The following is a 230,686-nucleotide window of genomic DNA, read 5'->3' as shown; positions in this document are numbered from 1 at the left end:
CGACCCACCGGTACAACTCGTCGAGCCGCTCCGCCGGCTCTCCCCAGTCGCCGTGCGGGAAGGGCCGACCGAGCAGGTCACCCTGGGCTCTCGCACCCTCCGGCCGAGGGAGCCCCTCGGGCTGCATCTCCGGCTGACTCACCGTGCAACTCCCTCTGCGGCGGCGTTTCTCCTGGCGCGCGGCTGATGCGCGACCACCATTCCTACCGCCGAACGGCTGGCCACGAAGACGCGATCACGGGTTTTCAGCCCGTAAGAGCTGCCCCATCGGGTATAGGACCGCCCACTCCTCACCCAAAAGAGTGGCCCGCGCACCGGATCCGGGGCCGGTCGGCCCGGTAAGCGCGGAGCGGCCCGGCGCACAGCGGCCCCCAGCGCGGGAGCCTCAGTGCGGCAACCTCAGCGCGGCAGCCCCGGCGCAGCGGCCCCCGCGCGCGCACGGTGGCGGCCCCCACCGCGCAGCGGCCCGCGCCCGAGGCAATAGGCTGCATACCGTGAAGGTCCTCGTCATCGGCGGCGGCGCCCGCGAACATGCCCTGTGCCGCGCTCTCTCCCTCGACCCCGACGTCACCGCGCTGCACTGCGCCCCCGGCAACGCCGGCATCGCCGAGGTGGCCGAGCTGCACGCGGTCGACGCGCTCGACGGCGCCGCCGTCGCCGACCTCGCCGCCTCCCTGGGGGCGGGCCTCGTGGTCGTGGGGCCGGAGGCCCCCCTCGTGGCGGGGGTGGCCGACGCCGTGCGCGAACGGGGGATCCCGGCCTTCGGGCCGTCCGCCGAGGCGGCGCAACTGGAGGGCTCCAAGGCGTTCGCCAAGGACGTGATGGCGGCGGCCGGCGTGCCCACCGCCCGCGCCTACGTGTGCACCACGCCCGCCGAGATCGATGAGGCGCTGGACGCGTTCGGCGCGCCGTACGTCGTCAAGGACGACGGCCTGGCCGCGGGCAAGGGCGTCGTGGTGACCGAGGACGTCGAGGCCGCCCGCGCGCACGCGCTGGCCTGCGGCCGGGTGGTGATCGAGGAGTTCCTGGACGGTCCGGAGGTCTCCCTCTTCGCGATCACCGACGGCGAGACCGTGGTCCCGCTCCAGCCCGCCCAGGACTTCAAGCGCGCCCACGACGGCGACCAGGGCCCGAACACCGGCGGCATGGGTGCGTACTCCCCGCTGCCCTGGGCCGACCCCGAGCTGGTGGACGAGGTCGTGGCCACGATCTGCCAGCCCACCGTCGACGAGCTGCACCGCCGCGGCACGCCCTTCTCCGGGCTGCTGTACGCGGGCCTGGCGATCACCTCGCGCGGGGTGCGGGTGATCGAGTTCAACGCCCGCTTCGGCGACCCGGAGACCCAGGTGGTCCTGGCCCGGCTGAAGACCCCGCTGGCCGCGGTGCTGCTCGCCGCCGCCACCGGCCGCCTGGAGGCCGAGCCGCCGCTGCGCTGGAGCGACGGCGCCGCCGTGACCGTGGTCGTCGCCTCGCACAACTATCCGGACACCCCCCGCACCGGCGACCCGATCACCGGGCTGGACGAGGTGGCCGAGCAGGACGGCCCCAAGGCGTACGTCCTGCACGCGGGCACCAAGCGGGACGGCGCGTCCGGTGCGGTGGTGAGCGCGGGCGGCAGGGTGCTCTCCATCACCGCGACCGGCTCCGACCTGGCGAAGGCACGCGAGCGTGCGTACCGCGCGGTGGGCCGGATCGGGCTGGAGGGCTCGCACCACCGCTCGGACATCGCCGCGAAGGCGGCGGCCGAAGCGGCCTCGTAAGAACACGCTGTAAGAAGTGTCTCAGGCGGGCCCGGGAACGGCCCCGAAGCCCGCTTGCCCCTGTTCACACGGGGCCGGGCGTCACCATCGCGAAGTTCCCGGTTTTACCCAAGGCCATTCCATCGGGTGAGCGCTTCCGCATCCTGCTGACGCACGCCCGGCCCCCAACTAGTGTGCCGCTCAGGCGAGGTGCGGCAACTGGCCCACCGGCATTGCGGAGTGGGCGGCCAGTGCGACAGTGGGTGGGGAGACAACAACGCCGCCGTCGTCCGCTGTTCAAAACATCGGCCGGACAGTAGGGGGTGATGAGAACCGTGGCAGGTACCGAAGCAGGTGCCCTGGCGGCGCGCGCTCGCGCCCTCGCGGTACTGCGTATCCGGAGCACGGCGCTCGCGGTCGCACTCCTCCCGGCCGCGGCCGCCGTCGTGCTGCTGGCCGGAAGCGCCACCGGCAGCGTCGGCGGTTCCCAGGACCAGGGCTGGACGGCCCTGCGCTGGGTGGTGACCGGGGGCGCTCTGCTGGTCCTGCTGCTGGCGGCGGCCGTGGCCGCCGTGGTCGTCCGGGCCAGGCCCGCGCTCACCCCGACGGTGCCCATCGCCGAGGAGACGGCGCCCGATCTCTACCGGCTGGTGCGCGATCTGGCCGAGCGCCTGGAGGTGCCCGCGCCCTCGGCCATAGCGCTCACCCCCGACTGCGACAGTTGGCTGGAGGACCGGACGCATCCGGCGCACGCCCAGCGCCGGGAGCATGGGGACCGCGGCGCCCTGGCGGTCGAGGAGCCCCGCTCCGCACGGGGCGCCCCCGATCCGGCGAGCGGCGCGGACCGGATCGCGGACCGCCCCGAGCGGCGGGTCCCGCGGCCGCCGGTGCTGGTGATCGGCTCGCCGTTCCTGTGGTGGATGCGGGTCGCCGAGCTGCGCGCGCTGCTCGCCCCGGTGGTGGCGGGCACCGGCCCGGCCGTCCATCCCGACATAGCCTCCGCCCGCCGCTTCGTGCGCGGGCTGGACGCCGCCGTGGCCGTCGCGGCCCAGGGCGGCGAGCCGTCGTCCGGCCCCGCGCCCGCCCTGGTGGCGCTGGTGCGCCGCCCCGCCTTCGCCTTCGTCGGCTGGGTCGCCCGGCTGCTGCTGCGCGGCTGCCGGGACCATGCGGCCGAGATGGAGCGCGCGGTCGCCGCGGCCGCCTCCGAGCGGGCCCAGTCGGTCGACTACGGGCTGCGGATCGTCGCCCAGGAGCAGGTGGGCCTGGCCTACGCGGGCTGGGACCGGCTGCTGACCCGGGTCGCGCTGCCCGCCTGGCGGATGGGCCGCTGGCCCTCCCGGCTGGACGCGGGCGTGGTCTCGGCGCTCACCGAGCTCTCCCGCCGCGACCGGCTCGCCGAGGGGTTCACCTCCCGGCTGAGCGAGCGCCCGGCCTGCGACCTCCTGGAGGAGCCCGGGGTGATGGACGAGGCCACCTCGCTGCTGGCCGCCCGCCTCTTCCACGGCGGCCCGCCGGAGCCGGGCCCCGACTGGTCCCCGGTCGACTGGAGCGCGTATCCGGAAGAGGTCGTGGACCGCAAGTGGCGGCAGGAGGCCGCCCGGCTCAACCGGCTGCTGGACGAGCGGGAGGACACCCACGACCTCGTCGGCGCCGCTCGCGCACCGACCCCCGTGAGGGCCCCCGAGCCGCCCACCCTGGCCCGGGTCATGGAGCGGCTCAGCGCCACCGCGGCCGGCTCCGCCGACCTCGCCGACGACTCCGACGGTGGCGCCCCCGGGCTCGCCGCCCGGCTCAGCGTCGAGGTGGCCCGCGAGGAGGCCGCCACCACCCGGGCGTACGGCCAGGGCCCCGCGGCCGGGGCGGAGGGGGCCGCGGGCGGGTCCGGCGGCGACCCGTGGATCGATGACTTCGCCCCGGCGTTCCCGCTACAGCCGCCGCGCACCGGCCGCGAGCTGCTCGCCGACCATGTGACCGCCATGGTCTGCTGCGCCGCCGTGGACACCGCGGGCGCGGCCCCCGGCCTCGACTGGCTCGACGGGCCCGCGCTGCTCGTCGACGGGCGGCGGCGGGCCGATCTGGCCCATCCGGTGCTCAGCCTGGTGGAGGACGGGGACGACGGGCCGCTGCGCGCCTGGCTCGGCGAGGTGGGAGTTCGTCCGGAAAAGCCTGTCCGGCTGGTGTAGGCGCGCATATTGCGCCGGATCCGCTCCTATGTCCAGCCTTGTCGCGCGTTCGGCGGCTGTTCCGGCAAATTAGCGACTATCGGTGACGGAGTGGGTGCGTAATGTGATGTGCTTGGACCGGTCGCTGTCCGCCCGGCCCACGAGTTCCGGCCCACCGGCCCGGACCGCCAGACCGGCCCCGCAGCCCGGCCCACAAGGCCGGATCCGCTGCGGTGCGGTGTGCGAGGACAGCGGGGCGAGGCGCCGCCGGGCACGCAGGGGAGGGGAACAATTGTGGGGACGGACCAGATCCGGCGCTGGGAGTCAGGAGCGCTCGCGCACGCGGTGACGGATCCTTTCGGCCAGGGCCCGCTGCCCTGGCTGCGCGACAGTGAGAACTACTTCGACGACACCGGGCGGGTGGTCCCGTGGTACGTCGACCATGTCCGGCAGTCCGGGGCCCATCCCGGGGCCATCGACCGGGCGGCGGGGCGGGTCCGTGCGAAGGATCCCGGCAGGATCCCCGGCCCGCGCACCGCCGACGATGTCCACCGGCAGATCAAGGGCTTCCCCTCCGCCTCCGCGGCCTCCCCCGGCGAGGCCATCGACTTCCGGATCACGGTGGACCCGCCCCAGCAGTTCAGCGTGGACATCTACCGCATCGGCTACTACGACGGCGTCGGCGCGCTGAAGATCACCACCAGCCCCCGGCTGTCCGGGATCGTCCAGCCGCCCCCGCTCACCGCCGACCGCACCGTCTCCTGCCACCACTGGTGGCTGTCCTGGCGGCTTCAGATTCCCTCGTACTGGAAGCCGGGCGCCTATGTCGCGGTGCTGACCACCGTGGACGGCTACCGCAGCCATATCCCGTTCACCGTCCGCGACCCCCGCCCCGCCGATCTCCTCCTCGTCCTCCCCGACCTCACCTGGCAGGCGTACAACCTCTACCCGGAAGACGGCCGGACCGGCGCCAGCCTCTACCACGCCTGGGACGAGCGGGGAAAACTGCTGGGCGAGTCGGAGGCAGCGATCACCGTCTCCTTCGACCGGCCGTACGCGGGCGCGGGGCTGCCCCTCCATGTGGGCCACGCCTACGACTTCATCCGCTGGGCCGAGCGCTACGGCTACGACCTGGCCTACGCCGAGATGAGCGATCTGCACGCGGGCCGGGTCGACCCCACCCGCCACCGGGGGCTGGTCTTCCCCGGCCACGACGAGTACTGGTCGGCGCCCATGCGCCGCACCGTGGAATCGGCCCGTGACAGCGGCACCTCGCTGGTCTTCCTCTCCGCCAACACCATGTACTGGCAGGTCGAGCTCACCGCCTCGCCCTCCGGCCCGGACCGGCTGCTGACCTGCCGCAAGCGCCGCGGCCCCGGCCGCTCGGCGCTGTGGCGCGAGACCACGCCCGAACAGCAGTTGATCGGCATCCAGTACGCGGGCCGGGTGCCCGAGCCCAGCCCGCTGATCGTCCGCAACGCCGGCCACTGGCTGTGGGAGGCCACCGGCGCGGAGGAGGGCGATGAACTGCCCGGCCTGGTCGCGGGCGAGGCCGACCGCTACTTCCCGCGCACCGTCCTGCCCGAGCACCTCCGCCGCATCCTGCTGGCCCACTCGCCGTACGAGGACACGGAGGGGGTCGTCCGCCACCAGGAGACATCGCTCTACCGCGCCCCGAGCGGCGCGCTGGTGTTCGCGTCGGGGACGTTCGCGTGGTCGCCCGCGTTGGATCGTCCGGGGCATACGGATGAGCGGATTCAGCGTGCGACGGCGAATCTGCTGGATCGGATCTGCAAGCGGGGCTGAGCCGGTGTCCGGCGGGCCACGTGGCGGAGCTATCGAGACTTTCCCCTCCTCGCCCCTTCCCGAACCATGGGCTCCGCCCCTGTACCCCGGGTCGACGAGTCGGCCGTCGCCGCCGTGGACACCTGTACCGGCGCGCTGATCGCGGTCGGCACACCGGCGCGGCGGATGACCGGGCGGACACCCGCACGCATCCGGGCCGCCCGGCCGGGGGTCTGGGGCGGAGCCCCAGTTGAGGGAAGGGGCGGGGAGGGGGAAGCGTCGATATGCGGCTCCGCCACGTGGCCCGCCGCAGGCGCCACGATCCGTCGGACACCCCCTGAGCCACCCCTGAGCCACCGGGGCCAGGGTGATGGCGGCCACGCGCCCGTTGGGGCCGCTGCCCGCGATCGCCGCGTCGGCCATTCCACACCTCCCATCCGGACCTGCCCGGCCCTCCCGTCGCACGAGTTCCTCCCGCGAGGTGTTCGCACCGGCTGGAAGCGGAACCCGAACCGCCGGGCCCCGCGGCCCGCGCCCCGCCGCCGGTCACGGCCGCTTCGTGCGGCAGAATCAACGGGGCTTGGACAAAAACACCAGGAGGAAGCGTGTCCGGATTCGTCGAGAAGCCCGAACCGGTCGAGGTTCCGGGCCTTCAGCACCTGCACACCGGCAAGGTGCGCGACCTCTACCGGAACGAGCGCGGTGAGCTCGTCATGGTCGCGAGCGACCGGATCTCCGCCTACGACTGGGTCCTGCCGACCGAGATCCCCGAGAAGGGCAAGATCCTCACCCAGCTCTCCCTCTGGTGGTTCGATCTGCTCGCCGACCTCGTGCCCAACCACGTCCTGTCCAGCGAGCTGCCCCCCGGCGCCCCCGCCGACTGGGAGGGCCGCACGCTGGTGTGCCGGTCGCTGCGGATGGTCCCGGTCGAATGCGTGGCGCGCGGCCATCTGACCGGCTCCGGTCTGGCCGAGTACCGCGAGACCCGCACCGTGTGCGGGATCGCCCTCCCCGAGGGGCTGACCGACGGCTCCGAGCTGCCCTCCCCGATCTTCACCCCGGCCACCAAGGCCGAGGTCGGCGAGCACGACGAGAACGTGGCGTACGAGGAGGTGGCCCACCGCATCGGTGCCGAGCCCGCCGCGCAACTGCGCCAGGCCACCCTCGCCATCTTCAACCGGGCCCGGGAGATCGCCCGAGCGCGCGGGATCATCCTCGCCGACACCAAGTTCGAGTTCGGCTACGCGGAGGCGACCCTGGGCGCGGAGGGCGCCGAGCCGGTGCTCGCCGACGAGGTGCTGACCCCGGACTCGTCCCGCTTCTGGCCCGCCGACCAGTGGCAGCCGGGCCGCGCGCAGCCGTCCTTCGACAAGCAGTACGTCCGCGACTGGCTGACCTCCCCGGCCTCCGGCTGGGACCGGACCGCCGAGCAGCCGCCGCCCCCGCTCCCCGCGGAGGTCGTCGAGCGGACGCGGGCGAAGTACGCGGAGGCGTACGAGCTGCTGACCGGCACCCCTTGGAAGTAGGTCCGGAGAACGATCAAGGGTCCCGGCCGATCGGCCGGGACCCTTGATGCGTGGAGCGGACGACGAGGCTCGAACTCGCGACCTCAACCTTGGCAAGGTTGCGCTCTACCAACTGAGCTACGTCCGCCTGCGCCGGACTTTTCCGGTTCGACGCGCCTCTACTATAACCAAACCCTCGACCGGTGAACTACCACCCGGGTGTCGAGGCCGCTCGGGGCGGCGGCGCGAAGCCCGCAGGAACTGCTCGGGGCGGCGGCGCGAAGCGCTCAGGAGCCGCTTGGAGCACTTGGGGAACCCTCGGGAGCGCTCTGGAGCCGCTCAGAGCCAGCCGTGCTCCTGGGCGATCCGCGCCGCCGCGTGCCGGTTCTCCGCCCCCAGTTTCGCCGCCGCGGCCGACAGATAGTTCCGGACCGTCCCCTGGGAGAGCGCGGCGTGCTGGGCGATCTCCGCGATGGAGGCGCCGTCGGCCGCCAGCTCCAGCAGCTCCGCCTCCCGCGCGGTCAGCGGGGAGTCCCCGGCGCTGATCGCGTCGGCGGCCAGACCGGGGTCGACATAGCGGGACCCGCCGTGCACCGTGCGGATGATCTCTGCGAGCCGCTGCGCGGAGGTGGTCTTCGGCAGGAACGCGCGCACCCCCGACTCCAGCGCCCGCTTGAGGTGACCCGGCCGGCCGTGGCTGGTCACGATCATCGTCCGGCAGCCGGGCAGCTCCGACCGGAGCGCCGAGGCCACCGAGACCCCGTCCACCTCCGGCATCTGGAGGTCCAGCACCGCCACATCGGGCCGGTGCGCCCGCGCCATCGCCAGCGCCTCGGGCCCGGACGCCGCCTCCGCGACCACCAGCAGATCGTCCTCGAGCGCGAGCAGGGTGGCCAGGGCGCCCCGGATCAGATGCTCGTCGTCGGCCAGCAGCACCCGGATCGCCGCGGTGTCGTTCACACGCCCCTCCCAGCGGAACCTCGTCCAGCACGGCCCTCGCACGGGGGCCGCCGCCAGCGGGACCACATCATCCGGCACGCCGTACACCGACCCGGCACGCCGTCACTTCCCCCCAGCGGCACCGCCGTTCGCTCCCGCCCGGCTCCTGCCCCGGCCCCGGCCAGGGATTCCGGGCCGGAAAACGTCTGAGGCGCCGGTCGATTCGACCGGCGCCTCAGATCTGGAGCGGACGACGAGATTCGAACTCGCGACCCTCACCTTGGCAAGGTGATGCTCTACCAACTGAGCCACGTCCGCATGCCTCCGACCAGCTTTCACCGATCGGCGCGTGCATCACTCTACCTGATCCTCTTCACAAGAGGGCGATAGACGATGAGAGCGGGTGACAGGGATCGCACACTGCGCCTCCCCCTTGGAAAGGGGGCGCTCTACTACTGAGCTACACCCGCATGGTGTCTTCCTCGGGGTTTCGGCCTTTCGGCCTCGCCCCTCGGCGTGCTCCAGACTTTAGCGGATCACCCGGGGTGGTGTGCAACTCGGCTGAACGGGTCACTCAGGCCGACTCGTTGAAGGCTTCGTAGACCTTCTTGGGGATCCGGCCGCGCGGCGGCACCTCCATGCCGTGCGACCTGGCCCAGGCGCGCACCGCGGCCGGGTCCGGGGCGACATCGGTACGGCGGTACGTCTTGCCGGAGCGGGCCCGCTTGCGGCCGGCCTCCACGTACGGCGCCAGCGCGTCGCGCAGTTTCGACGCATTGGCAGAGTTGAGGTCGATCTCGTACAACTTGCCGTCGAGTCCGAACGTGACCGTCTCTTCCGCTTGGCCGCCCTCGAGGTCGTCGGAGAGCGTGACTACTACGCGCTGCGCCACGGATATCGGTCCTTTCGGGCTGCATCGATGCGTTGACGTGCAAAGATGTGAGCTGTCCAGTTGTGTCCAACAATGCTTTTTCATTTGTACAGCGACTGGCATTGCATTGTGAACCCCGGTAATTCCATCCGCGTGTCACGCCGTGATCGGGACCATACGTTTTCCCCCGACCTTTCCCCGTCAGTTGTCACCGACGATGCTTAAACGTGACCGAACCCTTGCATATCTACTCGCGTAGAATTTTCGCCGGGGTAGGCTTGGGCCACCGCCTTACGCACCAGCACCACACCACCGGGAGTGCCAGTGGCACGCGTCGTAGTCGACGTCATGCTCAAGCCGGAGATCCTCGACCCCCAGGGCCAGGCGGTGCAGCGAGCACTGCCCCGCCTCGGTTTCGAGGGGATCGCCGATGTCCGTCAGGGCAAGCGCTTTGAACTCGAGGTGGAGGGCCCGGTCGACGATGCCGCCCTCGCCCGTATCCATGAGATCGCCGAGACCTTCCTGGCGAACACCGTGATCGAGGACTTTTCCGTGAAGGTCGAGGTCGGCGAGGGTGCCGACGCCACCGCCGTGAAGGCCGAGTCGTGACCGCACGCATCGGAGTCATCACTTTCCCCGGCACGCTCGACGACCGTGACACCCAGCGCGCGGTGCGCACCGCCGGCCTGGAAGCCGTACCGCTGTGGCACCGCGACAAGGACCTCAAGCAGGTCGACGCGGTGATCCTGCCGGGCGGCTTCTCCTATGGCGACTATCTGCGCGCCGGAGCGATCTCCCGGTTCTCTCCGGTAATGGAGTCGGTGATCGATCAGGCGAAGGCCGGTATGCCGGTGCTTGGCATCTGCAATGGCTTCCAGGTTCTCACCGAGACCCATCTCCTCCCCGGTGCGATGCTGCGGAACAACCATCTGCACTTCATCTGCCGCGATCAGAAGTTGCGAGTGGAAAACGCGGAGACCGCCTGGACGCGCTCATACGAGCAGGGCCAGGAGATCAACATCCCGCTGAAGAACATCGATGGACGCTATGTCGCCGATGAGCGTGTCCTCGATGAACTCGAGGCCGAGGGACGCGTCGTCTTCCGCTATGAGGAGCTGAACCCCAACGGCTCGCTTCGCGACATCGCCGGTATCTCCAATGCGGCGGGCAATGTCGTCGGCCTCATGCCCCACCCCGAGCACGCCGTCGAACCGCTGATCGGCACCGGTCGCACCGACGGTCTCGGATTCTTCACCTCGATCCTCAAGAGGCTGGTCAGCGCATGACCCTGGACACCACCAAGCACGCGGCGCAGACCCCGGACGACGGGCAGCCCTGGGCCGAGCTCGGTCTCAAGCAGGACGAGTACCAGCGCATCCGCGCCATCCTGGGCCGCCGCCCCACCGGCGCCGAGCTCGCGATGTACTCCGTCATGTGGTCCGAGCACTGCTCGTACAAGTCGAGCAAGGTCCATCTGCGGCAGTTCGGCGAGAAGGCCCCCGAGAGCGACGCGCTGCTCGTCGGCATCGGCGAGAACGCGGGTGTGGTCGACGTCGGCCAGGGCTACGCGGTCACCTTCAAGGTCGAGTCGCACAACCACCCCTCGTACATCGAGCCCTACCAGGGCGCGGCCACCGGCGTCGGCGGCATCGTCCGCGACATCCTCGCCATGGGTGCCCGCCCGGTGGCCGTGATGGACCCGCTGCGCTTCGGCGCCGCCGACCACCCCGACACCAAGCGGGTGCTGCCCGGTGTGGTCGCGGGCATCGGCGGCTACGGCAACTGCCTGGGCCTGCCCAATATCGGCGGCGAGGTCGTCTTCGACCCCTGCTACCAGGGAAACCCGCTGGTCAACGCGCTCTGCGTGGGCGTGATGAAGCATGAGGACATCCACCTCGCCAAGGCGTCCGGCGCCGGCAACAAGGTGATCCTCTACGGCGCCCGCACCGGCGGCGACGGCATCGGCGGCGTCTCCGTGCTGGCCTCGGAGACCTTCGACGACACAAAACCCACCAAGCGTCCCGCCGTCCAGGTCGGCGACCCCTTCCAGGAGAAGCTGCTCATCGAGTGCACCCTGGAGGTCTTCAAGGAGGACCTGGTCGAGGGCATTCAGGACCTCGGCGGCGCGGGCCTGTCCTGCGCCACCAGCGAGCTCGCCAGCGCCGGCTCCGGCGGTATGCGGGTCGAGCTGGACACCGTGCCGCTGCGCGACTCCTCGCTCTCCCCCGAGGAGATCCTGATGAGCGAGTCGCAGGAGCGCATGTGCGCGATCGTGAAGCCCGAGAAGGTCGACCGCTTCCTGGAGATCTGCGAGAAGTGGGACGTCATCGCCACCGTCATCGGTGAGGTCACCGACGGCGAGCGGCTGGAGATCTACTGGCACGGCGAGCAGATCGTCGACGTCCCGCCGCGCACCGTCGCCCACGAGGGCCCGGTCTACGAGCGCCCCTACGCCCGCCCCGAGTGGCAGGACGCGCTCCAGGCCGACGACGCGGGCAGGCTGCCGCGCCCGGCCACCGCCGAGGAGCTGCGCGAGCAGGTCCTCAAGGTGGTCGCCTCGCCGAACCAGGCGTCCAAGTCCTGGATCACCGATCAGTACGACCGTTTCGTCCAGGGCAATACGGTCCTCGCCCAGCCCGAGGACTCCGGCATGGTCCGCGTGGACGAGGAGACCGGCCTCGGCGTGGCCGTCGCCACGGACGGCAACGGCCGCTACGCCAAGCTGGACCCGTACGCGGGGGCGCAGCTCGCGCTCGCCGAGTCGTACCGCAATGTGGCCGCGTCCGGCGCCACGCCGCTGGCCATCTCCAACTGCCTCAACTTCGGCTCGCCGGAGGACCCCGCGGTCATGTGGCAGTTCGCGGAGGCCACCCGCGGCCTCGCCGACGGCTGTCTGACCCTGGGCACCCCGGTCACCGGCGGCAATGTGTCGCTGTACAACCAGACCGGCGAGGTGGCCATCCACCCGACGCCGGTGGTCGCCGTCCTCGGCGTGATCGACGATGTGGCCCGCCGCACCCCGATCGCCTTCGCGGAGGAGGGCCAGTTGCTCTATCTGCTGGGCGACACCGCGGCGGAGCTGGGCGGCTCGGCCTGGTCCCAGGTGGTCCACGACCATCTGGGCGGACTGCCGCCCAAGGTGGACCTGGAGCGGGAGCGGCTGCTCGCCGAGATCCTGATCTCGGCCTCGCGCGACGGCATGGTGGACGCGGCCCACGACCTGTCCGACGGCGGTCTGATCCAGGCGCTCACCGAATCGTGTCTGCGCGGCGGCAAGGGCGCCCGGATCGTCGTCCCCGACGGTCTTGACCCGTTCGTCCTGCTGTTCTCCGAGTCCGCGGGCCGGGCGATCGTCGCCGTACCGCGCAGCGAGGAGGTCCGCTTCAAGGACATGTGCGGGGCGCGCGGGCTTCCGGCGGCCCGTATCGGTGTGATCGACGGCGACGCGATCGACGTCCAGGGGCAGTTCTCCATCCCGCTGGCCGAGCTGAGGGAGCCGTACGAGGCGACGATCCCGGGCCTGCTGGCCTGAGGACCCGCGCCCTTGCCGGCCTGAGGACCCGCGTCCTTGCGACGTACGGCCCGCTCCCTGCCGTCAGGGAGCGGGCCGTACGGTCGCTTCGGGCCTTGCGGGGCTCACTTGCCCCAGAACGCGTTGGCGGCGTCGATGTCCTCGACACACTGGTCGATGTCACTGATCTTCCCGCCGACGATGGTGAAGAACAGCCCGGTCTTCATGTCCAGCGTGCGGTTGCCGCGCTCGGCGCGGACGTGGTGGCCGGAGATCACATGCCCGCGTCCGTCGGGCAGCACCGACTCCAGATCGACCCGCAGCGTGCCACCGGTCTCCTCGAACTCGGTGCGGTACAGATCCATGCAGGCGTCCCGGCCCTTGTGGTGTCCGGAGAGCATGTTGTCCCCGGGCACATGCTGCATGACGTCCGCCGTCAGCAGCGTGGAGAGGGTGTCCAGGTCGCCTTCCTGGAACGCGGTGCATGCGCGGCGCACCACGGCGGCATCCGGATGCTCACCCATGTCATTCACACCTTTCATCCTGATTGATACCGCTCTAACCCCTTCCATCCATCCTCCGCCTGCCCCGCCGGGCTGTCGATAGGCTCGGCGCCATGCCGCCCCGTACTCGCGCCCGTACGTACGACCCCGCCAAGACCCGTACCGCCGTGATCGCGCAGCTTCGGCTGGTGCGGAAGGCGGCCGAGGAGCTGGACGAGACGGGTCTGGACGCCCCCACCCGGCTCGGCGGCTGGACGGTCCGGGAGCTGGTCGCGCATCTGGCGATGGCCGTGACTTCCGTCGTCCGGCTCCTGGAGCGGCCCGCGCCGCCCGCGCGCGAGGTCACCGTCACCGGCTGGGCGGCGGCGCTCGCCGCGCACTCCGGGCCCATCGCCGAGGAGACCAGGGCGCTCGCGGCGGGCGAGGAGCTGGGCGAGCTGCTGGAGCGCGCCGAGGCGCGGTTCGCGGAGACGATCTCCGTCGCGCCCGGTGACCGGCTGCTGGCCACTCGCGTCGGCGCGATGCGGCTGGAGGACTACCTGGTCACCCGGTGTGTGGAGCTGGTGGTCCACGCCGACGATCTGACGGCGGCCACCGGAGTGCCCGTACGGCACGACCGCCAGGCGCTGGCCACCGCGGTCCGGGTGCTCGCCGACGCCCTCGCGGCGAAGGCGCCCGGCGGCTCGGTCGAGCTGCGGATCCCGCCGTTCGCCGTGGTCCAGTGCGTCGAGGGCCCCCGGCACACCCGCGGCACCCCGCCGAACGTCGTCGAGACCGATCCGCTGACCTGGATCCGCCTCGCCACGGGCCGCCTGACCTGGGCCGATGCCCTGGATTCGGCACCGCTGACCGCGAGCGGCGACCGCGCCGACCTCTCCGCCCACCTCCCCGTTCTCGGCTGAGCGCACACCCTGTGATCGTTTTCGGGGCGCGAGATGTGATCCTCGCCTCGGCCACGGATTTTCGCCCCTGCCCATCGCAGGCAGGGCACGGGTTCCGGGGGCCCGGAGCGGTGCGGGGAATGTGACTTACGCCCCCCTGACGGGTCCCTCGTTCGGAGGCACCGCCGAACTGGCCTAGACTCGATGACGTGCCACGTGGTGACGGACGACTCAGCCACGACCTGCTCCCCGGTGAGAAGGGCCCCCAGGACGCTTGCGGCGTCTTCGGAGTCTGGGCACCGGGTGAAGAGGTCGCCAAACTCACCTATTTCGGGCTGTACGCACTGCAGCACCGCGGACAGGAGTCCGCGGGCATCGCGGTGAGCAACGGCTCCCAGATCCTCGTCTTCAAGGACATGGGCCTGGTCTCCCAGGTCTTCGACGAGACCTCTCTCGGCTCTCTGCGGGGCCATATCGCGGTCGGTCATGCCCGCTACTCCACCACCGGAGCCTCGGTGTGGGAGAACGCGCAGCCGACCTTCCGGGCCACCGCCCATGGCTCGATCGCGCTCGGCCACAACGGGAACCTGGTCAACACCGCCGAGCTGGCGGAGCTGGTCGCGGCCCTGCCCCGGGACGGCGGCCGGGCCACCCAGGTCGCGGCGACCAATGACACCGACCTGGTCACCGCGCTGCTCGCGGGCCAGGTGGACGACGACGGCAAGCCGCTGACCGTCGAGCAGGCGGCCCCCATCGTGCTGCCCAAGGTCAAGGGCGCTTTCAGCCTCGTCTTCATGGACGAGCACACGCTGTACGCGGCGCGCGACCCCCAGGGCATCCGCCCGCTGGTCCTCGGCCGCCTCGAGCGCGGCTGGGTGGTGGCGTCCGAGACCGCCGCCCTGGACATCGTGGGCGCGTCCTTCATCCGTGAGATCGAGCCCGGCGAGATGGTCGCCATCGACGAGAACGGGCTGCGCTCGACCACCTTCGCCGAGGCCCGCCCCAAGGGCTGCGTCTTCGAGTACGTGTACCTCGCCCGCCCCGACACCGATATCGCGGGCCGGAATGTGTACCTCTCCCGGGTCGAGATGGGCCGCCGGCTGGCCAAGGAGGCCCCCGCCGACGCCGACCTGGTCATAGCGACGCCCGAGTCCGGCACCCCCGCCGCCGTCGGCTACGCCGAGGCCAGCGGGATTCCCTACGGCTCCGGACTGGTCAAGAACAGCTATGTGGGCCGGACCTTCATCCAGCCTTCGCAGACCATCCGCCAGCTCGGCATCCGGCTCAAGCTCAACCCCCTCAAGGAGGTCATCCGGGGCAAGCGCCTGGTGGTCGTCGACGACTCGATCGTCCGCGGGAACACCCAGCGCGCCCTGGTGCGGATGCTCCGCGAGGCCGGTGCCGCCGAGGTCCACATCCGGATCTCGTCGCCGCCGATCAAGTGGCCGTGCTTCTTCGGCATAGATTTCGCCACCCGCGCCGAGCTGATCGCCAACGGCCTCTCGGTCGAGGAGATCGGCAAGTCGCTGGGCGCCGACTCGCTGGCGTACATCTCCACCGACGGCATGATCGAGGCGACCACGATCGCCAAGCCGAATCTGTGCCGCGCCTGCTTCGACGGTGAGTACCCGATGGAGCTGCCGGATCCGGGGCTGCTGGGCAAGCACCTCCTGGAGTCCGAAACACAGGCCCCGAACAGCGCCGACGCCGACGGTGTGACGACGCTGACCGCTGGTGTCGGCGGCGCCGACGCCCTGCGCCGTCCCTGAGCGCACGCCTGTCATCCCCGATACGAAAGATCTCAACGTCATGCCTGAGTCCGGGTCCACCTACGCCGCCGCGGGCGTCGACATCGAGGCGGGTGACCGCGCCGTCGAGCTGATGAAGGAGTGGGTCAAGAAGGCGAGCCGGCCCGAGGTCGTGGGCGGCCTCGGCGGTTTCGCCGGGCTCTTCGACGCCTCCGCGCTGGCCCGCTACCAGCGTCCGCTGCTCGCCTCCGCCACCGACGGGGTCGGCACCAAGGTGGACATCGCCCGGCGGATGGGCGTGTACGACACCATCGGCCGCGACCTGGTCGGCATGGTCGTGGACGACCTGGTGGTCTGCGGCGCCGAGCCGCTCTTCATGACCGACTACATCTGCGTCGGCAAGGTCTACCCCGAGCGCGTCGCCGCCATCGTCAAGGGCATCGCCGAGGGCTGCACCCTCGCCGGCTGCGCCCTGGTGGGCGGCGAGACCGCCGAGCACCCGGGACTGCTGGGCGCCGATGACTTCGATGTCGCCGGGGCCGGTACGGGCGTGGTCGAGGCCGATCGGGTGCTGGGCGCCGATCGCATCCGAACGGGTGATGCGGTGATCGCCATGGCTTCGTCCGGACTTCACTCGAACGGGTACTCACTCGTCCGCCATGTGCTCTTCGACCGGGCCGGCTGGGCGCTGGACCGCGAGGTGCCGGAGCTCGGCCGGACGCTGGGGGAGGAGCTGCTGGAGCCCACCCGGATCTACTCGCTGGACTGCCTGGCCCTCACCCGCACCACCGAGGTGCACGCCTTCTCGCACATCACCGGCGGCGGGCTCGCCAATAACCTGGCGCGGGTCATCCCCGAGGGGCTGCGCGCGGTCGTGGACCGCTCGACCTGGACCCCCGGCGCGATCTTCGAGCTGGTCGGTCAGGCCGGCTCGGTCGAGCGTCTCGAGCTGGAGAAGACCCTCAACATGGGCGTCGGCATGATGGCGGTGGTCCCGGCCGACTCCGTCGATGTGGCGCTCACCACGCTCGCCGACCGCGGTGTCGAGGCATGGGTCAGCGGTGAGATCACCGAGCGCACGGCCGGGGACGCGGAAGCGGTGACGCTGACCGGTGACCACGCGAGCTGATGACCATGCGGGCCGAGTGGACCGCGCGGTGTGCGCGGACAGCACAGAAGCCGGTCCGAGGCGGGTGCCCCGGACCGGTGGAGATGTGCGGCGAGAAGCCGAGCGCCTGGAACGGGTGGTTCAGGCGCGGCGACGCTGCGGGGACGCATCGGACTGGTCGTCGTCCTCGTCCTCATCGTCGTTGTACAGATCCGCGTACTGTGCGTACGGGTCGTCGTCCAGCTCATCGTCCTCGAACTGCTCGCCATTCGGCGGCTGGCTCGGTGTCGATGCGCCCAGCTCCTCGGCCAGGCGTGAGAGATCCGTCCCACCGCTGTTGTACTTCAGCTGGCGGGCGACCTTCGTCTGCTTGGCCTTGGCCCGGCCGCGCCCCATGGCTCGACCCCCTCAACGACGGGGCTCGACGGCCCCAGAGTCTTGACACGCGTTCACGTTCATAAATCAGAGCGGACTCTCATAAGAGAGACCGGCCCGTAGGGCTTCAACGGTACCTGCTTCTGTGGCCATACGGTACGTCGCCCACACGACGTGCCACGAGGCAGAACCCGCGAGGAGCCCGTTCCTCGCTGGTCAACTGCGATTTTAACCTGTCTTGCGGGCCGACCCGCCGACAGGCCGTGAGGGATCTCTCGCCGATGGCTCCCAGGGGGCTCCCACGTCGCCCGTCCGGCGGCCTCCGGCAAGATCCCGCACGGCCTGCCCCCGGCCGCGCCCAGACGCTCTCAGGCGCCTGTGGGCCATGGCTCAGGCGTCGTGGCCCTCCGCCATCCGGTGCTCGGCCAGCCGGTCGGCGGCCGCGGCGGGCGGGATTCCGTCGGTCTGTGCCCGATCGAAAATGGCCAAAGTCGTGTCGAAGATCTTTGCCGCCTTCGCCTTGGCCCGGTCGAAATCGAACCCGTGCAGCTCATCCGCCACCTGGATGACACCACCGGCGTTCACCACATAGTCCGGCGCGTAGAGGATCCCGCGGCCGGCCAGGTCCTTCTCGACCCCCGGGTGGGCGAGCTGGTTGTTGGCCGCGCCGCACACCACCTTCGCGGTCAGGACGGGCACCGTGGCGTCGTCCAGGGCGCCACCGAGCGCACACGGGGCGTAGACGTCCAGGTCGTCGCGGATCAGCGCGTCGGTGTCCCGGACCGCCCGTACGCGGGGGTGGCGGGCCAGTACGCGGTCCACCGACTCCCCGCGCACATCCGTGACCACGACCTCGGCGCCGTCCTCCAGCAGATGGTCGACCAGGTGGTGGCCCACCTTGCCGACCCCCGCGATGCCGACTCGGCGGCCGCGCAGCGTGGGCGCGCCCCAGGACGCCTGGGCGCTCGCCCGCATCCCCTGGAAGACACCGAAGGCGGTCAGCACCGAGGAGTCGCCCGCGCCGCCGTTCTCGGGGGAGCGGCCGGTGGTCCAGGGGCACTCGCGGGCGACGACGTCCATGTCGGACACATAGGTGCCCACATCACAGGCGGTGACGTAGCGGCCGCCCAGGGAGGCCACGAAACGGCCGTAGGCGAGCAGCAGCTTCTCGGTCTTGATCTCCTCGGGATCGCCGAGGATCACGGCCTTGCCGCCACCGTGGTCGAGCCCGGCGAGCGCGTTCTTGTAGGACATGCCGCGGGCGAGGTTGAGGGCGTCGAGGAGCGCCGCTTCTTCGGGGTTCTCCTCGGAGGCGTAGGCGTGGAAGCGGGTGCCGCCGAGGGCCGGGCCCAGGGCGGTGGAGTGGAGGGCGATGACGGCCTTGAGGCCGCTCTCGCGGTCCTGGCAGAGCAGGACCTGCTCATGCCCGCCGAGATCGGACCGGAACAGCGTCGCAAGCGGTGAGAGAGGGTTCGGCACGCGACTCTCCGTCGGACCGTCGGCGCTGACGGTGTGACGTACGTCGGTCACGGTGGTGACTCCCATAGGTCGGGGTAGACGCCCTCCTGGCTGGTGGGGAGGGCCGTGGGCAAGAGGGTAAGCCCTGGGGCCCAGGGGATCGGCCATGTCCCCGACGAGTCCGGATAGCGGGCATGGGACGATGCCGTCAGGTGGGGGTGAGGGAGCCCCTGGCGGTGGTCTCAGCCTTGAGGGAGCGCGTGTGACCTTGGCGTCTTCGGTGATTGTCCCGTACGCGGCGTATCTCCGGGTCTATGAGCCACTGGCAGCGTTTCCGGAGCCGGAGCGATCGCACTGGGCGCGGTACGCCAAGCGCGAGGACCTGCCCGGTGCGCAGGACGAGCTGCGCCGCTCGCTCGCGGACCTGCTGCCGGTGCCCCCGGTGGCGGTTCCGGTGCACGAGAGCGCGGACGCCTTCGTGGCGGTCGTGGACGGCGTCACATGCGTCTGTCCCTGGCGTACGCGGCTGAGGGGCTGGCTGGCCCTGGAGGAGCTGCCGGAGCGCCTTCCCGGGCCCCTCCTGGACGCGGCCCTGCCCCCGGTGGTGCGCCGGCAGGCGGTGGCGGACTTCGAGCGGTGGCTGGAGCGCAACCCGGACGCCCGGCCGTGGATCCGCTCGGCGACCTGGCATGTGCCGGTGCGCTGGTTCGTGCTCTTCGGGGACGAGGAGCGCGAATTCACCAAGGGTGACGACGGTCTCATCCTCCGTTACCGCACCCCGATGGTCCAGGCGAGGCGCCGGGTGGCGCGTGGCCTTAAGGTGCTCAAGGAGTCCCTCGGCGAGGGGCCGCTGATCGACGGGCTGGTGGACGTCGGCCGGTGGCTCGAGGAGTTCCACCCCCGGTCCTTGGTCGAGCTGGACTACGGCGGCCTGGTGCACACGCTGCCGGCCGGGCAGCTCGAGGAGGACCACTCGGCCGCGGATGTGGCGGAGGGCCTCGCGGCGCTGCGCGACGGGGACGGGGAGCGGGCGGGCAGCGCGTACGAGCGGCTGACCGACCGCTGGAGCGTGATCCGCGGGCGGCAGAACGCGAGCTGAGCCCGGCCGGAAACGGCGCCGGGCGGCCGGTTGACGGTCGGCCGGAACAGACGGGGACGTAGGTCCCGATCCGGGCCATTGCCTCAATCGTGACCTAAAGCACTGACTTCGGGCCTTGCGGTAATCGCCCACCCTCGTGTCAAAATAGGACAAGGAGTCCGGGAGGGACTCCTTCCGTCCAACTATGGGCGGATTCATCGGTATTGCACTCCTTGATGGATCTGGTTACCCCTGATCCTGTTGTGACTGATCGTCACGGCCGTGTGACTGTCCGCTATGGCATGGTCCATCGGCTTCCGTTGAGGTTGGACACCTGAGAGGGCAATTCCATCGGTTTGGCCGACGGGGCTGGACAGATGGTGTAGTTGTAGTGCCGAGGACAAGCCGTTCGTCCTATAACCGACTCGGCCCGCGTCCGCCATTTCGGGCAACGCGGGTCAAGGTGCAGAATTTAGAGGAAAGAACCGTGATGGTTCGGTTCTCCCGAGGAGGCCGCTCATGACCGCTCGCACCCCTGATGCCGAGCCGCTGCTGACCCCGGCTGAGGTTGCCACGATGTTCCGCGTGGACCCGAAGACGGTCACTCGCTGGGCGAAGGCGGGCAAACTCACGTCCATCCGCACGCTCGGAGGGCATCGGCGCTACCGCGAAGCGGAGGTCCGTGCACTTCTTGCGGGCATCCCGCAGCAGCGCAGCGAAGCCTGAACAACCGCATAACCGGGCATTTCCGGGCCCCCCAGCCCGGTTTTCGCCTGTATAGCTCCACACGACGGGTGCCTGCCCCAACAGGCCCGCCACCGCTCGACATGGGTGCGTCGTAGATCGCGCTGGACTCCGCCGGGTCCGGCGCGATCTTTTTATGCCCGGGAACGGCCTTCCGGGGGGTGCCTCCGCAGGGGTCGCAAGTGGCCCTGGAGGGGCGATCGTTCGGCTTGCCCGGGGTGTCCCGCGGTGTCTCCGGGAGGCCCTCGGGTGGTCCTCGGGGGGCTCCCGGGCGAGCGTTCGGGCGGGCACGGACAGACGGTGCAATTGCACATATTAAATTGACCCATCGTGAGCGGGGTGTAAGTTCCCTCACTCCGGAAACTCATTCGGTGACTCCCGTCACACTGTCCAGCCGTTGCCCTGTGTCCACTGGTTGCGCTAAAGGACAACTGCGGTAAGGGCTTACCGAGTTGACGGTGGAGCGGCGGCCGTCGCCTCCTGGCCGGCCCCGTCGCCGACCTTGTCTCCGGCCCTGTCTCCGGCTCCGTTGGCGGCCCCGTCGGCAGCTCCGTCACCCGCCTCCTCGGCCGCCGAGGGCTCCATCGCCAGCCGCAGCAGACGATGGCAGATCGGGCAGTGCCGGGTGAAGTGGCGGTTGCCCGCCGCAGCCGCCAGATGGGCGCGCAGCAGCGCCCTGGTCTCATGTCTCGCGGACGTCGTCATGCGCCGCACCTCCCGCGCGCCCCCGCGCCTTCTAGCTTGGGTACCTCTGGGTGTGGTGTGCCGTCAAGACGCCAAAGGCCCGGATCCATATACGGATCCGGGCCTTCCGGTTAAGCGGTCCTGACGGGATTTGAACCCGCGGCCTCCACCTTGACAGGGTGGCGAGCACTCCAAACTGCTCCACAGGACCAACAGTGACGCCTGCGACTTCGTCGCCCCGCGCCGCGCTGGTGTGCGCTGCGTTGCAGACTCTACAGCAGGTCAGGGGGTGCGGTCGAACTCGCGCCCGGCGGGGCTCCGGCGGGCCGCCGGAGCCCCTGGGACACCCTTACGGCGCCGCCGCGTCGATGGCCTTCACGATGCGCTTGTCGGACACCGGATAGGCCGTACCGAGGGCGTGTGCGAAGTAGCTGACCCGCAACTCCTCGATCATCCAGCGGATCTCCAGCGCCTCCTGGGGCACCGGGCGCCCCGGCGGGAACTGCTCCAGCAGCCAGGCGTACTCGTCCCGCATCTCCCGCACCTTCGCCATCCGGGCGCGGTCCCGGTCGGCGTTGCCCGGAAGCTGCTGAAGCCGCCGGTCCACGGCCACCAGATAGCGCATGAGGTCCGGAAGCCGCCGTACGCCGTGCGCGGTCACGAAACCCGGTGCGATGAGCTCCGAGAGCTGCTCCCTGATGTCCGTGAGGGACGGCAGCAGCACCGGGCTCCTGGTGTCCTTGAGCCGCCGCTCGCACGACTGCCAGGCCGCCAGGACCTCCTGGACCTTGCGCACGGTGTCCAGCGTGGCGTCCGTGATGTCGCTGCGCACCGCGTCGAAGAGCTTGCGGAACGACTCCTCGTCCCAGGCCGGGCCGCCACGGGACGCGATCAGCCGGTCGGCCGCCGCGGCCACGCAGTCCTCGAAGAGCGCCTGCACCCCGCCGTGCGGGCTGCTGGAGAGCGCCAGCTTGGCCTGGTTGGAGAGCTTGCCCTGGACGAACTTGACGGGGCTGGACGGCAACTGGAGCAGGATCAGCCGGCGCGTCCCCCGCCACATCGCCTCCCGCTGCTCGGCCTCGGTGTCGAAGAGCCGTACGGCCACCGAGGCGCCCTCGTCGACGAGCGCCGGATACGCCTTGACCGGCTGGCCGCCGCGGCGCGTCTCGAAGGTGCGCGGCAGCGTCCCGACCGTCCACCGGGTCAGTCCGCCGCGCTGCTCGATCCCCACGCCCTCCTTGGAGGACTCGAACGCCTTGGAGATCGCGGCCCGGGTCTTCGGCCGCAGCCGCTGCCGCAGCACCTCCACGTCCTTGTCCTCGGCCAGCTTGCGGCGCCGCTCGTCCACCACCCGGAAGGTGACCTTGAGGTGGTCGGGGACCTTCGCCAGGTCCCAGTCCTCCGGCTCGATCCGTACGCCCACCATCCGCTGGAGCTCACGGCCGAGCGCCGCGGTCAGCGGCTCCTGGAGGGGGACAGCGCTTTCCAGGAAGCGCTTGGCGTAGTTCGGCGCCGGGACGTAGTGACGGCGCACCGGTTTGGGCAGCGAGCGGATCAGCTCGGTGACCAGATCCTCCCGCAGCCCCGGAATCTGCCAGTCGAAACCGTCCGCGGTGACCTGGTTGAGCACCTGAAGCGGGATGTGGACGGTGACCCCGTCCGCGTCCGCCCCCGGCTCGAATTGGTAGGTGACCTTGAACTTGAGCTTCCCCTGGCGCCAGGAGTCCGGATAGGCGTCCTTGGTGATGTCCTGCGCCCGCTCGTTGATGAGCATCGACTTCTCGAAGTTGAGAAGCTCCGGCGCAGTCCCTCCTTCGCGTTGCTTGTGCTTCCACCAGGAGTCGAAGTGCGCGCCGGAGACCACATGCTCGGGGATCCGCTGGTCGTAGAAGTCGAAGAGCGTCTCGTCGTCCACGAGGATGTCGCGGCGCCGGGCCCGGTGCTCCAGCTCCTCGACCTCGCCGAGCAGCTTGCGGTTGTCGTGGAAGAACTGGTGGTGGGTGCGCCAGTCGCCCTCCACCAGGGCGTTGCGGATGAACAGATCGCGGCTGGTCTCCGGGTCGATCCGGCCGTAGTTGACCTTCCGCTGGGCGACGATCGGCACCCCGTAGAGCGTGACCCGCTCATACGCCATCACCGCGGCCTGCTTCTGCTCCCAGTGCGGTTCGCTGTAGGTGCGTTTGACCAGGTGCTGGGCGAGCGGCTCGATCCACTCCGGCTCGATCTTCGCGTTGACCCGGGCCCACAGCCGGGACGTCTCCACCAGCTCGGCCGACATCACCCAGCGCGGCGGCTTCTTGAACAGCGCCGAGCCGGGGAAGACCGCGAACTTGGCGCTGCGCGCGCCCAGATACTCGTTCTTCTCGGTGTCCTTCAGGCCCACATGGGACAGCAGCCCCGCCAGCAGCGAGGTGTGCACATGGTCGGGCGCCGCGTCCTGCTCGGACATATGGATGTCCATGGTCTTGGCGACCGTGCGGAGCTGGCTGTAGATGTCCTGCCATTCGCGTATGCGCAGATAGTTGAGGAACTCATTGCGGCACATCCGGCGGAACGCGGAGGAGGACAGCTCCTTCTGCCGCTCCCGGATGTACTTCCACAGATTGAGGAACGCCAGGAAGTCGCTGGACTCGTCCTTGAACCGGGCGTGCTGCTGATCCGCCTGCTGCTGCTTGTCCGAGGGGCGCTCGCGCGGGTCCTGGATGGACAGCGCCGCCGCGATCACCATGACCTCGCGGACACAGCCGTTGCGGTCCGCCTCCAGCACCATCCGGGCCAGCCGCGGGTCCACCGGAAGCTGGGCCAGCTTCCGGCCGACCTGGGTGAGCCGCTTGCGCGGGTCCTTCTGCTTGCTGTCCAGGGCGTGCAGCTCCTCCAGGAGCTGGACGCCGTCCTTGACGTTGCGGCGGTCCGGCGGGTCGATGAAGGGGAACTTCTCGATATCGCCGAGGCCGGCGGCGGTCATCTGGAGGATGACGGAGGCCAGATTGGTCCGGAGGATCTCGGCGTCGGTGAACTCCGGGCGGGTGAGGAAGTCGTCCTCGGAGTACAGCCGGATACAGATGCCGTCGCTGGTCCGGCCGCAGCGGCCCTTGCGCTGATTGGCGCTGGCCTGGGAGATCGGCTCGATGGGCAGCCGCTGGACCTTGGTGCGATGGCTGTAGCGGGAGATCCGGGCGGCGCCCGGATCGATCACATAGCGGATACCGGGGACGGTCAGCGAGGTCTCGGCGACGTTGGTCGCCAGCACGATCCGGCGGCCGGTGTGTCTCTGGAAGACCCGGTGCTGCTCGGCGTGCGACAGCCGGGCGTACAGCGGAAGGACCTCGGTGACCGGGAGCTTCTTCTTGTTCAGCGCGTCGGCGGTGTCGCGGATCTCCCGCTCACCGGAGAGGAAGACCAGGATGTCGCCGGGCCCCTCGGCCTGGAGCTCGTCGACCGCGTCGCAGATCGCGGTGATCTGGTCGCGGTCGCTGTCCTCGCCGCCCTCCTCGAGCAGCGGGCGGTAGCGCACCTCGACCGGATACGTACGCCCGCTGACCTCGACGATCGGCGCGTCGCCGAAATGGCGGGAAAAGCGCTCCGGGTCGATGGTGGCGGAGGTGATCACGACCTTGAGATCGGGGCGGCGGGGCAGCAACTGGGCCAGATAGCCCAGCAGGAAGTCGATGTTGAGGCTGCGCTCATGGGCCTCGTCGATGATGATCGTGTCGTACTGGCGCAGCTCGCGGTCGGTCTGGATCTCGGCGAGCAGAATGCCGTCGGTCATCAGCTTGACGTGGGTGTCCTGCCCCACCTGATCGGTGAAGCGGACCTTCCAGCCCACGGACTCGCCCAGCGGCGACCGCAGCTCCTCGGCGATGCGCTCGGCCACGGTGCGGGCGGCGATACGGCGCGGCTGCGTATGGCCGATAAGTCCCTTGACGCCGCGCCCCAGCTCCAGACAGATCTTCGGAATCTGGGTGGTCTTCCCGGAGCCGGTCTCACCTGCGACGATCACCACCTGGTGATCGCGGACGGCCTCGAGGATCGCGTCCTTCTTCTGGCTGACCGGCAGCTCTTGCGGATAGGTGATGGCCGGCACGGCGGCGCGGCGATCCGCGACCCGCAGCTCGGCACGCGTGATCTCCTCGGTGATCTCACCGAGCACGGCCGCTCGGGCCTCGGGTTTACGGATCCGGCGCGCGCCGTCGAGCCGGCGTCCCAGCCGCTGCTGGTCGCGCAGCATCAGCTCGGGCAGCCGCTCCAGCAGGGCGGGCAGGGCGGGGGCAGGCGTGGTGGACATACGGATCCCAGGATCTCACCTCGGCAAAACGACTGGCGAACCATTTCCGCCGGGTGTTGTCCGGGCCACGTCGTGCGGTATGCCGGGATTGTCCGTTCTAGCGTGGCCGCATGGCGGACGACGAAAGCGGCGCAGGCGCGGGCGGGGGCGACGCGAGCGGGGGCGGGGGAGGGGGCGACGCGAGTAAAGGCAAGGGCGACGCGAGTGAGGGCAGGAGCGACGCGAGTGAGGGCAAAGGCGCGACCGGCGCGGACGCGGGCAGGGGCGGGGCGGACCGGCTCTCCCCCTGGGCCCGGTTCAAGCGCACCGCCTTCTTCCCCGCGACCGTCATCGTGCTGCTCATCTCCGCGGGCGCGGGGCTCTTCGCGGGCTCGTACACCTTCGCCTTCGCCAATCCCACCCCCCGGAACATCCCCACCGCCGTCGTGATCACCGATGACGACTCCGCCGTGCGGAACCGGTTCCTCGCCGGGATGGAGAAGGCCCTGAACGCGTCCCTCAAGCTGCACCCCTACCCCAGCTATGCGAAGGCCCGCTGGGCCCTGGAGGAGCAGCGGGTCTTCGCGATCCTGCGGGCGCGCGGCCATGGCGTCGAGCTGGATGTCGCGGGCGCGGCGGGGGCGACCGTGGCCCAAGTGCTCAGCCAGGCCGCCGGCAAGGTGGGCCGGGCCTCCGGGGTGCCCGTCACGGTGAGGGATCTGAAACCGCTACAGCCCGGCGATCCGCGTGGACTCGCGGTCTTCTACATCTCCCTGGCCGCCACGATCATCGGCTTCCTCGGCGCCATCCAGCTCAGTGTCAATGCCGCCGAGCTCAACCCGGCCGAGCGGATCACCTTCAACCTCGCGTACGCCCTGCTCGGCGCCTTCTCGATCGCGGCGATCGTCGACTGGGGGCTGAACTCGCTCCGGCTCCCCTTCGCGGAGTCGTGGGCGATCCTGGCGTTGACGATGTTCACCTCGGGGCTGGTGTTCTCCATGTTCAACGTCCTCTTCGGGCGCTGGGCGCTCCTCCCCACCTGGGGTTTGATGGTGATCCTCGGCAATCCGTCCTCCGGCGGCGCCGTCTCCTGGCCGCTGCTCCCCTCCCTTCTGGGCACCGTAGGCCGCTGGCTCCCACCGGGTGCCTCGGTCAATGCCCAGCACACCGCGATCTACTTCCCCCATCACCAGCACTCTTTCCCCTTCCTGGTACTGGGGGGCTGGTGTGTGGTGTCCGCCGTGGTCTTCTGGACCTGGCGGCACCGCCACCCGGGCGGGCGGCCGCCGAAGGCGACGCCGACGCGGTGCTGAGGGTTGGGCGGTGCGGTGCGGTGCGGTGCGGTGCGGTGCGATGGGGATGCGGTCCGGCGCGGTGCGGGCACATGAAAAAGTCCCTCCCCCGGAGACCGGGGGAGGGACCTTCTAAGGAGCGCCGAGCAGGCCTTGCACCTACATCCCTCGTTTGGAGACGAGTATCTTTCCTTAGACGACCGACGCATCAACTCCCGCCCCCTTGGGGCGGCGTTGCGAGATCAACTATAGCCCATCCGGGCGATCACAGCCGCCACAGCGGGGCGTCGTACCGCTCCGGCTGAGTCCCGATCAGCAGGGCCCGCAGATCCGCGCGTTGGACACCGCTCAGGCCGAGGGCCTCGGTGAGGTGGCGGAAGGTGGTGTGGCTCACCCCGCGGGCGCGGGCCTCCTCCGCGAAGCGGGCGACCCCGGCGAGTACGGCCCTGGGCCGGAACGGGCCCTCGGGCGCCGCCCCGGACCGCGCGGCCTTCTCCCGCTCGTAGTCGATCTCCGAGTATCCGCAGATGTCCCGGCAGTGCCGCTCGGCCTCGGCGAGGGCGGTCGTGTCGGCGATGGCCCCGGCGAGCCGGTTCCGGCGGAACGCGGCGTCGAGATCCGCCTGATGGACCATGGGCCCGTCGTCCGTCAGCGGAATGGTGAGCCCCGCGTCCCGTACCTCGCACAGCCCGCGCACGCCGCGCGCCGTGGCCGTGAGCATGCCGGTGGCCTCCGACGGATGCCACTCCATGACGGGGCCGATGGGTGCGACGTCCTCGGCGGTCAGCGTATGGATCACCGGCCCCAGCCGTTCGCGCAGCACCTCGACCGGGATCTCCCCGTCCAGCCCCGGCCCGGCGACCAGCAGCCGGATCTCGGCGGCCACCTGCGCACACGCGGCAAGCGACAGCGCGTCCCCGAGCGGGCTGCGCAGCGTCGGCTCATCGCCTCGCGCGAGGATGTCGCCGCCCACGTCCAGCAGGTCGATGGAGGCCGGGGCCAGGTGCTCGATCAGCTCTTCCAACTGCCGGACCATGCCCTCCACCCCGTGGTGGGGGTCGAGCAGCGCGAAGGTGTGCGGCAGCTCGGTGGCCAGCCGGGGCAGGGTGGACCCGGCCGGCGCCACCGGCCTCGCGTCCTTGGGCACGGCGTACACGCTCGGCGTGAGCGCCCGCAGCCCGGTGAAGTGGGCCGCTGTCCGGGGCCCGGGTACGGGGTCGACGAGCAGCCGGTCCCAGGCGTACGTCAGGACCACCGCCCGGTCGTCGGCCGTCCCGTGCCCGTACAGAGCCTGGTCGATCACCGCGGCGGCAACGGCGTCCCCGCCACCTCCCCCCGCCACGATCAACCGCGTCATCGGCCCAGCCTACGGCCGGAACGGACGATACCGTCGTACTTCGGGCGCATCCGAAGTGCGACGGTATCGCCCAGCCGTCGCCCCGCCCGTCCGCAATGGCGGCGGGCGGGGCGGGGCGCGACCGGTTATGCGGTTATGGAGGCCGGTTATGAAGGAATCGGCGATGAATCGGACGGCTTGGGCTTCTCCTCCGCCTCGGCCTCCTGCGGGGCCTTGCGGTCCCCGATGACATTCGGGTTGGTCTCGGGAGCGGCCGCCACGGCGAAGACGGTGACCAGGCCCATGACGATGAGGAACAGTGCGATCGGCCAGGACGCGCCCGACCAGGCGAGCAGCGCGGTGGCGACGATGGGGGAGAACCCGCCGACGATCATCGACGCCAGCTCATGCCCCAGGGCGAGCCCGCTGTAGGCCACCCGGCTGGCGAAGAGTTCGGTGAAGAACGCCGGCTGGGTGCCGATCATCGCCCCGTGGCCGATCACGACCGCCACGAAGATCGCCACGAAGATCAGTACCGGATTGCGCGAGTCGAACAACGCGAAGAACGGATACGCCCAGACGATCACCGCGATCGCGCCCCCGATATACACCGGTCGGCGTCCGACGCGGTCGGAGAGCGCCCCGAACATCGGCATCGCGAACGACTCGAACAGCATCCCCACCACGAGCGCGGCCAGCACCACGCCCTTGCCCACCCCGATCTCGGACGCGTAGGAGAGGCTGAAGGTGAGGAAGAGATAGCTCGCACCGGTTTCGGCCACCCGCGCGCCGAAGGCGATCAGGATGGACTTGGGGTGGGTGCGGATGACGTCGAGAAGCGGCGGGGCGGACTTCTTCGGCTCCGACTCCTTCTCCTGGAACGCGGGTGTCTCCATGATCCGGAGCCGGATCAGCAGTCCGACGGCGGTGAGCAGGATGCCGACCACGAACGGAATGCGCCATCCCCAGGCGAGGAAGGACTCCTTGGTGGTCACCTCCTGGGCCAGCGCGTAGGCGGCGGCGGAGAGGACGAACCCGAGCCCCACGCCGGTCTGGCTCCAGGCCGAGTAGAAGCCGCGGCGGTGGCTCGGTGCGTGTTCGCTGACGATCAGCACCCCGCCGCCCCATTCGCCGCCGACCGCGATGCCCTGCACGATCCGCAGCGTCACCAGCAGCACCGGCGCCCAGACCCCGACGGTGGCGTAGGTGGGCAGCAGGCCGATCAGACAGGTCGCGACGCCCATGATCACCAGGGTGGTCACCAGCATCGACTTTCGGCCGATCCGGTCCCCGAAGTGCCCGAAGATGATGCCGCCCAACGGCCGGGCGAGGAACCCCACCGCGTTGGTGCCGAAGGCGGCGATCGTCCCCACCAGCGGATTGAAGGTCGGGAAGAAGAGGGTGTTGAAGACGAGCGCGGCGGCCGTGCCGTAGAGGAAGAAGTCGTACCACTCCAATGCGCTACCGAACAAACTTGCGATCGCTGCCTTGCGTACTTCGCTCGGGGTGCCCTTCACGTCTGCCATGTCGGCTCTCCAATGGCCGCTTCGGATGGGATCAAGACCTGCGGCTCGGTTGTGTTCGGGGATTGTTCGCCGCTGGTTCTCATGGCGGGAATGGCGACGTTCCGCTCACCGGGACACTGCGCGAACCGGCGGTCTTCGGCCGCTCGGGGAAGCTGCACCCGTACGCCTCTTACGCGTCCCACGTTCGTGGGATTTGCATACTTTCATGCCTTACTCTCCGCTTCGCCTGGTCACGCTTTCACGGTGTCGGTCCCGTCCAGGGGCCCGTGACGAAGGAGAAGACACACATGCGTGGAAGGCTCGTCATCGCTGCCGCCGCACTGACCATGGCTCTGACGCCAGGCGCCGCGTGGGCCGCACAGGACGGCGGCGACCAGACGACCGGTTCCCACCGCCCCGAGGCGTCAGTTTCCCCTGAGGTCCCCCGGCCCGGCGAGGGGGTGCCCGGATACGAGCTGGTCACCCTGCCCAATCAGAACGTCCCGAACTTCCAGCGGCGCACGGTGTACTGCCCCGAGGGCAAGAAGGCCATCGGCGGCGGCGCCGAGGCCCGGGGCAACGACGCCATCCTCGTCGGCAGCTTCCCCACCGACGACGGCACCGGCTGGATCGGCCTGGGCCGCCAGACCACCACCGACAACGTGGGCATCAGCGTCTTCGTCATCTGCGCCTACGTCTGATCGACACAGGACGCAGCGGGGCCACAGCGACGCACCGGCCACCCCAGCGAAGAAGCCCCCTCCGGACGAACCGGGAGGGGGCTATGCCCTGGTGAGAGCGGTTGTGGTCGGGGCCGGGGCCGGGGCCGGGGTCGGGGTCGGGGTCGAACAGAGAACCGATCGGCCTACTCGGCTGTGCCGCTGGTCGCCCACCGTGCGAGCGTGAGATGAGGAGGGCAGCGCGAGGTCGGGCGGCCATGCGCCTGGGCGGTCGGCCCCTCAAAAAGCACCTGCTCCTGCGGGACGTCGATCGATGCCCCCGGTACGCCCCGCACGTACCACCGTGCAGGAGGAGAGCCATGAACCGGCGTGTCGTCTACACCCGTGGCGGGTCGCCCGCCGACGTCCTGACCGCCATCGAGGAGCCCGAGCCGGCGGCACCCGGGCGTGGCCAGGTCCTCATCCGCACCACGGCCTTCCCGGTACACCCTGGTGATCTCCAGGCCATCGAGGCATACCCGGGGGAGGCCGCGGACCCGGTGACGCCGGGCATCGAGGCCACCGGGGTGGTGGAGGCGATCGGCTCGGGCGCGCGGCTGGCGCCGGGTGTCGAGGTGGGGGCCGCGTGACGGTATTCCCCCAGCAAGGGGCGTGGTCCCAGTGGTTGGTGGCGGATGCCGAGGCGGTAGTCGCCGTTCCGGAGACGTTGCCGGACGCGGTCGCCGCACAGATGCTGACGAACCCGCTCACCGTGGTGATGCTGCGCCGTGTGGCGCAGGAGCACCTGGCCTTCGGCTACGACGGTGTTCTGGTGCAGACCGCCGCGGGTTCGTCGGTCGGGCGGCTGATGACGGGTGTATCGCAGTTCCACAACTTCGGGCTCATCAACGTCGTCCGCAGTGAGCGCGGTGCGGCCGAGCTGCGCAAGCGGTTCCCGGACGTGCGGGTCGTGGCGACGGAACAGCCGGGCTGGGCAGATGACGTCCGCAAGGCCGCCGGTGGCCGGCCGGTGAGCGTGGCCCTGGACCCGATCGGGGGAGAGATGTCGAGGAGCCTTGTGGAACTGCTGGCGCCGGGCGGGAAGCTGGTCAGCTACGGAATGATCGCCGAGGAGCCCATCTCGGTGCATGCGTCGACGCTGGTCGGCAAGTCCCTGACGCTGTGCGGGAAGAACATCATCAGCGGGTGGCAGGCTGAGTCATCCCCTGAGCGGCGGTCGTCCGACATCGCCACGGCCAAGCAGATCGCCCTGGCCCTCACGGAGCAGTTCGACGTGGCCGCCACATACGGCCTCGACGACCTGGCCAGTGCCGTGGAGCACGCGGTACGCCCCGGCAAGGTCGGCACCGTCCTGATCCGCCCCTGACCGCGCAGACCATGCACGCCACAACGAAGAAGCCCCCTCCGGACGAACCGGGAGGGGGCTTTGCCCTGGTGAGGGCTGCGGTGGCTGGGGCCGGGGTCGAACCGGCGACCTTCCGCTTTTCAGGCCGAGTAAGGCCGCTGTCGGTGCCCGTTTCGCCTGGCTAGGCGGTCCGCTGACGTCCGTTGCTGGCGTCGGCGTACGCGGCCGTTGGCGTCAGAACTGGCGTCAAGCGACCTCTTCGTCCCGAACGACCGGCGGGGCGGTCAGTGAGGTCTGCTGGGCTGGTCGGGCGGTCGCCCGGGCCTGGTGGCGATCGGCAGCGTTCGCGGTGGTTGCTGTACTTCGCTGCTGTACCGCGTACATCCACCGAGAAGCCGGCGTGCTGAAGGCATGACAGCACAGGGGGCATGGTCGAGCGCCTACGACCGCTCGTTGACCTTCATCGGGAGCGACGGCCACCAGCAGTGCGCTTTCGCCCGGAGACCTGGCGTCCATGGTTGGAGCCTCGTCAAGCGACACACGTGCTGAATCTTGGCATTGAGGACCCCAGCGGATTACACGGAGACCGCATCGGAGACCGCATGATCAGCCGTGAAGACCTGGCTGCTCTGAGGAAGCTGGCTGGCGACAGCCCCGAGGGGCTACGGGACCTCTTAGCTGCCATGATCTGGGGCTCGGGAACCACGAACGGACGCGGTCCTCGTTACACCGCTGCCGCTCTGTCCGACCCACGCCTTCCTCATGTCCTGGAGACGACACGTCGGTCTGTTCGAACCGGAGATCTGAGCGGCGCATACCGTCAGTTCAAGCTCGCTGGTGTGAGACGGTCCTTCCTCACCAAGTGGCTCGCCGCAGTGGACGATCGGGAGGTTACGTGCGACCGGTCGTTGATCCTGGATGACCGGGTCTTGCAGTCGCTCAACGCGTTGGGCTGGTACAGCGGGGAAGCGGCTGGTAGCAACTGCTGGGCCACTCGATATGTCGCCTATGCGGATGCGATGCACAGATGGGCTGATCCCCTTGTTGTGACAGCGGCCTGGCTCGAATGGCTTCTGTTCGACCTGAACGGTGGAGTGGACGTGCCTTGAGCTTGGGAATCACTGGGTCTGGCGGGCATCGAACCTGCTCTGGACTCTGCTGGTATGGGCTACCTGCCGTGGCACGCCAGGTTCCCAGGCTCTAATTGGCACAAATCATTAAACATACTTCTTGTTCTATTGTGAAAATTGCAAGATGATCTCTTCCCGCATCCGCATATCCATCGCCCCTCCCGATTCGCGAGGCGGGGGAAGATAACGGCGATTTGCGGGGATGTCTCTACAGAGGCGATCCACGGCGGTAAGGCCGGAATATCCACAGAGTTCCGTGATGATCTTCTCGACCGAGACGTTGGCACCTTTCAGGCGGGCATCAGCTATAACGAAGGTAGCCAACCCTCCCGAGCGAAGAACTCTAGAAATCTCAGAAATAAGACTCATCATATCGGCAATGTATCGATTGAGGAGTCTTAGCTCGCGTTCAGCGAGATCGCCACTGAGGGCTAGCTGGCGAATTCTTTCGCCTTCCTCATCTGCTGCGGATCCGCGCTGGCTGCCGATGTTGCTCGAACGAAGACTTCGCAGATATCCAATGGTGTATCCCATCCAGACGAGACTCATCCGGTGCCCTCGCAAGTAGTCGATGGCCACGAGATAGGGAGGACTCGTCATGACCGCATCCACCTTTCGGTCACCTAGCGGAATCGCCCTGCCGTCTGCCCGAAAGGGGACAAAGGTTCCTGGCGTTGCCGCTCGCTGACCGGGTGTTTTTTTCGACTGGATTCCCGACCTCCGAATTACTGTCCGCAAGGAGATTGGGAACTGTGTTAGAACGTCAAAACTTGCTTCGTCGCGTACTCGGTGGGGTCTCGAGTGTGATACATCGCGAGCCTTTGAGGCACCCTTATCCTTGGTAATAATTAGCCGCGAGAAGGCGCACCATAAGGGTGCCTGAAGCTCAGAAGGTGCGACAAAAATGCCGGCTGCCAGTCCAGCCAATTTGTCGCGCGTCTCGGAATCGAACCAGAAATCAATGAATTTTTTAGTCTCGGCGTCATGATATGCCAAGATTCCTTGTCCATTTTTTGCGCTTGATACGATCCTTTCGCACTCGTCGAGAAGAGCTACCTCGTCGAAGCTGCCAGCGGCAGTCTGGGAAATTAGAACGGCTAGAGGGTCGCTGTCGCAGCCAATTGCTAAATGTCCTCGAGCCGCCGCCGCGAGGGGAAAACTTCCTGAGCCCATCATCGGATCCAGCACTACCGAAGACTGTGGAAGCCCATCAAGAAAACGTTCACTCAACTCGGGTGCCATTCGAGCTGGAAAAGGGTGAACCGAAGCGCGAGCCATTCTAGATGCCTTCCTGAATTACTTGACGCAATGAGCTGGGGACCGTCATTCGGTAGGATTCGGAAACCCCAGTCGGGTAACTAGCAAGAGATGCCCCCCACTCTTGATACAAAGTCTCGGGTGTCGAGTTAAGGGCAACGAATGTTCCGTCGTAGTAGATGCTATTTGGGGCTAGTGCCGCTAATCCTCGAATAACAGCAGCGAGCTCATCCTCGTGTGGCTCATATTCGTAATTTGAGCGCTCGAATAGGCCGGTGATGAGGTCCTTTATCGTGATCGGATTCCTCCTGAGTGCATACTGCACAAGAAGATTCACGATCTGATCAATCGGGGGCGCCTGAGGGGGTTCTGCTTTCTCAAGTCGCTCGACGAACGCTCTGCTTTCCTCGGGGCTGCGGCACTCGAAAAGCTCTCTAAGAGTTAGGGGTGAGACGCCGCGAATGGGGAATAGCTCAACCAGCCGCGACAGATCCTCAACTGTCAGTGGCGTGATTCCATCATTTCGACATATGGCCTCAATCAGGCTTTCATCCATGCCGTCACCCTGGAAGCCTGGAGCGACCAACAGAGTGTACTTCGGTTCAACTCTCAGTCCGTGCTTCTCTTTAGCTCGTTCGCGGTGTACACGCAGAATCGACGTCCGTGCGGTGCCCGCCTGGATGCGGGGAGTCTTCGTGGCCTGTGTTGGAAAGAGTTCGTCCTGAACCACTACTGCCGTCGAATCCAAGATTCTTCTTGCTTCTCGTCCGCTTGACTTGGCGTCATATGTGAGAGCGTAGCTTTCGTTCTCGGCTCCATCCCGACGACCCAAATGTGCTGTAGCAATTCCATCGACGGATCCGTTGCCACCCACCCTCTGGACGGAGAACCCTAGAATGGTGAGGGCATCCGCGACAGCATCTTCTAGTTCCTTTTCCTGATTGCTCGCATCCAGAAGTTGTCTGGCCACAACAAAGGCCGAACGGGGATGCCTCTTCACAAGGTCTCGTAGAAATGCGTCACGTTTGGCCATGACCCGTGAAACCACGTCTGAGGCGATGTTTTCGTCGAACATGTATGCTTGTGTAAGAAGCTCGGTTAGCGCCAATAGCTTCAGTGGTTCGCTCAGGCCCTTCTCGCTGATGTAATTACTGATGAAGGGGTGTTCCTCGTTTAGGACCGCAGCCTTACGCTCAGGATCGTAGCGGACCAATCGTGAGTCTTCACCGTACGGCTCGATGAGGACCTGTTCGAGAACGTCTTCCTCGCTGGCCAGGACGTCGTTTGTCTGGGAGACCTCGCGACGGCTCATGCCCATCGTTTCGCGCGCGGATTCGTCACCGCCTACGACTTTGTCCAAGGCTCGCCTAAGTGGACCCTGGGTCAGGACAGGTGCAGGATCCGAAATGCGACCCTGCTTCGTGAGGTAGGGCATTGGGTCCTGAGCGTCCATCTGTAGAAGCACGCTACGAGCTCGATTGAAGACTGCAAGCATGTATTTGCGTAGCTCTCGCAGCTCCGGAGAGTCCTGAAGGCTTTCACGGGGGCTAGCCACGAGCCTGTCCAGGTCGTCCGCGTTAATCTCCATATGAAACCTAGTCAGTGTCCCATGATGGAGTTCGGGGCCTACATTGAAGCTTGACTCATCGAGGTTGATAAGACGGCCTCGTACGCGCACGAAGAATCCATGGCTTCTCGCCAGGCCGGTACTCTTTCCCTTCTGCAAGGATTCTACAAAGAGACGAGCCGAGCCCCAAACGTTCCCTGCCAGAGGTAGGCGGAAGGCGGGCAGAGTGCCCTCGGCGGTATCGATTGTGTGCTGGGTTCCCGTCACTTGACTCTTGCCGTCGCGAAGCTCATCTTCCGATTTTCCGACGGTGAAAGTCCAGTGCGTTTTCCCTGCAGCCTTCGACGGAATAATCGGCCCGTCGTTGAGCCAAAGCTGGAAACCAGGATTAAGCGGCAAGGCGGTTGAAAGGATCCAGCGGAGCCTTCCATGCTGGATGTGCCGAGCTGTATCTTTTAGGTCTGTCATAATTGCCGCTGTCCAACTACGCGGTGTACTTTCATCCGAGAAGAGCTTTTCCAGTACGAGAGAACTTGACCCCATGTACATATTATTAAGGGCGGTTCGCAGAGATTGCTCAGCCTCCGCCTGAGTCAGCTCTGCAACGAGGAGTTGGAGAGACTGAGGGTCGTCCATCTCCCCTTGTACTTGGCGGTAATCCATAGTCACCGCGAGATACTTACCGCTTCGGCAAGCAATATATGTAAGCTCCTCGGCAAGCACATAAGTGGCGAGTTTGCCGATACCGAACTTCCCAATCGGGGGGCGTCCGCGCACGAACCCTTGCTCACGCTTACGCGATTTTCCAATCTCCCAGAGTTGCTGCAAGCCACCCAAGTCCATTGAGTCGCCGTTATCTACGACCATTAGGGTAGAGTCTGCCGGCTCCAGGTCTGATGGCATGTATACCCAAACCTGACTCGCGCCTGCATCGTAAGAGTTGGAGACGAGTTCCTCGAATGCCTTGTTAGGGGAACTGTATAGACCTTCGGAGAAGCGCTGAATGATTCCCAGGGATATCCGAACAGCCACTGATCCGCTGCGATCGTTGGAAGCCTCAACGAAATCGGCTACGCCAATTTCGATCTGCTCGCCCGATGCCGGCTGCTCCAGGTCATTGTTCGGATCCATCATTGCCCCCTAATTCGCACGCTCATTCGCAGCCGCCCCCGCTGCGTCGCAGCCAGATCAGTGACGATCAGTCAAGTCGAGCCGGCTGACGAGCCTATGTCATGCCGCTTACCTCTGAACAGGCCCAGTCCACTCGTTAGTGTGAATTAATTTCAGACAGCTATTCGATCTTGGCTGGAGTTGATCTCGATGAGCTGAGTAAAGGGCTCGTCGATCGGGGTCAGCGGTTGCCACCACTCTCAAGGGGCTCGTGGGAGCTCGGAGCGCAAAGCCGGTGAGCCAGGTCTCTGAGCCCGACGGCATCGGACGCGGCAGGGATTTCGGTGGCTGATCTTTACTCCTTGACCCGAGGTTCATCCATGTGGTCACGCTGGCGGGCCTTTCGGTTTCCGACCTCAACTCACCACTTACCCCAGCTCCCATCCCGTCTGCCGTCGACCCACACACCGTGGAGCGGGCGTGGTTCCTGGCGTCCAGGTGGAGCGCCACTGTACGAACGACCTGGACGCCAGGGGCCGCGCCCGCTCGGCTCTGCCTGGGTCGACGGCAGACGGGATGGGAGCTCCCCGCGCACGCCACCAATAACTCGCACCTGCGTATGGCGCCCCGTCCATCCCGGAGTCTGAGCGCCCCCGCCGGAGGCATCAATCTCCAAGGTCAAGCGGCTGATTGCTGTGTGCGCGGCGCGGCCAGGGGCCGGGCCGCGCGCGCCGCGCTTGCGCGGCGTCTTGAACCCGTAGAGAAGGTTGTAACTCAGTAGCCGTTGGCCTGACGCTTTCATGATCTGCGCCACACCTGCATCACGATCTTGGCGTTCCCGTGCACGTCGTCCAGCAGATCGCCGGGCACAGCGATTATGGCTTGACGATGCAGGTCCACGCCCACGCCTCGCTCGATGAGCAGCGGAAGGCGCTCGGCCGCCTGGCGGACCGGTTGGCGTAGATCCGGCGCCGTTGGCGTCAGCCGTAGGCGTCACGGGCAACGAAGAAGCCCCCTCTGGACGAACCGGGAGGGGGCTATGCCCTGGTGAGGGCTGCGGTGGCTGGGGCCGGGGTCGAGCCGGTGCCCTTCCGCTTTTCAGGTGGTGCCGGAGCCCGGTCGCGAGGTGCCTGGGGGCTCGGTTGACCGTGGTCTGCCGAAGGGGCGAGTCTCCGGTGACTAGTGCGCCATCTCCACCAACCAACCGGGTGATACCGCAACGGAGCCTGCGGCCGTCTCCAACTCCCGGTACGCGGTGACCGGGAGCCGGGCGGCATCGGCGCTGCCGGGACTCATCAGGAGACGATGGACAAGGAATGGAGCGGCGATCAGCTCATGCACGGGTGTCCTCCTCCGGAGTGAGGAGAGCCAGGCGGGCCCAGACGGTTTTGCCGATGGGGTTGCGGGCGCGGTGCCCCATCTCCTTGGCAAGTGCGGAGACGAGTTGGAGCCCTCGGCCGTGCTCGTCCTCGTCGCTGGTCTCCATGAGGCGAGGCAATCGACGGCTGAGGGCGTCGGAGACCTCGACCAGGCACGTGGCGCCTTCGCCGCTGAGGCGGACTTCGAAGCGGTGACCGCGCCGGTGGCCGTGCCGCACGGCATTGGTCGCCAACTCGCTGCACACCAGGACCGTACGGTCGATGTCTTCTCGTCCGTAGCCCCAGCTCAGCAGGGTTTTGTCGACCAGGCTCCGGACGAGACGGACGCACCTGGGCGTGGAGGTGAACTGCATCGCCCATCGCTGGGCGGTGATCTGCTGCTGGTTGTCGTTGGTCATCGGGAGCATCGCGTCCCCTCGTCGTGGGTGGTTCCAGGGGGCCAGCTCATCGCAGCGGTCGTCACCGAAACAGGTCATGTTGATTACCCAACGTGGGTAAAATCATGGTCGCTTGACCGCCCGGACAGCCCGCTTCCGTGGGACGAGGGAGCGGGGCGAGAGTGCCCGCACCGCAGCCTCAGGGGGCGTTGCCACCAGCCTTGTTGGCCAGCCCTGAGTGGCAGGACGCATGCCAGAAGCGCGACTTCACCCGCATTTTCCAGATGGTCAAGCTCAAAGCAGGGATCTATCCCTCGCGTATCGCCGCCCTTTGCGGCATGACGCCCAGCAGAGTCGGCGAGATCATGGCTGGACGTCGTGGTCTGGCCCATATCGACGTAATCGAGAGAGTCGCCGATGGGCTGCGCATCCCCGGCGCGATGCTGGGTCTGGCGCACCGGCCCTGGGAGGTTCCCGCGTCGGCTCCGGAGAACGAGCGGAGCCCGGCCCCTGAGTCACGGCTTGCGCACGGGGCAGCGGCTGCCGACCCTGTCGCCGGGGAGAGCCTGGATCACCTACTTCCCCTGGCCGACTCGCAGGTCACTCGCTCCACGCTCGCCGCGCTGCGCTCCTCCGTAGAGGACTACTGGCGTCGGGACGACCAGCACGGTGGCGCGCCCCTGCGGCCTGCGGTCGTCGGCAACCTCACCTACGTCACACAGGTGATGCGGCATGCCGGGGAGGCTCTGGGCCGGGACCTTCGATCCCTCGCCGCAGAGTTGGCCCGCCTCGCGGGCTGGGCCTATTTCGATGCCTGTCAGTACAGCACAGCACGTGTCTACTTCAGCCAAGCCCTGGGCCTCTCGCTGGGGCAGGAAGATCGCCTCTTCATGGCCAATGTGCTCTCCTGCATGAGCTTGCAAGCCACCTATGACGGCAATCCAGCAGAGGCCATCGCTCTCGCCTGTAAGGCACAGGACGTCGCCCGAGGGATCGGCGACCAGCCTCTGGTGATGTCCATGCTGCACCTGCGCGAAGCGTTCGCCCATGCCTCTCTTCGCGACGCCTCCGCCTGCCATCAGGCCATCGACCGTTCTCGCGACTTCTTCGAACGTGCACGCGGCCGGACGGACGAGGCACCCTCCTGGGTGCGCTATTTCGACGAGACCAAGCTCATCATCGACAGCGGAATCGCCCTGGCCCGTCTTGGTGAGGCACCACGAGCCGAACCTCTCATCGCCGAGGGACTGCGCCGTGAAGCGTCCGCACAGCAGCGCGGACGGGCCCTCCACGCCTTCTGGCTCGCCAGCACCCAGCTCGAGCAGAGCAAGCTCGGCGACGCGTGCCACAGCGCTGGACTGGCACTCGATCTGAGTGCCGTGATCGACTCACCTCGGGTCGCCGGGCATATCCACGAATTCCATCGCCGTCTGGCTCCATATGCCCGCGAGGCGCCGGTGATCAGGTTCGAGCAGCGGATGCGAGAGTCACTTGGCTAGCCGGCGCTCTTGGTCCCTTCGTCCAGCAGCAGATACAGCAGGCCGACCAGGCTGCCGCTGCTGACGATCTCGCGGCGGTCGATCATCCCCCTTATCTCCGAGAGGGGGATCCACTCGATCCGGTCCGATTCGTTCCGCTCTGTCGGCGGCCCGATGTAGGTGGCTCCGTCGGCTCGGAAGACATGGTGCTCGGAGTCGGTGATCCCGTTCGCGGGCTGTGCGTACACCAGGGGCTTCATTCCCTCGGCCCGCCAGCCGGTCTCTTCCTCGACCTCGCGGGCAGCGGCCTGCTCTGGAGTCTCGCCCGGCTCGATGAGTCCCATGGGCAGTTCCCAGCCCCAGGCGTCGGTGATGAACCGGTGGCGCCACATCATCAGGACGCGCTTGTGGCCATCGACCAGGGCGGCGACGGCGAGGTGCCGCATGCGTACGACATGGTGTTCCCAGCGGCGGCCGTCGGGCTGCTGTACGTCGACGAGCCACAGGTTGACCCAAGGGTTGCTGTAGATCTGCCGTTCGCCATGGACGGTCCACCGCATGAGGCCACTCCCCTTCGTCGACGCGATGCCCAGCATTTCACTCCCTGGGCCCGCGCTCTTACGGTGTGTACCAGAGCTGTAAGACATCGCCGCTGCGCCGACGAAGAAGCCCCCTCCGGACGGACCGGGAGGGGGCTTTGTCCTGGTGAGGGCTCCGGTGACTGGGGTCGGGGCCGAACCGGCGACCTTCCGCTTCTCAGGCCGAGTAACTACTGCCAGGGATAGCGGTCCGCTGACGTCCGCTGCTGGCGTCGGCGTACGCGGCCGTTGGCGTCACGGCTGGCGTCAGCGTGCTGCTTTCGACCCCTGGCGCGAGAAGGAGCCGCAGGCTGTGCTGATCAGCACCAAGACAATCAAAACGATCACGAGGTGCGTCGTTGCACTGATCATTGCCTCACCACCGCCAACCACGCAGAGCAGGACAGCGCCTACGCCCGTTGTCTGCGCCTTCCTTCCGTTGAGACTCTCCGTGACAAGATCGGCTGGTGTGAGAGCCGCCGGGAACGTGTCCCGAGCCGTACGCTGTTGTGTACTCATCCTGTCTCCCAAGGCTGGATGGTCTACGGCGGCTCCCTGGTTGCGTCAGGGGGCCGCCCTTGCGTTGTCACCAGGATGGAAGGGGCGGGTTGTTGGGAATGTCAGCATCGGGCTGACATGCGTCTGGCAGCCTGCTGCTATGACGCCCGCAGAGCAGCGCATCTACGACCTGTTGACGGCTCTGAGCGAAGCAGCTCTTGGGCTCGCCTCCTCGGCGGTCTTCCTGGCTCGCCCATCCGACGGCGCGGAATACGGCCTCAAATATATGAATGATGTTCTCAATATGACGCGCCACGTAGAGGCGCTGGCCGTGGCAGTCCTGCGGCACAGTGGTGTGTCCTGGGACGCTTTGGCTAGCTACCGGGGAATCTCGCGTCAGTCTCTGCATCGCCGCCTGGCCCAACGCGTAGATGCGGTCACGGACCTGAGCCAGAAGTACCCGGACATGCACGTTGATCGCGCTTACCAAGAGATAGCAATCTTGAAGCGTGTGATCGAACGACTTGACCAAAACCTGGAAGCAGAACTTGAAAAGGCCGCCCCTGAGTGGCGGCGACGAGTTCATAAGCCGGGCTGGTGGTGGCAGGTGGAAGCAGAGTAGGCCCACGGTCGGCGGAGCGGGTTTGGGCGGTGCCCAGGCTGGAGCGGGGCAGGGACAGAAGCGCAGGCCCGGCCGGGGGCAAGGGGCCGTGCGCGGGGAGCGGAGCGAGCCGCCTGCGAGGGGCAGAAAGATGACCGGGCTGGTCTTCCCGTCCCGGATCGGGACGCCGTACGAGCCGGACAACCTGCGCCGGAGCTGGGACCCGGTGCGGAAGCGGCTCGGCTTGGATCTGCGCTTTCATGATCTCCACCACACCTGCATCACGCTGTTGCTGGATCTTGGCGTCCCCGTACATGTCGTCCAGCGGATCGCCGGGCACAGCGATCACTGCGTGACCATGCAGGTCTACGCCCATGCCTCGCTCGATGAGCAGCGGAAGGCGCTCGGCCGCCTGGAGGACCGGCTGGCGTAGATCCGGTGATCCGGAGCCGTTGGCGTCAGCCGTAGGTGTCACAGGCAACGAAGAAGCCCCCTGCCGGACGGACCGGGAGGGGGCTTTGCCCTGGTAAGGGCTGCGGTGGCTGGGGCCGGGGTCGAACCGGCGACCTTCCGCTTTTCAGGCGGACGCTCGTACCAACTGAGCTACCCAGCCGCAGCGGTCCTGACGGGATTTGAACCCGCGGCCTCCACCTTGACAGGGTGGCGAGCACTCCAAACTGCTCCACAGGACCTTGCGTGTACGAGCACGAGTCTCGCACATGTGGGGTGCGGTCCCAACGGAATTTCCCGCCGTGGATTCGCACTCCTCGCGATTTCGAACCGGGGCCTTGATTTTTCTCCGCCGCGTCGTTGTCGCTGGATCAGCGTATCAGACCTCTGACCGTGTTCTGACCGCTCACCGAGGGGTCGGAACACGGCCGGCGTCGGCCTGCGTCATGGGCGGCCGCCGCGCTCCAGGGGGATTCGCTCACCCGCCTCGACCGCGATCGGCAGCCGGTTCTCGGTGGGCGGCAGGGGGCAGGTCGCGAGGTCGGTATAGGCGCAGGGGAGGTTGGTGGCGCGGTTGAAGTCGAGGGTGACCCGGCCGGCGTCGTCGGGGGCCTCGATCTGGAGGGAGCGGTTCGCGGCGTAGGTGGTCACGCCCGAGGTCGCGTCGGTGAGGAGGACCATCAGGCTGCCGGGCCGCTTGCCGTTGAAGGCGGTGAGCCGGAACGTCTCGCCGTCCTCCAGCTCGAACTCGACCTGGCCGGGCGAGTCGTAGACGTGCTCCAGCCCCTCCGCCACGGCGCCCACGGTGATCGCGCGCGGCTCGTCGAAGGGGAGGTAGCGGCCGCGGCGGACCCAGCGGGGGTCGGGGGCGTAGGCGGGGGTGTGGGTGAAGGCGGTGCGGAGGGGGTTGCCGGGGTGGCGGGGGCGGACGATGTCGTGGCCGCCGCGCTTGGCGATCTCGATCACCGCGTCTCCGTACCCCGCGTACAGGCTGTCCCGCTCGGTGATCGCCCCGAAGACGTACCGCCCGTGCACCGCCGTGCCGTCGATCGTCAGCTCCTCGCCGTCGGCCAGCTCGACCACTACGCCCTCCGGGCCGCTGGACCAGGCTCCGGGGGCGTCCTCGAAGCGGGTCGGCTCCGGGCTCAGCCAGTGCAGGCTGGTGATCGCGAGAAAGCCGTGGGGGTCGGCGAGTGCCTGCTCATGGGCGCGGTGCCACCGCTCCCACTCCTCGGCGAAGCTCATCCGGTCGACGTCCTGGATGGTCATCTGCGCTCCCTCGCGTGCGTGGGGTCTGCGGCGGGTCCGTCGCGTACAACCCCGTGGGGGAGGAAGTCATTCCGGGAGTTCTGGGCGTTCTGGGAGTTCCGGGGGTGCCGGGGCTCCCGCGGGGTTTCGGAGCGCGTGTGCGCATAAAAAAGTCACCGGCAGGTACGTTTCGACCTGCGGTGACTATAAAGAAGGTGGTGCCCCCAACGGGATTCGAACCCGTGCTACCGCCTTGAAAGGGCGGCGTCCTGGGCCACTAGACGATGAGGGCCGATGGCCCACCTGGGCGCCTTGCGGCGCTTTCGGGGACGCGAGAAGCATATGGGATGCCGGTGAGGTTCGCCAAAACGGTTTACGGAGTGGTGGGGCTCGGCGTCGCGCCCGGCCGGTTCTCGGCGGGCAGATGACGGCTGACCTCGGCCTTCGCCAGGCCCAGGCCGCCCAGATCGATCTCGTCCCACGCCTGGAGCCGTCGCGTGTCCCGGTCCAGATAGAGGACGGACGCCTGCACCGTGTCCGGTGTGCCGTCGTCCACCGCCCGCAGCCCGCTGCCGCCCGTCGACCCCTCGGTCATCAGCCGGGTGCCGCCGGGGAGCACCTCCGTACGGCGGTGATGGACATGGCCGGTGAGGGCGAGCGGCACCGTGCCGTCGGTCTCCCGGGCGGCGATCGGGTTGTGGGCGAGGGCGATGTCGACCGGGGCGCCGGTGGCCTTACGGTCCCGGATCGCCTCGGCCAGCCGCCGCCCGGCGCTGTGCTCGGCCGCGTCACCGGCGGCCGCGCTGGACCGGTCGGGGGTGAACTGCGGATCGCCGATACCCGCGATCCGCAGCCCGGCGACGTTGATCACCTCGCCGTGGTCCACCACATGCGCCCCCTTGCGCCGGGCGAGATAGCGCTGGGTCGAGGCCGAGTCGTGGTTGCCGCGCACCCAGACATAGGGGGCGCCGAGGTCGGAGACGGGGTCGAGGAAGCCGTTCTCCGCGGCGGTGCCGTGGTCCATCGTGTCGCCCGTGTCGATGATCACGCTGACCTTGTACTGCCGCACCAGCGATTCCACGATGTGCCAGGCGGCCGGATTGAGATGGACGTCCGAGATGTGCAGCACCCGCATGGTGGTCGGATCGGGCTGATACGCGGGGAGCGTCGAGGTCGCCTCGTAGAGCTGGGTGACATTGGTCACCAGCCGGGCCAACTCCCGCTGATACACGTCGAAGTCGCTCACGATGCTGCGCGCGTTGCCGACCACCGAAGGGGCGCTGGAGAGCAGCCCGGAGTAGCGCGGCTCCAGGACGGAATTGGGGTTCCAGGTCGCGTATACGGCGCCGCCGGAGGCGGTCAGCAGTGTGAGCGCGAGCCCCCCGGCGGCCAGCGCCCGGCGCGGACGGCCGTAGACCGCCAGGCCCAGCGCGGTGGCGCCGAAGACGACGGCGACACAGGAGCGGAACGCGAGGCCGAGGGTGCCGCGGGTGACATCGGTCGCGACCTCGTCCTGAAGTCCGGAGAGCCGCTCGGGGTGGTCGACGAGGGCCTGGGAGCGTATGGGGTCGAGCCGGTCCACATCCACGTCCAGGCGGAGCGGGGCGTGGTGGCTGTTCAGCTCGAGCGAGCCGAGGGGGGCCACGTTGATCTTGGTGCCGCCGGTGAGGGACGGCCGCAGCGCCATCCGGGTGTCCATGGGGCCCACGGAGATATGGACGCTGCCGACCACCAGCAGGCCGATCCAGGCGCCGAGGACGGTCACGGCGGCCAGCCCGGCGGCGCGGACGAGGGGGCGGGGGCGCGCGGTGGGGTCGAACGCCGAGGGGTCGAACGCCGTGGCTTTGGGGGAGGCGGCGGGGGAGCGGGGACGCGAGGGGGGGCGGAAGCGGCGAATGGGGGAGACGGCCGCGGTACGTGCGCGCTGGGCGGTGGCACGGAGCAGCCGGAGCGGTTCGCGGGCCATTGCTCCCGTATGCCCGGCCGTACGGGGGCGTATGCCTGGGCGGGGCGGGGGCGGGCCCTGTGCGGGCGGTGCGGTGTGGCTGATGCCCTGGTGTCCGTGCGGTGGGGGCGCGCCAGGTGCCTGTCCCGCGTCCGGTCCTGCGTCCGGTCCTGCGTCCGGTCCTGCGTCCGGCGCGGATGCCTTGGCGCGGACCGCTCCTTTTCCGGGCCCGGCTGCCTGACAATGGCCTCGTGCTGGAGATGACGCGCGAGGAGTTCGAGGAACTGGTCGCCGAGGCCCTGGACCGGATTCCGCCGGAGCTGACACGCCTCATGGACAACGTCGCCGTGTTCGTGGAGGACGAGCCGTCGGCGGAGGATCCCGAGCTGCTCGGGCTCTACGAGGGGACGCCGCTCACCGACCGGGGTGAGTGGTACGCGGGCGTCCTGCCGGACCGGATCACGGTCTACCGGGGTCCGACGCTGCGGATGAGCGAGACGCGGGAGGACGTCGTCCAGGAGACCGAGGTGACCGTGGTCCATGAGATCGCGCACCACTTCGGGATCGACGACGAGCGGCTGCACGCGCTCGGCTACGGCTGATCCCGGCCTGGGCATCCCGGGCTCGGGCTGATCACGGACTTGGACTGATCCCGGGCTCGGGCTGATCACGGACTTCGGCTGATCACGGGCGGCAGCCGACCCCGGCTTCCGCCGCCCCCGGCCCGTAGCCGATTTCGGCCTCCGGCCGCCCCCGCCTACGACCGACGCCGGACGCGCGGTCTACGCGATGGGCCCGGGTCCGCGCCGTATGCGTGTCCTGATGCGTGTCCTGTGCGGGGCGGGGCCAGTTGGGCAGGGCGTCACATCCCTGCCGTCTGGAGGTGTCCCGCGCATGCCTGGATTCCCCGTGCCCGGATCCCCCGCTCCTCGCACCGCCCGTTCCCCCCGGACGTCCCGCTCCCCCCGGACGTCCCGGCCCTTCTGCCGCGCGCCCCGTCCCGCCGCGCGCGGGGCGGCGCTCGCGGCGCTCGTGGCCGTCACGATGGCGCTGGGCGGCTGCATGAGCATCGCCGACGACCCCGAGCGGTCGGACAAACACCGCGGCTCCCACCAGAAGGGCGACGCGGCGGACACGGGCGGCGCCGTGGTGCGGTCGGACGGCAGGGGGCGTGCGTACGAGGACTCCGACCGGGACAAGAGGGACGGGAAGGGGAAGAAGGGCGAGAAGCGGAAGGACGGCGAGGACCGGTCGGCCTCGGCCTCCGCGACCGACCCCGAGGCCGAGCCCTCGGCCCCGCCCGGTAAGCACGGGGCCCCGCACCATGGCCCGGCCCCCACCGCCCCGCCGCAGCCGGGCGGTGCCACCCCGTCCGACGCGCCCCCCGCGCCCCGGCCGACGAGCCCGCCGCCGAGCGCGCCGGATCCGAAGCCGACCGACGCCGAGCCCCCGACCGCGCCCGCCTCCCCGTCTGCCCAGTCGGCGGGCTGAGCCGCACCGGACGCCGCGGGCGGGCCCCACGACGCACCGGACGCCGCGGGCCGACCCCACGACGACCCAGCCGATCCCGCGACAGCCCAGCCGACCCCACGACAACCCAGCCGACCCAGACCCAACCCCAACACCAGACGGCCCGGACCCAGAAGATCCCCACGCCCGGCACCGCCGTCCACCACCGGCGGAGCCAATTTGCTCTTGAGGGGTGAAGGTGCGTATGGTGGTAGATCGTTTGATCCCATTTGCCCGGCGCCTCGTAAAAGTGCGCCGTGAGGCGCGTTCCTTGCCATCCCGTGGCTGACCGCATAGAGGCGGTCGTTTGCGACAACACGGAGTTTGGGCGCGTGCCGAGACTCCGGAAGGTTTCGCATTTCGCATGTCCGTTTCCACTGATCACGCCGTCATGCCCGCTGTCGACGAGCCGAGCGACCTGACCGCTCCGGCCGAGCCCTTCGAACGGGACGAGCGCGACGAGCAGGCCGAGCAAGCCGACCAGACGGCGTCAGCGGCGTCCCCCGAGCAAACCGCCACGGAAGCCCCCGAGACCCCTAAGGCGCCCGACATCACTTTCGCCGACCTCGGCCTCCCCGAACAGATCGTCCGCAAGCTGGCGCAGAACGGCGTGACCACGCCCTTCCCGATCCAGGCGGCGACCATCCCCGACGCCATGGCCGGGAAGGACATCCTCGGCCGCGGCCGTACCGGCTCCGGCAAGACCCTCTCGTTCGGTCTTCCGCTGCTGACCACGCTGGCCGGCGGACACACCGAGAAGAAGCGCCCCCGGGGTCTCATCCTGACGCCGACCCGCGAGCTGGCGATGCAGGTGAGCGACGCGCTCCAGCCTTACGGCGACGTCCTCGGCCTCAAGCTCAAGGTCGTCTGCGGCGGCACCTCGATGGGCAATCAGATCTACGCGCTGGAGCGCGGTGTCGACATCCTCGTCGCCACCCCGGGCCGGCTGCGCGACATCATCGACCGCGGCGCCGCGACCCTCGACAAGGTCCAGGTCGCCGTCCTCGACGAGGCCGACCAGATGGCCGACATGGGCTTCCTGCCCGAGGTCACCGAGATCCTCGACCTGGTGCCGCAGGGCGGCCAGCGGCTGCTGTTCTCCGCGACGCTGGAGAACGAGATCGACAGCCTGGTCAAGCGCTACCTGGTCGACCCGGTCACCCACGAGGTCGACTCGGCCCAGGGCGCGGTCACCACGATGACCCACCATGTGCTCGTCGTGAAGCCGAAGGACAAGGCGCCGGTCACCGCCGCCATCGCGGCGCGCAAGGGCCGCACCATCATCTTCGTACGGACCCAGCTCGGCGCCGACCGCGTCGCCGAGCAGCTCTGCGACGCGGGCGTACGCGCCGACGCGCTGCACGGCGGCATGACCCAGGGCGCCCGTACCCGCACGCTGGCCGACTTCAAGGACGGGTACGTCAACGTCCTGGTGGCGACCGACGTCGCCGCGCGCGGTATCCACGTCGACGGCATCGACCTGGTGCTGAACGTGGACCCGGCCGGCGACCACAAGGACTATCTGCACCGCTCCGGCCGTACGGCCCGGGCGGGCCAGAGCGGCACCGTCGTCTCGCTGGCCCTGCCGCACCAGCGCCGCCAGATCTTCCGGCTGATGGAGGACGCGGGCGTCGACGCCTCCCGTCACATCGTCGGCGGCGGCGGTGCGTTCGACGAGGACGTGGCCCAGATCACGGGCGCGCGTTCGCTCACCGAGGTGCAGGCGGAGGCGGCCTCGAACGCCGCCAAGCAGGCCGAGCGCGAGGCGCAGGACCTCAGCCGGGAGCTGGAGCGGGTGCAGCGGCGCGCGGTCGAGCTCCGCGAGGAGGCCGACCGGCTGGCCGCGCGGGCGGCGCGCGAGCGCGGCGAGACCGTGGCACCGGCGGAGCCCGCGGCCGAGGCCGGGGCGGAGACGGTGGCCGAGGCCGCTGTGACGCTTCCGGCGCAGCGTACGGCGGAGCCCGCGACCGTGCCCGCGGTGAAGGCCGCGGACGCCGCCGAGGGTGCGAGTGACGCCGAGGCGCCGCGCCGCTCCTCGTACGACCGCCGGGACAACGACCGGGGCGGCCGTTCCTTCGACCGCCGGGACAACGACCGCGACCGCGGCTTCAACCGGGACCGCCGTGACGACCGTCGCGACGACCGCGGTGGCTTCAACCGTGACCGTCGGGACAACGACCGTGGCGGTCGCTCCTTCGACCGTCGGGACAGCAACGACCGCGACCGTGGCGGCTTCAACCGCGACCGCCGCGACGACCGCCGTGACGACCGTGGCGGTTTCAACCGTGACCGTCGGGACAACGACCGTGGTGGCCGTTCCTTCGACCGTCGGGACAGCAACGACCGCGACCGTGGCGGCTTCAACCGCGACCGCCGCGACGACCGTGGCAACTTCGGACGCCGTGACGACCGTGGCGGCCGTCCGTACGAGCGCCGTGACGACCGTGGCGGCTTCAGTCGCGACCGCCGGGAGAACGACCGTGGTGGCCGTTCCTTCGAGCGCCGCGACCACAACCACCGTGGCGGGGACCGTCCGTTCAACCGCGACCGTCGCGACGACCGCCCGGCCCGCCGTGACGACCACCGGGGCGGCGCCACCGGCGGCCGTTCGTACGAGCGCTCCGGCGGCTCGTCCTTCGACCGGCGCGCCGACAAGCCGCGCTGGAAGCGCAACGGCTGATCGGCCGTGAAGAGGGCCGTGCAACACCGCGCTGTTGCACGGCCTTTCGCTCCCGGAGGGTATTGGCTCGGGTGTTGGCCACTGGCCGAGCTATGCTGCGGGGGTGCGGGTCATTAGCTCAATTGGCAGAGCAGTGGACTTTTAATCCATTGGTTCAGGGTTCGAGCCCCTGATGACCCACCTCGGAAACCGCAGGCGCCATCGGTGACCTGCGGTTTCGTCGTTTCTGGGGGGCCTGTCGCGGGGTCTTCCGCGGTCTGGGAGCGGGGTGTTCACGCCCTCGTCGCACAGAAGATCGAGTCTCACTCGACCGGCGCTTGAGCAGATGCCGAACGGTACTCGACCGCAGAGTCTGAACCTGCTGCGTCTGACCCGCTGCTCGGAAACGCTAAAGGAGACTCCTCGTGCGACTCGCGACAACGATCCGCGGATTGATCCCCGTCATGGCGCTGGCGGTATCGGCATGGGCGGTCTCCGCTCCGGCGTCCGCCGAAGGGAAGGGAGCCGGAGGAGGGTCGGGCGAGAAGGCGGTTCCGGTGCCCTGCGGGGACGTGGCAGCGCTGATCACCGCGGTGAGCGAGGCCAACAGCTCGCCATCGGGAGGGGCTGTCGTCCTGGCCACGGGGTGTGTGTACACGCTGGGTACCGCGGCGTACACCGGCCCCAACGGCGCCGACGGACTGCCGCTCATCACCCGTGACGTGACCATCAGCGGGACCCAGGCGACCATCAGACGCAGTGCGTCCGCGGGCGACTTCCGGCTCGCGGAGATCGCGCCCGGCGGAAGCCTTACGGTCACCGGCGGCGTGACCTTCTCGGGCGGCCGGGCGACCTCGGGGGCGGGCACCGACGGCGGCGGCATCTTCGACGCGGGTTCGCTGAGGCTCATCAACGCCACGGTCACGGGCAACACCGCGAGCAATATCGGCGGTGGTGTCGAGGTCGCCTCGGGCGGTTCGGCGCTGCTTTCGGCCACGGATGTGACGCACAATTCCGCGGGGGACGGCGGCGGTATCCACATCAATACGTCGGCCACCCTCAGCGTTTCGGGCGGCAACATTTCCGACAACACCGCGTCCAGCTCGGGCGGCGGCGTCAGTAACTTCGGAACGACGCTGCTGGGCGCCGTCACGGTCGCGCGGAACAGGACCACCAACTTCGAGGGCGGTGGCATCGCCACCGCGGTCGGCGATCTGACGATCAACGGCAGCCGGGTGGCCGAGAACACCGCCGGCAGTTTCGGCGGCGGTATCGCCAATATGGGCAGCGCACTGCGTGTGCAGGCCACCACCGTGTCCGGGAACACCGCCACGCTGAACGGCGGTGGGCTGTTCCAGCACGCGAGCACGACACAAATGATCGGCGACACGGTCACCGGTAATACGGCCAATGGCGGTCAGGGCGGCGGCATCTTCACCGACGGCGGCACGGTCTCGCTCGCCGCGACCACGGTCATCGGGAACAACCCGAACCAGTGCGTACCGGCTCTCACGGGATGCTGAAATCACACCGCTGAACGCCGTCACTGAATTCGGCTGAACGCCGCGGCGCCCCCGGAAGTCGCTTCTTCCGGGGGCGCCGCGCGCTCGATCGCGAGATCGGCCGTCAGTGCTTGCAGTCCTTCTTCTTCGCCTTCACCTTGGCCTTGGCCTTGTGGTGCTTCTTGGCCTTGTGCGGGTCGGCCTTGGCCTTGTGCACCTTCTTGGCCTTGTGCTGCTCCTTGGCCTTGTGCTTCTTCGGCGCCTCCTTGTGCACGACCACGACCGGGGCCGGCTCGTTGACGGCGATGTTCGCGCAGTCGGAGCCGATGTTGGTGTCGCCGGTCGGGGCGGTCACGGTGGTGACGATGGTGGGGCCGGTGGCCGTGTCGCACTCGTTCGACTGGATCACCGAACCAACGTTGTTGGCGAAGTTGACGCAGTCCGAGCCGAGGTTGAGGTCGCCGGTCGGGGCCGCGACACCGGTGTTGGTGGTGGCACCGGTCTTGGTGTCACAGTGGTTTCGCTGAGCACTGGGGGACTGCGGGAAGAGCCCATGAGCACTCGCGCTACCGGCGCCGCCGACCACCATTGTGCCCGCGGCCGCCGCGGCCATGAGAGCTGCCTTCTTGCCGATCTGCATTGTTCTGGTGCCTCCATATCGGGTCTTCTCCGCGAATATCCGCAGACACCTCTTGAACGAGATTTCCGCAATCCGGGATCCGGGACCATGCGAAGCATCACCCATCCGCCACAGTAAAGATATGTTCAGCAAAGGTATATTCAGCCGGTGCGGAAGTCGGTGGACTTCTCTTCGCAAAAAATGAACGCGGCCCCGGGGGAATTTCCCCAAGGCCGCGTTCATCTTGAGCGGCTTTTTCCGGAAGCTCGGTGGTGAACTCCGGTGAGCTCGGTGTTTCAGGAGCGCTGACGGTTTCCCTGGCCACCGCTCTTGCCGCCGCTCTCCGTGCCGTTCGCGCTGGTGCCCTGACTTCCGTTCTGCGGGTCGGAGCCGGAGACATTGGCACAGTTGGTCTCGGTGGTGACATCGGAGCCGGGGCCGATGGTGATCGGGCCCAGCACGGAGGTGGTGCGACAGTCATTGGTCTGCTTCGTCACACCACCCGACTTGCTGACGTTGACGCAGTTGGTCCCGTTCTTGATTTCGGATCCGGGAGCCAGTGCGACGGTGATCGGGCCGACGACGGAGTGGGTACGGCAGCGGTTCTTCTGCTCCGACACACCCGACTCGGCGGTGTTGACGCAGTCGGTCTGATTGCTGAGCTCGGTCGAGCCGGCGGCCACGGTGATGGTGCCGACGACGGAACTGGTGGTGCAGCGATTACTCTGCGTCCCGCCGTTGGCGCCCGTCGCGCGGCTGGGACCGGAATCGGCGGCGTCGGCTCCGCCCGCACCGCCGATGAGCAGCGCACCCACGGCGGCCACAAGAAGCGCCGACCTTTTGCGCATGTGCATGAAGAGCCTCCAATCGGGCTTTCGGCGCGATGTGCTCGGCACCGTCACCGAAAAACCTTTTTCATGGCAGCGGCCCTGGAAGAGAAGCTTCCAGGGCCGCGATTCCCAACGGGGGGGATGCCTCATGGTGTTACCGCTGGCGGGAACACCATGAAAGGGTCAGCGACTCAGTGACGCTTGGCGTTGTCGTCGTCGACGGCGATGTTCGCGCACTTGGAGCCGATGCTGGTGTCCCCGGTCGGGGCGGCGGCGCCGGTGACCAGCGTGACACCGGTGGCCGTGTCGCAGTCGTTGGACTGGATGACCGAACCGCGGGAGTTGGTGAAGTTGACGCAGTCCGAGCCGAGGTTGAGGTCGCCGGTGGGGGCGACACCGCCGGTGTTGGTGGTCGCACCGGTGGACGTGTCGCAGTGGTTGAGCTGCACGATGAAGTCGTCGTTGTTGTTGGCCAGGGCACCGCCGGCACCACCGATGACCAGAGCGCCGGCGGCCGCGGTCAGGAGAATCGCCTTCTTGCCGATGTTCACTTAATTCCTCCGTCTGGGTTGCTCCGCGAATTCCACGGACGCATGACACAACGAAGCTCATCAGTTAAGGCTTCGGGCCGCCAGTCAGCTTCACCCGTCCGGCATAGTGCTGCTCTTCCGGGGCGTGTTCTCCAAGAATCCCGCTAAGGGGGACCAATACAAGGACCATTTGGCTCAGCTCGGCCCCTCTCGCCCCGGCGGACACCTGAATCCCTTTAATTGAATGAGAGGAAGCGACTACGAGACGCTCCGCGGCAGGGGGCCTGGAGACGCTGGGGCCCGGCGCCCACGGTGGCCGACCGACGCACCCTGCCCCGCTCGTGTACTTGTTCGACCGGTCGGACGAGTGATACATCCAAGCCCTACGACGCAGGAGTGGGTGAGGCACAGTCACACCGACAGCTTCGCGGAACCGCAGCGCGGCGCGTGTTCGCGCCGCTACGCTAAGTGCGCGAGGTGGTCGCCCGGGGGGCGCGGCGAAACAACGCCGGGAGGCGGGAGGAGAGACATGGGGCACTCACGAGCGGACGGGACCCCGGCCGAGCTGATGGACGGGCTGCTGGCCCGTGCGCAGAACGGCTTCGAGATCGGCGAGGCGGTGCTGGCCCGGGCGCGGAGCGCCCTGATGCACCAGTCCGAGCTGCGGTCCTGCCGACAGTGCAATGAGCGGTGCGGCCAGCTTGGCTACAGCACCTACCGGCATGTCTTCCTGCTCCCCGACGGCAGCAGCCTGCTGCTGTGGGAACTGGAGCACAACACCGGCGAGGACGGTCGCCCGCTGTACGAGCTCTACGCGGACGAGGACGCCCTGACGCTGGCCGAGCGCCGCGTCCATGACCGCCTCGGCGGCGCCCGCTGGGAGGAGCTCGACGGGTTACCGCTGTGGCTGCCGGACCAACTGCTGCACACGGCCGAGCCCCTGGAGAGCTCCCGTGCGTATGTGGCCGACAATTCGGCCGACCATGCCCGTCGTGTCCTGCGCCGCGCGGAGAACGCCGACCGCCCGGGCGAGGAGACCGAGCGGCTGCTGACGACCGCGTTCGCCCATGACATCGCCCTCGCGCCCAAGCCCCGGCGCCGTTCCGGCGGCCCCGACGCGACCTGGTGCCGCTTCTATGAGCACGCCTTCCTGCTCGCGGGAGGGGACGAGGTCGTGCTGTGGGAGCTGGAGCACAATCTCACCCGGGACGGACGGCTGGTGTGCGAGGTGTACCTCGACGAGGTCTCGGCGGAGCTGGCGGCGGACCGCCACGCCCGCGCGCTCGGCGTCGACCTCTGACGCATCGGTGCCGCTGACGCGTCGGTGCCGCTGACGCGTCCGTCACCTCTGAAGCGTCCGTAAATCTCTGGCGCATCCGTAACCTCTGGCGGCTCCGCGACCTCTGATGGGCCCGTAGCCGCCGACGCTCTCGTGGCCGCTGACGCCCTCGTGGCCTCTGATGGGCCCGCAGCGCGCCCGCCGGGTAGCCTCTGGCGTTCGTCGGCTCTGACGCGCCCACAGCCCCTGACGCGCCGCCACGCGCCCGTCGCGTGCCCGCAGTGCCCCCTCGTCTGCCCGCGGTGCCCCCGTCGCGTGCCCGTCGCGTGCCCGCCTCGCACGCGCCGGAGCCGGGCCCGCTCACGGGCGTCCGTCCGGCACCCGCTTGGCCGACACCGATTCGCCTGGCAGCCCGTCAGCCGGAAGCCTGGTGACGAAGGTGACGACGGCGGCGGCGACGGCGGCGAGGACGGCGAGGACGGCGACGGCGACGCCGTGACGACGGCGGGACGCGGACCAGGGAAGCGAGAGAAGCCGGTGCGGGTGCGAGGGAGCAGGGCTCGTACGGGCGCCCGTACGGAGTGGCGTACGGCCTGGCCCCGGCTGAGCCGCCCGCACACCCACCGCCGCCACACCCGCCTGCATACGCTCATGGCCACCGGCGCCGCGGCCGGTGGCGCCTCCGCCGACGGGTTCACCGGGCCCACCGCGGGGCCCGGCTCGGCCGAGGACGCCGGCCAGGGGCCGCCGGGCCGCCGGGTGGCCCGCTGGCTTCCCGCCATCCTCATCCTCGCCGGCGTCAGCTTCGACCTGGCCACCCCGTCCGGCTACACCGCCTCGCCCTTCTTCGCCGCCGCCCCCCTGGTCGCCGCGGCGCTCCTACCGCTGCGCCAGACCGTCGTCATGGCCTGCGTCGCCGTCCTCGCGACCTGTCTGCTGGCGGAGTTGCACGGGGTGAAGGACCCGACCCAGGCGGCCACCGAGATCGGCACGGTCGCCACCGTGACCGTGCTGGCGGTGGCGATCAACCGTGTCGTACGCCGCAGCTACCACCGGCTCGCCTCGGCGCGCGGAGTGGCGGAGGCGGCCCAGCGCGCCGTCCTGCCCGCGCCGCCCGCCCGTCTGGCCGGACTGGAGATCGCCGCGCGCTATGTACCGGCGGAGAAGTACGCGGCGATCGGCGGTGACCTGTACGCGGTTCAGGACACTCCGCACGGCGTACGGCTGACCGTCGGGGACGTACGCGGCAAGGGGTTGGGGGCCGTGGAGGTCGTGGCGATCCTCCTCGGCTGCTTCCGGGAGGCGGCGGAGCAGGAGACGACCCTGGAGGCGCTCGTGGGCCGCCTGGAGCGGGCGCTTCAGCGCGAGGGCGCCCGGCGGGCCGACCTGGAGGTGTTCGAGGGGTTCACGACGGCGGTGGTGGCCGAAATTCCGCGCGGCGACTCCACTCTGCGGCTGATCAATCGCGGCCATCCGGCGCCGCTGCTGATGGAGGAGGACGGCGCGGTGCGCGCCCTGGAGCCGGAGGCGTCGGCGCTGCCGGTGGGGATGGGGGAGTTGGCGGGGTGGCCGGACCGGGTGATGGAGCTGGGGTTCGCGGAGGGGGAGACGCTGCTGCTGTTCACGGACGGGGTGACGGAGGCCCGGGACCGCGACGGCGAGTTCTACGACCCGGAGCAGCGGCTGCGCGGCCGTCGCTTCGCCGATCCGCAGGAGCTGCTGGACGCGTTGGTGGCCGATGTCGAGCGCCATACGGACGGCGGGACATCGGACGACATGGCGCTGCTCGCGGTCCGCCGGACCGCGGCCCGTGGGAACGGACGGGGGAACGGGCAGGGCGACGGTGATGCGAACCGCACGGGCCATACGGGGGAGGCCGACCCCCCACACCGTCCGTAGCCGACCGGGTCCATACGGTGCGTAGTCGACCGAGCCCCCTCCGCATAACAATTGCTGCACGATCGGTCCGCATGCGTTTTTACGAACCCTTGGCCAGTGCGTTGACTCGCCCTTATTTGTCCCTTCTTGAGCGCTAAGTTCATGCCAAAGGTGCGCGGATTCCTCAGAACAGCTTGGAATCACATCGCGCTCTCTATTAACGTTCGATAACGCAGCGCGGTCGTCACAACCGTCGCAAGGGCGGCACCGTGCGCCGTCGCCGAATCCCGTACGCACACTGGCAGTACCGCACCACCAGCAGCACCAAGGGAACCGGGGAACCAACACCTTGGGGTGAATCGGGTCGAACGTGACCCGTAGGAGACCTTCCTGCTCCGAACCCGTCAGCTAACCCGGTAGGCGAGAAGGAAGGAAAGGAGTGCGCCTCCGTGGCGTCCAATAGGTCTGCCCTGGACGAGGCCCCGTATCGCACACGGGGAGGCGGTTTGGGGACCGCCACCGCCTACGGCCCCGGCTTCGATGCCGGCGGCGGGATGAGCTCCGGGGACGGCCACTTCGCCCCCGACGATCGGTACCTGGACGCGGATGGGGACGCGTTCGAGGGCCCGGGTGCCGGATTCGAGACCGAGCCCTGGGAGGAGTGGAACCCCACCGAGGAGTCCATCGCTCCCGTACGCGGCCGGCACCGCGTGGCCAAGCAGCGCGGCGGGACCATGGCGCGCAGCGGCGCCGTCCTCGGGGTCGGTGTGATCGCGGCGGTCGGTGCGGGCGGTATGGCCAGCGCCAAGGACCGTCCCAAGCCGCCCATTTCGATGCCGGATCTCGGCCATGTCGCCGATGAGGTCAAGGCCAGCCTGCCCGCCGCCAAGGACCTGCCCGGTATCGGCTCCTGGGCGTCGGACGACAGCAGTGACCCGCAGACGGCCGCCGCCCCCCTCTCCGAGGCCGGGCTGACCAGCGCGGACGAGCAGCGCGGCACCACCGACGCGGGCGAGGCGCTGCGCGCCCGCATCCTCCAGCAGGCCGAGAACCAGCAGAACGCGGCGGACGAGGACAACCGCACCGCCGCGGCGAAGGCCGCCGCGAAGAAGGCGTCCGACCAGGCCGCGGAGGTGGCCGCCCAGCGGAAGGCCAAGGCCGAGGCGGAGAAGAAGGCCGCCGAGCAGCGGGCGAAGGAGGCGGCCGAGAAGAAGGCCGCGGCCGAGCGCCAGGCCAGGCTCGCCGCCGCGTACACCCTCCCCGTCGGCTCGTACACCCTGACCGCGAGTTTCGGCCAAGCGGGCGACATCTGGTCGGCCGACCACACCGGCCAGGACTTCGCCGCCCCGACCGGCACCCCGGCCAAGGCGGTGCACGGCGGCACCATCACCCAGGCGGGCTGGGCCGGTTCGTACGGCTACCGCATCGTGCTGACCCTCAGCGACGGCACCGAGATCTGGTACTGCCACCTGTCGTCGATGGTCGTCACCTCGGGCAAGGTGACGGCGGGCGACGTCATCGGCCGCGTCGGCGCCACCGGCAATGTGACCGGCCCGCACCTCCACCTCGAGGTCCGGCCGGGCGGCGGCTCGCCGATCGACCCGATGCCCTGGCTGCGCCAGCACGGGATGAATCCCTGATACGCCGGCGGCTCTGGCGCTCTCTCCCCCCTTGACGCCAGGGCCGCCGGTTTACGCCCTGACGGGCCGCCCCGCAGGAACACCCCCAAGGACCCCCAAGGACCCCCAAGGACCCCCAAGGACCCCCAAGGACCCCCCCAGGGACCCCCAAGGGAACACCCCGCCCGAGGCCACCCCCAGGAACAACCCCGCCCGGCCACTCGTTGTAAAACCGTATGGCTGACAACACACAGAAGATCGGTGATCTGTCCGTCTTCCCGTTCTCCCTGGGCGGGAACGTCTTCGGCTGGACCGCCGACGAGGCCGAGTCCTTCAGGGTGCTCGACGCTTTCGTCGCGGCGGGCGGCAATTTCATCGACACCGCCGATGTGTACTCCGCGTGGGTGCCGGGCAACGAGGGCGGCGAGTCCGAGACCATCCTCGGCAACTGGTTCGCCTCCCGGCGCAACCGATCCGACATCGTCCTCGCCACCAAGGTGGGCGCCGGCTCCCCGGAGCCGCGCGGTCTGACCTCGTCCGCCATCAAATCGGGCGTCGAGGAGTCCCTCCAGCGGCTGCGCACCGACTACATCGACCTCTACTACACCCACTACGACGATCCGTCGGTGCCGGTGGAGGAGATCATCAGCACCCTGGACGAGCTGGTCAGAGAGGGCAAGGTCCGCGAGATCGCCGCGTCCAACGTCAGCGCGGAGCGCCTGGAGGCCCTGCTGACCTTCTCCACCCAGGAGAGCCTGGCCCGCTATGTCGCCCTCCAGCCGCACTACAACCTGGTCTCCCGCGACACCTTCGAGGGCGAGCTGGCCGACGTCGCCGCCCGCCACCACCTGGCGACCATCCCGTACTACTCCCTGGCGTCCGGCTTCCTGACCGGCAAGTACCGCCCGGGCACGACGGTCGACAGCCCCCGCTCCTCGGGCGCGGCCCAGCACCTGGAGACCGAGCGCGGCCAGAAGGTCCTCGCCGCCCTGGACGACGTCGCCGCCAACCACGCCACCGAGCCCACCACGGTCGCCCTGGCCTGGCTCCTCGCCCAGCCCACGGTCGCGGCCCCCTTGGCCAGCGCCAGCTCCACCGACCAACTCCCGCCCCTGCTGGCATCGGTCGACCTCAAACTGACGAAGCCGGAACTGGACCTGCTGACCTCGGCATCGGACTGAGCGCCGGCCGCCCAGCCAAACCCCCAACGAGGGCGGGCCCCTCAAGACCAGACGAGCCCGCCCTCGTAAGCCCACGACCCCTACCGCCGATCAGCAAGCACCCAGGACGCGAGAGCAACGCCACCCGAGACGGCAAAGACGGACGGCCAGGCCCCGATCTTCTTCGCGAGCGGATGCGACCCGGCGAAGGCGGCCACATACGCCCCACTGAGCGCGGCCGCCGTCCCGTTCCCCGCCTTCTCCCGCCACCCCCGAGCGGCCACGACCCCGGCGGCGGCCAACGCGACCCCACCCAAGGGCCGCCTCTTGGTCCACCGAGCCACCGAATACCCCCCAACCAACCCACCCGCCGCCACAACCCCCGTCGGCACTCCAGCCATCCCACTACCTCCCACTCCAAGGATCTCCTCGCTCCGACCCTACGCAGCAGGCGCTCCGAACGGACTCGCAAGCACCAAACGGACGCGGGTGACCCGAGTTGACCCAGTCCCGGCTCACCCCAGTCGACCGCATCCGCACTGCCACAACAACTCCCACGCCACGCGCGACTCAAGTGGGATTCCGCCACGCGGCCTCAGTACTTCTGTCGGCCACCTGGATAACGGACCGGCTGACGGCACTCCGGCGCTTTTTCGGGTGCAGGCTCGTCGCCAAGCGCGTAGCACAAGGCGGCGTGCAACTGCTCCGCTTCCACCACCGTCAGCACCAGAGATGCCAAAGACGCGCGACCGGGCCGGAGCACGTGAAGCGGCAGCTCAAGCAGGCCGCCCTTCGTACGAAGCAGACCGCGCCCCGGGGCCGGACCGACCTGCCAGCCTCCTGGCACCTCACTCATTGCGCCCCCTCATCCGTGCGAGCCGCCCGTCACTCTCGGCCTCGTCGGGCGTTGGGATACGCCCGCCGCGACTCTCCGAGATCCGGAGAGCGTCTTGCAGCGCTTCGATCAGACGGTTCGAGAGGTAGCGGAGCTCTCGGGCGTCCGCTTTCCGGTCGCTGAGCATCAGGCGGGCGTGGCCGATGAGTTCAGTGCCCATCTGGAGCTGGACCGCTTCCATTTCGTCAGCCAGCTTCGACAGGTAGCCCGTGCTGTCCGCATCGGAGACCAGATAACACCGCTGCCCTGCGGGACCGGACCACGGCAGCAGACGGGGACGTACGCTCACAGCGCCACCGCCACCACAGAAACACGGGCCGTGAGAACCGTCGGTGTATCCGCATCCACACATGCCATGGCGGGCCGGGCCCCAACGGCGCGATGACGGGCCGGTGCGGGCACTACCAGTCGCAGCAGCCATTCCACGGGTCCGGCGATATTCTCCTGCACGTTGACGCTCCTTCACAGCATTGACCACGCTCCCGGGCCGCCTGCAACGGTCGCGGGAGTCTTTTCGCGATCATCGCGCTGTGATCAGGACGTAGGAACCTCCCTTAAACCCCACTTCGGGACGTCCCGCGTCGGGTAAAACGTCCCTAGTGCCGTCCCGACATGTGGGGAGAGACTCAGGTGCCGAACGAGAGGCTACGTGCCGTCATGGCGTCCGGAGGCTGGACATACGCCACCCTCGCGGAAAAGGTCGAGGTAGACCCCAAATCCGTTGAAAGATGGGTCAACCTCAACCGTACGCCGCGACGCAGCACGGCCATCCTGGCAGCAGAAACGTTAGGAGAAGACGTGCACGCCCTATGGCCAGCGCTCCGCCAAGCACGCCCCGCCCGCGCGGTCAGCCCCGAGCTTGTGGCGCTCTACGACCAACGTGCGGACATCCCCGTGTCCACGTTCGTGGAGATGCTGACCCAGGCCCGCGAACGGATTGACGTGCTCGTATATGCCGCCGTCTTCCTGCACGAGGCGTACCCCCGCCTCAACGATCTACTGCGGGAACGTGCCGCCCTAGGCTGCGCCGTACGTGTTGCGGTCGGAGACGCTGACAGCCCCAACATCCAGCAGCGGGGCCAAGAAGAGAAGTTCGGCCACGGCATCGAATCCCGCTGTCGGCTCGCTCTCCTGCACTACCGCCCCCTCATCGACACCCCGGGCGTCGAGGTGCGGACGCACGGAACAACCCTCTACAACTCGCTCTATCGTGCGGATGATCAAGTCATGGTCAACGCCCACGTCTGGGGCGTGAACGCGTACGGAGCTCCCGTCTGGCACCTGCGCCGACACGGCGATGGCGGCATGTTCGACACCTACGCTCAGAGCTTCGACGCCGTATGGACGACGGCGACGCCGGTACAGGGAGTGTGACCCGTGGCGCGGACCGAGTACTACGACGATCCGGACGCCCCCGAGCCGAACAGCTTGGTTGTCGCCGCGTCCGCTGTCGTCACCGACGAGAGCGGACGCATCCTGCTCCAGCGCCGCCGAGACAATGGTCTTTGGGCGCTGCCCGGCGGTGGCATGGAGATGACCGACTCCCTACCGGGCACGGCTGTCCGTGAGGTCAAGGAAGAGACCGGACTCGACGTGGAGATCACGGGACTTGTCGGCACGTACACCGACCCGCGTCACGTCATCGCCTACACGGACGGCGAGGTCCGCCGACAGTTCAACGTCTGCTTCACCGCCCGCATCGCGGGCGGCCAACTGGCGATCTCTGATGAGTCCACGGAACTGCGGTTCGTCCCGCCGGACGAACTTGCCGAACTCCCCATGCACCACACACAACAGCTCCGACTTCGTCACTTCCTGGCCCACCGCGACCAGCCGTATCTCGGCTGACCCACGAGCGCTACCCCGCTGCGATGGCCGAGTAGGTCCAGACGTCGGCGGGTAGCTCATGCTGGAGTCGCCAGACGATGCCCATGGGCTTGCTGCCCTCGTGGGATTCATATTCGGCAGGGCCGAGCAGCATCCAGGGCTGGGGCCCTGCGATGTCCGTCTTCTTGTAGCGCCGGACGAAGAGCAGCACATGGGATCCTCGTTCCCTGTGCTGCTGGTAGCGCTGTCCCGTGGGGGAGGAATCAGATGTTTGGTTCTGCGATTCCCAGTGGAAGCGGTCTGGACTCATCGCGAAATCCTTGTACCGGGTCTGCGGTGAGAAGTCCTTATCGTCCTTCTCGAGCGTAATGAGGAGCGCGTCCGTCTGGATCCCTTCGCACCACTTCACACCCTCGCGGAAATTCCCCGGCACGAAGCCGCCTACCTCTGCCTGCCCAAGGGCAGGGAGAATTTCCTCCCTGCTGTACGAAGCATGGATGGCCAGCGGTAGGCCACCGTGCTCACCCAAGAGTGGGATGGGGTAGTGGTCGGTGTGCTCCAGGTTGTACGCCAGCACCTGGCTCAGTTCGCTTCGGAAGGCGCTCTGCTGGCGCAATGACTCAAAGCCATCGGCATAGTTGCTGAACCCACCGCCCAGTGGCCACAAGGAGAAGAAGAGCATCCGCGCGTACGCCTGCCCTGAGGGGTCGAGCGAGTCGTACCCGGGGGCGTCATCGGCGAGCATCCGACCGTAGGCAGTTACGCGCTGTGGGTCACCGACATGGAGAAATGCTGAGACGCGTTTGAGAAGTGCGGCCTCCCCTTCGGGGGGCTCGCCGGTGAGGAGTTTGGCTCGCCTCAGCAGGCCCGTCCATGAGTTGTTGGCCCGATAGAGCTCCTTGAGCTCGCGGCGACTCTCGCGAAGGTAGGCGTCGAGTCGCGGCTCGGCGTAAGCAGCAACCTCTTGTGCCAACTGCCGTACGTTGACATTGATCTGGCTTTTGATGTTGTCCAGGATCCGTTCCTTGGACTTGCGGTCCAGGATGATCTGGCAACCAGAAGGGAGCTGAGGAAAGTCTCGCTCCATGTGCTCAGTCAGCCGGTGACGGGTGAAGTTCGTCAGCGCACGGAACTGCTCTTCGAAGCGGAACTCCTTACGGTGCTGGCCGATGAAGTCGAGCACGGTGAGGACGGGCTTGTCTGGCGTACGCCGCAGTCCCCGGCCAAGCTGCTGGAGGAAGACTGTGGCGCTGGACGTGGGGCGGAGCAAGAGGAGGGTGTCCACATCCGGCACGTCAAGCCCCTCGTTGAAGAGGTCGACTGAGAAGAGGATCTGTACGTTGCCTTCACGGAGGTCCCTCAGGGCCTGGGCGCGCTCAGCGGCAGGAGTGGAACCGTCGAGGGCCTTGGCATTGAATCCCGCCTGACGGAAGAAGTCAGCCATGAAGTGGGCGTGTGCCACAGTGACGCAGAACCCCAATGCTCGCATGATCCCTGGGTCGCTGACCTTCTCCTGGACGGCCTTGACGATGAGCCGAGCACGAGCGTGGTTGCCGGTGTAGACCTGGCCGAGCTCACTTGCGACATATGAGCCTTGCTTCCAGGTGAGCCCTTCCAGATCGGTGTTGTCCGCGATACCGAAGTAGTGAAACGGACTGAGGAGATCGTTCTCCAGCGCTTCCCACAGCCGCATCTCGGCTGCGATATGTCCGTCGAAGAACTCATCTTGGACGTTCCTCCCGTCCATCCGCTCAGGTGTGGCGGTCAGCCCAAGAAGCTCGCTCGGATCAAAATGGTCGATGATGCGCCGATAGGTGGGGGAAACGCCATGGTGGAATTCATCGATGACCACGACATCGAAGTGGTCGGGAGCGAACTCTTCAAGGGACCGGGCGTTGAGGGACTGAACACTGGCGAAGACATGCGTCCAGTCCTTTGGTGCCTCTCCTCCGACGAGCAGCTCACCAAAGTTCGCGTCGTCGAGCACCTCTTGGTAGGTGCGGAGCGATTGCTTGAGGATCTCTTGGCGATGAGCCACGAAGAGGATGCTGAGGGGACGCCCTTGATGAGCGCGCTTCAGCGCCTTGTAGTCGAGAGCCGCCATGACTGTCTTGCCGGTCCCGGTCGCTGCGACGAGCAAGTTCCTGTGCCGGTTGTGGATGTCACGCTCGATGCGGAGTCGCTCGAGCATGTCTTGCTGATGGGGATATGGGCGTACTTCAAGGCCGGACAGGCTGATGGCGTGGGTATCGGTCTTCTGCTTACCGCTGGCCAGAATGAGGGCCTCGTCTAACCGAGTGGCATCGTGCTGGGGATCGTAGGTCTCAAAGGCGGGCTCAGCCCAGTACGAGTCGAAGGTGGCCTCAAACTTCCGCAACACCGGTGGCGTCGCTACGGATGACAGGCGGACGTTCCACTCCAAGCCATCGAGAAGCGCCGCCTTGGAGAGGTTGGAACTCCCCACGTAGGCGGTGTCGTAGCCGCTGTTACGCCGAAACAGCCATGCCTTCGCATGGAGGCGCGTGGACCGCGACTCGTAGTTGACCTTGACCTGGGCGCTGAACTCCGTCACGAGGCGGTCCAACGCACGTCGCTCCGTAGCGCCGATGTAGGTGGTCGTGATGACGCGGATCGGCACTCCACGATCGCGAGCCGCCTTGAGCGACTCTTCCAGGACGCGTAGACCATGCCACTTCACAAACGCACAGAGCAGATCGACGCGGTCGGCCGTGGCCAGCTCGGCCCTCAGCTCGAAGCCAAGGTTGGGATCCTCGGGCGCGTTGGTGATGAGCGCGGTCTCAGATAGCGGTGTGGCCGGACGAATGCTGTAGACGCCCGGCGCTTCCTGCTCGGCAATGGCCGTGAGCTGATGGGGCCCGTCTGTGACGAGGTCCACCCACTGTTTGGCCCCGTCCAGGGTGCTCATCGACTCGAGAATGTGATTCGCCGCGACGACCTGCTCTTCGGGCGAGAGGGAGATGAAGATCTGCCGCACGGTCTCGCCGATGTGGCGGGCGAGTACGTGAGGCGAGGAGTGCTCGCCAACCTTCTGCCGGATGGTCTTCCACCCGCTGGCGTCCAGGGCGTTGAGCTGTTCCTCGATCCGGGAGGTGATCAGCCGCTCATACAACCCAGGCACCGGGGCCGTCCGGTCCGCAAGGTGATCGGCCATGGGCAGCTCTCCTCGATGTCGGCTCAGTGGTGCTGCTGTTGTACCAATCGCCTCTGACACCGGGCCTGGACTGGATGCAAGCGCGCCGGTGTTGGGCTAGTAGTTCGGGCTACCCCAGCTTGAACGCTGTGCCGTCGGGCCAGATCACCCTCGCACCCGACACATTGCACAGGTCGATCAGGTCTTGGCGTGGGCGTGAGGGCAGCAGTACGGCCAGCGACGGTGTGGGCTTGATATAGCGGCGGTAGTCATAGAGCTGCCCTATGGCCATGCGCACTGCTTCGCGAGCCACGCTGCCCTTGGCCTCGATCAAGATCTGGTCGGTGGTGTCGAAGAGGTCGGTATAGAGGGGCCTGACCTCCCCGGCTGGGATGATCTTCTTGCGAGCGACGGTGTGGCCGCGTTGTACCAAGTAGTCGCGGTACGCGGTGACCAATGGCGCCTCGCGCCGCTCGGCCTCGCGCTCCCGTGTCTTCGAGCTGACGAGCATGCGCTCCGTCTGATGCTTTTCGATCTCGACGTCCTCAACGACGTCCTCGTCGCGCGGGGTGAAGGCGAGATCCTCGCCGAGCTTCGCGACAGTACCGCTGGGCTTGAGGCGAAACATGATCACGCTGCGGGTCTCGCGCTCCGCGTCCGGCGCATCCCGGTAGTACCAGGGAGTATCCGTGGCGAGTGTGAACTCTCCCATGTAGGCCACGACGCCCTTGGCCACCGAGTCAAACAGATGCAGGGCCCGCCCCTGCTGAGCGTGTTGGAGGATGGCCAGGTTCCCCCGGGTCATCCTCTGATCGCCCTTCTGGCCTTCCCCCGTGTAGTGGTAGTAGCCGTCGGCTCCCCAGCCGTCGAAGTAGCCCACCTGGTGGCCTCGGCCGGGGTTGGAGAACAAGAGCACGTTAGGGCTCTGGCGCGAGTGCGCGATTCCTGCTTGCCGATTGCCACCGTAGCGATCTTGTATCGCCGTACGCTTGCGCTTCTCGCCAGGCGCGATGTCCAACGTGGGTCCCCGAAGATCCAAGAATCATGGTCGACCCAGAGGTTAGCCCTATAAGCGTATTAATTTAGGGAGGTTCGCCCCCGACGCGCCGGGGGCGAACCTCACACACGAGGGGCCCACTCAGTGCAGGGCGCTGAGCTTCTGCCAGGACGGGTAGGGGAGGTTCCAGTCGCCGAAGCCGTTGCCTGTGGAGACCGTGGCGCGGGTGGAGCCGGTGATTTCGACGATGTCGCCTCGGGTGGCGCGGTTGTAGAACCACTTGCCGTCGGCGAGGGACATGCCGACGCAGCCGTGGCTCATGTTGGTCTGGCCGAAGTAGCCGAGGCCCTCGTTCCAGGGGGCGGCGTGGGCGTAGGTGCCCGAGGTGGTGAGGTGGACGGCCCAGGGGACGTCCTTGTTGTAGGGGTCGGCTATGCCGACGGACTCGCTGGTCATATTGACCATGGGGGCCTTGTCGAGGACGACCATGGTGCCGTTCCAGGTGGGGTAGGAGGGCTGGCCGGCGGATATGGGGATGGTCTTCTGCTTCTGGCCGTTCTCGTAGACGGTCATCGTGTGCTTCTTGATGTCGACCTTGGAGATGCGGGGCGTGCCGATGGTGAAGGTCGTCGAGACATCGCGGCGGAGGTAGCGGGAGTCGCCGGTGTTCACGCCGCTGAGGTGGGCTCGGAGGGTGACCTTGGTGTCCTTGTGCCAGTAGGACTTGGGACGCCAGTCGACGCGCTCGATGCCGGTGAGGGGGTCCTTGGCCCAGCCCCAGGAGCCTTCGGTCTTGGGGCTGGTGGAGATGGAGAGGGTGCGCTCCACCGCTGCCTTGTTCTGGACCGGGTGGTCGAAGGCGAGGGAGACGGGCTGGCCTACGCCGACGGTCGAGCCCTTGGACGGGGTGACCGTGACGCCGTTGGTCTGCTGGGCGGGGCGGGTGCGGAAGGTGGAGTGCTGGACGGCGGACTTGCCGGCGGCGTTGGTGGCCGTGGCCTCGACGGTGTAGGTCGTGCCCGGGGTCATGGTGCGGTTGGAGCGCCAACTGCTCTTGGAGTGGGAGAGGGCGCCGGTCACGGTGGCGGCCTGGGAACCGGCGCCGTCGGGGAGGACGCGGACCTTGGTGAGGGTGCCGTGGGAGGCGGCCACCTTGACCGTGGCATCGGGGGCTATGGCCGCCGAGTCGCTGCTCGGGGTGATTGTGATCCGGGCGGGCTTGGCGTCGGCCGGGTCCACCGAGGCGGTTTTCGACGCCGACTGGCAGCCGGCGAGCAGGGCGACGGCGATGGCGGGCACCGTGAGGGTGCGCAGGGAACGGACGGAGAGCACAGAGAACCTCTTGCGGAAGTTGTGAGCGGCGGTGGGAGGGGAGGAGCGGGTCAGCAACGCCTCTTCGCCTCCTCGGGGTTGTTCCGGTACGGGCCGGGGGAGGCGGTGGCGGTGGGGTCGAGGCGCCAGAGCGCGACCGATACGCAGTAGGCGGAGGGGCCGTCGGTGTAGTCGCCGGACGGGGTGCCGATGCCCTCGGCCTGCAACACCCCGACCCGGGTGCCCGAGCGCATCAGGACGACGTGGGCGTCGTGCGGTGCGCGGGGCGAGTGCCAGCCGTAGGTCATGGTGGTCGGCTGGCCGACCGCGGTCTTGCTCGAGGACGGTGTGTCCACGGTCTTGGGGCGGGCACAGCGGTCCTTCAGCGTCTCCTCGAGGGAGGTGAAGACCTTCGCGGCCTCGACGTCGCTCGCATAGGCGTTGATGGTGTGGCGCGCCTGCTCCGCCGTGCGGCCCTGGTAGTCGCGGGTGCGCTGGGTGAGGGGGCGCGGACCGTCGAGGCGGCAACTGGGGGAGAGATCGAGCAGCGGTGCCCGGCCATCGTCGGCGGAGCCGATGGCGGCGTCGACCGTCTTCCAGCGCATCATCGCGTCGAACGGCAACGCCGAGGGGCGAAGGAGGGCGCTCGTGGGGATCTGGGCTCCCGGGACGCGGTCCGTTCGTGAGGCGGGCGGGGCCGCCGGGAGCGTACGGGAGGAGTCGTCGCCCGGCAGCAGCCGCCAGGAGCCCGCGGTCACGGCGGCCACCGCGAGGACGGCCACGGCGGTGATCGCCGTGCGCTGCCGTGCGCGGCGCCGACGGCCCCGCGCACGCACGGCTTCCGGGCCCGCCAGACGTATGGAGGGCTCGACGTCTCGGGCGATATCGCGCAGGCGCTCGTCCAGCTCAGCCATGGGAGGGCACCTCCTTCGGGTGGCAGGTGGGCGGATGGGGCGCCGGTGCCTCGGAGTTGGCGTTGGCGACGGCGCCGGTATCCGCGTCGGCGAGATGGGAGCCGAGGGCCTTGCGGGCGCGGCTCAGCCGGGTGCGCACGGCGCCGGAGGAGACGCCCGTCTCCCGGGCCACCTGCTCAATGGGCAGATCGAGAAGGTGGTGCAGGACCACGGCCGTACGCTGCTCGGGCTTCAGCCCGCGCAGGGCATGGATCAGCGCCACCCGGTCCGGGGCGAGATCGGGCAGATCGGGGGGCGGGCCATGGCGGAAGTGGGCCCGCATGCGGTTACGGGCGCGGCGCCAGGAGCTGACGGCGAGGCGCAGGGCGACGGTGCGGACCCAGGGGGTGGGATCGCCCTCGGCGGTCAGCCGGTCCCAGCGCTGCCACGCGCGGGCATACGCCTCCTGCACCGCGTCCTCGGCCTCGGCGAGATCGCCTGTCGCCGCATAGACCGCGGCCACGAGCCGCTTCGCCGTAGCCGTGTAGAACTGGTCGAAATCGGATGGTGTAGATGAAGTTGATGGTTCCGGCATGAATCCCCCGCGCCCCCACGTGCTCCCCGCTTCTATGTAGGAACACGTCCGAAAGGGGCGGGAGGTTACAGACGACTTTCGGGTCCGCCGGGTCCGTACGGCACGGGGGAGGTGTGGGGCGTCGCCGAGTTCGCGGGCGGCTGCGGGTTCCGCGGCGGCTGCGGGCCGTGCGGCGGAGGGGCGCCCCACGGGGCGTAGGTGGGCTGGGCCCCGTACTGCGGCTGGGCCCCGTAGCCGTAGCCGTAACCGGGCCCGGGCTCGGGGCCGCCGTAGCCGTAGCCGTAGCCCTGGCCGTTTCCGTGGTCATCCGCGTAGCCGCCGCCGTACGGCCCGGCGGGCCAGTACGGTGCGGGCAGCGTGCCCGGGGCCGGTCGGGGTGCCCGGCGGGGCCGGGGGAGCGGCACCGACAGCGCCGCGTGGGCCAGGGCGGGCTGGGCGGTCTCCCGCCGCTCCCACAGACGGTCCAGCAGCTCCTTCTCGCGGGTGGTGAAGTCCGGGCCGGCCGTGCCGCGGTACGCGCGGCGGCGGAGGAAGGCGAGTGAGGTCGCGAAGGCGGTGTACTCGCCGACCGTACGGGCCGCCGCGGCGCCATGGGTGCGGCGGGCGAGGTCGCGGGCGATACCGCGGGCGCGCATCGAGGACAGGGCGAGGGGCTCGGGCGGGGTGAGCCAGCCTGCGGCCTGGTAGGCGGCGAGCTGCTCCCGTATGGTGCGCAGCTCCTTGCCGCGGGACCAGAGCGTCAGCCAGGTCAGCAGCCCGAACATCGGGACCATGAACAGGGCGTAGACGATGAGGAAGCCGTAGCCGCCGAGGGTCGCCGAACCGTTCCAGACGCCGTGCAGGACCATCGCGGTGAGCAGCATCGCGATCGGTATGAGGACGCGGCGGACGCGCTGATGCCGGGCCGCCGCGGCGGCTATGCCGAAGCCCACCCCCGTCATCGCGGTGAAGAGGGGGTGCGCGAAGGGGGACATCACGGCGCGGATGAAGAAGGTCGCGGCCGTGGTCGACCGGATGCCGGAGTAGCCGAGCGTCTGGTCGCTGACGAAGGCCGAGCCGAGATAGAGGATGTTCTCGGTGAAGGCGAAACCGGTGGCGGTGATTCCGGCGACGACGACCCCGTCGACCAGCCCGTTGAAGTCGCGGCGGCGGAAGAGGAAGAGCAGCAGGACGGCGGCCGCCTTGGCGCTCTCCTCCACGAACGGCGCGATGAAGGTGGCGCCCCAGGCGTCGGCGTCGGCCTGGCCGGTCGGGGACGAGGAGTCCACGGTGGTCATGAGCCACTCGGTGGCGAAGCCGTTGGCGATCAGCGCGACCAGGGTCGCGGCGCACGCTCCCCAGGCGAAGGCGAACACAAGGTTTCGCCAGGGCTTGGGGTCGACGCGGTCCAGCCACCGGAAGACCGCGATGATCAGCGGCACGGGCAGTACGGCGAGGCCGAGCCCCACCAGGAAGCCCTTGGTGCCCGTCTGCTCGCGCACCAGCGCCAGGATGATCAGGCCGGAGAGCGAGAGCAGACCGGTGAGCGCGGTGGCCCGCAGCGCCTTGTTGTGCCAGACGCGGGCGAGACGGCCCCCCGGCCCCCACAGGCCCTGGCGGGGCGGCTGCGGCCAGCCCGCCGGTGGGGCGCCGGTGCCGGTGCCGAACCACGGGTGCTGGTCGCCGTATGGGGGCTGGTCACCGTATGGGTGCTGGTCGCCGTAAGGAGTGCCGTAGGGAGTGCCGTAGGGGGTGCCGTGCGGTGCTGCGCTCTGGGGTGCGTTCTGCGCGGTGCGGTGCGGTGTGCCGTGCGTCGCCTCGTACGGGCCGCCCTGGGGTGGCTCGTACGGGCCGCCCTGCGGTGCCGCGTGCAGGCCGCCCTGGGGTGCCTCGTACGGCGCTCCGTGTGGAGCCTCGTGCGGTACGCCACGCGGAGCCTCGTGGAGCGCTCCGTACGGAGCCTCGTGCGGCGGCGTGGCCGGTGGTTCGGGCGGCTCTTGCGGGGGCGGGGACTGATGCACTCAACCGACCCTAACGAAAGGGGGAAGGGGGACTCAGGGTTTATGCCCATCCCCTTGGGGTCACTATGTGTCGTTGCGGCGGAAGATCAGGTCATGGACGAGGTGCCCCTTGTCCAGCCCCTGGCTCTCGAACTTGGTGAGCGGCCGGAAGTCCGGACGCGGGGCATAGCCGCCGTCGGGCTGGGAGTTGTCGAAGGCGGGGCTCGCGGAGAGGACCTCCAGCATCTGCTCCGCGTACGGCTCCCAGTCGGTCGCGCAGTGCAGCAGCGCGCCGGGCTTCATCCGGGTGGCGGCGAGTTCGATGAACTCGGGCTGGATGAGGCGGCGCTTGTGGTGCCGCTTCTTGGGCCAGGGGTCGGGGAAGAAGACCCGCAGCCCGGCGAGCGAGGCGGGGGCCAGCATCTCGCGGAGCAGAATGATCGCGTCGCCGTTGGCGACCCGGATGGTGTCCAGGCCGTTCCGCTCCGCGAGCGCGAGCAGATTGCCCTGGCCGGGAGTGTGGACGTCGGCGGCGAGGATGCCCGTGCCGGGGTCGGCGGCGGCCATCTGCGCGGTGGCCTCACCCATGCCGAAGCCGATCTCCAGGACGACGGGGAGGTCGGGGCGCGGGCCTGCCTCTGTGGCGAACAACTCACCGAGGTCGATACGGCTCAGCCCGTCGATATCCAGGCCCCACTGTGGCCACAGGCGGCGCAGCGCCTCGCCCTGGCCCGGGGTCACCCGGCCGCGGCGGGGGCGGAAGGAGCGGATGCGGCGCTCGTGGTGCGAGCCCGCCGGATCGGCCACCGGACCGCCGGGGAACATCGGCTCGCTGCGGTCACGGGGGGCGGGCAGGGCGCGCTCCACGTGGGAATCGGGGGTGGTGGGGTTCTCGGACACAGTGCCTCGATTCTACGGGCGGAGGCGGGGAGGGCGGCGGGGCCGGTGCGGTGCCCCCGGTGGCGGGGCACCGGGGGCTGGTCCGGTGGCTGCTGCCCGGCCGGGTTGGGGCGGCGGGACGGGTAGCCGGGCCCATGGGCAGTCGGAGACGGCGGTCAGTCGGATCCATGGGCCGTCGTCCATGGGCCGTCGTCCGTGGGCAGCCGGATCGATGGGTAGCCGGGCCCTGGGCGGTCAGGTCGGTCGTGCGGCCTCGGTGAGGGTGGGCTGCGGGGCTGGGCCCGTGGCTCGCTGCGAGAACTCGGTCCGTACCTCGCGGTGAGGCTCGGCCCGTACCCCGCGGCGAGAGCTCGCCCGTACCCCGTGGCGAGAGCTCGCCCCTACCCCGCGGCCAGGGCTCGGCCCGCGCCTTGCGCCAAGAGCTCGGCCCATACCTTCGCGCCGAGGCTCGCCCGCATCTCGGCAGCGGCGCCCAGCCCGGTCTCGGCCGCCGGGCCCGGCCCGGCTAGTACCCCGACCCCGCCCCAGCCGCCCCCTCACCCCGCCCGCAGGGTCTCCAGCACTCGGCGGGCGACCTCCCGGCCGATCGGCAGTGAGGCCGTGGCCGCGGGCGACGGGGCGTTGAGCACATGGACGATCCGGGGCGACTGTGAGATCAGGAAGTCGTCCACCAGCGTGCCGTCCGGCAGCACCGCCTGGGCGCGCACGCCCGCCGGGGCCGCTATCAGGTCGTCGGCCGTCACATCGGGCAGCAGACGGCGCACGGCGTCGGTGAAGGCGCGCTTGGACAGGGAGCGCCGCAGCTCACCCGCCCCGTACCGCCAGTGGCGGCGGGCGATCCGCCAGGAGCCCGGGAACGCCAGCGTGCCGGCCAGCTCCTGTGGGCGCACCGTATGCCACGCGTACCCCTCGCGGGCGAGGGCCGGCACCGCGTTGGGCCCGATGTGGACGCCGCCGTCGATGCCGCGGGTCAGATGGACGCCGAGGAACGGGAACGCCGGGTCGGGCACCGGGTACACCAGACCGTTCACCAGCGAGGCGCGGGAGGGGACCAGCTCGTAGTACTCACCGCGGAAGGGCACGATCCGCATGCCCGGGTCGTCGCCCGCCAGCCGGGCGACGTGGTCGCAGTGCAGCCCCGCGCAGTTGACCAGGGCCCGCGCGCGCAGCACCGTGCCGTCCGCCGTGCGCACCGCGACCGCGGAGGGGCGACGGCCGATGGTGCGCACCTGCGCCCCGTACCGCACCGAGGCGCCCGCGTCCTGGGCGAGCCGGGCCAGCCGGGCCGCCACCGCGCCGAAGTCGCAGACGCCCGTCGTGCCGACATGGATCGCGGCGAGGCCGCGCACCCATGGTTCGTACTCCGCGATCTGGGCGGGGCCCAGCTCGCGGACCGGAATGCCGTTCTCCCTGCCGCGCTGGACGAGGCCGTGGAGTCTCGGCAGCTCGGAGCGCTCGGTGGCGACGATGAGCTTGCCGGTGACCTCGTGCGGAATGCCGTGTTCGGCGCAGAACTTCACCATCTCCGCGGCGCCGCGCACCGCGAACCGTGCCTTGAGCGACCCCGGACGGTAGTAGATACCGCTGTGGATCACGCCGCTGTTGCGCCCGGTCTGGTGGCGGGCCGGGCCCGCCTCCTTCTCGAGCACGGTCACGCGGGTGCCGGGCGCGGCGCGCGTGATCGCATACGCCGTCGACATGCCGACGATCCCGCCCCCGATCACCAGCACATCGCAGTCCAACGCCGTCACGCCATGTCACCTCCCCACGCGCCACACCGTCCAGTCGCCCGACCGTCGATCCCTATCATGACCTGCACCACTGACAACGGCCCGAAACCCATGCCATGACTAGGGTCCGGGCTAGGTCCACCGGCCATATGGATCGATATGGATCGATTCATGTCGAGTCGCGCATTCCGGTCGACGCGCATTCGAATCGCGCATTACGGGCAGCTCTCGCCTCACCACTCATCCCGGGCCGATCACACCCTTCGGTCCGGGCCGGCCACGTCTCCTCCCGCGCCGAGGGCCGCTCACGCCGGGGCCACCAGCAGCGGCCGGGCCTGCTCGCGCAGCTCGGCGACGCGCGGCTCGTCGCGGTACGCCTCGAGGCGGCGCATCAGGTCGCGTACGTACTCCGTGGTGCGCGCGGACGAGATCCGGTTGGCGACCTCCACGGCGCGGGCGCCCGCCGCGCAGGCCGCGTCCAGATTGCCGGACTCCAGTTCGGCGACGGCGGACACCACGAGCCGCAGCCCGTGCGACCGTACGAACTCCTCCGTGGGCCGGGCCAGCGCCTGCTCGGTGAAGCGCCGCACCTGGCGCGGCAGCCGGAGATCGCGATAGCACTCGGCCGCGTCGGCCGCGAACCGCTCATGGCTGTAGAAGTCGAGCCAGGACGGATCGGGGTCGCCCGCCCGCGAGCGCTCCAGCCAGCCCTCGGAGGACTTCAGGGCCGCCCCGCAGGCGGGCCCGTCCCCGGATTTGGCCTGGGCGCGCGCCTCCACGAGCCGGAAGAAGCTCATGGTGCGGGCGGTGGCCAGGCCGCGGTTGCGCTCCAGGGCGGCCTGGGCCAGGTCCACGCCCTCGTCGGCGAAGCCCCGGTAGGTGGCCTGGAGACTCATCGACGCCAGCACATAGCCGCCCAGGGGGACGTCGGCCGCGGCGCGGGCGAGGCGCAGCGCCTGGATGTAGTACCGCTGCGCGGCCTCCTGTTGGCCGGTGTCGAAGGCCATCCACCCGGCGAGCCGGGTCAGTTCGGCGGTGGCGCCGAAGAGGGAGCGGCCGACCTCGTCGCTGTACGAGCCGAGCAGCAGGGGCGCCGCGTCCACCCGGAGGCACTCGGGGACCATGGACGAACGCCAGTCGCCGCCGCCGTACTTGGAGTCCCAGCGGCGCGCGTCCTCGGCGGCCTCGCGCAGCTTGGTGACGTCACTGTGGCCGACGCGTTGCAGCGGTAAGGCGTCCGCCGCCGCCCCGCCCGCGGCGCTCGCGGTGGTGGTCCCGTCCTCGGCGTCCTTGGGCTCGCGGGCCACCGAGCTGTCGGCCGGAGATATGAGCCAGCGTGAGGCCGGGGTGGCGTACGCACTTACTGAGAAAGATCCGGCCAGGCTCTGCCAGATGCCGACCCCGCCGCGCCGACCCGCGAGATCCAGCCGGTAGAGCTCGGTCGCGGAGCGGACGGCCTGGCCGATGTCGCGCGGGAAGGCAAGACCGACCTCGGGGGCCGGATCGGCATCGGCCAGGCCGATTTCGTGCAGGGGGACGGGGCGGCCGAGTTTGCTGCCGATCGCAGCCGCAATGAGGTGTGGCGCGGCGCCCTGGGGGACCATGCCCTTGGACACCCAGCGCGCGACGGACGTCTTGTCGTAGCGAAGTGTCAGGCCACGCTGGGCGCCGAGGTCGTTGACTCTGCGCGCGAGCCCGGCATTGCTGATCCCAGCGAGGGCGAGAACGGTGCCGAGCTTTTCGTTCGGCCCGCGTGGCTCCCTGGACATGCGCACCCCTCGACAGCACCGACGGCCGCCCCGGCATAAGCGCGGGGCATTCGTAAACCCAGCGTAGTTCGCCGCATCCCGACCGTTAAGAGGTGGTGTCCCGGATGGCGAGATTCTTGTACGAACGGGCGTGCGGGGCGTGACGTGTGCTCCCGGTGTGTGTGGCTGTGCGCCCGTGTGTGCGCTCTGTCTCAGTCGCGGCGGGGACGTTTCGATGGGTCCTGCGTGGGTCGGCCCGCTGTACTGGATCCAGTGGGCTGGGGGACGCCGCCGCCTCATTCCCCGCGGGTGGCGGAACGGTCCGGGAGGCGAATGCCGCCTCCCGGACTGTCGTGTCAGGGGCGCGAGAGGCGGAAGTTGAGTACCTACAGGGCGTCCGCAAGACCATCGAGAGCGCCACGGCAACTTGGCTGAATATCGCCCATCACGGCCGGGCTCCCGCGTCGGGCCGAGGAGGGGGAGGCCCGACGCGGGAAGCCCTCATCCGCCCGGATCGCGCAGGGATTCCGCCCATGGCGGTGCGCCACGTAGCACATGCCGCGGATGCCCCGGTGCGCGGTGGAGGCCGCGGCGCGGACAGTAAGTCCCTCATCTGGTCCGCGGGTTGGCGCATTTTCCGTGCGCCCCTTCGTGCGCCCCTTGTGCGCCGCTCCGCATATGCGTCGATGCCCTTGCGCTCTTGCGCGCCCCAGCCGTGGCAGCATGGGCCACGGCGGAACGGTGGGTCGCTACCGGCGGTGGTTCCCTCGTGGGCTCCTTACGGGTGCCTTTCTGGGAGGCGTCACCTATGGGGATCAACTCTGCGATTTCTGCGGTCATCTGTGGTCACAGGACATCCAGGAGATCCATGTTGTTGTCCGGTTCGATGCCGAAACCGTCAACATGCTGTGCATGATGGCACCTACTTCTTGGTTGCCCTGGATGCCCACAGCCTGTGGAGGCGGCGATGCGGTGGTTGGTGGGGTGGAGCAGTACCGCATCCGGCCCGGTCCCCCCGGAGGGCCGTGCGATCCAGCCGGTCGGCGCCCAACTCCTGTGGTCCGACCCCGATCCACTGTGGGCGGTCGGCGACTGGCGGCCCGATGAGGTGCGCGTCGTCCAGACCGACCCCTTCACCCGACTCGCCGTATTCGGCTGCTGCGGCGCCACCGACGAGGAACTGCGGGTGGGGCTCTTCGCCGCCCGCGGCGGCGCCCTGCGCCATCTGACCGCCTGGTCCGGCAGCTACACCGCGGTCGCCCAGGTCGGCCGCCGCCTCACCATCGTCGGCGACCTCGCGGGCGCCCGGCCCGTCTTCCACACCGACTGGGCCGGCGGCACCGCCTACGCCACGGCCGCGCTCCCGCTCGCCGACCTCATCGAGGCGCAGCTCGACGTCGGCCACCTCGGCGCGCTGCTCGCCTGCCCCGACTCCCCGGAGGCCATGGGCGACGGCACGCCCTATATGGGCGTCAGACGCGTGCCCCCGGGCCATGCGCTGATCCTGCGCGACGGCGCCCGCGACGTCACCGGCTACGAGCCCACCGCGTCCCTCGCCGTCGCCGCGCCCCCACTCGACCAGGGCACTGCCGTGGACGCCGTCCAGGACGCCCTCGTGGAGGCCGTACGGGCCCGGCTCACCGCCCCGCGCCACGCCCCCGAGACCGACGACCTCGACCCCGGTCCGGTGCCCGGCATGGGGCCCGCCGAGCGGCGGGCGGCCCGCGGCGGCCCGGCCCCCGGCATCGGCGCCGATCTGTCCGGAGGCAGCGCCTCCGCCACCCTCGCCCTGCTCGCCGCCGGGCTCCCCGGAATGCCCGGCACCCTCTTCGGGCACGGCACCGAGGCGGGCGAACGGCTCCTGGCCGTCACCTTCAACGACCTCGCCACGGCGGGCGGCGCCCGCACCCGCGAGGCCGAACTCGAACGGGCCGGAGCCATCGCCGCCAATCCCCGGCTGCACCATGTGGTCGTCGCCGCGGGCGAGGAGGCCCTGCCGTACGCGGGCCTCGACACCGGCGCCCTTACCGATGAGCCCGGCCCCTCCCTCGTCATCGCCGAACGCCACCGGCGCCGGCTCGCCGCGGGCAGCGCGGACCACTTCATCGGGCACGGCGCCCGCCAGGTGCTCGACGCCCACCCCGCGCGCCTCGCCGACCTGCTGCTCGACCGGCGCAGACGCCATCTGCTGCGTCCCGCCACCGCGCTCGCGAAGGCCGACGGCCCCTCCGCACAGTCCTTCTTCGTGCCCTTCACGGTCTACCGGGCCGCACGGCGGCTGGCCCGCACCTCCTACCGCGACGGCGTCCAGGAGGCCGCGGTGCGCCTCCTGGAGCGCCGCTTCGCCGACGACCAGGCGGTCCGCGACCCCGGCGCGGTATCCGCCTCCCTCGCCGCCCTGACGTGGTGCCGCCCGGGGCCCGCCGCCCGCTGGCTCACCGGAGAGACGCTCGCCGAGGTGTCCGTCCGGCTGGAGGAGGCGGCCATGCGCCCCGTGCTGGTGCGCCGCCCCGGGGAGCGCCGCGCCGACGCCGCCCTCGCCCGCTACGCCGCGGACCATCGCGTCTTCGAGCAGGCCGCCGAGATCCGCAGCCAGCGCCTGCACGCGCCCTTCCTCGACAACCAGGTCGTACGGGCCTGCCGCGCGCTCCCCGAAGCGCTTCGGGTGCAACCGGGGGCGCGCGCCGCGGTGCTGCGGACGGTCCTCGCCGGAGCGGGCATCCGGGAGCTTCCTCCCGGTTGGGGAGCCACCTCCCACGCCGCCCACACCGCCGCCGTACGGACCGGCATGCGCACCTGGACGGGCGACTTGATGACCCTCTTCGACGCGCCGCTGCTGGCGGACGCGGGCCTGATCGAGGCCCGTGTCATCCGTAAGGCGCTGCGCGCCGCCGCACAGGGGGAGCGGCTGCCCCTGGACGGCCTGGCCGAACTCGTCTCCACCGAAGTCTGGCTGCGGCGCCTGCTGGCCCGCCGGGGCACCTGCTGGACCGGTACCGCGGCCCCACGGCAGCGGGCCGTGGCGGGCGGAGTGGTGCCACGCCCGAGCCTGTGACGGCCTCCGTACCGGACGAGTCCTCATGGCGATGAGTCCCTTACGGCGGACGAGTCCGTATGGCTGACGGGATGAAGGGGCCGCGCCGCACGAGCTCCCCAGCGAGCGACCGGCAAGCTAGGAGAATGGCCCCTGTGCGGTATCTGATCCTCGGCACCACCGAAGCGCGCGACGACCACGGCGATCCGCTCCCCCTCGGCGGCCCCCGGATCCGCGCGCTGCTCGCCGCGCTCGCCGTACGGGCCGCACGCTCCGCCCCGGTCTCCGTCGACGTCCTGATCGACGAGGTGTGGGCCGACGACCCTCCGCATGACGCGCCCGCCGCGCTCCAGGCGCTCGTCGGCCGGCTGCGCCGGACCATCGGCAGGGACGCCGTCATCTCCTCACCCGGCGGCTACCGCCTCGCGACCGCCGTCCCCCAGGACGATGTCGACCTGCTGCGCTTCGAGCGGCTGACGAACGAGGGCATACGCGCCCTGGACGCCGACGACCCCGAGACGGCCGCCGCCACCCTCCGCAAGGCGCTCGCCCTGTGGCGCGGCCCGGCCCTCGCCGACCTGCCGGACCGGGACGCGCCCGCCGCCCGCCCCGAGGCCCTCCGGCTGACCGCGCTGCACCGCCGGATCGACGCCGACCTCGCGCTCGACCGCCCTACGGACGTCATACCGGAGCTGCGCCAGCTCGTCGCGGACCATCCGCTCGACGAAACGTTCCACGCCCAGTTGATCCGCGCGCTGCGGGCGGCCGGTCACTCCGCCGACGCCCTCGCCGCGTACGAGGACGTCCGCCGGACCCTCGCCGACCGCCTCGGCACCGACCCGGGAGCGGAGCTGAAGGAGCTCCACAGACGGCTGCTGGCGACGAACGCCGAGCCGGCCCTCGGGGCGCCGGACACCGCGCGCGCCGACGCGCCCACCGCGGAGGCCGTGGCGCCGAGGGCCGACGGCCATCGGGGGAGTGGTGGGGGCGGGGCCCGGGCCGACAGCGGGACTGGGTGGGCTTCGAACGGCCGGGGCGGCAGCGCCTCCAGGGGGATGCTCGACGGCCGGGGCGGCAGCGCCCCCAGAGGGATGCTCGACGGCCGGGGCGGCAGTGCGGCCAGGGGCGCGCTCGACCGCCAGGCCAGGGGCGCGCTCGACGGCCAGGCCAGGGGTGCGTTCGAAAGCCCGGCTGGGGGCGCGTTCGACAGCCCGGCCGGGCGCGGAGGAACCGGCGGCGCGGCCCGAAGCCGGGGCGACGACGGCCGGGAGGCGGGCTCGGGCACCGCCGTGCCGCCTCTGCCGCACGGCAACCTCAGGGCCCGCCTCAACAGCTTCGTCGGCCGGCAGAACGAGATCGGCGACATCGTCCGGGACCTGGACGGCGCCCGGCTGGTCACCCTCACCGGCCCCGGCGGCTCCGGCAAGACCCGGCTCTCCGAGGAGGCCGCGGCGACCGTGACGGCCAGTTATCCGGACGGCGTCTGGGTAGCCGAACTCGCCCCGCTCGACCAACCCTCCGCCGTCCCCGGCGCCGTCCTGAGCGCGGTCGGCCGCCGTGCGACCATGCTGCTCGCCTCCGGGCTCGAAAGCCGCACCACGGGGCCGGACGGCGGGGATCCGACCAGTCGGCTCGTCGAGTACTGCGCCGACCGCCGGCTGCTGCTCCTGCTCGACAACTGCGAGCACGTCATCGACACCGCGGCCCGGCTCACCGAGACTCTGCTCGCGCACTGCCCGGGTGTGACCGTGCTCGCCACCAGCAGGGAGCCGCTGGGGGTGCCCGGCGAGACCGTCAGACCGGTGGAGCCGCTCGCGCCGGCCCCCGCCCACCAGCTCTTCGCCGAGCGCGCCGCCACCGTAAGGCCCGGCTTCGACCCGGCGGCTGACCCGGACACGGCGGCCGCGGTCGCGGAGATCTGCCGCCGCCTGGACGGTCTGCCGCTGGCCATCGAGCTGGCCGCGGCGCGGCTGCGGCTGCTGACCCCACGCCAGATCGCGGACCGGCTGGACGACCGTTTCCGCCTGCTGACCAGTGGCAGCAGAACCGCGCTGCCCCGCCAGCAGACCCTGCGGGCCGTCGTCGAGTGGTCCTGGGACCTCCTCGACGAGCGCGAGCGCACGGTGCTGCGCCGTGCGTCGGTCTTCGCGGGCGGATGGACCCTGTCCGCGGCCGAGGCGGTGTGCGCGGACACCCCGCCCGGTGAGAACGTCCTTACGGTCGACACGGACGAGCACGGCGTCCTCGGAGACGGCGTCTTCGAGGACGGCGTCGACACCCGTGACGCCCTTACGGACGCGACGGCAAGCACACCGGAGCCGGGCGACACGGTCGCGTACGACCAGACGCACCACCCCACGCGCTCTCCTGCGCGCCCCCAAGCCAGGATCGCGCCCGCCGAGGTGCTGGAGCTGCTCGGGGCGCTGGTCGACAAGTCGCTTCTGATCGTCGATCATCCGTCACACGGCGCGGCGGTGGACTCCTCCGGGCCGCCGAGCGGGGAGCCCCGCTACCGGATGCTGGAGACGATCCACGAGTACGTCGGCAATCGCGCCACCGAGGACCGGACGGCCCGTGCCGACCATAAGGCCGCCGTGGCCCGTCATACCGCCCACTTCAGGGACTTCATCCGCACCGCCGAGCCCCGCCTGCGCTCCGCCGAACAACTGCCCTGGCTCCTTCTCGTCGAGACCGATCTCGACAACATCCGGGCAGCGCTGCACCGCTCCTTGACCATCAAGGATGAGGACACCGTCATCGCGCTCATCCGCGCCTTGGCCTGGTTCTGGTGGCTGCGCAACTACCGGGACGAGGGCGCCGCCTGGGTCGGCCGTGCCCTGGCTCTCCTGGCCCGCCCCCACGGCACGGACGCCGAGGCGGACCGGATACCGGGCGGCAACCATCCCCTTGACCAGTTCCTGAACATCCCGGCCCGGATTCCGGACGGCGAGGACGGTGTCGACGCCGAAGCCACCCGGTACTGGCAGCGTATGGACCTGCGACTGATGTTCTTCGTCCTGCTCGCGGAGCAGGGCACCGGCCCGGATATGAGCGATCCCGCGATCCGGGACGTGGCCATACGCATGCGCGACGACTACGCGAGCCACCCAGGGCCCCGCAGCGCGTCCTTCCCCGGTCTGCTGTGGCCGTTCACGGCCTTCGTCATCGAGGGCTACGCCGGGGGGATGCTGCCGCACATGGACCAGACCGTGGCCACCTGCCGGACGTACGGCGACGACTGGGCACTCGGCATCACGCTGATGTACCGCACCCACCTCGCCATCGACATGCCGGGCGGCATCGAGACCGTCGACGACGACCTGGCCGAGCTGCGCGAGCTGACCACCCGCGTCGGCGATCGCTGGCTGCTCGCCCAGGTGGAGGGCGCGCGCGGCGAGATCGCCACCCACCACGGCCGGTTCGCGGAGGCGAGGGCCGCCTACGAGAAGGCAGTGCGGCTCGCGCAGGAGCTCGGCGCCCACACCGAGGTGCCGTTCCTCTGCACCCGCCTCGCCGATCTCGCCCTCCACGAGAGGGACCTGGAGGGCGCGCTGAAGCTGGTGGTGCGCTCCGAGGAGGCGGCGGAGCGCTGCGGTACCCAGGACGTGCGGGCCTTCAACCAGATCGTGCGCAGCGAGGCCGAGCTGTTGCGTGGTGATCTGGACCGGGCCAGGACGTATTGCGACGCCGCTTGGGTTCGTGCGGGGCGCGGCACGCCTCCGCCGCAGTTCTGGGTCGTGGCCGGCGGCCTGGACGGCCGTATCACCGGCCTGGAGGGCGATCTGGTCGGTGGACTGCGCAAGCTGCGGAACACTCTGCGCGAGGGCTTCGATGCGAACTCCACGGAGCTGCTGCTGGCCCATCAGGCGGAGTCGGCGGCGGAGATCCTGGTGCGATGCGGACAGGAGCGGCTCGCCGTGCGGCTGCTGGGCGCCGCCGACGGCTGGCGCGGTCGGCTGCCGCGCTCCCCCCTGGTGGCCGGGGACGTCGGCGCGACCGCGGCCCGCGCGAGCGAGGCGCTGGGCCAGGACGCGGTGGAGAAGCTGCGCACCGAGAACACGGCCATGCCCCCCGAGCAGGCCATCTGCCTGCTCGACGAGGTGCTGACCTCACTCGACGCTACGGCTGCGGCGGACGCTACGGACGCCGTGGGTGCCCCCGATATCCCCGATGTCCCCGATGCCGCGGACGTCACCGAGGCCACCGCGGCCCAGACAGGCGCCCAGGCCGAGGCCGTCGAGCGAGCCGGACCCGACCACCCAGCCAGGCCCGACCACCCAGCCAGGCCCGACACCCAGGCCGAGACCGACACCCAGGCCACGCCCGACACCCAGGCCAAGCCCGCCGACCGGGGGTCCGCACCGCCGCCAGCCCGCTGACGCTTACGCGGGCGCGCGCACGCAACGCACGCGCACCACCCCGGCCCGCCCACCCCGGCCCGCCCACCCTCGCTTGCCGTCACTCGTACGGAGGAGGCAAGACGCGCCCCCGACCGCCCCGGCACACGAACCGACCGCCCCGGCACACGAAACGCGGGCACCTGCGGGCCCCGCCCGCCGGGCCGACGTATCGCCGACCCCATCGCGGACGGCCCCGCAGCGGCGCCTCGCCGACAAGCATCCCGCCCGGCACGGCTCCTCGGACGGCGCCGATGTCACCCCGCCGGGCGTGGATATCGCTCCAGGGCCGACGGCATCACCCCACGGGGCGCGACCGCAGCCCGTCCAGCAGGATGTCCAGCAGCCGGGCCGACGCCGCCGCCTGCTGCGCCGCGTCCGGCAGCGAGGGCGCCGCCGTGGCGATCACCAGCAGTACGTCCGCGACCGCCACATCCGGGCGCAGCTCGCCCGCTGTCCGTGCCCGCTCCACCAGTTGCCCGACGACCTCCAGCAGCGCCGCGGCGCCCGCGTCGTCCGGCTCGTCCTCAGGCGCGGTCGGCCGCTCGACCAGCCGGAGCTCCGGCTGACCGGGTGCGGCTAACGCCGCCTGCCGCTGCTGCGGCAGCCGGATCTCGGCCTCCGCGTCGACCCCGACCCGCAGCACCTGCGGCGGCAGCAGCCGGCCCGCGCCGGACGCCACCGAGGTGCGCAGGAACCGGGCCAGCGCGGACCACGGCTCGTTCTCCTGCCCCAGTGCCGCCCGCGCCTGATCGGTCAGCCTTGCGGTCTCCTCCTCGGCTATGCGGCGCACCAGCACGTCCTTGCTGGGGAAGCGCCGATAGACGGTGCCCACCCCGACCCGTGCCCGGCGCGCCACGTCTTCCATCGGAGCCCCGTATCCGAGCTCACCGAAGACTTCGCGCGCCGCCCGCAGGACGTGCTCCAGATTGCGCTGCGCGTCCACGCGCAGCGGTGTATTCCGTCCGCCGTTTCCGTCTGACGATGCGACGGCTGCGGACCATGACGAACCCTGAAGGTGCATAAGTGATCCCCCGGTAATGACGTCTCCCCCCGGAGACTCCCCGCCCAGACTGTCGAGGCAGTCACAACCCCGACGAAGTACGAACATAGTTGAGCCCAGGTCAAGAAAGAAGAGGGTAGCTCGGGACAGAACGCCCCCCGATCAGAGCAGAGGACCGCCTCTTTCTGACTCGCCCCCCGACCGTCACCGACCATCCCGGGGCTGACCTGCGGACATTTCGTACGTGTAACCGATTCCGCGCCGCGGGGCGAGCCAAGCTGTCCGGTCACACAATTCGTCGGGGCTGTGGACAAACCGCGGTCGCGCGTGCCTCATGGGAGGGTGAAGGAACCCGCGCGCATTCTCGTTGTCGGTGGTGGCTACGTCGGGATGTACGCCGCGCTGCGCCTCCAGCGAAAGCTGAAGCGAGAGCTGAGACACGGCGGCGTGCAGGTCATCGTGGTCGACCCAGAGCCGTATATGACCTATCAGCCTTTCCTGCCCGAGGCGGCGGCCGGATCGATCTCACCGCGCCATGTCGTCGTGCCGTTGCGGCGGGTTCTGCCCGACTGCACGGTCATCATCGGCGAGGCCACCGCGATCCACCACGGCAAACGCACCGCGACCGTGAGAACCCTCGCCACGGAGGAAGAGCGCACCGGCACGGTCGACATCCATTACGACGAGCTGGTGCTGGCCCCCGGATCCGTCTCCCGCGCCCTCCCGGTCCCCGGCCTCGCCGAGTTCGGCATCGGCTTCAAGACCGTCGAGGAGGCCATCGGCCTGCGCAACCATGTCCTCGGGCAGTTGGACATCGCCTCCTCGACCCGGGACCCCGAGGTCCGTGACGCGGCGCTGACCTTCGTCTTCGTCGGCGGCGGATACGCGGGCGTGGAGGCGCTCGGCGAGCTGGAGGACATGGCCCGGTACGCCGTCCGCTACTACCACAACATCGCCCCAGAGGATCTGAAGTGGATCCTTGTGGAGGCCACCAACCGGATCCTCCCGGAGGTCGGCGAGGAGATGGGCAAGTACGCCGTCCGGGAGTTGCGCGGCCGCAATATCGACGTCCGGCTCGAGACCCGCCTGGACTCCTGCGCCGACCGGATCGCCGCACTGAGTGACGGCTCGCGCTTCCCCACCCGCACGCTCGTGTGGACCGCGGGCGTCAAACCGCACCCGATCCTCGCCGCCACCGATCTGCCGCTGAACGAGCGCGGCAGGCTCAAATGCACCGCGGCGCTCCAGGTGGAGGGCGTGGAGCATGCCTGGTCGGCCGGGGACGCCGCGTCGGTCCCCGATCTGACGGCCGACCGGCCCGGTGCGGAGTGCGCCCCCAACGCACAGCACGCCGTGCGCCAGTCCAAGGTCCTCGCCGAGAACGTGGCGGCCTCGCTCGCCGGGCGGCCGCTCACGGATTACGCGCACAAGTACGCGGGCTCCGTGGCCTCCCTGGGGCTCCATAGAGGCGTCGCCCATATCTACGGACGCAAGTTGAAGGGCTACCCTGCTTGGTTCATGCACCGTGCCTACCACCTCAGCCGGGTGCCGACGTTCAACCGTAAGGCGCGCGTACTGGCCGAGTGGATCCTGTCGGGGCTGTTCAAACGCGAGATCGTTTCGCTGGGCTCGCTGGAGAACCCGCGCGCCGAGTTCAAACTCGCCGCGGACACCGGTCGCCATCCCGAGTCCAGTTGAGCCGATCGGGGCGGAGCCGGGAACTCCCCTCCCGCGATCGGCGTCTCACGGATGTCAGTCCGGTCGGCCACACTGGTCGTGTGACCATGGGTGGGCTCGTATCTGCAAAGAGTGACAATCGCGAGGATTCGGAAGTTTGCTGCATTCCCCTGGGGGCCGTCCCCCGTACCCGCACCCATCTCCCCGATCCCGCTCCGGCGCGCAGCTCAGCCACCACCCCACGAGGTAATCCGCAGTGAACTTCACGCGCTGGAGCGCCCGGCTCCCCCGAACCCAGCGACGCAACGCCGCCCGGGCAGACCGCGGTGCGCGGCGGCCCAAGCCCGCGGCCACTGCGGGCGGCGGCTCCGTCCCCGCGGCCCGGGGCGAGCGCGCCGACCCCTCCGGGCGCGGCGAGCCTCCCGCGGCCGCCCCTTCCGGCGCCGCGCCGCCCGACGCCGTCCCGACCCTCGACGGGCTGTCCGCCCATGACCTCCTCGGCCAGGTGCCGGCACTGGTCGCGGTGGTCTACGGCCCCGAGCACCGCATCGCCTATCTCAACGACACCTATGTCGAGCTCTTCGGCTCCCGGGCCCCCGGCACGCCCGCCCGCCTGGCCCTGCCCGAGCTGACGGAGCTGGGGCTGCTGCCGCTCATGGACCAGGTCCTGCGCAGCGGCAAGCCCCGTACGGTCAAGTCCCGTCGCGTGCCCGCGGTCGGCCCGGCGACCACGCCCGGGCCGCGAAAGGCGGACGCGGCCCCCGGCCCCGGCCGATCGCGCCACGGCTACTACACCTTCACCTGCTCCCCGATCGAGATGGCCGCGCCCAGGGTCGTCGCCCCCGCGCACCCGGCGGACGAGCGGGCGGTGGACGGATCTCCGGTGGATGGGTCACCCGTGGATGGATCGCCGCTGGACGGCTCGATCCGGGAAGCCGTCCTCCGTAAGGGCGTCATGCCGGAAGCGGTCGCCACTGAGGCGGTCGCCACCGCCACCGCCACCGGCACGGTCACCGAGCCGGTCCGGGGCGTGCTCGTCTTCGGCGCCGACGTCACCGACCAGGTCGAATCCGCCGAGCGGCTGCGCGCCGGCGAGCGCCTCCAGCGCGAGGCCGCCGTCACCCTCCAGCGCAGCCTCCTCCCCCAGGAGCTGGAGCAGCCCGACGATCTGCGGGTCGCGGCCACCTATCAGCCAGGCGGCACGGACGCGGCGGTGGGTGGCGACTGGTACGACGTCATCACCCTGGGCGCCGGCCGCACCGCCCTCGTCATCGGCGACGTCATGGGCCGCGGTGTGCGGGCCGCCGCCGTCATGGGCCAGTTGCGCACCGCCGTCCGGGCGTACGCCCGGCTCGACCTCCCGCCGCACGAGGTCCTCCAGCTTCTCGACGGCCTGGCCGCCGAGATCGACCCCCACCAGATCGCCACCTGCGTCTACGCCGTCCACGACCCCAACGAGAACCGCCTCGTCTACGCCTCCGCGGGCCATCTGCCGATCCTGGTCCGCGACCCGGACGGCACCGTGCGCCGGGCCTCCGAACCCACCGGGCCCCCGCTCGGCACCGGCGGCTGGCTGCACACCACCGGCTCGGTCCCGCTCGGCCCCGGCGCCAGCGCGGTCCTCTACACCGACGGCCTGGTGGAGCGGCGGGACAAGGACATCTACGACGGTGTGGCCGCGCTCGAGCGCGTCTTCGCGGGCGCGACCGGCTCGCCCCAGGTGATGTGCGACCGCCTCATCAGGGCCCTGGGCATCACCGCGGAGCACGACGACGACGTGGCGGTGCTGGTCCTCCAGCACCCCGCCCGTACCGGGCATGACGCCGAGCTCTTCCACAACGCCGCGCTGGAGCTCCTCGGCGGGGTGGAAGCCGCACCGCGCGCCCGGGCCTTCGCCTCCGGGGTCCTCGCCAGTTGGCGCTTCCCCATGGAGCTGCGCGATCTGGGCGTGCTCGCCGCCAGCGAACTCGTCGCCAACTCCCTCCAGCACGGCACACCGCCCATGCGGCTGCGGCTGCGCCGCACCGACCGCCGCCTGATCATCGAGGTGACCGACGGCGATGAGCATCTGCCGCGCCGCCGCCGGGCCGAACCGGTGGACGAGGCCGGGCGCGGCATCTCGATCGTCGCGACCATCGCCTCCTCCTGGGGCTCACGCCGCACACCGGGCGGCGGCAAAGCGGTGTGGTGCGAATTCGCCCTGCCGGCGGGCTAGCTCCATGGGCCCGGGAGCACTGGGCCCGAGAAGGACGAGGCAGGACCCCGAACAAACACCTCGCCCTGGCGCGGCGGAGCCGACTGGCTCCTTCGCCGCGCCAGGGCGATGGCGGAATGGCCGGATGGCTCAGGCCGCGGTGGTCACCTCGTCCGAGGCGGCCGCCCGCGGCGCGGGCACCGCGGCACCGGCGACCGCCCGCAGCGGATTGTCCTGCTCGGCCGTGAGCCACTTGCCGAGCCTCAGCGCGAGCGCGGTGATGCCGAGCGAGCAGACGATCAGCGTCACGATGTACGTCCCATACAGCCCGGCACCGGCCATCAGCCCGCCGACCGCCGGGCCCACCGCCAGGGCAAGCTGCTTGACCAGCGCAAACGCCGAGTTGTACTGACCGAGTGCTGACGACGGCGCCAGATCGGCGACCAGCGGCGCGACGGTCGGCGACAGCATCGCCTCACCGAGCCCGAACAGCGCGTACGCCGACACGATCGCGGTGATGCCGACGGCCTGGCTCCCGGGCACCAGCCCGGCGGACCCGGCGACGCACCACGCCACCGTCCAGACCAGCCCGACCAGCGCGATCACCCGGCTGCGCCGCCGCCGCTCGACCAGCTTGAGCACGACGAACTGCGCCAGCACGATCGCCGCCGTGTTCGCGGCCAGGGCGACGCCCAGCATCGACGGCGATATCCGGGCGACATCCACCGCGAACGCCGACAGCCCGGACTCGAACTGGCCGTAGCAGGCGAAGAACATCACGAAGCCCAGCACACAGAGCTGCACCATGGCCCGGTCGCCGAGCAGCGAACGCCAGCCGCCGCCGGTGCCGCCGAGGTGCTCATCGGCGGTCGGCACCGGGTCGTCGAACACCGGTGTCTTCGCCAGCCTTACGGTCGCGACCGCGGCGCCGAGCACCAGGAACATCACCGCGTCGATCGCGAAGAGCCGCACAAAACTCGAGGCCGCGGAGGTGTCCACGAGCAGCCCGCCGAGCAGCCCGCCGACACCGAGGCCGAGATTGCCGAGAAAGAACTGGGTGGCGAAGGCCCGCGACCGGGTGAGCGGCGTGGAGCACCAGACGATCAGCGTGGCCAGCGCGGGCTGTATGGCCGCGATGCCCGCGCCCAGCACTCCGGCCGCCGCGATGACCAGCGGCTCGCTCGCCGCCAGCCCGAGCCCCATCGATCCGGCAGCGGCGGCGACCGCGCCCGCGACGACAACGGACAGCGGCCCTCGCCGGTCGATCACCCGACCGATGAAGGGCAGCACGGCAAGCGCGGCCACGGCGAACGTCGCGAGCACCACGCCCGCCGTGTTCGAACCGAGGTCCCGCACCTGCGCCACATAGACGAAGAGGAACGGGACCGTGAAGCCGTTGCCGAACGCGCTCAGCGCGTTGCCCAGTTGGATACGGCGCAGCGCTGCGCCCATCGCGGTGGTCACACTCACCTACCTAGGTCGAGAAGGGTCATAAGAGAACCGGCCTGACCTGCGGGTCGGACCGGAGGATCTACGTCTGAAGACTTCGAACCTAAACTTCAATGGTTAAGAGTACAGATCGAAGGACTTCAGCGCCAATGACTTTCGTGTCATGCTGTTGACCATGGCGGAGACCCCCGATGCGGACGACCTGCTGAGCCTCGAGGAGCAGATCGCGGCCTATCAGCGCGAGTTCCAGGACCTGGACCCCCAGGTGGAGCAGGTCGTCAGCGCGCTCAGCCGGCTCACCCGGCGCATGCATGTCGCATACGGGCGGCAGTCGGCCAGACTGGGGATCAGCAACTCCGAGTGGGAAGTCCTCAAGGCGCTCGTCCTGTCCGGCGCTCCCTACCGCCTGGGCCCCGGAGACCTGGCCAAGCGGCTGGGCCTCACTCCCGCCGCGATGACCCACCGCATCGACCGCATGGTGAACGAAGGTCTGGTCACCCGTGAGCGTGATGCCGACAACCGGGTCCGCGTCATCGTCGAGCTGACGCCCGACGGCCGGGAGAAGTGGATGGAGGCGATGCGCCAGGCCACGATCTTCGAGGCGGACCTGCTCCAGGACCTCTCCAGTGAGGAACGTGGAGCCCTCGGCGCGATGCTCACCCGCGTACTGCGCCGGGTGGAAGAGGCCCAGCCCGACGCCGAGGGGCGCCTGAGCAACCTCGACTGAGCCATTCGGCCCACCGTGTTGACACGGGTCGGGGCGATCCGTAATGTTCTCCGAGCTGCCACGGAGCCGTAACGGTTCTCTGGTCGGCACTCGAGCCGCACCGGCGGCAAACCACTTCTGTACGGCCCCTCATCGGGATGGATTTCGGCATGCCGGAATTTCGGATCGGGAAGCTCGATTATGAGCTTCCGGGGGAATCCGCTAAAGTAGTGGACACGCCGGAAGGCGCGAAAGACCCCGCTCCAGCAGGGGGCCGGAAACGGAATTCGGACCGGAAACGGAACGGAAAACGGATCTGGTAAGGTTGGAAACACCGAAGGGAAGCGCCCGGAGAAACCGGTGAAACGGTTTCGAAGGAAGCGTCCGTTCCTTGAGAACTCAACAGCGTGCCAAAAGTCAACGCCAGATATGTTGATACCCCGTCCATCTCGGACGAGGTTCCTTTGGAAAATACACAGCGAGGACGCTGTGAGCGGACTGGATTATTCCTCTGGTCTGCTCCGCTCTCGTGACTGTGTTGCCGGGATATCCCGGAAGCATTCACGGAGAGTTTGATCCTGGCTCAGGACGAACGCTGGCGGCGTGCTTAACACATGCAAGTCGAACGATGAACCGGTTTCGGCCGGGGATTAGTGGCGAACGGGTGAGTAACACGTGGGCAATCTGCCCTGCACTCTGGGACAAGCCCTGGAAACGGGGTCTAATACCGGATATGACACGCTCCCGCATGGGATGTGTGTGGAAAGCTCCGGCGGTGCAGGATGAGCCCGCGGCCTATCAGCTTGTTGGTGGGGTGATGGCCTACCAAGGCGACGACGGGTAGCCGGCCTGAGAGGGCGACCGGCCACACTGGGACTGAGACACGGCCCAGACTCCTACGGGAGGCAGCAGTGGGGAATATTGCACAATGGGCGAAAGCCTGATGCAGCGACGCCGCGTGAGGGATGACGGCCTTCGGGTTGTAAACCTCTTTCAGCAGGGAAGAAGCGAGAGTGACGGTACCTGCAGAAGAAGCGCCGGCTAACTACGTGCCAGCAGCCGCGGTAATACGTAGGGCGCAAGCGTTGTCCGGAATTATTGGGCGTAAAGAGCTCGTAGGCGGCTTGTCGCGTCGGATGTGAAAGCCCGGGGCTTAACTCCGGGTCTGCATTCGATACGGGCAGGCTAGAGTTCGGTAGGGGAGATCGGAATTCCTGGTGTAGCGGTGAAATGCGCAGATATCAGGAGGAACACCGGTGGCGAAGGCGGATCTCTGGGCCGATACTGACGCTGAGGAGCGAAAGCGTGGGGAGCGAACAGGATTAGATACCCTGGTAGTCCACGCCGTAAACGTTGGGAACTAGGTGTGGGCGACATTCCACGTCGTCCGCGCCGCAGCTAACGCATTAAGTTCCCCGCCTGGGGAGTACGGCCGCAAGGCTAAAACTCAAAGGAATTGACGGGGGCCCGCACAAGCGGCGGAGCATGTGGCTTAATTCGACGCAACGCGAAGAACCTTACCAAGGCTTGACATACACCGGAAACATCCAGAGATGGGTGCCCCCTTGTGGTCGGTGTACAGGTGGTGCATGGCTGTCGTCAGCTCGTGTCGTGAGATGTTGGGTTAAGTCCCGCAACGAGCGCAACCCTTGTTCTGTGTTGCCAGCATGCCTTTCGGGGTGATGGGGACTCACAGGAGACTGCCGGGGTCAACTCGGAGGAAGGTGGGGACGACGTCAAGTCATCATGCCCCTTATGTCTTGGGCTGCACACGTGCTACAATGGCCGGTACAATGAGCTGCGAAGCCGTGAGGTGGAGCGAATCTCAAAAAGCCGGTCTCAGTTCGGATTGGGGTCTGCAACTCGACCCCATGAAGTCGGAGTCGCTAGTAATCGCAGATCAGCATTGCTGCGGTGAATACGTTCCCGGGCCTTGTACACACCGCCCGTCACGTCACGAAAGTCGGTAACACCCGAAGCCGGTGGCCCAACCCTTGTGGGGGGAGCCGTCGAAGGTGGGACTGGCGATTGGGACGAAGTCGTAACAAGGTAGCCGTACCGGAAGGTGCGGCTGGATCACCTCCTTTCTAAGGAGCGCATAGCCGACTGCGAGCAAGTGTCTCGCACGGTTTGCTCATGGGTGGAACGTTGACTATTCGGCATCGTCTGGATGCTCTTCTCTGTCAGTACTGCTTCGGCGTGGAACACAGAGTGAGCGGAGAGAGGGTGTTGGGCACGCTGTTGGGTGTCTGAGGGCACGGGCTGGAAACACGCTCGTCCTTCGGCCGGTCCCGGTGAACCATGCGGTGAGTGTGGGTGACGGGGTACGGGTCGTTGTTTGAGAACTGCACAGTGGACGCGAGCATCTGTGGCCAAGTTTTTAAGGGCGCACGGTGGATGCCTTGGCACCAGGAACCGATGAAGGACGTGGGAGGCCGCGATAGGCCCCGGGGAGCTGTCAACCGAGCTTTGATCCGGGGGTGTCCGAATGGGGAAACCCGGCAGTCGTCATGGGCTGTCACCCATACCTGAACACATAGGGTATGTGGAGGGAACGCGGGGAAGTGAAACATCTCAGTACCCGCAGGAAGAGAAAACAACCGTGATTCCGGGAGTAGTGGCGAGCGAAACTGGATGAGGCTAAACCGTATGTGTGTGATACCCGGCAGGGGTTGCGCATGCGGGGTTGTGGGAGTGCTCTTGATCGGTCTGCCGGCTGGTCGGTGAGTCAGAAATTGTTGATGTAGGCGAAGGGCATGCGAAAGGCCCGGCGTAGAGGGTAAGACCCCCGTAGCTGAAATGTCAGCAACTTGCTTGAGTATTTCCCAAGTAGCACGGGGCCCGAGAAATCCCGTGTGAATCTGGCGGGACCACCCGCTAAGCCTAAATATTCCCTGGTGACCGATAGCGGATAGTACCGTGAGGGAATGGTGAAAAGTACCGCGGGAGCGGAGTGAAATAGTACCTGAAACCGTGTGCCTACAAGCCGTGGGAGCGTCGCGCAGGGATTCGTCTCTGCGTCGTGACTGCGTGCCTTTTGAAGAATGAGCCTGCGAGTTTGCGGTGTGTTGCGAGGTTAACCCGTGTGGGGAAGCCGTAGCGAAAGCGAGTCCGAATAGGGCGTTAGAGTAGCGCGCTCAAGACCCGAAGCGGAGTGATCTAGCCATGGGCAGGTTGAAGCGGAGGTAAGACTTCGTGGAGGACCGAACCCACCAGGGTTGAAAACCTGGGGGATGACCTGTGGTTAGGGGTGAAAGGCCAATCAAACTCCGTGATAGCTGGTTCTCCCCGAAATGCATTTAGGTGCAGCGTCGTGTGTTTCTTGCCGGAGGTAGAGCACTGGATAGGCGATGGGCCCTACCGGGTTACTGACCTTAGCCAAACTCCGAATGCCGGTAAGTGAGAGCGCGGCAGTGAGACTGTGGGGGATAAGCTCCATGGTCGAGAGGGAAACAGCCCAGAGCATCGACTAAGGCCCCTAAGCGTACGCTAAGTGGGAAAGGATGTGGAGTCGCAGAGACAACCAGGAGGTTGGCTTAGAAGCAGCCATCCTTGAAAGAGTGCGTAATAGCTCACTGGTCAAGTGATTCCGCGCCGACAATGTAGCGGGGCTCAAGCGTACCGCCGAAGTCGTGTCATTGCAGCATGTGGTCCAACGACCGTTGTGATGGGTAGGGGAGCGTCGTGTGCCGGGTGAAGCAGCCGTGTAAGCGAGTTGTGGATGGTTCACGAGTGAGAATGCAGGCATGAGTAGCGATACACACGTGGGAAACGTGTGCGCCGATTGACTAAGGGTTCCTGGGTCAAGCTGATCTGCCCAGGGTAAGTCGGGACCTAAGGCGAGGCCGACAGGCGTAGTCGATGGACAACCGGTTGATATTCCGGTACCCGCTTTGAAGCGCCAACGTCGAACCAGGCGATGCTAAGTCCGTGAAGCCGCCCTGATCTCTTCGGAGTTGAGGGGAGTGGTGGAGCCGACGGTCCAGACCTGTAGTAGGTGAGTGATGGGGTGACGCAGGAAGGTAGTCCAGCCCGGGCGGTGGTTGTCCCGGGGTAAGGGTGTAGCCCGAGGAGTAGGTAAATCCGTTCCTCATTCAAGGGTGAGACCTGATGCCGAGCCGATTGTGGTGAAGTGGATGATCCTATGCTGTCGAGAAAAGCCTCTAGCGAGTTTCATGGCGGCCCGTACCCTAAACCGACTCAGGTGGTCAGGTAGAGAATACCGAGGCGTTCGGGTGAACTATGGTTAAGGAACTCGGCAAAATGCCCCCGTAACTTCGGGAGAAGGGGGGCCATTGCTGGTGATGGGATTTTCTCCTTGAGCTGGTGGTGGCCGCAGAGACCAGCGAGAAGCGACTGTTTACTAAAAACACAGGTCCGTGCGAAGCCGTAAGGCGATGTATACGGACTGACGCCTGCCCGGTGCTGGAACGTTAAGGGGACCGGTTAGTCACATTTCGGTGTGGCGAAGCTGAGAACTTAAGCGCCAGTAAACGGCGGTGGTAACTATAACCATCCTAAGGTAGCGAAATTCCTTGTCGGGTAAGTTCCGACCTGCACGAATGGCGTAACGACTTCTCGACTGTCTCAACCATAGGCCCGGTGAAATTGCACTACGAGTAAAGATGCTCGTTTCGCGCAGCAGGACGGAAAGACCCCGGGACCTTTACTATAGCTTGATATTGGTGTTCGGTTCGGCTTGTGTAGGATAGGTGGGAGACTGTGAAGCATTAACGCCAGTTAGTGTGGAGTCATTGTTGAAATACCACTCTGGTCGTGCTGGATGTCTAACCTGGGTCCGTGATCCGGATCAGGGACAGTGTCTGGTGGGTAGTTTAACTGGGGCGGTTGCCTCCTAAAGGGTAACGGAGGCGCCCAAAGGTTCCCTCAGCCTGGTTGGCAATCAGGTGTTGAGTGTAAGTGCACAAGGGAGCTTGACTGTGAGACCGACGGGTCGAGCAGGGACGAAAGTCGGGACTAGTGATCCGGCGGTGGCTTGTGGAAGCGCCGTCGCTCAACGGATAAAAGGTACCCCGGGGATAACAGGCTGATCTTCCCCAAGAGTCCATATCGACGGGATGGTTTGGCACCTCGATGTCGGCTCGTCGCATCCTGGGGCTGGAGTCGGTCCCAAGGGTTGGGCTGTTCGCCCATTAAAGCGGTACGCGAGCTGGGTTTAGAACGTCGTGAGACAGTTCGGTCCCTATCCGCTGTGCGCGTAGGAGTCTTGAGAAGGGCTGTCCCTAGTACGAGAGGACCGGGACGGACGAACCTCTGGTGTGCCAGTTGTTCTGCCAAGGGCATGGCTGGTTGGCTACGTTCGGGAGGGATAACCGCTGAAAGCATCTAAGCGGGAAGCCTGCTTCGAGATGAGGACTCCCACCCACTTGATGGGTTAAGGCTCCCAGTAGACGACTGGGTTGATAGGCCAGATATGGAAGCCGGGTAACTGGTGGAGTTGACTGGTACTAATAGGCCGAGGGCTTGTCCTCAGGTGCTCGCGTCCACTGTGTTGGTTCTGAAGCAACGAACCGTATTTGAACCCCCCTCTTGGGGTGTGGTTCCGGTTCAGGTTTCATAGTGTTTCGGTGGTCATAGCGTTAGGGAAACGCCCGGTTACATTTCGAACCCGGAAGCTAAGCCTTTCAGCGCCGATGGTACTGCAGGGGGGACCCTGTGGGAGAGTAGGACACCGCCGAACAATTTTTAGCCTCGGTCCCGAGCATTTAGTGCTCGGGACCGAGGCTTTTTTGCGTTCGCCTCGTTATTCGCCGCGCGCCGCGATATCCGTCCCCACGTGTGCACGAGCACGGAAGACGGCTGACCGGGAGCCTCTGCGGGGACCGTCCGTGTCCAGCCGGCCCGGCTGACTACTGGCAGACCAGGGAGCGGTGGGGCCAGCGGGCTCGGGCTTGTTCCTGGGAGCGCATCAGAGCCAGTGTGGGCAGGCCCTGGGCCGTGCCCTGGGTGAGGAGATCGGGAAGCGCCGGGAGCGGGGCTACGGCGGCGACGTCGTCCAGGACGAGGGTCAGTGGTGGGTCGAGCCGACCGGAGGATGACCGTTCGGCCATGCGCCGGCCGTGCTCGACCACGTCTGAGGCGAGTGCGGTCAAGAGGGGCATCGCACCCGGATGGGTTCGGGGGTCCTCGATGGACTCACCCATCAGATACAGCGTTCCCCCTTCGGCGACGAATGACTCCAGTGCGAGCGTGTCGGCGCGTCCCGGATTGCAGGCGTCCCGGATGTGGATCGAGGACAGCGCGCCGAGGGCACGGGCGGTCAGCTCCTGGGCCATATCGCGGCGTTCACGGTGTGCCGTGAGCGTGGCCTCCAGCTCGCCTGCCGCGCCGCCCGCCGCCTTGGGATGCGTACGGAGGATCTTCACCGGCTCGTGGGCCGAACTGCCCTGCGCCCAGCGGTGCACATGGCGGAACGGCCGGCCGTCCACGGCGGCGGCGTGCAGCCAGCAGCGGAGCATCGTCTCCGCGGCTTCCGCCATGGGCCGGTCCATGGCGTGCATGGGCCTTACCGGGGCGAGGAGGGCGGTGGCGCGGGCCGCCGCGATATCGCGGGAGCCGCAGTCCGACGCCGGGTTCCAGCGCAGCCGGGCGGGGGTGTCGAGCAGATGGGACGGATCGAAGACGTGGGTGGGGCCGAGCTTGGCGCGGGCGTCCTTGGTCGTGGACCAGAGCTCGGGATCGCTGGTGACGACGAGGACGGGGCCGACGGCCTCCAGGACCGTGCGGGCCGCGGACTCGCCGCGCTGGGCACCGAAGAGAACACGGGACTGGGCCAACTCGCCGTCGGAAAGGCCAGCCGCCGTCAGCGGGTCGGTGCGGGGGGTGGGGAGCGGCTGAGCGGACACCGGGTCGGGGCCGAGCGGGGCGTACAGGCCGTCGTGGGCGGGCAGTGTGGTCGCGTCCTCCGTGGGGGCGCCCTGCGCGCGGGCCCGCTGCTCGGCGATCTGGGGATGCGGCTGGTGGCCCGTCCCGGTGGCCGCCTCAGCGGCGACGGACTCGTGGGCGTGACCCGCGGCGGGCGCGACGAGGCCGTTGCCGGGCACCGCCTCGGCCGGGGCCGGTGCGGGGGGCCCGACGGGGGAGCCTGGAGCGGCGCTCTCGGGCAAGGAGGCCGAGGAGCCCTCAGAGGGGCCGGCGGCGGGGCCGGAGGCGGCTCCTGGGGCCGCTGGGCCGCTTCCAGGGACTGGTGCGGGCGGGGGTGGCGTCTCGGTGCCGGGAGTCGGCTCCGGCCTCGTACCGTTGCCGGTTCCGAAGCCCTCCTTGGTGGCGCCCGCGCCCGTAAGGCCGAGTCGTTTCGCCTCCGCCGCCTCCGCGCGGTCGATGCGGCGCTGGGTGCGGACCGTCCGGTAGCGGGCCAGCGTGCCGATCACGAAGATCGTCAGCACGATCAGCACCATCAGCTCACTGATGAAGACGCCCCAGAACAGCCCGTACCCCGAAAGCTGGTCCTGCGGGGTGCTGGGCCATGCCGCCGCCAGGTCCTGGGGCTCCTGCACCAGATGGCGCAGTGCCACCGGTGTCCGCATGAAGGTCAGGTTGTCCGGCCAGGCGCCGCGGGCGAAGAGCCCGGCCAGGCCGGTCGCCGACCACATCAGGCCGAGCGTGCCCAGCAGGAGGCCGATGGCGCCGATCAGCAGGCCGTCCGGAATGCCGCCTTGCGCGGACGGAGGTCTTCCGTGCTCCGCGGGCCCGCCGTGGTTCTGTCCCGCTGCCATCTCACGCCACCGTGGATCCGTACGACGGCCCGCCGTAGGTTTCCGCCTCGATCGCCGCGGCGGCTCGCTCCTCGGCTTCCGCCTCGGCCGCCATCTGCACGGCCAGTCCGTCCTCCGTCATCGCCCGGTCGGTGTAGACCAGGGGCCGCTCGGCCTCGGTGATCAGGTGTTTGACGACCTGTACGTTGCCGTTGACGTCCCAGACCGCGATTCCGGGGGAGAGCGTCGGGATGATCTCGACGGCCCAGCGGGGCAGGCCGAGGACGCGGCCGGTGGCCCGTGCCTCGTCCGCCTTCTGGGCGTAGATCGTCCGTGTGGAGGCCATCTTGAGGATGGCCGCGGCTTCCCGGGCCGCCGCTCCGTCGACCACGTCGGAGAGATGGTGGACGACGGCGACGAAGGACAGGCCGAGCCGTCGCCCGAACTTCAGCAGCCGCTGGAAGAGCTGGGCGACGAAGGGGGAGTTGATGATGTGCCACGCCTCCTCGACCAGGAAGATGCGCTTCTTACGGTCGGGACGGATCCAGGTGTGCTCCAGCCAGACGCCCACGATGGCCATCAGGATCGGCATCGCGATCGAGTTGCGATCGATATGGGACAGGTCGAAGACGATCAGGGGTGAGTCCAGATCGATTCCGGCCGTGGTGGGGCCGTCGAACATCCCGCGCAGATCGCCGTCGACCAGCCGGTCCAGCACCAGGGCGACATCGAGGCCCCAGGCCCGTACATCGTCTATATCGACGTTCATCGCCGCCGCCGAATCCGCCTCGGGGTGGCGCAACTGCTCCACGATGTCGGTCAGCACCGGCTGGCGGTCGACGATCGTCTCGTTGACGTAGGCGTGCGCGACCTTCAGGGCGAACCCGGAGCGCTCGTCGAGCCCGTGCCCCATCGCGACCTCGATGATCGTACGGAGCAGGGCGAGCTGACCGGTCGTGGTGATCGCCGGGTCCAGGGGGTTCAGGCGGATACCGCCGTCCAGGGCCGCCATGGGGTCGAGCCGGATAGGCGTTATCCCCAGCTCCTGGGCGATGAGATTCCATTCGCCGACCCCGTCCTCGCCCTGGGCGTCCAGCACCACCACCTGGCGGTCGCGGAACCGAAGCTGACGCAGGACGTAGGTCTTCTCCAGGGCCGACTTTCCGTTTCCGGACTCGCCGAGCACCAGCCAGTGAGGGGCCGGCAACTGCTGGCCGTAGAGCTGGAAGGGGTCGTAGATATAGCCCTTGCCGGAGTAGACCTCGCGGCCGATGATCACGCCGGAGTCGCCGAGGCCGGGGGCCGCGGTGGGCAGATAGACGGCCTGCGCCTGGCCGGTGGAGGTGCGCACGGGCAGCCGCGTCGTCTCCACCTTTCCGAACAGAAAGCTGGTGAACGCATCGGTGACGGCGCTCATCGGATCGGCCACTGCGGAGCCCCTATCGTCCCAGTCGTCCCAGTCGTCTCTATCGGCGGATGCCGGTCGCGAACGGCAACGTGTTCACAAAGGCCCGGTGGTGCTCGCGGTCGCACCACTCCAGCTTGAGATAGCTCTTCCCCGCCGAGGCCCGGATGGTCCGCTTGTCGCGCGCGAGGGCCTCCGGGGACCGGGAGGACACGGTGATGTAGCCGACCAGGTTGACGCCCGCGGCGCCGCTGGCGAGATCCTCGCCGCGCTGGTCGAGCCGGCCGTGGGCGGCGATGTCGCGCGGGTCGACGGTGCGGTTCATCTTCGCGGCGCGGCTGGCCTCGGCCTCGTCGTTGGTCTTCTCGGTGAGCATCCGCTCGATGGCGACCTCGGTGGGCTCGAGGTCCATACAGACGGCGACCGTACGGATGACATCGGGGGTGTGGACGAGCAGCGGGGCCAGGAAGTTGACCCCGACGGGCGTCATGGGCCACTCCTTGACCCAGGCCGTGGAGTGGCACCAGGGCTCGCGGGTGCTCGACTCCCGCGTCTTGGCCTGGAGGTAGGTGGGCTCCATGGCGTCCAGCTCGGCGGGCCAGGCGTTCCGCTTGGTCATCGCCTGGATGTGGTCGATGGGGTGGTCCGGGTCGTACATGGAGTGGATGAGCGACGCCAGCCGCCCCTGCCCCAGGGGCTGCCGCACCCGGATGTCGGCCTCGGCGAGCCGGGCACAGATGTCGGTCAGCTCACGGGCCATCACCACGGCGAGGCCCGCGTCCCTGTCGAGCCGGCGGCCGCCGCCGCTGTGGCGGGTGGCGCGCGCGATGGCCTGGGCCTCGGCGGCGAGGTCGCGGGTGTAGTGCATACAGGCGACGAGATAGGCGCGGTGCTGCTCGGAGGAGGTGGAGACCATGGACTGCAACTGGTCGTAGGAGTCCTTGAGCCAGTTGGGGGCCTGGTGGTCGCCGCGCCGCTCGACGTCCTTGGCGTGCGCGTCGGGGTCGGCGGGGAGGGTGCGGGCCAGGATCTGGAGACGGGTCACGAAACCGTCGCCGTTGGCCACATGCTTGAGCAGGGTGCCGAACCGGTCCACGAGGGCTTCCTGGTCCTCGCTGTCGCGCAGTCCGACGCCGGGGCCCTCGATCTCGATGGCGGCGGTGACGGTGCGGCGGTCGGCGTGCAGGAGCACGGCGATCTCGTCGGGGCCGAAGGGGGCGGCCAGCCAGTTGATCCGGCCGATGCCGGGGGGCGGGCCGACCTCGATCTCCCGGCCGTCGAGGCGGGTGCCGGCCTCCGCGGCGCCGGAGCGGTAGGCGGTGGTGCCCTTGCGGACGCTGCGCTTGTAGGAGCGGTTGATCTCGAACCACCGGTAGAACGTCCGCCCGTTGTACGGGACGTACACGGCGGCGAGGGCGAGGGTGGGGAAGCCGACCAGGGCGACGATGCGGAACATCAGCACCTGCACCAGCAGGCCGCACATCATTCCGATGAAGGCGCCCCCGATGATCAGTGCGATCTCGCCGGTCTCGCGGTTCTTGCCGACGACCGCGTTCGGGCGGGGGCGCCCGATCAGATATGTGCGACGGGGCGCGATGGGGTGCGACTGGGCGTCGATCGTCACCGCCGGTCACCTCCCGAGTTGTTGCCGGAGCCGCGGTTCGTGGCGGAGCCGCCGCGGGAGCCTCCGGTGTGGCCGGTGCGGCTGGCGGGTGCGGAGCCGCCGCCCCCGCCGCCCGAGGCTCCGCCTCCGCCGCTGGTGCGGGTGCTGTGGGCCGCCACGCCGCCGGAGACGGGGTTGGCGGGCCTGGCCTGCCCCGCGCCGCCGCCCCCGCCGGTTTCGCCTCCGCCGCGGGCGCTGTGGGCGTTGATGCCCTGCTTCACCAGGGCGGCGGGCGAAGTGATGACGGCGGCGGCCTGGCGGGACGCGGGGTCGGAGCTGGCGCTGCGGGCCTTGACGATCTCATCGCCGAAGCCGGGCACGAAGCGGTAGATCATCGCGCTGGCGAAGATGGCGAGGATGATGATGGACAGGCCGGAGACGACGGCCGAGAAGGCGTCGGGCTTGTCACCGGAGGTGGAGAGCGCGCCGGCGAGGGCCAGCACGATCATGATCACTGGCTTGACGAGGATCACGGCGATCATGATCCCCGCCCAGCGGCGCACATGGCCCCACATGTTCTTGTCGACGAGGCCCGAGTAGACGGCGGTGCCGAGCAGCGCGCCCACGTAGAGGAGGGCGGCGCGGATGACGAGCTCGAGGCAGAGAACGCCGGCGGCGAGGATCGTCACGAGCGAGACGACGATGAGCATGATCGGGCCGCCGCCGATGTCCTCGTCCCGCTTGAGCGCCTGGGCGAAGGAGCCGAAGAAGGCGTCGTTGTCCGCACCGGTGCCGGAGGCGATGGCCTCGGTGACGGCATCGGTCGCGGTGACGACCGTATAGAGGATGAGGGGGGTGAAGGCGGAGGCCAGGACCGTCAGCCAGAGGAAGCCGATGGCTTCGGAGAGCGCCTCGCCGAGGGGGACGCCGCGGATGGCGCGCTTGGCGACGGCGAGGAGCCAGAGGATGAGGGTGAGGACGGTGGAGGCGGCGAAGACGACCGCGTACTGGCGGAGGAAAGCCTCGTTGGTGAAGTCGACGGTGGCCGTCTCCTTGACCAGCTTGGAGAGCTTGCCGACGAGCCAGGAGGCGGCGTCGGCGCAGCCGCGGGCGAGGGAGGCGGCGGGGTCCAGGGGGTTGGAGGGGTCGGGGGGGCCGCTGGAGCCGCCGCTGCCCGCCGCCCTTTTCGCAGTTCTCTCGGACCTGACCGAGGAGGAGCTCGCAGTCGTCCTGTTTGCTGCCCGACGGAGTGGGGGTCGGCGAGGGCGCCGCCGCGGCGCGGCTGGCCAGGAGGATGGCTGCCGTCTGCACGGAAGCCAGGGCTCCGGCGAGGGTGAGAGCGCGTCGGCGGGGGCTAGCGGGCATAGGTGAACCCTCCGTACTGCTCGACTGCCTTGGCGATCTCATCGGCCGTGGACGCGGTGCGGTCGCTGTTGACCGGTGCCGGACCGGCCTTCTGCGAGTAGCTCTCGGCCTTCCAGTCGTTGTTCACCCACCGCAGCTTGAGCGTCAGGGTGAACCAGTCGTTGGTGACCGGGTTCTTCGATCCCTCTCCGGCCGTGCCGAATACGCCGGTGCACCAGACCGCGACGGTCGCGCTGGTGTCCGAGACTTTGCCGACCTTCGTGCCCACGGGGGCGGTACGCGAGACGTAGGTCATGCCGTCGGGCGCCTTACCGTTCGCGTCCAGGCCGATTCTCTCCAGGGATGCCCCGGAGTACGCCTTGTCGAGCCTGGTCTGGAGCCGGTCGGCGGCGGCGCTGGTGAAGATCTGGGGGACGATCTCATGGCGTCGGTCGCGGTTGTACATATCGGCGGACCCCAGCGCCACCGCGTAGTTCGCCGCCGCGCTCTGGGCTCCCTGTTCCGACTTGGCGAAGCCCGAGGCGATGCCCGTGGTGTTGTTCTTGCCGTCGACCGGGCGCTCGCCCGTGGGGGCGGTGGGGCGGGCTTCGGTGCCGGTGCCGCCGGTGTCGTCGCTGCTGGAGTCGCCGTCCTTGCCGCCGCCGCGGTTGACGAAGGCGATGGCCGCGAGGAGGAGGACGACGACGCCGACCACGGTGATCAGGTTGCGGCTGGGCTTGCCGGCGCGGCCGGGGGCTCGGCGGGGCGGGCCGTAGGGGTCGCCGTCGCCCTCGGGCAGGCGGGTGCGCGTCAGGTGATCTCCAGGGGCCGCGCCGCGGCCGCGGCGCGCCTCATGGCCCTCGTAGTCACCGCCGTATCCGTCGTCGCCGCCGAGACTCATCCTGCGTACGCCCCTTCACCCGTGCCGAGCATGCCGAGCCTGCTGATCCCGCCGAGCCTGCCGATCGTGCCGGCCGCGTCATCCATGGTCCCTCTTCCGTCACCCGCATACGACGGTAACGGCGAGGACTGACGCTCGGGCGCGCTGGTGTGAGTGGACATCAAGCTGACACGTCCTCAGCGTGGTGAGCGGGAGCGGGCATCAGGGAGCAGCCTCGGGTACGGGGTGGGGGGCCGGTAGGGGGAATCGGGAGCGGGGCTTGCGGCCAGGGGTGTGCGCCCCGCGCAGGGGGGGCGGCTCGGGGGCGGGCGGGGGCGCGGCTAGATGGCCATGCCGTACACGATCGTGAAGAGAGTGCCCAGTGAACCGATGATGAACACACCGGTCAGGCCGGCGACGATCAGCCCCTTGCCCTGTTCCGCGCTGAAGGTGTCCCGCAGGGCCGTCGCGCCGATCCGCTGCTTGGCCGCGCCCCAGATGGCGATGCCGAAGCACAGCAGCAGTGCGACCGCCATCACGACCTCGATCATGACGCGGGCCTCGCTGCCCAGACTGCCGAACGGGCCCCAGTCTGGGGCGATTCCACCGATGATGGTGTTGATGTCGCCCTTTTCGGCCGCTAGGAACATGATGAACTCACCGCCCCTTGTGGGTTGTTGTGTCCCCCGCCGGCATGGCGTGGGTCAGCCTCTATCTTCGCTGATGAATCCGCTTCCGCATGTCGACTTGGCGGCATTTCTTGGCGGATCTCGTGCGTGTTGTAGGACACGGCCGTCTGGCGGACGTGTGAGGCGTGTCAACGGAGTGTCGTATGGTCACTCTGTGTATCACGCGGGTGGGCGTCGGGCAACGATCGGTGAGGACCGGCGGTGAGGGCCCTCAGTGAGGGCGAGCGGTGAGGCCCTCGGTGAGGACCGGTGGTGAGGGCCCTCGGCCAAGGCCGTCGGCGCGAGCCGGAGGGCCATCGGTGAACGGCCGTCAGCCGCTCACTTCCCCGCGGGCTCGTCGGCCTCCGCGAGGTCGGCGAAGTCGTCGAACTCGCCCGCCTTGACGCCCTTGATGAACGCCTCCCACTTGCTCCGGGTCGTGACGACCACGGTCTGCGGGTCGTTGCTCTCGCGCATCATGATCTGGTCGTCGGGGCCGACGGCCACCTCGAGGTAGGCGCGGCCCTCCTCGCTGTCGGCGGGTGCGGCCCGCTGCCAGTCGAGCTCTTGCCAGTCGCGCCGTGTCATCTGTGGTCCCCAGGGTCGTGGTGCTCGGACGGCTGGACTCTACGCGGTGCGCGGTTCCGCGAGAGGCGGCCTGGGCGGAGCGGTGAGGCGCGCGGGGCGGCTGGGCGGCGCGCAAGGGGGCGCGCGTCGGCGGCCGGCCGTATGGTTTCGGCTGGGGAGCGGCTGATTTTCGCCGTGCGGACGTAAACGCGTTCGCATCGCGGGCGGATGGGGGAGGATGGCCGGGTGCGTAAGGTCTGGCTGGGTGTCAGTGTCGGTATCGGAGTCTCCTTTTCCTTCGTCGCGCTGCTCGTCGTCGGCACCTATATGGTCGCGGCGGATCTCATCGGCGGTGCGGGCGGTAAAGCCGTCGGGCTGGCGAAGGGCTCCGTTCCCTCCTCGTACGAGCCGCTGATCCAGCGGTACGGGAACTCCTGCCCCGCCATCAATCCCGCGCTCCTCGCCGCGCAGCTCTACCAGGAGAGCGGCTGGAACGCGAAGGCGCAGAGCCCGGCCAACGCCAAGGGGATAGCGCAGTTCATCCCCGCCACCTGGGCCTCGCACGGGGTCGACGGCAATAAGGACGGCGTCAGGGACATCTGGGACCCGCAGGACGCGATCCCGTCGGCGGCCGCCTATGACTGCTCGCTCGCCAAGTACGTCAAGGACGTGCCGGGCAATCAGACGCACAACATGCTGGCCTCGTACAACGCGGGCGCCTATGCCGTGATCAAGTACGGCGGGGTGCCGCCTTACCGCGAGACCCAGAACTACGTGAAGACCATCACCACCCTCGCCAAGAGCTTCGAGGCGCCGATCCAGAAGGTCCAGCCCTCCCAGCAGTCGGCCGGGGCGATCTACTTCGCGCAGAAGCAGCTCGGCAAGCCCTATCTGTGGGGTGGGAACGGCACGCCGGAGGAGGGCGGGCGGTTCGACTGCTCGGGGCTGACGAAGGCGGCGTACAAGACGGTCGGGATCGATCTGCCGCGCGTCGCCAACGATCAGTGGAACGCCGGACCCCACCCCAAGCGGAGCGAGCTGCTCCCCGGGGACCTGGTCTTCTTCGCCTATGACCTCGACGACCCGAGATCCATCCACCATGTGGGGATGTATGTGGGCGGCGGCTACATGATCAACGCGCCCTACACCGGTGCGGTGATCCGTTTTGACAAGATCGACTCGCCGGACTACATCGGTGCTACACGGGTGACTCAAGATGGCGCGAAAGCGCTGCCGCGGGCGAACTCCGCGTAAGGATTCCCCCTGAGCTGCGACGATCGGTCACCCTTCGATAACGTCCCGGTGATCGTTGGGTGGAGTACGGAACCCCTGGCGAGAAGAGGGAGTTCCCTGGAAGTGGATCGGAGCGTGGATCAGCGTGGATCGACGGCGGACTCTCCGGCGCCGGTCGCGATGCCACGGACCGCAAGGCATTACGGGGGGTCGGCGGCTGCACGTAGTGACAGGCAAGAGATAAGGGGCTACGGCACATGGCTGGACTCGCACTGGACGGGTCGAACCCCGATGTCAGCCTTCTCTACGACATCAACGGGCTGGCGAAGGACGCCCCCCACTGGTTCGACCGCGTCATGGAGTTCGTCGGCGAGTACGGGATCATCATCGGGCTCGCCCTGGTGACCCTGGCCGCCTGGTGGAGCGCGCGGAAGCGGCCGCAGGAGGCGCCGTCGGCCGTCGCCGGGCTGGTGTGGGCCCCGCTGGCCGCCGGGCTGGCGCTGGTCGCCAATATCCCGATCCGCGGCTTCGTCGAGCGGCCGAGGCCCTTCAAGGACCATCAGGGGCTCGACGTCCTGGTGGCGGGCAAGACCGACTTCTCGTTCGTCAGCGACCACGCGACGCTGACCATGGCGGTTGCCGTCGGCGTCTTCATGGCCCACCGCGCCTACGGGGTGGCCGCGATAGGGCTCGCGCTGCTGGAAGGGTTCTGCCGCGTCTATATGGGGGTCCACTACCCGACCGATGTGATCGGCGGGTTCGCCCTGGGGACAGCGGTAACGCTGCTGCTGGCGCCGCTCGCGATGATGCTGCTGACACCCCTGACCACGGCGGTCGCGAGTTCGCGCGTCGGCCGGCTGATACGGGCCGAGCCCGCCGCCGACCGGGGCGCGGACGGGGCGTGTGCGGAACTCTCCGAGTCCCGCTCGGCCGGCGGCGACCACGAGAACAAGGATCTGGCGGCTTAGCGGCTCCCTTACGGATACGCCTGACGGCCTCCTTACGGATGCGACGAAGGCCCGGCGGCTGCCGGGCCTTCTGTCGTCCCAGGCTTCCCTCGTCGGCGAACGGCCTTACAGCGCCTGCGGGAAGTCGAAGAGCCGGTCCGGGTCGTAGCGCTTCTTCAGCCGGGTCAGCTTGTCGGCGGCCGAGCCGTAGTAGGCCGAGCGCCAGTCCTTCAGCGACGCGTCCGTGTAGTTCTGGTACGCCGCCCCGGAGGCGTACCGCCGCATCGCCGTATGGGCCCCGTCCAGCCAGGTGTTGCCCGCGCTGCCGGAGCCGCTCGCCGCCCAGGAGGCGGTGTACTGGGCGAGGAACCGCGAGCGGCGGTGGACGAAGGACGTGGCCGTGGGCGAGACCCGGTTGACCGCCCCGCCGAGCGCGGTCAGCGCGATGCTCACCGCGCCCCCGCCGCCGGTGCGCCGCCCGTAGCGCTCCACCTGGTCGAGCATGGCCCGTACGCCCGCCTGGCTCAGCGAGCGGTCGTAGAAGTCCGAGCGCGCCGCGTAGGTCTCGCGGTTGAGCACCCCGGAGGTGCTGTGGCCGGGCTTGTCGCCCGGCAGATGGCAGTTGGTCGTCGAGGTGTCGCCGCAGCCCGCGTACATCCGCATGGCGTCGACGTAGCCGCGGCGGCGCAGGCTGACCCGGGTGGCCGGGCCGGGGCCGCCCGGTCCGTCGGCGAGCCGGTCCACCGCGTTCTGGAGCGCGCCGTAGGTGCCGAGCGAGAAGCAACTGATGGAGACGGTGGGGGTGCTCCCGGGGGCGGCCGACAGATGCAGCGCCGACCAGATCTCGTCCGGCTGGTCCGGGCCCCACTTCTGCCAGGCGCTCAGCACCTTCGCGGCCTTGGACCATGGCCATGACATATAGCAAGTCACGCCGTCGGCCGCCTCATGCGTACGGAACCGCAGTTCGGTGACGACGCCGAAGTTGCCGTTGCCCGCGCCGCGCAGCGCCCAGAACAGATCGGCCTCGCGGTTCTTGGAGACCTCGAGGGTCTTACCGTCCGCGGTGACGATCGTGGCGCCCGTAAGGCTGTCGGCGGTCAGCCCGTACGCCCGGGAGACCACACCGTGGCCGCCGCCGAGGGTCAGCCCCGAGATGCCGACGGTCGGGCAGGAGCCGCCGGGGACGGTGACCCCGCGGGCGCCGAGTGAGGTGTAGACGTCGATGAGCTTGGCGCCGCCGCCGATCCGCGCCTCGCCGGAGGCCGTACGGATCGACGAGAGCGCGGAGACGTCGATGACGAGACGGCCGTCGCCGCTGGACCACCCGGCGTAGGAGTGGCCGCCGTTGCGGATGGCGACGGGGGCGCCATGGCGGCGGGCGAAGTCCAGACAGGCGGAGATGTCCGAGGTGTTCTCTATATAGGCGACGGCGGCGGGGCGCAGATGGTCGAAGCGGGTGTTGTAGAGCCGGCTGGCGGAGGTGTAGTCGGAGTCGCCGGGGCGCACCAGGTCGCCCTGGAGGTCCTTGCCGAGCGCGCTCCAGTCGGCGGACTTCGGCTTGCCGTCGAGGGCGCCGCGCCTGCCGCTCGCCGAGGCCGTACGGGCGTCCGGCGCCGAGGAGGAGGCGGAGTCGGCGGAGGTTGCCTCACCGCCGGCCTTTCCCGCGTCGTCGTCGCACGCGGTGGCCCAAGTGGCGGTGGCCGTCAGCCCCGTGCCCGCTGCCAGCAGTGTCCGCCGGTTCATGGCGGTGTCCCCTCCCTGTCGACGCTGTTCTCAACCGTCGACCGGGCCACCGCGAAGCCGGCCCGGTCCCTGGGTCAGAGGGAGGGACCGGGGGATGTGGTTCCGCTCGTTGCCGAAGTTTTGTCGGGGGACGGACAAGCCCCGCTAATCGGACGAGTCCGATGAATCGCTTGTGTCGGACGGGGAGTGACGGGCCGTCTCATGAGCCGCCGCGTCGTCGCGGGCGGTGGCTCTGGCGCGCCGGGCCGGACCGGACCAGCCGCAGGTGCAGCGGGCGATGGAGAAGGAGCCCCGCTCCATGGTGATGGTGCGGTCCTGGCCGGGGCCTATATCGCCTGAGTCGAGCACATGACCACGCTACCGGGCCGTGACGGGCGACCGGTGCTGATCGTTAAACGAACAAGTATCAAGCGTGGACGAGCGTGGCCAGGGGGTCGGCGGTCGATGGAGTTCCAGCAGCGCGGGCTCGGCGTACGGAGACGGGTGAGAGCGGTCGCCGGTGTCGTGTCGGGCGGCCTGCTGGCCATGTCGCTGGCGACCATCAGTGGCTGTACCACCGAGACCGCGGCCGATGAACGCCCCGGCGGTACGGCGCGGGAGAGCGCGGTCACGGTGCTGCACCGGGCCGCGGACGTGCTGGTCGGATCGGGCAGCTCACGGGTCCGCACCACCATGGAGACGGCGACGGGCGGCACCCGGGTGTCCATCCGCGGCAGCGGTGCGTACGACTTCGAGAAGCGGCTGGGCCGGCTGCGGCTGCTGCTGCCGAGGGACGCGATGGGGGCCGCCGAGCATGCGCCGATCACCGAACTCCTGGCCTCCGGAGCGCTTTTCATGCGCAACCGCGGGGCGGGCATTCCGCGCGATAAGTGGGTGCGGGTGGATACAACGGATATTCCCGACGGCAATCTCGTTACCGGAGGGGCCACGGATCCGCTGACCGCCGCCGAACTGCTGCGCGGGGTGCGGAAGGCCAGCCTGGTCGGCGAGGAGGGGCTCGACGGGGATCTGGTGCGCCACTATCGCGGCATCACCGACATCGGCCGGGCGGCCCGGGCCGCGTCGGAGGGCGCGCGGGGGTCGCTGGTGGCCGCGGCGAGGGGGTTCGACGAGAACACGGTGACCTTCGACGCGTATCTCGACGGCCTCGGCCGGCTGCGCGAGGTGCGGCACCGGTTCACGGTGAGCAGCCGGACCGACGGCCAGGAGGCGACGGCGGGCCCGGACGCCGCCGGGCGGCGCGGTGCGGTGGGCGTCGCCTCGACGACGGAGCTGTACGACTTCGGGGCGCCGGCCGTGGTCGAGCTCCCCAAGCCCACGGATATCTACACAGGGAAGGTCGGATCACCTCAGAAGTAGTCGGAGGGGCCCGCTTTGCCCTTCGAAATGGCCCATCCGTGCCATGCGCGGAGTGTGTACCGATCCCTACGCTGGGAAGCCGCTGCTCGAAAGTGCTCGCAGGTGCTCGCTGGAGGAGGTGAAACACGTGGTTGCGCGTCGCGGCTCGTCGGGCCCGGACCCCGTGGCCCTCGTCGAAATCGATCTCTATGGTGACTTGATGATCGCTGCGTCGAGCGCGGACGAGGACAGGCTCAGTACGGACCGTATCGACGAGGTGCTCCGGGTGCAGGCCGACCGATCAGATTCGGCCGAGGGAGCCAAGGGCGCCAAGGGTGCTAATGGCGCCAAGGGTGCCAAGGGTGCCAAGGGTGCCAAGCGGGCCAAGGGTGCCCATAGCGCCGATCGCGCCGAGGATGTCAGGGGTGCCGAGGAGTCGACGGGCGCCCCGGAGGCCGGGGGCCCGGACGCTCCGTAGCGGGGTCGCCGTCTCGCCGGCGGGTGCCCAGCGGCCCCGTCCGGCGAGCGGCCCGTCCGGCGAGGCGGGAGCGATATTCCGCACCCGGCGGTGGTCCTCTCTGTACCCGGCCGCTTCATACCCGGCCGCGGTCGCATCCGCGCCCGGGAAGGGCCGGGCCGGTGCTCAGGTCCGCAGCAGCCGGGCGATGGCCGCCGTGGCCTCGGCCACCTTGGCGTCGACCTCGCTCGTGCCCTCCGTCTCGCCCTGGGCGGCGCTCTCCACGGCCGCGCTGGCGACGCAGTGGCGCAGATGCTCCTCGAGCAGTTGGAGGGCGAAGGACTGGAGCGCCTTGGTGCCGGCCGAGACCTGGGTGAGTATGTCGATGCAATAGACGTCTTCCTCGACCATCCGTTGCAGTCCCCTGATCTGGCCCTCGATCCGGCGCAAACGCTTGAGGTGCTGATCCTTTTGTTTGGCGTATCCATGGCCACCGTGGGGTACGGACTCCTGGGCGGAAGTATGCCCGGACGTCTGGCCCCGCTCGTCGCCATCGGTGGGCGAGGTGGTGTCGGCTGCCGTGGTCGTCATGGCGTCCTCCCGTTGATTACGCAATGTCCGCATATACCCCCAGTGGGTATATGGTACCGGCTTTTCTGGTCGAACCGGGCCCCCGTGCTGAGCACTCTGCCCGATGGGCGACACTGGGATCGCCGGTTACCGTGGCCGGAAGATGCGCCTAGCATCGACGAGTCCCCATCCGCTGCTTCCGAGGATCCCCAGTGCGCTTTCGTCTGACCCCCAGGGAGACGAGCTTCTACGACATGTTCGCCGCGTCCGCGGACAACATCGTGACCGGCTCCAAGCTCCTGATGGAACTGCTCGGGGCGGACTCCTCCGCTCGTGCCGAGATCTCGGAGCGGATGAGGGCCGCGGAGCACGCGGGGGACGACGCCACACACGCGATCTTCCACCAGCTCAACTCCTCCTTCATCACGCCGTTCGACCGTGAGGACATCTACCGCCTGGCCTCGTCCCTCGACGACATCATGGACTTCATGGAGGAGGCCGTCGACCTGGTCGTCCTCTACCAGGTCGACGAGCTGCCCAAGGGGGTCGAGCAGCAGATCGAGGTGCTGGCGCGGGCGGCCGAGCTGACCGCCGAGGCGATGCCGAATCTGCGCACCATGACCAACCTCACCGAGTACTGGATCGAGGTCAACCGGTTGGAGAACCAGGCGGACCAGATCCACCGCCGACTGCTGGCCCACCTCTTCAACGGTAAGTACGACGCGATAGAGGTGCTCAAGCTCAAGCAGATCGTCGATGTGCTGGAGGAAGCGGCCGACGCCTTCGAGCATGTGGCCAACACGGTCGAGACCATCGCCGTCAAGGAGTCCTGAGCCCCGGCATGGACACCTTCGCGCTTGTCGTGACCATCGCGGTCGCGCTCTTCTTCACCTATACCAACGGCTTCCACGACTCGGCCAACGCCATCGCGACCTCGGTCTCCACCCGGGCGCTGACCCCCAGGGCGGCGCTCGCGATGGCCGCCGTGATGAACCTCGCCGGTGCCTTCCTGGGCAGCGGTGTCGCCAAGACCGTCAGTGAGGGCCTGATCGCCACCCCCACCGGCGGCCAAGGCATGATGATCTTGTTCGCCGGACTGGTCGGCGCGATCACCTGGAACATGGTGACCTGGTACTACGGTCTGCCGTCCTCCTCCTCGCACGCGCTGTTCGGCGGGCTGGTCGGCGCGGCGCTGGCGGGGGCGAGCACGGTCCACTGGGACGGGGTGCTGGAGAAGATCGTCATCCCGATGGTCCTCTCTCCCATCGTCGGCCTGGTGCTGGGCTACTTCGTGATGGTGATCATCCTCTGGCTGTTCCGTGACGCGAACCCGCACAAGGCCAAGCGCGGCTTCCGGATAGCGCAGACCGTCTCGGCGGCGGGCATGGCGCTCGGCCACGGCCTCCAGGACGCCCAGAAGACCATGGGTGTCGTGGTGATGGCCCTGGTCATCGGGGGTGTCGAGGACGAAGGCGACGCGATTCCGGTGTGGGTGAAGATCTCCTGCGCCGCGATGCTGTCGCTCGGCACCTACGCGGGCGGCTGGCGCATCATGCGCACGCTGGGACGGCGGATCATCGAGCTGGACCCGCCGCAGGGATTCGCGGCGGAGACCACGGCGGCCGGGGTCATGTACACGGCGTCGTTCATGTTCCAGGCGCCTATCTCGACCACCCATGTGATCACCTCGGCGATCATGGGTGTGGGGGCGACGAAGCGGGTGAGCGCGGTCCGCTGGGGGGTCGCGAAGAACATCATCCTCGGCTGGTTCATCACCATGCCGGCCGCGGCCGGAGTCGCCGCGCTCAGCTACTGGATCGTCAACCTGGCCTTCGGCTGACCGCCGCACGCCGCGGCTGACCGCGGCTGACCACGGTCGACTGCGGCCGGCCGCCGTACGCGGACACACGAAGCGGACATACGAAGCGGACGCACGAAGCGGACGCACGAAGCGGATACACAAAAGCGGGCCCGCCCCCGGGAGCCAGGGGCGGGCCCTTCGTCTTGCGGTGGCACCGCCATGCAGCACCGCAGGACGTTCTGTCCTCGCCCACAGTGCGGGCGAGGAGCCTGGTCAGCCGAAGCGGCCCGAGATGTAGTCCTCGGTCGCCTGCACCGACGGGTTGGAGAAGATCCGCTCGGTCTCGTCGATCTCGATGAGCTTGCCGGGCTGGCCGACGCCGGCCAGGTTGAAGAAGGCCGTACGGTCCGAGACGCGCGCCGCCTGCTGCATGTTGTGCGTCACGATGACGATCGTGAAGCGCTCCTTGAGCTCACCGATCAGGTCCTCGATGGCGAGCGTCGATATCGGGTCGAGCGCCGAGCAGGGCTCGTCCATCAGCAGCACATCGGGCTCGACCGCGATGGCGCGGGCGATGCACAGCCGCTGCTGCTGACCGCCGGAGAGCCCGGCGCCCGGCTTGTTCAGCCGGTCCTTGACCTCGTTCCAGAGGTTCGCGCCCTTGAGGGACTTCTCGACGACGGCCTCGAGCTCGCTCTTGCGGTACGAGCCGTTGAGCTTCAGCCCGGCGGCGACGTTCTCGAAGATGGACATCGTCGGGAACGGGTTGGGGCGCTGGAAGACCATGCCGACCGTGCGCCGCACGGAGACCGGGTCCACACCCGAGCCGTAGAGGTTCTCGTCGTCGAGCATCACCTTGCCCTCGACCCGGCCGCCGGGGGTGACCTCGTGCATCCGGTTGAGGGTGCGCAGGAAGGTCGACTTGCCGCAGCCCGAGGGGCCGATGAAGGCGGTCACCGAGCGGGGCTCGACCGTCATCGAGATGTCCTCGATGGCTTTGTGGGTGCCGTAGTAGGCGGTCAGCCCGCTGACGTCGATGCGCTTGGCCATGTGAATCACTTCTCTTCTTCTTGGCCTCAGCGGCCGGACTTCGGGGCCTTCCAGCGGGCGATGCCGCGGGCCACCAGGTTCAGGATCATGACGAAGGCGATGAGCACGAGCGCCGCGGCCCAGGCCCGGTTGAAGGAGGCATCGTTGCCGAGCTGCCACTGCTCGTAGATGTAGTACGGCAGCGACGACTGGGCGCCTTCGAACGGGTTGTTGTTGATCCCGGTGGCACCGAAGACCAGCAGCACGATGGGGGCGGACTCACCGGCGATACGGGCGACCGCGAGCATCACACCGGTGGTGATTCCGCCGATCGCGGTGGGCAGCACCACCTTGAGGATGGTGCGCCACTTGGGCACGCCGAGCGCGAGGGACGCCTCACGCAGCTCGTCCGGGACGAGCTTGAGCATTTCCTCGGTCGAGCGGACGACGATCGGCATCATCAGGATGGCCAGCGCCATGGCACCGGCGAAGCCCGAGTAGCTGAAGTCGAGAATGATGATCCAGAAGCTGAGGATGAACAGACCGGCGACGATCGAGGGGATACCCGTCATCACGTCGACGAAGAAGGTGACGGCCTTGGCGAGTTGACCGCGGCCGTACTCCACCAGGTAGATGGCGGTCAGCAGGCCGATCGGAACGGCGATGAGCGTGGCGAGGCCGACCTGCTCCAGGGTGCCGATGATCGCGTGGTACGCGCCACCGCCGGGCAGGATCGTCTGCACACCCTCCATGGAGTGGCCCAGGAAGTAGCCGTCGAGCACCGTCCGGCCCCGGTCGATGGTCTCCCAGAGCAGGGAGAGCAGCGGGATGACGGCGAGCAGGAAGCAGACCCAGACCAGGCTGGTGGCCAGCCGGTCCCTGGCCTGCCGGCCGCCTTCGACCACGGCGCCGAGGACGTACGAGGCGATGATGAACACCAGGGCGGCGAACAGGCCCCACTGGAACGGACTGCCCATCCCCAGGGCGGTGCCGATGCCCGCTCCCACCGCCGCCGAGCCGACGACCAGGGCGTACGGGGTCCACCGCGGCAGCCGGGCCTGCTTGAGGCTGGAAGCGCGGTGCGCGCCTTTATCAACGACAGTGCTCATGCCGTGCCCCTTACATTCGCTTCTCCGCCCGCGCGGCGCAGAGGTGCGGCCTTCGTCTTCTTCTGCGGCCCGGTGGCCGCGCGTGCGTCGCTCATGCCGCGGTCCCCGAGTACTCCTTGCGGCGGGCGATGATCATTCGCGCGGCGCCGTTCACCAGCAGGGTGATGACGAACAGCACGAGACCGGAGGCGATCAGCGCGTCGCGGCCGTCGTTACCGGCTTCCTTGAAGCGGCTGGCGATGTTCTGGGCGAAGGTGCCGCCGCCCGGGTCCAGCAGGCTGGTCTCGATCAGGAAGTTGGGGGACAGCACGGTGGCGACCGCCATGGTCTCGCCCAGCGCACGGCCGAGGCCCAGCATCGAGGCGCTGATGATGCCGGAGCGGCCGAAGGGGAGCACCGACATCCGGATGACCTCCCAGCGCGTCGCGCCGAGCGCCAGCGCCGCCTCCTCGTGCATCTTCGGGACCTGCCGGAACACCTCGCGGCTCACGCTGGTGACGATCGGCAGAATCATGATCGCCAGCAGGATGCCGACGGTGAACAGGGAGCGCGCGGCGCCGCCCTGGTAGCTGAGGATCCCGGTCCAGCCGAGGTAGTCGTCGAACCAGGTGTACAGCCCGGTCAGATGCGGGACCAGGAAGAGCGCGCCCCACAGGCCGTAGACGATGCTGGGGACCGCGGCGAGCAGGTCGATGACGTACGCGACCGGGGTGGCCAGCCGGCGCGGGGCGTAGTGCGAGATGAACAGCGCGATGCCCACCGCGACCGGGACCGCGATGACCATGGCAATGATCGAGCTGACGATCGTGCCGTAGGCGAGGACGGCGATGCCGAACCGCATCGGCGAGGAGCCGGTGTTCCACTCGAAGTACGTGAGGAAGTTGGCCTCGTCCTTGGAGATCGCGATGGCGGCGCGGTAGGTGAGGAAGGCCGCGATGGCCGCCATGATCACCAGCAGCGCGATACCAGAACCCCGCGAGAGGGCGAGGAAGATCTTGTCACCGGCGCGGCCGGTGGAGCGGGTCCTGACCTTGGGTGGAGACCCGGCGGCTGATGATGTGGGTTCTATATCCGTTTTCATGAGTTCTCCGGTCTGCGGAGCCTGATGCGGATGAGGCTCCTGGTGCGGCGGTGCACCGGACAATGCGGCTGACTCCGCCGCGGCGATCGCCGCGGCGGAGTCAGCCGCACTCGGGTCAGGAGAGGCTCTTGACGCTCTCGCGGACCTTGTTGGCGATCTCGGTCGGGAGCGGGGCGTAGCCCAGCTCCTTGAGCGAGGTCTGGCCGTCCTCGCTGGCGACGTAGGTCAGGAAGGACTTGGTCGCGGCGAGGGTGCTCGCCTTGTTGCCCTTGTCGCAGGCGATCTCGTAGGTGACCAGGGTGATCGGGTAGGCGCCGTCCGCCTTGGTGTCGTACGCCAGGTCGAGGGCCAGGTCGCTGCCGGTGCCCTTGATCTTGGCCTCGGAGATGGCCTTGGAGGCGTTCTCGACGGTGGCCTGGACCGGGGCGGAGGCGCCGGTGTCCAGGTCGACGGTCTTGATGCTGTTCGCGGTCGCGTAGGACAGCTCGAAGTACGAGATGGCGCCCGAGACCTGCTTGACCTGCGAGGAGACACCGGAGGAGCCGTCGGCCGACTGGCCGCCCTTGCCCTCCCACGCCTTGCCCGGCTCGTGCGGCCACGCCTTGGGGGCGGCGGCCTTGAGGTACTTGGTGAAGTTGTCCGTGGTGCCCGACTCGTCGGAGCGGTGGAACGCCTGGATCTTGAGGCTCGGGAGCTTCGCGTCCTTGTTCAGCGCCTTGATCGCGGGGTCGTCCCACTTCTTGATCTCGGAGTTGAAGATCTTGCCGAGGACATCGGCGTTCAGCGTCAGCTTGTCGACGCCGGGCACGTTGAAGCCGACGGCGATCGGGCCACCGACCATCGGCAGGTCAATGGCCTTGCCGCCCTTGCAGATCTTCTCGGAGGACTTGACCTCCTCGGGCTTCAGCGCCGAGTCGGAGCCCGCGAAGGCGGTCTTGCCCTGGAGGAACTCCTGGATGCCCGCGCCCGAGCCGGTGGCCTTGTAGTTGAGCTTGGTGTCCTTGCAGGCGGCGCCGTAGGTCTTGATCCACAGGTCCATGGCGTTCTTCTGCGCGGACGAGCCCGAGGCCAGCAACTGCCCCTTGCCGTCGCACTTGATGTTGGAGGCGGCCTTGGAGCCGCCGCCGCCCGATTCGTTGTTGTTGTCGGAACCGCACGCCGTGAGGACAAGGACGCCGGAGACAGCAAGGGCACCGGCGGTGATGGCGCGAAGCCGGTTCTTGCGCTGAAGCTTCACTTTCAGGAGTTCCTTCCAGGAGCCGCCGGTTGGGGGACGGCGCGCGAGATGGGGTGGAGCGCACTTGGTGAGGCGTGCGCCGGAGCCGGACTCGGCTCACGCTCAGTAGGGCCGAAAGTAGGCAGATCAGGTGAAGCGGCCTGAGGGGGTGAGTTAACGGATGGTGAACCTCGGCCGTCAGTGTGGTGGCCATGTCACGGCCAGGTCACGGCCCGATCCCGAGCCGGACGACGTCCTTGCGGAGGTCGCCCCAGGTCCGTCCGACACCTGTGCGACACCCGTCCGGTGAACCGGTTCGGGGTGGCTGCTGGCGTAACCGCCGCGTGTCTCTGTCGAATTGCGGTACGGCATGTCACTATCCGTCCCTACGTGCCGGTACGTCAGGTCTGGCGCGCGAGAGGGACAGGAGCGCGCCCGGCCGGAACGGAACGAGAGGAGACCGCGGGTGAGGCGGGACGGGAGAGGGAGGGGTGTGAGCGTCGCCGCGGCCACCGCGCTGGTCTGCGCGCTGGGACTGTCGGCCGTGCCGGAGACGGCGTACGCCGCGCCCGGCGAGCCGGGACCGGCTCCGGGGCCGGGCGGCGGGGCCGATGGCGGCGCGACCGGGGGCGGGCGCCTGGAGGCGGTCCACCAGGAGGTCGACGGGCTCTACCGCAAGGCGGAGTCCGCCACGGACGCGTACAACCTGGCGCGGGAGAAACAGGCCCGTCAGGAGAAGGCCATCCTGAAGATCGCCCGAGCCGTGGTGAAGGCCCAGAAGGAGATGGCCGGGCTGCGCAAGCGGGCCGGGGCGATGGCCCGGGCGCAGTACCGGGGCGGCGGGATGCCGGCGGAGGCGCGGCTGTTCCTCAATGGCGATCCGGGCGAGTTCCTCGACGGCGTCTCGCTCGCCCGTAAGGGTGAACAGGCGACCCATGGGCTGATCGGCCGTCTGGAGCGCACCCAGGTGGCGCTCGACCGCTACGCCGACTCGGCCTCCCAGGAGTGGGAGCGGCTGGACCGGAGCCGGGCGAAGAAGGCGGCGGCGAAGAAGGAGATCCTGCGCAAGCTGGCCCGGGCCCAGCGGCTGGAGTCCCGGCTGGCGAAGGACGAACGGGAGCGGCTGCGCCAACTGGAGGAGGACAAGGCCCGTGGCGCGCAGGCGAAATGGCTGGACACCGGGATACTGCGGGAGCTCGGCAGCGGCGCCACCGCGACGGGCGGGCGGGCGGTCGACTTCGCGCGGGCCCAGCTCGGCAAGAACTACGTATGGGGCGCGGTGGGCCCGGACACCTACGACTGCTCGGGGCTGACCCAGCGGGCGTGGGCGGCGGCCGGCCGGTCGATCCCGCGGACCTCGCAGGAGCAGTGGAGGCTGCTGCCGAAGGTGAGCACGAAGGACATGCGCCCGGGTGATCTGATCATCTACTTCAAGGACGCGAGCCATGTGGGGATGTACGTGGGCAGCGGCGCGATGATCCACGCCCCCCGCCCCGGCCGCCAGGTCACGGTCGCGGGCGCGGGCTCGATGCCGATCCTGGGCGTGGTCCGGCCGGACGCGAGGTAGTACGGCCGGACCGCCGCGGGTGTGGGCCCGCCCGGTCGCCTCAGGTTCAGGCCGGTGGAAGCGCGTTCAGGGCCGTCTCGAAGGCGTCGTACGCGCGCTGGTCGAAGAGGACGAAGCGGGCCTCGGTGACCGCGGTGTCCGCATCGCGGACGGCGGCGAGTGCGATCCGGGCCGCCTCGTCCAGGGGCCAGCGGTAGACGCCGGTGGAGACGGCCGGGAAGGCGACCGTAAGGGCGCCCAGCTCATCGGCGACCCGCAGCGACTCCCGGTAGCAGGAGGCGAGCGTGGCCGAGCGGTCCTCGGCCGTGGAGAAGACCGGTCCGACCGTATGGATCACCCAGCGGGCGGGGAGCCGGCCGGCCGTGGTGGCGACCGCCTGTCCGGCCGGAAGGCCCTTGCCATAGCGCGACGCACGCAGATCGCGGCATTCATCCAGAATGTCGGATCCGCCCCGTCGATGGATGGCTCCATCGACGCCACCCCCTCCCAGCAGGGAGGAGTTGGCCGCGTTCACGACCGCGTCGACGTTTTGCTCCGTGATGTCCCCCAGGGCCAGCGTGATGTTCGTCATCCCGGGATTGTCTCCCGGGTCGCCAAGTGCCGCATGACGTGCGGCATATGACAAAAGTCGGCGCCTGGAGGTCATTCCATGAAACGGCCGCCTAGCGCTAAGGTCGCCTGGCAATATCCGGTACCCGCGCTCTGGGGCCACTGAAACCGACCAGTCGGTGTGCGTACCGGAATCCCACTGCGCTCCACCTGTCGGCGGTGCGCGCCCTCGGGGGGAGGGAAGGAATCGAGCGATGTCCGTACCCGTGCCGAGGCAACGGGAGGCACCGGCCCCGCAGGCCGGTCCCGCCGCCCTGCCCGACAACGGGCTCACCCTGCTGGTGATCGAGGACGATCCGTCCGGTGCCTTCAACGTTCCCGAGATGCTGGATACCGAGGGTAACCGAGTCCGCATCCGTACGGCGCGCAATCTCACCGAGGCCAGCCGGCTGCTCACCGACGGGGTGCAGTGCATCCTCCTGGCCCTCCCGGGCCCGGGCCGCGACGGCGCGGACTCGCTGGCCGCGCTGCACGAGGTGCTGCGGCTCGCGCCCCAGCACGCCGTCCTCGTCCTGACCGCGGAGGACGACGCCGAGCGCGCCGCCGAGGCGGTGCGGGTGGGCGCCCAGGACTTCCTCTTCCGCGGCGAACTGGACGGCCGGATCCTCAGCCGCGCCATCCGCTACGCCGTCGAGCGCAAACGCTCCGACCTCGCGCAGCGCCAGCTCACCGAGTCACGGCTGCGCGCCCAGGAGAACGCCCGGCTGGAGCGCGGACTGCTGCCCACCCCGCTGCTGGACGGCTCGGGGCTGCGCTTCGCCGCCCGCTACCGGCCCGGCCGCAGCCGGGCCCTGCTCGGCGGCGACTTCTACGACACCGTCCGCACCCCGGACGGCACGGTCCACGCGATGATCGGCGACGTCTGCGGCCACGGCCCGGACGAGGCCGCCCTCGGCGTGGAGCTGCGCATCGCCTGGCGCGCCCTGACCTTCGCCGGGCTCTGCGGCGATCAGCTACTCGGCACCCTTCAGCAGGTGCTGGAGAACGAACGCGCCGACGATGAGATCTTCGCCACACTGTGCACCGTCGATATCGCGCCGGACGGCCGCCGGGCCGGGGTCTGCCTGGCCGGGCACCCCTCACCGCTGGCGATCCGCCCGAGCATGGCGCCCCGGCTGCTGCCCACCGATGAGAACGGCCCGGCGCTCGGCCTGCTGCCGAACGCCCGCTGGCCGCGCCGCGAGGTCGAGCTCGGCGGGGCATGGAGCCTGATGATGTACACCGACGGGCTGATCGAGGGCCGCGTCGGAGCAGGCGTGCAGCGGCTCGGCCAGGAGGGCATGGTCGAGATCGTCGCCCGCCAGGTCGCGGAGGGGCGACGCGGTGAGGAACTGCTGGACGCCACCGTCACCGAGGTGCGGTCGCTGAACGGCGGGGAGCTGACCGACGATCTGGCGGTGCTGCTGCTGGACCGCGGCTGATCGGCCGCGGTCCGTGCCGCTGTCTGCCGTCTGGCGCCCGGCGACTGCCGCCCGCGCCGCTTGCAGGCCGTTCGACCCGGCCTAGCGGTCCCTACGGCCCCTAGCGTTCCCTACGGCCCCTTCAACGGCCCCTAGCGGCCGTTGAAGGGGCCGTAGGGACCGTCGGAGCTGGAGCCGCGGCCGCGCGGCCAGCGGCGGCCACCGCCGGAGACCTGCCGCAGCGCGGGCCGGACGTCGACGATGTACACGATCGTCGCGATGAGCCCGATGATCGGCAGGAAGTCCAGGATTCCCATGAAGAAGTTCACCGCGGCGGCGAGGCCAAGGATGATCAGCCAGAACGCCTTGGTCTGCTTGTCCGCCGCCCGGTACGCGTCATCCCGGCGGATCGCCGAGTCGACGAAGGCGAAGAGGCTGAAGAGGAGCAGGGCCCAGGAGACCCAGTACATCAGCTTGCCGAAGCCTTCAACCAGCACGCCATCCACCGCCTAGAAGATATGTATGGGACGCGTCTCTGCGGGCCACCGTACCCGCACACCGGGCCGGGCACGCAGGGCGCTGCCCGGCGTACCCGGCCCGATCGTGGACATGCGCTCGTCAGCCGGCCGACTTCGGCTCCGGCCGCTTGGCGGGGGCGGCGGGCTTGTTGCCGCGCGCCGGGGCCTTCTTGGCCTGGGAGGACGAAGAGGCCGCGGACGGCTGCGCGCCGGAGTGACCCGAGTGGCCGGAGTGGCTCGAGTTGCTCGAGTTGCTCGACGGGGCCGGGGTGGCGGGCTTGGCCGCCGACTTCGGCGCCTCCTTGGACGAGTCCATGGCGACCGAGTGCGACGGGGCCTTCGACCGGGCCGCCGCGTTGCCGTCCCGGCCCTCGTGGGGCTCGATCGCACCGGCGATGTCGACGACCTCGTCGGCCGCCTCACCGCGCCAGGTCCGCACGACCTCCTGGCCGTGCTCGGCCACCTCGTCGTACCGCTCCCGCGCCTTCACGGCCAGCTCGGCGGCCCGGCCCACACCCTGAAGGGCGAGGTCCTGCGCCGTGTCGCGCAGCCGCTTGATGTCGGTGTCGATCGTGCCCAGCATCTCGTTGAGCTTGCCCTGGGCCTCCTTGGCCTGCTGGGAGACCCGCTCCTGCACGACCTTGGGGTCGGTGTTGCGTACCGCGTTCAGGCGCTCCGGGGCCTCGGCGACGATCTTCTCGACGAACGACGGCACCTCCTTGAGCTTCTGGGCGGCCAGATCGGCGGTGCCCGCCATGAAATACAGCGGGGTCGGGTCGGTGAGGGTCTTGCGTACGTCGTCGGTGATGGCCATGGTGATGGTCCTCCCGGATCAGTTCGAGGGTGTGGCGACGTCGGCGCCGGTGCCGAAGGTGTCGGAGGGGTCGGAGATGTCGTCCGAGGCGGTCTGGAGCCCGTTCTCCTTGCGGAAGGACTCGTAGATCTGAAGCAGTACCTGCTTCTGCCGCTCGTTGATCGAGGGGTCGGCGAGTATCACGCTGCGCACCTCGGTCTCCTCGCGGTCCCGCTCGTCGAGGATCCCCGCCTGTACGTACAGGGTCTCGGCGGATATCCGCAGCGCCTTCGCGAGCTGCTGAAGGATCTCGGCGCTCGGCTTGCGCAGCCCGCGCTCGATCTGGCTGAGGTACGGATTGGACACCCCGGCCGCATCGGCGAGCTGCCGCAGTGACAACTGCGCACTGCGCCGCTGTTCGCGCAGGAACTCGCCGAGGTTGCCGACGTTGAGTGATGCCATACCTCGATGCTGCAACAGGAGTGCTAACTATTGCAAGCATTTGCTTGCAATAGTGGCGCGTGTCATGGCGGGACCGGGCGGTACGGCCTCGGCGAAAAAAATCTCGTGAGGTTTGTCGATCCGGGCGGCGCCCGTTCGACGCACAGGTGAGAGGCAAGGGAAGCGCCCGGCCTCCGTTCCGAATCCCGCTTCGTATGACGAATGAGTCGAATGAGGAGTCACCATGCCGCGCTATCTGACGATGATCCGCGTCGATGAGCAGAACGCCCCCGCCGAGGGCCCCAGCCCCGAGCTCATGGAGCGGATGGGTGCGCTGATCGAGGAGATGACCAAGGCCGGGGTCATGCTGGACACGGCCGGGCTCACCCCGACCTCCGAGGGAACCCGGGTCACCTGGTCCGGCGGGAAGATGAGCTGCACCGACGGCCCGTTCACCGAGAGCAAGGAGGTCATCGGCGGCTACTCCATCATCCAGGCCAAGGACAAGGCCGAGGCCGTGGAGTGGACCAAGCGGTTCCTGCGGACCCATGAGGAGTTCTGGACCATCACCGTCGAGGTCCGCGAGATCGTCACGGGCTGAGCCGACCGTGCTTGCTCCGTCTCCGTACGGCTGCTCTGATAGGGGTCGTGACGGCAGCAAGCCCGGCCAATGCGGCAAACGCGAATAAGGCGGATAGAGCGGATGGGGCGGGGGAAACCGCCGAAATCGCCGCAGCGGTCGAAACGGTCGAAACGGTATTCAGGATCGAGTCCGCGCGGATCATCGCAGGCGTCGCCCGCATCGTGCGGGACGTCGGGCTGGCCGAGGAACTCGCGCAGGACGCCCTGGTCATCGCGCTGGAGCGGTGGCCGGAGTCGGGAGTGCCGGACAATCCGGGCGCCTGGCTCATGGCCACCGCCAAGCACCGTGCGATCGATCTCGTCCGCCGTAAGGAGACCTACGCACGCAAGCTGGCGGAGGTCGGGCGGGCCCTGGAGGACGTCTCACCGCCCGATCCGGCGGATCTCGCCCGGACCGCCGAGGACATCGACGACGATCTGCTGCGGCTGATCTTCACCGCCTGCCATCCCGTGCTGTCGACCCAGGCCCGGGTCGCGCTCACCCTGCGGCTGCTGGGCGGGCTGACGACGGAGGAGATCGCCCGCGCGTTCCTGGTCCCGGAGCCCACGGTCGCCCAGCGCATCGTCCGGGCCAAACGGACGCTCGCCCAGGCCGACGTCCCCTTCGAAGTGCCGTACGGCGACGACCGGACCGCCCGGCTCTCCTCGGTCCTGGAGGTCATCTACCTCGTCTTCAACGAGGGCTACTCCGCGACCACGGGCGACGATCTGGTGCGCCCGGCCCTGTGCGAGGACGCGCTGCGGCTGGCCCGGGTCCTGGCCGGACTGCTGCCCCAGGAGCCCGAAGTCCATGGACTGGCCGCGCTGCTGGAGTTCCAGTCCTCCCGTATCGCGGCACGCACCGGCCCCGGCGGTGAGCCGGTGCTGCTCGCCGACCAGAACCGCACCAAGTGGAACCGGCTGCTCATCCGCCGGGGCGTCGATGCCCTGGAGCGCGCGGGCCACGGCCCGTACTCCCTCCAGGCCGCCATCGCCGCCTGCCACGCACGGGCGGTCCGCTACGAGGACACCGACTGGACGGCCATCGCCGCCCTCTACGGCCGGCTGATGGCGCTGGCCCCGTCCCCGGTGGTGGAGCTCAACCGGGCGGTCGCCGTCGCGATGGCGGAGGGGCCCGCGGCCGGTCTGAAGCTGGTCGAGGCGCTGGCGGAGGAACCGGCGCTCAAGGACTACCACCTGCTGCCGAGCGTCCGCGGGGAACTGCTGGAGCGCCTGGGGCGGCATGCGGAGGCCCGGGCGGAGTTCGCCCGGGCGGCGGCCCTGACGCGTAACGCCCGTGAGCGGGCGCTGCTGCTGGAGCGGTCGTCGGGCTGATCCGATCTCGTGGTCGGGGCGATCCGATCTTGCGGTCGGGGCGGTCCGATCTTGTGGTCGGGGCGAAAAGGTGCGCATGCTGCCCCATGAACTCATCCTCCGCATCCTCCTCAGCTCCGTCCTTGTTCTCTCACCTCTCGTCACCGGCCGATCGGCTCGGTTTCGGCGCGATGCAGTTGCCGGGGCGGTGGGCCGGTCCCGCCGTCGAGCGTGCGACGGCCGTGGCGGTCGCACGGCGGGCCGTGGAGCTGGGCGCCCGTCATATCGACACCGCCGCCTTCTACTTCTCCGCCACCGAGCGGGCCAACGACATCCTGCGCGAGGCCCTGCACCCGTACCCCGAGGACGTCAGCATCGCCACCAAGGTCGGGCCGCTGCGCACCGCGACCGGCGAGATGTACGCGGAGGCGCGGCCGGAGCAGTTGCGGGGTCTGGTCGAGGAGAACCTGCGGCAGTTGGGCGTCGACGCGCTCGACCTGGTCTACCTGCGAGTGGGGCGGCTCAAGGCGGTGGGCGGGGTCCCGCTCGGGGAGCGGTTCGCCGCGCTGGCCGCGCTGCGGGAGGAAGGGCTGGTGCGGCGGCTCGGAGTGAGCAATGTGAGCGCCGAGCAGTTGGCCGAGGCCCGCGCGATCGCGCCCGTCGCGGCGGTGCAGAACCGGTTCGGGGTGCTCGATCAGGCCGATGCGGCGCTGGTGGACGAGTGCGCCGGGGCCGGGATCGCCTATATGCCGTTCTTCGCGCTGGGCGGCGGCCACACCGACCTGGAGAACGAGAACCTGCGGACGGTCGCGGAGCGGCACGGCGCGACCGCGCACCAGATCGCCCTCGCCTGGGGGCTCGCCCGCTCGCCCGCGATCATCCAGATCCCCGGCACCAGCTCACTGGCCCATCTTGAGGAGAACATGGCGGCGGCGCGGATCGCCCTCGACGAGGACGACCTTTCGCTGCTGGAGCCGGTGGCGGACTGACGCGGGGCCGGGCGGGCCGGGCCCGGATCTGGGCGCGGCGTCGTTGTCGTACCCCCGTGGTCGAATGAACGGAACGCGGGTGCGGGGTGTGCTGACGGCGGGAGGCGGCGGATGTCCGGTGGAGCGAGCGGGGTGCGGGTGCGGCTCGAGCCATGGGAGGACAGCGCGTCCTGCCTGGAGCTGCTGCGTGGTGTCAACAGTCCCGAGATGACGAGCCACCTGGGCGGACCGGAGAGCGAGGAGCGGATCCTGGTCCGCCACCGCCGGTATGCCGAGCTGACGCGGCCGGGCGCCGGGCGGATGTACCGGATCGTGCTGCTGCCGGAGGAGGAGACGGTCGGCAGCATCGGGTACTGGGAGCGGGAGTGGCGGGGCGAGCCGGTGTACGAGACCGGCTGGGCCGTGCTGCCGCCGTTCCAGGGGCGGGGGATCGCCGCCGCGGCCGCGGGGGAGGTCGCCCTGGCGGCCGCGGCCCAGCGGAACCATCGGTATCTGCACGCGTATCCGTCCGTCGCCCACCCCGCGTCGAACGGGGTGTGCCGTAAGGCCGGGTTCACCCTGGTCGGGGAGTGCGAGGTCGAGTACCCGCCGGGGACGCTCATGCGGTGCAACGACTGGCGGCTGGAACTGCGCTCGCCCTCCTAGTCGCTCAAGGCGCCCTGGGAGCGCTGGGAGTGCTGGGTCTGGGGCCATGCGTAGTGCACGGACAGGCCGGTCCGGCCCGGCAGGACATCGGGCCGGAGCACCAGGCGCTCGTCGTAGTCCCCGCCGTTCTGGCGGCGGAACGGGATCGGCTCCTCCGTCGGCAGGGCGGCCAGCCGCTTCCGCAGCGCGGCGGCATGGGCGTCGTACGCCTCGTCCGGTACCCGGTCCGCGCCGTAGACCACATGCGGCGGCAGCACGGACATCCCGCTGTACCAGAAGGTGCCGTGGTGCAGCGGGAACAGCAGATCGCCGATGTCGCCGTTGACACCGCGCGGCCCCATGGTGTCCTCGGGCGCCCCCGCGGTCAGGACCACCATGGCCCGCTTACCGGCCAGCTTGCCGTCCCCGTAGCGCAGGGTGCGTCCGTCCGGCCCTGTGACCCCGTAGGCGAAGCCCTTGACGAAGACACGGTCGAACCAGCCCTTGAGGATGGCGGGCATGCCGTACCACCAGAGCGGGAACTGCACGATCAGTGCGTCGGCCCAGGCGATCTTCTCCTGTTCGGCACGGATGTCCCCGCTCAGCGTCCCCGCGTCATAGGCACGCCGCGAGGCGGCCCCGACGATGAGGCGTTCGCTCGCGTCATGGCGGAAGTCGGCGCCGTCGACCACGGGGTTCCAGCGCATCGCGTAGAGATCGGACAGCCGGTGGTCATGGCCCGCCTCCCGCAGGGCGCGCAGACCTTCGTCGCGCAACGCCCCACTGAGGGACCGCTGTTCGGGGTGGGCGAAAATCCACAGCACATTCATGACCACCATGCTGGAAAACGGGCTCCGGGCCGACGAGTGGCCGAATGGCCAGGATGTGCAAATATCTGGCCATGCCCCGCCGCACCGCCTGAGCCACGGTCCGGCGGCGCCGCGGCGGGGGTCGGTGTCGCCGGTGGTGTCAGGTGCCGTAGGGGTGAGTGGTGCGGGCCGTGCGCAGGGCCCGTGCCCACCAGGCGAGCTGGTTGAGCATCGCCCCGGCGGCGGTGTCCGGGCCCTGGGAGTCCTTCAGCCGGCCGTCCTCCTCGAAGAGCCCGTGTGCGTTGTGGAAGCTGACCGTGTCCCGGACGGTCACGGCGTGCACCTCGGCGAAGACCGGCCGCAGATGCTCGACCGCGCGCAGGCCCCCGGAGATGCCGCCGTAGGAGACGAAGCCGATCGGCTTGGCCTGCCACTGGGTGAAGTGCCAGTCGATCGCGTTCTTCAGGGCTGCGGGGTAGCTGTGGTTGTACTCGGGCGTGACCACGGCGAACGCGTCGGCCGCGTCCAGCCGGGGCGTCACGGCCTCCAGGGCCGCGAGGTCCTCGGGGCCGGGCCGGTGGGTGAGGTCCATGGGCAGCGGGGTCTCGGCGAGGTCGATGACATCGACGGTCATATCGGAGCGGAGCGTCGCATGGGCGGCGAACCACTCCGCGACCTTCGGCCCGAAGCGGCCGTCGCGGGTGCTGCCGACGATGACGGCGAGCCGGATGGGGGAATCGGTGTCGGTAGGGGCTGCGGCCGTGGATACGGCGGTGTCAGTAGCCATGGGAAGAGCGTCGGACTTAAACAAAGGTTGAAGTCAAGCTACTCTCGGCCCTATGACGCAATTGACCTGGAAGACCCATGAGCTCACGGTCGGCGAGCTCTCGCAGCGGAGCGGAGTCCCCGCCTCCGCGCTCCGCTTCTACGAGCGCGAGGGGCTGATCCACAGCCGCCGCACCTCCGGCAATCAGCGCCGCTACACCCGCGACACGCTCCGCCGGGTCGCCTTCGTCCGCTCCTCGCAGCGCGTCGGCATCCCGCTGGGGAGAATCCGGGAGGTGCTGGGGCTCTTCCCCGAGGACCACGTCCTCACCAAGGAGGACTGGGCCCGGATCTCGGAGTGCTGGCACGCGGACATCACCGAGCGCATCGAACAGCTCGAGAACCTCCGCGACCACCTCACCGACTGCATCGGCTGCGGCTGTCTGTCGATCGACAAATGCGCGCTGGCCAACCCGTACGACAGGCTCGGTGAGCAGGGCGCGGGCGCGCGCCGACTGCTCAAGTCCTGCTGCTGAGCGCCGACCGGGCGGGCGTCGGCCGCCCGGTGCCGATCGGGCGGGTGCCTGCCGCCGGGCCCGGACATTCCCGCCCACCTCAGAAGCCGTCGGGGCACCACGGGCGGCGTGGGGTGCGGAGCAGCCGGTCCGCCAGGGCCGCGGTGCCCGGGCGCTCCTCGGCTATCCGGCCCAGTGAGGCGAGCCGGACCGCCGACTCGTCGCCCAGCCACAGGGTGCCCAACTCGCCGATGTCCATGGTCAGATCGGCCGGGCGGCCCGTGGTCGCACATGCCGCGCCGTCGGGGCCCGCCTCCAGGAAATAGCGACCACCGGCCAGCCCGGCGCTGTCGTGCAACTCGAGCACCAGCGAGCCCTCGACCGGGTATGTACGGGTCTCCAGCAACTGGGGCACATCCAGCGGGCGCAGCCACAGCCAGTCGGCCTGCTGGGTGACCTGGGCGGCGCGGGGGTCGCCGAGCAGCAGCGGAAGCAGATCGTCCGGGGCGCGCCGGCCGGTGTTGACCCGGGTCACCCAGTCGACCGAGAGCAGGAAGTGCCACAGGGCCCGCTCGGCGGCCGGCGTGACTCCGGTCAGCTCGAGCACGGTGGCCGTGTTGTGCGGCCGCTTGTTGCCCTCCCAGCGGTCGTCCGCCGTATAGGCGAGCAGCCCGTCCACCGAGCCGTCGGGGGAGCGGTAGAGCACATAGAACGGCTCGGTCCAGGGGCGGTTGGGGTACCGCCGCCGGCCGGTGCTGATCCGCCACCAGCTCTCCGGGCGGTCGATGACGCCGTGCTGCCGGGCGCGCAGCCGCTCATGCAGTGCGGGGCCCAGCTTCCGCACCTCGTCGGCGTCGGCGAAGTCGACCCGGCCGCCGTCCACCGGAGCCGAGTGGCGCGGGTCGAGACCGGCGCGCGGAACGTCCACCTGCCATTCGGTGATCCAGGTGGCCGGGCCGAAGCCGTACCGCCCATAGATCGGGTACTCGGCCGCGATCAGGGTGGCCGCCGCGTCGCCCCGCTCCTTGGCGGCGCGCAGATCGTGCTCCATCATCCGGCTGAGCAGCCCCCGGCGGCGGTGGGTGGGCGACACCGCGACATTGCTGACCGCGTCGGCGGGCACGTCCGCCCCGCCGACCGCCGTCAGCCGCTGGGCGAAGCTGCGGAAGGTGGCGACACAGCGGTCCCCGTCGAAGACCCCCTGCGTACGGGACAGGTCCATCTGCTCCCGCCGCAGCTCCACCTCCTCCTTCGGCGCCTCCGGAGGACGCAGAAAGCCGGTGTTGAGCGCGATGGTCCAGTTGGTCAGATCGGAATCGGAGAGCGAGGTGCGGAGTTCGACGGCCATGCGCACACGCTAGGCTCCCGCCGCCACCGGCCGCACGCCGATTTCCCCAGCCTGTGGACCAGGTCTTTTCATCACACCGCACCCTGTGGACGGCTCCCCGAGCACCCTCCGAGCATCCGCGGACGCCTACGCCAGCAGGTCGTCCACCTGTGCCTCTCCCTCGCGGTACCGGCGGGCGATCTCCGCACTGCAACCGTCCGCCGTCCGCTGAAGCTCCTGCCGCCGCCGCGACACCTGCTGCTCATGGCCGACGAGGCGGGCCATCGCGCCGCGCAGCTCCTCGTCCGTACGGGCCCGCAGATCGGAGAGGCCCACCTCGGCCAGCATCTCCTCGGCCAGCCGCTCGTACTCGGCGCCCTGCGGCGTCCCGAGCGTGACATGGCGGGCCGAGGAACGGTGCCGTGAGGGGAGGTCCGCGAGGATCTCCGGCAGCCGGTCCACCAGCGCGGCGGACGGCTGTGCCGCGGCCGCCGTGGGCGCCGGGTCACGGCGATGGCCCAGCTCGGCGCGGAGGATGTCGATCCGGCCCTGGAGCAGTCTGCGCAGATAGCTCAGATCCGCCTCCTCGCCCTGTGCCGCGCGGCGCAGCGCCCGCAGCTCCGGCAGTCGCAGCGTGTGCAGTCCGCTCGCCGCCGCGGACGTGGGAGCCGCGGTCGGCGCCGGCACGGCGGCGGAGTCGGCCAGCCGCCCGCCGCGCTGGCTCGGCGGCCGTGGCGGCAGCAGGCCCTCGGTGGCCATGGGCTGGCCGGTGCCCGGTGTGGTCATTGGTGTCCGTCCCCTCCAGCGATGCGTCATTCCCGCAGTTCCTGCCCGCTTGCACCGCCTGCACGCATCGTGCCACCAGTGATGCTCCCTGTGCAGCGGCTCTCCACCCGATCGGCCCCGGATGGACGCACGGCATGATGGTCGGTATGCGTGCTGTGGTACAGAGAGTGAACGGGGCAAGCGTCGTCGTGGACGGCGAGACGGTCGGCGAGATCGTCGGCCAGGGGCTGTGCGTGCTGGTCGGGGTGACGCATGACGACACTCCGGAGAAGGCGGCCCAGCTCGCCCGCAAGCTGTGGTCCGTAAGGATCCTCCAGGGCGAGAAGTCCTGCTCGGACACGGCCGCCCCGCTGCTGGTCATCAGCCAGTTCACGCTCTACGGCGACGCCCGTAAGGGGCGCCGCCCCACCTGGAACGCGGCGGCGCCCGGCGGGGTCGCCGAACCGCTCGTCGACGAGGTGGTGGCCCAGTTGCGGAAGCTGGGCGCGCAGGTGGAAACGGGCCGGTTCGGAGCGGACATGAAGGTCTCGCTCACGAACGACGGCCCGTTCACGGTGTTGATCGAGGTCTAGCCACCTCACGTTGAGGTCTGGCGCGACCTCACCTTGTGGGCTCGCGCGACCTCACCTTGTGGGCTCGCGCGACCTCACCTTGAGGTCCAGCGCGACCTCACCTCGAGGTCCGGCGCACCGGGCTCACGGCTCCACGACCGTCTCCTGAGCGGCGGCCGTGGAGTCGGCGATCAGCTCCGCGTCCACCGGCACATTGCGCTTGACCAGCGCGAGCGCGATCGGTCCCAGCTCGTGGTGGCGGGCCGAGGAGGTGATGAACCCCAGTTGGCGACCCTCCTCGCCCTCCGAGGCCAGCCGTATGGGCGCGCCGTGGGAGGGCAGCGTCACCTCGCTGCCGTCGAGGTGGAGGAAGACCAGCCGGCGCGGTGGCTTGCCCAGGTTCTGCACCCGGGCGACGGTCTCCTGGCCGCGGTAGCAGCCCTTCTGCAGATGCACGGCGGAGCCGATCCACCCCAGCTCATGCGGGATGGTGCGGTGGTCGGTCTCCAGGCCGACCCGCGGCCGGTGGGCCTCGACCCGCAGCGCCTCGTACGCCAGCACCCCGATCGCCGGTCCGCTCGCCTCGGCGAAGTCGGTGAGCCGCGCACGCGGCAGGAAGAGATCCCGGCCGTGCGCGGTCTCGCGGACGATGGTGTCCTCGGGGGCCTCGGTGATGCTGCCCGCCGGGAGGTGGACGACCGCGTAGTCGTCGGTGCGGTCCGCGATGTCGACCCGGTAGAAGAACTTCATGCTCTCCAGGTAGGCGATCAGATCGCCCTGGCTGTCGGGCTCCACATGGGCCCAGGTCGTTTCGCCGTCGTCGACGAGATAGAGCGCGTGTTCGATATGGCCGTGGGCGGAGAGGATCAGGGCTTCGGTGGCTTGGCCCGGCGGGAGTTCGCTGACGTGCTGGGTGATCAGCAGATGCAACCAGCTCAGCCGGTCGGCACCGCTGACCGTGACCACTCCGCGGTGCGAGAGGTCCACGAAGCCGGTGCCGTCGGCGAGCGCGCGCTGCTCGCGGAACAGGTCGCCGTAGTGGGCGGCGACGCCTTCGTCGGGGCCCTCGCCGGGGACGGCGCCGGGCAGCGACAGCAAAGGGCTCTTCATGAACTCAGCCTACGACCTGCGGGCTCGGCCCTCACCGGAGCCGTTCTGGCCGTCGTCGCCACGGCGCTGTCCGGCGGAGCACCTGGCACACCGGCCGAAGATCGCGAAGTGCTTCAGATCGGTCTCGAAGCCGAAGTCCGCCCGGAGCTGCCGGGTGAAGGAGTCGGCCACGGAGACATCGGCCTCGATCACATCCGTGCAGTCGCGGCACACCATGTGGATGTGATGGTGCCGGTCGGCCAGATGGTACGTGGGGGCGCCGTGGCCGAGATGGGCATGGCTGACCAGGCCCAGCTCCTCCAGCAGCTCCAGCGTGCGGTAGACCGTGGAGATGTTGACCCCGCTCGCGGTGCGGCGCACCTCGGTGAGGATCTCGTCCGGAGTGGCGTGCTCCAGATGATCGACGGCTTCGAGCACGAGCTGGCGCTGCGGGGTCAGCCGGTAGCCGCGCTCCCGCAGATCGCTCTTCCAGTCGGTGGTCGCCACGGTGCAAGTGTAGGCGGGCACGCGGTCACCGGCCGGACGCGCAGGGCAGAACCGGCCGCGGCAGGGAAGAGCCGGGCTCGGCGGCAGGCGGAACGGCCCGGAAGCACTCAAGAGCCCGAGGAGCCCGAGGAGCCCCAAGAGCCCGAAGGCTCAGGCGCTCAGCGGAAGAAGGCGATCCCGTCGTCCGGCAGATCCTTGAGGTCCTTGGCCCACTCCCGGGGGTCGACGACCTTCTTCAGATGCGCGGACATGTACGGACGCAGCTCGACCTCGGGGGTGGCCTTCTCGCCGACCCACATCAGATCGCTGTTGACGTAGCCGTACAGCCGCTTGCCGCCCGCGTACGGGGCCGCGTGCGCGGTGCGCGCCACCGCGTCCGTCGCCAGGTCGATCTGCGGCTTGCCGTCCGCCAGCTCGCCGTACCAGACCTCGACGATGCCCTGGTCCCGGCTCATCACGACCTCGACCTTGCGGTCCTTGTCGATCCGCCAGTAGCCGGACTCGGTCTCCAGGGGCCGCACCTTCTTGCCCTCGGAGTCCAGCACCCAGGTGTGCGAGACGTACTCGATGAAGTCGCGGCCGTCGTGCGTGAAGGTCGCCTCCTGGCCGAAGTTGCACTTCTCGGCCCCGGGGAAGTCCGATACGCCCGCGCCTTCCCAGTTGCCCAGGAGGAAGGCGAGCGGTACGAGGTCCGGGTGGAGGTCGGACGGAATCTGGATCATGAATTCAGGCGATCTGTCGAGAGTCGAGCCGTGGCGGCCGGGCGGGAGGGGGTCAGCGCTGGCCCTGGTACAGCTTCTTCCAGGTCAGTGCGGCGAAGCCGAGCGTGGCCACGGCGACCAGGATCATCAGGGTGGTGAAGAAAGCCTCAAGCACGAGCGCGCTCCTCGGAACAGATGACGGACGGCACCGAGTCTAGTCGGCGCCGGGACGGCCGGTGGAGACAGGTCGCCGTGCCGCGCCCGGCCCACCGTGCCGACCCTAAGGTTGGCGTATGGCGAAGAAGCTGGTGATCAAGGTGACGGCGGGCGCGGACGCTCCCGAGCGGTGCTCCCAGGCGTTCACGGTGGCGGCGGTGGCCGCGGCGAGCGGGGTCGAGGTCTCGCTCTGGCTGACCGGGGAGTCGACGTGGTTCGCGCTGCCGGGCCGGGCGGCGGAGTTCGAGCTGCCGCATGCGGCGCCGCTTCCGGATCTGATCGACGGCATCCTTACGGGCGGCGGCACGATCACGGTGTGCACCCAGTGCGCGGCGCGCCGCGAGATCGAGGAGAAGGATCTGATCGAGGGTGCCCGGATCGCGGGCGCTCAGGTCTTCGTGAGCGAGATCATGCCGGACGGCGTCCAAGCGCTCGTCTACTAGGGCGGCCCTGAACACGCCGACTCCTAGGGCGGTTCTGAGCCCCCCGGCTCCCAGGACGGGTCTGAGCACCCCGGCTCCCAGGGCGGTCCTCGGCACCTCGGCTGCCGGGCCGGTCCTGAACGCCCCGGCCGGGGCCCGGTCAGTGGCCCCTGCCGGGCCCCGATCGGCCGGGGCGGTTGTGCTGGTGGTCAATGCCGGTGGTTGTGCTCGTCCAGCTCCCGCCACCACCGGTCGGATTCCTCGTCCCCCGACTCATCCCACCACCGGTCCTCCGGGCCCCGGCGATTGGCCACTATGGCGGCCAGGGGCGGGATCACCATGGCGACGATGCACATCGCGACCGCGGCGGGTACGGACCACAGGCGCACAAAGGCCCACGCCGAGATGAAGAGCGTCAGACACGCGCCCATCAGGAAAAAATATGCGTGGCGGCGTCGCGCGTACATGTTTCCAGCGTACGTCCGGGGCCGCCGCGCCGACAGATGAAGGACACCGGCGCCCACAGACCTGGAGACCCGCGGGACGGACGGAGGGCCGCACCCCGCCGAGGCGTCCAACCCCGGGGTGCGGCCCTCCGGCCGTATGCCACGACGCGCCGTCACGCGTCAGACGGCGATGGCGACCTCCGCCAGCCCGCCCTTCTGGGCGACGACCGTGCGGTCCGCGGTGCCGCCGGGAACCAGGGCACGCAGCGTCCAAGTGCCCTCCGCGGCGTAGAAGCGGAACTGTCCGGTCGCGGAGGTGGGGACCTCGGCGGTGAACTCGCCGGTGCTGTCCAGCAGCCGGACGTAGCCGGTGACGGGCTCGCCGTCGCGGGTCACCGAACCCTGGATGGTGGTCTCACCGGGCTTGATCGTCGAGGCGTCGGGGCCGCCTGCCTTGGCTCCACACATGGATGTCTGTCCTTACGTTCGGGGGCGCGTTCGGGGGAGAGGGGTCAGCTTTCGGCGCCGAGCTCGACCGGCACGCCGACCAGCGAGCCGTACTCGGTCCAGGAGCCGTCGTAGTTCTTGACGTTGGTCTGGCCCAGGAGCTCGTGCAGGACGAACCAGGTGTGAGCGGAGCGCTCACCGATGCGGCAGTAGGCGATGGTGTCCTTCGCCAGGTCGACGCCCGCGCTCTCGTAGATCTCCTTGAGCTCGTCGTCGGACCGGAAGGTGCCGTCGTCGTTGGCCGACTTCGACCAGGGGATGTTGCGGGCGCTCGGCACATGGCCCGGGCGCTGCGACTGCTCCTGGGGGAGGTGGGCCGGGGCGAGCAGCTTGCCGGAGAACTCGTCGGGGGAGCGCACGTCGACGAGGTTCAGCGAGCCGATGGCGTCGACGACCTCGTCGCGGAAGGCGCGGATGGAGGCGTCCTGCGGCTTGGCCTTGTACTCGGTCGCCGCGCGGGTCGGGACCTCGGCGACCAGGTCGCGGGAGTCGAGCTCCCACTTCTTGCGGCCGCCGTCGAGCAGCTTGACGTCCTGGTGGCCGTAGAGCTTGAAGTACCAGTAGGCGTACGCCGCGAACCAGTTGTTGTTGCCGCCGTAGAGGACGACCGTGTCGTCGTTGGCGATGCCCTTCTCCGACAGGAGCTTCTCGAAGCCGGCCTGGTCGACGAAGTCACGGCGCACCGGGTCCTGGAGGTCCTGCTTCCAGTCGATCCGTACGGCGTTCTTGATGTGGTTCTTGTCGTAGGCCGACGTGTCCTCGTCCACCTCGACGATGACCGTCTTGGGGTCGTCGATCCGGGCCTGGACCCACTCGGCGTCCACCAGGACGTCACTGCGGCTCATGTTCTCTCCTCCGGGGCAGTTGCGGCGGTACGGGCACGCTCGCGACGCGGCGCCGCGCGGGGCGTGCGGCGAGCGTACGAGCGAAAGTGCGGGAAGGCCCGGCTGACGGGCCGAGGAGGGGGCCGGTCCGAGGCGTGCCGGACCGCGTCCCGTTTCAGACGGGGCGACAGAGCATGGCGGCGACGCGGCACAGGTCGACTGCCCGCCGCTTCGTGAGATCCGCCTGTCGCTTCATGCGTCCGATCGTAGGGACGGACAGGCGGGCATGTCACCGGCGTGTCGAATGATGAGACGATATCGTCCGGGGAGTGAGATGAGAGAGGGGTGAACGCCCCGGGGGCGGGGCCGTCCGGGCACACGAGGGCCACCGGCGGTCATGTATGCGGACGAGATCGTCTCAGTGAATGGACCAGGGGCGAGATCGCGCGCCCCTGGTGCTGATCGCGTCAGCCCGTCAGTTGGACGTTGTTACCCGTGACCGAGACGTCTATGCCGTCCTTGGTGGCCTCCACCTTGTCCAGCCGCATACCGGTGGGCAGTCCCTCGATCTTCCGCTCGATGTCGGCCTTCTCCCGCACCTTGTCCTCCCACTGGGGGATGCTGCCGCCCGGGATGGACTCGGCGTGCAGCCGGATGGTGGTCCCGTTCACGATGGTGACCTGGGAGTGGGCGGTGAGGCTGAGGCCCAGCAGACTGCCGGTGATCTTGACCTTGTTGCTCCCCGACGAGTCGTAGCCGACGGTCACCCCAGGACCGGCGGCCTGTGAGAGGTCCGCGTAGCTGATGTGGGCCGAGCCGGTGGCGCGGTCTGCGCTGGCCGAGGAGAAGCTGCCCGAGATGCGGACGTTGTGCAGCTTCGCGTCGAGCTCGGTGACCCGGACGCTGCGGCCGTCCCCCGTGGCCGTGGTCAGCCCGTCCACACCGACGTCGACCTCGTCCAGCTCCTTGCCCGCGACCTGGGTGAGGAAGGGGAAGCCCTTGATCGAGACATTGGGCGTGGTGGTCAGGCCCTGCGAACTCTTGATCTTGTCCGCGGCCTTCGACTCCGCGATGTACACCGCGATGCGGTCGGCGGCCACGAAGAGGCCGCCGAGTATCACGACGACGATCAAGGTGATACGTAGTGCGCGCATGTGCGTGGGTCCCCCAGGCTCGTGCTCAGGCCCTCGCCTGAGGCTGCGAGCCTATCCGGAGCGGCTGAGCGGGAGCCGGGGAGTCAGCCCAGTGCGCGGCCGATCACATAGACCACGGGGGCCGCGGCCGCCAGCGGCAGCGCCACGCCGGCCGTCATATGGACGAAGCGCGAGGGGTAGTCGTAGCTGGCGACCCGGTGGCCGATCAGCGCGCACGCCCCGGCCGCGAACCCGAGCAGGGCGGCGGTGGAGGTGCCCGTTCCGGTGAGCTGCCCGGCCCCGACCCCGGCGCCCGTGGCGGCCGCCAGCGCGACCACGACGGCGGCGGCGGTCGGCAGCGGCAGCGCCCGGACGAGCACGGCCACGGCGACGGCGGCCGCCCCCACCACGACGGCGTCCGAGGACTCGGCGACGGCGGCCAGATGACCGGCCGCGAGCACCGTAAGGGCCGTGGACGCCACAGCGGCCGTCAGCCCGTACAGCCGCTCGTCCGCGGAGGCGTGGCTGCGCAACTGGAGGATCACCACCAGCAGTAGCCAGACGCCGATGGTGCCGATGAGGACCGTCGGGGCGTGCGCGGGCTCGGTGGCGAGCAGGCCGATGGTGGCGGCCAGGCCGCCCGCGTAGGCGAGCGCGATGCCCTGCCGGGCGGGCCACATGCCGTTCAGCCGGAACCAGCCGGCCGCCGTGACCGCCTGGAGCACCGCCACGACGACGGCGACCGCCGGGCGGCCCAGCGGCGCGGTGGCCGCGAGCAGGCCGGCGAGCACGGCGGTCAGCGCGGCGGGGACGAACCCCGGGGGGAGGATCTGCGGACGGCCCTCGGCGCGGGCCTTCTCGGCGGCGGTGAGCGGCCGGTCCGGCTGCGGGGCGGGCGGCTCGGCGGTGGTGGTCGCGGCCGCGGTCGCGGTTGCCGTGGCGGCTGCCGTCGCGGGGGCGGGCGCGGGCTGTGGCTGTTGGGATTGTGCGTGCTGGGCCTGTGGGTGCTGGGCCTGCGCATGGGCCTGTGCCGCGGTCCGGGGCTGGGCCGGGTGCGGGTGCTGGGGCTGGGCCGGGTGCTGGGGGGCGGGCTGGTACGGGTGCCGCTGCTGATCCCAGCCCTGGGCGTACTGCCCCTGCTGGCCCTGGTGCGGGTGCTGGCTCTGGTGCGCCTGGTGCCCCTGCTGGGCGGCGTAAGGATCCGCGTACGGCTGCTGCTGGTACTGCTGCTGCGGGTGCTGGTACTGCGGCGGCTGGGCCTGGGCGTACCCCTGCTGCTGCGGATAGCCCTCGTACCCCGGCCAGTCGCCCGGCTGCTGGGCACCCTGACCGTGGCCGCCGTTACCGCCATTGCCGCCATTGCCGCCGTAAGGATGCGCGCTCTGGTCGTATCCGCCGTAAGGAGCCTCGTACGACCCGTACGGGGGATACGGCTGCTGCGGGTTCTGCGGCTGTCGCGGGTTCTGTTGGTGGGGCTCGTGGGGCTCGTTGGCCTGGTGCGGCTGGTTGCTCATGAGCTCGGGGTTCACCCTCCTGCGAACGGCGGGAGCACCTCGACCGTGCCGCCCTCGGCGAGTTGGATCGTCTTGTGGTCGCGGGTGCCGACCGGGGTTCCGTCGACCAGGAACGAACAGCGCAGCAGCACGCGCGCGAACTCCGGCCGTGCGGTGTGCCGCTCCCGGGCCACGTCCAGCGCTTCCGCCAGTGTCCGCGCGGCGTACGGCTCCTCCGCGGTACCGGCCGCGGCGCGGGCGGCGGCCCAGTACCGGATGGTCCCGGCGGGCGTGTTCTTCATCGCCATCGCGATCCCTTTCCCGTCATCTGCCGCCTCCATGATGACGGGTGCGGGCCCGCGCCATGGACCACGCGCGGTTCGTCGAAAATACGGCCGGTTCGGGGCGTGAGTCACTTAAGGTTTCGGTGTGCTGGTACGACTGATACGGGCGTATCTGAGGCCCTATACCCGAACGATCACACTGATCGTTTTATTGCAACTGGTGCAGACCCTCGCCACCCTCTACCTCCCCGCGCTGAACGCGGACATCATCGACGGCGGAGTGGTGAAGGGTGACACCGGCTACATCGTCCATGTCGGCGGGCTGATGATCGCCGTCACCTTTGTCCAGATCGTGTGCGCCGCGGGAGCCGTCTACTTCAGCGCCCGTACGGCCATGGCGCTCGGCCGCGATGTGCGCGCCGCCGTCTTCGACCGGGTGCAGTCCTTCTCGGCCCGTGAGATGGGCCACTTCGGGGCGCCGTCCCTGATCACCCGCACCACCAACGATGTGCAGCAGGTGCAGATGCTGTGCCTGATGTCGTTCACGCTGATGGTCTCGGCGCCGATCATGTGCGTCGGCGGTGTGGTCATGGCGCTCAACCAGGACGTTCCGCTGTCGGGGCTGCTCCTGCTCATCGTTCCGGCCCTGGGCGTGGTCGTCACGCTCATCGTCCGCCGGATGCGGCCGCTGTTCCGCCATGTCCAGGACCGCATCGACACCGTCAACCGGGTGCTGCGCGAGCAGATCACCGGTATCCGGGTCATCCGCGCCTTCGTCCGCGACACCCATGAGCGCGACCGCTTCACCACCGCCAACACCGGGCTGATGGACGTCTCGCTGCGGGCCGGGCGGCTGATGTCGCTGATGTTCCCCTCCGTGATGCTGGTGGTGAACGTCTCCAGCGTGGCCGTCGTCTGGTTCGGCGGGCACCGGATCGACAGCGGCGGGATGCAGATCGGCGCGCTGACCGCGTTCCTCAGCTATCTGGCGCAGATTCTGTCGTCCGTGATGATGGCCACCTTCATGTTCATGATGGTGCCGAGGGCCGAGGTGTGCGCCGAGCGCGTACAGGAGGTGCTGGACACCGAGACCAGTGTCGTACCGCCCCTCGTGCCCGTCACCGCCGCGCCCGCCGACGCCGGACGAGGGCTGCTGGAGCTGCGGGGCGTGGAGTTCCGCTTCCCCGGCGCCGACGAGCCGGTGCTGCGCGACATCTCGCTGATCGCCCGGCCCGGCCGGACCACCGCCGTCATCGGCTCCACCGGCAGCGGCAAGTCGACCCTGCTCGGGTTGGTGCCGCGGCTGTTCGACGCGACCGACGGCAGCGTCCACCTCGACGGGGTGGATGTGCGCGACCTCGATCCGGAGGTGATGACCCGGAACATCGGGCTCGTCCCGCAGAAGCCGTATCTCTTCGCCGGCACCGTCGCCTCCAACCTGCGGTACGGCAATCCTGACGCCACCGACGAGGAGCTGTGGCGGGCCCTGGAGACCGCCCAGGCACGGGAGTTCGTGGAGTCCATGGAGGCCGGGCTCGACGCCCCGATCGCCCAGGGCGGGACCAATGTGTCCGGCGGCCAGCGGCAGCGGCTGGCGATCGCCCGGGCCCTGGTCCGCAGGCCGTCCGTCTACCTCTTCGACGACTCCTTCTCCGCGCTCGACTACGCCACCGACGCCCGGCTGAGGGCGGCGCTCGTGGACGAGACGGAGAACGCGACGGTCGTCATCGTCGCCCAGCGGGTGTCCACGATCCGGGGCGCCGATCTGATCGTGGTGCTCGACGCGGGGCGGATCGTCGGCGCCGGTACCCACGGCGAGCTGATGGCCGGCAACGAGACCTACCGCGAGATCGTGCTCTCTCAGCTCACGGAACAGGAAGCCGCATGAGCGACGCACACGCGGCCACCGAGCCGCAGAAGACGATGAAAGTCGCACCTCTGCGCCGCGTGGGCGACAGTCACATCAGCTACTGGCGCAGCGGGGCGAATGTAAGGGACACAGCATGAGTGGCACCTCGGCACCTCGCAGGGGTCCGGGGCCCGCCGCCGGGCCCGGCCGGTTCATGGGCGGGCAGCCGACCGAGCGGTCCCTGGACTTCCGCGGCTCCGGCCGCCGGCTGCTGGCCCGGCTCCGTCCCGAGCGCGGTATCGCGCTGCTGGTGCTCGCGCTGGGCACGGGCAGCGTCGCGCTCGCGGTGGTGGGTCCGAAGATCCTCGGCGAGGCGACCGACCTGATCTTCGCGGGCATCATCGGACGGCAGTTGCCCGACGGGGCCGACAAGGAGCAGGCCGTCCAGTGGCTGCGCGACAGGGACCAGGGCACGGTCGCCGACATGGTGGCCTCGATGGACGTCACCCCCGGCCAGGGCATCGACTTCCACGCGGTCGGCGTCGTGCTGCTGTGGGCCACCGCGCTGTATGTCGTCGCCTCGATTCTGGGCCTGGTGCAGGCGCGGGTGGCCACGGTCATCGTCCAGCGGGCGGTCTTCCGGCTGCGCGAGGACGTGGAGCACAAGCTGGCCCGGCTGCCGCTGTCGTACTTCGACAAGCAGTCGCGCGGTGAGGTGCTCTCGCGCGCCACCAACGACATCGACAACATCCAGCAGACGCTCCAGCAGACCCTCAGCCAGATCCTGGCCTCGCTGCTGACGATCGTGGGCGTGCTGTCGATGATGTTCTGGATCTCGCCGCTGCTGGCGCTGGTGGCGCTGATCACCGTCCCGGTCTCGGTGTGGGTGACGACGAGCATCGGCAAGCGCGCCCAGCCGCAGTTCGTCGCCCAGTGGAAGACCACGGGCAAGCTCAACGCCCATATCGAGGAGATGTACACCGGCCACTCGCTGGTGAAGGTCTTCGGGCGGGAGAAGGAGTCCGCGGAGCTGTTCCGGGAGCAGAACGACAAGCTCTACGCGGCGGGCTTCAAGGCCCAGTCCATCTCCGGGCTGATCCAGCCCTCGATGATGTTCATCGGGAACCTCAACTATGTGCTGGTGGCCGTGGTCGGCGGGCTCCGGGTGGCCTCCGGCGCGCTGTCGATCGGCGATGTCCAGGCGTTCGTCCAGTACTCCCGGCAGTTCAGCCAGCCGCTCACCCAGGTGGCCTCCATGGCCAACATGGTGCAGTCGGGCGTGGCCTCCGCCGAGCGGGTCTTCGAGCTGCTGGACGCGCCCGAGCAGAGCGCGGAACCGGTGGACGCGCGGCGGCCGGAGGCGGTGCGGGGGCAGGTCGCGTTCGAGGAGGTCTCCTTCCGCTACCAGCCGGACACGCCGCTCATCGACGGTCTGTCGCTGTCGGTGCGGCCCGGGCAGACCGTGGCCATCGTCGGCCCGACCGGCGCCGGAAAGACCACGCTGGTCAACCTGCTGATGCGGTTCTACGAGGTCAGCGGCGGGCGGATCACGCTGGACGGGGTGGACATCGCCGAGATGTCACGCGAGGAGCTGCGCTCCCATATCGGGATGGTGCTCCAGGACACCTGGCTGTTCGGCGGGACGATCGCCGAGAACATCGCGTACGGCGCGCGAGGGGCGAGCTTCGAGAAGGTCGTCGAGGCGGCGAAGGCCACCTATGTGGACCGCTTCGTACGGACCCTGCCGGACGGCTACGACTCGGTGATCGACGAGGAGGGCTCCAATGTCAGCGCCGGGGAGAAGCAGCTCATCACGATCGCTCGGGCGTTCCTCTCCGAGCCGTCGATCCTGGTGCTGGACGAGGCCACCAGCTCGGTCGACACCCGTACCGAGGTCCTCATCCAGCGGGCGATGGCCTCGCTGCGGAGCGGCCGTACCAGTTTCGTGATCGCGCACCGGCTGTCGACCATCCGGGACGCGGACGTGATCCTGGTGATGGAGTCGGGGCGGATCGTGGAGCAGGGCTCGCATGACGCGCTGCTCGCGGCGGGCGGTGCGTACGCCCGGCTGTACGCGTCCCAGTTCGCGGAGCCGGTGGCGGAGGCCGAGTAGGCGCGTTCGCTCGGGGACTCCTCAGGCGTGGCCGTCCCCTCAGGCGTGGGCCGCCGCCCAGTCGGCGATGCGGCCCAGCAGGGCGGGGGAGGCGGCCGTCTCGGCGTGGCCGAAGCCCGGTTCGATCCACAGCTCCGTGGCCGACGGGTCCGCCGCCGACGCCAGCATCCGCGGATGGTCCAGCGGGAAGTACGGATCCCGGTCGCCGTGGACGATCAGCAGCGGCGTCGGCGCGATCAGCGGCGCCGCGGCCACCGGGGACAGCGGATCGACGGCCCAGCCGCGGGGGTCGATCCGGGTGCGCAGCCCGTAGCGGGAGACCAGGCGGCCGGTCGGCCGGGTGATCGCCCAGTGGACCCGCCGCATGGGCGCGGTGCCCCGGTAGTACCAGCGGGCGGGGGCGCTCACCGCGACCACGGCATCGGGCGCGGCACTCTCGACGGCATCGGGCGCGACGCCGTCGGCCGCCTCGCCGGGCGCGCCCGGCGCCCGGCCGCCCGTCGCCCCGGCCGCGAGGTCCGTGCGCCCCGGCGAGCGCCCTGTGCGCTCCCCATCGTGTGCGACATGCACCGGCTGGATTTCTTCGTTCTTCCCGTACAGCGCGGCTTGCCGGAGCACCACGGACCCGCCCATCGAGAAACCGACCGTGGCGACCCGCCGATGCCCGAGGCGCCGCGCCCAGCGCACCGCGGCGGCCAGATCCAGCACCTCGCGATCGCCGACCGTGGACCGTCCGCCGGACCGGCCATGGCCCCGGAAGGAGAACGTGATCACGGCCGTACGCTGGGCAAACGCCGAGGCCACCCGGCGTAGCGCGGGGCGTTCCAGGGCACCGGTGAACCCATGCCCGAGCACCAGCACGAGGTGGTCGGAGGGTTCGGTGCCGGGCTTCGGGGAAGGCTCGTACAGCGCCTCGATCGAGACGCCGTCATCGGTCAGCAGCGTGGCCCGCCGCTCTCCTGTCATTTCCGTGAAAGGACAACGGGGAGCAGATTGAGCCTCTCGGGCACATGTCATGTGGGTTATTCTGCTGTGAAGAGGATCCGGGCAACGTAGCCCCCGGGTCCTTTTGTGCTTTCGGGGCGTGATGCGCGTTTGAGCGCACCGTCGCTCCAAGGGTGCGGAGCGTGACCGTACGAAGTAGTAGCCGCAGACTCCCCCGGGCGCTGTCCGGGAGGTGCCCCTCTCGCAAGGGACCGAGGAGGAACCGACGTAATGGGCGAGCGAAGCGTGCACAACCTCGAGAACATGGCCGGGGCGGGTGGTGGACGATGAGTTCCCTCCTGCTGCTGACCAACGCACTCCAGCCCTCGACGGAGGTGCTTCCCGCCCTCGGCCTCCTGCTGCACGGCGTGCGGGTGGCTCCCGCCGAGGGCCCGGCCCTGGTGGACACGCCGGGAGCCGATGTCATCCTGATCGACGGCCGCCGCGATCTGCCGCAGGTGCGCAGCCTGTGCCAGTTGCTGCGGTCCACCGGCCCCGGCTGTCCGCTGATCCTGGTGGTGACCGAGGGCGGGCTGGCCGCCGTCACCGCCGACTGGGGCGTCGACGACGTCCTGCTGGACACCGCGGGCCCGGCGGAGGTCGAGGCCCGGCTGCGGCTGGCCATGGGCCGCCAGCAGATCACCACCGACGACAGCCCGATGGAGATCCGCAACGGCGATCTGTCGGTCGACGAGGCCACCTACAGCGCCAAGCTCAAGGGGCGTGTGCTCGATCTCACATTCAAGGAGTTCGAGCTGCTGAAGTATCTGGCCCAGCACCCCGGCCGGGTCTTCACCCGGGCGCAGCTTCTCCAGGAGGTCTGGGGTTACGACTACTTCGGCGGCACCCGCACCGTGGACGTCCATGTCCGGCGGCTGCGCGCCAAGCTGGGCCCGGAGCACGAGTCCCTGATCGGCACCGTGCGGAACGTGGGCTACCGCTTCGTCGCACCGGAGAAGGTCGAGCGCGCCGCCGAGGAGGCCCGGGCCAAGGCCACGGCGCGGGGCGCCGGAGCGGGCGAGGCGGCGCGCGGCGAGCACCCCGGCGGGGCGCCCGGCTCCGCGGCGAGGGCCGCTGCCGCACGACCGGCCAACAGCTAGCTGGACCCGCGTAGACTGCGCGCGTGGCCAAGGTGACGCGGGATGATGTGGCAAGGCTTGCGGGGACTTCGACCGCGGTCGTCAGTTACGTCATCAATAACGGACCCCGGCCGGTCGCCCCGGCCACGCGCGAGCGGGTGCTTGCCGCGATCAAGGAGCTCGGCTACCGGCCGGACCGCGTCGCGCAGGCGATGGCGAGCCGCCGGACCGATCTCATAGGGCTGATCGTTCCGGACGCCCGGCAGCCGTTCTTCGCGGAGATGGCACACGCCGTCGAGCAGGCGGCCGCCGAGCGCGGAAAGATGGTGCTGGTCGGCAACTCCGACTACCTGGACGAGCGCGAAGTGCACTATCTGCGCGCCTTCCTGGGGATGCGGGTGTCCGGGCTGATCCTCATCAGCCAGGGCCCGAGCGAGAACGCGGCGGCCGAGATCGAGGCGTGGGACGCCCGGGTGGTGCTGCTGCACGAGCGGCCCGAGGCGATCGACGACGTGGCGGTGGTGCTGGACGACATCGGCGGCGCGCAGCTCGCGGTGCGGCATCTGCTGGAGCACGGCCATGACTATGTGGCGTGCCTCGGCGGCACCGAGATAACCCCGACCGTCGGCGACCCCGTCACCGACCACGTCGAGGGCTGGCGCCGCGCGATGCACGAGGCGGGCCGCTCCACGGAGGGGCGGCTCTTCCAGGCCCCGTACAACCGGTACGACGCCTATAAGGTCGCCCTCGACCTGCTGGCCGGCCCCGACCGGCCCCCGGCCATCTTCTGCGCCACCGACGACCAGGCGTTCGGGGTGCTGCGGGCCGCGCGTGAGCTGCGGATCGAGGTACCGCAGGAGCTGGCGGTGGCAGGCTTCGACGATGTGAAGGAAGCCCACCTCACCGACCCCCCGCTGACCACGGTCGGCTCCGACCGCCCGGCGATGGCGCGCGCCGCGGTCGACCTGGTGCTGGACGACGGCGTCCGCCTGGCCGGCTCCCGCCGCGAGCGGGTCAAGCAATTCCCGTCGGCCCTGGTGGTCCGCCACTCCTGCGGCTGCGTCTAGCGCGGAGCGCTTCTGCCGGGGTCGGGGCCCTGGGGCCCCGACGGCCCCCTGTTGTCGTCGCCGTCCGGCGGGATCGGCCCTGCGGGCCGGGTTGCGCTGCGCGGCGCGCGCCGGTGTGGAGGCCCGTTCTGCGGTCGGCGTCCGCCGCGCCTTGTGGGCTGCTTCCCGGCGGGCGGCGCCCGCGCCCTGCCGCCCCGCGAACGGATGCCAGGCGCGGCGCGCGCCCGCCCCGCGGTCTCCCCTGCGGGGAGATTCCGCGCCGGGCGAGGCTTGTGATCCCGGCGTTCCGTGGCCGGACCCCGATGTCCGCGGAGGCGCCGCGCCCGCCTTACAGCGAGGCGCAGCGCTGCGGGCCGCGCCTGCGTGCCCGGTAGGGGGCGCGCGGTCCACGTTCTGCGGCGGGAATTCGCTGACCTGCGGTGCGGCCGAGGGGGTTGGGGTCGCGGGGGGCCGAGGGCCACGGCGGCCCTCGGCGTCCGGCAGGCGCGCTGCCGCGAGGGCGCCTTATGTCGGGCATACCGACTTCTGGTGGGGTTCTCAGCGGGCCCTCAGGGGACTCTCATACTTCGGTCGCACAGTCATAGACATGACGGACAGCACACGCCGTAGCGGCGCAGACGAGCCCTATCCCTTCTCGTACGGCGGTGGTGCGGGGTATCCCGATCCGCCCGCTTATGAGCCTCAGCAGGCGGTCACCACGCCGTCCGGGGTCACCGTGTGGCCGAGCGGTGGCAGTGGTGGTGGGGGCGGGGTCGGGGAGGAGGGCGGGGCGTTCGCGGGTGAGGGGGCGCATGGTGGCGGAGGGCGGCGCAGGGCGCGGGCGTCGCGTCCGGTCGCGCTGATCGCGGCCGTGGCGGCGGTTTCGGCGCTCGTGGGCGGTGGAGCGGCCGCGCTGGTCACCAACGCCACGCAGAAGTCCGGCACCACGGTCTCCACCCCCGTGGTCAACGCCAAATCCACGAGCAGCAGCGGGGTTTCGGCCGTCGCGGCGGCCGTCAGCCCCAGCATCGTGGAGGTCGGCGCGACCGGCACCAGCGGTCAGTCCACCGGGTCCGGCGTGGTCATCACCAGCGGCGGCGAGATCATCACCAACAACCATGTGGTCTCCGGCGCCGACTCGATCAAGGTGACGTTCAGCGACGGCAGTAAGAAGACCGCGAGGGTCGTCGGCACCGACAGCAAGAAGGACCTCGCGCTGATCAAGGTGGAGGGCGCGAGCGGGCTCAAGGCCGCGGCCCTCGGCGACTCCAGCAAGGTCACCGTGGGCGACCAGGTCGTGGCCATCGGCTCGCCGGAGGGCCTTACCGGCACCGTCACCAGCGGCATCGTCTCCGCGCTCGACCGCGACGTCACCGTCTCCACGGACCAGAACCAGGGGCAGGGCGGTCAGGGGCAGGGTGGCGGCGGCGGTCAGTGGCCCTTCGAGTTCGGCGGCGGCCGGTACAACGGCGACGTCGGCGAGTCGACCACCACCTACAAGGCCCTCCAGACCGACGCCTCGCTCAACCCCGGCAACTCCGGCGGCGCGCTGATCAACATGAGCGGCCAGGTCATCGGCATCAACTCCGCGATGTACTCCGCGGCCTCGGACCAGAGCTCCAGTAGCGCGGGCAGCGTCGGCCTCGGCTTCTCGATCCCGATCAACACGGTCAAGTCCGATCTCGCCTCCCTGCGCTCGGGCGGCAGTGACGGCAACGTCTGACCGACCCACGTGCGAGGCTGGCAGCAGCGCCCGTCTCCCCGCCCCCCGTCACCGTGATCGTGAAGGAAACCGACCCATGAGCCCCGCCGACCACGGCGATCAGCCCGCCCGCATCCTGATCGTCGACGACGAGCCGGCCGTCCGGGAAGCCCTCCAGCGCAGCCTCGTCTTCGAGGGCTACGCGACCGAGACCGCCGTGGACGGACTGGACGCGCTGGACAAGGTCGGCTCCTACGACCCCGAGCTGATCGTGCTCGATGTGCTGATGCCCCGGATGGACGGGCTGACCGCCGCACGGCGGCTGCGCGCCACCGGGGTGACGCTGCCCATCCTCATGCTCACCGCGCGGGACACGGTCGGCGACCGGGTCACCGGGCTCGACGCGGGCGCGGACGACTACCTCGTCAAGCCCTTCGAACTGGACGAGCTGCTGGCCCGCATCCGCGCCCTGCTGCGCCGCAGCTCCTACGCGGGCCGGCAGGGCGCGGCGCTCCCCGAGGGCGATGTGATGGCCTTCGGCGATCTGCGGATGGACCTGATCACCCGCGATGTCACCCGGGGCGGGCGCCGGGTCGAGCTGACGCGTACCGAGTTCACCCTGCTGGAGATGTTCCTGGCCCATCCCCGTCAGGTGCTCACCCGTGAGCAGATCCTCAAGGCGGTGTGGGGCTTCGACTTCGAGCCGTCGTCCAACTCGCTGGATGTGTACGTGATGTATCTGCGCCGTAAGACCGAGGCGGCCGGCGAGCCGCGGCTCGTGCACACCGTGCGCGGGGTGGGGTATGTGCTGCGGCCCGCGGAGGGCGAGCCCGCGTGAGGTTCCACAGACTGCCGCTGCGCTCGCGGCTGGCCCTGCTGACCGCGGTGGCCGTCGCGGTGGCGGTGGCGGTGTCCGCGTTCGCGTGCTGGCTGATCGTCCGGGAACAGCTCAGCGCCCAACTCGACTCGTCCCTGCGCAACGTCAAGGTGGACGAGCGCAATGTGCTGAGCATCCTGGAGGCATGCCAGAGCCCCGGGGGCGCCGACGGCCACACCCCGCGCGCCCTCGGCTCGTACTCCGTGCAGATCGTGCTGGCCGACGGCAGCCGCTGCACCCAGCCCGGGGCCACCCAGTTGCCGGTCACCACCGCCGATGTGGAGGTGGCCGTCGGACAGCGGCCGAACGCGCTGCACGACGCGACGGGCGCGGGCGGCGGCGGGGACATGCGGGTGTACACCTACCGGCCGACCGAGGGCCCCGGCAGCCCGCTGCCGCGCGGGATCGCCGTCTCCATGGCCCGCCCGCTGAGCGAGGTCGAGCATCCGCTGGGCACGCTCACCCTCGTCCTCGCGCTCGTCGCCGGGGTCGGCGTCGTCGGCGCGGGCGCCGCGGGCCTGTGGATCGCCAGGACCGGGCTCAAGCCCGTGGACCGGCTGACCGAGGCGGTCGAGCATGTGGCCCGCACCGAGGATCTGGCCGTGCGCATCCCGGCCGAGGGCGATGATGAGATCGCCCGGCTGTCCCGGTCGTTCAACTCCATGACGGCGGCCCTCGCCTCCTCCCGCGACCGTCAGCAGCAGCTCATCGCGGACGCCGGACATGAGCTGCGCACCCCGCTCACCTCGCTCCGGACCAATATCGAACTGCTCGCCCGCAGCGAGGAGACCGGCCGCGCGCTGCCGCCCGCCGACCGCAAGGCGCTCATGGGGAGCGTCAAGGCGCAGATGACCGAGCTGGCCGCGCTGATCGGCGATCTACAGGAGCTGTCCCGGCCCGACGCCCTGCCCGGCAGCGGGCCCCCGCAGGTGATCGCCCTGCACGAGGTGGCGCGGACGGCCCTGGAGCGGGCCCGGCTGCGCGGTGCGCATCTCACCATCAACGCCTCGATCGAGCCCTGGTATGTCCGCGGCGAGGCGGCCACGCTGGAACGGTCGCTGGTCAATCTCCTCGACAACGCCGTGAAGTTCAGCCCTTCGGGTGGTGTGATCGACGTCGTCCTCAGAAGCGGAGAGGTAAGGGTGCGCGACCATGGCCCCGGCATCCCCGCCGAGGAACTGCCCCATGTCTTCGAGCGCTTCTGGCGCTCCCCGTCCGCCCGCAGCCTGCCCGGCTCGGGCCTCGGCCTGTCGATCGTGGCCCGTACGGTCCAGCAGGCGGGCGGCCAGGTGGGGCTGGAAGCGGCCCCGGGCGGCGGCACGGTCGCCTGGATCAAGCTCCCGGGCGCGCCGACGGCTCCGCCGGGGATCGACGTCGACTGAGCGCGGTGCCGGGCGCGGCCCGGCGCGGCTCGGTCCGGCCTGGCCCGGTGCGGGTCCGGCTCAGCCCGGTCCGGCCTGGCCCATGTCCGACCCGGTCCGCTCAGCCCGGTCCGCTCGGTCCGGCTGAGCCCAGCCCGCCCCCGTCAGAACGGCCCGAGCCGGAGCGTCGGTTGGGGGCCCGTGCCCGTCGGGGAGCCGCCCAGGGGGCCCTCCAGCGAGCGGCCCTCCAGCGAGCGGCCCTCCAATGAGCGGCCCTCCTGCGTGCCGTGCCCGGAGCCGTGCAGCCGGGCGTACGTGCCGTTCAGCGCCAGCAGTTCGCGATGGGTGCCGCTCTCCACCACCCGTCCGTGGTCCAGCACCAGGATGCGGTCCGCGTCCGGTGCCAGGTGCAGATCGTGGGTGATCATGAGCGTGGTGCGGCCGGACATCAGCCGCCGCAGCGGCCGGACGACCCGCCGTGCCGCCAGCGCGTCCAGGCCCGTGGTGGGCTCGTCCAGGACGAGGACGGGCGCGTCGCGCAGCATCGCGCGGGCGATGGCGATGCGCTGCAACTGGCCGCCGGACAGCCGCGCCGTATGCGGGTCGATCCGGGTGCCGTAGCCCTCGGGCAGAACGGTTTCAAGGAATTCTCACGCCGAATGGGAACCGCACCGCCTACGGTCCGGAGAGTGCGGCCCGTGGTGCGAGCCGGGCCGCGCGTACGGCGGGCCACAGGCCGGCCAGCGCGCCGATCGCCATGGTGGCGCCCACTCCGACGGCCAGTGCCCAGGGCGGGACGACCACCTGCCAGTTCTGGGAGATTGCGTATCCCGCCGACGCTCCCGCGCCGAGGGCGGCGCCGCTGATGCCGCCGAGGGCGGAGAGCATGACCGACTCGGTGAGGAACTGGGTCCGGATCTGGCCGCGGGTGGCGCCGAGCGCACGGCGCAGGCCGATCTCGCCACGCCGTTCGAGGACGGCGATGACCATGGTGTTGGCCACGCCGACACCACCGACCAGCAGGGCGATGGCGCCGATGCCGACGAGCAGGCTGGTGAAGGCCCGGTTGGCGGCCTGCTTGGCGCTCAGCGCGTCGGAGGGCCGGGAGACCGTGACCTCGTTGGGCGCCTCGGGGTTGACGGTGGCGGCGAGGACGTCGCGCACCTGGTCGACCTTGCTGTCGGCGGTGCGGGTGTAGATCATCGTGGGGCGGCCGTCGAAACCCAGGTGGGTCTTGGCCGCGTCCCAGCCGATGAGCGCCGCCGAGTCCAGCTCGGGGGCGAGCGGCGCCTTCTGGAGGATGCCGGTGACGGTGAACCACTGCTCCCCGAGCCAGATCTGGGCACCGGGGGTGGTGATGCCCAGATTCTCGGCCGCGGTGGTGCCGAGGACGACGGCCGGGTAGCGGCTCTGGGCGCCGTTGAGCCACCTTCCGGCGGCCATATGGAGCCCCACGGTCCTGGGCAGGTCGAGTCCGGCCCCGAGGACACCGATGCCTCTGCTGGCGGCCTTGGGAATGCGGTCGTTGCGGTAGACCTTGGCGTCCTTGACGCTGCCGGTGGCCGCGGCATTCTCGACCGGTGCGATATGCCTGACCATTTCGGCGGCGTTTTCGGGCAGTGGCGCGGGCTCGCCGACAAAGTCCTTTCCGGGCATCACGGTGAGCATGTTCGTACCCACCGAGGCGAGTTGTGCGTTGAACGCGGCCTGACTGGAAGCGGATACGGCGACCACCGCGACCATCGCGGCGATACCGATCGCGATACCGAGCGCCGACAGCAGCACGCGGGTGGGCCGGGTGCGCAGTCCCACACTGCCCACCCGCAGGGTGTCGGCCAGGCTGAGCCTGCGGGGGGTGAGACGGGCGGCGGTGAGACGGGCCGCGGTGGGGCGCCGCGAGTCGGGGCGGCGGCTCACCGCAGTACCCCTTCGGTGATCCTGCCGTCGCGTACCCGGATACGGCGGGGCAGTGCGGCGGCCAGTTCCTGGTCGTGGGTGATGACCAGGACGGTCGTGCCGGCCGCGTTGAGTTCCCGCAGAAGTTCCACCACGGACGCTCCGGAGGTGGTGTCGAGCGCTCCGGTGGGCTCGTCGGCCAGCAGCAGCGGCGGGTCTCCGACCACCGCGCGGGCGATGGCCACGCGCTGTTTCTCCCCGCCCGACAGTTCGTTCGGGCGGTGGTCGAGGCGGTGCCCGAGGCCGACCCGGCGCAGGACCTTCTCGGCCCGCGCGCGGCGTTCCCTGCGGGGGACGCCCAGGTAGAGGAGTCCGTCGGCGACGTTGTCCAGCGCGCTGACCCCGTCGGCCAGGAAGAACTGCTGGAAGACGAAGCCGATGGACCGGGCCCGCAGTGCGGACAGCCTGTTCTCGCTCAGGCCGGCGATGTCGTGACCGTCGATGCGTACGGTGCCGGACGTCGCCACGTCCAGCGTGCCGATCAGGTTGAGCAGGGTGGATTTGCCGGAGCCCGACGGGCCGACGACGGCGAGGAGTTCGCCCCGACCGACGCGGAAGGACACCTGATGGAGCACCTGTACCCCGCCCGGATACACATGGTCGACGTCTTCGAGCTCCACCAGCGCCGGTTCTGTTGACGCGGGTCCGGTCGGTGCGGGTCCGGTCGGCGCGGGCCCCGCCAGGGCCGGCGTCATGCGGCGACTCCTACCGTGGTGCCGGCCGTGAGGCCGCCGCCGCTGACCTCGACCCTGCCGTTCGCGAACATGCCGAGCTTCACGGCCCTGACGGTGCCCTTGCCGTCGGCGCCGATGACCTCGACGCCGTAGCCGCCCTCACGGAGCGCGAGCAGTGCGGTGATCGGCACGGTCAGGACGTTCTCCTTCCTCTCGCTCTGGAGCCCGACGGTGACCGGCGCTTCGGTGATGTCCGCGACGCCGTCGGCCAGCTCGATGTCGACCCCGATGGTGGATTTGTCCGCGGCGCCGTTCGTGCCCGGCGTCTTCTTCACCGTCGTACCGACACTGGTGATCGTGCCCTTGACCGTCTTGCCGTCGGGGAGGGTGACCGTGGTCGTGCCGTCCTTCTTCGCCAGCGACCGGTCACCGATGTCCAGGTCGACATGGACCTGGCGCTTGGAGGAGGTGCCGGTCAGCACGGGTGCGCCCGGCCGGACGTCCGAGCCGACCGGGGCCTTGTGCCCGCCGATCCTCAAGGGCCCGGAGGCGAACACGACCCGGCCGTCCGCCAGCTTCCCGGTCTGGACAAGGCCGAGGGCCTTCTGCCAGCGTTTGACCGCCTGCGCGGTGAGGTCGGTGAATTCGCTGTCGGGGGTGAAGCCGCGGTAGCCGAGGGCCTGGAGGTTCTCCTCCAACTGGCGTACGTCCTCGCCCTTGTCGCCACTCTTCATGTCCCGGTACGCGGGCGACTTCCCGTACAGCAGGACCACGGGCTTTCCGTCCACGGCGTAGAGCCGCTCGCCGCGCGAGACGGTGCTGCCGATGCCCGGCAGGCCGGTGACGGTCCCGGGCAGCCGGCCCATGACCGAGGTGCTGCCCTTGAAGCCGAGCGTTCCGTCGACCTGCTTGCTGTTGATGAGCGTCTGGCGGGAGACCTTGTCCGTGTGCCGCGTCGGCTTGTCCGAGCCCGCCGCCGGGGCGGTGCCGGTCCCGGCGGTCGCGTAGTACACGCCGCCGCCGGCCGCCGCGACCAGGACGGCCGCGATGATCCAGCGGCCGCGGCGCCGGCGGCCGCGTGGCCGGTGGCGCGGGGCGGCGTCGGAGGAGTCGTCCCCGCTCGCTTCGCTCTGCGGCACGGTGCCGCGCTCCGTGGCGGCGGTCACTGGCCGGTCTTACCGCTGGACATGGCGCCGCATGCCTTGAGGGCGTCCTGCGTCTTCTTCGACCCACCGTCCGGGATGTTCATCCTGCCCTCGTCGGTCGGGTCCTCGGCCTCGACTCCCTTGTCGCGCAGGCACTTGGCCAGCTTTATGTCCTTCGCCTTCTGCTCAGGGGTGTACTGCGGGGCCTGGCCGTCCGCGTTCGGCATGAACTGCTTGCACTTCTCGAGCGCCGCCTGGAACTTCTTCGGGTCGGCGGGCTGGACGACCTCCGCCCCGTCGGCGTCCGGGTCGGGCATGTCGATGCCCTGTTCGCGCATGCAGGACGCGTACTTCAGCCGGGCCTTCTGCATCTCCTCCGGGCTCTTCGCCTTCTGGGAAGCGCTCGCGGACGGCTTCTTCTCGCCACCGGCACTGGCGACATCGTTATCACCGCCGCCTCCGCCACAGGCCGACAGGAGGAGGACCATGCCCAGGGCGGCCGAGGCCAGGGCACAGTGCTTACGCGGAGAGAGGACAGACATGGGGACCTCACGGTTGGGGTAAGAACCGGTGCTTGCGCCATGAGAGAACCAGTCGGCCGTGCGCAGGGAGGTAAACGCGGGAGGCCCTCGCGCCCCGCCACGCTTATCCCTCTGCAATCGCCTCCCTGCTTGCATGGCTGGGCCGGGGTCCGATCCACCCGGTTTGTTACCTTCAGTAACTGCCGCGTACCACCCCGAGTACCACCCCGAGGAAGCTCCCCATGAGGGTCATGATCGCCGAAGACCACCACATCCTGGCCCGTACGATCGCCACCGGCCTGCGCCGCGAGGCCATCGCGGTCGACCTGGCCTGCTCCGGGGACGTGGCCGAGCGGATGTGCCTGCTCAACGCCTACGACATCATCGTCCTGGACCGGGATCTGCCCGTCATGAGCGGCGACGAGGTGTGCCTGCGCCTGCGCGCGCTGAAGGACCCGCCCCGCATCCTCATGCTCACCGCCGCCGGTTCGGTGGAGGACCGGGTGTCCGGGCTCGATCTCGGCGCCGACGACTATCTGGCCAAGCCCTTCGACTTCGCCGAACTCATCGCACGGATCAGGGCGTTGAGCCGACGCGTCCCCACGCCCCCGCTGATGACCCTGCGGCACGGCGGCATCGAGCTGGACCGGGGCCGACGCGAAGTCCGCATCGACGGCAGGCCGGTGGAGCTGAGCCCGAAGGAATTCGCCGTCCTTCAGCTCCTGATGGAGGCGCGCGGCGAAGCCGTGACCCACCGTGCCCTTCTGGACCGTGTGTGGGACGAGCACATGGACTCGCGCACCAGCGCCGTACGCGCCACCGTCAGCCGGCTGCGTGGCAAACTCGGCCGCTCCGACGCGATCTCCATGGACGACGGCAAAGGTTACCGGCTGTGCTGAATCCCCTGTCCCTCGTCGGCCCCCGGTCCCTGCGGACCGCGCTGCGCGACCGGCTGACCTTCCGCGCCAAACTCGCCGCCGCCTTCACCGCGCTGTTCTTCTGCGCCGGAGCCGCACTGCTGATCTTCGTCACGGTGCTGGCCCGGCAGGGAACCATGGAGCACTTCGCCAGCATCACGACGGAACACACCGGCGGGCCGATCGCTCCCGGGCCCACCTCCTCGGCCTCCTCGGGCCTGACGAGTCCCGATCCCGCCGCCTCGACGTGGTCTCGACAACAGGCCGAGAAGGCCCGGCTGGCCAGGGTGGAAGTCACCAACAGGCTCCAGGAGACCGCCGTACGGCAGATGGTGCTGTGGTCGGCGGTCGGCCTGGCCGTGATGGCCGTACTGTCCGGCGCCATGGGCTGGTGGCTGGCCGGCCGGGCCCTGCGCCCGGTACGCGAAGTGATCCTCGCGGCCCGCCGGATGAGCGAGGAGAACCTGCATGAACGCCTCCAACTCACCGGACCGCAGGACGAGTTGCGGGAACTGGGCGACACCTACGACACCATGCTGGACCGCCTGGAGAGGTCCTTCACCAGCCAGCGCCGGTTCGTCGCCAACGCCTCCCATGAACTGCGCACCCCCCTGGCCGCCCAGCGCACCAGCATCGAGGTCGGCCTCGCCGACCCGCTGCCCGCCCATCTGATCCCGGTCCGCGAGGACCTGCTCATCACCAACCGCGAGGCCGAGCACCTCATTGCCGCACTCCTGCTGCTCGCCCGCAGCGACCGCGGACTCGACGAGACCAAGGACACCGACCTCGCCGAACTCACCCGGCAGGCCGCCGACGAACTCAGCTCCCTCGCGGCCGAGCACACCGTCGTCACGGCGGTGCACACCACGCCCCTGTCCGTGAACGGAGACCCGGTGCTCCTCAAGCATCTGGCTTCCAACCTGGTACGCAACGCCATCCAGTACAACCATCCGCAGGGCACGGTCACCGTGCGCATCGACGATGCCCGCCGACTGACCGTGACCAACACCGGCCCCCGCGTCGACCCCACCCGCGTGGACAGCCTGTTCGAACCCTTCCGCCGCCTCGACCGCGATCGCACCGCCGTGCACGGCCACGGCCTGGGCCTGTCCATCGTCCGCTCCATCGCCACCGCCCACGGCGGCACGGTCACCGCCGCTCCCGGGCCCGCGGGCGGCCTCCGCGTCGAGGTACGGCTGCCGGGTGACGCGGTGACGCGGTGACGCGGTGACGCGGTGACGCACGGCGGTGGCTAGCGGGTCTTCCCGAATGTCAGCCCCGCACCGGCCAGATCGGCCCGAATCCCCTCCGGGGAGACCCCGATGTTCGCCAGCTTGATGCCCTTGGCCTTCTTCGGCAGTTGGAAGGAGAGCTCCAGCTTGTCGGTCAGCTCCGGCACCTTCATCCGCGTCAGCGCCGCCGCCACCGTCGGGTCGATGCCGAGCTTCCTGGCCAACTGGGGATGGTCGTTGGCCGCCTGGACGAGGTTGACCGCGAGCAGCGCGGGCACGAAGCGCGGCGACTCCGTGATCCGGTCCAGCATCCGGTCGTCGTTCCGCGCTTGCCCCGCCTCCGCCGGGGACACCCCGAGCTTCTCGGCCACCGAGGGGATCGACAGCAGCGCCCGCGCCTTCTCGGAGTCCTCGCTGATCTGCCGCGCCGCCTTCTTGTGCAGATACAGCCCGGCGCGCGGCTCGGGGCCGGGCCGGTAGGTGGCCATCCCGGGGATGTCCAGCCGCATATCGGTGACGCTGGTGGAGATCCCACGGTCTCCCTGGCGCTGGATATGTGCCTGGGCGTGCAGCGACACCTGCTGGCCGGCGACCGGAAGCTTCCCGTCCGCGCGCACCGAGCTGGGCCCCATCGCCCGGAACCGCACCTGGGAGGCGCCCAGTTCACGGCTGAGGTCCTCGAAGGACAGCAGCACATCGCCCTTCATCCGGCCCACCGTCGCGCCCCGGAAGGAGCTGGGCAGATCCCCCACGATCCGGATGTCCTGGGCCTGGGCGCGCACCTCGGCGAGCGAGACCCGGTCGGCCGCCACATCCGGGACGGCGATGTCGACCTGCTCCAGATCCTTGCCGAGCACCTGGGTGAGGAACGGGAAGCCATGGATCGTCACATTCGGCGCCGTGGCCAGATCCAGCCTCTTCTGGAGCTCCTGCTCGGCCTTGCGCTCGCTGTACATCACGGCGCAGCGGTCGGCCAGCACCAGCAGCAGGCCCAGCACGAGCAGCCCGATCAGTGCCTTCGCGGTGAGCGGGATCCCCCTGAAGCGCCCGCGTCCGCGCCGACGCCGGGACGAACGGCGGTGGTTGGGCGGCGACCACGCCGGGCCATCGCCTTCGGACCCCGAGCCGGAGGGGCCGGACCCCGAGCCGACCGGCTCGCCCCTGCGCCCGCCGCCGTCGGCGTCGTCGTCATCCGACGCCAGACCGAGGCTCAGGGGGTCGTCCGGATCGTACGGATCGGCGAGCTCGGCGAGTTCCTCATAGGGGTTGCTGTAATGAACGGCAGGTGAACCGCTGTGAGGATGCGAGGGCTGGGGTGAAGGTATGCGTGTGGGGGATCGCATTGATCCATATCACCACGCCACACTGCTCCACCCGCAAGTCCTAGCGGCGATACGTGGCGAACCGCACGTTCCGATTTCGCCCTCCGTACACGTGCTGTTTCTCAGCGCGTGCCGCGTGAGACCGCCCTCGCCTCGGTGACGGTGACCGCCCTGCCGTCCATCTCCGTGCCGTCGAGCTGGGCCATCGCCTTCTCGGCGGCCGTCTCGTCCATCTCCACGAACCCGAACCCCCGCGAGCGGCCGCTCTCCCGGTCGGTGATCACGGTGGCGTCCAGCACCTCGCCGAACTGCCCGAACAGGGTCGCCAGGTCCCTTGTCGTCGTCTGGTAGCTCAAGTTGCCCACATGCAGTCGTTTGGACATGACCGGCTCTCCTTGTTCTCCGTGGTTCCCAGTGCAGCGAACCGTGTCAATCCTCTCAGCGAGGTACGAAACGGGCCATCCGCATGGGCTGAACCGGTCATACGGCTCAGTGCAGCGTGCCGAGCTGCTCCACGGAGTAGGGCACCAGCTCCGCCGTACGCCCGCCGAGCACCTTCGCGGCCCACTCGGGGTCGGCGAGCAGGGCGCGGCCGACGGCGACGAGATCGAACTCGTCCCGCTCCAGTCGGTCCAGCAGATTCTCGATGTCCGCCACCTGGGCCGGCCCATCGCCGGTTCCGGGGACGAACGTCGGCAGGAAGTCCTGGTTCAGTCCGACCGAGCCGACCGTGATCGTGGACTTCCCGGTGAGCTTCTTCGTCCACCCCGCGAGGTTCAGCTCCGAGCCCTCGAACTCCGGTGTCCAGTAACGCCGGGTGGAGGAGTGGAAGACATCCACCCCCGCCTCCACCAGCGGGGTGAGCAACGCCTCCAGTTGCTGCGGGGTCTCGGCCATCCGCACGTCGTAGTGGTCCTGCTTCCACTGCGAGGTACGGAAGATGATCGGGAACTCGGCGGAGACGGCCTTACGGCAGGCGGCCACCAGCTCGGCCGCGAACCGGACCCGGGACGCCGGGTCGCCGCCATAGGCATCGCCGCGCCGGTTGGTCGCGCCCCACAGGAACTGGTCGATCAAATACCCATGGGCGCCATGCAGTTCGACCCCGTCGAACCCGATCCGCTCCGCGTTGGCCGCCGCCTCCGCGAAGGCCGCGATCACCGCGTCCACGTCGTCCTGCGTCATCGCCCGCCCGACCGGCTCACCGTTCAGCCCGATCCCCGACGGGCTCAGCACGGGCGCCTCCGGGTACGGCGGCGCGCCCTCCTCCCGCGACACCCCCACATGCCAGATCTGCGGCGCGATCCGCCCACCCGCGAGATGCACCTGCTTCACGACCTCGCCCCACCCCGCGAGGGCGTCCTCCCCGTAGAAGCGCGGCACGCTGTCGCTCAGCCCCGCCGAGGGGTGGTCGATATACGTCCCCTCCGTGATGATCAGCCCCACCCCGCCGGCCGCGCGCCGCGCGTAGTACGCCACCACATCGGCGTTGGGCACGCCCCCGGGCGAGAACATCCGGGTCATCGGCGCCATGGCGATCCGGTTGGGCACGGTCATCCCGCCCACGGTGAACGGCCGGGACAGAACCTGTGCCGCGCGCTCGGCACTCCTGTTGATGGACACGTCGATACTCCTTGACCAAGGATCGTCACAGCGCGGAATCGCGCTGCCCGGCCAAGCTAAAACCTGACGTCAACGTGAGGGTCAAATACCGGAGGCCACCTCCGGTGAACCCCTGCCGTGGCGCAGGCGCACGGCGGCCCCGTCTTCCCCCGATGGGTGCCTACGCGCTCTACTGCCCCTCGACGAGCGAAGCCCACACTGGTTGCTTCACCAAACGAGGCGAGGGGGCCCGAATGGGAACGCACGGCAAGCCGCCCACACCGAACCCGCAGCCGAAGCAGCCGAGCCCACGGGACTCGGACGGACAGCACCCGGATGTCTCCAGGCCGGGCGGCGGGACGCACCGCAAGTGACCGACCTGGCAGAGCTGCACACGCGGGCGGCCGAGGCGCTCGACATCACCGAACCGTGGGTTCGGCGGGCGTTCGAGGCCGTCCCACGGCACGAGTTCGTCCCCGGCACCGTATGGGTGGTGGACGACGGTGTGTACCGGCCGCTCCACCGGGCGGACGACCCCGACCGGTGGGCCCGCATGGTGTACGACCCCGCGCAGGCCATGACCACCCAGGTGGACGACGGGGCCCCTGCCACCGCTGGCGGCGATGTGCCCACCAGCTCCATCTCCGCGCCGACCGCCGTCGTGACCATGCTCGCCGAGCTGGACCTGCGGCCGGGGCATCGGGTGCTGGAGATCGGGGCGGGCACCGGGTACAACGCGGCGCTGCTGGCCGAGCGGGCAGGCGCCGAGCGGGTGACCACGCTGGAGATCGACCCGGACGTGGCCGACGGCGCACGAGCCGCGCTGCACCGGGCCGGGTACGGCGGAGTGACCGTGCTGGAAGCGGACGGCGAGCAGGGCTGGCGGCTTGGCGCGCCGTACGACCGGCTGGTGGCCACGGCCTCGGTGACGTCGATCCCGTGGGCATGGGTGGAGCAGGTACGCCCCGGCGGCCTGATCCTGACCCCGTTCCGCACCGCGTTCTGCTCGCACGGACTCGTCCGGCTGACCGTCTCGGAGGGCCGTGCCGAGGGCCGGTTCGCGGGCGCGGTGACGTTCATGGCGGTGCGAGGCCAGCGGGCGCGCCCGCGCATCGATGGAGTCTTCTCCACGGAAGCGTGGGAGGAGAGCCGCGAGAGCAAGGCCGACCTGGACGTCACGGCGCTAGCCGACCCGCACGCCGAGTTCGCGGTCGGGTTGAGGCTGGCCGACGTGGCGCACTGGCCGCAGGACGGCGGCCACTGGTGGTGCGGCCGGGACTCCTGGGCGTACGCGGCGGATGGCGCCGTGCACCAGTGGGGGCCGCGCGACCTGGCCGACGAGACCGCCGAGGCCCTCACCTGGTGGGAGGGCGCCGGGCGGCCGGAGCTGTTCGACTTCGGCCTGACGGCCACGGCCGACGGCCAACGGGTGTGGCTGGGCGATCCGTCGGAGGCGTGGCCGCTGCCCGCCGCGTAGCCGGTACCCCTGGCCGCCGCGTAGCCGGAGCGCGATCCGGCCGGGGGCCGTCCTGTTTGCCCGACGGGCCGCCTCGGCCGGGGGTTCCGCATCGGTCGTGCCGCCTCGGCCGGGGGGTGCCGCATCGGTCGGGTGCCGCCCGCGCCGGGGGTGCCGCATCGGTCGGGTACGGCGCATGGGCCGGGTGCGGCGCCGTCTCGCGCGCTTCGCGCGATTGAGCAGCGGGGCAGGGGGCGGGGGCGCGGGGCGCGTTGCCGACCGCCGGGCCGGTGGGAGCGACCGCCGGTGGCGGCATCCCTGTGCAGGAGGCGAGGCCCGTCGCCGGACCGCCGGACTCCGCATCCACTGCGACGCTGGACCACCCATCAGTCGTGCCTGGACGGTCCACCGTCGCACTCGACGCCGCAGGGGGTACCCCCTCCGAAAACTCTTGACAAGGTAGTTGCTTCAGATCAAGCGTTTTTTTGGGGGGTACCCGGAGGGGCCGCCCCACCGGGCCGCGCTCCGGATCGGCATCGGCCCCCGGGCGCGGTTGCCGCCACGGCACGGGCCCCCACCGGCCCGGCGGACGGCAACACGCCCTGCGCCCCGCCTCCCTGCCCCCGCTGCTCAATCGCGCGAAGCGCGCGAAACGATGCCCGCGCCTGATCTCCGGCCTGTGCTCAGAGGGTGCGATCGAGTCGGCCGACCTTCACGGCACGTATGAGGGCGCCGAGCGCGGCGGGGGTCGTACGGATCACCGCCTCCGGCTCGTCGCTCTCGCGTATGCGGATCCCGCCGGGGGCGGTGGCGAGTTCCACGCAGTTGGCGCCGACGTCCGTACTGAAGGAGGACTTGCGCCACTTGAGGTCAGTCATGACCGCGCTTCCTAGTAATGGCTGTAACGGATGTGTTGGATCAGGCCCAGCGAATCTCGCACGTCGTGCCGGATCGCAGAAGGGCTGACGTCCACTGGCGGGAGGGCCACTGAACCGAGCCGGTGGAAGTGCGCTCGGTACTGGTCGATCGAGTCGGGGCCGTGGAGGAGTGTGGACTGGCCAGCGTGGTCCATCTGGAGCGTTTCCAGAATCCCGCCGTGCGAAGCGATCAAGCTGAAGGGCGTGTTCACCGCTGGAACGCCGTCCGCCGTGAAGGGCAGGACCTGAATCGTCACATGCGGCAGCTCTGCCAGTTCTACGAGCCTCAGCAACTGCTTGCGCGTCACGGCCGAGCCGCCGAACCGCATGTGCAGCGCGGCTTCGTGGACGACGACATGGATCGTGGGCGGGTCTTCGGCGGTGAGGGCTGCCTGGCGCCGCATGCGGAACTCGACGGCCCGGTCGATGTCCACGGAATTCGTCACCACGTCGCTGACCCGGAAGATGGCGCGGATGTAATCCTCGGTCTGGAAGATCCCGGGAATGAACAGTGACTCGTAGGAGCGAATGCTGGCTGCCCGGCACTCAAGTTCCGCCAAGTCGAGGGCTGTGGCAGGCATGTTGCCCTTGTAAGTGCTCCACCAGCCCTTGCCCGTGTTTTCCCCGAGGCTGACCAACGCCTCGATGAAGGGCACACTTGTGCACCCGTAACCCTCGCAAAGCCGACGCAGTCGCTCGCTCGGGATCGCCGTGCGGCCACCCTCGACATGCGTCAGGTGCACACGGCCCATGTCGATGAGCGCGCCCGCCTCATTCAGTGTCAACCCAGCTTGCTCGCGCAACCTTCGCAGCTCTGCGCCAAGGCGGCGCTGTCTTTCGGTGGGGTTGGTTCGCAGTGCCAACGGGGTCTCTCCTCAGGGTGTGGGCCACAGTCTGCCGTCAGGGCGTGGGCCGGTCCACTCATTCTCGTGACTAGGTTGAACTTGTCATCCTCTATCTCTACCGTGTGTGTGGTGGCAGTCACACAGCGGAGCTGTGGAGAGCCGCACGATGCCCGTTTACGAAGCGCCACGGAGGCGTCGCATGGGAGCACCCGCACACCCAGAACTTCCGCACCGCTACACCCTCTCCGCCCCCGCCCTCCCCACGTCACCCCGCCTGTGCCGCGACTTCGTGCGCGGCATCTTCGCGGCCTCGGGGTTACCCCAACTCGCCGAAGCGGCAGCCCTCTGCACATCCGAGTTGGTGACCAACGTCCACCGGCACGGCAAGGGCGACGTACGGATGGCCGCCACCATCCAGCACGACCGCGTCCGGGTGACCGTCCACGACGACAGCCCCGAACTGCCCTCGCCGCGCCGCGCGGCCGACGATGACACCAACGGGCGCGGCCTCTTCCTGGTCACCGTCCTCTCCGACGGCTGCGGCATGACCCCCGACGAACCGGCCACCGGCATGGGCATGGGCATGGGCATGGGCACCGGCAAAGCGGTGTGGTTCGAGTTCAACGTGCCGCCCACGAACACGAAGAGCACCGCATGAACGCCACCCCCGCCGAGCGGGTCGCCGAGCGCGTCGCCGAGACGCTGCGCGACGACTTCGCCGCCCACGGCGTACGGCTCCCCGACGTACGGGCCGACCTCAGCGACCCCCGGCAACCCCGGCTGGAACTCGGCACCATCCCCCTCGGCACCGGCTTCGCGCTGTTGCGCGTGCTCACGGACTACCAGCGCCTGCTGAAGGCCGAGCGGAGGCGGAAAAGGCCGTCACCGTGACGCCGGGCAGTGATGCAGCACCGCTGATCTCCGCGTTGATCGTGACCGTCTCGAGGTCGGGGAGGGCCGCGAGCGGGGACAGATCGATGGAGCGGTCGGCGCCAGGGGAAAAGAGGATGTTCAGGTGACGAAGACGGGGGAATGCCGAGGGCATCCACGCGGTGTCCAGAAACTCGTGCAGAACGTGCAGATCCAACCAGGTGATGCTGGGTGGGAAGTCGCGCTGCATACTTGCATGTCCGATCGCGACCTTCAGCCGCTCCAGCGCTGTGAGCTTCTCCATGCCCCAGGGCACGACGCCCACGCCTGACAGGCCCGGCGTTTCGAAGACCAAGGTGCGGAGAGGGAGGTCGGACAGGCCGGTGAGGTAGATGCCACTAAGACAGTCGGTCAGATAGAGCGTTTCGAGGTTCGTCAGGTGGCCGATCGCGGCGCCGAGGTCGTCGACCACGTCGTTACGGATCAGCCGCAGCCGGGTCACCTCCTCCCCTTTGAGGTTGTCCCTGATCTCGTCCTCCGTGAAACCCCCGCGCAGGATCAGCCACGGACGCGGACCCGAATCCAGCAGCATGCGCAATTGCTCCATGGATTCGGCCACGAAATACAGGTCGTCCCGGTCCAGGCGGAGGATTACCTCGTTGAAGTACCGCTCGGTGTCGTACCGCCCCCAGCTCGACGCCAGTTGCGCGCGCACCTCGACCGCGGGGTGGTCGGCGAATTGGGCCAGATAGGGGATGGCCGCGTCCACCGGTATGCGTGAAGCCGTCACCACACAGCATTGCGCCACCTCGTCCGTCAGTCCCTCCGGCCCCGGGAGAAGCTCCAGCACCAGCGGGCCCACCGTGGCCAACTCCCTTGCTCGCGCGATGTCCAGGGGCGGGATGAACCCCATCGCGTGCCGCGTGACCTTGTCCCGTATCGCCGGGTCCAGATCGGGCGCGTGCTCCAGGCATGCCATGGCCAGCAGGAACAGCCTCATCGAAGCGTCCGCGTCACCCCGCGCCACCTCCAGCAACTTGCCCAGCAGCTCCGCCCGCTCGCGCGGTCGCCCATGCGCGACCGCCATGCGGATGACGTCCTCCCACTGCGCGTCATGAGCGTTGCGGATCAGCAGCCCCACATCCCACGCCTCCACCGCCGCCTTCGCGCCCAGATAGTCCTGGAAGGTGCGGTGGATGAAGTCCACCGTGCTCACCGACGGCTCGCGCAACAGCCCGCTGCGCAGCAGCAGATGGCGCAGGATGGCCGGGGCGTCGCCCAGAGCCTGGGCGGCGGGGACGGAGGGGAGGGCCTCCTCGATGATGCGCTCCGCGCGGTCGCGGTCCAGCTCGGCCTCGCCGTTGCGGATCAGGTAGTAGGCGAGCCGCTGGAGAAGCTGGATCTGCGGCTCCTCGTCCAACTGGACGTCGCCCGGCGCGTAGATACGTCGCTCGGTGTCGCGCCGCGTCAACAGCATCGACAGCGCCGCGTCGTACAGCGCCTTGCGGCCCGGTGGCAGATAGCCGCGACGGGCGCGGTGCAGGGCGCAGATCAGACCGCACATCAGCGGGTTCGTGGCGAGGCGGCTGAGGTCCTGCTTGGTGCGGACGGCGGTGTGCAGGGCCAACTGGTACGCGGCCAGCGTCGCCCGCTCCTCCTCCGTACCGCAGGTCTGGCGCGCCGCCTCATGCCAGCGGTCGATGAACGCCGCCATGTCCTCGCGGCTCATCGGGGACAGCGTGAACTCGGAGAAGTCCTGCGCCCCCAGCCAGTCGTCGGCGACGGCCGAGGGGCGGGAGGTGACCAGCCACAGATTGTCCGGGTAGGCGATGAGGAGATCGGACAGCCAGGCCCGGGTGCGCTCGCGGTCGCGCTCGGGGATCTCGTCGATGCCGTCGATCAGCAGCAGCCCGCGGCCCGCGTTCAGGACGCGGTCGGCCCAGCCGGGCGGCTGGGCGCCGTCGAGGGGGTTGTGGACGGAGGCCAGGAACGAAGCCGGGGAGGGCAGGGATTCCTGGCGGGCGATCGTACGCAGCGGCAGAACGAAGGGGACGCGGCCGATGAGCTGCTCCAGGCCGCGCAGCGACTCCTGCCGTGCGGTGCACACGGCGAGCCACTGGACGAGCGTGGTCTTGCCGGAGCCCGCGACCCCGCGCAGCAGCACCTGCTGATGGCCGGAGAGCGCCCGGTCGGCGGGCAGGGCCGCGGGGAGGGCGGCGGCGGGTGACTCACCGGGCTCGCCGGACCCACCGGGCTCACCGGCGAACGCGCCCAGCGGCCGCTCCTCGCCGGAGAAGGAGACCGCCTCCAGGCTGAGATACGCCGCGTCCAGCGGCCACGTGGCCTCCGCGTGGCTGAGGTCGATCCCCACGATGGTCAGCGTGGAGTGCTTGCGGATCATGTACTCGGCGTACCGGCGCTCAAAGCCCGCGTCCTGCGCGGTCTGGGACGGTATGCGCTCGATCAGGATGTCGATCTTGGTGATCAGCTCGCTGAGCCGGCCGCTCTGGTCGACCAGGGTGCGGGGGATGAAGGCCGAGCGCTGGGTGAAGAAGTGCAGGATGTGCAGGCAGGCGGTGTCCAGCAGGCGCTCGTGGAGCAGTGTGCCGCTCTGGCTGAGGTGCTGCGCGCCGCGTCCCCTTCCCCGGGTGCGGGTGGCGTGGGCCAGCTCGTAGGCCAGTCCTTGGTGGCCGAGCTGCACCGCCTGGACGTCGTTCATATCGAGGTCGCCGAGCGCGTACAGCGTGGTGGCCAACTGCTCGGCCACCAGCTCGTCCTCGTCGGCGGGGCAGGGCCGCTCGCCGGGTCCGGCGTGCCGGGTGGCCTGGGCGACCAGCTCCGCGGCGAGCTTGTCGAGGTCCTTCTCGGTCAGCGTGCGCTTCTCGCCGCGGAACGAGACGAGGGAGGAAATGCGGACCGGCTGGTTGACCAGCCCGGCGCCCGGCCCCTCCTTGACGAACAGCTTCTTGATGAGCGGTGCGACGACGCTCGACGCCAGGCGCGCGCCGATGACTGCGGGATCCACGTCCCATTCCCCCCGGTAGTTGTGTGTCCCTGACCGGACAGCGTACAGCGGGGTAAGGACTTTGGTCCCGAATCGGACATCCGAAAGTCCCTGCGAAGGTGACTTCCCGCACAGGCCCTTCGGCGTCTACTACGGTAAATAGGGGATCTCGCAGGTCAGAGGTGTGATGGGGGTTTCCGGGAATTTCCCGCGGGAAACGCATCACATAACCAATTCGCTACGGAGTCACTTAGTAGAAGAACGCCTTGGCCTATTCGCGAGAACGGGATAACAAGAGGCGTCCAAAGACGCTTCTGGAGGTACTTCCCATGGCCCCGCGCGCCACAAACCGCCGTTTCTCGCTTACGTCCGTATCCAAGGGGCGCGCCGCTGTGGTCGCCGTCGGCCTGGGCGCCTCGCTGGCGCTGGGCGCCGGAACGGCGTTCGCCGTGGGGGCGGGCGAGGCCCCCTCTTCCTCGTCCGTCAAGCAGGTCGCCGCGAAGGTCCCGGCCAAGGCCCCGGCCAAGAAGAAGGCCCCCGCGAGTGACTGGCAGACCCCGGTCGACAAGTTCTCGATAGGCGCCGCCTTCGGCCTGGCGGGCAACCTGTGGTCGCACAACCACAGCGGTCAGGACTTCGTCGTGCCGACCGGCACCCCGGTGCACGCGGCCCATGACGGTGTCGTCGTCAAGGCGGGCCCGTACGGCGGCGGCGACGGCCCCGCGTACGGCAACGCGATCGTGATCAAGCACGACAACGCGACGTACTCGCAGTACGCCCACCTGTCCCGGATCGATGTGCGGATCGGCCAGACCGTGACCGAGGGCCAGCAGATCGGCCTGTCCGGCAGCACCGGCAACTCGACCGGCCCGCACCTGCACTTCGAGATCCGTACGACGCCGAACTACGGCACCGCGGTCGAGCCGCTCAAGTTCCTCCGCGACCACGGCGTCAAGATCTGACGCGACCACGGCGTCAAGATCTGACGCCACTCATGCGTCATCGACGTGTATCAGCCATGCGTCGATGACGCATGCGCCTGCTTCACCAGATCGAGGGCGACCTCGAGGACGGCCTTGCGCTTGTCCTCGGCGTCGCCCTCGATCGCCTGAAGCGCGAACATCCGCGCATGCATGCTGAACAGGGCCGTGACGCTCCGGACCTGGTCGACCATGGGCGCCTCCGGGTCCCGGATCAGGGCGGACATGGCGAACATCCGGTTCTTGAAGATCTGGCCGATGCTCAGCTCGCGCACCGTCGCCTGGTTCTCCTGCATGAAGCGCATCAGCGGCTCGCCGATGTCCAGGGCCGCGCTGTAGCGGCGCAGCAGCTCCAGCTTGGTCTCCAGGGTGCGCGGCTGCTGCTCGCCCCAGACGATCAGCTCGTCCAGCGGCCGGCCCAGGTCCTGGAACAGGCTGAGGACGATGTCTTCCTTGGTCTTGTAGTGGTAGTAGAGCGCTGCCTTGGTGACCTCGAGGTGCTCGGCGATCTCGCGCAGTGACGTCTTCTCGTAACCCCGCTCCGCGAAGAGTTCCAGGGCCACGTCCTGGATGCGCTGACGGGTGTCTCCCCGCCGCGGTGTGCTGCCCATGGTGCTCTCCTGTGCTGGTGGTCTGGCTGCCGTCGGCAGGCCGAACGTAACTTACTTGACGCCCGGCTAGTTGGCGCCTTACCGTCTCCACTGTACTGAACTAGCCGGGCGGCAAGTAAGTGGGCGTCAGGGCTCTCATCACCCAGGGGGAGACGGAGAACATGTTCCGGAAACCATCAGAAGACGAAGCGCCATCCGCTTCGACATCGGCTCAGCCCGCCCAGGAGGCCCAGATACCCAAGGAGCCCAAGGGCAAGGCCGAGCCGAAGCAGCGCAGCACCAGTGTGGTGATCTTCGCGCTGATGATCGCGATGCTGCTCGCGATGCTCGACAACATGATCGTGGGCACCGCGATGCCGACCATCGTCGGCGAGCTGGGGGGCCTCGACCACCTCTCCTGGGTGGTGACCGCGTACACCTTGGCCACCGCCGCCTCGACCCCCATCTGGGGCAAACTCGGCGACATGTACGGCCGCAAGGGCGTCTTCCTCACCTCCATCGCGGTCTTCCTCGGCGGCTCGGCCCTGTCCGGTATGGCACAGAGCATGGGCGAGCTGATCGGCTTCCGGGCCATCCAGGGCCTGGGCGCGGGCGGCCTGATGGTCGGCGTGATGGCGATCATCGGTGACCTGGTGCCGCCCCGGGAGCGTGGCCGTTACCAGGGCATCATGGCCGGTGTGATGGCCGTGGCCATGATCGGTGGCCCGCTGGTCGGCGGTACCCTCACCGACCACCTCGGCTGGCGCTGGATCTTCTACATCAACCTTCCGCTCGGCGCCGTCGCCCTCGCCGCGATCACCGCCGTGCTGCACCTGCCGAAGAAGCGCTCCCAGGGACGGATCGACTACACCGGTGCGGCCCTGCTGACCGTGGGCATCACCGCGCTCGTGCTGATCACCACGTGGGGCGGCAACGAGTACGACTGGGGTTCGGCCCAGATCCTCGGGCTCGGGGCGGTCGGTGTCCTCGCGCTGGTCGCGTTCGTCTTCGTCGAGCAGCGGGTCGCCGAGCCCGTGCTGCCGCTGCACATCTTCCGTAACCCCAACTTCACGCTGGTCACCGCCATCGGCTTCCTCGTCGGCTTCGTGATGTTCGGCTCGACCACCTTCCTGCCGCTCTACCAGCAGACCGTCCAGGGCGCCACGGCCACCAACTCCGGGCTGCTGCTGCTCCCGATGCTGCTGGGCATGCTGGTCGTCTCGCTGGTCGCGGGCCGGGTCACCACCCAGACCGGCAAGTACAAGATCTTCCCGATCATCGGCGGCTTCCTGATCACCACCGGGATGTTCCTGCTGTCCACGATGGACACCGAGACCACCCGCTTCAGCTCCGGCCTCTACATGGCGGTGCTCGGCATGGGCATGGGCTGCCTGATGCAGACGACCATGCTCGTGGCGCAGAACAGCGTCGAGATGAAGGACATGGGCGTCGGCAGCTCCTCCGCCACCCTCTTCCGCACCCTGGGCGGCTCCTTCGGTGTCGCCATCCTCGGTGCCCTGTTCACCAGCCAGGTGCGGGACACCATGGCCGAGCGGGCCGGTGGCAAGGCTGCGGCCGTCACCTCCGGGAGCGCCCAGCTCGACCCGGCCAGCCTCAAGAAGCTGCCCCCGGGCATCCGGGACGCGTACACCCACGCGGTGGCCAGCGGTGCCCACCAGGTGTTCCTGTGGGGCGCGCTGATCAGCATCATCGGCTTCCTCGCGGCCTGGTTCGTCAAGGAGGTCCCGCTGCGCGGGGGCCCGGCCAAGTCCGCCGACAGCGACGAGGCCGCGGCGCAGGCGGCACCGGTCGCCGAGACCGTCTGATCGCCTCTGCTCGACCACCTTCCTGTCAGTGGGGCATGACAGCATCGGCCCCATGGTGACCTCGCCGGACGAGGCGCGGCTGGCGCATCTGCGCCGGCTGCGCCTCGCGAAGGACGTGATGGACCGCGACTGGGCCGACCCGCTCGACCTGGACGCGGTCGCCGCGCATGCCGGCTATTCGCGCTATCACTTCATCCGCGCCTTCAAGGGCGCCTACGGATCCACGCCCGGTCAGTATCTGACCCGGCGCCGCATCGAGCGGGCCGAGGAGCTGCTGCGCTCGGCCAATCTCTCGGTCACCGAGATCTGCTCGCTCGTCGGCTTCAGCAGCCTCGGCACGTTCTCGACGAGCTTCAAGAAGCAGACCGGGCTCACCCCCAGCGCCTACCGGGACCGATACGTGGGCCGGGCCGCGGGGGTCATACCGGGGTGTTACGCCATGCTGTGGTACGGCGGGCGCGACGCACCTGCCCAGATGGGTGGGCCCGAGGACAGCAATTCTTGAGAAGCGGGCCCGACCCCCTGCTGCCTACGGTGGCGATGTCGCGACGACGCGCGATCCATCCCGATACCTCCGGAGGCAGCAATGATCAAGGGGATGTCCATCGTCACCGTCTGGGTCCTCGACCAGGACCGGGCCAAGGAGTTCTACACCGAGAAGCTGGGCTTCGAGGTCCGCACCGATATGAGCATCGGCGGGGAGGGCGAGGGCGGCGGTATGCGCTGGCTGACGGTCGGCGCCAAGGACCAGCCGGATGTGCAGCTCACCCTGATGGTGCCCAGGTCGCCGGGGCTCGACCCGGAGTCCGCCGAGGCCCTGCGGACGCTGGTCGCCAAGGGCGCGCTCGGCGCCGGGGTGTTCACCACCGATGACATCCACCGGGACTACGAGGCGCTCAAGGCCAAGGGCGTGGAGTTCGTCCAGGAGCCCCAGGAGCGTCCGTACGGCACCGAGGCGCTCTTCCGCGACGACTCCGGCAACTGGTTCTCGTTCACCCAGCCCCGCGAGGAGATGGACTTCAGCAAGCCGTGGGACGGCTGCGCCTCGGACTGAGCGGCCGGTCCGGCACCACGCCGAGTGCTCAGTCCGGCACCTCGATGATCGGGAAGCTGCCGGTGTTGGTGGGCGCGGACTCCGGCAGCCAGAGCACGGCGACCGCGCCCCGGCACTCGCCGTCCGTGCCGTGCGTGCCATCCATTCCGTCCGTCCCGTCCGTCTCGTCCGGCCCGTCCAGCACCGGATCGGCGTTGCGGAACGTCAGCCGGGCCCCCAGCACCCGCGCCTGGCCCGCGGCTATCGTCAGCCCCAGGCCGTGCCCGGTGCCCGCGCGGTCCTTGCTGCCGGTGCGGAACCGGCTCGGCCCTTCCTTCAGCAGCTCCTCCGGGAAGCCGGGGCCGTGGTCGCGGACGCGCAGCACCCGTCCCTCGACCGTGACCTCGAAGGGCGGCTTGCCGTGCCGGGCGGCGTTGGCGAGCAGATTGCCCATGATCCGCTCCAGCCGGCGGGGGTCGGTGGAGACATGGGCGTCACGCGCCACATTGATCACCGCGTCGGGGTGCACCGCCCGGACCCGGCGGGCGATGAACTCGGCCACGGCTATCTCCTGGAGCTCCGCGCGCTCCGCGAAGCCGTCCAGCCGCGCGACCTCCAGCACGTCCTCGACCAGGGTGCGCATCGCCTGCGCCCGGTCCCGTACCAGCTCGGTGGGGCGGCCGGGCGGCAGCAGCTCGGCGGCCGTGAGCAGCCCGGTGACCGGGGTGCGCAGCTCATGCGCGATATCGGCGGTGACCCGGCGCTCCGCCTCCAGCCGCTGCTGGAGCGCCTCGGCCATGCCGTCGACCGCGCGCGCCAGATCGTCGGTCTCATCGCGCACCCGGCCGCCGATCGCCTCGCGCACCCGGACCTCGGAGTCGCCCTCGGCCAGCTTGCGGGCGGCGGTGGCCGCCTTGCGCAGCCGCCGGGAGAGCTGATCGCCGATGAGCACACCGAGCGCGATACCGCCCATCACCACCGCCACCGAGCCGATCAGCAGCACCCGGTCGAGGTCGTTCAGGACGGCGAAGCGGTCCTGGAACTTGGTGTGGACGGACAGCACCTTGCCGTTCCGCAGCGGCACCGAGGCCCACACCTCGGGGGTGCCGGCGCCGGAGTCCTCCAGATAGGTGGCGCGCTGGCCGCGCCACGCCTCCTTCTTGAGCTGATCGGGCAGCTTGGGGTCGTCCAGCTTGGCGCCGAAGCCCAGCACCCGGGACTGCTCGTACCACCGCTGGGCGACCTTCACCCGCTCGTCCATCACGGTGCGGCTGTTGTCGAGCATCGAGACGCGGGCCGCGTTGTGGACGACGAGGCTCAGCACGACCGCGACGAGTGTGCTCACCGCCGCGATGGCGAGGCTGACCTTCCATCGCAGGCCACTGCGGAGTGCGAATCGCCCCAACGCCGCTCAGCCCTTGAGCTTGTAGCCGAAGCCGCGGACCGTCTCGATCCGGTCCTGGCCTATCTTGCCGCGCAGCCGCTGCACATGGACGTCCACGACCCGGGTGTCCCCGCCCCAGCCGTACTCCCAGACCCGCTCCAGCAGCCGGTCACGGGAGAGCACGGTGCCGGGCGCGGCGGAGAACTCCAGCAGCAGCCGCATCTCGGTCGGGGTGAGCGCGACCTGCCGGCCGCCCTTGCGGACCTCCATGCCCTCGGGGTCGACCTCCAGATCGCCGAAGCACAGCACCCCGCCGTCGGGCTCCTCGGGGACGGGCTCCGCGCCCCGCCCGCCGGGGCCGCTGGCATGGCCGAAGCGGCGCAGCACGGCCCGGATGCGGGCGACCAGCACGGCGCCGTCGAAGGGCTTGGTCACATAGTCGTCGGCGCCGGCTTCGAGGCCGAGCACCACATCGATCGAGTCGGCGCGCGCGGAGAGCATGATCACGGGCACGGTGGACTCATCGCGGATCCGGCGGCACAGGCTGACCCCGTCCAGGCCCGGAACCATCACATCGAGCAGCGCGATATCGGGGCGGTCGGCGCGGAAGCGCTCGAGGCCGGTCAACCCGTCGGGTGCGGCCGTCACGAGAAAGCCATCGCGCTCCAGGGCGAGCTGCGTGGCTTCACGGATGACATCGTCGTCCTCGACGAAGAGCACATGGGTCTCGGCCACAGCCTCGGTTCAACCTTCCGTTCCGTCGTCGGCGCGCATGGACGGCGCCGGGGTCGCCTCTTCCGTGGGCACATTCTTGCTGTAGTCGGTGCGCTTGCGGGACAGCACGTCGAACGTCTTGTCCGCCTCGGTCCAGCGGTAGGTGATCACGGCCTCGCTCGAAGGGCAGCAGACCGAGTCGCCGGAGGTGTAGGCGAGCTTGGTCACCCGCAGCTCGTCCTTGGTGATGTCGGCGTAGACGGGCGGCTGCTCGTCGCTGAACACGTTCTCGTACCGGTCACCCGCCTTGCGGTACACATACGAGCCGATGCCGAAGCCATCGCCGCAGCTCATCACGTTGATCACCAGGTCTGAGGCGCCGGAGCCGGTCAGCTTGCCATACGTCACGTCCACCGGGTAGCCCTCGACCTGCTGCTTGCCCTCGGGCTGCTTGCCCTTGGGGCAGGGCTTGAGGTTCGCCTTCAGATCGTCGCTGACGTTCGGATCCGTCTTGACCAGCCTGATCGCGTCGACCTTCTGCCCGGCCGGTGACGGCCGGCCCGTGGCGTGGCCACTCGCGTACGAGCCCGGGTCCGCGGCGGCCCACTCGGTGCGCGCCGGTCCCTCCTTGCGCACCCCCTCGCTCGCGGCGCCGCATCCGGCCAGCATCCAGCCGCCGGCGACCGCGAGGCCCACGACCGCTCCGCCGGTGATGATGACTGTCCTGCTGGGAGAGGCCCTGGTCAGGCCGCGCACCGTTCCTGCCCCCGCTCCTGGCGGCCACGCCGGACCCGACCCGTGTGCTGCCGGACGTTTCCGGTCCGCTTGCCTTCCTCGTCCCGACGGCCGAGCGCGCGGGCGTCCAGATCGCGGCTCTCCAGCTCCTGCCGCAGCCGGGCCAGCGCCCGGTGCAGCGTGCTCTTGACCGTTCCGGTCGACATTCCGAGCGCCTCCGCGGTCTCTTCGGTCGTCATCTGCTCCCAGTGTCGCAGCACCACGACACTGCGCTGCTTGGGAGCCAGCACCGAGAGGATGTCCATCAGCAGAGCGCGGTCGGCGTGCTGCTCGGTGCTGTCCTCGACACTCGCCTCGGGAAGCTGCTCGGTGGGCACCTCGTCCAGCTTGCGGGCGCGCCACCACTCGGTACGGGTGTTGATCATCACGCGCCGGAGATAGGCGTCGGCGAGCGATTTGTCGGCTATGCCGTCCCAGCGGCCGTAGGTGCGCACCAAGGCGGTCTGGAGCAGGTCCTGTGCCTCGACCGGGTCCGGGATCAGCCGACGGGCGCTGCGCAGCAGCGCGTCCTGCCGATTCCGCACGTACTCCTCAAAGTCCAGAACATTGCTGCTGCTCATGGTGTGCAGCCTCCATCCCGCTGTCTTCCCCGCCGTTGGTGTGCCGCCCTGTCGGTCGGCGCGAGAAGGACGCTACGGAGGCGCTGTTGCGGCGCCATGCGCATCCGGGCCTCGGCGAATGCACAGCTACCCATAGGTTGTGTAACAACGGAACCCGGTTCGACCGAGTGTCAGAACCGGGTCCTGGGAGTGTCACAGGTCTGTCACAGACAGGGCCGTGACGAGGATTTTCCTCAGGTCAGCGGCAGTCGGTAGAGGCCGCCCGAGAGCGGTTCCACCAGCCCGTCGGAGACCAGCCCGTCGAGCGCGCGGGCGCGCTGCACCGGCTCGTCCCACACCTGGTCCAGCGTCGCCTGCGGGACCGGCGTCACCGTCGCCCGCAACACCGCGAGCAGCTTGCCGCGCACCTGGCGGTCCGTACCGGCGTAGGTCTGGCCGCGCCGCGGCGGTCCGTCGTGCTCCGGCGAACCGGCCTGGCGCCAGGCGCAGAGCGCGGCGATCGGGCAGCGGGCGCAGTCGGGGGTGCGGGCCGTGCAGACCAGCGCGCCCAGTTCCATCGTGGCGGCCGCCCAGCGCGCCGCGGTCGGCTCGTCGCCGGGGAGCAGGGTGCGGGCCAGCTTGCGCTCGGCGGCGGTGGTGGCGTTCGGCGGGTACTGCGCACCGCCGACCGCGCGGGCGAACACCCGGCGGACATTGGTGTCCAGGACCGGATGGCGCTGGCCGTACGCGAACGAGGCCACGGCCGCCGCCGTGTACTCACCCACCCCCGGCAGCGCCAGCAACTGGGCGTGGTCGCGCGGTACGTCACCGCCGTGCCGCTCCCTTATGGCGGCCGCGGCACCGTGCAGCCGCAGCGCCCGGCGCGGATAGCCGAGCCGGCCCCAGGCGCGGACCGCCTCACCGGGCGGTTCCGCGGCCAGGTCGGCTGGGCGCGGCCAGCGGGCGAGCCACTGCTCGTACACCGGCAGCACCCGGTTCACCGGGGTCTGCTGGAGCATGAACTCGCTCACCATCACGCCCCAGGCACCGGCCTCGGGGCGACGCCAGGGGAGGTCGCGCGCGTGCGCGTCGAACCAGTCGATGACGGGCCGGTGCAGAACGGCTCCGTCGGGGTCGGGGGATGCGGCGGCCGGGACGGCGGAAGCGGAAATGGCAGTCATCGCTCTCGATCCTGGCACGACGCGACGGTTTGCGGGCGCGCTGGGCGCGGGCGTTCGGGTCGAGCCGCGCCAGTCGTTGCCAAATCGTGCAATACGGGCGTCCGCGCGGGAACGGATGGCCGCTTACCGCGCCCGGGTGCGGTCTTTCCGCCCCCGCGGGGTGGCCACAGGGCGAGTCGGGGGCGTCCGGGGGCCGTCTTGGGGGCGTCTTGGGGGCGTCTTGGGGCGACTCATGGCGGCCTGGTGGCGGACTTATGGCGGTCTCATGTGCGGGATCCGGTCGGATCATGAGAAAAGAAGGGAACGGGGCGCGGGTTATTGGCTGGTAGAGCTCCCGATCTCTCGTAGAGTTTCCGCGTGGGATCTCTGCGCAATCCGATCGGGCCGCTTCCCTCCTCCATTTACTGGCGGCGGAGGATCGTTGCGCTGGCCCTGTTCGTCGTCATCGTGCTCCTGGTCATCTGGGCCTTCGGCTGGGGTGGTTCGGGCGGTGGCGGAAGTGACGAGGGCAAGGGATCGGGCGGCGGGGGACCCGCGAGCACGATCACCCCGGGGCCCTCCTCGTCCGGGCCGGTGAACAGCGAACGGCCGGGCGGGCGCGACGAGTCGGACAACGGCGGCTCGGGCTCCGGCGGCAGCGGCGGTGGCGGCGGCTCGGACGACGGCGGTACGGACGCGGGCGGCGATGGCGGGGGCGGCAGCGGCTCCGGCGGCGCGGGCGGCGACGGGGGCTCCTCGGGCGGTGGCGCGGGCGGTGGCATCGGCACCGGGACCGGGCAGGGTCTGCCCGCCGGGTCGAGCCTGCCCGACTGCCGCTCCGGCGACGCGGAGTTGATGGTCCGCAGCGTCAAGGACTCCAAGGTCAAGAACACCTGGGCGCCGGGGGAGAAGCCCACCTTCGAGATCGTCGTGAAGAACACCAAGTCGAGCTCCTGCAAGGTCGACTTCGGCCGCGCGGCGGCCTCGCTGACCATCACGGACGCCAAGAACGCCCACGTCTGGGCCTCCGACGACTGCCCGGAGGGCAGCGCCAGCGCACTGGTCGAGGTGAAGGGCTCCGGCCAGACCAAGCGCACCGTGGAGTGGGACCGCAAGCGCAGCGCCGAGCACTGCGCCACCCCGTCGGGCAGCGCGTCGGCCAAGCCCGGCACCTATCTGGTCGAGGTGAAGGTGGACGGCCTCGGCACGGAAAAGGTGTCGTTCGTCCTCGAGAAGGACTGACCAGCGCAAGGGCTGACCAGCGCAAGGGCTGACCAGCGAGGAGGCAATCCAGCCCCTCCGGCGTTTGAGGAGCGGGGTCCGGGGCGGGGGCCCGGGGCCGGGCCCCCACGTGGCGGAGCCGCATATCGTCAGGCGTCGGGAAGGGGCGGGGCGGGGAGCGGCCCGCCGCAGGCGCCAAGCCCCCCGACATCCCTCAGACGTACGGCGGCTCAGGGCCTAGACGTACCGCTCCAGGATGGACGACTCGGCCAGCCGGGACAGGCCCTCGCGGACCGAGCGCGCCCGCGCCTCGCCCACCCCGTCCACCATCTGGAGATCGTCCACGCTCGCCGCCAACAGCTTCTGAAGCCCACCGAAATGCTCGACCAGCCGCTCGATGATGGCGCCCGGAAGCCGCGGCACCTTCGCCAGCAGCCGGAAACCGCGCGGCGAGACCGCGGAGTCGAGGGTCTCGGGTGAGCCGGTGTACCCCAGCGCCCGGGCCACGATGGGCAGTTCGAGCAGCTCGGTGTGGGTCAGCCGGTCCAGCTCGGCGAGCGCGTCGGCCACCGTACGGGTGCGCTTGGCGGTCGGCTCGGGGACGTAGTCGCGCACCACCAGCTCACGCTCGGGCTCCACGCCCGCGATCAGCTCGTCGAGCTGGAGGGAGAGCAGCCGGCCGTCGGTGCCCAGCTCGACCACGTACTCCGCGATCTCGGTGGCGATGCGCCGGACCATCTCCAGCCGCTGTGCGACCGCGCTCACATCCCGGACGGTGACCAGGTCCTCGATCTCCAGGGCCGAGAGCGTGCCCGCGACCTCGTCGAGGCGGAGCTTGTACCGCTCCAGGGTGGCCAGTGCCTGGTTGGCGCGGGAGAGGATGGCCGCCGAGTCCTCCAGGACCCGCCGCTGGCCGTCCACATACAGCGCGATCAGCCGCATCGACTGACTGACGGAGACCACCGGGAACCCGGTCTGGATGGAGACGCGCTGCGCGGTGCGGTGGCGGGTGCCGGTCTCCTCGGTGGCGATCGCCGCGTCCGGGACGAGCTGCACCCCCGCCCGCACGATCTTGGTGATGTCCTTGTCGAGGACCAGCGCGCCGTCCAGCTTGCACAGCTCGCGCAGCCGGGTCGCGGTGAACTCGACGTCGATCACGAAGCCGCCGGTGCACAGCGACTCGACGGTCTTGTCGGTGCCGAGCACGATCAGCCCGCCGGTGTTTCCCCGGAGGACGCGCTCGAGGCCGTCGCGCAACGCCGTGCCGGGCGCGACCGCGCTCAGAGAGGCACGCATCAGACCGTCGGCCTTGCCGGGTGCCGTTGCCCGGTCGCCTGCTGCCACTGCACTCCTCCGTCGCAAGGTCTGTCGGTGCCGCGAGTCGCCCTGCCATGCCGGTGTGCGAGGCCACGTATGGGCGAGACCAGGGCAAAGTCTACCGGCGGCCACCGGCCTCCCGTGGGGTCTCCCGGCGTACGCCCGTAGGTGTGAAACGGAGTGCGGCTCCCCCTGTGCCGCGCACCACCCGGCTCACCGCCCCCTCGCGCACGCCCTCACCAGCACACACCCGGGCCCGCGGCCTGTCACGACCTGTCCCCTCGGACACCGTCCGCCGCGGCTCGGCCATGGTCTTCGGCGTCTCAGCCACGGGCCTCCGCCGCGTCCGCCCGCGCCTTTTCGCCGCGCTCGCGGCGCCGCGGCAACACCCGCAGCGCGTCCCCGATGTCCGCGACCTCCAGCACCCGCATGCCGTCCGGGATCCGGCCCGGGTCGCTCGGCACCAGGGCGTGGGTGAAGCCGAGCCGGGCCGCCTCCGACAGCCGCCGCTGCACTCCGGTGACCCGCCGGACCTCGCCCGCGAGACCCACCTCGCCGATCGCCACCAGGTTCTTGGGCAGCGGGGTGTCACTCGCGGCGCTGGCCAGCGCGAGCGCCACCGCGAGGTCCGCGGCGGGCTCGGACAGCTTCACCCCGCCCACCGTGGCGCTGTAGATATCCCGCTTGCCCAGCGCGCTGATCCGGCCGCGCTGCTCCAGAACGGCGAGCATCATCGAGACCCGGGAGGTCTCCAGACCGGAGGTGGTGCGGCGCGGGGAGGGGATCTGGGAGTCGACCGTGAGCGCCTGCACCTCGGCCACCAGCGGCCGACGGCCCTCCAGGGTGACCGTCAGACAGGTGCCGGGCACCGGCTCGTCGCGGCGGGTGAGGAACAGCCCGGAGGGGTCGGCGAGCCCGGTGATGCCCTCGTCGTGCAGCTCGAAGCAGCCGACCTCGTCCGTCGCCCCGTAGCGGTTCTTCACCCCGCGGACCAGCCGCAGCCGGGCGTGCCGGTCGCCCTCGAACTGAAGGACCACATCGACCAGATGCTCCAGCAGCCGGGGCCCCGCGATGGCGCCGTCCTTGGTGACATGGCCCACCAGCAGCGTGGACATACCGCGCTCCTTGGACGCCCGGATGAGTGCCCCGGCCACCTCGCGCACCTGCGCCATCCCGCCCGGCGCGCCGTCGATCTCGGGCGAGGCGACGGTCTGCACCGAGTCCAGGACGAGCAGCGAGGGCTTGACCGAGTCGAGATGGCCGAGGACCGCGGACAGGTCGGTCTCGGCGGCGAGGTAGAGATGCTCGCTCAGCGCGCCGATGCGGTCGGCGCGCAGCCGCACCTGACTCGCCGACTCCTCACCGGTGATGTAGAGCGTGCGGTGCTCCTCGGAGGCGGCCTTGGCCGCCACGTCCAGCAGCAGCGTGGACTTGCCGACCCCGGGCTCCCCGGCGAGCAGCACGACCGCGCCGGGGACCAGGCCGCCGCCGAGCACCCGGTCCAGCTCGTCCACGCCCGTGCCCCGCGCGGTGGCCTGACGGCCGTCGACCTGGCCGATGGGCAGGGCGGCCGAGGTGACCCGGCCGGGCGCGGTGGTGCGCACCGCGGGCGCGCCGTACTCCTCGACCGTGCCCCACGCCTGGCACTCCGGGCAGCGGCCGAGCCACTTGGCGGTGGTCCAGCCGCACTCCGTGCAGCGGTAGGAGGGGCGGTCCTTGGCGGATGAGCGGGAGGAGCTACGGGCAGCCATGCCGTAACGCTAGCGTCGGCCACCGACAGCGCCGAACGGCGGTGGTGACGGCCCCTTCAGGGACCCCTTCGCGGCTCTCTCGGCGGCCCTTCCCCGGCCTTGCCGGAGGGCGCCGGACGCATAGCAGGTTACGGCCACCGGAGGGGGACACCTGTCCCCTTATGAGGGAGATGGTCACCCGTAAGGGTTAAAACAGTGCAAGTGGCGCGAGGAAGTCTGCATCATCCGCCTACCGTCGCCGGGTGATGAGCAGCAGGTCCGAGCACTCGACACAGACCACCGGCGCACAGCGGGTGCGGCGCCGTGCGCCCCGCTCCACCACCACTCGCCCCCAGCGCCCGCCCGAACGCTACGAGCCGTATCTCGACGGCCTGTTCACCTACTGCCTGTCGGCGCTGTGCGAGCACGACGCGGCGGCCGTCGCGGTGGGCGATGTGCTGGCGGTGGCCGAGCGCCGCCCCGGCCGGGGGCGGGGCCGGGTCACCGCGGAGGGCGAGCTGTCCCGCCCCTGGCTGTACGCGGTCGCCCGCTGGGCCTGTCTGCGCAAGCTGGCCGAGCGCCGCGGCCGTACGGGGACGGACACCCCGGGCGGCGGCGCCGGGGCCGAGCTGCCCGAGCCCATCGCCGCCCGGCGCCGTCGCGAACTCGCCGCGCTGGCCTGGCCGGAGGCCGCCGGGACCAGCGCCGAGCAGCGGGAGGCGCTCGAGCTCGCGGTGCGCCATCGGCTGGGCCCGTCCGAGGTGGCCGCCGTGCTCGGCAAGGACCAGGAGGAGACCCGCGCCCTGCTCTCCAGCGCCGCCTGCGAGGTGGAGCGCACCCGCGCCGCCCTCGCCGTCGTGGAGCTGGGCCACTGCCCGGTGGTCGCGCGGCTCGCGGGCGACACCCAGGTGCTGCTCTCCGCCGCCCTCCGTCGCGAGCTGGTGCGCCATGTGGACGACTGCCGAGAGTGCCGCCGGATGGCCGAGCGGGCCACGGCCGACGGACCCTGGCCCGGTACGGCGGCGGCGCCCGCAGCGCTGCCGGTGGTGGAGGCGCCCCGCGCCGCCGTGCACGCCGCGCTGCTGGGCGCGCTCAGCGGACGCCCCGCCCGCGCGGGCGCCGGGCCCCGGTTCGACCGGCGCGGTTTCCCGCTGGAGCCCCAGGACCGGGCCGCCCGCCGCAGCCGGATGCGCAGCCGCGCGCTGACGACGACGGTGGTGGCGACGGTCATCGCGGCCCCGGTGCTCGCGCTGTGGGCCGCCTACCGGGGCGCCCCGCTCGCCGGTGACGAGCGCGACACGGACTCGGTGGCCGCCGCCGAGGCGGACGCCACGGACCAGGCCCCGGCCGGCCAGGACCGGCCCGCCCGTCGTTCGTACGAGCGCGGCGGCAGCGCGCAGGACCGTTCCGGCACTCGGATCGGCTCCGGCCCGCGGAGCGCCAAGGCGGGCCGCGGGGCGTCGGATGTGTCGGTCGAGGTCATCGGCGTGGACGGCGCGGTGGCGAGTCCCGGGCACAAGGGCAAGGGCGGCGAAGCGTCCAGCCCGGACGGCTCCCCGGCCGGCGGCGGCTCAGGCCCGTCCCGGCCCGCCCCCGGCCCGGGGCGGCTCACGGTCACGGCACACCCCGAGGGCGAGGTGACGGTCATCACCCTCACCGCGTCCGGCGGCTCACCGGTGCACTGGTCGGCCTCCGCCGGGGCGTCCTGGCTCCGGCTGAACCACACGGGCGGGGTGCTGCGGCCCGGCGACTCCACGACCCTCACGGTCTCGGTGGACCACGACCGGGAGCCGGCCGGTCACTGGAGCGCACGGGTCTCGGTGGATCCGGCGGGCGCGGTGGTACTGATCGAGGGCCGCGGCACGCCCCCCGACCCCGACCGACCCGTCGCCCACGCCCTCCGGCCCGGCCGCCGCGAAGCGCTGACGCGGGGCCGGGACACATCAGCCGACGGGCGGCCCCGGAGACGTCGACCGGTGGACTGGCCACGTGCAGGACCGCGTCAGCCCTCCGGATCCGCCGGATGCGGAGCCACCATCGGCAGCGAGGCCGCCAGACGCTGCTCGCACAGCTCGGCCAGCCGGTCGTATCCGGCCTTGCCCATCAGCTCCGTGAGCTCCGGCCGGTACGACCGGAACACCGGCTCCCCGGCCCCATGCGCCGACGTGGCCGACGTGCACCACCAGTGCAGATCGTGGCCGCCCGGCCCCCAGCCGCGCCGGTCGTACTCGGCGATGGTGACCCGCAGTACCCGGGTGTCGTCCGGCCGGTCGATCCAGTCGTAGGACCGGCGCACCGGCAGTTGCCAGCAGACATCCGGCTTGGTCTCCAGCGGCTCGCGCCCCTCCCGCAGCGCCAGGATGTGCAGGGCGCAGCCCGCGCCGCCCTCGAAGCCCGGCCGGTTCTGGAAGATGCACGACCCCTTGTGGCGCCGGGTCTGCCGCTCGCCGTCGTCGTCCTCCTGCACCCACCCCGAGGCGTGCCCCACATCGTGGAACTGCCAGATCTCCGGGGTCAGCCGGGCCATATGGCGGCCGACCCGCTCCTCGTCCTCCTCGTCGGAGAAGTGCGCGCCCAGCGTGCAGCAGCCGTCGCTGGCCCGCCCCGCCTGGATGCCCTGGCAGCCCTGGCCGAAGATGCAGGTCCACCGGGAGGTCAGCCAGGTCAGATCGCATCGGAAGAACTGCTCCTCGTCGGCCGGATCGGGGAATTCGACCCATGCGCGGGCGAAGTCCAGACCGACCTCGTCCTCGGCGGCCGCGGCGGCCTGGGCGGCCTCGGCATCCTCGGCCCCGGACGGCGTCGGCTCCTCGGCCGCCCACTCCGGGGCGATCTTCCGGCTTTTGTCCCGCTTCGCCTTTTTCGTCTTTGCCACGGTGCAAGGGTAGGCCCCTCGGCCAAAAGCCGGAGGTGGGGACCGCCCCCGGCCCGGCGGCCCGGCCCGGCGGCCCGGCCCGGCGGCAAAGCCCAGCGGCCCGCCCGGACCCGAGATCGGCCGCCGATCAACCGCCGACCGGCCGCCCGGGCACGCGATCCTGGGGGACCTGTGCATGACACCGAGGTGGGAGCAGTAGCGTTCACGTTATGAGACTCGGTGTCCTCGACGTGGGTTCGAATACGGTTCATCTGCTTGTGATGGACGCCCACCCCGGCGCGCGCCCGCTGCCCGCGCACTCGCACAAGGCAGAGCTGCGGCTGGCCGAACTCCTCGACGGCGGCGGGGCCATCGGCCCCGAAGGCGTCGACCGCCTGATCGCGGTGGTCAAGGAGGCGCTGGAGGCGGCCGAGGACAAGGGCGTCGAGGACGTCCTGCCGTTCGCGACCTCCGCCGTCCGCGAGGCGACCAACGCCGATGAGGTCCTGGCCCGGGTCGCCGAGGCGACCGGCGTACGGCTCCAGGTGCTCAGCGGCGCGGACGAGGCGCGGCTCACCTTTCTGGCCGCCCGCCGCTGGTTCGGCTGGTCCGCGGGGAAGCTGCTGGTCCTGGACATCGGCGGCGGTTCGCTGGAGATCGCGTACGGCATGGACGAGGAGCCCGACGCGGCGGTCTCGCTGCCGCTGGGGGCGGGGCGGCTGACCGGTTCCTGGCTGCCCGGCGACCCGCCCGACGCGGCGGAGGTACGGGCCCTGCGGCGCCATGTGCGGGCCGAGATCGCCCGGACCGTCGGCGATTTCAGCCGTCATGGGGCGCCGGACCATGTGGTGGCCACCTCCAAGACCTTCAAGCAGCTCGCCAGGATCACCGGCGCCGCGCGCTCCGCCGAGGGGCCGTATGTGGAGCGCCGTCTCACCCGCCGTGCGCTGGTGGAGTGGGTGCCGAAACTGGCCGCCATGACCACCGAGGAACGGGCCGGGCTGCCCGGGGTCTCCGAGGGCCGGGCCGGACAGCTCCCGGCCGGGGCGCTGGTGGCGGAGGCCGCGCTGGATCTGTTCGGCGTGGAGCAGCTCGAGATCTGCCCGTGGGCGCTGCGCGAGGGCGTCATCCTGCGCCGCCTGGACCACCTGCCCACCTGACCACACAGCGTCACCGGGCCCGGCCCCGGAAGCGACGGCGGCCGGGCCGCGAACCCCCGGCGGCCGGGCCGCGAACCCCCAGCGACCGGACCGGAAAGCCCAGGCGACCGGACCGGAAAGCCCCGGTGGCCAGGCCGGAAACCCCCAGCGGCCAGGCTGGAAAGCCTTGGTGGCCGGCCCGGAGAGCGGACATGACCGGGCCGGAAATCGGCGGTGCCTCAGCCGCGAGCGCCGCCGCGGTTCGGCTGCGGAGAGCAGCCGCCGTACGCTGTCCCTCGTGACAGAGCCAGTGGTGCGCATCCCGGATGCGAAGGTCGCGCTGTCCACAGCCTCGGTCTATCCGGAGTCGACGGCGACGGCCTTCGAGATCGCGGCACGGCTGGGCTACGACGGCGTCGAGGTCATGGTGTGGACCGATCCGGTCAGCCAGGACATCGAGGCGCTGCGTCGGCTCTCGGACTACCACCGGGTGCCGATCCTCGCCGTGCACGCTCCCTGTCTGCTGATCACCCAGCGGGTCTGGTCGACCGACCCCTGGGTCAAGCTCCAGCGGGCCAGAGCCGCCGCCGAGAAGCTCGACGCGTCCACCGTCGTGGTCCACCCGCCGTTTCGATGGCAGCGGTCCTACGCCCGCGAGTTCGTCAGCGGAATCTGGCGGATGGCCGATGAGACCGATGTGCGGTTCGCGGTCGAGAACATGTACCCGTGGCGTTATCGCGATCGCGAGATGCTCGCGTACGCCCCGGACTGGGACGTCACCCAGGACGACTACCGCCACTTCACGATCGATCTGTCGCACACCGCCACCGCCCGTGCGGACGCGATGGAGATGGTGGACCGCATGGGCGACCGGCTGGCCCATCTCCACCTCGCCGACGGTCAGGGCTCCAACAAGGACGAGCACCTGGTGCCGGGGCGCGGCAGCCAGCCCTGCGCCGAGCTGCTGGAACGGCTCGCGGTCAGCGGTTTCGACGGCAATGTGGTGGTCGAGGTCAACACCCGGCGGGCCATGTCCACCGCCGAGCGCGAGGCCGACCTGGCGGAGGCCCTGGCCTTCACCCGGCTGCATCTGGCCTCGCCGACCTCGGCCACCCCGCCGCGCAGGGCGGTGCCCGGTTCATGACCCCCGCCCCGTCCGGGCCCGCCACGGGCCCGCGCAAGCGTGGCCGCCCGGCCCGTACGAACGCCTCCGACGGCCCCGGCGCCCGCGACCGGATCCTGGCCGCGGCGCGCAACGAATTCGCCGAACGCGGCTACGACAAGACCTCGATCCGTGGCATCGCCAAGTCCGCGGAGGTGGACCCGGCGCTGGTCCACCACTACTTCGGCACCAAGGAGCAGGTCTTCGAGGCGGCCATCGAGCTGATCCTCGCGCCCGCCATGGGCACACCGGACGCGGTGCACGGCAGCCGGGAGGGCGCGGGCGAGCGGATGGCCCGCTATATGTTCGGCTTCTGGGAGAACCCCGTCAGCCGGCTGCCGATGCTCGCCGTGATGCGCTCCGCGCTCACCAACGACGCCGCCGCCGCGGTGCTGCGCGGCATGATCGAGCGTCGGCTGCTGCTGCGGATGGCGGGTGAGCTGGACGTCCCGGACCCCGAGTTCCGGGCCCAGCTCGCGGCCGGGCATCTCATGGGGATCGCGCTGCTGCGGTATGTGATCCGGATGGAACCGATGGCCTCGGCGGAGATCGACGACATCGTGGCCATGGTGGGGCCCACCCTCCAGCGCTATCTGACCGAGAGCTGATCGCGGACCGCCGGCCTTGACCGCCCGGCGCTGACCGAGCGCTGATCGGCCCGTGCCACACAGTGACCCCACCGTCTCTGGATCCGGACGGACCATCCGGATCCATGGACACAGGCGTAGGCTCAGAAGACTCCGATCCGATTCGCCGGGTGTCCCCTTCGCGGGACGCACGTACCACGAGGGAGCCGAGCACCGTGCCCGAGCTGAGGTCTCGCACCGTCACCCATGGCCGCAACATGGCGGGCGCCCGCGCCCTTATGCAGGCGTCCGGCGTAGCGCGCGAGGACTTCGGCAAGCCGATCATCGCCGTGGCCAACAGCTTCACCGAGTTCGTGCCCGGCCACACCCACCTCCAGCCGGTCGGCCGGATCGTCAGCGAGGCGGTCCACGCGGCGGGTGGCATTCCGCGCGAGTTCAACACCATCGCGGTGGACGACGGCATCGCCATGGGCCACGGCGGGATGCTCTACAGCCTCCCCTCCCGCGACCTGATCGCCGACTCCGTGGAGTACATGGTCGAGGCGCACTGCGCCGACGCGCTGATCTGCATCTCCAACTGCGACAAGATCACGCCCGGGATGCTGATGGCCGCGATGCGGCTCAACATCCCGACCGTCTTCGTCTCCGGCGGCCCCATGGAGGCCGGCCGGGCCACGCTCGTCGACGGCACCGTCCGCAAGCTGGACCTGATCAACGCGATCTCGGACGCGGTCAACGAGAACGTCTCGGACGAGGACATCCTCCGCATCGAGAACAACGCCTGCCCGACCTGCGGCTCCTGTTCCGGCATGTTCACCGCCAACTCGATGAACTGCCTGACCGAGGCGATCGGCCTCTCCCTCCCGGGCAACGGCTCGGTGCTGGCCACCCACACCGCCCGCCGGGCGCTCTACGAGACCGCCGGCCGTACGGTCGTGGAGATCACCAAGCGCCACTACGAGCAGGACGACGAGACCGTTCTGCCGCGCTCCATCGGCACCCGCGCCGCCTTCGAAAACGCCATGGCGCTCGACATCGCCATGGGCGGCTCGACCAACACGATCCTGCATCTGCTGGCCGCCGCCCAGGAGGCCGGTCTCGACTACGACCTCGACGACATCAACGAGGTCTCGCGCCGGGTCCCCTGCCTGGCCAAGGTCGCCCCGAACGTGGCCCCCGGCGGCACGTACTACATGGAGGACGTGCACCGCGCGGGCGGCATCCCGGCGATCCTCGGCGAGCTGTTCCGCGCCGGGTTGCTGAACGAGGACGTCCACTCCGTGCACAGCTCCTCGCTCGCCGACTGGCTCAAGACCTGGGACGTGCGCGGCGGTTCACCGTCCGCCGAGGCCGTCGAGCTGTGGCACGCGGCCCCCGGCTGCAAGCGCTCCGCCACCGCGTTCTCGCAGTCCGAGCGCTGGGACACGCTGGACACGGACGCCGCCGGCGGCTGCATCCGCGACCTGGAACACGCCTACTCCCAGGACGGCGGGCTCGCCGTCCTCAAGGGCAACCTGGCCGTGGACGGCTGTGTGGTGAAGACCGCGGGCGTGGACGAGTCGATCTGGACCTTCGAGGGCCCCGCCGTGGTCTGCGAATCCCAGGAGGAGGCCGTCGAGCGGATCCTGGGCAAGCAGGTCAAGGAGGGCGACGTCGTCGTCATCCGCTACGAGGGCCCCAAGGGCGGCCCCGGTATGCAGGAGATGCTCTACCCCACCTCCTTCCTCAAGGGCCGGGGCCTGGGCAAGGCATGCGCGCTGGTCACCGACGGCCGCTTCTCCGGCGGCACCTCGGGCCTGTCCATCGGCCACGCCTCGCCCGAGGCGGCGTCCGGCGGCACCATCGCCCTGGTCCAGGACGGCGACCGGATCCGCATCGACATCCCCGGCCGCACCATCGAACTCCTCGTGAGCGAGGAGGAGCTGGCGGCCCGCCGCGAGGCCCTCGGCGGCGTCTACGCCCCGAAGAACCGCGAGCGCAAGGTGTCCACCGCACTGCGCGCCTACGCGGCGATGGCCACCAGCGCAGACAAGGGCGCGGTCCGCGACATCAGCCGCCTGGGCTGACACCGCTCCCGACCGCGCCCCGGGCCCCGGCGCGCAGTGCCACCCCTGCTCTCCCCTAACCGACCGGCGATCCGCCGGTCAACGCAACCCAGGCAATCCAGCCCCTGCGGCGTGTAATCCAGCTCCTCCGGCGCTTAATCCAGCCCCTCCGGCGTGGCAATCCAGCCCCTGCGGCATGTAATCCAGCCTCTGCGGCGTGTAATCCAGCCCCTCCGGCGTTTGAGGAGCGGGGTCTGGGGCGGAGCCCCAGCCGGGGTCCGGGGCGGAGCCCCGGCGGGGGGCCGGGGGCCGGGCCCCCGGTTTCGGGAAGGGGCGGGTAGGGGAAAGACCCCCGGCCCCCCGCCATGGGCTTCACCAGCCACCCGGATCCCGCCCATCCACCGCAAACACCGTGCCATCCGGCCCCGTCGCGAACACCTTCCCGTCCGCCGCCACCGGCGCAGGCATCAGATCCAGAAAGCCACGCCCGGCCGCGCCCCCGCGAGACCCGCGCGACCCGCGGGCCTCGCCGATCACCTCGCCCCGCTCGGCGTCCACGGCCAGCAGCCTGCCGTCAGCCGCCGAGAAGTACAGCCGTCCGTCCGCCGCCACCAGCGGCGACGCGTTGGCCACCGAGGTCTCCAGGCGCCAGAGCCGCGCCCGCGCCGCACCCTCGCGCCCGGTGTCGACGGCCACCAACCCGCCGTCCGCGCCCAGCACATACACCCGGTCGCCGCTGGTGACGGCACTGGTCGCGGACACCGGCGCGGACAGCGCGACCCGCCGCGCCTTCCGCCGCTCCGGGTCGTAGCGGACGACCGCGGTGGTACGGGTCTGGGCGTCCGTCTCGGTCAGCAGCAGCACCCCGCCCGGGCCGCTCCCGGCCGGGGTGAGGTTGCCGCTGAGCGAGGCATGCCAGCGCGTGTCACCGCGCACCGTGTCCACCGCCGTGACCAGCGTGTGCGCGCCATCGCCCGCGGCGGTCACGGCGTACGCCGTGCGGCCGTCGCCGTACGAGAAGAAGGCGGGCCGGGCGTGGCCGGGCATCCGATGGCTCCAACGCTCCTTGTTCGTCGCACCGTTCACCGCCGTGACCGTGCCGTCCGGCGCGGTCAGCAGCACGGTGTCGCCCGAGGAGTAGACGCCACCGTCGTAACGGGACACCTCGCGGCTCCAGCGGACGTCGTGGGTCGTGGGGTCGAGCGCCCGCAGCCGCCCGCCGTCCGGGGACACCGTCTGCACCAGACCGCCGGAGAACACGGGAGCGGAGAGCGCCTCGCCATCACCGTGGCGCCCGGCCGCGGACGGCCGAGACCAGACCACCCGGCCGTCGTCCGGATCGACCCGGGTGGCCTCGACACCGCGCCGAGTGCAGTACAGCGCGCCCGCCCCGTACGAGCAGAACGCGGGCCGCGCCCCCGAGCCCGCGGACTTTCCGACGTCCAGCCCCGTCTTCCAGGGGCGCCACGCCTCCGCGGTCGCCGCGCTGTTCCGCGGCTGTCGGCCATCGGACGCGTCCGCGCCGCCGAACGGGCGCAGCGTGACGACCGTGCCCGCGCCCAGCAGCACGAGGGCCGCGAGCCCGGACAGGGCCCACCGCCGGATCCCCCGGCGCCGCGCCACCGGCCCGTCGGCCACTGGCCGGCCCATCACCGGCCCACCCGCCGCGGGCCCGCTCGTCACCGACTCGGGCTCAGCCGCGCCCCGTTCCGGCTCGGCTTTCACGCCCTCCTTGAGCCGGGGCGCGGCCTCGGAGGCCGCCCTCACATGCGTATCCGTACCGCCCCCGACCGGCTCCCCGCCCCCGACCGGCTCCCCGCGCCCACCCGGCAGGGAATGCGGCCCCGGCGTCCGCTGCTGCGGCACCAGCGGGAAGGGGCTGCGGGACACCGGCGGATGAGGGCCGCGGACGGCACGCAGGACCGTCATCAGGGCGTCGGGCGTGGGGCGGTCCTCGGGGTTCTTGGCCAGACACCGCTGGATCAGCGGCAGCAGCTCATCCGGCACCCCCGCCAGATCCGCCTCGTCGTGCACCACCTGGTACGCCACGAGGTACGGGCTCTCGGACTCGAACGGCCCCCGCCCGGTGGCCGCGTGCACCAGCAGCGAGCCCAGCGCGAACACATCCGCCGCCGGGCCCACCGCACGCGGCCGCTGGAACTGCTCCGGCGCCATGAACGGCGGAGTGCCGATCAACTGCCCTGTCTCGGTGCGCAGTTCGCTGTCAAACGGTCGCGAGATGCCGAAGTCGATGACCTTCGGGCCGTCCGCCGCGAGCAGCACATTGCTCGGCTTGAGATCGCGGTGCACCACGCCCACCCGATGGATGTCCCGCAGCGCCTCCGCGAGTCCCGCGGCCAGTTGCACCGTCTCGTCCGGCGCCAACGGGCCGCTCCGCTTGACGTGTTCGGCGATGGTCGGGCCGGGGATGTAGAGGGTGGCCATCCAGGGCCTCGGCCCCTCCGGGTCGGCATCCACCACGGGCGCCGTGAACGCGCCGCTGACCCGCCGGGCGGCCGCCACCTCCTGCCGGAACCGCGCCCGGAACTCGGGGTCTTCGGCATACGCGGCATGGACGACCTTCACCGCGAGACGCCGTCCAGAGGGCGAGCGGGCCAGATGGACCACGCCCATGCCACCCGATCCGAGGCGTGCCTCGAGCCGGTATTGCCCGGCGTATTCCGGATCCTCCGCTTCCGGCCCCGTCCCGGCTCTGTGCACCGGCGGCATGCCCCACCCCCGTGAATTCGGCCGCATTCGCGACTCGGCGAGCCTAGTCGATGACACGTGCGAGCCTTGTTAGCCTCCGCATGTCGTGTCACTTCACACGACATGTGCACAACTTCGGAAAGAAGTTCAACGGGGGAGGGGCCGTCATGGCCATTGAAGAGACCGCGGAAACCGTCGCCACCACCGACACGGCGAACAGCACGGATGCCGTCGAGGTCGCCGCCGGAGCGATCACCTATCCGACCGCGCCCGGCTACCAGGTGAACGTCCGCAGCGGGCCCGGCACCAACCACAGAGTCGTCAAGGTGCTGCCGTACAACACCCGTGTCCCCATCCGCTGCCAGCGGCACGGCGAAAAGGTCTCCGGACCGTATGGCACCACGGACATCTGGGACAGCATCGCCCCGGGCCAGTACGTGTCCGACGCCTATGTGAGGACCGGCAGCGACGGCTTCGTCACCGTGCCCTGCGGCTGACCTGACCCACGGCCGGAGCGCAGCCGGCCCCCGGAGCCGCGAGGGCGGCGCCGGGGGCCGGATGACGGAAGGGGGCGTGGCCCCTCAAGCGTTCGTCACGCCGGGACCCGCTCATCGAGGGCGGCGTCCCGCTTGACCACCGCGTTGTGCCGCTCGGTCCAGGTGGCCAGCGCCATCTCACAGGCGTGGTCCACATGGCGCAGCCCGGTCAGGTCGAGCTCGATCTCCCGCTCATGGGGCAGCCCCTCCAGCTCGTCCAGCAGCTTGGGCAGCCGCAGGAAGGTCGCGTTGCCGCGCACCCGGACGTGCAGCGGCTTGTCGCCGGCACCGGCGTCGGCACCGTCGCCGTTCTCGCGCCCGCTGACCTCGACATGCACATGCGAGGTCTCCCAGGCGGTCTTGGCCACGGCCATCAGCAGACCGATGATCACGCCCTCGAACATATTGGTGATCACGATCGCGCCGGCGGTGACGACCAGGATGATCGCCTCACCGCGGTGGGACCTCCACAGCGGCACCAGGTCCTTGGTCGGGATCAGCTTCCAGCCCGAGTACACCAGCACACCGGCGAGGGTCGCGACCGGGATGATGCCCAGGGCCGAGGGGAAGAGCACCGCGAAGACCAGCAGCCACACACCGTGCAGCACCCGCGACGCCTTGGTCTTCGCGCCGGCCTGCACATTGGCCGCGCTCCGTACGATCACCGCGGTCATCGGCAGGGCGCCGAGGACACCGCACACCGCGTTGCCCGCGCCCTGCGCCATGAGCTCCTTGTCGTAGTCGGTGCGCGGACCGTCGTGCAGCCGGTCCACGGCCGCGGCGCTGAACAGGCTCTCGGCCGAGGCGATCAGCGTGAAGGCGAGCACGGTGCCGATGACGCCCACCTCGGCGAGCGCCTGGAACTCACTGCCGCCGGGCGGCTGGATGGCGTCCAGCAGACCCTTGACCTCGACTCGCGCGATCGGCAGGTCGAAGATCGCGGTCGCGCCCGTGGCGAGCGCGACCGCCGCCAGCGGCGCGGGCAGCACCTTGGCGCCCTGGCGGAAACGCGGCCACAACACCAGGACCGCGATGGTGCCGACGCCCACCGCGAGCGCCTTCAGGGCGTCCCCGGAACCGGCCACATCCCCGATGAGCTCCGGAATGCCGAAGATCTTGTCGAGCCCGCTGCTCGGCGCCTTGGCGTCGGCGAGCGCGTAGAGCTGTCCGGCGATCAGCACCAGGCCGATGCCCGCGAGCATGCCCTGCACCACGGCGACGGAGATCGCCCGGAACCAGCGGCCGAGGCCGAGCGCGCCCATGGCGAGCTGTAGCAGTCCGGAGATCAGGACGAGGACGCCGAGTGCGGCGACGCCGTATTGCTCCACGGCCTCGTACACCAGCACGGTCAGACCGGCGGCCGGGCCGGAGACCTGAAGGCTGCTGCCCGGCAGGAAACCGGTGACCAGCCCGCCGACGATGCCGGTGATCAGGCCGAGCTCGGCCGGAACACCCGAGGCCACCGCCACCCCCACGCACAGGGGCACGGCGACGAGGAAGACGACGAGAGAAGCGGTGAAGTCGGCGCGGAATGTTTTGGCGCCGGATGAGCCTGAGGTGCCTCCGGCACCACGGAAACGGTCAAGGAGAGAGTTTCGCATGAGGGTTGCCTCCAGTGCGCCCCGTCACCGGCTCATGGGCAGGCGGGGGCACGGCATAGCGCTACGTCAGTGGGATCGATGGAATCGGTCGCTGGCGGTGGAGATCGCTTGCTGTGAGAAGCGTGAAAAGCGTTGAAACGGTGCGAGATGAACCGCCGGGCTACGGCGGTGTAGCTCTCAGCAGCGGAAGATCTGGAGGATGACGGGCAGCTCGCCCGATCTCGACACCGGAACGGCTTGCCGTTCGGTGACCGATGTGGAGATAGCGGTACGCGGCACCGGAACACCGGTATCGCAACCGCACACACATCCGTATTTGCCGCTCGGTGTGGGAGCGGTCAGCGGGGCCCGTCCGCGGAGCCCCTTGCAGTCTTCTGTTCCGTGGTCGCCGTGCGCGGAGGCCGAAGATTCGGTGACCGGCCGCGGATCGGCTGAAGCGGTGACGCTGCTCGTCTCGGGATGGATGACCTGCGCGGACGCGCAATCAGCCGCGATGAAGAGGGCAAGCAACACGGCTACCGCCGTTACCAGTGCGTGAGCGGTATGCCGAATGCTCCTCACCATCGCCCCCTTCCCGTACGTATAGACACCGACCCCTATTGTGTCCATGAGACCGTGACCATTTGCAAGTCGATATGTAACCGACTTGTGAACTCGGAGTCATCGAACAGGACTGCTGGGTTCCGGGCGCCCCCATAGGCGCGGGCGCAAAGCGGCCTGCTGGTCACGCCGGATGGCGCGAAAATTTAATTCATCGAACGACGAATAAGTAATTCATAAGAGCAGTAGGGAATGCGCCACCCGTGGGAAGATGGCCGAGAACACACACGCAGCACAGCATGACCCGCTCAGGTTTGAGGAGAGCCGCACTATGACGGAGAAGGTCGCCGTGCTCGGCACGGGAAAGATCGGTGAAGCCCTTCTCAGCGGAATGATCCGAGGTGGCTGGTCGCCGTCCGACCTCCTGGTCACGGCCCGTCGCCCCGAGCGCGCCGAGGAGCTCCGCTCGCGCCATGGCGTCGAGGCCGTCTCCAACGCCGAGGCCGCCAAGTCCGCCGACACGCTCATCCTTACCGTCAAACCGCAGGACATGGGCACCCTGCTCGATGAGCTGGCCCCGCACGTCCCGGCCGACCGGCTGGTCATCTCCGGCGCCGCCGGCATCCCCACCTCCTTCTTCGAGGCGCGCCTGGCCACCGGCACCCCGGTCGTCCGTGTGATGACCAACACCCCCGCGCTGGTCGACGAGGCCATGTCCGTCATCTCGGCGGGCAGCCACGCCACCGAGGAGCACCTGGCCCACACCGAGGCGATCTTCGGCGGCGTCGGCAAGACGCTGCGCGTTCCCGAATCCCAGCAGGACGCCGCGACCGCCCTCTCCGGCTCCGGCCCGGCGTACTTCTACTTCCTCGTCGAGGCCATGACCGACGCGGGGATCCTGCTGGGCCTGCCCCGCGACAAGGCCCATGACCTGATCGTCCAGGCGGCCATCGGCGCGGCGGTGATGCTGCGCGACAGCGATCAGCACCCGGTCAAGCTGCGCGAGGCCGTGACCTCCCCGGCGGGCACCACGATCAACGCCATCCGCGAGCTGGAGAGCCACGGGGTGCGTGCCGCGCTGATCGCCGCGCTGGAGGCGGCCCGCGACCGCAGCCGCGAGCTCGCCTCCGGCAACGGCTGACAACGACCAGCCGCTTCGGTCAGGCGGGCGGCAGCAGTCCGACCGCCGCATACGCCTCGTCCACCCGGGGCCGGGCCAGCGCGCGCGCCCGCTCGGCCCCGGCCCGCAGCACCCCGTCCACATAAGAGGGGTCGGCGCACAGCTCCGCGTGCCGGGCCTGAAGCGGCCGCAGCAATTCCAGTACCGCCTCCGCCGTGGCCCCCTTCAGCGCCCCGTACGAGCTGAACTCCCCGGCCAGCACCTCCGGCTTGCCATCGGTGCACGAGGCGAGCACATCCAGCAGATTGGCCACCCCCGGCTGCTCCGTCCGGTCGTACCGCACCTCGGTTCCGCTGTCCGTGACGGCCCGCATGATCTTCTTCCGCACCGCGTCCGGCTCATCGAGCAGATAGACGATGCCCGCCGTCTCCGCATGCGACTTCCCCATCTTCGAGGTGGGGTCCTGTAGATCCATCACCCGCGCCGAGACCCGTGGATGGGTGGCCCGGGGCACGGTGAAGACCGGTCCGTACCGCTGGTTGAAACGCTGCGCCAGATCCCGGGCCAGCTCGACATGTTGCGTCTGGTCCTCGCCGACGGGCACCTCATGCGTGCCGTAGACGAGGATGTCGGCCGCCATCAGCGCCGGATAGGTGAGCAGCGACAGCCGTACGCTCCGCCCCCTCGCCTGTTCCCGCGCGGTCTTCTCCTTGTACTGGATCATCCGCCGCATCTCGCCGTCGGTGGCCGTGCACTCCATGAGATAGGACAGCCGTGCGTGCTCATCCACCTGACTCTGGACGAACAGCGTGCACTGCTCGGGGTCGAGGCCCGAGGCCAGCAGCAGCGTGGCGGCCTGCCGGGTGAGCCGCCGCACCCGCGCCGGATCGTGCTCCACCGTGAGCGCGTGCAGATCGACGACGCAGAACAGCGCGTCGGCACGGTGCTGGTCCTCCTGAACCCACCCGCGTACGGCCCCGAGGTAGTTGCCGAGGGTCAGATGCCCGCTCGGTTTGATCCCACTGAAGATCCGGCCCCGTGCCGTCTTCGTCTCCGTCATCTCTCTGCCATCTCCCGCTGCATCGGGACCGCCGACCCGGCCGGCCGGGATTCGCGGGGAGTGGAGATACGCGAACGGCCGCCGGAGCGGCGGCCGTGGTTGCGCATGTGTGGATAGAGGCGGCCGCCGTCAGGCGGCCCACCACCGTGGGTGTACACATGCGCTCGTCATGCCCTGGACGATACGCCCTGATGGGGCGTCCGGCCATGAGTTTGATGGTCCTCGGGGCGTCGTGTACTGTTCACCGGGTTGCCGCGGAGCCCCGCGGGGAAACGCGGCAGCCACTCGAGCCGCACCGGCGGCAAACCACTTCTGTACGGCCCCTCATCGGGATGGATTTCGGCATGCCGGAATTCGGATCGGGAAGCTCGATTATGAGCTTCCGGGGGAATCCGCTAAAGTAGTGGACACGCCGGAAGGCGCGAAAGACTCCGCTCCAGCAGGGGGCCGGAAACGGAATTTCGGACCGGAAACGGAACGGAAAACGGATCTGGTAAGGTTGGAAACACCGAAGGGAAGCGCCCGGAGAAACCGGTGAAACGGTTTCGAAGGAAGCGTCCGTTCCTTGAGAACTCAACAGCGTGCCAAAAGTCAACGCCAGATATGTTGATACCCCGTCCATCTCGGACGAGGTTCCTTTGGAAAATACACAGCGAGGACGCTGTGAGCGGACTGGATTATTCCTCTGGTCTGCTCCGCTCTCGTGACTGTGTTGCCGGGATATCCCGGAAGCATTCACGGAGAGTTTGATCCTGGCTCAGGACGAACGCTGGCGGCGTGCTTAACACATGCAAGTCGAACGATGAACCGGTTTCGGCCGGGGATTAGTGGCGAACGGGTGAGTAACACGTGGGCAATCTGCCCTGCACTCTGGGACAAGCCCTGGAAACGGGGTCTAATACCGGATATGACACGCTCCCGCATGGGATGTGTGTGGAAAGCTCCGGCGGTGCAGGATGAGCCCGCGGCCTATCAGCTTGTTGGTGGGGTGATGGCCTACCAAGGCGACGACGGGTAGCCGGCCTGAGAGGGCGACCGGCCACACTGGGACTGAGACACGGCCCAGACTCCTACGGGAGGCAGCAGTGGGGAATATTGCACAATGGGCGAAAGCCTGATGCAGCGACGCCGCGTGAGGGATGACGGCCTTCGGGTTGTAAACCTCTTTCAGCAGGGAAGAAGCGAGAGTGACGGTACCTGCAGAAGAAGCGCCGGCTAACTACGTGCCAGCAGCCGCGGTAATACGTAGGGCGCAAGCGTTGTCCGGAATTATTGGGCGTAAAGAGCTCGTAGGCGGCTTGTCGCGTCGGATGTGAAAGCCCGGGGCTTAACTCCGGGTCTGCATTCGATACGGGCAGGCTAGAGTTCGGTAGGGGAGATCGGAATTCCTGGTGTAGCGGTGAAATGCGCAGATATCAGGAGGAACACCGGTGGCGAAGGCGGATCTCTGGGCCGATACTGACGCTGAGGAGCGAAAGCGTGGGGAGCGAACAGGATTAGATACCCTGGTAGTCCACGCCGTAAACGTTGGGAACTAGGTGTGGGCGACATTCCACGTCGTCCGCGCCGCAGCTAACGCATTAAGTTCCCCGCCTGGGGAGTACGGCCGCAAGGCTAAAACTCAAAGGAATTGACGGGGGCCCGCACAAGCGGCGGAGCATGTGGCTTAATTCGACGCAACGCGAAGAACCTTACCAAGGCTTGACATACACCGGAAACATCCAGAGATGGGTGCCCCCTTGTGGTCGGTGTACAGGTGGTGCATGGCTGTCGTCAGCTCGTGTCGTGAGATGTTGGGTTAAGTCCCGCAACGAGCGCAACCCTTGTTCTGTGTTGCCAGCATGCCTTTCGGGGTGATGGGGACTCACAGGAGACTGCCGGGGTCAACTCGGAGGAAGGTGGGGACGACGTCAAGTCATCATGCCCCTTATGTCTTGGGCTGCACACGTGCTACAATGGCCGGTACAATGAGCTGCGAAGCCGTGAGGTGGAGCGAATCTCAAAAAGCCGGTCTCAGTTCGGATTGGGGTCTGCAACTCGACCCCATGAAGTCGGAGTCGCTAGTAATCGCAGATCAGCATTGCTGCGGTGAATACGTTCCCGGGCCTTGTACACACCGCCCGTCACGTCACGAAAGTCGGTAACACCCGAAGCCGGTGGCCCAACCCTTGTGGGGGGAGCCGTCGAAGGTGGGACTGGCGATTGGGACGAAGTCGTAACAAGGTAGCCGTACCGGAAGGTGCGGCTGGATCACCTCCTTTCTAAGGAGCGCATAGCCGACTGCGAGCAAGTGTCTCGCACGGTTTGCTCATGGGTGGAACGTTGACTATTCGGCATCGTCTGGATGCTCTTCTCTGTCAGTACTGCTTCGGCGTGGAACACAGAGTGAGCGGAGAGAGGGTGTTGGGCACGCTGTTGGGTGTCTGAGGGCACGGGCTGGAAACACGCTCGTCCTTCGGCCGGTCCCGGTGAACCATGCGGTGAGTGTGGGTGACGGGGTACGGGTCGTTGTTTGAGAACTGCACAGTGGACGCGAGCATCTGTGGCCAAGTTTTTAAGGGCGCACGGTGGATGCCTTGGCACCAGGAACCGATGAAGGACGTGGGAGGCCGCGATAGGCCCCGGGGAGCTGTCAACCGAGCTTTGATCCGGGGGTGTCCGAATGGGGAAACCCGGCAGTCGTCATGGGCTGTCACCCATACCTGAACACATAGGGTATGTGGAGGGAACGCGGGGAAGTGAAACATCTCAGTACCCGCAGGAAGAGAAAACAACCGTGATTCCGGGAGTAGTGGCGAGCGAAACTGGATGAGGCTAAACCGTATGTGTGTGATACCCGGCAGGGGTTGCGCATACGGGGTTGTGGGAGTGGACTTCAGTCGTCTGCCGGCGGCTGGGTGAGTCAGAAACCATTGCGATAGGCGAAGGACATGCGAAAGGTCCGGCGTAGAGGGTAAGACCCCCGTAGCTGAAATCGTGGTGGCTTGCTTGTCTGTTTCCCAAGTAGCACGGGGCCCGAGAAATCCCGTGTGAATCTGGCGGGACCACCCGCTAAGCCTAAATATTCCCTGGTGACCGATAGCGGATAGTACCGTGAGGGAATGGTGAAAAGTACCGCGGGAGCGGAGTGAAATAGTACCTGAAACCGTGTGCCTACAAGCCGTGGGAGCGTCGCGCAGGGATTCGTCTCTGCGTCGTGACTGCGTGCCTTTTGAAGAATGAGCCTGCGAGTTTGCGGTGTGTTGCGAGGTTAACCCGTGTGGGGAAGCCGTAGCGAAAGCGAGTCCGAATAGGGCGTTAGAGTAGCGCGCTCAAGACCCGAAGCGGAGTGATCTAGCCATGGGCAGGTTGAAGCGGAGGTAAGACTTCGTGGAGGACCGAACCCACCAGGGTTGAAAACCTGGGGGATGACCTGTGGTTAGGGGTGAAAGGCCAATCAAACTCCGTGATAGCTGGTTCTCCCCGAAATGCATTTAGGTGCAGCGTCGTGTGTTTCTTGCCGGAGGTAGAGCACTGGATAGGCGATGGGCCCTACCGGGTTACTGACCTTAGCCAAACTCCGAATGCCGGTAAGTGAGAGCGCGGCAGTGAGACTGTGGGGGATAAGCTCCATGGTCGAGAGGGAAACAGCCCAGAGCATCGACTAAGGCCCCTAAGCGTACGCTAAGTGGGAAAGGATGTGGAGTCGCAGAGACAACCAGGAGGTTGGCTTAGAAGCAGCCATCCTTGAAAGAGTGCGTAATAGCTCACTGGTCAAGTGATTCCGCGCCGACAATGTAGCGGGGCTCAAGCGTACCGCCGAAGTCGTGTCATTGCAGCATGTGGTCCAACGACCGTTGTGATGGGTAGGGGAGCGTCGTGTGCCGGGTGAAGCAGCCGTGTAAGCGAGTTGTGGATGGTTCACGAGTGAGAATGCAGGCATGAGTAGCGATACACACGTGGGAAACGTGTGCGCCGATTGACTAAGGGTTCCTGGGTCAAGCTGATCTGCCCAGGGTAAGTCGGGACCTAAGGCGAGGCCGACAGGCGTAGTCGATGGACAACCGGTTGATATTCCGGTACCCGCTTTGAAGCGCCAACGTCGAACCAGGCGATGCTAAGTCCGTGAAGCCGCCCTGATCTCTTCGGAGTTGAGGGGAGTGGTGGAGCCGACGGTCCAGACCTGTAGTAGGTGAGTGATGGGGTGACGCAGGAAGGTAGTCCAGCCCGGGCGGTGGTTGTCCCGGGGTAAGGGTGTAGCCCGAGGAGTAGGTAAATCCGTTCCTCATTCAAGGGTGAGACCTGATGCCGAGCCGATTGTGGTGAAGTGGATGATCCTATGCTGTCGAGAAAAGCCTCTAGCGAGTTTCATGGCGGCCCGTACCCTAAACCGACTCAGGTGGTCAGGTAGAGAATACCGAGGCGTTCGGGTGAACTATGGTTAAGGAACTCGGCAAAATGCCCCCGTAACTTCGGGAGAAGGGGGGCCATTGCTGGTGATGGGATTTTCTCCTTGAGCTGGTGGTGGCCGCAGAGACCAGCGAGAAGCGACTGTTTACTAAAAACACAGGTCCGTGCGAAGCCGTAAGGCGATGTATACGGACTGACGCCTGCCCGGTGCTGGAACGTTAAGGGGACCGGTTAGTCACATTTCGGTGTGGCGAAGCTGAGAACTTAAGCGCCAGTAAACGGCGGTGGTAACTATAACCATCCTAAGGTAGCGAAATTCCTTGTCGGGTAAGTTCCGACCTGCACGAATGGCGTAACGACTTCTCGACTGTCTCAACCATAGGCCCGGTGAAATTGCACTACGAGTAAAGATGCTCGTTTCGCGCAGCAGGACGGAAAGACCCCGGGACCTTTACTATAGCTTGATATTGGTGTTCGGTTCGGCTTGTGTAGGATAGGTGGGAGACTGTGAAGCATTAACGCCAGTTAGTGTGGAGTCATTGTTGAAATACCACTCTGGTCGTGCTGGATGTCTAACCTGGGTCCGTGATCCGGATCAGGGACAGTGTCTGGTGGGTAGTTTAACTGGGGCGGTTGCCTCCTAAAGGGTAACGGAGGCGCCCAAAGGTTCCCTCAGCCTGGTTGGCAATCAGGTGTTGAGTGTAAGTGCACAAGGGAGCTTGACTGTGAGACCGACGGGTCGAGCAGGGACGAAAGTCGGGACTAGTGATCCGGCGGTGGCTTGTGGAAGCGCCGTCGCTCAACGGATAAAAGGTACCCCGGGGATAACAGGCTGATCTTCCCCAAGAGTCCATATCGACGGGATGGTTTGGCACCTCGATGTCGGCTCGTCGCATCCTGGGGCTGGAGTCGGTCCCAAGGGTTGGGCTGTTCGCCCATTAAAGCGGTACGCGAGCTGGGTTTAGAACGTCGTGAGACAGTTCGGTCCCTATCCGCTGTGCGCGTAGGAGTCTTGAGAAGGGCTGTCCCTAGTACGAGAGGACCGGGACGGACGAACCTCTGGTGTGCCAGTTGTTCTGCCAAGGGCATGGCTGGTTGGCTACGTTCGGGAGGGATAACCGCTGAAAGCATCTAAGCGGGAAGCCTGCTTCGAGATGAGGACTCCCACCCACTTGATGGGTTAAGGCTCCCAGTAGACGACTGGGTTGATAGGCCAGATATGGAAGCCGGGTAACTGGTGGAGTTGACTGGTACTAATAGGCCGAGGGCTTGTCCTCAGGTGCTCGCGTCCACTGTGTTGGTTCTGAAGCAACGAACCGTATTTGAACCCCCCTCTTGGGGTGTGGTTCCGGTTCAGGTTTCATAGTGTTTCGGTGGTCATAGCGTTAGGGAAACGCCCGGTTACATTTCGAACCCGGAAGCTAAGCCTTTCAGCGCCGATGGTACTGCAGGGGGGACCCTGTGGGAGAGTAGGACACCGCCGAACAATTTTTAAGAAAAGCCCGGTTGGGAACTTCGGTTCCCAACCGGGCTTTTCTCATTTCAGTTTGTAGGCTGGCCTCATGCGCTATGACCTGGTCATCTTCGACAACGATGGAGTGCTCGTCGACAGCGAGTCCATCTCCAATCGGATTCTCGCCGCCTACCTCACGGAGTTGGGGCACCCCACCAGCTACGAGGACTCCATACGCGACTACATGGGCTCCGCCATGCACCGCATCCACGAGCTGGTCCTCGAGCGCTCGGGCCGGCGGCTGCCGTCGGACTTCGACACCACCTTCCATGGCCGGGTCTTCGACGCCTTCCGCCAGGAGCTGCGGCCGGTGGCCGGGGTGTCCGAGGTGCTGGAGAAGCTGCGGGCCGACGGGATTCCGTACTGCGTCGCCTCCTCCGGAAGCCACGAGCGCATCCGCGTCGCCCTCCGTACGACCGGGCTGTACGGCCTCTTCGGTGAGGAGCACATCTTCAGCTCCGAGGACGTGGGCCGGGGCAAGCCCGCCCCGGATCTGTTTCTGCATGCGGCCGAGCGAATGGGAGTGGCGCCCGAGCGCTGTGCCGTCGTCGAGGACAGTCCGCTCGGAGTCCAGGCCGCCGTGGCCGCCGGGATGGATGTGTACGGCTACACGGCCATGACACCCGCCGCCAAGCTCGCCGCGGCCGGCGACCGCTTCGGCCACATGGCCGAACTGCGAGCGTTGCTCACCTCTACCCACAAGTAGTCCGGGGCCGTACGCTCCACGGCCATGACGGATTCGCGTCCGAGCCGCCGACTTCGGCAGGGCCGGGCCTCATTGGCCATCAGTTTCTTCGTCCAGGGCGCGATCTTCGCTCTGCTGGTGACGCGCATACCCGCGCTCCAGGACCGGTACGGGATATCCGATGGGCTGCTGCCCCTCTTCCTGGCCGCCGTGCCGATCCTGGCCGGCGTGGGCAGCGTAGGCACCGAGCATCTGGTCAAGCGGATGCGTCCGGGGCTCGTTCTCCGCGTGGTGCAGCCCATCGTCTCCGTCGCCCTGCTGACCGCCGGATCGGGGACGACGGTGTGGCAGCTCGCGGTGGCCCTCGCGGTGTTCGGGCTGACCGTCGGGGCGCTGGACGCGTCGATGAACATGCTCGGGGTGAGCCTTCAGCGCGCGTACGGCCGCAGCATCATGCTCGGCTTCCATGGCGCGTACAGCCTGGGCGGGATCGCCGGGGCCTCGCTCGCCTGGGTGGGCGCGCACTGGGACCTGCCGCTGCCCACGCTCTACGCGCCGCTGGTGGCCACCCTGGTGCCCGTCGCGCTGATCGCCAGCCGCTGGTACGTGGACCGCCAAGCCGACCACCAGGTCGACCACCAGACCTACGACGAGCAAACCCACGACGGCCAAACCCACGACCACGGCGCCGCCGTGAGCATGCGGGCGCTGCTGCCGCTCTGTCTCGTCATGGCCTTCGCCTATATCGGGGACTCCACCGTCTCCAACTGGAGCGCCAAGTACCTGGAGGACGTGCTCCACAGCTCCGAGCAGTTGGCCACGGTCCCGTACAACGTCTATATGGTCACCACGCTCCTCGGCCGCTCCTTCGGCGACTTCGGGGTGCGGCGCTTCGGCGCGGTCGCCGTGGTCCGGGCCGGGGCGCTGCTCGCGGGCGCCGGTTTCGCGGTGGTCGCGGCGGCGCCCAGCCCATGGCTGGGGATGGGCGGGTTCACGCTGCTGGGGCTGGGGTTGTGCGTGCTGGTGCCGCAGACCTTCGCGGCCGCGGGTCGGCTCTTCCCCGGGGCGTCCGACGCCGCCGTCGCCCGCCTCAACATCTTCAACTACGTGGGCTTCCTCATCGGCTCACCGCTCGTCGGCGCACTGGGCGGTGCGTGGAGCTATCGGGCGGCGATGCTGGTGCCGATGGCGCTCGTGCTGGTGACGATCCGGTACGCGAGGTCGTTCACCCCTGTACCAGCCGGATACGGTGACGGACATGAGCGGCCGCGCACAGTTGATGTGGGATGAGGAAGTAACCGGATACGACTTCGGCGCCGGGCACCCGATGGACCCGGTGCGGCTGGCGCTGACCATGCGGTTGGTGCAGGCGTACGGACTGGACCGGGCGGTTCAAGTGGTGGCCGCCAAGCCGGCCGGGGAGTCGACGCTGCGCCTGGTGCACGGGCAGGACTACATCGAGGCGGTACGGCGGGCCTCGGCCGCCCCGGAATCGGCGGACGGTTCGTACGGCCTGGGGACGATCGACGATCCGGCCTTCGCGGGGATGCACGAGGCGTCCGCGCTGATCGCCGGGCAGTCGGTCGGCGCCGCCGAGGACGTATGGCGCGGCGAGGCGCTGCACGCGGTGAACTTCGCGGGCGGGCTGCACCATGCGATGCCCCGGGGCGCGTCCGGGTTCTGCATCTACAACGACGCGGCGCTGGCGGTCGCGCGGCTCCTGGAGCTGGGTGCGGAGCGGGTGGCGTATGTGGATGTGGATGTCCATCACGGGGACGGGGTCCAGGCGGCGTTCTGGGACGATCCGCGGGTGCTGACGATCTCGCTGCATGAGCACCCCCGGACCCTGTTCCCGCAGACCGGCTGGCCGGAGGAGGTGGGCGGGGAGGGCGCCGAGGGCTCGGCGGTCAATGTGGCCCTGCCGGCCGGGACCTCGGACGGGGGATGGCTGCGGGCCTTTCACGCGGTGGTGCCGGAGCTGCTGGCGGCGTTCCGTCCGCAGGTGCTGGTGACCCAGCATGGCGCGGACACCCATGTCGAGGACCCCCTCGCTCACTTGGCGGTGACGGTCGACGCGCAGCGGGCGGTCGCCGAGAGCTGTCACCGGCTGGCGCATGAGCACGCGGACGGGCGCTGGGTCGCGCTCGGGGGCGGCGGCTATGCGGTGGTGGACGTGGTGCCGCGGTCCTGGACGCATCTGGTCGCGATCGCGGCGGGGCGGCCGGTCGAGCCCGCCGCGGCGGTGCCGGAGGAGTGGCGGCAGGAGGTGTACCGGCGGACCCGGATGGACGCGCCGCGGCGGATGACGGACGGGCGGGAGCCGAACTGGCGAGAGTTCGGCGAGTCCGGGTACGACCCGGCGGACCGACTGGACCAGGCGATCCTGGCGACGCGCCGGGCGGTCTTCCCGCACCACGGGCTGCTTCCGTGAATCGCCCCGCGAAATGCCTCTCCACGCTTGTGGGGAACGCCCGGACGAGGGGCTGACCAAACGGGCGTTACGCCAACCGTGGGGTCTGCCGGGATAACCGGGCGGCCGGCGGGCCGCGTCCGTCAGCATCGGTGACGTGCTGAGTACTGCCGCGCTGCGCGCGCATCTGCTGGCGGCGCGGCTCGCCGGACCCGTGGCGACGAGCCGGGAGGAGAGCCTGCGCCGCTATCGGCTCTTCGCCGCCCGGGACCCCCGGGTGCTGCTCGGTCTGGAGCCCGAATACGACTGGTCCTTTACGGAATTGCTCAGCTTGATGGGCGCCAAATGCGGAGTTTCGGTCGACCCGGCCAACGTTTCGGGGCCGGATGTGATCGATCCAGAGCTGACGATCGCCGCTCTGCATGCCTTCGCGGACCGGCTGCGCGCCGCCGCCCAGGACCGGCTCCCGGTGCTCCTCGGCACCGGCCATCCCCACCGTCTCCTCGGGTTCTACGCCGCGTTGGCGTCGGCGCTCTCGGCGGCGGGCTGCCGTGTCCTCACTCCCGCGCACGGTAGATGTATCGACATAACGACGCGGTTCGGCGTACGTACCCACCGGCTCGCCTACGTACGAGGTATTGCGATGGTGCAGGCGCCGGGCGCTCGCCCGTCCGCGAGTGAGCCGGGCGCCCACAGCCATTCGCCGCTCCCGGTTCGGGTCGCGCTCGGCTCCGCCGCGGAGTCCGGCGGCCCGCTGCCGGGGCTGGTCATCGGGGACCACGGATGGGTCTGCGGTGCAGGTCAGCTCGGCTTTGAGGCCATCGGTCTTGCGGATACGGACGACCCCGCGCTGTTCGTCGGGGAAGCCGAGGGACGGGTGTCCGTCGCCGTTCCGCTTGATGACGCTGTGCGGTCTGGTTACTACCGGCCGCTTACTCGCTATGTACTCAATCGAGCGTGTCTGTCACAGTAGGCGTCCGATCGCTACTCCTCTTCCCCACTTGCATCACCCGCCCCTAACCTGGGGTGGAGCGCGCATGCGACCAGGAGTCACCGGAGGGGAAGCCGGTGCCCGACATGTGCGGAAGGTTCAGGTGTTGTGTCATGGCTGCTGGCGAACGGCCTCTGAACGAGGTTCAGTTTCTGACCGTGGCGGAAGTCGCCTCGGTGATGCGAGTGTCCAAGATGACCGTGTACCGCTTGGTGCACAGCGGTCATCTGCCGGCGATCCGGGTGGGCAGGTCTTTCCGGGTCCCAGAGCAAGCGGTTCATGAATACCTCCGCGAATCGTATGTGGGGGTGGAGTCCGCCTAGGCGCTTTCCGGGCCCGGGGAGGACCCTCGGATTACGTGGTTCGCTCGGCGCCGGGTAGGCTGGCCCGATGTAGGTCGTGTGGGCTCGGACGCCCCGCACCGAGTGAATCGAAGTGAGCGAGGGTAGTCGTGGGCTCTGTTATCAAGAAGCGGCGCAAGCGGATGGCGAAGAAGAAGCACCGCAAGCTGCTCAAGCGCACGCGCGTCCAGCGTCGCAACAAGAAGTAAGCAAGCGACGCTGTGTTCGTCCCGCAGCCCTTCCACCACCGGTGGAAGGGCTGCGGTGCGTGTGGGGCACGGGTCTGAGCCACGGCGGCCCCTGTTGCCCCGGCTTAAAACGCGCAGCGCGCGGCGAGTGGTCATCACAGCGCAACATCGAGCGGTTACGGTGTTCCGCACAGCCCAGCTCGGACGAGGGTGGGAAGGAAGGCGCTGATCTTGGGAAAGGTCGTGCTCGTCACCGGGGTCGCTCGCCGGCTGGGAGGCCGTTTCGTCCGGCGCATACAGCGCGAACCCGATGTGGAGCGGGTGATCGGCGTGGATGCCGTGCCACCCGAACACCACCTCGGCGGGGCCGACTTCGTCCGGGCCGATATCCGGCATCCCACGATCGGGAAACTGCTCGCCGAATACGGCGTCCACACCGTCGTCCACATGGATATCAACGGGACTCCGCTGGGGGCGCGCGGCAATCGCGCCTCGATCAAGGAGACCAATGTCATCGGCACCATGCAGTTGCTCGGCGCCTGCCAGAAGGCCCCGTCGGTGCAGCGGCTGGTGGTGAAGTCCAGCACCAATGTGTACGGCTCCGCGCCCCGCGACCCCGCCGTCTTCAGCGAGACCACCCCGCCCAAATCCCTGCCCAGCGGCGGCTTCGCCAAGGACACCGTCGAGGTCGAGGGATATGTCCGCGGATTCGCCCGGCGCCGCCCCGATGTCGCGGTGTGCGTGCTGCGCTTCGCCAACATCCTGGGGCCCTGCGCGGACTCGCCGCTCGCCGAGTACTTCGCGCTGCCCGTGCTGCCCACCGTCATCGGCTATGACCCACGGCTCCAGTTCGTCCATGAGAAGGACGCCATCGAGGTGCTGCGGATCGGGGCCTCCGAGCCGCGCCGGTCCACGCTCAACAGCGGCACGTTCAATATCGCCGGCGACGGGGTGCTGCTGCTCTCCCAGGCCGCCCGGCGGCTCGGCCGCCCGACCCTGCCGCTGCTGCTGCCCACCCTGCGCTGGGCCCGCACCGCGCTGCGGTCCCTCGGCATCACCGACTTCTCGCCCGAGCAGGTCCGGCTGCTCACCCACGGCCGGGTCGTGGCCACCAACCAGATGCGCGAGACCCTGGGATTCGAACCCGAGCACACCACCGCCGGTGCCCTCGCGGACTATGCGCACAGCCGTGGTCCCGGGCTGCTCCCGCCCGAGACCCTCGCCCGTACCATTGATCGGCTCGCCGCGCTGCTGCCCGCGGGCGCCCAGACGTGAGGAGCGCAACCACCATGGCGGACGCCAAGGTCATTCCGTTTGGTGAGGAGCCCAGGTCTTCCCGGAGGAAGGTCCCTCGGCTGGGGCGCGGCGGCCGCTCCCAGGGCTCGCTCAAGCCCGTACCGCAGCAGCGCGACGAGGCGCTCGAACAGCGCCCCCAGACGGCGGCCGCGGCCGTGCCGCCCCTGCCGCCCGACCCGCCCAAGCGGGCCCCGGGCAGCGGCGACTGGGAGCGCAAGCTGGCCCACGGACTGAGCTTTCTGCGCCGCCGGATCACCGGGGACTACGAGGTCGACGACTTCGGCTACGACCACGATCTGACCGAGCAGGTGCTGATGTCCCTGCTCCGCCCGCTGTACGAGAAGTACTTCCGGGTCGAGGTGAAGGGGATCGAGAACATCCCCGACAGCGGCGGTGCGCTCGTCGTCGCCAACCACTCCGGGGTGCTGCCGCTGGACGGGCTGATGCTCCAGGTCGCGGTGCACGACAACCACCCGGCCCAGCGCCATCTGCGGCTGCTCGCGGCCGACCTCGTCTTCGTACTGCCGGTCGTCAACGAGCTGGCGCGCAAGGCGGGTCACACCCTCGCCTGCGCCGAGGACGCCCAGTTGCTGCTGGAGCGCGGCGAGGTGGTCGGGGTGATGCCGGAGGGCTTCAAGGGGATCGGCAAGCCGTTCTCGGAGCGGTACAAGCTCCAGCGCTTCGGGCGGGGCGGCTTCGTCTCGACGGCGCTGCGCGCGGGCGCGCCGATCGTGCCGTGCTCGATCGTGGGCGCGGAGGAGATCTACCCGATGGTGGGGAACGCGAAGACCCTGGCCCGGCTGCTCGGCCTGCCGTACTTCCCGGTCACGCCGACCTTCCCGCTGCTGGGGCCGCTGGGCGCGGTGCCGCTGCCGACGAAGTGGACGATCCAGTTCGGCGAGCCCATCCCCACCGACGGGCATCCGCCGGAGGCGGCGGACGACCCGATGCTGATGTTCAACCTGACGGACCAGGTACGAGAAACGATCCAGCACACGCTCTACAAGCTGTTGGTGCAGCGGCGGTCGGTGTTCTTCTGAGGCTTGCCCCTGCGGGCGGCGTGATGAGGCGCGGCCACCCGGCCCGACGGACGGAGTCCGGCGCAGCCCGGCCCAAGCTGGGGCGGCCCCCCAGGGCCGAGCCATGCGAGGTCGGCCGGAGGAGGGGCCAAGCTGTTGGTGCAGCGGCGGTCGGTGTTCTTCTGAGGCGTGCCCCTGCGGGCGGCGTGATGAGGCGCGGCCACCCGGCCCGACGGACGGAGTCCGGCGCAGCCCGGCCGAAGCTGGGGCGGCCCCCCAGGGCCGAGCCATGCGAGGTCGGCCGGAGGAGGGGCCAAGCTGCTGGTGCAGCGGCGGTCGGTGTTCTTCTGAGGCGTGGCCTGGTCTGAGGGCGGGTGGTGGGCGGCAGCGCACACCACCCGCCCTCAGTACGTCGTCACCTCGTGTCGTCGCCGTCGATGCTCAGGCCCGGCAGCAGGTCCGGCAGCAGCGGGGGGATGGTGATGTCCGGCTGGGACGACGCCTTGCCACCCGGGTCGCCCTTGCCCGTGGACGGGCTGGGGCTCGCGCCGCCGAGCGGCGGGTCCAGCAGGTCCCCGGCCCCGCCCACCAGCCCGCCGCTCTGGTCGTGAGTGCTTGCCGAGGACGACGGGTGTGGGTGGGCGGCGGTTTCGCCGGTGCGGCTGCCGCTCGGGGTGGCCGAGGCGGACGCAGGACGGTCGCCCGGGGCCACTCCGTCGGCGCGCTGGGGCGCGTGCCCGGTCTGGCCGGACTGGCCCTGCTGCTCCTTCTTCGTGGGCAGCAACGCGCGCAACGGACCGACCTCTTGGTCTATGGCGTCGAAGACCGAGCTCACCTCGTCGCCGACATCCATGAGCTGGACCGGAAGCTGATCGCGCAGTCGGCTCCAGCCGCCGCGATGGGCCTGGGAGAAGGTGGAAAGCTGCTGGATCGGGCCGAGTGAGCCGTCGCGCTCGTAGACCTGGTGCAGCAGCCGGTGGCCCTCGGAGGCGTCATGGCGCATACCGGCCAGGGCCCGGCGGATCTCCCCCAGCGAGTCATGGTCCAGATCGCCGGTGCGGGTGCGCTCCATCAGGCGGCGCGCCTCGCTCATCCGCGTCGACGCCTGGTCCAGATAGATCCGGCCGCGGTCGGCGTCGCCGTCGGCCATCTCCAGCTTGAGGTCCTCCATGCCGCGCTTGAACCCGTAGAGGGTGTCGCCCGGCAGCGCGTCCGAGCTGGCCGCGGCGACGCCGCCGAAGGCACCCGCCGCGACGCCGACGGTGAGCCCCCCGGCCGCAAGCCCCTTGGACCAGCGGGAACGGGGGCGCAGTCTTGCGACCGGGGGTTTGGCGCGGTGGGCGCCGCCGGTGCGGCGGCGCTGCTCGGGCACGCGTGGTGCGCCCTCGGCGAAGGCCGCCTCCATGGCGGCGAGCAACTGCGCCCGCTGGGTGACGCGGACCTCCGGGTCCAATGTCGGTTTCGGCAGCTCGCCCAGCCCGCTCGCCAGGGCCAGCAGCCGTCTCCGCTCGGCGCTCTCCGCCGATGGGGAACCTGGCTGTTGCTGCGGCGCATTGTCCTGGGCGGCCTGGTGGTTGCTCTCCAGGGCCTCCAGGGCCTCCAGGGCCTTGGCGAAGGCGTTCGCCCGCCGGTGTGCCGATACGTTCGCGATCACAGGCGGCACCTCCTCTCGTCGTGACGGTCGACTCCCCAGGACACCCGAGGGTTCCGTGCCATGCGCGCGTCCACCCGATCGAGTGAGTGGACTACGGGCAGGGTACGACCGCGAGGCGCCTGCATCTCCCACAACGAGCGGCGCAGCACCCGGGTTACGCCCTGCCCAAAGGCGGACGGTCCGTGGCCGGACGGCTACGGGTGGTCAGCGGGCGTCGTCCGGAAGAAGCCGGGCCAGGGTGCGCACGGCCCGGTACTGAAGGGTTTTGATCGCGCCCTCGTTCTTCCCCATGACCCGGGCGGTCTCGGCGACCGAGAGGCCCTGGAGGAAGCGGAGCGTCACGCACTCCTGCTGCTGCGGGTTGAGTTTTCGCACCGCCTGGAGCAGGGCCGCGTTGGACAGCGATTCGAGGACGGAGTCCTCTGGGCTGCGCTCGACCTCGTTGGCGTCCAGCATCTCGCCGGTGGTGACCTCCAGCCGGAAGCGGCTGGACTTGAAGTGGTCGGCGACGAGGTTGCGCGCGATGGTCACCAGCCAGGCGCCGAAGTCACGGCCCTGCCAGGTGAAGGTGCCGATGCGGCGCAGGGCGCGCAGGAACGTCTCGCTGGTCAGGTCCTCGGCCGTGGCCTTGCCGCCCACGCGGTAATAGATATAGCGGTAGACCGTGTCGGCGTACTGGTCGTAGAGCCTGCCGAACGCCTCCGCCTCTCCGGACTGGGCGCGCTCGACGAGGTCCATCATGCGACGGCTGTCGCTGTCGGCGCCGGGGCGCCGGGCGGTGGGGGTGGAGCCGCGGGAGCGTCTGCTGACCGCGGCGCCGCCGTCCGCCAGTGCGTAGCACGGACCGGCCTGGCCGGGGCGATTGACCGTGCCGACGGCTGGGCTGGCGGGCAGGGGGGCGGCGAGGCCGGGGACGGCATACGCGGTGGGGACGAAGCCGCGCAGACAGTCAAGGACCGTTGCGCGCAGCGTAGCCAGGCCCGAGGCGTCAACCCCGACGTGTGGGTACACGAGACTCCCAGAGGCAGAGCTTCCATCACGATCAGTACGGGACCGTCACCCGCCGTAGGGACGTGTGGGTACCGGTTTGCGTCTAAGGAGAATAACGCTTCGTACAGGCAGCACTACACCCAGTTGTTCAAATCATCGTTTCCGTTCGCTCTGTTATGGATTGATGACTCATCAAGTATCGAACGTGTACCGCTAATTGATCGGAATTGTTCGTGGGTTGTGCGATTGCGTGGCGTGTTGTGACAAAGCGGCGGTAAGGGGACTGGCGGGAGCGCTGTGGGGTAAGACGCGCGGAATGACCGAAACAGGACGGGCGCGTTCGGTTGGTGACCCTGCGTATCGATGGGCGCATGGTCACGGAGCGCGATCGGCGGTCAGTCTTGACCGTCCTCGGTCACGGTCGTGCGCGAGCGGTCAGCGCGGCCCGGGGGGAGGGCGCCGGAAAGGGTCCAGCGGGAGGTCAGCGGGGTGGAGTGGGTCCTCGGCCGCCCGCGGTCAGCGGCGTCGGCGGTGCAGGGCCACGGCGGCCGCCGTGCCGCCCGCCACCGCGCCCACCCCGGCCGCCGCCGGAATGCCGATCTTGGCCGCCTTGCGGCCGGTGCGGTAGTCGCGCAGCCGCCAACTGTTCTCACGGGCGTGCTTGCGCAGCCGGGTGTCCGGGTTCACCGCGTACGGATGGCCCACGATCGACAGCATCGGGATGTCGTTCGCGGAGTCGCTGTAGGCCGCGCAGCGGGCGAGGTCCAGCCCCTCTGCCGTCGCCAGCGCCCGTACGGCCTCGGCCTTGGCCGGGCCGTGCAGCGGCTCGCCGACCAGCCGGCCGGTGTAGACGCCGCCCACCGACTCGGCCACCGTGCCCAGTGCCCCGGTCAGGCCGAGCCGCCGGGCGATGATCGTCGCGGTCTCGACCGGCGCGGCGGTCACCAGCCAGACCCGCTGCCCGGCGTCCAGATGGGCCTGGGCGAGGGCCCGGGTGCCGGGCCAGATGCGGTCGGCCATGTACTCGTCGTAGATCTCCTCGCCGATCGACATCAGCTCGGCGACCCGGTGGCCCTTGACGATGGACAGGGCGCTGCTGCGCACGTCCTCCATATGCGCCGGGTCCTCGACACCGGCCACCCGGAACCAGGTCTGCTGCCATGCGAAGCGGGCGAGTTCGCGCTTGCGGAAGAAGTGCCGCTTGTAGAGGCCGCGGCCGAAGTGGAAGATCGCGGCGCCCTGCATGACCGTGTTGTCCAGGTCGAAGAAGGCGGCGGCCCGCTCGTCGCCGACGACCGGGAATTCCGGTTCGGCGGGGGGCTGCGGTGCGGGGGTCTCGGCCGACGACTTGCGCGCTGCCTCGGCCGATGCCTCTCCGGCGAGGACACTCCGCTCGGTGGCGGGTCGTCGACGTCGGGTGAACCATCCCAGTGCGGCCATGGAGCGAGCATAGCCAGCGCTCCGGCGCATCCCGTTACGCCCGGGTGTCGGGCCGATTCAGGTTACGCGAAAGGGAGGCCGAACAGGGGGCGGAATCAGCCGCCTCGCGGGCGCGGGAGCGGCCGTCTCGCGGGGTTCGGAATCAGCCGCCGAGCGCTTTGCGCAGCCGCCCCGGGTTCACCCGCCAGAAGTCGTGCTGTTCGCCGTCGATGAGCACCACCGGGATCTGCTCCCAGTAGGCGCGGTACAGCTCCTCGTCCTGGGTGATGTCCTTCTTCTCCCAGGGGGTGCCCAGCTCGCCGCAGACCTCTTTGATCACGGCCTCGGCGTCCTCGCACAGATGGCAGTCGGGCTTGCCGATCAGCGTGACCGTGCGCTCGGCGGGCTTCTTCCGCGGGGTGCGGCGCAGCAACGGACTCATGCCCTTCATTCTGCCTGCCCTTTTCGAGGCTCGGTTCGCCTCCGGGGCGCTTCAGCCGCTGTCGACGGTCGACCGTGCTCGGTCGCTCGTTCCTCGCTCCCTGCGCGCGCTCTCCCTTTCGACAGCGACGCGCCCCTTCGGCTCACTCGCCGGAAGACCTCAGCGCCCTGACCCGCGACGGCGCCCCTCCCACGAGTTCGGAAGTGGGCTCTCGGTCGATTACGATCGTGGGCGTTTTGTTGCTGTCCGGGGGTAAAAAGGTGAGGAGTGAGGGCCTGTGCTCCGGTCGGCGGCCCAGTGGTACGAGCGTGCCTGCCGGGAACGGCGTGACGCAGGTGGTGGTTCCGCGGCTGGCGCGAAAAGGCGCGTGACACCGGTCACTTTGCTCGGACAAAGCGGACACCATCTTTGTGCACGCGTTCACAAAGACATAGCCTGCTGTCGATGGGGCGGTCATGAAACACCCGGCCGCCCACAGCCTCGCTCTACCCGCAGGAGCACCGTGGCAACTGGCCGAACTCACCGACCGGCGACCCGCAGCCGAGGGATCCCCGAGGCCACCGTCGCCCGGCTACCGCTGTATCTGCGTGCCCTGACCGCTCTCTCCGAGCGCTCGGTGCCCACGGTGTCCTCGGAGGAGCTGGCCACCGCGGCCGGCGTCAATTCGGCCAAGCTGCGCAAGGACTTCTCCTATCTCGGTTCGTACGGCACCCGCGGTGTCGGCTACGACGTGGAGTACCTCGTCTACCAGATCTCGCGGGAGCTCGGGCTCACCCAGGACTGGCCGGTTGTGATCGTCGGTATCGGTAATCTCGGCGCCGCGCTCGCCAACTACGGCGGCTTCGCCTCCCGTGGTTTCCGGGTCGCCGCGCTGATCGACGCCGACCCCGCCATGGCCGGGAAGCCGGTCGCGGGCATTCCGGTGCAGCACACCGACGAGCTCGAGAAGATCATCACGGAGAACGGCGTCTCGATCGGCGTCATCGCCACCCCGGCGGGCGCGGCCCAGCAGGTCTGCGACCGGCTCGTCGCCGCCGGGATCACCTCGATCCTCAACTTCGCGCCCACCGTGCTGACCGTTCCGGACGGGGTGGACGTGCGCAAGGTCGATCTCTCCATCGAGCTCCAGATCCTCGCCTTCCACGAGCAGCGCAAGGCGGGCGAGGAGGTCGCCGCGCCCGAGGAGGCCGCGGGAGCCGTGCCACCACCGCCCGTGGCGCATCGCGCGCCCTCCGGCGGCCCCGGCGCCGACAGCGGCCGGCAAGGACCTGACGGGGACGTGCCCGCCGTGATGCCGGCATGAGTCTCCTCGTCGTCGGACTGAGCCACCGCAGCGCGCCCGTGAGCGTGCTGGAGCGCGCCGCCCTGGTGGGGGACGAGCAGGCGAAGCTGGTGCAGGACACCCTCGCCGCCGAGCCCGCCACCGAGGCCGCGGTGCTGGCCACCTGCAACCGCATCGAGCTCTACGCCGACGTGGACAAGTTCCACGCCGGGGTGGCCGAGCTGTCCACGCTGCTCGCCCAGCACACCGGCGTCGGCCTGGACGAGCTCACCCCGTATCTCTACGTCCACTACGAGGACCGGGCCGTCCACCACCTCTTCTCGGTGGCCTGCGGGCTGGACTCGATGGTCGTCGGCGAGGGCCAGATCCTCGGCCAGATCAAGGACGCGCTCGCGCTGGGGCAGGAGCTGCACACCGCCGGGCGGCTGCTGAACGATCTCTTCCAGCAGGCGCTGCGGGTCGGCAAGCGGGCCCACAGCGAGACCGGTATCGACCGGGCCGGCCAGTCGCTGGTCACCTTCGGCCTGGAGCAGATGGCCCAGGGCGCGCCGGTGGCGGAGTGGGCCCGGGGCAAGCGGGCCCTGGTGATCGGCGCCGGTTCGATGTCCTCGCTGGCCGCGGCGACGCTCGCCCGCGCCGGTGTGGCAGAACTGGTGATCGCCAACAGGACGTTGGAGCGGGCGCTGCGCCTGGCCGAGTCCCTGGTCCAGCAGCACGCGGCCACTCCGGCCGCGATCTCCGCCGAGGGTGATGAAACGTTGCGCGAGCCGCTGGTGGCCCGCGCCGTGCCGCGGGACCGGGTCTCCGCCGAGCTGCCGCACGCCGACATCGTCGTCTCCTGTACGGGCGCGACCGGCCTGGTCCTGACTGCCCCGGAGCTGCGCACCGCGCTCGCCCAGCGCGCGGCCTGCCCGCCCGGGGCCCACCGCGCCGGGACGGGCGTCTCGCTGCTCGATCTGGCGATGCCGCGCGACATAGACGCGGCGGCGCACCGGATCGAGGGGCTGCACCTGGTCGACATCGAGTCCCTCGCCGAGGCCGCCGCCGAGCCGTCCGGCGCGCCGGGCTCGTCCGCCGGGGCGATGGCCGCCGACGTGGACAAGGTGCGGACCATCGTCTCCGCCGAGGTGGCCGCCTTCGGGGCGGCCCAGCGCGCCGCGCACATCACGCCGACGGTCGTCGCGCTGCGTACCATGGCGGCGGACGTCGTCGCCAGTGAGATCGCCCGGCTCGACGGGCGCCTTCCGGATCTGGACGACAAGCAGCGGTCCGAGATCACGCAGACCGTGCGCAGGGTCGTGGACAAGCTGCTGCACGCGCCCACCGTGCGGGTCAAGCAGCTCGCGAGCACTCCGGGTGGCGCCGGTTACGCCGACGCCCTGCGCGAGCTCTTCGACCTCGATCCGCAGGCGGTCGCCGCCGTCAGCCGCGCCGACGGCTCGGCCCGGGCGGCCGAACCGAACGACCCGAAGGGAGGCCGGCCATGAACGCCACCCCCTCACCCGCCGCCTCCGGCGGCCTTGCGCCGCTGCGTCTGGGCACCCGCCGCAGCGCGCTCGCCATGGCCCAGTCCGGCCTGATCGCGGACCTGGTGCGCGAGATCACCGGGCGCCCCGTCGAACTGGTCGAGATCACCACGTACGGCGACACCTCGCGGGAGCACCTCGCGCGGATCGGCGGCACCGGCGTCTTCGTCTCGGCGCTGCGCGAGGCGCTGCTGAGCGGTGAGATCGACCTGGCCGTGCACTCGCTGAAGGACCTTCCCACCGCGGAGCCGGACGGCCTGACGCTCGCCGCGATACCGCGCCGCGAGGACCCGCGCGACGCGCTGATCGCCCGCGACGGGCTCACCTTCGCCCAGCTTCCCCCGGGGTCCCGGATAGGCACCGGATCCCCGCGCCGCGCGGCCCAGCTCAACGCGTGGGCCCGCGCCTTCGGCCTCGACATCGAGACCGTGCCGATACGCGGCAATGTCGACACCCGGATCGGCTATGTCCGGTCGGGACGGCTGGACGCCGTGGTGCTCGCCGCCGCCGGCCTGATCCGTCTGGGGCGGATCGGCGAGGCGACCGAGCTGCTCGATGCCGGCCATGTTTTGCCCGCCCCCGGCCAGGGGGCCCTGGCAGTGGAGTGTGCCGCGTCCAACGTGGCGCTCACTGCCCGGCTCGCCGAGATCGACGACCCGTACACACGGGTCGCCGTGACCGCCGAGCGATCCCTGCTCGCCGCCCTGGAGGCCGGTTGCAGCGCACCTGTGGGGGCGCTGGCCGACCTGTTGGCCGACGGTCAGGTTGTCACCGAAATGCGCCTGCGTGGCGTCGTCGGCTCCCTCGACGGCACGACGCTGGTGCAGCTATCCACCACCGGTCCCGTACCCGCGTCGCCCAGTGAGGCCGGGGACCTCGGTCGCGAACTCGCCGCCGAGATGCTCGCCAAGGGTGCGGCCGGTCTTATGGGGGAGCGAGCACTTTGAACCCCACCGTCCCGAATCACCCCGGCTGCGGACACGTCACCTTCCTCGGTGCGGGCCCCGGAGATCCGGGCCTGCTGACCTTGCGCGCCGTGGAGGCTCTGGCCACCGCGGACGTACTGATCGCCGACCCGCAAGTGCTCGACGTGGTGCGGGGGCACGTCAGGCCGGGCGTGGCCGCGGACGCTCAGGGCGCGCCGCGACAGGCGGACACTGATGGGTCGTCAGCCACCGCCACCGTCCCGGTACTCCGGGACACCGCCAATCTTGTCATGACGGCCGCGCGCGGCGGCAAGCGGGTCGTCCGCGCGGTCGCGGGCGACCCCGGCCTCGACGGATACGCCGCCGACGAGATGCTCGCCTGCGCCGCCGAGGGCATCCTCTTCGAGGTGGTGCCGGGTGTGGCCGCCGCGGTGGGCGTGCCCGCCTACGCGGGGGTGCCGCTGCGGGACGCCCACAGCGCGGATGTGCGCTTCGTGGACGCCCTGGCGGCCGATGAGCGCTGCTGGAGCGAGGTCGGCTCGTCCGACGCGACCGCCGTGGTCTCCGCGACCCTGGAGACGGTGGCCGCCGCCGCGGGTGAGCTGGTGGCCGCGGGCCGCAAGCCGGACACCCCGCTCACCGTCACCGTCGGCGGCACCACCACCCGCCAGCGGACCTGGACCGCGACGCTGGGCACCATCGCCCAGGTGCTGAAGGCCGCCAAGGTGCTGCCGTCGCCGCAGGGCGCACAGCCCGTGATAGCCGTGGTCGGCGAGCAGAGCGCGGCCGGCCGGCGCGATCAGCTCTCCTGGTTCGAGTCCAAGCCGCTGTTCGGCTGGAAGGTCCTGGTGCCGCGTACCAAGGAGCAGGCCGCCTCGCTCTCGGACCAGTTGCGCTCCTATGGCGCGGTGCCCAGCGAGGTGCCGACGATCGCCGTGGAGCCGCCGCGCACCCCGCAGCAGATGGAGCGCGCGGTCAAGGGCCTGGTCACCGGGCGCTATGAGTGGATCGCCTTCACCTCGGTCAACGCGGTCAAGGCGGTGCGGGAGAAGTTCGAGGAGTACGGGCTCGACGCCCGCGCGTTCGCCGGGATCAAGGTCGCGGCGGTGGGCGAGCAGACCGCCAAGTCGCTGATCGACTTCGGGGTGAAGCCGGATCTGGTGCCCAGCGGTGAGCAGTCCGCGGCCGGGCTGCTGGAGGACTGGCCGCCCTACGACCCGGTCTTCGACCCGATCGACCGCGTCTTCCTGCCGCGGGCCGACATCGCCACCGAGACCCTGGTCGCCGGGCTGATCGAGCTGGGCTGGGAGGTCGACGACGTGACCGCGTACCGCACCGTGCGCGCCTCGCCGCCGCCGGCCGAGACCCGGGAGGCCATCAAGGGCGGCGGGTTCGACGCGGTGCTCTTCACCTCGTCGTCCACCGTGCGGAACCTCGTCGGCATCGCGGGCAAGCCGCACAATGTCACTGTCATCGCCTGTATCGGCCCGGCCACCGCGAAGACCGCGGAGGAGCACGGGCTGCGGGTGGACGTGCTGTCGCCCGAGCCCTCGGTGCTCAAGCTCGCCGAGGCGCTCGCGGACTTCGGGGCGGCGCGGCGGCAGGCCGCGATCGAGGCCGGGGAGCCGGTCACCCGCCCGAGCGAGCGACGGCCGGGATCACGGAGGAGGGCACGCTCTTGAGCACCAGGTACGGCAGCTTCCCCGGTGCGCGGCCGCGCCGGCTGCGGGTGAATCCGACCATGCGCCGCATGGTCGCGGAGACCCGGCTGCATCCGGCCGAGCTGATCCTGCCCGCGTTCGTCCGCGAGGACCTCACCGAGCCGCTGCCGCTTCAGGCGATGCCGGGCGTCCTCCAGCACACCCGGGACTCCCTGCGGAAGGCGGCGGCCGACGCGGTCGCCGCGGGCGTCGGCGGGATCATGCTCTTCGGGGTGCCGGAGGAGTCCAAGAAGGACGCCGTCGGCACGCCCGGCACCGATCCGGACGGGATCCTCCAGGTGGCCATCCGCGATGTGCGCGCCGAGGTCGGCGACGATCTGGTGATCATGTCCGATCTCTGCCTGGACGAGCACACCGACCACGGCCACTGCGGGGTCCTGGACGCCGAGGGCCGGATCGACAACGACGCCACGCTGGAGCGGTACGCGGAGATGGCCCGCGCCCAGGCCGACGCGGGCGTCCACACGGTGGGCCCAAGCGGCATGATGGACGGGCAGGTCGGGGTGGTCCGCGAGGCGCTGGACGGCGCCGGGCACCAGGACATCTCGATCCTCGCCTACACCGCGAAGTACGCCTCCGCCTTCTACGGTCCGTTCCGCGAGGCGGTGGGCTCCTCGCTGAAGGGCGACCGCAAGACGTATCAGCAGGACCCGGCCAACGCCCGGGAGGCGATGCGCGAGCTGGAGCTGGACCTGGCCGAGGGCGCGGACATGGTCATGGTGAAGCCGGCCCTGCCCTACCTGGACATCCTGCGGCAGATCGCCGACGCCGTGGATGTGCCGGTGGCCGCGTACCAGATCTCCGGTGAGTACGCGATGGTCGAGGCGGCGGCGGCCAACGGCTGGATCGACCGCGACCGCGCGATCATGGAGACGCTGACCTCGGTACGGCGCGCGGGCGCGGGGATGATCCTCACGTACTGGGCGACCGAGGTCGCCCAGCGGCTGAACCGCGGGGAGTGAGCCTGAAACGCGGGGAATGACCACGAGGCCGGGGGCGCGGAGCCCCCGGCCTTCGCGTCACCGGCCCGCCCATGTTCATGTCGCTCTTACGGCGGTCACCGGCCGCTGACCACGAAGTCGGCGGCCGCCCGCCCGGGGGCGACCAGCCGGGCGTTGGCCTCGTCGGAGGTGAGCACGAAGCGCTCGGCCGCCTCGCGCGGCTTGCCGAACCGCTCATGGCGGTCGATCAGCCGGCGCACCCGCTCCTCGGTGTCCAGGTCGACCCACCAGGTCTCGTCCAGCAGCTCGCGGACCGGGAGCCAGGGCGCCTCGTCCAGCAGCAGATAGTTCCCCTCGGTGATCACCAGCGGGATCTCCGGCGGCACCGGGATGGTGCCCGCGACGGGCTGTTCCAGCTCGCGGTCGAACCCCGGCGCGTAGACGACCTCCTCGGCGCGCGGCGCCCGCAGCCGCCGCAGCAGCGCGGTGTAGCCGTACGGGTCGAAGGTCTCCGGCGCGCCCTTGCGGCCGGTCAGGCCGAGTCGGCGCAGCTCGGCGTCGGCGAGGTGGAAGCCGTCCATCGGCACCAGGACGGCCCGGTCGGCGCCGAGCGCGTCGACCAGGTACTCGGCGAGGGTGGTCTTACCGGCCCCGGGCGGTCCGGCGATGCCGAGCAGGCGGCGACCGCCCGCGTCGGCCAGGCGCTGGGCGCGGTCGAGGAGTTGCTGGGAAGTCATGGCGGGCGCTTTCGGTGGCTCTCGGGAATGGGCACGGTCCACTATCCGGCCTGCGGCCCGCCTCCGCGGTCGGCGGTGCGGGGGAGGACAGGCGGGCAGCCGGGCGAATTTCCAGAAAATCTCGGCAGAGGGGCACATCCCTCGACCCCTTTCACGCGTCACATGAGAGAGCGGCCCTGCGATGTGGCCGCACGCATGGGGCATTTGGAGATATTCACGTTGAAAACCGGCATGAAGGGTCTACGTCGCGTATCCGCGGTCGCGATCACCGCTGGAGCCGTGCTGACGGCGGGGGCGTTCACCGCCTCCGCGCAGGCCGCGACGACCGCTACTCCCACGATCGCCGCCAAGGGCGGGTTCGTGATGAACAACGGCACGGGAAAGAGCCTGTTCACCAAGGCCGCGGACACCCGTCGGTCCACCGGCTCCACCACCAAGATCATGACTGCCCGGGTGGTGCTCGCACAGCCGAATCTCAACCTGGACGCCAAGGTCACGGTCCAGAAGGCGTACAGCGACTACATCGTCGACAACAACTGGGCCTCCTCGGCCAAGCTGATCGTCGGCGACAAGGTCACCGTCCGCCAGTTGCTGTACGGGCTGATGCTCCCGTCCGGCTGTGACGCGGCGTACGCGCTGGCGGACAAGTTCGGCACCGGTTCCACCCGGGCCGCGCGGGTGAAGTCGTTCATCGGCAAGATGAACACCACGGCCAAGTCGCTCGGGCTGACGAACACCCACTTCGACTCGTTCGACGGCATCGGGCACGGCGCCAACTACTCGACGCCGCGCGATCTGACGAAGCTGGCCAGCAGCGCGATGAAGTACTCCACGTTCCGTACGGTCGTGAAGACGAAGTCGACCAAGCAGAAGGTGACCACGAAGAGCGGCGGCTACCGCTACATGTCGTGGACCAACACCAACACTCTGCTGGGCAGCTATTCGGGCACCATCGGCGTCAAGACCGGCTCGGGTCCGGAGGCCAAGTACTGCCTGGTCTTCGCCGCCACCCGGAACGGGAAGACGGTGATCGGCACCGTCCTCGCCTCCTCCTCGGTGGACAACCGCACGGCGGACGCGAAGAAGATCATGGACTACGGCTTCAAGCGATAAGCCGAGTCCGAGGTGAACGATGGGCCTGCCCCACGACCGTCCGGCCGTGGGGCAGGCCCTTCGTCATAACCCTCAGCGCACCGCGTTCCAGGAGTGCGCCACGTCCACCACGACCCGCCCGTCCGTCTGGAAGACGCGGAACGGCAGCCGTGCGCGCACGCCGAGGCCGACCTGGGTCTCGCCCTCGAAGCTGGCGCCGAAGCGGGTGTCCCGGAAGGTCTGGTACCCGGCGATGTCCACCCCCGGCAGCGGCTTGCGCGCCCGCCCCGGATACGACTCCCCGCCGGTCCCCGGGTCGTAGCTCGGCGCGGCCACATGGATGTCCAGGATCGCCCCGCCGCCGACCGGGATCTCCTCGCCCGAACCGTCCTGGTACAGGGTGTCCACGTACGCCACGCGGTAGCCGACGCGATCGGCGGCCGTGGCGCCCTTCACGTCGAACACCATGCGGTCGTAGCAGGCGTGCCGGCCGGTCCGGATGCTCCCCAGCGGTGTGTGGCCCGCCGGCCGGGCCGTCTTCTCGCCGCTGCCCCAGCCGGTCTCACAGGCCGCCTTGGCCGCCGCCTTGGCCGCGGCCGGAGCGACGGCCCCCGCCGCCCCCGCCGTCGCCGCCAGCGCGCCGCCCGCGAGCACCATCGCCGCGAGTGCGGTCCCCCACCGTCGCATGGTCAAGCCCCCAATGTTCCGTTGATGACAGGTGATTCACGGGGTTGGACGGGCCGGGGCGGCGAGAGGTTGTCCCGGTCCGGGAAAGGTGTCGCGAATGCTACGTGCGCGACGGTACGACTGACGCTCCGTCGGGGGTTATCCCCCGGACGGGTCGGCCGGTTGCCCGGATGGGAGGCGGATGCCGGTTCGACAAGGCTTGTGCGTATGAGACCGACGACCGGCAGAACCGCCGCGCTGGCCCTCGCCACCGCCGCCACCGCATCCCTCCTCGGCAGCGCGTCCGCGGACGCGACCCCGGGACCGCTGGCCGATCCGACCGCCACCGCGCTCAGTTGGGGGGCCTGCGAGGGCACCGGGCTCGACCCCCACCAGGAATGCGCCACGCTCAAGGTGCCGCTGGACCACCGCGACCCCGGCGGCAAGCGAATCTCCCTCGCCGTATCCCGGATCCCCAGCGAGCGGCCGCAGGCCCGCCGGGGCACCCTGCTGCTGATCCCGGGCGGCCCCGGCTCGACGGGGCTGGAGCGGCCCACCACACTCGGCAAGCGGCTGCCGCGGTCGGTGCGGGACGCCTATGACATCGTCAGCTTCGACCCGCGCGGCATGGGGAAGTCCACGCACACCGGCTGCGGTCTGGACACCGCCGATCTGTCGCTGCTCGCCTCCCGCCCCTGGCCCGGCCCCGGCGGGGACATCACCCGGAACGTCACCACCGGCCGCCGCATCGCCGACACCTGCGCCCGCAACGGCGGTGAACTGCTGCGCACCATCAGCACCGTCAACGAGGCCCGGGACATCGACAGCATCCGGCGGGCGCTCGGCGAGCGGAAGCTGTCCGCATGGGGCGTCTCCTACGGGACGTATGTGGGCTCCGTCTACGCGCAGATGTTCCCCGAGCACACCGACCGCTGGGTGCTGGACAGCAATGACGACCCGGACCCGGAGCGGGTGGAGCGCCGCTGGCTGGCGAACTACGCCGTCGGCGTCGAGGACACCTTCCCCGACTTCGCCGCCTGGGCCTCCGCTCCCAACAGCCCCGTCCGGCTCGCCGAGACCCCCGACGGGGTGCGCCGGCGGGTGCTGGACCTCGCCGCCCGGCTGGACGCGAAGCCGCTGCCGTGGCCCGGCGCCAACCCGCCCGAGCTGAACGGCAACGCACTGCGCCAGAGCATGCTGAACGCCCTGTACTCCCGGGACGACTTCGAGGACCTGGCCAAGCTGATCGTGGACGCGGACGCCGGTAAGGCGCCCGGCGCGGCACCGGCCGATCCGCCCCAGGACGCCGCGGCCGTATCCCTCGCCACCATCTGCAACGACGTGAAGTGGCCCACGTCCCTGCCCACCTACGCCCGGGATGTGGCCGCAAGCCGTAAGAGCCACCCGCTCACCGCGGGCATGCCGGTGAACGTCACGCCCTGCTCGTTCTGGCATGACGCGCCGCGGGACAAGCCGGTGCGGATCACCGACCAGGGGCCGTCGAACGTCCTGCTGGTGCAGAACAAGCGCGATGTGGCCACCCCGTACAGCGGGGCGCTGAATCTGCGGCGCGCCTACGGCGACCGGGCGCGGATGGTCAGCGTGGACGCGATGGGGCACGGCGCGGCCTATGGGGTGAACAACGGCAGCGCCTGCGCGGACCGGAAGGTCACGGACTTCCTGCTGAAGGGCGAGCGGCCGGAGCACGATGTGCTCTGCCGGTGAGGAACGCCGGGAGCTCCCGATAAATGCGCGGCGCCCCGCTCCCTGTCGCAGGGGCGGGGCGCTTCACATTCGGCCGACTCAGAGGCGCTCGGGGGTGCGGATGCCCAGCAGGGTCATGCCCTGCCGCAGCGTCCGCGCCGTGATGTCGCACAGGAAGAGGCGGTTCTCCACCTGGGACGGGCCGCCCTCGGCCTTCAGGACCGGGCACTGGTCGTAGAAGGTCGTGTAGAGCGAGGCCAGTTGGTAGAGATACCCGGCCAGCTTGTGCGGCTCGAATCCGGCGGCCACCTCGGCCAGCGTCTCCCCGAACTGGTCGAGGTGCAGGCCCAGCGCCCGCTCGGCCGCGGTCAGCGGCAGCTCGGGGTGGGCCACCGTCCGCTGCCCCTCCTCGGCGCGGCGCAGGATCGACTGGATCCGGGCGTACGCGTACTGGAGATAGACCGAGGTGTCGCCGTTGAGCGAGACCATCTGGTCGAGGTCGAACTTGTAGTCACGCGAGGCGGAGGTGGACAGATCCGCGTACTTCACCGCGCCGACGCCGACCTGGGCGCCGCGCTCTTGGATCTCCTCCTCGGTGAGGCCGAGCTTCTCGCTCTTCTCCCGGACCACAGCGGCGGCCCGCTCGGTGGCCTCGTCCAGCAGGTCCTCCAGCCGCACCGTCTCGCCCGCGCGGGTCTTGAACGGCTTGCCGTCCTTGCCCAGGACGGTGCCGAAGGCGAGCTGGACGGCGTGCACCTGGTCATTGAGCCAGCCGATCCGGCGGGCGGTCTCGAAGACCATCTTGAAGTGCAGCGACTGCCGGGCGTCCACCACATACAGCAGGGTGTCGGCCTTGAGATGCTGCACCCGGTCGCGGATCGCGGAGAGGTCGGTGGCCGCATAGCCGAAGCCGCCGTCGGACTTCTGGACGATCAGCGGCACCGGATTGCCCTCGGGGCCCTTGATGTCGTCGAAGAAGACGCACAGCGCACCCTCGGAGCGGACGGCGACGCCGGACTCCTCCAGCAGCCGGCAGGTCTCGGCCAGCATGTCGTTGTAACCCGACTCGCCGACCACATCGGGGTCGTGGATCTCGATGTCCAGCTTGTCGAAGACCGAGTAGAAGTAGATCTTCGACTCGTCCACGAACTTCCGCCACAGGGCGACGGTCTCCTCGTCGCCCGCCTGGAGATCCACCACCCGCCGCCGGGACCGCTCCTTGAACTCCGGGTCGGAGTCGAAGAGCGCCCGCGCGGCCTTGTACAGCCGGTTCAGATTGGACATGGCCTCCTGGCCGGAGGCGGCGTCCTTGTGGTCCAGCTCATGCGGGTGCTCGATCAGATACTGGATGAGCATGCCGAACTGGGTGCCCCAGTCGCCGATGTGATGGCGGCGGACCACCTGCTCGCCCGCGAACTCCAGGATCCGCACCACCGCGTCGCCGATCACCGCCGAGCGCAGATGGCCGACGTGCATTTCCTTGGCCACATTGGGCTGGGCGTAGTCGATCACGGTGGTGCCGGGCGCCTGCGCGAACGGCACGCCGAGGCGGTCGTCGGCGGCGCGGGCGGCGAGGGTCGCGGTGATCGCGGAGTCGGCGATGGTGATGTTGAGGAAGCCGGGGCCGGAGACCTCGATGTCGGCGATCACCGGATCGGGGTCGGCCGAGGTGGCGGCGACCGGAAGGTGCGCCACGACCTTGGCGGCCAGCTCACGGGGGTTTCCCTGGAGCTTCTTGGCCAGCGCCAGCATCCCGTTGGCCTGGAAATCGGCCCGGTCGCTTCGTCGCAGCAGCGGGTCCGCGGAGGCGGCCTCCGGCAGGGCAGCCGAGAGGGCGTCCGCGACGCGCTGATGGACGGTGGCGGCGAGGGAGAGGACCGATGCCATAGATGAGGTGCCATTCCGATAGTGGTGGTATGGACACCCCAGTATTTCACGGCGGGTCCAACGATTTCCCCGGCCTGTGGATAACCCGGGCCCGCCCGCCCGGCCCTGTGGGCAACGCCTAAGGGGTCCGTTCCGTCTGGGACAATGGGCGGTGCCATGACCGCTAGGAAGGAAGTGCCGACCGTGGCTCAGAGCACCGAGACCGACTGGGTCTCCCGATTCGCCGACGAGGTCATTGCCGAGGCGGAGCGCCGCGCCCCGGGCAAACCTGTCGTCTGCGCCTCGGGCCTCAGCCCGTCCGGCCCGATCCACCTCGGCAATCTGCGCGAGGTCATGACCCCGCACCTGGTCGCCGACGAGATCCGGCGCCGGGGCTATGAATGCGTTCACATCCTGTCCTGGGACGACTACGACCGGTACCGCAAGGTTCCGGCCGGGATCGACCCGTCCTGGGCCGAGCACATCGGCAAGCCGCTCACCTCGGTCCCGGCCCCGCCCGGATCGCCGTATGCGAACTGGGCGGAGCACTTCAAGGCGCCGATGGCCGAGGCGCTGCGGGAGATGGGCATCGAGTTCCACCCCATCAGCCAGACGGAGATGTACACCTCGGGGGCGTACCGCGAGCAGATCCTGCACGCGATGCGCCATCGCCGGGAGATCGACGCCGTCCTGGACCGGTACCGCACCAAGGAGAAGGCCGGCGCCAAGAAGCCGGGCAAGCAGCAGCAGAAGCCGGTCGACGAGGCCGAGCTGGCCGCCGCCGAGGGGTCGGGCGCGGCCGCCGAGGACGACGGCAGCGCGGGCGGCGCGGGCTACTTCCCGTACAAGCCCTACTGCTCGGTCTGCGACCGCGATCTGACCACGGTGACCTCGTACGACGAGGAGACCACCGAGCTGGCCTACACCTGCGCGTGCGGCCACGGCGAGACCGTCCTGCTCACCGAGCACAACCGGGGCAAGCTGGTCTGGAAGGTCGACTGGCCGATGCGCTGGGCGTACGAGGGCGTGGTCTTCGAGCCCTCGGGCGTCGACCACTCCTCGCCGGGCTCGTCCTATGTGGTCGGCGGCCAGATCGTCCGCGAGGTCTTCGGCGGGGAGCAGCCCATCGGCCCGATGTACGCCTTCGTGGGCATCAGCGGTATGGCCAAGATGTCCTCGTCCAAGGGCGGTGTGCCCACCCCGGCCGATGCCCTGGAGATCATGGAGGCGCCGCTGCTGCGCTGGCTGTACGCCCGCCGCCGGCCCAACCAGTCCTTCAAGATCGCCTTCGATCAGGAGATCCAGCGGACCTACGACGAGTGGGACGCGCTGGAGCGCAAGATCGGCGAGGGCGCGGCCCAGCCCGCCGACGTGGCCGCGTACGGCCGCGCGACCCGCACCTCCACGGGCGAGCTGCCGAGCACCCCGCGCCCGCTGCCGTACCGCACGCTGGCCTCGGTGGTGGACATCACCACCGGCCATGACGAGCAGACGCTGCGCATCCTCAGCGACCTCGACCCGGACAACCCGGTGAAGTCCCTGGCGGAGACCCGGCCCCGGCTCGACAAGGCCGAGCGCTGGATCACCACCCAGGTCCCGGCCGACCAGCGCACCCGGGTCCGGGACGAGCCGGACACCGAGCGGCTGGCCGCGCTGGGCGACACTGAGCGGGAGTCGCTGCGGCTGCTGCTCGACGGCCTGGACGACCACTGGTCGCTGGACGGACTCACCACGCTGGTCTACGGAGTGCCCAAGATCCAGGCGGGGCTGGCGCCGGACGCCAAGCCGACACCGGAGCTGAAGGTCGCCCAGCGGTCGTTCTTCGCGCTGCTCTACACCCTGCTGGTCGGGCGGGACACCGGCCCGCGGTTGCCCACCCTGCTGCTGGCGGTGGGGGCGGACCGGGTGCGCAAGCTGCTCGCGGCCTGACCTCCGCGCTTCCGGGCGCCGGGCGGGCGGCCTTACGGCTGCCGCCCGGCGCTCCCGGCTCTACGGGATGGCTTCCCGCTCCAGGCGGACGCGCTCCTTGAAGTCCTCGACGTAGGCGGACAGCTCGCTGTTGCTGAGGTCGCTCACGCCGTAGGTGTCGCGCAGCCGCTGGCCGAACTGGTACGCGGAGGGGTACCGGCTGTGGTCGGCGAGGAACTGGCGGAAGGTCGCGTAGTAGACCTCCTCGCGCGGGACGTCGTCCGGCAACTGGTTCACCGGCTGCCCCGGCTGCTCCTCGTACGCGTACCGCTCGGGCTCGCGCTGCTCCGGTACGTACACGCCGCTGCCCACGCCCTCACCGCCGAGCGGTCGCACCCGGCCGCCGGGTCCGACCGGCACGGTGAGCTGGGGCTGCGGGGGCTGCTGCTCGGGCTGCTGCCCGAACTGCGCCACCTGGCCCGGGACCTGCTGATACTGCGGCTGGGGGGCCTGCTCGTACTGCGGCTGCTGGGGCTGTTGCGGCTGCTGGGGTTGCTGCGGCTGCTGCTCGACCGGCGTGGGGTGGGCGGCGGCCGCCGGGTCGAACGGCACGGCGCCGCGGCCGTCATGGCCCTGCCCGGCGGGCTGCTGGTACACCGGCAGGGGCAGCGAGAGCGGCAGCTCCTGCGTCTGGGGCTGCTGGGGGTGCTGCTGCGGGGCGTCGGCGCCGCCGGTGCCCCCCGCACCCTCCAGGGCCCCGGGCGGGCCGTACGGGCCCGGCTGGGCCCCCGGGGAGGCGCTCTTGGCCCCCGTCCCGTCCGCCGCGTCGGTCCGGCCCGGCGGAAGCGCCGTCGGCGACACCGCGGACGGGTCGAGACCGGCCGCCGCGAGCCCCGCCGGGGCGGTGTCCGCCAGCGGCACCCCGTACCGCGCCAGCCGCAGCGGCATCAGCGACTCCACGGGCGCCTTACGGCGCCAGGCGCGCCCATAGCGGGCGCGCAGCCGGGCCTGGTAGACCAGCCGGTCCTGCTCCAGCCGGATGACCTCTTCGTAACTGCGCAGCTCCCACAGCTTCATCCGGCGCCACAGCCGGAAGGTGGGCACCGGCGCCAGCAGCCAGCGGGTGATGCGGACCGACTCCATGTGCCGGTCGGCGGTGATGTCGGCGATCCGGCCGACCGCGTGCCGGGCGGCCTCCACGGAGACCACGAAGAGGATCGGGATCACGGCGTGCATGCCGACGCCGATCGGGTCCGGCCAGGCGGCCGCGCCGTTGAAGGCGATGGTGGCCGCGGTCAGCAGCCAGGCCGTCTGGCGCAGCAGCGGGAAGGGGATCCGGATCCAGGTGAGCAGCAGGTCCAGCGCGAGCAGGACCACGATCCCCGCGTCGATACCGATCGGAAAGACGTTGGAGAACTTGCCGAAGCCCTTGTCGAGGGCGAGATCGCGCACCGCCGCGTAGGAACCGGCGAAGCCGATCCCCGCGATCACCACCGCCCCGGTGACGACCACCCCGGCCAGTATTCGGTGCGTCCGTGTCAGTTGCATCGCGGCCACCCGCGACCCCTCCCCGTCTTCAACAACAGCGGCCTCAGCGTCGCATACACGTCAAGGCCCGTGGGCGGGAAGGGGTCGTGTCGGGGGATCAGGCGCCGCTCTGGGAGCCCTTCGCGATGGCGGCGACGGCCTCCTTGGCGGCGGACTTGGCGTCCTTGAGCAGCGCGGCCGCGTCCGGGGTCTTCTCCTTCTCATAGCCCGCGCCGTCGTACTGGACGGTGATGACGACATTGGCGGTGCGGGTCACCACCGTCTGGTTGCGGAACTCGTCGCCGTCCTTCTTCTCCTTGGAGCTGACCGAGGTGGCCTCGTCGCCGATGCCCGCGACCTTCTCGGTCTTGGGGTCGGTCACCTTGCCGGTGGCGGCCCTGCTCGACTGCTGGGCGGCGTACTCCCCGGCGCGCCGGTCGCCGGAGCCGAGCCCCGGGTCGGAGGGGAACAGCTTGAGGGAGACGGTCAGCGAGCGGTACTTGAAGCCGTCGAGGCCGGTCCACAGGCAGCTCGCGGAGGTGTTGGTGTCGGCCGAGGGAAGGGCCTTGCCCTTCTTGTTCTGCGCCTTGGGGACGAGCTGGTCGACCGTCTTCCCGGAGAGTGCGGTGCACACATCGGGCAGCTTGCTGAACTTCGCGGCCGCGACGGTGGGTGAAGCGCTGGGCGAGCCGGGTCTCGCCGAGCCACCGGTGTTCTTTTCGTCCTTGTTGTCCGAGCCGGAGGAGCAGCCGGCGACGAGCACCATCGGTACGGTCGCGCAGGCGAGTATTCGGGCGAGTCGCGGGGCTGAACGGTGCATGGGTCCTTCGCTCATTCTCTGTCGATGGGCGGACGTACCGCCCGCGTCATTAGTCGGCACGGTACGCGGCCGACGCGCGGGCGTCCCAATTTCCGAGGTCTGAGCGGAGTGCCCGCAGGGGGCACCGGAACCCGCTATTCGTTGAGCCGACCGGTCAGCTCATCGGCCAAGTCCTGGGCGTTTTCCTGGAGTCCCTGGCTGCTGGGAATGTGCTTCTTGTCGGTCGTCCACTGGTCGTACTCAATGGTGGCAATCACATTCGAGGACCGGAACACGAGCGTGATATCGCGGTGGATACCCGAGTCCTTGGTGATCAGCTCGTCGTTGAGGAAGGCGTCGTCGCCGAGGTCGTCCAGCCGGCGCGGGGCGGTGTCGTCCGCGGCGGTGTCACCTTCGTCACTTCCGCCGCTCGCGTCGCTCCCCGCGGAGGGGGAATCGGTGCTTTTGCCCGGCTGACCGGATGTGTCGGCCTCATCGCCCGCGCCGCCCTTACCGCTCTTGCCGGGCTCGTCGGAGCTGGTGCCGGGGGAGGCGGAGGAGCTGCTGTCGCCGCTCGCGCCGCCCTCGCTCTGCGAGCTGGAAGGGGCCGAGGGGGTGCTCGGGGCGTCCGGGATGTGGGCGGCGACGGCCTTCTTCTCGTAGGTCTCCCGCGCCCGGTCGTCATCGCTGACCGAGGGGTCGTACGAGACGACGCGCTGGAAGTCGATGGTGAGATAGCGCGTGCCGCTGGAGGTCTCGACCTTCCAGCGGCAGCCGTCCCGCCGGTCTATGTCGTACGTCACGGTGGCCTGGCCGTCGTACACCTTGTCGTCCTGCTCGGCGCCGGGCAGCAGGGTCTGGAGGGTCTTACGGCCGGCCGCGCCGCATGCCTCGGGCAGGCTGCGGTAACGGCCGGGCTCGGCGGAGGCATTCGTCCCGGAGTCGCCGGAGGCGCCGTCGTCCGGGCTGGACGATGAATCGGAGCCGGTGCATCCGCCGAGCCCGGCGGCGGCGAGCACGGTGATGAGCACGGCGACGGCCGGGGTGCCCCGCCGTCCGTACGCCCTTCGCTGCGCTGGCTGCACTGTCGGTGTCCCTTCGAACGACGGAAAACTCCTTGCCGCCCGCGGGCGGTGGCTGGAGACAATGTCTATCGCACGCACTGCCGTGCCTGCCGGGCGCCCGTCGAGTATGGGGCACTGGTCCGGCTTTTGCGTTTTCTGTCTTTTACGGGGGAATGAGTACATCATGTCGTATGTCGAGGTGCCCGGCGCTCAGGTGCCGATCCGGATGTGGACCGACCCCTCGACCGTCGAGGGCGTGGCCATGCAGCAGCTCCGGAATGTCGCCACGCTGCCCTGGATCAAGGGCCTCGCCGTGATGCCGGATGTGCATTACGGGAAGGGTGCCACGGTCGGCTCGGTGATCGCGATGGCGGGCGCGGTGTGCCCGGCGGCCGTCGGTGTGGACATCGGCTGCGGGATGTCCGCGGTCAAGACGTCGCTGACCGCGGACGACCTTCCGGGCGATCTCTCGCGACTGCGGTCGCGGATCGAGCAGGCGATTCCGGTGGGGCGCGGGATGCACGACGACCCGGTGGACCCGGGGCGGCTGCACGCGTTTCCGACGGCGGGGTGGGACGACTTCTGGAGCCGGTTCGGGGGAGTGGCCGAGGCGGTCAAGTTCCGCCAGGAGCGGGCCGTCAAGCAGATGGGTTCGCTCGGATCCGGTAACCACTTCATCGAGTTCTGCCTCGATGACGACGGCTCGGTCTGGCTGATGCTGCACTCCGGCTCCCGCAACATCGGTAAGGAGCTCGCCGAACACCACATCGGCCAGGCCCGGAAGCTGCCGCACAACCAGGACCTGATCGACCGCGACCTGGCCGTCTTCATCGCGGACACCCCGCAGATGGCCGCGTACCGGCACGATCTCTTCTGGGCGCAGGAGTACGCGAAGTACAACCGCGCGATCATGATGGCGCTCTTCCAGGACGTGGTGCGCAAGGAGTTCAGGAAGGCCCGCCCGGTCTTCGAGCCGGTGATCAGTTGCCACCACAACTACGTCGCCGAGGAGCGCTACGAGCACATGGACCTTCTCGTGACCCGTAAGGGCGCCATCCGCGCCGGAAGCGGCGACTACGGGATCATCCCGGGCTCGATGGGCACCGGTTCGTACATCGTGCGCGGTCTGGGGAACGAGGCGTCGTTCAACTCGGCCTCGCACGGGGCGGGCCGGAAGATGAGCCGTAACGCGGCGAAGAAGCGCTTCTCGACCCGGGACCTGGAGGAGCAGACACGGGGCGTGGAGTGCCGTAAGGACTCCGGCGTCGTGGACGAGATCCCCGGGGCGTACAAGCCGATCGAGAAGGTCATCGACCAGCAGCGGGATCTGGTCGAGGTGGTGGCGAGGCTCAAGCAGGTCGTGTGCGTGAAGGGCTGACCTTCAGGACCGCACATGATCAACGGCCCCTGGACCGGCGACGGTTCGGGGGCTCTGCCTTGTCTGCCTTGTCTATGGGCGTTCCATGGATGATGCCCCGCGCTATTGGCTGAGGCCGTCGAAGGCGATGGGCAGATGCCGGGGGCCTCTGAGGACGGCGTTGTGGCGGTACGGGGGCGGATCCTCGACCAGGCGGGGGTTGTCGAGCCGGCGGACCAGTTCGGCCAGGGCGGCCTGCGCCTCGAGGCGGGCCAGGGGCGAGCCGATGCAGTTGTGGATGCCGCTGCCGAAGCCGAAGTGCTGGTTGTCCGGGCGGTCGGGGAGGAAGCGGTCGGGCTCGGGGAAGCGCTGCGGGTCCCGGTTCCCGGAGGCCGGGACCAGCCACAGGGAGGCGCCCTGGGGAATGGTGGTACCGGCGATCTCGATGTCGTCGAGCGTGGTGCGCTCGGGCAGCAACTGCACGGGCGGTTCGAACCGCAGGAGCTCTTCCACCAGCGGGATGACCAGATCGGGGTCCGCACGCAACTGCTTGAGGGTGTCGGGGTGGCGCAGCAGGGTGAGCATCCCGTTGGTGATGAGGTTGACGGTGGTCTCGTGGCCGGCGATCAGCAGCAGGGTCAGGTTGCTGAGCATCTCGGGCAGGGACATCGGGCTCTCGTCGGCTCCGCGGTCGGTGGCCAGGGCGGAGATCATGTCCTCCCGGGGTGCCCGGCGGCGCTGGGCGATCAGGTCCGAGAGGTATTCGGCGAGCTGGTGGTGGGCCTCGCGGATGGCCTGCCAGTGGGCCTGCTGCTCCTCGGGCGTGCCGACGGCCGGCTCGATGGCGGTGGCGACGGTGTCGGCCCAGCCGTGGAAGCGCTGCTCGTCCTCCTGCGGGACGCCGAGCAGGCGGCAGATCACGGTGACGGGGAAGGGGTAGGAGAAGTCGTCGACGAGGTC

The 230,686-nt window shown here is 69.7% G+C and carries 188 protein-coding genes, 8 tRNA genes, 6 rRNA genes, 3 pseudogenes and 1 riboswitch (2 of these 206 only partly in view); of the genes and pseudogenes, 98 read left to right on the top strand and 107 right to left on the bottom strand.

Annotated features, from left to right (window positions below; all coding sequences use genetic code 11):
* Positions 1-142, bottom strand: the start of a protein-coding gene (locus ACK1X7_RS24760; protein ID WP_385138650.1) for an SLATT domain-containing protein. The gene continues 593 nt to the left of window position 1, outside the view; the window shows 142 of its 735 coding nt (coding positions 1-142); it begins with the start codon at positions 140-142; the stop codon falls past the left edge of the window.
* A 352-nt stretch (positions 143-494) separates the two neighbouring features.
* Here ACK1X7_RS24760 and purD point away from each other — a divergent pair, with 352 nt between their 5' ends.
* The 4 genes from purD to ACK1X7_RS24740 all read left to right on the top strand — a co-directional run bounded on the left by purD (position 495) and on the right by ACK1X7_RS24740 (position 7,212).
* On the top strand, positions 495-1,760 hold the full coding sequence (gene purD, locus ACK1X7_RS24755; RefSeq protein ID WP_385138653.1) for a phosphoribosylamine--glycine ligase: 1,266 nt from the start codon (positions 495-497) through the stop codon (positions 1,758-1,760).
* Positions 1,761-2,065: 305 nt separating this feature from the next.
* Positions 2,066-3,922: a hypothetical protein gene (locus tag ACK1X7_RS24750; protein WP_385138656.1), complete on the top strand. Its 1,857-nt coding sequence runs from the start codon at positions 2,066-2,068 to the stop codon at positions 3,920-3,922.
* A gap of 273 nt (positions 3,923-4,195) precedes the next feature.
* The gene (locus tag ACK1X7_RS24745; protein WP_390793785.1) at positions 4,196-5,707 is read left to right on the top strand and encodes a N,N-dimethylformamidase beta subunit family domain-containing protein; all 1,512 of its coding nucleotides are present in this window, start codon (positions 4,196-4,198) and stop codon (positions 5,705-5,707) included.
* Positions 5,708-6,291: 584 nt separating this feature from the next.
* Positions 6,292-7,212: a phosphoribosylaminoimidazolesuccinocarboxamide synthase gene (locus ACK1X7_RS24740; RefSeq protein WP_216343171.1), complete on the top strand. Its 921-nt coding sequence runs from the start codon at positions 6,292-6,294 to the stop codon at positions 7,210-7,212.
* A 51-nt stretch (positions 7,213-7,263) separates the two neighbouring features.
* Here the strand turns inward: ACK1X7_RS24740 and ACK1X7_RS24735 are convergent.
* The 5 genes from ACK1X7_RS24735 to ACK1X7_RS24715 all read right to left on the bottom strand — a co-directional run bounded on the left by ACK1X7_RS24735 (position 7,264) and on the right by ACK1X7_RS24715 (position 9,022).
* Positions 7,264-7,339 (bottom strand) — tRNA-Gly (locus tag ACK1X7_RS24735).
* A 191-nt stretch (positions 7,340-7,530) separates the two neighbouring features.
* Positions 7,531-8,151 (bottom strand): response regulator, encoded by a 621-nt coding sequence (locus tag ACK1X7_RS24730; protein ID WP_413115645.1) that lies wholly within the window; start codon positions 8,149-8,151, stop codon positions 7,531-7,533.
* A gap of 221 nt (positions 8,152-8,372) precedes the next feature.
* A tRNA-Gly gene (locus tag ACK1X7_RS24725) sits at positions 8,373-8,448 on the bottom strand.
* Between the two features lie 80 nt (positions 8,449-8,528).
* A tRNA-Gly gene (locus ACK1X7_RS24720) sits at positions 8,529-8,600 on the bottom strand.
* Positions 8,601-8,704: 104 nt separating this feature from the next.
* Positions 8,705-9,022, bottom strand: coding sequence for a histone-like nucleoid-structuring protein Lsr2 (locus ACK1X7_RS24715; RefSeq protein WP_059146536.1), 318 nt, complete (start codon positions 9,020-9,022; stop codon positions 8,705-8,707).
* 303 nt (positions 9,023-9,325) lie between these two features.
* Between ACK1X7_RS24715 and purS the strand changes: the two genes are divergently transcribed.
* The 3 genes from purS to purL are packed head-to-tail and all read left to right on the top strand — an operon-like array spanning position 9,326 to position 12,533.
* On the top strand, positions 9,326-9,610 hold the full coding sequence (purS, locus tag ACK1X7_RS24710; RefSeq protein WP_078642640.1) for a phosphoribosylformylglycinamidine synthase subunit PurS: 285 nt from the start codon (positions 9,326-9,328) through the stop codon (positions 9,608-9,610).
* Positions 9,607-10,287: a phosphoribosylformylglycinamidine synthase subunit PurQ gene (gene purQ / locus ACK1X7_RS24705; protein WP_093463487.1), complete on the top strand. Its 681-nt coding sequence runs from the start codon at positions 9,607-9,609 to the stop codon at positions 10,285-10,287. The genes purS and purQ overlap by 4 nt, the downstream gene beginning before the upstream one ends.
* Complete coding sequence (gene purL, locus ACK1X7_RS24700) at positions 10,284-12,533, top strand: phosphoribosylformylglycinamidine synthase subunit PurL (RefSeq protein ID WP_385138666.1); 2,250 nt, start codon at positions 10,284-10,286, stop codon at positions 12,531-12,533. Before purQ ends, purL begins: the two co-directional genes overlap by 4 nt.
* A gap of 104 nt (positions 12,534-12,637) precedes the next feature.
* Here purL and ACK1X7_RS24695 read toward each other — a convergent pair whose 3' ends face one another.
* The gene (locus ACK1X7_RS24695; protein ID WP_382955506.1) at positions 12,638-13,036 is read right to left on the bottom strand and encodes a nuclear transport factor 2 family protein; all 399 of its coding nucleotides are present in this window, start codon (positions 13,034-13,036) and stop codon (positions 12,638-12,640) included.
* Between the two features lie 92 nt (positions 13,037-13,128).
* Here ACK1X7_RS24695 and ACK1X7_RS24690 point away from each other — a divergent pair, with 92 nt between their 5' ends.
* The 3 genes from ACK1X7_RS24690 to purM all read left to right on the top strand — a co-directional run bounded on the left by ACK1X7_RS24690 (position 13,129) and on the right by purM (position 16,773).
* Positions 13,129-13,917, top strand: coding sequence for a maleylpyruvate isomerase family mycothiol-dependent enzyme (locus ACK1X7_RS24690; protein WP_385138669.1), 789 nt, complete (start codon positions 13,129-13,131; stop codon positions 13,915-13,917).
* Positions 13,918-14,105: 188 nt separating this feature from the next.
* Positions 14,106-15,665 (top strand): amidophosphoribosyltransferase, encoded by a 1,560-nt coding sequence (purF, locus tag ACK1X7_RS24685; RefSeq protein WP_216343166.1) that lies wholly within the window; start codon positions 14,106-14,108, stop codon positions 15,663-15,665.
* 40 nt (positions 15,666-15,705) lie between these two features.
* Entirely contained in the window at positions 15,706-16,773 is a 1,068-nt protein-coding gene (gene purM / locus ACK1X7_RS24680; RefSeq protein ID WP_385138672.1) for a phosphoribosylformylglycinamidine cyclo-ligase, read from the top strand.
* 120 nt (positions 16,774-16,893) lie between these two features.
* Here purM and ACK1X7_RS24675 read toward each other — a convergent pair whose 3' ends face one another.
* Complete coding sequence (locus ACK1X7_RS24675) at positions 16,894-17,148, bottom strand: DUF3073 domain-containing protein (protein WP_385138675.1); 255 nt, start codon at positions 17,146-17,148, stop codon at positions 16,894-16,896.
* A 369-nt stretch (positions 17,149-17,517) separates the two neighbouring features.
* Positions 17,518-18,672, bottom strand: coding sequence for a Leu/Phe/Val dehydrogenase (locus ACK1X7_RS24670; RefSeq protein ID WP_385138678.1), 1,155 nt, complete (start codon positions 18,670-18,672; stop codon positions 17,518-17,520).
* A 175-nt stretch (positions 18,673-18,847) separates the two neighbouring features.
* Between ACK1X7_RS24670 and ACK1X7_RS24665 the strand changes: the two genes are divergently transcribed.
* Together ACK1X7_RS24665 and bldC are read left to right on the top strand one after the other, a co-directional pair.
* The gene (locus ACK1X7_RS24665) at positions 18,848-19,684 is read left to right on the top strand and encodes a hypothetical protein (RefSeq protein WP_385138681.1); all 837 of its coding nucleotides are present in this window, start codon (positions 18,848-18,850) and stop codon (positions 19,682-19,684) included.
* Positions 19,685-20,182: 498 nt separating this feature from the next.
* Entirely contained in the window at positions 20,183-20,389 is a 207-nt protein-coding gene (gene bldC, locus ACK1X7_RS24660) for a developmental transcriptional regulator BldC (protein ID WP_003949541.1), read from the top strand.
* A gap of 462 nt (positions 20,390-20,851) precedes the next feature.
* Here bldC and ACK1X7_RS24655 read toward each other — a convergent pair whose 3' ends face one another.
* The 3 genes from ACK1X7_RS24655 to hrpA all read right to left on the bottom strand — a co-directional run bounded on the left by ACK1X7_RS24655 (position 20,852) and on the right by hrpA (position 25,376).
* Positions 20,852-21,112, bottom strand: a complete 261-nt coding sequence (locus tag ACK1X7_RS24655; protein ID WP_385138684.1) for a DUF6274 family protein — start codon at positions 21,110-21,112, stop codon at positions 20,852-20,854.
* Between the two features lie 115 nt (positions 21,113-21,227).
* Positions 21,228-21,302, bottom strand: a tRNA-Asp gene (locus ACK1X7_RS24650).
* A gap of 138 nt (positions 21,303-21,440) precedes the next feature.
* On the bottom strand, positions 21,441-25,376 hold the full coding sequence (hrpA, locus tag ACK1X7_RS24645) for an ATP-dependent RNA helicase HrpA (RefSeq protein WP_390793790.1): 3,936 nt from the start codon (positions 25,374-25,376) through the stop codon (positions 21,441-21,443).
* Between the two features lie 110 nt (positions 25,377-25,486).
* Here hrpA and ACK1X7_RS24640 point away from each other — a divergent pair, with 110 nt between their 5' ends.
* Positions 25,487-26,668, top strand: coding sequence for an ABC transporter permease (locus ACK1X7_RS24640; protein ID WP_385138690.1), 1,182 nt, complete (start codon positions 25,487-25,489; stop codon positions 26,666-26,668).
* Between the two features lie 244 nt (positions 26,669-26,912).
* On the opposite strand, the gene ACK1X7_RS24635 is transcribed toward ACK1X7_RS24640, so the two are convergent.
* Together ACK1X7_RS24635 and ACK1X7_RS24630 are read right to left on the bottom strand one after the other, a co-directional pair.
* A complete protein-coding gene (locus ACK1X7_RS24635; protein ID WP_413115644.1) occupies positions 26,913-28,004 on the bottom strand; it encodes a DUF1152 domain-containing protein in 1,092 nt (363 codons plus the stop codon).
* A 146-nt stretch (positions 28,005-28,150) separates the two neighbouring features.
* Positions 28,151-29,509, bottom strand: coding sequence for an MFS transporter (locus ACK1X7_RS24630; RefSeq protein ID WP_385138696.1), 1,359 nt, complete (start codon positions 29,507-29,509; stop codon positions 28,151-28,153).
* 287 nt (positions 29,510-29,796) lie between these two features.
* Here ACK1X7_RS24630 and ACK1X7_RS24625 point away from each other — a divergent pair, with 287 nt between their 5' ends.
* The 4 genes from ACK1X7_RS24625 to ACK1X7_RS24610 all read left to right on the top strand — a co-directional run bounded on the left by ACK1X7_RS24625 (position 29,797) and on the right by ACK1X7_RS24610 (position 32,622).
* Positions 29,797-30,189 carry a hypothetical protein gene (locus tag ACK1X7_RS24625; protein WP_413115643.1) on the top strand — a complete coding sequence of 131 codons (393 nt, stop codon included), beginning with the start codon at positions 29,797-29,799 and terminating at the stop codon, positions 30,187-30,189.
* A gap of 338 nt (positions 30,190-30,527) precedes the next feature.
* Positions 30,528-30,797, top strand: coding sequence for an alcohol dehydrogenase catalytic domain-containing protein (locus ACK1X7_RS24620; protein ID WP_413115642.1), 270 nt, complete (start codon positions 30,528-30,530; stop codon positions 30,795-30,797).
* Entirely contained in the window at positions 30,794-31,534 is a 741-nt protein-coding gene (locus tag ACK1X7_RS24615; protein WP_413115641.1) for a zinc-binding dehydrogenase, read from the top strand. Before ACK1X7_RS24620 ends, ACK1X7_RS24615 begins: the two co-directional genes overlap by 4 nt.
* Before the next feature lie 407 nt (positions 31,535-31,941).
* Positions 31,942-32,622 carry a hypothetical protein gene (locus ACK1X7_RS24610; RefSeq protein ID WP_413115640.1) on the top strand — a complete coding sequence of 227 codons (681 nt, stop codon included), beginning with the start codon at positions 31,942-31,944 and terminating at the stop codon, positions 32,620-32,622.
* 126 nt (positions 32,623-32,748) lie between these two features.
* Here ACK1X7_RS24610 and ACK1X7_RS24605 read toward each other — a convergent pair whose 3' ends face one another.
* From ACK1X7_RS24605 to ACK1X7_RS24595, 3 genes are all read right to left on the bottom strand, one after another.
* Entirely contained in the window at positions 32,749-33,885 is a 1,137-nt protein-coding gene (locus ACK1X7_RS24605; protein WP_413115639.1) for a hypothetical protein, read from the bottom strand.
* Between the two features lie 37 nt (positions 33,886-33,922).
* Positions 33,923-36,598, bottom strand: coding sequence for an ATP-binding protein (locus tag ACK1X7_RS24600; RefSeq protein ID WP_413115638.1), 2,676 nt, complete (start codon positions 36,596-36,598; stop codon positions 33,923-33,925).
* Between the two features lie 1,312 nt (positions 36,599-37,910).
* Positions 37,911-38,432 (bottom strand): ATP-binding protein, encoded by a 522-nt coding sequence (locus ACK1X7_RS24595; RefSeq protein WP_385138702.1) that lies wholly within the window; start codon positions 38,430-38,432, stop codon positions 37,911-37,913.
* Between the two features lie 83 nt (positions 38,433-38,515).
* Between ACK1X7_RS24595 and ACK1X7_RS24590 the strand changes: the two genes are divergently transcribed.
* A complete protein-coding gene (locus tag ACK1X7_RS24590; protein WP_398158411.1) occupies positions 38,516-39,832 on the top strand; it encodes a hypothetical protein in 1,317 nt (438 codons plus the stop codon).
* Here the strand turns inward: ACK1X7_RS24590 and ACK1X7_RS24585 are convergent.
* Positions 39,829-40,371, bottom strand: a complete 543-nt coding sequence (locus ACK1X7_RS24585) for an NUDIX hydrolase (protein WP_413115637.1) — start codon at positions 40,369-40,371, stop codon at positions 39,829-39,831. The genes ACK1X7_RS24590 and ACK1X7_RS24585 overlap by 4 nt on opposite strands.
* A gap of 676 nt (positions 40,372-41,047) precedes the next feature.
* Between ACK1X7_RS24585 and ACK1X7_RS24580 the strand changes: the two genes are divergently transcribed.
* Positions 41,048-41,509: a hypothetical protein gene (locus ACK1X7_RS24580; protein ID WP_167442415.1), complete on the top strand. Its 462-nt coding sequence runs from the start codon at positions 41,048-41,050 to the stop codon at positions 41,507-41,509.
* Between the two features lie 130 nt (positions 41,510-41,639).
* Positions 41,640-41,921, top strand: coding sequence for a tyrosine-type recombinase/integrase (locus ACK1X7_RS24575; protein ID WP_385138712.1), 282 nt, complete (start codon positions 41,640-41,642; stop codon positions 41,919-41,921).
* 106 nt (positions 41,922-42,027) lie between these two features.
* Here ACK1X7_RS24575 and ACK1X7_RS24570 read toward each other — a convergent pair.
* From ACK1X7_RS24570 to ACK1X7_RS24550, 5 genes are all read right to left on the bottom strand, one after another.
* Positions 42,028-42,101: transfer RNA gene (locus ACK1X7_RS24570), tRNA-Phe, on the bottom strand.
* Between the two features lie 4 nt (positions 42,102-42,105).
* Positions 42,106-42,180: transfer RNA gene (locus tag ACK1X7_RS24565), tRNA-Asp, on the bottom strand.
* A gap of 202 nt (positions 42,181-42,382) precedes the next feature.
* Positions 42,383-43,207: a DUF1684 domain-containing protein gene (locus ACK1X7_RS24560; protein WP_413115636.1), complete on the bottom strand. Its 825-nt coding sequence runs from the start codon at positions 43,205-43,207 to the stop codon at positions 42,383-42,385.
* Between the two features lie 195 nt (positions 43,208-43,402).
* Positions 43,403-43,478 (bottom strand) — tRNA-Glu (locus ACK1X7_RS24555).
* A gap of 81 nt (positions 43,479-43,559) precedes the next feature.
* Positions 43,560-45,152 (bottom strand): metallophosphoesterase family protein, encoded by a 1,593-nt coding sequence (locus ACK1X7_RS24550; RefSeq protein WP_413115635.1) that lies wholly within the window; start codon positions 45,150-45,152, stop codon positions 43,560-43,562.
* Positions 45,153-45,382: 230 nt separating this feature from the next.
* Here ACK1X7_RS24550 and ACK1X7_RS24545 point away from each other — a divergent pair, with 230 nt between their 5' ends.
* The 5 genes from ACK1X7_RS24545 to ACK1X7_RS24525 all read left to right on the top strand — a co-directional run bounded on the left by ACK1X7_RS24545 (position 45,383) and on the right by ACK1X7_RS24525 (position 50,822).
* The gene (locus tag ACK1X7_RS24545) at positions 45,383-45,733 is read left to right on the top strand and encodes a metallopeptidase family protein (RefSeq protein WP_385138718.1); all 351 of its coding nucleotides are present in this window, start codon (positions 45,383-45,385) and stop codon (positions 45,731-45,733) included.
* Between the two features lie 292 nt (positions 45,734-46,025).
* On the top strand, positions 46,026-46,622 hold the full coding sequence (locus ACK1X7_RS24540; RefSeq protein ID WP_413115634.1) for a hypothetical protein: 597 nt from the start codon (positions 46,026-46,028) through the stop codon (positions 46,620-46,622).
* Positions 46,623-47,004: 382 nt separating this feature from the next.
* Entirely contained in the window at positions 47,005-49,320 is a 2,316-nt protein-coding gene (locus tag ACK1X7_RS24535) for a DEAD/DEAH box helicase (RefSeq protein ID WP_398158407.1), read from the top strand.
* A 107-nt stretch (positions 49,321-49,427) separates the two neighbouring features.
* Positions 49,428-49,500 (top strand) — tRNA-Lys (locus ACK1X7_RS24530).
* A gap of 224 nt (positions 49,501-49,724) precedes the next feature.
* On the top strand, positions 49,725-50,822 hold the full coding sequence (locus tag ACK1X7_RS24525; RefSeq protein ID WP_413115633.1) for a right-handed parallel beta-helix repeat-containing protein: 1,098 nt from the start codon (positions 49,725-49,727) through the stop codon (positions 50,820-50,822).
* A gap of 103 nt (positions 50,823-50,925) precedes the next feature.
* Here ACK1X7_RS24525 and ACK1X7_RS24520 read toward each other — a convergent pair whose 3' ends face one another.
* From ACK1X7_RS24520 to ACK1X7_RS24510, 3 genes are all read right to left on the bottom strand, one after another.
* The gene (locus tag ACK1X7_RS24520) at positions 50,926-51,441 is read right to left on the bottom strand and encodes a hypothetical protein (RefSeq protein WP_398158405.1); all 516 of its coding nucleotides are present in this window, start codon (positions 51,439-51,441) and stop codon (positions 50,926-50,928) included.
* Positions 51,442-51,716: 275 nt separating this feature from the next.
* Entirely contained in the window at positions 51,717-52,274 is a 558-nt protein-coding gene (locus ACK1X7_RS24515; RefSeq protein WP_413115632.1) for a hypothetical protein, read from the bottom strand.
* A 167-nt stretch (positions 52,275-52,441) separates the two neighbouring features.
* A complete protein-coding gene (locus ACK1X7_RS24510) occupies positions 52,442-52,801 on the bottom strand; it encodes a hypothetical protein (protein WP_390793801.1) in 360 nt (119 codons plus the stop codon).
* A gap of 508 nt (positions 52,802-53,309) precedes the next feature.
* Between ACK1X7_RS24510 and ACK1X7_RS24505 the strand changes: the two genes are divergently transcribed.
* The 4 genes from ACK1X7_RS24505 to ACK1X7_RS24490 all read left to right on the top strand — a co-directional run bounded on the left by ACK1X7_RS24505 (position 53,310) and on the right by ACK1X7_RS24490 (position 58,737).
* Entirely contained in the window at positions 53,310-54,080 is a 771-nt protein-coding gene (locus ACK1X7_RS24505) for a DUF6227 family protein (protein ID WP_385138739.1), read from the top strand.
* A 516-nt stretch (positions 54,081-54,596) separates the two neighbouring features.
* Positions 54,597-55,958 carry a PP2C family protein-serine/threonine phosphatase gene (locus ACK1X7_RS24500; RefSeq protein WP_413115631.1) on the top strand — a complete coding sequence of 454 codons (1,362 nt, stop codon included), beginning with the start codon at positions 54,597-54,599 and terminating at the stop codon, positions 55,956-55,958.
* Positions 55,959-56,240: 282 nt separating this feature from the next.
* Positions 56,241-56,375, top strand: a riboswitch (cyclic di-AMP (ydaO/yuaA leader).
* Positions 56,376-56,386: 11 nt separating this feature from the next.
* Positions 56,387-57,577, top strand: coding sequence for a M23 family metallopeptidase (locus tag ACK1X7_RS24495; RefSeq protein WP_385138748.1), 1,191 nt, complete (start codon positions 56,387-56,389; stop codon positions 57,575-57,577).
* A gap of 215 nt (positions 57,578-57,792) precedes the next feature.
* On the top strand, positions 57,793-58,737 hold the full coding sequence (locus tag ACK1X7_RS24490) for an aldo/keto reductase (RefSeq protein ID WP_385145915.1): 945 nt from the start codon (positions 57,793-57,795) through the stop codon (positions 58,735-58,737).
* Positions 58,738-58,817: 80 nt separating this feature from the next.
* Here the strand turns inward: ACK1X7_RS24490 and ACK1X7_RS24485 are convergent, their stop codons facing one another.
* Complete coding sequence (locus ACK1X7_RS24485) at positions 58,818-59,117, bottom strand: hypothetical protein (protein ID WP_398158403.1); 300 nt, start codon at positions 59,115-59,117, stop codon at positions 58,818-58,820.
* A 447-nt stretch (positions 59,118-59,564) separates the two neighbouring features.
* On the bottom strand, positions 59,565-59,900 hold the full coding sequence (locus ACK1X7_RS24480) for a hypothetical protein (RefSeq protein ID WP_385145919.1): 336 nt from the start codon (positions 59,898-59,900) through the stop codon (positions 59,565-59,567).
* Between the two features lie 341 nt (positions 59,901-60,241).
* On the opposite strand from ACK1X7_RS24480, the gene ACK1X7_RS24475 reads away from it, so the two are divergent.
* Both ACK1X7_RS24475 and ACK1X7_RS24470 read left to right on the top strand, forming a co-directional pair.
* On the top strand, positions 60,242-60,985 hold the full coding sequence (locus ACK1X7_RS24475) for a helix-turn-helix domain-containing protein (RefSeq protein WP_385145921.1): 744 nt from the start codon (positions 60,242-60,244) through the stop codon (positions 60,983-60,985).
* A 3-nt stretch (positions 60,986-60,988) separates the two neighbouring features.
* The gene (locus tag ACK1X7_RS24470; RefSeq protein WP_385145923.1) at positions 60,989-61,459 is read left to right on the top strand and encodes an NUDIX domain-containing protein; all 471 of its coding nucleotides are present in this window, start codon (positions 60,989-60,991) and stop codon (positions 61,457-61,459) included.
* Between the two features lie 10 nt (positions 61,460-61,469).
* Here the strand turns inward: ACK1X7_RS24470 and ACK1X7_RS24465 are convergent, their stop codons facing one another.
* The 9 genes from ACK1X7_RS24465 to ACK1X7_RS24425 all read right to left on the bottom strand — a co-directional run bounded on the left by ACK1X7_RS24465 (position 61,470) and on the right by ACK1X7_RS24425 (position 74,763).
* Entirely contained in the window at positions 61,470-64,610 is a 3,141-nt protein-coding gene (locus tag ACK1X7_RS24465; protein WP_413115630.1) for a DUF3427 domain-containing protein, read from the bottom strand.
* A gap of 109 nt (positions 64,611-64,719) precedes the next feature.
* Entirely contained in the window at positions 64,720-65,607 is an 888-nt protein-coding gene (locus ACK1X7_RS24460; RefSeq protein WP_385145927.1) for a restriction endonuclease, read from the bottom strand.
* Between the two features lie 120 nt (positions 65,608-65,727).
* Positions 65,728-66,918 carry a L,D-transpeptidase gene (locus ACK1X7_RS24455; RefSeq protein ID WP_413115629.1) on the bottom strand — a complete coding sequence of 397 codons (1,191 nt, stop codon included), beginning with the start codon at positions 66,916-66,918 and terminating at the stop codon, positions 65,728-65,730.
* Positions 66,919-66,968: 50 nt separating this feature from the next.
* Complete coding sequence (locus tag ACK1X7_RS24450; protein WP_413115628.1) at positions 66,969-67,811, bottom strand: hypothetical protein; 843 nt, start codon at positions 67,809-67,811, stop codon at positions 66,969-66,971.
* Positions 67,804-68,385, bottom strand: a complete 582-nt coding sequence (locus ACK1X7_RS24445) for a SigE family RNA polymerase sigma factor (RefSeq protein WP_390793815.1) — start codon at positions 68,383-68,385, stop codon at positions 67,804-67,806. The genes ACK1X7_RS24450 and ACK1X7_RS24445 overlap by 8 nt, the downstream gene beginning before the upstream one ends.
* Positions 68,386-68,450: 65 nt before the next feature.
* Positions 68,451-69,974 carry a PrsW family intramembrane metalloprotease gene (locus tag ACK1X7_RS24440; RefSeq protein WP_413116905.1) on the bottom strand — a complete coding sequence of 508 codons (1,524 nt, stop codon included), beginning with the start codon at positions 69,972-69,974 and terminating at the stop codon, positions 68,451-68,453.
* A gap of 474 nt (positions 69,975-70,448) precedes the next feature.
* Complete coding sequence (trmB, locus tag ACK1X7_RS24435) at positions 70,449-71,264, bottom strand: tRNA (guanosine(46)-N7)-methyltransferase TrmB (RefSeq protein WP_361509009.1); 816 nt, start codon at positions 71,262-71,264, stop codon at positions 70,449-70,451.
* A 536-nt stretch (positions 71,265-71,800) separates the two neighbouring features.
* The gene (lhgO, locus tag ACK1X7_RS24430) at positions 71,801-73,015 is read right to left on the bottom strand and encodes an L-2-hydroxyglutarate oxidase (protein WP_385145935.1); all 1,215 of its coding nucleotides are present in this window, start codon (positions 73,013-73,015) and stop codon (positions 71,801-71,803) included.
* A gap of 284 nt (positions 73,016-73,299) precedes the next feature.
* Positions 73,300-74,763 (bottom strand): MFS transporter, encoded by a 1,464-nt coding sequence (locus ACK1X7_RS24425; RefSeq protein ID WP_385145937.1) that lies wholly within the window; start codon positions 74,761-74,763, stop codon positions 73,300-73,302.
* A 946-nt stretch (positions 74,764-75,709) separates the two neighbouring features.
* Between ACK1X7_RS24425 and ACK1X7_RS24420 the strand changes: the two genes are divergently transcribed.
* Positions 75,710-77,797: an asparagine synthase-related protein gene (locus ACK1X7_RS24420; protein ID WP_385145939.1), complete on the top strand. Its 2,088-nt coding sequence runs from the start codon at positions 75,710-75,712 to the stop codon at positions 77,795-77,797.
* Positions 77,798-77,931: 134 nt separating this feature from the next.
* Positions 77,932-82,155 carry an AfsR/SARP family transcriptional regulator gene (locus ACK1X7_RS24415; protein WP_413116904.1) on the top strand — a complete coding sequence of 1,408 codons (4,224 nt, stop codon included), beginning with the start codon at positions 77,932-77,934 and terminating at the stop codon, positions 82,153-82,155.
* 316 nt (positions 82,156-82,471) lie between these two features.
* On the opposite strand, the gene ACK1X7_RS24410 is transcribed toward ACK1X7_RS24415, so the two are convergent.
* Complete coding sequence (locus ACK1X7_RS24410) at positions 82,472-83,197, bottom strand: TetR/AcrR family transcriptional regulator (protein ID WP_385145941.1); 726 nt, start codon at positions 83,195-83,197, stop codon at positions 82,472-82,474.
* Positions 83,198-83,518: 321 nt separating this feature from the next.
* Here ACK1X7_RS24410 and ACK1X7_RS24405 point away from each other — a divergent pair, with 321 nt between their 5' ends.
* On the top strand, positions 83,519-84,874 hold the full coding sequence (locus tag ACK1X7_RS24405; protein WP_208514812.1) for an NAD(P)/FAD-dependent oxidoreductase: 1,356 nt from the start codon (positions 83,519-83,521) through the stop codon (positions 84,872-84,874).
* Between the two features lie 235 nt (positions 84,875-85,109).
* Positions 85,110-87,068 (top strand): ATP-binding SpoIIE family protein phosphatase, encoded by a 1,959-nt coding sequence (locus ACK1X7_RS24400; protein ID WP_385145943.1) that lies wholly within the window; start codon positions 85,110-85,112, stop codon positions 87,066-87,068.
* Between the two features lie 129 nt (positions 87,069-87,197).
* On the opposite strand, the gene ACK1X7_RS24395 is transcribed toward ACK1X7_RS24400, so the two are convergent.
* The gene (locus tag ACK1X7_RS24395; protein ID WP_385145949.1) at positions 87,198-88,511 is read right to left on the bottom strand and encodes an MFS transporter; all 1,314 of its coding nucleotides are present in this window, start codon (positions 88,509-88,511) and stop codon (positions 87,198-87,200) included.
* Between the two features lie 160 nt (positions 88,512-88,671).
* On the opposite strand from ACK1X7_RS24395, the gene ACK1X7_RS24390 reads away from it, so the two are divergent.
* The 4 genes from ACK1X7_RS24390 (at position 88,672) to rrf (ACK1X7_RS24375) (ending at position 94,903) form a co-directional block, all read left to right on the top strand.
* A complete protein-coding gene (locus ACK1X7_RS24390) occupies positions 88,672-89,223 on the top strand; it encodes a MarR family winged helix-turn-helix transcriptional regulator (RefSeq protein ID WP_216347911.1) in 552 nt (183 codons plus the stop codon).
* A gap of 539 nt (positions 89,224-89,762) precedes the next feature.
* A 16S ribosomal RNA gene (locus ACK1X7_RS24385) occupies positions 89,763-91,289 on the top strand.
* A gap of 283 nt (positions 91,290-91,572) precedes the next feature.
* A 23S ribosomal RNA gene (locus ACK1X7_RS24380) occupies positions 91,573-94,694 on the top strand.
* Between the two features lie 92 nt (positions 94,695-94,786).
* Positions 94,787-94,903: ribosomal RNA gene (gene rrf, locus ACK1X7_RS24375) — 5S ribosomal RNA — on the top strand.
* The 16S, 23S and 5S rRNA genes sit together here, the layout of an rRNA operon.
* 169 nt (positions 94,904-95,072) lie before the next feature.
* Here rrf (ACK1X7_RS24375) and ACK1X7_RS24370 read toward each other — a convergent pair.
* The 7 genes and pseudogenes from ACK1X7_RS24370 to ACK1X7_RS24340 form a co-directional block, all read right to left on the bottom strand.
* Positions 95,073-96,938, bottom strand: a complete 1,866-nt coding sequence (locus ACK1X7_RS24370; protein ID WP_385151109.1) for a hypothetical protein — start codon at positions 96,936-96,938, stop codon at positions 95,073-95,075.
* A gap of 1 nt (position 96,939) precedes the next feature.
* Positions 96,940-98,346: an ATP-binding protein gene (locus tag ACK1X7_RS24365; RefSeq protein ID WP_216347769.1), complete on the bottom strand. Its 1,407-nt coding sequence runs from the start codon at positions 98,344-98,346 to the stop codon at positions 96,940-96,942.
* Positions 98,347-98,383: 37 nt separating this feature from the next.
* A complete protein-coding gene (locus ACK1X7_RS24360; RefSeq protein ID WP_390795059.1) occupies positions 98,384-99,940 on the bottom strand; it encodes an SCO6880 family protein in 1,557 nt (518 codons plus the stop codon).
* A gap of 2 nt (positions 99,941-99,942) precedes the next feature.
* Positions 99,943-101,290 (bottom strand): annotated as a pseudogene (locus ACK1X7_RS24355) (hypothetical protein).
* Positions 101,280-102,170: a hypothetical protein gene (locus ACK1X7_RS24350; RefSeq protein ID WP_385151103.1), complete on the bottom strand. Its 891-nt coding sequence runs from the start codon at positions 102,168-102,170 to the stop codon at positions 101,280-101,282. Before ACK1X7_RS24350 ends, ACK1X7_RS24355 begins: the two are co-directional and overlap by 11 nt.
* Positions 102,171-102,490: 320 nt before the next feature.
* Positions 102,491-102,799 (bottom strand): hypothetical protein, encoded by a 309-nt coding sequence (locus tag ACK1X7_RS24345; RefSeq protein WP_009716148.1) that lies wholly within the window; start codon positions 102,797-102,799, stop codon positions 102,491-102,493.
* Between the two features lie 357 nt (positions 102,800-103,156).
* Complete coding sequence (locus ACK1X7_RS24340) at positions 103,157-103,405, bottom strand: DUF397 domain-containing protein (RefSeq protein WP_413115627.1); 249 nt, start codon at positions 103,403-103,405, stop codon at positions 103,157-103,159.
* A gap of 225 nt (positions 103,406-103,630) precedes the next feature.
* Between ACK1X7_RS24340 and ACK1X7_RS24335 the strand changes: the two genes are divergently transcribed.
* Positions 103,631-104,638, top strand: a complete 1,008-nt coding sequence (locus tag ACK1X7_RS24335; protein ID WP_361497791.1) for a bifunctional lytic transglycosylase/C40 family peptidase — start codon at positions 103,631-103,633, stop codon at positions 104,636-104,638.
* A 236-nt stretch (positions 104,639-104,874) separates the two neighbouring features.
* Positions 104,875-105,585, top strand: a complete 711-nt coding sequence (locus ACK1X7_RS24330) for a phosphatase PAP2 family protein (protein ID WP_385151096.1) — start codon at positions 104,875-104,877, stop codon at positions 105,583-105,585.
* Between the two features lie 105 nt (positions 105,586-105,690).
* On the opposite strand, the gene ACK1X7_RS24325 is transcribed toward ACK1X7_RS24330, so the two are convergent.
* A complete protein-coding gene (locus ACK1X7_RS24325; protein WP_390795054.1) occupies positions 105,691-107,307 on the bottom strand; it encodes an FAD-binding oxidoreductase in 1,617 nt (538 codons plus the stop codon).
* Positions 107,308-107,451: 144 nt separating this feature from the next.
* Positions 107,452-107,655 (bottom strand): hypothetical protein, encoded by a 204-nt coding sequence (locus tag ACK1X7_RS24320; RefSeq protein WP_385151090.1) that lies wholly within the window; start codon positions 107,653-107,655, stop codon positions 107,452-107,454.
* A gap of 96 nt (positions 107,656-107,751) precedes the next feature.
* Between ACK1X7_RS24320 and ACK1X7_RS24315 the strand changes: the two genes are divergently transcribed.
* Together ACK1X7_RS24315 and ACK1X7_RS24310 are read left to right on the top strand one after the other, a co-directional pair.
* On the top strand, positions 107,752-108,666 hold the full coding sequence (locus tag ACK1X7_RS24315) for a hypothetical protein (protein ID WP_398161358.1): 915 nt from the start codon (positions 107,752-107,754) through the stop codon (positions 108,664-108,666).
* Positions 108,667-108,865: 199 nt separating this feature from the next.
* Complete coding sequence (locus tag ACK1X7_RS24310; protein ID WP_390795060.1) at positions 108,866-109,123, top strand: hypothetical protein; 258 nt, start codon at positions 108,866-108,868, stop codon at positions 109,121-109,123.
* 165 nt (positions 109,124-109,288) lie between these two features.
* Here ACK1X7_RS24310 and ACK1X7_RS24305 read toward each other — a convergent pair whose 3' ends face one another.
* Entirely contained in the window at positions 109,289-109,693 is a 405-nt protein-coding gene (locus ACK1X7_RS24305; protein WP_385151084.1) for a metal-sensitive transcriptional regulator, read from the bottom strand.
* Positions 109,694-109,884: 191 nt separating this feature from the next.
* On the opposite strand from ACK1X7_RS24305, the gene ACK1X7_RS24300 reads away from it, so the two are divergent.
* Both ACK1X7_RS24300 and ACK1X7_RS24295 read left to right on the top strand, forming a co-directional pair.
* Positions 109,885-110,505, top strand: a complete 621-nt coding sequence (locus ACK1X7_RS24300; protein ID WP_161560501.1) for a DUF47 domain-containing protein — start codon at positions 109,885-109,887, stop codon at positions 110,503-110,505.
* A gap of 8 nt (positions 110,506-110,513) precedes the next feature.
* Complete coding sequence (locus ACK1X7_RS24295; protein WP_216343078.1) at positions 110,514-111,512, top strand: inorganic phosphate transporter; 999 nt, start codon at positions 110,514-110,516, stop codon at positions 111,510-111,512.
* Between the two features lie 234 nt (positions 111,513-111,746).
* Here the strand turns inward: ACK1X7_RS24295 and pstB are convergent, their stop codons facing one another.
* From pstB to pstS, 4 genes are all read right to left on the bottom strand, one after another.
* Entirely contained in the window at positions 111,747-112,523 is a 777-nt protein-coding gene (gene pstB, locus ACK1X7_RS24290; RefSeq protein ID WP_093463590.1) for a phosphate ABC transporter ATP-binding protein PstB, read from the bottom strand.
* Positions 112,524-112,549: 26 nt separating this feature from the next.
* Positions 112,550-113,611: a phosphate ABC transporter permease PstA gene (pstA, locus tag ACK1X7_RS24285; RefSeq protein ID WP_385151080.1), complete on the bottom strand. Its 1,062-nt coding sequence runs from the start codon at positions 113,609-113,611 to the stop codon at positions 112,550-112,552.
* Positions 113,612-113,702: 91 nt separating this feature from the next.
* Complete coding sequence (pstC, locus tag ACK1X7_RS24280; protein ID WP_216343083.1) at positions 113,703-114,692, bottom strand: phosphate ABC transporter permease subunit PstC; 990 nt, start codon at positions 114,690-114,692, stop codon at positions 113,703-113,705.
* Positions 114,693-114,807: 115 nt separating this feature from the next.
* Positions 114,808-115,929, bottom strand: a complete 1,122-nt coding sequence (gene pstS, locus ACK1X7_RS24275; RefSeq protein ID WP_385139360.1) for a phosphate ABC transporter substrate-binding protein PstS — start codon at positions 115,927-115,929, stop codon at positions 114,808-114,810.
* A gap of 445 nt (positions 115,930-116,374) precedes the next feature.
* Here pstS and ACK1X7_RS24270 point away from each other — a divergent pair, with 445 nt between their 5' ends.
* On the top strand, positions 116,375-117,475 hold the full coding sequence (locus ACK1X7_RS24270; RefSeq protein ID WP_413115626.1) for a C40 family peptidase: 1,101 nt from the start codon (positions 116,375-116,377) through the stop codon (positions 117,473-117,475).
* A 46-nt stretch (positions 117,476-117,521) separates the two neighbouring features.
* On the opposite strand, the gene ACK1X7_RS24265 is transcribed toward ACK1X7_RS24270, so the two are convergent.
* Positions 117,522-118,046, bottom strand: coding sequence for an O-acetyl-ADP-ribose deacetylase (locus ACK1X7_RS24265; protein WP_413115625.1), 525 nt, complete (start codon positions 118,044-118,046; stop codon positions 117,522-117,524).
* Between the two features lie 232 nt (positions 118,047-118,278).
* Here ACK1X7_RS24265 and ACK1X7_RS24260 point away from each other — a divergent pair, with 232 nt between their 5' ends.
* Complete coding sequence (locus ACK1X7_RS24260) at positions 118,279-119,505, top strand: PP2C family protein-serine/threonine phosphatase (RefSeq protein WP_385139371.1); 1,227 nt, start codon at positions 118,279-118,281, stop codon at positions 119,503-119,505.
* 131 nt (positions 119,506-119,636) lie between these two features.
* Here ACK1X7_RS24260 and ACK1X7_RS24255 read toward each other — a convergent pair whose 3' ends face one another.
* From ACK1X7_RS24255 to ACK1X7_RS24245, 3 genes are all read right to left on the bottom strand, one after another.
* A complete protein-coding gene (locus tag ACK1X7_RS24255; protein ID WP_014053906.1) occupies positions 119,637-119,981 on the bottom strand; it encodes a DUF2516 family protein in 345 nt (114 codons plus the stop codon).
* 121 nt (positions 119,982-120,102) lie between these two features.
* On the bottom strand, positions 120,103-120,816 hold the full coding sequence (locus ACK1X7_RS24250; protein WP_390795053.1) for a hypothetical protein: 714 nt from the start codon (positions 120,814-120,816) through the stop codon (positions 120,103-120,105).
* 18 nt (positions 120,817-120,834) lie between these two features.
* A complete protein-coding gene (locus ACK1X7_RS24245) occupies positions 120,835-121,257 on the bottom strand; it encodes a helix-turn-helix domain-containing protein (protein ID WP_078642735.1) in 423 nt (140 codons plus the stop codon).
* A 223-nt stretch (positions 121,258-121,480) separates the two neighbouring features.
* Between ACK1X7_RS24245 and ACK1X7_RS24240 the strand changes: the two genes are divergently transcribed.
* The 4 genes from ACK1X7_RS24240 to ACK1X7_RS24225 all read left to right on the top strand — a co-directional run bounded on the left by ACK1X7_RS24240 (position 121,481) and on the right by ACK1X7_RS24225 (position 124,805).
* Positions 121,481-121,837 (top strand): YciI family protein, encoded by a 357-nt coding sequence (locus ACK1X7_RS24240; protein WP_385139380.1) that lies wholly within the window; start codon positions 121,481-121,483, stop codon positions 121,835-121,837.
* A gap of 47 nt (positions 121,838-121,884) precedes the next feature.
* The gene (locus ACK1X7_RS24235; protein WP_398161354.1) at positions 121,885-123,192 is read left to right on the top strand and encodes an RNA polymerase sigma factor; all 1,308 of its coding nucleotides are present in this window, start codon (positions 121,885-121,887) and stop codon (positions 123,190-123,192) included.
* A gap of 86 nt (positions 123,193-123,278) precedes the next feature.
* Positions 123,279-124,160, top strand: coding sequence for an aldo/keto reductase (locus tag ACK1X7_RS24230; protein ID WP_390795051.1), 882 nt, complete (start codon positions 123,279-123,281; stop codon positions 124,158-124,160).
* Positions 124,161-124,271: 111 nt separating this feature from the next.
* The gene (locus tag ACK1X7_RS24225; RefSeq protein WP_385139388.1) at positions 124,272-124,805 is read left to right on the top strand and encodes a GNAT family N-acetyltransferase; all 534 of its coding nucleotides are present in this window, start codon (positions 124,272-124,274) and stop codon (positions 124,803-124,805) included.
* Here the strand turns inward: ACK1X7_RS24225 and ACK1X7_RS24220 are convergent.
* A complete protein-coding gene (locus ACK1X7_RS24220; protein ID WP_413115624.1) occupies positions 124,802-125,614 on the bottom strand; it encodes an NAD(P)H-dependent oxidoreductase in 813 nt (270 codons plus the stop codon). The genes ACK1X7_RS24225 and ACK1X7_RS24220 overlap by 4 nt on opposite strands.
* A 139-nt stretch (positions 125,615-125,753) precedes the next feature.
* A complete protein-coding gene (locus tag ACK1X7_RS24215; protein ID WP_385139393.1) occupies positions 125,754-126,380 on the bottom strand; it encodes an NADPH-dependent FMN reductase in 627 nt (208 codons plus the stop codon).
* A gap of 52 nt (positions 126,381-126,432) precedes the next feature.
* On the opposite strand from ACK1X7_RS24215, the gene soxR reads away from it, so the two are divergent.
* The gene (soxR, locus tag ACK1X7_RS24210) at positions 126,433-126,894 is read left to right on the top strand and encodes a redox-sensitive transcriptional activator SoxR (RefSeq protein ID WP_059145925.1); all 462 of its coding nucleotides are present in this window, start codon (positions 126,433-126,435) and stop codon (positions 126,892-126,894) included.
* Positions 126,895-126,973: 79 nt separating this feature from the next.
* Here the strand turns inward: soxR and ACK1X7_RS24205 are convergent, their stop codons facing one another.
* Positions 126,974-128,221, bottom strand: coding sequence for a GNAT family N-acetyltransferase (locus ACK1X7_RS24205; protein ID WP_413115623.1), 1,248 nt, complete (start codon positions 128,219-128,221; stop codon positions 126,974-126,976).
* A gap of 126 nt (positions 128,222-128,347) precedes the next feature.
* Positions 128,348-128,986: an ABC transporter substrate-binding protein gene (locus ACK1X7_RS24200; protein WP_385139399.1), complete on the bottom strand. Its 639-nt coding sequence runs from the start codon at positions 128,984-128,986 to the stop codon at positions 128,348-128,350.
* A 146-nt stretch (positions 128,987-129,132) separates the two neighbouring features.
* Between ACK1X7_RS24200 and dtd the strand changes: the two genes are divergently transcribed.
* A complete protein-coding gene (gene dtd / locus ACK1X7_RS24195; RefSeq protein ID WP_361498651.1) occupies positions 129,133-129,558 on the top strand; it encodes a D-aminoacyl-tRNA deacylase in 426 nt (141 codons plus the stop codon).
* A 123-nt stretch (positions 129,559-129,681) separates the two neighbouring features.
* On the opposite strand, the gene ACK1X7_RS24190 is transcribed toward dtd, so the two are convergent.
* The 3 genes from ACK1X7_RS24190 to ACK1X7_RS24180 all read right to left on the bottom strand — a co-directional run bounded on the left by ACK1X7_RS24190 (position 129,682) and on the right by ACK1X7_RS24180 (position 131,855).
* Positions 129,682-130,647 carry a YgfZ/GcvT domain-containing protein gene (locus ACK1X7_RS24190; protein ID WP_385139402.1) on the bottom strand — a complete coding sequence of 322 codons (966 nt, stop codon included), beginning with the start codon at positions 130,645-130,647 and terminating at the stop codon, positions 129,682-129,684.
* 9 nt (positions 130,648-130,656) lie between these two features.
* Positions 130,657-131,133, bottom strand: a complete 477-nt coding sequence (locus ACK1X7_RS24185; RefSeq protein WP_216343107.1) for a Fur family transcriptional regulator — start codon at positions 131,131-131,133, stop codon at positions 130,657-130,659.
* Positions 131,134-131,291: 158 nt separating this feature from the next.
* Positions 131,292-131,855, bottom strand: a complete 564-nt coding sequence (locus ACK1X7_RS24180) for an FABP family protein (RefSeq protein ID WP_216343108.1) — start codon at positions 131,853-131,855, stop codon at positions 131,292-131,294.
* 272 nt (positions 131,856-132,127) lie between these two features.
* Here ACK1X7_RS24180 and ACK1X7_RS24175 point away from each other — a divergent pair, with 272 nt between their 5' ends.
* On the top strand, positions 132,128-132,493 hold the full coding sequence (locus ACK1X7_RS24175; RefSeq protein WP_014053928.1) for a DsrE family protein: 366 nt from the start codon (positions 132,128-132,130) through the stop codon (positions 132,491-132,493).
* Positions 132,494-132,681: 188 nt separating this feature from the next.
* Here the strand turns inward: ACK1X7_RS24175 and ACK1X7_RS24170 are convergent, their stop codons facing one another.
* The 7 genes from ACK1X7_RS24170 to ACK1X7_RS24140 form a co-directional block, all read right to left on the bottom strand.
* On the bottom strand, positions 132,682-132,939 hold the full coding sequence (locus ACK1X7_RS24170; RefSeq protein ID WP_030837960.1) for a DUF3099 domain-containing protein: 258 nt from the start codon (positions 132,937-132,939) through the stop codon (positions 132,682-132,684).
* Positions 132,940-133,098: 159 nt separating this feature from the next.
* Complete coding sequence (locus ACK1X7_RS24165; RefSeq protein ID WP_028814639.1) at positions 133,099-133,386, bottom strand: DUF1416 domain-containing protein; 288 nt, start codon at positions 133,384-133,386, stop codon at positions 133,099-133,101.
* A gap of 44 nt (positions 133,387-133,430) precedes the next feature.
* Entirely contained in the window at positions 133,431-134,270 is an 840-nt protein-coding gene (locus ACK1X7_RS24160) for a sulfurtransferase (protein ID WP_385139404.1), read from the bottom strand.
* A 154-nt stretch (positions 134,271-134,424) separates the two neighbouring features.
* Positions 134,425-134,505, bottom strand: a complete 81-nt coding sequence (locus ACK1X7_RS24155; RefSeq protein WP_351229977.1) for an Ms5788A family Cys-rich leader peptide — start codon at positions 134,503-134,505, stop codon at positions 134,425-134,427.
* A 211-nt stretch (positions 134,506-134,716) separates the two neighbouring features.
* The gene (locus tag ACK1X7_RS24150; RefSeq protein ID WP_078642750.1) at positions 134,717-135,403 is read right to left on the bottom strand and encodes a DUF2993 domain-containing protein; all 687 of its coding nucleotides are present in this window, start codon (positions 135,401-135,403) and stop codon (positions 134,717-134,719) included.
* Positions 135,404-135,486: 83 nt separating this feature from the next.
* Entirely contained in the window at positions 135,487-136,896 is a 1,410-nt protein-coding gene (locus ACK1X7_RS24145; RefSeq protein ID WP_413115622.1) for a hypothetical protein, read from the bottom strand.
* 11 nt (positions 136,897-136,907) lie between these two features.
* Positions 136,908-137,183 carry a MoaD/ThiS family protein gene (locus ACK1X7_RS24140; protein WP_014053934.1) on the bottom strand — a complete coding sequence of 92 codons (276 nt, stop codon included), beginning with the start codon at positions 137,181-137,183 and terminating at the stop codon, positions 136,908-136,910.
* Between the two features lie 121 nt (positions 137,184-137,304).
* Between ACK1X7_RS24140 and ACK1X7_RS24135 the strand changes: the two genes are divergently transcribed.
* Together ACK1X7_RS24135 and ACK1X7_RS24130 are read left to right on the top strand one after the other, a co-directional pair.
* On the top strand, positions 137,305-139,047 hold the full coding sequence (locus ACK1X7_RS24135; RefSeq protein ID WP_385139410.1) for an ABC transporter ATP-binding protein: 1,743 nt from the start codon (positions 137,305-137,307) through the stop codon (positions 139,045-139,047).
* Positions 139,048-139,162: 115 nt separating this feature from the next.
* The gene (locus ACK1X7_RS24130; RefSeq protein ID WP_413115621.1) at positions 139,163-141,121 is read left to right on the top strand and encodes an ABC transporter ATP-binding protein; all 1,959 of its coding nucleotides are present in this window, start codon (positions 139,163-139,165) and stop codon (positions 141,119-141,121) included.
* A gap of 39 nt (positions 141,122-141,160) precedes the next feature.
* Here ACK1X7_RS24130 and ACK1X7_RS24125 read toward each other — a convergent pair whose 3' ends face one another.
* Positions 141,161-142,087, bottom strand: coding sequence for an alpha/beta hydrolase (locus ACK1X7_RS24125; RefSeq protein ID WP_390795048.1), 927 nt, complete (start codon positions 142,085-142,087; stop codon positions 141,161-141,163).
* A 305-nt stretch (positions 142,088-142,392) separates the two neighbouring features.
* Here ACK1X7_RS24125 and ACK1X7_RS24120 point away from each other — a divergent pair, with 305 nt between their 5' ends.
* The 5 genes from ACK1X7_RS24120 (at position 142,393) to ACK1X7_RS24100 (ending at position 148,191) form a co-directional block, all read left to right on the top strand.
* Positions 142,393-143,205, top strand: coding sequence for a response regulator transcription factor (locus ACK1X7_RS24120; RefSeq protein ID WP_385139419.1), 813 nt, complete (start codon positions 142,393-142,395; stop codon positions 143,203-143,205).
* Between the two features lie 23 nt (positions 143,206-143,228).
* Entirely contained in the window at positions 143,229-144,251 is a 1,023-nt protein-coding gene (locus ACK1X7_RS24115; protein ID WP_385139422.1) for a LacI family DNA-binding transcriptional regulator, read from the top strand.
* Positions 144,252-144,837: 586 nt separating this feature from the next.
* A complete protein-coding gene (locus ACK1X7_RS24110) occupies positions 144,838-145,953 on the top strand; it encodes a S1C family serine protease (protein WP_385139425.1) in 1,116 nt (371 codons plus the stop codon).
* A 76-nt stretch (positions 145,954-146,029) separates the two neighbouring features.
* On the top strand, positions 146,030-146,770 hold the full coding sequence (locus tag ACK1X7_RS24105; RefSeq protein ID WP_385139428.1) for a response regulator transcription factor: 741 nt from the start codon (positions 146,030-146,032) through the stop codon (positions 146,768-146,770).
* Positions 146,767-148,191, top strand: a complete 1,425-nt coding sequence (locus ACK1X7_RS24100) for a HAMP domain-containing sensor histidine kinase (protein WP_385139431.1) — start codon at positions 146,767-146,769, stop codon at positions 148,189-148,191. Before ACK1X7_RS24105 ends, ACK1X7_RS24100 begins: the two co-directional genes overlap by 4 nt.
* A 143-nt stretch (positions 148,192-148,334) precedes the next feature.
* Here the strand turns inward: ACK1X7_RS24100 and ACK1X7_RS24095 are convergent.
* The 5 genes and pseudogenes from ACK1X7_RS24095 to ACK1X7_RS24075 form a co-directional block, all read right to left on the bottom strand.
* Positions 148,335-148,802, bottom strand: a pseudogene (locus tag ACK1X7_RS24095) (ATP-binding cassette domain-containing protein); the annotation flags it as partial.
* A 43-nt stretch (positions 148,803-148,845) separates the two neighbouring features.
* Positions 148,846-150,087: an ABC transporter permease gene (locus ACK1X7_RS24090; protein WP_385139434.1), complete on the bottom strand. Its 1,242-nt coding sequence runs from the start codon at positions 150,085-150,087 to the stop codon at positions 148,846-148,848.
* The gene (locus ACK1X7_RS24085; protein WP_382960147.1) at positions 150,084-150,821 is read right to left on the bottom strand and encodes an ABC transporter ATP-binding protein; all 738 of its coding nucleotides are present in this window, start codon (positions 150,819-150,821) and stop codon (positions 150,084-150,086) included. The genes ACK1X7_RS24090 and ACK1X7_RS24085 overlap by 4 nt, the downstream gene beginning before the upstream one ends.
* On the bottom strand, positions 150,818-151,966 hold the full coding sequence (locus tag ACK1X7_RS24080) for an efflux RND transporter periplasmic adaptor subunit (RefSeq protein WP_413115620.1): 1,149 nt from the start codon (positions 151,964-151,966) through the stop codon (positions 150,818-150,820). The genes ACK1X7_RS24085 and ACK1X7_RS24080 overlap by 4 nt, the downstream gene beginning before the upstream one ends.
* Positions 151,963-152,487, bottom strand: a complete 525-nt coding sequence (locus ACK1X7_RS24075; RefSeq protein ID WP_390795045.1) for a hypothetical protein — start codon at positions 152,485-152,487, stop codon at positions 151,963-151,965. The genes ACK1X7_RS24080 and ACK1X7_RS24075 overlap by 4 nt, the downstream gene beginning before the upstream one ends.
* Positions 152,488-152,708: 221 nt before the next feature.
* Here ACK1X7_RS24075 and ACK1X7_RS24070 point away from each other — a divergent pair, with 221 nt between their 5' ends.
* Complete coding sequence (locus ACK1X7_RS24070) at positions 152,709-153,365, top strand: response regulator transcription factor (RefSeq protein WP_413115619.1); 657 nt, start codon at positions 152,709-152,711, stop codon at positions 153,363-153,365.
* Positions 153,359-154,606, top strand: coding sequence for a sensor histidine kinase (locus tag ACK1X7_RS24065; protein ID WP_385139446.1), 1,248 nt, complete (start codon positions 153,359-153,361; stop codon positions 154,604-154,606). Before ACK1X7_RS24070 ends, ACK1X7_RS24065 begins: the two co-directional genes overlap by 7 nt.
* A gap of 29 nt (positions 154,607-154,635) precedes the next feature.
* Here the strand turns inward: ACK1X7_RS24065 and ACK1X7_RS24060 are convergent, their stop codons facing one another.
* The 3 genes from ACK1X7_RS24060 to ACK1X7_RS24050 all read right to left on the bottom strand — a co-directional run bounded on the left by ACK1X7_RS24060 (position 154,636) and on the right by ACK1X7_RS24050 (position 157,560).
* Positions 154,636-155,958, bottom strand: coding sequence for a DUF2993 domain-containing protein (locus ACK1X7_RS24060; RefSeq protein WP_413115618.1), 1,323 nt, complete (start codon positions 155,956-155,958; stop codon positions 154,636-154,638).
* A gap of 101 nt (positions 155,959-156,059) precedes the next feature.
* Positions 156,060-156,320, bottom strand: a complete 261-nt coding sequence (locus tag ACK1X7_RS24055; protein WP_014053952.1) for an RNA recognition motif domain-containing protein — start codon at positions 156,318-156,320, stop codon at positions 156,060-156,062.
* A gap of 106 nt (positions 156,321-156,426) precedes the next feature.
* Positions 156,427-157,560 (bottom strand): NADH:flavin oxidoreductase, encoded by a 1,134-nt coding sequence (locus tag ACK1X7_RS24050; protein ID WP_390795044.1) that lies wholly within the window; start codon positions 157,558-157,560, stop codon positions 156,427-156,429.
* A 349-nt stretch (positions 157,561-157,909) separates the two neighbouring features.
* On the opposite strand from ACK1X7_RS24050, the gene ACK1X7_RS24045 reads away from it, so the two are divergent.
* Positions 157,910-159,016, top strand: coding sequence for a methyltransferase domain-containing protein (locus tag ACK1X7_RS24045; RefSeq protein WP_413115617.1), 1,107 nt, complete (start codon positions 157,910-157,912; stop codon positions 159,014-159,016).
* A gap of 662 nt (positions 159,017-159,678) precedes the next feature.
* On the opposite strand, the gene ACK1X7_RS24040 is transcribed toward ACK1X7_RS24045, so the two are convergent.
* Together ACK1X7_RS24040 and ACK1X7_RS24035 are read right to left on the bottom strand one after the other, a co-directional pair.
* Positions 159,679-159,873: a DUF397 domain-containing protein gene (locus ACK1X7_RS24040; RefSeq protein ID WP_413115616.1), complete on the bottom strand. Its 195-nt coding sequence runs from the start codon at positions 159,871-159,873 to the stop codon at positions 159,679-159,681.
* An 11-nt stretch (positions 159,874-159,884) separates the two neighbouring features.
* Positions 159,885-160,775, bottom strand: coding sequence for a helix-turn-helix domain-containing protein (locus ACK1X7_RS24035; RefSeq protein ID WP_413115615.1), 891 nt, complete (start codon positions 160,773-160,775; stop codon positions 159,885-159,887).
* A 181-nt stretch (positions 160,776-160,956) separates the two neighbouring features.
* On the opposite strand from ACK1X7_RS24035, the gene ACK1X7_RS24030 reads away from it, so the two are divergent.
* Complete coding sequence (locus ACK1X7_RS24030) at positions 160,957-161,415, top strand: ATP-binding protein (RefSeq protein ID WP_216345882.1); 459 nt, start codon at positions 160,957-160,959, stop codon at positions 161,413-161,415.
* Positions 161,412-161,648 carry a hypothetical protein gene (locus tag ACK1X7_RS24025; protein ID WP_385139468.1) on the top strand — a complete coding sequence of 79 codons (237 nt, stop codon included), beginning with the start codon at positions 161,412-161,414 and terminating at the stop codon, positions 161,646-161,648. Before ACK1X7_RS24030 ends, ACK1X7_RS24025 begins: the two co-directional genes overlap by 4 nt.
* Here the strand turns inward: ACK1X7_RS24025 and ACK1X7_RS24020 are convergent.
* Positions 161,590-164,652, bottom strand: a complete 3,063-nt coding sequence (locus tag ACK1X7_RS24020) for an NACHT domain-containing protein (RefSeq protein ID WP_413115614.1) — start codon at positions 164,650-164,652, stop codon at positions 161,590-161,592. The two genes, ACK1X7_RS24025 and ACK1X7_RS24020, sit on opposite strands and share 59 nt — an antisense overlap.
* Positions 164,653-164,960: 308 nt before the next feature.
* On the opposite strand from ACK1X7_RS24020, the gene ACK1X7_RS24015 reads away from it, so the two are divergent.
* Positions 164,961-165,593, top strand: coding sequence for a M23 family metallopeptidase (locus ACK1X7_RS24015; protein WP_385139474.1), 633 nt, complete (start codon positions 164,961-164,963; stop codon positions 165,591-165,593).
* A 50-nt stretch (positions 165,594-165,643) separates the two neighbouring features.
* Here the strand turns inward: ACK1X7_RS24015 and ACK1X7_RS24010 are convergent, their stop codons facing one another.
* Entirely contained in the window at positions 165,644-166,222 is a 579-nt protein-coding gene (locus ACK1X7_RS24010) for a TetR/AcrR family transcriptional regulator (RefSeq protein WP_385116882.1), read from the bottom strand.
* Positions 166,223-166,383: 161 nt separating this feature from the next.
* Here ACK1X7_RS24010 and ACK1X7_RS24005 point away from each other — a divergent pair, with 161 nt between their 5' ends.
* From ACK1X7_RS24005 to ACK1X7_RS23995, 3 genes are all read left to right on the top strand, one after another.
* On the top strand, positions 166,384-168,027 hold the full coding sequence (locus ACK1X7_RS24005; protein WP_385139479.1) for an MDR family MFS transporter: 1,644 nt from the start codon (positions 166,384-166,386) through the stop codon (positions 168,025-168,027).
* A gap of 52 nt (positions 168,028-168,079) precedes the next feature.
* A complete protein-coding gene (locus tag ACK1X7_RS24000; protein ID WP_385139482.1) occupies positions 168,080-168,532 on the top strand; it encodes a helix-turn-helix domain-containing protein in 453 nt (150 codons plus the stop codon).
* Positions 168,533-168,613: 81 nt separating this feature from the next.
* Complete coding sequence (locus ACK1X7_RS23995; RefSeq protein ID WP_385139485.1) at positions 168,614-169,081, top strand: VOC family protein; 468 nt, start codon at positions 168,614-168,616, stop codon at positions 169,079-169,081.
* A 28-nt stretch (positions 169,082-169,109) separates the two neighbouring features.
* On the opposite strand, the gene cseC is transcribed toward ACK1X7_RS23995, so the two are convergent.
* From cseC to ACK1X7_RS23970, 5 genes are all read right to left on the bottom strand, one after another.
* Positions 169,110-170,465, bottom strand: coding sequence for a two-component system sensor histidine kinase CseC (gene cseC / locus ACK1X7_RS23990; RefSeq protein WP_385139488.1), 1,356 nt, complete (start codon positions 170,463-170,465; stop codon positions 169,110-169,112).
* Between the two features lie 6 nt (positions 170,466-170,471).
* Positions 170,472-171,179, bottom strand: a complete 708-nt coding sequence (cseB, locus tag ACK1X7_RS23985; RefSeq protein ID WP_137966831.1) for a two-component system response regulator CseB — start codon at positions 171,177-171,179, stop codon at positions 170,472-170,474.
* A 9-nt stretch (positions 171,180-171,188) separates the two neighbouring features.
* Positions 171,189-171,914 carry a hypothetical protein gene (locus tag ACK1X7_RS23980; RefSeq protein ID WP_398161334.1) on the bottom strand — a complete coding sequence of 242 codons (726 nt, stop codon included), beginning with the start codon at positions 171,912-171,914 and terminating at the stop codon, positions 171,189-171,191.
* A complete protein-coding gene (locus tag ACK1X7_RS23975) occupies positions 171,902-172,513 on the bottom strand; it encodes a SigE family RNA polymerase sigma factor (protein WP_364011749.1) in 612 nt (203 codons plus the stop codon). The genes ACK1X7_RS23980 and ACK1X7_RS23975 overlap by 13 nt, the downstream gene beginning before the upstream one ends.
* A 233-nt stretch (positions 172,514-172,746) precedes the next feature.
* Complete coding sequence (locus tag ACK1X7_RS23970; protein ID WP_253209426.1) at positions 172,747-173,673, bottom strand: A/G-specific adenine glycosylase; 927 nt, start codon at positions 173,671-173,673, stop codon at positions 172,747-172,749.
* A 357-nt stretch (positions 173,674-174,030) separates the two neighbouring features.
* Here ACK1X7_RS23970 and ACK1X7_RS23965 point away from each other — a divergent pair, with 357 nt between their 5' ends.
* Entirely contained in the window at positions 174,031-174,894 is an 864-nt protein-coding gene (locus ACK1X7_RS23965; protein WP_390795038.1) for a hypothetical protein, read from the top strand.
* Between the two features lie 216 nt (positions 174,895-175,110).
* On the opposite strand, the gene disA is transcribed toward ACK1X7_RS23965, so the two are convergent.
* Both disA and radA read right to left on the bottom strand, forming a co-directional pair.
* Entirely contained in the window at positions 175,111-176,169 is a 1,059-nt protein-coding gene (gene disA / locus ACK1X7_RS23960) for a DNA integrity scanning diadenylate cyclase DisA (protein WP_050993876.1), read from the bottom strand.
* Positions 176,170-176,513: 344 nt separating this feature from the next.
* Positions 176,514-177,941, bottom strand: coding sequence for a DNA repair protein RadA (gene radA, locus ACK1X7_RS23955; RefSeq protein ID WP_385139500.1), 1,428 nt, complete (start codon positions 177,939-177,941; stop codon positions 176,514-176,516).
* Between the two features lie 245 nt (positions 177,942-178,186).
* On the opposite strand from radA, the pseudogene ACK1X7_RS23950 reads away from it, so the two are divergent.
* Positions 178,187-179,686 (top strand): annotated as a pseudogene (locus ACK1X7_RS23950) (sigma-70 family RNA polymerase sigma factor); the annotation flags it as partial.
* Between the two features lie 236 nt (positions 179,687-179,922).
* Here the strand turns inward: ACK1X7_RS23950 and ACK1X7_RS23945 are convergent.
* Entirely contained in the window at positions 179,923-180,795 is an 873-nt protein-coding gene (locus tag ACK1X7_RS23945; RefSeq protein WP_413115613.1) for a hypothetical protein, read from the bottom strand.
* Positions 180,796-181,004: 209 nt separating this feature from the next.
* Between ACK1X7_RS23945 and ACK1X7_RS23940 the strand changes: the two genes are divergently transcribed.
* The 4 genes from ACK1X7_RS23940 (at position 181,005) to ilvD (ending at position 185,728) form a co-directional block, all read left to right on the top strand.
* Positions 181,005-181,934, top strand: coding sequence for a Ppx/GppA family phosphatase (locus tag ACK1X7_RS23940; protein ID WP_390795037.1), 930 nt, complete (start codon positions 181,005-181,007; stop codon positions 181,932-181,934).
* A gap of 292 nt (positions 181,935-182,226) precedes the next feature.
* Entirely contained in the window at positions 182,227-183,057 is an 831-nt protein-coding gene (locus ACK1X7_RS23935; RefSeq protein ID WP_385157682.1) for a sugar phosphate isomerase/epimerase family protein, read from the top strand.
* Complete coding sequence (locus ACK1X7_RS23930; protein WP_385157676.1) at positions 183,054-183,683, top strand: TetR family transcriptional regulator; 630 nt, start codon at positions 183,054-183,056, stop codon at positions 183,681-183,683. Before ACK1X7_RS23935 ends, ACK1X7_RS23930 begins: the two co-directional genes overlap by 4 nt.
* A 194-nt stretch (positions 183,684-183,877) precedes the next feature.
* A complete protein-coding gene (ilvD, locus tag ACK1X7_RS23925) occupies positions 183,878-185,728 on the top strand; it encodes a dihydroxy-acid dehydratase (RefSeq protein WP_390795036.1) in 1,851 nt (616 codons plus the stop codon).
* A 351-nt stretch (positions 185,729-186,079) separates the two neighbouring features.
* On the opposite strand, the gene ACK1X7_RS23920 is transcribed toward ilvD, so the two are convergent.
* A complete protein-coding gene (locus ACK1X7_RS23920) occupies positions 186,080-188,437 on the bottom strand; it encodes a serine/threonine-protein kinase (RefSeq protein WP_413115612.1) in 2,358 nt (785 codons plus the stop codon).
* A gap of 146 nt (positions 188,438-188,583) precedes the next feature.
* On the opposite strand from ACK1X7_RS23920, the gene ACK1X7_RS23915 reads away from it, so the two are divergent.
* Complete coding sequence (locus tag ACK1X7_RS23915) at positions 188,584-188,913, top strand: SH3 domain-containing protein (protein ID WP_385156565.1); 330 nt, start codon at positions 188,584-188,586, stop codon at positions 188,911-188,913.
* Positions 188,914-189,008: 95 nt separating this feature from the next.
* Here the strand turns inward: ACK1X7_RS23915 and ACK1X7_RS23910 are convergent, their stop codons facing one another.
* Positions 189,009-190,553, bottom strand: a complete 1,545-nt coding sequence (locus ACK1X7_RS23910) for a SulP family inorganic anion transporter (RefSeq protein ID WP_413115611.1) — start codon at positions 190,551-190,553, stop codon at positions 189,009-189,011.
* A gap of 177 nt (positions 190,554-190,730) precedes the next feature.
* Positions 190,731-191,066: a hypothetical protein gene (locus tag ACK1X7_RS23905; RefSeq protein ID WP_385156560.1), complete on the bottom strand. Its 336-nt coding sequence runs from the start codon at positions 191,064-191,066 to the stop codon at positions 190,731-190,733.
* A 358-nt stretch (positions 191,067-191,424) separates the two neighbouring features.
* On the opposite strand from ACK1X7_RS23905, the gene proC reads away from it, so the two are divergent.
* A complete protein-coding gene (gene proC / locus ACK1X7_RS23900; protein ID WP_361507208.1) occupies positions 191,425-192,234 on the top strand; it encodes a pyrroline-5-carboxylate reductase in 810 nt (269 codons plus the stop codon).
* A 19-nt stretch (positions 192,235-192,253) separates the two neighbouring features.
* On the opposite strand, the gene trpS is transcribed toward proC, so the two are convergent.
* Positions 192,254-193,273 carry a tryptophan--tRNA ligase gene (gene trpS / locus ACK1X7_RS23895; protein WP_385156557.1) on the bottom strand — a complete coding sequence of 340 codons (1,020 nt, stop codon included), beginning with the start codon at positions 193,271-193,273 and terminating at the stop codon, positions 192,254-192,256.
* A gap of 734 nt (positions 193,274-194,007) precedes the next feature.
* Between trpS and ACK1X7_RS23890 the strand changes: the two genes are divergently transcribed.
* The 11 genes from ACK1X7_RS23890 (at position 194,008) to ACK1X7_RS23840 (ending at position 206,126) form a co-directional block, all read left to right on the top strand.
* Positions 194,008-195,534: ribosomal RNA gene (locus ACK1X7_RS23890) — 16S ribosomal RNA — on the top strand.
* A 283-nt stretch (positions 195,535-195,817) separates the two neighbouring features.
* Positions 195,818-198,939: ribosomal RNA gene (locus ACK1X7_RS23885) — 23S ribosomal RNA — on the top strand.
* 92 nt (positions 198,940-199,031) lie between these two features.
* Positions 199,032-199,148 (top strand): 5S ribosomal RNA (rrf, locus tag ACK1X7_RS23880).
* Between the two features lie 76 nt (positions 199,149-199,224).
* Positions 199,225-199,881, top strand: a complete 657-nt coding sequence (locus ACK1X7_RS23875; protein WP_385144083.1) for an HAD family hydrolase — start codon at positions 199,225-199,227, stop codon at positions 199,879-199,881.
* 24 nt (positions 199,882-199,905) lie between these two features.
* Positions 199,906-201,150, top strand: a complete 1,245-nt coding sequence (locus ACK1X7_RS23870; protein ID WP_385144085.1) for an MFS transporter — start codon at positions 199,906-199,908, stop codon at positions 201,148-201,150.
* The gene (locus tag ACK1X7_RS23865) at positions 201,119-202,291 is read left to right on the top strand and encodes an acetoin utilization protein AcuC (RefSeq protein WP_385144087.1); all 1,173 of its coding nucleotides are present in this window, start codon (positions 201,119-201,121) and stop codon (positions 202,289-202,291) included. Before ACK1X7_RS23870 ends, ACK1X7_RS23865 begins: the two co-directional genes overlap by 32 nt.
* Positions 202,292-202,427: 136 nt before the next feature.
* Complete coding sequence (locus ACK1X7_RS23860; protein WP_361507161.1) at positions 202,428-203,243, top strand: phosphatase; 816 nt, start codon at positions 202,428-202,430, stop codon at positions 203,241-203,243.
* A 131-nt stretch (positions 203,244-203,374) separates the two neighbouring features.
* Complete coding sequence (locus tag ACK1X7_RS23855) at positions 203,375-203,584, top strand: helix-turn-helix domain-containing protein (RefSeq protein ID WP_014053989.1); 210 nt, start codon at positions 203,375-203,377, stop codon at positions 203,582-203,584.
* Between the two features lie 128 nt (positions 203,585-203,712).
* Complete coding sequence (locus tag ACK1X7_RS23850) at positions 203,713-203,811, top strand: 30S ribosomal protein bS22 (RefSeq protein WP_003948845.1); 99 nt, start codon at positions 203,713-203,715, stop codon at positions 203,809-203,811.
* 210 nt (positions 203,812-204,021) lie between these two features.
* On the top strand, positions 204,022-205,065 hold the full coding sequence (locus ACK1X7_RS23845) for an NAD-dependent epimerase/dehydratase family protein (protein ID WP_043235281.1): 1,044 nt from the start codon (positions 204,022-204,024) through the stop codon (positions 205,063-205,065).
* Between the two features lie 14 nt (positions 205,066-205,079).
* A complete protein-coding gene (locus ACK1X7_RS23840) occupies positions 205,080-206,126 on the top strand; it encodes a lysophospholipid acyltransferase family protein (protein WP_385144090.1) in 1,047 nt (348 codons plus the stop codon).
* A gap of 394 nt (positions 206,127-206,520) precedes the next feature.
* Here the strand turns inward: ACK1X7_RS23840 and ACK1X7_RS23835 are convergent, their stop codons facing one another.
* The 4 genes from ACK1X7_RS23835 to ACK1X7_RS23820 form a co-directional block, all read right to left on the bottom strand.
* Positions 206,521-207,759 carry a DUF5667 domain-containing protein gene (locus tag ACK1X7_RS23835; protein ID WP_385144092.1) on the bottom strand — a complete coding sequence of 413 codons (1,239 nt, stop codon included), beginning with the start codon at positions 207,757-207,759 and terminating at the stop codon, positions 206,521-206,523.
* A gap of 204 nt (positions 207,760-207,963) precedes the next feature.
* Positions 207,964-208,770: an ECF subfamily RNA polymerase sigma factor, BldN family gene (locus ACK1X7_RS23830; protein WP_385144094.1), complete on the bottom strand. Its 807-nt coding sequence runs from the start codon at positions 208,768-208,770 to the stop codon at positions 207,964-207,966.
* A gap of 495 nt (positions 208,771-209,265) precedes the next feature.
* On the bottom strand, positions 209,266-210,189 hold the full coding sequence (locus ACK1X7_RS23825; protein ID WP_361506449.1) for an HAD family hydrolase: 924 nt from the start codon (positions 210,187-210,189) through the stop codon (positions 209,266-209,268).
* 142 nt (positions 210,190-210,331) lie between these two features.
* Positions 210,332-210,610, bottom strand: a complete 279-nt coding sequence (locus tag ACK1X7_RS23820) for a glutaredoxin family protein (RefSeq protein WP_216344430.1) — start codon at positions 210,608-210,610, stop codon at positions 210,332-210,334.
* Between the two features lie 502 nt (positions 210,611-211,112).
* On the opposite strand from ACK1X7_RS23820, the gene ACK1X7_RS23815 reads away from it, so the two are divergent.
* The 5 genes from ACK1X7_RS23815 to hemB are packed head-to-tail and all read left to right on the top strand — an operon-like array spanning position 211,113 to position 217,027.
* The gene (locus ACK1X7_RS23815; protein WP_385144096.1) at positions 211,113-211,913 is read left to right on the top strand and encodes a redox-sensing transcriptional repressor Rex; all 801 of its coding nucleotides are present in this window, start codon (positions 211,113-211,115) and stop codon (positions 211,911-211,913) included.
* Positions 211,910-213,379 (top strand): glutamyl-tRNA reductase, encoded by a 1,470-nt coding sequence (locus ACK1X7_RS23810; protein ID WP_385144098.1) that lies wholly within the window; start codon positions 211,910-211,912, stop codon positions 213,377-213,379. Before ACK1X7_RS23815 ends, ACK1X7_RS23810 begins: the two co-directional genes overlap by 4 nt.
* Entirely contained in the window at positions 213,376-214,365 is a 990-nt protein-coding gene (gene hemC / locus ACK1X7_RS23805; protein WP_385144100.1) for a hydroxymethylbilane synthase, read from the top strand. Before ACK1X7_RS23810 ends, hemC begins: the two co-directional genes overlap by 4 nt.
* On the top strand, positions 214,362-216,026 hold the full coding sequence (locus tag ACK1X7_RS23800; protein WP_385144102.1) for a uroporphyrinogen-III synthase: 1,665 nt from the start codon (positions 214,362-214,364) through the stop codon (positions 216,024-216,026). The genes hemC and ACK1X7_RS23800 overlap by 4 nt, the downstream gene beginning before the upstream one ends.
* Positions 216,023-217,027: a porphobilinogen synthase gene (gene hemB, locus ACK1X7_RS23795; RefSeq protein ID WP_385144104.1), complete on the top strand. Its 1,005-nt coding sequence runs from the start codon at positions 216,023-216,025 to the stop codon at positions 217,025-217,027. The genes ACK1X7_RS23800 and hemB overlap by 4 nt, the downstream gene beginning before the upstream one ends.
* A gap of 95 nt (positions 217,028-217,122) precedes the next feature.
* On the opposite strand, the gene ACK1X7_RS23790 is transcribed toward hemB, so the two are convergent.
* The gene (locus tag ACK1X7_RS23790; protein WP_385144106.1) at positions 217,123-217,743 is read right to left on the bottom strand and encodes a nucleoside/nucleotide kinase family protein; all 621 of its coding nucleotides are present in this window, start codon (positions 217,741-217,743) and stop codon (positions 217,123-217,125) included.
* Between the two features lie 231 nt (positions 217,744-217,974).
* On the opposite strand from ACK1X7_RS23790, the gene ACK1X7_RS23785 reads away from it, so the two are divergent.
* A complete protein-coding gene (locus tag ACK1X7_RS23785) occupies positions 217,975-218,856 on the top strand; it encodes a D-alanyl-D-alanine carboxypeptidase family protein (RefSeq protein WP_361511103.1) in 882 nt (293 codons plus the stop codon).
* 72 nt (positions 218,857-218,928) lie between these two features.
* On the opposite strand, the gene ACK1X7_RS23780 is transcribed toward ACK1X7_RS23785, so the two are convergent.
* The gene (locus ACK1X7_RS23780; RefSeq protein ID WP_385144140.1) at positions 218,929-219,522 is read right to left on the bottom strand and encodes an AMIN-like domain-containing (lipo)protein; all 594 of its coding nucleotides are present in this window, start codon (positions 219,520-219,522) and stop codon (positions 218,929-218,931) included.
* 207 nt (positions 219,523-219,729) lie between these two features.
* Here ACK1X7_RS23780 and ACK1X7_RS23775 point away from each other — a divergent pair, with 207 nt between their 5' ends.
* Positions 219,730-221,226 carry an alpha/beta hydrolase gene (locus ACK1X7_RS23775; RefSeq protein ID WP_390794390.1) on the top strand — a complete coding sequence of 499 codons (1,497 nt, stop codon included), beginning with the start codon at positions 219,730-219,732 and terminating at the stop codon, positions 221,224-221,226.
* A 78-nt stretch (positions 221,227-221,304) separates the two neighbouring features.
* Here ACK1X7_RS23775 and argS read toward each other — a convergent pair whose 3' ends face one another.
* Complete coding sequence (argS, locus tag ACK1X7_RS23770) at positions 221,305-223,092, bottom strand: arginine--tRNA ligase (protein ID WP_390794391.1); 1,788 nt, start codon at positions 223,090-223,092, stop codon at positions 221,305-221,307.
* Positions 223,093-223,248: 156 nt separating this feature from the next.
* Between argS and lysS the strand changes: the two genes are divergently transcribed.
* Positions 223,249-225,000, top strand: coding sequence for a lysine--tRNA ligase (lysS, locus tag ACK1X7_RS23765; RefSeq protein WP_385144114.1), 1,752 nt, complete (start codon positions 223,249-223,251; stop codon positions 224,998-225,000).
* 60 nt (positions 225,001-225,060) lie between these two features.
* On the opposite strand, the gene ACK1X7_RS23760 is transcribed toward lysS, so the two are convergent.
* From ACK1X7_RS23760 to ACK1X7_RS23750, 3 genes are all read right to left on the bottom strand, one after another.
* Positions 225,061-226,527 carry a DUF2637 domain-containing protein gene (locus ACK1X7_RS23760; RefSeq protein ID WP_385144116.1) on the bottom strand — a complete coding sequence of 489 codons (1,467 nt, stop codon included), beginning with the start codon at positions 226,525-226,527 and terminating at the stop codon, positions 225,061-225,063.
* Positions 226,528-226,624: 97 nt separating this feature from the next.
* Positions 226,625-227,326 (bottom strand): hypothetical protein, encoded by a 702-nt coding sequence (locus ACK1X7_RS23755; RefSeq protein WP_413115610.1) that lies wholly within the window; start codon positions 227,324-227,326, stop codon positions 226,625-226,627.
* A 134-nt stretch (positions 227,327-227,460) separates the two neighbouring features.
* Positions 227,461-228,390, bottom strand: a complete 930-nt coding sequence (locus ACK1X7_RS23750) for a DUF3558 domain-containing protein (protein ID WP_398159795.1) — start codon at positions 228,388-228,390, stop codon at positions 227,461-227,463.
* A gap of 163 nt (positions 228,391-228,553) precedes the next feature.
* Between ACK1X7_RS23750 and ACK1X7_RS23745 the strand changes: the two genes are divergently transcribed.
* A complete protein-coding gene (locus ACK1X7_RS23745; RefSeq protein ID WP_385144122.1) occupies positions 228,554-229,747 on the top strand; it encodes an RtcB family protein in 1,194 nt (397 codons plus the stop codon).
* 102 nt (positions 229,748-229,849) lie between these two features.
* Here ACK1X7_RS23745 and ACK1X7_RS23740 read toward each other — a convergent pair whose 3' ends face one another.
* Positions 229,850-230,686 carry the 3' portion of a cytochrome P450 gene (locus ACK1X7_RS23740; protein WP_413115609.1) on the bottom strand. Its footprint extends 402 nt past the window's final position, so only the last 837 of its 1,239 coding nucleotides appear in the window; the start codon falls outside the window, past its right edge — the gene reads right to left on this strand; the stop codon is at positions 229,850-229,852.

The sequence above is a fragment of the Streptomyces sp. CY-1 genome, from assembly GCF_047218265.1.
Classification (GTDB): domain Bacteria; phylum Actinomycetota; class Actinomycetes; order Streptomycetales; family Streptomycetaceae; genus Streptomyces; species Streptomyces niphimycinicus.
This window is presented reverse-complemented; position numbering and strand designations above follow the sequence as displayed.

What these genes read in the sequence shown, in the direction of transcription:
- argS (WP_390794391.1), bottom strand. Translation starts at nt 223,092, where the DNA reads ATGGCATCGGTCCTCTCCCTCGCCGCCACCGTCCATCAGCGCGTCGCG.
- ACK1X7_RS24520 (WP_398158405.1), bottom strand. Translation starts at nt 51,441, where the DNA reads ATGCAGATCGGCAAGAAGGCAGCTCTCATGGCCGCGGCGGCCGCGGGC.
- ACK1X7_RS24505 (WP_385138739.1), top strand. Translation starts at nt 53,310, where the DNA reads ATGGGGCACTCACGAGCGGACGGGACCCCGGCCGAGCTGATGGACGGG.
- ACK1X7_RS23840 (WP_385144090.1), top strand. Translation starts at nt 205,080, where the DNA reads ATGGCGGACGCCAAGGTCATTCCGTTTGGTGAGGAGCCCAGGTCTTCC.
- ACK1X7_RS23810 (WP_385144098.1), top strand. Translation starts at nt 211,910, where the DNA reads ATGAGTCTCCTCGTCGTCGGACTGAGCCACCGCAGCGCGCCCGTGAGC.
- ACK1X7_RS23760 (WP_385144116.1), bottom strand. Translation starts at nt 226,527, where the DNA reads ATGCAACTGACACGGACGCACCGAATACTGGCCGGGGTGGTCGTCACC.
- purL (WP_385138666.1), top strand. Translation starts at nt 10,284, where the DNA reads ATGACCCTGGACACCACCAAGCACGCGGCGCAGACCCCGGACGACGGG.
- ACK1X7_RS24085 (WP_382960147.1), bottom strand. Translation starts at nt 150,821, where the DNA reads ATGACGCCGGCCCTGGCGGGGCCCGCGCCGACCGGACCCGCACCGACC.
- ACK1X7_RS24240 (WP_385139380.1), top strand. Translation starts at nt 121,481, where the DNA reads ATGCCGCGCTATCTGACGATGATCCGCGTCGATGAGCAGAACGCCCCC.
- ACK1X7_RS24165 (WP_028814639.1), bottom strand. Translation starts at nt 133,386, where the DNA reads ATGTGTGGAGCCAAGGCAGGCGGCCCCGACGCCTCGACGATCAAGCCC.
- pstC (WP_216343083.1), bottom strand. Translation starts at nt 114,692, where the DNA reads ATGAAAACGGATATAGAACCCACATCATCAGCCGCCGGGTCTCCACCC.
- ACK1X7_RS24605 (WP_413115639.1), bottom strand. Translation starts at nt 33,885, where the DNA reads ATGGCACCCGAGTTGAGTGAACGTTTTCTTGATGGGCTTCCACAGTCT.
- ACK1X7_RS24260 (WP_385139371.1), top strand. Translation starts at nt 118,279, where the DNA reads ATGTCCGTACCCGTGCCGAGGCAACGGGAGGCACCGGCCCCGCAGGCC.
- ACK1X7_RS23915 (WP_385156565.1), top strand. Translation starts at nt 188,584, where the DNA reads ATGGCCATTGAAGAGACCGCGGAAACCGTCGCCACCACCGACACGGCG.
- ACK1X7_RS24585 (WP_413115637.1), bottom strand. Translation starts at nt 40,371, where the DNA reads ATGCGGTGGACCGTCCATGGCGAACGGCAGATCTACAGCAACCCTTGG.
- ACK1X7_RS24490 (WP_385145915.1), top strand. Translation starts at nt 57,793, where the DNA reads ATGGCTGACAACACACAGAAGATCGGTGATCTGTCCGTCTTCCCGTTC.
- ACK1X7_RS24310 (WP_390795060.1), top strand. Translation starts at nt 108,866, where the DNA reads ATGATCGCTGCGTCGAGCGCGGACGAGGACAGGCTCAGTACGGACCGT.
- ACK1X7_RS24560 (WP_413115636.1), bottom strand. Translation starts at nt 43,207, where the DNA reads ATGACCATCCAGGACGTCGACCGGATGAGCTTCGCCGAGGAGTGGGAG.
- ACK1X7_RS23940 (WP_390795037.1), top strand. Translation starts at nt 181,005, where the DNA reads ATGAGACTCGGTGTCCTCGACGTGGGTTCGAATACGGTTCATCTGCTT.
- ACK1X7_RS24245 (WP_078642735.1), bottom strand. Translation starts at nt 121,257, where the DNA reads ATGGCATCACTCAACGTCGGCAACCTCGGCGAGTTCCTGCGCGAACAG.
- hrpA (WP_390793790.1), bottom strand. Translation starts at nt 25,376, where the DNA reads ATGTCCACCACGCCTGCCCCCGCCCTGCCCGCCCTGCTGGAGCGGCTG.
- ACK1X7_RS24620 (WP_413115642.1), top strand. Translation starts at nt 30,528, where the DNA reads ATGAACCGGCGTGTCGTCTACACCCGTGGCGGGTCGCCCGCCGACGTC.
- ACK1X7_RS24670 (WP_385138678.1), bottom strand. Translation starts at nt 18,672, where the DNA reads ATGGGAGTCACCACCGTGACCGACGTACGTCACACCGTCAGCGCCGAC.
- ACK1X7_RS24610 (WP_413115640.1), top strand. Translation starts at nt 31,942, where the DNA reads ATGGTCGAGCGCCTACGACCGCTCGTTGACCTTCATCGGGAGCGACGG.
- purM (WP_385138672.1), top strand. Translation starts at nt 15,706, where the DNA reads ATGCCTGAGTCCGGGTCCACCTACGCCGCCGCGGGCGTCGACATCGAG.
- ACK1X7_RS24485 (WP_398158403.1), bottom strand. Translation starts at nt 59,117, where the DNA reads ATGGCTGGAGTGCCGACGGGGGTTGTGGCGGCGGGTGGGTTGGTTGGG.
- ACK1X7_RS24690 (WP_385138669.1), top strand. Translation starts at nt 13,129, where the DNA reads ATGCCGCCCCGTACTCGCGCCCGTACGTACGACCCCGCCAAGACCCGT.
- ACK1X7_RS24140 (WP_014053934.1), bottom strand. Translation starts at nt 137,183, where the DNA reads ATGGCGATGAAGAACACGCCCGCCGGGACCATCCGGTACTGGGCCGCC.
- ACK1X7_RS24250 (WP_390795053.1), bottom strand. Translation starts at nt 120,816, where the DNA reads ATGGCCATCACCGACGACGTACGCAAGACCCTCACCGACCCGACCCCG.
- ACK1X7_RS24190 (WP_385139402.1), bottom strand. Translation starts at nt 130,647, where the DNA reads ATGAAGAGCCCTTTGCTGTCGCTGCCCGGCGCCGTCCCCGGCGAGGGC.
- ACK1X7_RS24390 (WP_216347911.1), top strand. Translation starts at nt 88,672, where the DNA reads ATGGCGGAGACCCCCGATGCGGACGACCTGCTGAGCCTCGAGGAGCAG.
- ACK1X7_RS24110 (WP_385139425.1), top strand. Translation starts at nt 144,838, where the DNA reads ATGACGGACAGCACACGCCGTAGCGGCGCAGACGAGCCCTATCCCTTC.
- ACK1X7_RS24340 (WP_413115627.1), bottom strand. Translation starts at nt 103,405, where the DNA reads ATGACACGGCGCGACTGGCAAGAGCTCGACTGGCAGCGGGCCGCACCC.
- ACK1X7_RS24180 (WP_216343108.1), bottom strand. Translation starts at nt 131,855, where the DNA reads ATGATCCAGATTCCGTCCGACCTCCACCCGGACCTCGTACCGCTCGCC.
- ACK1X7_RS24540 (WP_413115634.1), top strand. Translation starts at nt 46,026, where the DNA reads ATGCCTGGATTCCCCGTGCCCGGATCCCCCGCTCCTCGCACCGCCCGT.
- ACK1X7_RS24175 (WP_014053928.1), top strand. Translation starts at nt 132,128, where the DNA reads ATGGCGAAGAAGCTGGTGATCAAGGTGACGGCGGGCGCGGACGCTCCC.
- soxR (WP_059145925.1), top strand. Translation starts at nt 126,433, where the DNA reads ATGACGCAATTGACCTGGAAGACCCATGAGCTCACGGTCGGCGAGCTC.
- ACK1X7_RS24200 (WP_385139399.1), bottom strand. Translation starts at nt 128,986, where the DNA reads ATGACCACACCGGGCACCGGCCAGCCCATGGCCACCGAGGGCCTGCTG.
- ACK1X7_RS24550 (WP_413115635.1), bottom strand. Translation starts at nt 45,152, where the DNA reads ATGGCCCGCGAACCGCTCCGGCTGCTCCGTGCCACCGCCCAGCGCGCA.
- ACK1X7_RS24070 (WP_413115619.1), top strand. Translation starts at nt 152,709, where the DNA reads ATGAGGGTCATGATCGCCGAAGACCACCACATCCTGGCCCGTACGATC.
- ACK1X7_RS23865 (WP_385144087.1), top strand. Translation starts at nt 201,119, where the DNA reads ATGAGCGGCCGCGCACAGTTGATGTGGGATGAGGAAGTAACCGGATAC.
- ACK1X7_RS24370 (WP_385151109.1), bottom strand. Translation starts at nt 96,938, where the DNA reads ATGGCAGCGGGACAGAACCACGGCGGGCCCGCGGAGCACGGAAGACCT.
- ACK1X7_RS24750 (WP_385138656.1), top strand. Translation starts at nt 2,066, where the DNA reads ATGAGAACCGTGGCAGGTACCGAAGCAGGTGCCCTGGCGGCGCGCGCT.
- ACK1X7_RS23970 (WP_253209426.1), bottom strand. Translation starts at nt 173,673, where the DNA reads ATGACTGCCATTTCCGCTTCCGCCGTCCCGGCCGCCGCATCCCCCGAC.
- ACK1X7_RS24120 (WP_385139419.1), top strand. Translation starts at nt 142,393, where the DNA reads ATGAGTTCCCTCCTGCTGCTGACCAACGCACTCCAGCCCTCGACGGAG.
- ACK1X7_RS24000 (WP_385139482.1), top strand. Translation starts at nt 168,080, where the DNA reads ATGGTGACCTCGCCGGACGAGGCGCGGCTGGCGCATCTGCGCCGGCTG.
- ACK1X7_RS24535 (WP_398158407.1), top strand. Translation starts at nt 47,005, where the DNA reads ATGTCCGTTTCCACTGATCACGCCGTCATGCCCGCTGTCGACGAGCCG.
- ACK1X7_RS24450 (WP_413115628.1), bottom strand. Translation starts at nt 67,811, where the DNA reads ATGGCTGAGCTGGACGAGCGCCTGCGCGATATCGCCCGAGACGTCGAG.
- ACK1X7_RS24205 (WP_413115623.1), bottom strand. Translation starts at nt 128,221, where the DNA reads ATGGCCGTCGAACTCCGCACCTCGCTCTCCGATTCCGATCTGACCAAC.
- ACK1X7_RS24350 (WP_385151103.1), bottom strand. Translation starts at nt 102,170, where the DNA reads ATGAGTCTCGGCGGCGACGACGGATACGGCGGTGACTACGAGGGCCAT.
- ACK1X7_RS24410 (WP_385145941.1), bottom strand. Translation starts at nt 83,197, where the DNA reads ATGCACCTTCAGGGTTCGTCATGGTCCGCAGCCGTCGCATCGTCAGAC.
- ACK1X7_RS23790 (WP_385144106.1), bottom strand. Translation starts at nt 217,743, where the DNA reads ATGACTTCCCAGCAACTCCTCGACCGCGCCCAGCGCCTGGCCGACGCG.
- ACK1X7_RS24630 (WP_385138696.1), bottom strand. Translation starts at nt 29,509, where the DNA reads ATGGCAGACGTGAAGGGCACCCCGAGCGAAGTACGCAAGGCAGCGATC.
- ACK1X7_RS24465 (WP_413115630.1), bottom strand. Translation starts at nt 64,610, where the DNA reads ATGGCCGATCACCTTGCGGACCGGACGGCCCCGGTGCCTGGGTTGTAT.
- ACK1X7_RS24145 (WP_413115622.1), bottom strand. Translation starts at nt 136,896, where the DNA reads ATGAGCAACCAGCCGCACCAGGCCAACGAGCCCCACGAGCCCCACCAA.
- ACK1X7_RS24515 (WP_413115632.1), bottom strand. Translation starts at nt 52,274, where the DNA reads ATGCACATGCGCAAAAGGTCGGCGCTTCTTGTGGCCGCCGTGGGTGCG.
- trpS (WP_385156557.1), bottom strand. Translation starts at nt 193,273, where the DNA reads ATGACGGAGACGAAGACGGCACGGGGCCGGATCTTCAGTGGGATCAAA.
- ACK1X7_RS24150 (WP_078642750.1), bottom strand. Translation starts at nt 135,403, where the DNA reads ATGCGCGCACTACGTATCACCTTGATCGTCGTCGTGATACTCGGCGGC.
- ACK1X7_RS23875 (WP_385144083.1), top strand. Translation starts at nt 199,225, where the DNA reads ATGCGCTATGACCTGGTCATCTTCGACAACGATGGAGTGCTCGTCGAC.
- ACK1X7_RS24005 (WP_385139479.1), top strand. Translation starts at nt 166,384, where the DNA reads ATGTTCCGGAAACCATCAGAAGACGAAGCGCCATCCGCTTCGACATCG.
- ACK1X7_RS24420 (WP_385145939.1), top strand. Translation starts at nt 75,710, where the DNA reads ATGCGGTGGTTGGTGGGGTGGAGCAGTACCGCATCCGGCCCGGTCCCC.
- ACK1X7_RS24635 (WP_413115644.1), bottom strand. Translation starts at nt 28,004, where the DNA reads ATGACGCGGTTGATCGTGGCGGGGGGAGGTGGCGGGGACGCCGTTGCC.
- ACK1X7_RS24040 (WP_413115616.1), bottom strand. Translation starts at nt 159,873, where the DNA reads ATGACTGACCTCAAGTGGCGCAAGTCCTCCTTCAGTACGGACGTCGGC.
- ACK1X7_RS24425 (WP_385145937.1), bottom strand. Translation starts at nt 74,763, where the DNA reads ATGTCCAGGGAGCCACGCGGGCCGAACGAAAAGCTCGGCACCGTTCTC.
- ACK1X7_RS23825 (WP_361506449.1), bottom strand. Translation starts at nt 210,189, where the DNA reads ATGGCCGCACTGGGATGGTTCACCCGACGTCGACGACCCGCCACCGAG.
- ACK1X7_RS24030 (WP_216345882.1), top strand. Translation starts at nt 160,957, where the DNA reads ATGGGAGCACCCGCACACCCAGAACTTCCGCACCGCTACACCCTCTCC.
- ACK1X7_RS23820 (WP_216344430.1), bottom strand. Translation starts at nt 210,610, where the DNA reads ATGAGTCCGTTGCTGCGCCGCACCCCGCGGAAGAAGCCCGCCGAGCGC.
- ACK1X7_RS23975 (WP_364011749.1), bottom strand. Translation starts at nt 172,513, where the DNA reads ATGAGCAGCAGCAATGTTCTGGACTTTGAGGAGTACGTGCGGAATCGG.
- proC (WP_361507208.1), top strand. Translation starts at nt 191,425, where the DNA reads ATGACGGAGAAGGTCGCCGTGCTCGGCACGGGAAAGATCGGTGAAGCC.
- ACK1X7_RS23785 (WP_361511103.1), top strand. Translation starts at nt 217,975, where the DNA reads ATGAAGGGTCTACGTCGCGTATCCGCGGTCGCGATCACCGCTGGAGCC.
- ACK1X7_RS24025 (WP_385139468.1), top strand. Translation starts at nt 161,412, where the DNA reads ATGAACGCCACCCCCGCCGAGCGGGTCGCCGAGCGCGTCGCCGAGACG.
- ACK1X7_RS24325 (WP_390795054.1), bottom strand. Translation starts at nt 107,307, where the DNA reads ATGAACCGGCGGACACTGCTGGCAGCGGGCACGGGGCTGACGGCCACC.
- ACK1X7_RS24075 (WP_390795045.1), bottom strand. Translation starts at nt 152,487, where the DNA reads ATGTCTGTCCTCTCTCCGCGTAAGCACTGTGCCCTGGCCTCGGCCGCC.
- ACK1X7_RS23775 (WP_390794390.1), top strand. Translation starts at nt 219,730, where the DNA reads ATGAGACCGACGACCGGCAGAACCGCCGCGCTGGCCCTCGCCACCGCC.
- ACK1X7_RS24160 (WP_385139404.1), bottom strand. Translation starts at nt 134,270, where the DNA reads ATGAGCCGCAGTGACGTCCTGGTGGACGCCGAGTGGGTCCAGGCCCGG.
- disA (WP_050993876.1), bottom strand. Translation starts at nt 176,169, where the DNA reads ATGCGTGCCTCTCTGAGCGCGGTCGCGCCCGGCACGGCGTTGCGCGAC.
- ACK1X7_RS23870 (WP_385144085.1), top strand. Translation starts at nt 199,906, where the DNA reads ATGACGGATTCGCGTCCGAGCCGCCGACTTCGGCAGGGCCGGGCCTCA.
- ACK1X7_RS24130 (WP_413115621.1), top strand. Translation starts at nt 139,163, where the DNA reads ATGAGTGGCACCTCGGCACCTCGCAGGGGTCCGGGGCCCGCCGCCGGG.
- ACK1X7_RS24225 (WP_385139388.1), top strand. Translation starts at nt 124,272, where the DNA reads ATGTCCGGTGGAGCGAGCGGGGTGCGGGTGCGGCTCGAGCCATGGGAG.
- ACK1X7_RS23920 (WP_413115612.1), bottom strand. Translation starts at nt 188,437, where the DNA reads ATGCCGCCGGTGCACAGAGCCGGGACGGGGCCGGAAGCGGAGGATCCG.
- ACK1X7_RS23755 (WP_413115610.1), bottom strand. Translation starts at nt 227,326, where the DNA reads ATGCACCGTTCAGCCCCGCGACTCGCCCGAATACTCGCCTGCGCGACC.
- ACK1X7_RS24315 (WP_398161358.1), top strand. Translation starts at nt 107,752, where the DNA reads ATGGAGTTCCAGCAGCGCGGGCTCGGCGTACGGAGACGGGTGAGAGCG.
- pstB (WP_093463590.1), bottom strand. Translation starts at nt 112,523, where the DNA reads ATGGCCAAGCGCATCGACGTCAGCGGGCTGACCGCCTACTACGGCACC.
- hemC (WP_385144100.1), top strand. Translation starts at nt 213,376, where the DNA reads ATGAACGCCACCCCCTCACCCGCCGCCTCCGGCGGCCTTGCGCCGCTG.
- ACK1X7_RS24595 (WP_385138702.1), bottom strand. Translation starts at nt 38,432, where the DNA reads ATGACCTGTTTCGGTGACGACCGCTGCGATGAGCTGGCCCCCTGGAAC.
- ACK1X7_RS24640 (WP_385138690.1), top strand. Translation starts at nt 25,487, where the DNA reads ATGGCGGACGACGAAAGCGGCGCAGGCGCGGGCGGGGGCGACGCGAGC.
- ACK1X7_RS24345 (WP_009716148.1), bottom strand. Translation starts at nt 102,799, where the DNA reads ATGTTCCTAGCGGCCGAAAAGGGCGACATCAACACCATCATCGGTGGA.
- ACK1X7_RS24580 (WP_167442415.1), top strand. Translation starts at nt 41,048, where the DNA reads ATGACGCCCGCAGAGCAGCGCATCTACGACCTGTTGACGGCTCTGAGC.
- ACK1X7_RS23855 (WP_014053989.1), top strand. Translation starts at nt 203,375, where the DNA reads ATGGCTGCTGGCGAACGGCCTCTGAACGAGGTTCAGTTTCTGACCGTG.
- dtd (WP_361498651.1), top strand. Translation starts at nt 129,133, where the DNA reads ATGCGTGCTGTGGTACAGAGAGTGAACGGGGCAAGCGTCGTCGTGGAC.
- ACK1X7_RS24655 (WP_385138684.1), bottom strand. Translation starts at nt 21,112, where the DNA reads ATGACGACGTCCGCGAGACATGAGACCAGGGCGCTGCTGCGCGCCCAT.
- pstA (WP_385151080.1), bottom strand. Translation starts at nt 113,611, where the DNA reads ATGAGCACTGTCGTTGATAAAGGCGCGCACCGCGCTTCCAGCCTCAAG.
- ACK1X7_RS24445 (WP_390793815.1), bottom strand. Translation starts at nt 68,385, where the DNA reads ATGCCGGAACCATCAACTTCATCTACACCATCCGATTTCGACCAGTTC.
- ACK1X7_RS23930 (WP_385157676.1), top strand. Translation starts at nt 183,054, where the DNA reads ATGACCCCCGCCCCGTCCGGGCCCGCCACGGGCCCGCGCAAGCGTGGC.
- ACK1X7_RS24305 (WP_385151084.1), bottom strand. Translation starts at nt 109,693, where the DNA reads ATGACGACCACGGCAGCCGACACCACCTCGCCCACCGATGGCGACGAG.
- ACK1X7_RS24015 (WP_385139474.1), top strand. Translation starts at nt 164,961, where the DNA reads ATGGCCCCGCGCGCCACAAACCGCCGTTTCTCGCTTACGTCCGTATCC.
- ACK1X7_RS23995 (WP_385139485.1), top strand. Translation starts at nt 168,614, where the DNA reads ATGATCAAGGGGATGTCCATCGTCACCGTCTGGGTCCTCGACCAGGAC.
- ACK1X7_RS24625 (WP_413115643.1), top strand. Translation starts at nt 29,797, where the DNA reads ATGCGTGGAAGGCTCGTCATCGCTGCCGCCGCACTGACCATGGCTCTG.
- ACK1X7_RS24105 (WP_385139428.1), top strand. Translation starts at nt 146,030, where the DNA reads ATGAGCCCCGCCGACCACGGCGATCAGCCCGCCCGCATCCTGATCGTC.
- ACK1X7_RS24125 (WP_390795048.1), bottom strand. Translation starts at nt 142,087, where the DNA reads ATGACAGGAGAGCGGCGGGCCACGCTGCTGACCGATGACGGCGTCTCG.
- radA (WP_385139500.1), bottom strand. Translation starts at nt 177,941, where the DNA reads ATGGCTGCCCGTAGCTCCTCCCGCTCATCCGCCAAGGACCGCCCCTCC.
- ACK1X7_RS24575 (WP_385138712.1), top strand. Translation starts at nt 41,640, where the DNA reads ATGACCGGGCTGGTCTTCCCGTCCCGGATCGGGACGCCGTACGAGCCG.
- ACK1X7_RS24215 (WP_385139393.1), bottom strand. Translation starts at nt 126,380, where the DNA reads ATGGCTACTGACACCGCCGTATCCACGGCCGCAGCCCCTACCGACACC.
- ACK1X7_RS24295 (WP_216343078.1), top strand. Translation starts at nt 110,514, where the DNA reads ATGGACACCTTCGCGCTTGTCGTGACCATCGCGGTCGCGCTCTTCTTC.
- lysS (WP_385144114.1), top strand. Translation starts at nt 223,249, where the DNA reads ATGACCGCTAGGAAGGAAGTGCCGACCGTGGCTCAGAGCACCGAGACC.
- ACK1X7_RS24220 (WP_413115624.1), bottom strand. Translation starts at nt 125,614, where the DNA reads ATGAATGTGCTGTGGATTTTCGCCCACCCCGAACAGCGGTCCCTCAGT.
- ACK1X7_RS23745 (WP_385144122.1), top strand. Translation starts at nt 228,554, where the DNA reads ATGTCGTATGTCGAGGTGCCCGGCGCTCAGGTGCCGATCCGGATGTGG.
- ACK1X7_RS24230 (WP_390795051.1), top strand. Translation starts at nt 123,279, where the DNA reads ATGAACTCATCCTCCGCATCCTCCTCAGCTCCGTCCTTGTTCTCTCAC.
- ACK1X7_RS24330 (WP_385151096.1), top strand. Translation starts at nt 104,875, where the DNA reads ATGGCTGGACTCGCACTGGACGGGTCGAACCCCGATGTCAGCCTTCTC.
- ACK1X7_RS24155 (WP_351229977.1), bottom strand. Translation starts at nt 134,505, where the DNA reads ATGAAGCGACAGGCGGATCTCACGAAGCGGCGGGCAGTCGACCTGTGC.
- ACK1X7_RS24265 (WP_413115625.1), bottom strand. Translation starts at nt 118,046, where the DNA reads ATGACGAACATCACGCTGGCCCTGGGGGACATCACGGAGCAAAACGTC.
- ACK1X7_RS24675 (WP_385138675.1), bottom strand. Translation starts at nt 17,148, where the DNA reads ATGGGGCGCGGCCGGGCCAAGGCCAAGCAGACGAAGGTCGCCCGCCAG.
- ACK1X7_RS24600 (WP_413115638.1), bottom strand. Translation starts at nt 36,598, where the DNA reads ATGGATCCGAACAATGACCTGGAGCAGCCGGCATCGGGCGAGCAGATC.
- ACK1X7_RS24695 (WP_382955506.1), bottom strand. Translation starts at nt 13,036, where the DNA reads ATGGGTGAGCATCCGGATGCCGCCGTGGTGCGCCGCGCATGCACCGCG.
- ACK1X7_RS24060 (WP_413115618.1), bottom strand. Translation starts at nt 155,958, where the DNA reads ATGCGATCCCCCACACGCATACCTTCACCCCAGCCCTCGCATCCTCAC.
- ACK1X7_RS24170 (WP_030837960.1), bottom strand. Translation starts at nt 132,939, where the DNA reads ATGTACGCGCGACGCCGCCACGCATATTTTTTCCTGATGGGCGCGTGT.
- ACK1X7_RS24055 (WP_014053952.1), bottom strand. Translation starts at nt 156,320, where the DNA reads ATGTCCAAACGACTGCATGTGGGCAACTTGAGCTACCAGACGACGACA.
- bldC (WP_003949541.1), top strand. Translation starts at nt 20,183, where the DNA reads ATGACCGCTCGCACCCCTGATGCCGAGCCGCTGCTGACCCCGGCTGAG.
- ACK1X7_RS23780 (WP_385144140.1), bottom strand. Translation starts at nt 219,522, where the DNA reads ATGCGACGGTGGGGGACCGCACTCGCGGCGATGGTGCTCGCGGGCGGC.
- ACK1X7_RS24010 (WP_385116882.1), bottom strand. Translation starts at nt 166,222, where the DNA reads ATGGGCAGCACACCGCGGCGGGGAGACACCCGTCAGCGCATCCAGGAC.
- ACK1X7_RS23910 (WP_413115611.1), bottom strand. Translation starts at nt 190,553, where the DNA reads ATGCGAAACTCTCTCCTTGACCGTTTCCGTGGTGCCGGAGGCACCTCA.